Source organism: Sphingomonas sp. LR59 (assembly GCF_036855945.1).
GTDB lineage: Bacteria > Pseudomonadota > Alphaproteobacteria > Sphingomonadales > Sphingomonadaceae > Sphingomonas.
The window spans coordinates 1837546-2068231 of sequence record NZ_JASPFL010000001.1 but is presented as its reverse complement, the minus strand read 5'-3'; the positions used below and the strand labels follow the sequence as shown (position 1 = coordinate 2068231).

Sequence of the window (230686 nt, the reverse complement as noted above, 5' to 3'; positions counted from 1 at the left end):
AGCGGCGGAAAGGGCATGATCGCAGGTCTGGCCGTCATCATCGGTCCCTTTCGGCGTGCGCGTGAAGTTTCGGCACATCATGCCCGATAGGCGGTCGCGTCGGCTAGGACGACTGCGACAAAGGTCGTAATGGCCAAGCCCGTTGCGCCGTCCGATAGCGTCGTAGCGGGACAGTCGACGAGGGCGCGTGGTGCAAGCAGAGCGAGATACTTCCGGAAATCCGCATGACGGCCTTGGCAGGGGCATTCTTGGCAGGGGCATTGTCGTCATGGGCGTCAGCGGCAGCGGTAAATCGACGCTGGCGGCGTATTTGGCGGAGAGGCTTCATTGCCCGTTGCTCGAAGGCGATATGTTCCACATGCCGGCAAGCATCGCCAAGATGCAGTCGGGTCATCCGCTCGACGATGCCGACCGCTGGCCGTGGCTCGACCGCCTCGGGGCTGCGCTCGGCGACGCGGCGCTGGGGGCTCGGACCGAGCAAGGTGGCCTCGCGGTGGCCGCCTGTTCCGCCCTGAAACGCAGTTACCGCGAGCGTCTGTCCGCGACCTCTGCCGTGCCGCTGTCGTTCGTGCTGCTCGATACGATGCCCGCCGAGATCGCGCGTCGGCTTGCCGCGCGGTCCGGGCATTATATGCCGGCAAGCCTGCTCGACAGCCAACTCGCTACGCTCGAGCGGCCGGCAGCGGATGAAAACGCGCTGATCCTCGATGCGGGCCGGACGCCGGATGCGCTGGCGACAGAGGTGCTGGCCTGGCTTGGGATCGCGGCGCCCCTGCAGGAGCAACGGCGCGGCTGACCTGCGCACCGAACGAACCAACGGGCACCGCATCACGGCATCAGCCGCTTGCGCCCCTGTGACAAATGCCAGCGCATCGCGAGCGCGGCGCCGTCCGCATCTTCCGCGCGGATCGCCTCGACGATCGCGTCATGCTCGTCCATCATCGCCCCGATGACCTCGGGCGGGCGCGAGCGGGAAATATCGACGCCGGCACGCAGGATCCGCATCACCTCCTCGTGGAGATGGTCGAACACCAGCAGGAACGCCGCGTTGGCGGTTGCCTCGACGATCGCGCGGTGCAGGACCCAGTCCTCGTCATGCGCGGGCGCGTTCGACAGCAACGCGCTGCGCAACGCCTCCAGCGCCCGTTCGATCGCCTCGAGCTGATAATGCGATCGGCGCGATGCCGCGAGCCGCGCGGCCTCCGCCTCCAGCACGAACCGCACTTCGTAGGTGCCGAGCGTCGTCGCCAGCGCATCCATCGGCATGTGCGTGCCGAGCCGTTCGGAAGGGCGGCGCTTGACGTACGACCCCGCACCGCGCCGCGCCTGGGTGATTCCGTCCGACGCCAGCCGGGCCAGCGCCTCGCGGACGATCGTCCGTGACATCCCGAAGGTCGCCGCAAGCTGTGCTTCGGAGGGCAGCCGATCGCCGACCGCAAGCTTGTCGTCGGTGATGATCCGGACGATCGCCGTATAGGCGCGATCCGCCAGCCGTAATTCGGTCACGACCGCATTTCCTGCAGTGGCATATACCCTGATCCCGGCATCGTCAGACGACATAGCTCAGCGCCATCACCAGCGCGAGGCCGACCACCGAGATCGCGGTCTCGAGCAGCGACCAGGTGCGGAACGTGTCCGCGGTACTGGTCCCGACATAGCTCTTGACCAGCCAGAAGCCCGGATCGTTGACGTGGCTGAAGAATACCGACCCTGCGCCGATCGCCAGCACGACCAGCTCGGGCGACACCCCCGAGCTGGCGACGACGCCGGGCATGATGCCGACCGCGGTGATCGTCGCCACCGTCGCCGAACCCGCGGCGAGCCGGATCGCGACCGCCACAAGCCAGCCGAGCAGCAACGGCGAGATCGCGTACATCATCACCGTCCGCGCGAGCAGATCGGACAGGCCGGCGGTCACCAGCACCTGTTTCAGCGCACCGCCGGCACCGATCGCCAGCAGGATCGCGCCAGCCGCACCCATTGTCTCGTGCCACACCGCATCCTGGATCGCCGCCTCGCGCAGCCGCCGCCCGAACAGCAGCGGGAGCGCGAGCAGGTTCGTCAGGAGCAGCGCGACGACTGGATTGCTCGCCGCGACCAGGCCGGGCGCGCCCTTCAGCGTCGGGATCATCTGACCCAGTTCGCCGGTTGCGATCAGCACCACCGGCAACAGCACGATCACCAGCGACAGCAGCCGCGAGGGCGTGGCGATCGCCAGTCCGGTATCGCGCAGCACCGGCGATGCCAGCCGCACGCCGCGGGTGGTGAATTTCGCCAGCAGCGGCCCGGCGACGATCGCCGTCGGGATCGCGATGAGGATTCCGTAGAGCATCGTCAGCCCAAGGTTCGCGCCGAGCGCCTCGACCGCAAGCAGCGGGCCGGGATGCGGTGGCACCAGCGCATGCACCACGCCGAGACCCGCCAGCGCAGGCATGATCAGCCGCAGCTTGGCCTGATCGCGCGCGGCATCGCTGGTTCCCGCGGTCATCGCCGACATTTCCTCCGCCGCCGCGACGACGATCGGCAGCAGCAGGACCAGCCCGGTCTCGAAGAACAGCGGCAGTCCGATGACGATCGCGATGCCGAGCGTCGCCCATGGCGCAGCGCGGGTGCCGGTCAGGTTCAGCGCGCCCTTGGCAAGCGACGCGGCGGCGCCCGACAGATGCAGCATCGCGCCCAACGAGAGCCCCAGCGCGACCACCAGACCGGTGCCGCCGATGATGTCGCCAACGCCCTTCTGGACCGCCTTGGCGACGTCCGGCAGCGGCAGCCCCGCCAGCAAACCAACCGTGAAGGCGCCGCACAACAGGCCGATAAAGGGATGTAGTCGTCCGCGGACGATCATCACCACGGCAAGCAGAATTCCCGATAGCGCGGCAATGATCAGCCTCAGGTCGCCGCCGATCATTGGCGAAGATCCCCGGGTCGTACGAGACGCGTGCATGGTGGCGACATCGGCATCCTTCCCTGCGATCCGACGGCGTGTTCACCTGTCGAGTAGACCCGATCTGTAGGACAGGTATTTGCGATCTGCCAACAGAAAAGGCTTGATACGGCGATGAACAGCGGAGCATAGTATAAACCTGTCCAACCGAATCTGTATAAAGCGGAGCGGCGGATCGAAAACTACGAGCTTGTTACCGCGGCGTCAGACTGCGGGAAAAGACGGCGGCGTGACAGCCGAAACAGTGGAGGATGATCATGGAAGCGACTGTTCGGGACGATTACCGATCCCTGCGCGGCAATGCCGCTCCAGCACTGGCGACGCGCCCTCCGCAACTCACCCCGACCCAGATCAAGGTCCTGCGCGGCGTCCATTCGGGACTGCTCAACAAGCAGATCGCCTATGATCTCGGGATCGCCGAGGCGACCGTAAAGGCTCACATGACCGCGTTGATGCGCAAACTGAACGTGCGCAATCGCACGCAAGTGGCGATCGTCGCGCAGACCCTGGTGCTGCACCCCGCCTGATCGATCTGCGCCACAAGCCGATCGTGCGCGTGCGCGCGTCCGGCGACCGGGTTCGACATGTGAGCGGACAATCTCGCTCCCAGGCTGGCGACCGCAAAATCGTTATCCGCAACTACGGCCCGTCATCGGGGATAGGATCGACATGACCATGAAATGGCTGCTGAGTGGTGCGGCATTGCTGCCAATGCTGTCCCCCGTCGCGGCATTCGCGAAGACGAATTCGGTCTATCTCACCCGTCCCGACGATCCGCGCGCGATAACCGTCAAGGGCGTTGGCGACGGGCGCGCCGATGACAGCGTCGCGCTGCAACAGGCGATCGATGCGGCGGCAGCCGGCGGCCAGGGTGGCGTCGTGTTCGTGCCGTCGGGACGGTACCGGATCAGTCGGACGATCTTCGTCCGCTCGGCGGTCCGGCTCTTCGGCATCGGACCGACGCGTCCCGAGATCGTCCTCGCCGACAATAGTGCGGGCTACGCATCGGGCGTCGCGGCGATGCTGAGTTTCACCGGCGAGGATCAATACCGGGTCGGCAAGGCGCCGGTGCCGCCGCCCACCAGCGTGCCGTTCGACCCGGCGATCTTCGATGCCACCTCGAGCACGTTCTATTCCGCGCTGTCGAATATCGATTTTCGGATCGGCGACGGCAATGCGGGGGCGGTCGCGGTGCGCTTCCGGGTCGCACAGCATGGCTATCTGCGCCACGTTGATTTCCACATCGGTTCGGGGCTCGCCGGGGTCTATCAAGCTGGCAATGAATTCGAGGATCTGCGGTTCTTCGGTGGCCGCTACGGAATCATCTCGGAGAAGACGTCGCCCGCGTGGCAGTTCACGCTGATCGATTCCGAGTTCCAGGGCCAGCGCGACGCCGCGATCCGCGAGCACGAGGTCGACCTGACGCTCGTCAACGTCGCGATCCGCGATACGCCGGTCGGCATCGAGATCGATCGCGGCCATTCCGACTCGCTATGGGGCAAGGACGTCCGGTTCGAGAACGTCACGCGCGCCGGAGTCGTCGTTTCGGCCGAGAACAGCGTCTTCACGCAAATCGGTTTCGACAATGCCGTCGGAGTCAATACGCCGACTTTCGTCCGTTTCCGCGACAGCGGCAAGACGGTCGCGGGAGCCGGGCCACGCTACCGCGTCGCCGATTTCTCGTACGGGCTGAAACTGCCCGCGCTTGGCACGATCGGCGCGTATGCGACCGACGTCACGATGGCCCCGTTGGCCCGCGTTCCGGTCCGCGCGACGCCGGCGATCCGTGCGTTGCCGCCGGTCGGAGACTGGGCGAACGTCCGCGATCTGGGCGTGAAGGGCGACGACACCACCGACGACACGGTGACTCTGCAACGCGCGATCGACACGCACCGCGTGCTGTATTTCCCGACCGGCCGCTACCGCGTGTCCGACACGGTGAAGTTGCGCAGTGATACCGTGCTGATCGCGCTTCACCCAGGCCTCACTCACCTCTACCTTGTCGATCAGGCGGCGGGCTATGCCGGGGTTGGCCCGCCCAAGGCACTGGTCGAGAGCGCCCGGGGCGGCAATGCGATCGTCTCCGGGCTTGGCCTGTGGACCGGTGGCGTCAATCCGCGTGCGACCGCATTGCTGTGGCGCGCCGGCGCCGCTTCGATGGTCAACGACGTGAAGATCCAGGGTGGCGGCGGCACCGCGCTGACCAAGGGAAGCCCGATCGGTTTTGGCGATCCCCGCGCGCGGTTCGACGGCCAGTCGCCGAGCATCTGGGTGACCGATGGCGGCGGCGGGACGTTCGCGGCGATCTGGTCGCCCAACACGCTGGCGTCCTTGGGCTTCCACGTGTCGAACACCAAGACGCCGGGACATGTGTACCAGCTGTCGGCCGAGCATCATTACCGCGCGGAAATCGTCCTCGACCATGTCGAGAACTGGGAGTTTCTCGCGCCGCAGACCGAGCAGGAGGTGCGCGACGGGGTCGATGCGATCTCGACCGAGATCCGACATTCGCGTAACATCCTGTTCGCCAATTACCATGCCTACCGCGTCACCCGCTCGATCAAGCCGATGGATGCCGCGGTGAAGCTGTATGACTCGGGCGACATCCGGTTTCGCAACGTCCACGTGAACGCCGAAAGCGGGTTTGCGAGCTGCGATGCGAAGGGCTGCGGCACGTATCTCCGCGCGAGCAAATACCCGTTCGAGACCGCGATCAAGGACATCACGCGGCGCCAGGAGGTGCGCGAACGTGAGTTTGCGCGCCTGGACGTGCCGCCTGCGGTCACGAGCGCCGCGCTTGAATCCGCCATCCCGGTGTCGACCGACGTCAAGAAACTGGCGGACGGCTTTTATTCGATCGCCGGTGGCGCCGTTGATGCGCACGGCAAACTCTATTTCATCGACCGGCATTTCCAGCGGATTCATGGCTGGACCAAGGCCGAAGGGCTCTCGATCGTTGCCGACGCGCCGCTCGATCCGGTCAATCTCGCGGTCGATCGGTCGGGGCGTCTGCTCGTGCTGTCCTCAGCAGGGCGCGACGGTACCGTGTATAGCCTTGATCCCGCCAAGCCCGCAGCTGTTCAGGTGATCGCACCTACGCCTGCTGCCAGGGGAAAAGGGGCAGCGACTTTGCTTCCGGTCAATGTCTGGGCGAACGGCGAATTCGCCGACCGTATCGATCCCACGACCTACCAGTTCCCGACCATGGCTGACATGTTCGCGACCAAGATGGCAGAGCCCAAGCCCGAGGAATATCGCTCACCCGATGGATCGCTGGCGCTGCCTGCGTTCCGGGTCTGGAACCAGAGACCCGACGACCACCAGGGGTGGCGCTGGTCCGACACGCTCGACGCCTACGGACTGGTGTCCGCCGCTCCCGGCGCGCGCGTCGTCCTGACCAACGCGTCGGAAAACCGGACCTATGACGGTCTGGTCGGCGATCAGGGGCGTGTCACCGACCTCAAGATCGTCGCCGACCGGGGTGGCGAAAGCGCGGTCCGCGACGCCGCCGGGCAACTCTACGTCGCGAACGGGCAGGTGTTCGTCTACGCCGCCGACGGCACGCTGCGACGGCGCATCGACACGCCGCAACGCCCTTTGCAGGTCGTCATCGGTGGCGATGACAATCATACGCTCTTCATCCTGACGCATCACGCCTTGTACGCGGTTGCGATCTGATCAGCGCCGCCTGCTACCGAACAAGGCCAGCGGAACTGCCTCGCCCATCCGGCGATAACCGGCTTCGGATGGGTGAAGGTGGTCGCCTGAATCTACGGCGGGATCCAGCCTGGCCGGTTGCGCCGGATCGCGCATGACACGATCGAAATCGATCACCGCATCGAACAGGCCGGATGTGCGGATAAACGTGTTGATGGCTTGGCGATCCGCTTCCGAGGCCGGTTCCGGGTGATAATAGTCGTTCCCGCCAAACGGCGTGATCGTCGCCCCGATCACCTTGATGTCGTGCGCATGCGCGCGCGTCACGAGTTCGGTGTAGGCGGTGACGATCTGCGTCACGAGCGCGGTGTGCTGGGCGGGTGTCGCTGGCGCCTCCCGCGTGAGTACGCCCAGATCATTGACACCTTCGAGCAGGATCGCCCAGCGTACGCCGCTACGCGCGATGACGTCGCGGTCGAACCGCGCCATGAGATTGGGACCCAGCCCGTCGAGCAGGATACGGTTGCCACCAATCCCGGCATTGACGACGCCGGTACCGCGGGTGGCGGGCGTGCGCCGCAACCGTTCGGCGAGAATGTCGGTCCACCGCGTGTTACGGTTTGGCTTGACGCCGTAGCCGTCGGTGATCGAGTCCCCGATCGCGACGATCGTCCCTGTGTTGGCCGGCCCCGCTACTTCGACATCGGCGAGTGCGTACCAATGCGGGGTTTGCGTAGCGCCTGCCAGGCTTGCATCGGCGACATGATTGCCCGCGAGCGCGAAGCTGATCGCGCGCGCGCCCGGATGGCCGGTCTGTGGAACCGCGGCCTCGGGCAGATACAGGCTAACGGCGAGATCGGCCCCGGCCGCGACCGGCATCGCGACGGGATCCGAATAGAGTTCGGCACCGGCGGGGATGACGGCATCGGCATGGCCGGCAAAGGTCAGTCGCACCCCGCCGACGATCTCGCCAGTCTGAGGCGCCGAACTGCGCGCGACGTGCCCCGCAGCGATGGTGAGCGGCCGCGTTCCGAACGCGTTGGACAGGCGGACACGGAGGTGATCGCCCCCTGCCGACAGCCGGATCACCTGGCGCAGCGTGACCGCGCGTGCGCGATCCGCAGGCAACGCATTGTCGCCGTCCGCGATCATCTGCGACGAGCCCCAACTCGCGATCCAATGACGCGCGGGCGCAGTGTGGGCCGTATCCCGCGCGCCCGCACTGGCCGCGAGCAGGGCGGCTGGCAGAAGCGCTATCGCCCAGCGACTCATCGGCGCGACCCCTCGCGGGCAACCGCCTTCGACGTCGCTCGCATCGGGGCGGCGGCAATCGCGCCCGCGATCGCCGCACGCATCGGCTTGGCGACGAACCTGTCGTCATAGGGACAGGGGCGGCGGCGGGCCTTGTCGGGGCGAGGCTCGAAACCTTCGATCCAGCTGTAGCGATCGGACATGCCCCATAGCAGCACGTCGCGGACCGACGGGTATGACAGCATGAGATCGAGATACCCGCGTGTGAAATCCGCCACCGCGCGATCGCGCGCGGCGATGTCGCCCGGCAGCTTGTTGTCGCGAACGTCGAGTTCGGTGATCACAAGGCCATACCCCATCGCCGTCACCGCATCGAGGAAGCGACGCCACTCGCCCTCAAGCGCGATGATCGCGGCGCGCGTATCGGATCCCTGCGTCACGAGGTGAGACTGCACCCCAAGCGCGTCGACGGGCACGCCGCGTCGCTTGAATCCCTCGAGCAAATTCAGCACGCCGGCACGGTGTTTGGCGTTGCCGGGTTCCCAGCTCATATAGTCGTTATAGACAAGTTGCGCATGTGGCGCGGCGGCGCGTGCGGTGTGGAAAGCGAGATCGATCGTCGCCTCGGGACTGCCTAGCGCGCGCGACAGGGCCGTCTGGTAGAGTGTCGAATCCGCCGGATTCACCGCTTCGTTGACGACGTCGTAGCTGCCGATCTGCGTGCCATAGCGGCGGCAGACGGTGGTGATATGCTCGACCAGCAGACGCTCTGCCGCCTGTGCCGGGTTCGCGCCGAAATCATGGCTCTCTTCCCAGCGTGGCATCCATTTCGGCTGATGCCATAGCAGATTATGACCGCGCACCGGCAGCCGGTTGGCCTTCGCCCAGGCCATCATCGCATCCATATGGGCGAAGTCGAAGCGGGTCGCGCTTGGCCGGATGGCCTGCCACTTCATCTCGTTCTCCGGCACCAGCAGCCCGCAATCGCGCGTCAGCAGCGCGGCGTAAGCGGGGTTGGCGAACGATCCGCGATCCGCGCCGGGGCGTCCCCAGGCAAAGCACGATCCTAGCCGCATCCCCTTGGTTGCCGCGATCGACTGCAAGCTGGCGACACCGCCGTCCAGCGACGGGATCGCGGCCCCAGTTTGCGCCAAAGCCCCGCCTGCTGCGCCCGCAGCGACGGCAAGACCGCCCAACATCGCCAGCCCGTCGCGTCGCGTGATATCCACCGATCTCTCCTATTTTATCTTTATGATAGCGATATCATTTGCGCGCTTGGAGATGCTGTCAACGGGGGCATCGCGAATTTTCGACGCCGGGCTCTGGTGACATGCTGCCCGCGTCGATCAACGCCGGACGTCGAACCCGCCCTCGCGGAACGTCGCCAGGTCGCGCGGGGTGGTCTCGCTCTGGTCGCCCGGGGTGGCATGTTTCAAGACCGCCAGCGCCAGCCCGGTTTGCGCTGCCAGTTCCGCACCCTTTCCAAGGTCGGCGAGAACACCCGCGGCGAACGCGTCCCCGGTGCCGATCCGGTCGACGATGCCAGAGACCTCGATCGCGTCGGTCTCGATGATCTCGGTCGGCGTATCGATCCGGGCGCGCAAGACGTTGCATCCGGCGTCACGGACCTCGCGGGACATGGATGCGATGTGGCGCAGGTTTGGGAACCGGTCGAACGCCGCCAATGCCGTCTCGCGTCGGCCCTGTGGTGTGCTGCCATCCAGCGGACGCCGCAGCAGCAACGCGATGTCGCGGTGATTGCCGAACAACAAATCGGCATGGTCGACGAGCGGAAGAAGGATCGCGGCGGGGTCCGCACACCATTTCGCCCACATGCTCGCGCGGTAATTGCCGTCGAACGACACCGGTACGCCGATCGCGCGCGCGGCGGTCATCGCTGCCAGACAGATATCCGCCATCGCTGAACCGATCGCCGGATTGATTCCCGACAGATGCAGCCGCGCCGCGCCGGCCAGCAGCGCCGGCCAGTCATAGACGGTCGCTGCCCTGGTCGCGAACACGCTGTTCTGACGGTCGTAGACGATCGCCGATGCGCGCAGCCCTGCGCCGGGTGCGAGGTAATAGAGGCCGAGTCGTCCGTCGCTGCGCGCGATCCGCGACACATCGACACCGCACCGGCGGAGCGCATCGATCGCCGCATCGCCGACGACATCGTCAGGCACCGCGGAAATGACGCCGCTGCTCCTGCCGAGGCGGGCGAGCGCGACGGCGACATTGGCCTCCGCGCCGCCGAAATTCGCGTCCAACCGAGACTCCCTGAACAAGGGGCCGTGCCCCGGCGGGGAGAGCCTGAGCAGCAGTTCACCGAAACACAGTATCGGCCCGTCGGTGCGCGTCATCGATCAGCCTCTTGCTTGGCCGCTGCGTGGACAGACGGCCGGGGAATCATTGCGGGTTGCCGGGGGCATAGGGAAAGCGTTGCGCTTTGTACCATGCCAGATCGTGCGCAGGCGCCGTGGCACCCGCCGGCAGCGGCAGGCCGTTGACCGACATCCAATAGGCGAGGCTCGCGTCGCGCCACCATCTGGCCTCACGCTGCTGGACCGCGAGATAGGTCGCGGTCTTCGCCCAGCGCTCGGCGTCGATCGATGGTTTCAAGGCATCCCATTGCCGCTGCATGTCGCCGACATAGCCGACGCCGGAATCATAATCATGGACCATCTCCGCCCATAAAGTCCGGCCTGACGCCATCCGCCGATCCCACGCGACGTGGTGGAACCACAGCAGCTCGCGCTCCGGCGTGGTCGCCGGGTCGGCGAGCGTGCGGGCGAGGGCAGGGGCGTATTGCGCCACCGCGTTGCTGCCCGTCCTGGTCCGGTCGAAGCCGATCCCGGCCTTGTCGGCGCGGTGGTAATAGACCGGGTTCCATTCGGGGCGCTTCAGGTCCGAGACCCAGGGGCGGGACCATAATGATGCCCCGTCGCCATGACGTGCGCGAGCCCCAGGGGCGTCATGTAGTCGACCACCGCCTCACGCGATCCCATCATCATCGCCACGACCGGATCGACGGTCCCGGGGGAGGGGGCAAAGGTCATCGCCGCCCATTCGCGCGCGACGGGGGCTGCGCCGAGCGTCGGATCCCACGCCATCCGCCCGAACGTGTACCAGTTCGCCTGGTTGAACGTCGAGCCCGCCCAGTCGCGGTCGCGCCCGATATTGGCGACCCCCGCCATGCCGGTAAGACTATGGCCCTCAACCGACCCATCGACGACGTCCGCGACGGTCTCGCCAGGTGTCCGCATCGTCTCGCTCGCCAAGGTCTCGGCGAACAGCGGCCCGAGATAGGCGAGGTGCGTCGCGAAACCGAGATACTCCTTGGTGATCTGGAACTCGATCATCAGCGGGGTCTTGGGCATCGCCCCGAACAGCGGGTGGAACGGTTCGCGCGGCTGGAAATCGATCGCGCCGTTCTTGACCTGGACGATGACGTTCTTGGCGAACTTGCCGTCGAGCGGCTTGAACTCGGTATAGGCCTGTTTCGCGCGGTCGTCCGGGTCGGTCTCGGCATAAACGAACGCACGCCACATCACGATCCCGCCATGCGGCGCCACCGCGGCGGCGAGCATGTTGGCGCCGTCCGCGTGGCTGCGGTGATAATCGCGCGGGCCGGGCTGGCCCTCGCTGTTCGCCTTGACCAGGAAGCCGCCGAAATCGGGAATGCTGCGATAGATCTCGTCGGTCTTCGCCTTCCACCACGCCGCGACCTGCGGGTCGAGCGGATCGGCGGTCTTCAGGCCACCGATCTCGATCGGAGCCGAGAATCGCGCCGACAGATACACCTTGATCCCGTACGGCCGGAACACATCGGCCAACGCCGCGGCCTTCGCGATATACGGCGCGGTCAGGCTGTCGGCCTTCGCGTTGACGTTGTTGAGGACGGTGCCGTTGATCCCGATCGATGCGTTGGCGCGCGCGTAATCGGTGTAGCGCGGATCGCGGAAGTCGGGGAGCGTCCACCAGTCCCACAGCGACACGCCGGCATAGCCGCGCTCGACCACGCCATCGAGATTGTCCCAATGGTTGAGCACGCGCAATTTTACGCGGGGGCTCGAGGTCAGGGCGATGCGGTCGAGGCTGCCACCGGTCTGGAGGTGCCGCAGTAGCGCGAAGCTGCCGTAGAGCACGCCGCGATCGGTGTTGGCGGTGACGAGGAGTGTGCGGCGGCCGCCGATCGTGACCTGTCCGACGCGGTATCCTTCGTCGCCGAGCGCGGCCAGGGGCAAGCCGAGCGCCGCGACGTCGCGATCGTTGGCGGTGGCCAACAGGATCGGTGACGTGCTCGTCCCGAACAAACCCGCGCCGCGCCGCAATTCCTCCGCCGCCACCCGGAGCGTCGGCGTGTCGCCGTGCGCTTCGATCGTCGGGATACTGCGCGTGGGCGCTGTCGCAGGGACGTGATAGCGAAGCCAGAGGTCATAGCCGTCTTCGGCCTGCGCCGGTCCGGTCAAACCAATTACCGCGCCGAACAGCAGCGCGAACTTACCGATCCATCGGCCGAATTGCGTCATAATCCTCTCCCGCCGTTCCGCGCTACATTGACAGGATCGCGGATGATCAGCCATGTTATCGCTATCACGACGACGGCTTCGACAGCAATGCCGCGTTTCATATTAGGAGATAATCGTGGCTGATACGGAGACAGCAGGGATCGTACCGCCCATGACGCCGACACGGCGCGACCTTTTCGGGTTGCTCGGCTCCGTCTCAATCGTGGGGCTCGTTCCCGGTGTCGCGCAGGCCGCGACGGCGGCCCCGATCTACCGTGATGCGCGCGCGCCGGTCGACCTTCGGGTCCGTGATCTGATGGCGCGGATGACGCTCGAGGAGAAAGTTGGCCAGACCATTTCGCTGTGGGCGACCAAGGCGGACGTGATGACGGCCGGCGGTCTGACGTTCGATCCCGCGCGGGCGACCGCGGCGTATCCGGCTGGGTTCGGGCAGGTGACGCGGCCTTCGGATTTGCGCGGCGGGCCATCGGTGGCGGCGGTGGCAGGCGGCACCGGTGCACGGTTCCGCGGCTCGGCTTCGACGATCGCGTTCGTCAACGCGGTCCAGCGCTGGGCGCGCGGCACGCGGCTCGGCATTCCGGTGATCTTCCACGAGGAATCGCTACACGGCTATATGGCGCCCGACGCGACGATGTTCCCGCAGGCGATCGGCATGGCCGGCAGCTTCGATCGCGACCTCATGCGACGCGCGCAGGCGATCATCGGTCGCGAGGTGCGCGCGCATGGCAGCCACCTCTCGCTGTCGCCGGTCGTCGACATCGCCCGCGATCCGCGCTGGGGCCGGATCGAGGAGACGTTCGGCGAGGATCCCTATCTATGCGGCGAGATGGGGGTGGCCGCGGTCGAGGGGCTGCAGGGCGACAGCACGACCCTCGCCCCCGGCAAGGTCTTCGCCACGCTGAAGCACATGACCGGCCACGGCCAGCCCCAGGCGGGCAATAATATCGGCCCGGCACCGATCGGCGAGCGAGAACTGCGCGAGAGCTTCTTCCCGCCGTTCCGCGCGGTCGTGACGCGCACCGGGATCGGCGCGGTGATGCCGTCCTATAACGAGATCGACGGCGTGCCGAGCCATGCGAACCACTGGCTGCTCGGCGACGTGCTGCGCGGCGAATGGGGATTTTCGGGGGCGATCGTCAGCGATTACGGCGCGATCGAGGAACTTGATACGATCCACCACGTCGCGCGCGACCTGAACGGTGCGGCGCGGCTGGCGTTGGCGGCGGGCGTCGACAGCGCGTTGCCGGACGGGATCGCGTTCCGGACATTGCCCGCGCAGGTGCGTGCGGGGACGGTGCCGATCGCGCAGGTCGACGCGGCGTGCGCGCGGATGCTGGCGCTGAAGTTTCGCGCCGGGCTGTTCGAGGAGTCAGCGGTCGATCCACGCGCCGCCGCTCGCCTGACCGGCAATGCCGAAGCGCGGGGCGTTGCGCTGGAGGCCGCGCGGCAATCGATGTGCCTGCTCACCAACGACGGCACGCTGCCGCTTGCGCCGAAGGGCAAGATTGCGGTGATCGGGCCCAATGCAGCGATCGCACGGCTCGGCGGCTATTCCGCGCCGCCACGCCAGACGGTGTCGCTGCTCGACGGCGTGCGCGCGCTGGTCGGCGGCGCGGCGACGATCGTCCATGCGCAGGGCGTGTTCATCACGCAGAGCGAGGATCGGTCGCAGGACGAGGTGCTGCTCGCCGATCCTGAAAAGAACCGCGCGCTGATCGCCGAGGCGGTCGAGGTCGCGCGCGGCGCCGATACGATCATCCTCGCGATCGGCGATACCGAGCAGACCAGTCGCGAGGGGTTCTCAGCGAACCACCTCGGCGATCGCACCACGCTGGACCTGCTCGGCGAGCAGAACGCGCTGTTCGACGCGCTGCATGCCCTGGGCAAGCCGATCGTGATCGCCGCGATCAACGGTCGTCCGCCGAGCTGGCCGACCGTGATCGCGAAGGCGAACGCGGTGCTCGAATGCTGGTATCCGGGGCAGGAGGGCGGCACCGCGATGGCCGAGGCGCTGTTCGGACGGATCAATCCGGGTGCCAAGCTGCCCGTGACGGTGGTCCGCGAGGTCGGGCAGGTGCCGTTCTATTACAACCGCAAGCCGTCGACGCAGCGCGGTTACCTGTTCGCAGAGACGGCGCCGCTGTTCCCCTTTGGGCACGGGCTTAGCTACACGCGCTTCGAGGTCAGCGCACCGCGGCTGTCGGCGGCGAAGATCGGCATCGCCGGCAGCGTCGGGGTCGAGGTCGACGTCGCCAATATCGGCCAGCGTGCCGGCGACGAGGTCGTTCAGGTCTATGTCCGCGACCAGGTGTCGTCGGTGGCGCGGCCGGTGATGGAATTGAAGGGGTTCGAACGCGTGACGCTCGCGCCCGGCGAGCGGCGGACGCTGCGCTTCACGCTTGGCCCCGACGCGTTCGCGCTGTGGGACGTCGACATGCGCCAGGTCGTCGAACCCGGCCTGTTCACGATCATGGCCGGGCCGAGTTCGGCACAGCTCAAATCCGCCATCCTCGAAATCGCCTGAAGGAGCCGCGATGCCCAAGATCGTTTCCGCCCGCGTCATCGTCACCTGTCCGGGGCGTAACTTCGTCACGCTGAAGATCGAATGCGACGACGGCACCACCGGGCTCGGCGATGCCACGCTCAACGGTCGCGAACTTAGCGTCGCGAGCTACCTGACCGATCACGTCGTGCCATGCCTGATCGGCCGCGACGCGCACCGGATCGAGGACGTCTGGCAGTATCTCTACAAGGGCGCGTACTGGCGGCGCGGGCCCGTGACGATGGCGGCGATCGCGGCGGTCGACACGGCATTGTGGGACATCAAGGGCAAGCTCGCCGGCATGCCGGTATACCAGTTGCTTGGCGGTGCGGCGCGCGACGCGTGCATGGTCTACGCGCACGCCAACGGCACGACGATCGAGGATACGATCGCGGTCGCGAAGGCCGAGCAGGCGAAGGGTTACAAGGCGATCCGGCTGCAGTGCGGCGTGCCGGGGCTCGCCTCGACCTACGGCGTCGCCAAGCACGGTGCGCGCTACGAGCCCGCCGATGCCGACCTGCCGAGCGAAAGCGTATGGTCGACCGAGAAATACCTGCGTGTCGTCCCCGAACTGTTCAAGGCCGCGCGCGAGGCGATGGGTTGGGATGTGCACCTGCTCCACGACATTCATCACCGGCTGACGCCGATCGAGGCGGGGCGGCTCGGCAAGGCGCTCGAGCCGTACAATCTCTTCTGGATCGAGGACCCGACGCCGGCCGAGAACCAGGAGGCGTTCAAGCTGATCCGCCACCACACGACGACGCCGATCGCGGTGGGTGAGGTGTTCAATTCGATATGGGACGCGAAGGACCTGATCCAGAACCAGCTGATCGACTATATCCGCGCGACCGTCGTCCATGCCGGCGGCATCACGCACCTGCGCCGGATCGCCTCGTTCGCCGACCTGTATCAGATCCGCACCGGCTGCCACGGCGCGACCGACCTGTCGCCGGTGGCAATGGCCGCCGCGCTCCATTTCGGGCTGTCGGTCCCTAATTTCGGCGTGCAGGAGCATATGCCGCACACCGACGAGACCGATGCGGTCTTCCCGCACGCGTACAGCTTCGACGACGGCATGATGCATCCGGGCGAGGCGCCGGGGCTGGGCGTCGACATCGACGAGGATCTTGCCGCGACCTACGACTATAAGCGCGCCTATCTTCCGGTCGCGCGTCTCGAGGATGGCACGCTGTGCAACTGGTGAACTCGGCCACGCCAGCAACCGAGAAACCGCGCGGGAAAGTGCGGTGGATCGTCTGCGCGCTGCTCTTCGCCGCCGTCGCGCTCAGCTATATCGACCGGCTCGTGCTGCCGGTGCTCAAGCCCGAATTGCAGGCGCGCTACAATTGGAGCGAGCAGGGCTATGCCGATCTCGCGATCGCGTTCCAGGCGGCGTACGGCATCGCCTATGTCCTGTTCGGACGGTTCGTCGACCGGGTCGGCGCGAAGATCGGCTACGCGGTCGCGGTGACTCTGTGGACGATCGGTCATGTCGCGCATGCGCTGTTCACCAGTGCGGGCATGATGATCTTCGCGCGCATCCCGCTCGCGATCGGCGAGGCCGGTGCGTTCCCGGCCGCACTCGCCGCGGCGAACGAATGGTTTCCGCAACGCGAGCGTGCGCTGGCGATCGGCATCTTCAACGCGGGCTCGAACGTCGGCGCGATCCTCACGCCGTTGATCGTGCCGGTGATCGCGGTGACGTTCGGCTGGCGGATGGCGTTCATCGCGACCGGCGCGCTGACCGTGCTCTGGCTGGTCGCCTGGCTCGCCTTCTACCGATCGCCGCGCAAGCATCCGCGCGTCACGCCTGAGGAACTGGTCTGGATCGAGGCGGACCCCGTGCCCGCCGCCAAGCCGGTCCGCTGGCGCACGCTGCTGCGCTTGCGGCAGACCTGGGCGTATATGCTCGGTCGCTTTCTGATCGATCCGGTGTGGTGGACCTTCCTGTTCTGGCTGCCCGATTTCTTCAACCGGCAATACGGCGTGAAGATGCTCGATTTCGGGCCGCCGCTGGTTGCCGTGTATGTGCTCGCCGATGTCGGATCGGTCGCGGGCGGCTGGTTCTCGTCGCGGCTGCTGGCACGCGGCCAGACGCCGAACCGCGCACGGAAGACCGCATTGTTCGCCTGCGCGTTGTTCGCGTTGCCGATCATCTTCGCCGCGCAGGCGCCCGGACTCTGGTGGGCGGTCGTGGCGATCGGCCTGGCGTGCGCCTGTCATCAAGGCTTCTCCGCCAACGTGTACGCGATCCCCGGCGACCTGTTCCCACGCGGCATGGGCGGATCGGTGATCGGTCTCGGCGGGCTGGCGGGCGCATGCGGCGGCATGCTGATGGCCAAGTTCGCGGGCACGATCCTGGCGGGCGTCGGCAGCTACGGCCCGATTTTCGCGGTCGCCGGCTGCGCCTATTTCGTTGCGTTGCTGGTTATCCACCTGCTCGTCCCGCACTATACCCCCGTCGATCCGGAACGCCTCGCATGACCCATCCGCTACGCCTCCACCCCGATCGCCTGTTCCCCAGCGACGGTCGTACCCGCGACATCGCCCGCGCGCTGCATGCGGGCGTGAAGGACCTGCCGATCGTCAGTCCGCACGGCCATACCGATCCGGCATGGTTCGCGCGGGACGAGGCGTTCAGCGATCCCGCCTCGCTGCTGATCGTCCCCGATCATTATGTGTTCCGGATGCTCTACAGCCAGGGCGTGCCACTCGACGCGCTTGGCGTGCCGACCGTGGATGGCAGTACGACCGAGACCGACCCGCGCAAGATTTGGCGCATCTTCGCGGAGAACTACCCTCTGTTCCGCGGCACGCCGTCGCGGATGTGGCTCGACTGGGTGTTCGCCGAGGCATTCGGGATCGACGTCCGCCTCGAACCCGCGACCGCCGACCTGTATTACGACACGATCGACGCCGCGGTGAAGACGCCAGCCTTCCGCCCGCGCGCGCTGTTCGACCGGTTTGGTATCGAGCTGATCGCGACGACCGAAAGCCCGCTCGACCCGCTCGAGCACCATGTCGCGATCCGCGCGAGCGACTGGAACGGCCGCGTCGTCACCGCCTATCGCCCCGATCCCGTCGTCGATCCGGAGACGCCGGGCTTCGCCGCCAACGTCCGCCGCTTCGGCGAGACCGCTAACGAAGATGTCGGCAGCTATGCGGGCTATCTTGCCGCGCACCGTTTCCACCGCGCGCGCTTCCGCGATGCCGGGGCCACCTCGACCGATCACGGCCACCCGTCGGCGGCGACCGCGGATCTGACACCCGCCGAAGCCGAGGCGCTCTACGCCCGCGTCATGGCGCAGCCGACCGCCGCGGAGTCCGAACTCTTCCGCGCACAGATGCTGACCGAGATGGCGGCGATGTCGGTCGAGGACGGCATGGTGATGCAGTTGCACCCTGCCGTATCGCGTAGCCACAACGCCTCGGTGCTCGCGCGTTTCGGCCGCGACAAGGGTGGCGACATCCCGCTGCCCGGCGAGTTCGTCCGCGCGCTGAAACCACTGCTCGACCGGTTCGGCAACGACCCGGCGCTGACGCTGATCCTGTTCACGCTCGACGAGGATACCTACTCCCGCGAACTCGCCCCGCTCGCCGGCCACTACCCGTCGTTGCGGCTTGGGCCGCCCTGGTGGTTCCACGATAGTCCCGAGGGTATGCGCCGCTTCCGCGAACGCGCAACGGAGACCGCCGGCTTCTACAACACGGTCGGCTTCAACGACGACACCCGCGCCTTCCTCTCGATCCCCGCGCGGCACGACGTTGCGCGCAGGATGGACTGCGCGTTCCTTGCCAAACTGGTCGCCGAACACCGGCTCGAAGAGGACGAAGCGCATGAGGTCGCCCGCGCGCTCGCTTATGATCTCGTCAAACAGGCGTACCGGCTGTGAGGCTGTCTACCGCCACGTTTGACCGGTTGCCCGCCGCCGTTGCACGTCCGACCTACGACCGGTCGCGCGTCAAGCGCGGCGTGGTGCATCTCGGCATTGGCGCATTCCACCGCGCGCATCAGGCGGCGGTGTTCGAGCAAGCGCTGGCAGCCGGCGATCTGCGCTGGGGCATCACCGGCGTATCGCTGCGATCCGCGGGCGTCCGCGACCAGCTGGCGCCGCAGGATGGTCTCTACACGCTCGTCGTCCGTGACGGCGAAGGGGAGCGCTTGCAGGTCATCGGCGCGGTCATGGACTTGCTCGTTGCGCCGGAGGATCCGGCCGCGGTGGTTGCCGCGCTGGCGTCGGCGCACACGCACATCGTGACGCTGACGATCACCGAAAAAGGCTACAAGCTCGACCGCGCGACGGGCAAATTGCAGGCCGGCGATGCCGATGTCGCGCACGATCTGGCCTCGCTCGACGCGCCGCGGACCGCACCCGGGTTCCTCGTCGCCGGGCTCGCGGCGCGCCATGCGGCGGGCACCGGCCCGCTGACGATCCTCTCGTGCGACAATCTGCCACACAACGGCACGCTGTTGCGCGACGCGGTACTGGCGATGGCGGCGGCGCACGATGCGGACCTGCGTGACTGGATCGCTGCCACCGTGACGTTCCCGCAGACGATGGTTGACCGGATCGTGCCCGCCACCACGCCCGCCGATATTGCCGCGCTGGCGAATACGCTTGGGGTCGAAGATTACGCGATGGTGAAGGCGGAGCCGTTCACCCAGTGGGTAATCGAGGATCGCTTCGCCGGCGAACGGCCCGACCTGGCGGCGTTCGGCGTGCAACTGACCGACGCGGTGGCGCCATGGGAGGACGCCAAGCTCCGGCTGCTCAATGGCGCGCACTCGGCGATCGCCTATCTCGGTGGGCTCGCCGGGTTCGACTTCGTCCACGAGGTCGTCGCGCTGCCCGCGGCGCGCGCGTTCGTCGAGGCGCTATGGGACGAGAGCGTTACGACGCTCGATCCCCCTGCCGCGCTCGATGTCGCGCAATACCGGGCGGCGTTGATGGCGCGCTTTGCCAACCCCGCGCTCCAGCATCGCACCCGCCAGATCGCGATGGATGGCTCGCAGAAACTGCCGCAACGGCTGCTCGCGCCAATCGCGGACCGTCGTGCAGCCGGGTTATCGGTCGACGCCTTGGCGCTGGCCGTCGCAGCCTGGATGCGGTGGCAGTCGGGAGTCACGGATACGGGGGAGGGCTTCACGATCGACGATCCGATCAGCGACCGTCTCGGAAAAGCGGTTCGCGACGCGACGACGACCCAGGAGCGGGTCGATGCGCTGCTGGCTTTGCTGTCGTTCAGGCCCGACCGGGATTTACGGAACGCGATCGTGGCAAACCTGGTAAACCTCGAAAACTCGGGCGCAATATCGGCGATCAACGCCGTCCTTGGCAGCCTCGCTCCGCGTGGAAAGGGCGAGGAAATCACCTCGCCCTGACCTAGACCGTCCGGATCCTGACGCGGCTGTCAGGCGACGGATGCCTTGAGTGCGGGCGTCTGCTGATGCTGGACCACGCGCCACTCCTCATGCTCCAGCCGGCGCATCGTTGTGGTGCAATAGGCGGTATAGCCGTCGGCGCCCTCACGGCGGGCTTCGGCCTTGTAGGCGATCGCGATCAGGCCCTCCTGCGGGCGCATGATCTGTTGCTCGCTGAACGTCACGCTCGACCACCGCGGTGTATCGGCGACGGCTTCGATCGCCTGAGCGCCGGTGAGGACGAACGGCTGTTCCGGCAAGACCATGACGCATTCGTCGTCGATCAGCGCGCGATAATGGGCTGCGTCGCCGGTCCACAGACTTTCCTCGAATTCCCAAATCCTGGTGTCGTCCATCGTTGCGTCTCCTTCGCTGATAGGGGAGCGTCAGGGACTCCAAAACGTTCCGCGAAGCTGATGATAACGTGACGTCTTTTTCGAAAGCAGCGCTGCGGATCGGCGATATTCGCCCGATCGAGAACGCGCCTATGCGTCCATGTCATTCGATCGATGGTTGGCGCAGGCAAGACCAGCGTGTCGCCATTGATAATTTGCGCCGATAGTCTGCGCCGAGAGTCTGGGCGGCGCCCCGAATGGGAGTTCACCAATGCCTGTTTCATCCCGTATCGCTATCGTCGGTGCCGGCAACGTCGGCGCCACGACCGCCTATGCGCTGATGCTCCGCGGGCTGTTCGCCGAGATCGTGCTGATCGATACCGATAGCGATCGCGCCACCGCCGAAGCGACCGACATCGCCGACGCCAACGCGATCGCGCGGCCGGCGCGGATCTGGGCGGGCGACTATGCCGATGCCAGGGAAGCAAGCATTCTCGTGATCACCGCCGGAGCCGCGACTGCCGATGGAGAGGCCCGGACGTCGGTTGCCGGCAAAAGCGCGGTCATCGTGCGCACGTGCGTCGACGCGGCAATGGCGGCGGGGTTCGACGGCATTCTGGTCGTCGCATCCAATCCCGCCGACGCCATGGCGCAGGTGGCGCAGGCGACCTCCGGATTGCCGGCGGCGCGGGTGATCGGCACCGGCACGCTGCTCGACAGCAATCGGTTCAGGAAGCGCGTGGCGGACCAACTCGCGATCGCTCCCGGCGCGGTCGAAGGGGTGGTCCTGGGCGAGCACGGGGACAGCGAAGTCATGGCCTATTCCAGCGTGCGAATCGGCGGCCTGGATCTCGACGCGTATCTGGATGGGGCAGCGTTCGACCGGGCTTCGGTCGCGCACGAGGTGGTGCGTGCCGGCTACACCATCAGTCACGGCAAGGGGCATACGTCGTTCGGCGTCGCGACCGCGATCGTCCGGATCTGCGAGGCGATCCAGCGTGACGAACATATCATACTGCCGGTGTCGGCAAAGCTCGATGGTCAGTTCGGGATTTCAGACCTGTATCTGAGCTTGCCATGCCTCGTCGGCGCGGCCGGGATCATGCGTATCCTGACGCCCGACTTGACGACCGAGGAGACGGCCGCGCTGCATGCGTCGGCCGACGCGCTGCGCCGCACGCTATCCGAATGCAAATAGGGCCGCGTCGATCGACGCGACCCTGCCGGCGCTATCTCAAATAGACGTCGCGCCGTCGGCGTGACTTAGTTGTCGCGCTCGGCGCGCTTGCGGTCTGCCTTGCGTGCGCGGCTGACGGCGGCAGCGTGTTCACGCGCGCGCTTCTCGGACGGCTTTTCATAATGCCGGCGCAACTTCATTTCACGATAGACGCCCTCGCGCTGCAACTTCTTCTTCAAAGCGCGGAGGGCCTGGTCGACGTTGTTGTCGCGAACGATGATCTGCATGGTAGAAAGGCTTTCGGCGCGCAGTGGCGCAATGGTGAGTCGCCGCCGCTTTATGGCGCCGACGAGTATAAGCCAAGCCCGGAAATGCATAGTCCTGCGCTGATCGCTACAATGCGGCACGATCCAGCTTGAGCCGATGCCCGATGCTGGCCGCGTTTCAGGGCGTGATGCGGGGGACAATCACCGCGCCCTGCGTAGTTCCCGAGGGTCACCGCGCTGGTGGTGAATCGATAGGCCATGCGGGACCCCCGACGTCGAAGCCATCCGCTGCTGCGGGGCGGACGGCGCGCGGAAAGCCTTTCTGCAAGGACGTTGCGATGATCGTCGACGAACGAATGCCAACCGACCGCAGGCACGCGGTGATCGTGTGCCATCCCGATCCGTCGAGTTTCAATCATGCGATCGCGCATACCTACCGCGACGCGGTCCGCGCGACGGGGCAGGGGGTCGTGCTCCGCGACCTGTATGCGATAGGCTTCGATCCGGTGCTGACGGCGGCAGAGCGACCGACGGATCGTATCGCGACATACCGCCAGGACGTGCTCGACGAGATCGCGGCTATCGAGGGCTGCGACGTGTTCGTCCTGATCTACCCGATCTGGTTCGGCACGCCGCCGGCGATGCTCAAGGGGTATGTCGAACGGGTGTTCGGCGCGGGCGTGCACCCCGACGCGCTGCAGGGCCGGGCGCGGACCAGCTTGCTGGGCGGCAGGCGCCTGCTGAGCTTTTCGACGTCGGCGGCCAGCAAGATCTGGCTCGACGAACAGGGCCAGGGGATAGGGCTGAACAGCGTTTTCGACCAGTATATCGTCCATGCCTTCGGAATGCGGTCGCAGGAACATCGGCGGTTCGCGCATATCGTGCCGGGTCTGAGCCCGCACCTTGCCCGCGGGTATCTCGAAGAGGTTTCGGCACAGGCGCGTCGCACCTGTGCGCAAGTCGCGTTCGGCGACGAGGCTCTGCTGTCCGACCCCGGTCTCATCGCGCAGATGGCGCGCTGATTATGGCGTATTTCGAAGGAAACCGCATGACCCGCATGATGCACGCCGGCGTCATATTCACGCCGATCGCGATCGGCGGCTCGACGTGTCCGATGGTAAAAAGGAGCGTCGAGCATGACCGTATTAGCGATGCCATCGTCCGTTGCGGCGCCTACCAAGACATATCCGCTGTCTCCCGACGTGTTGCGGCGGATGGATGCCTATTGGCGGGCGGCGAATTACCTGTCGGTCGGGCAGATCTACCTGCGTGACAATGCGTTGCTCGATCGGCCGCTGACGATCGCCGACGTGAAGCCGCGGCTGCTCGGCCACTGGGGTACGACGCCGGGGCTGAACTTCCTGTACGTCCATCTCAACCGGCTGATCGTCGAGCATGACCTCGACATGATCAACATCATCGGGCCGGGGCATGGTGGGCCGGGGCTGGTCGCGAACACCTATCTGGAGGGCTCGTACACCGAACGCTACCCGGCGATCGAGCGGAGCCGCAGCGGGATGCACCGGCTGTTCCGGCAATTCTCGTGGCCGGGCGGCATCCCGAGCCATGTCGCACCCGAGACGCCGGGATCGATGCACGAAGGCGGCGAGCTCGGCTATTCGCTGGCGCATGCCTACGGCGCGGCGTTCGACAATCCGGACCTGATCGTCACCTGCGTGGTCGGCGACGGCGAGGCGGAGACCGGCGCGCTGGCGGCGAGCTGGCATTCGAACAAGTTCCTCAACCCCGCGCGCGACGGGGCGGTGCTGCCGATCCTGCACCTCAACGGCTTCAAGATCGCCAACCCGACGGTCCTGGCGCGGATCGATGGGCATGAGCTCGACGCGTTGCTGCGCGGCTATGGGCATGAGCCCTATTATGTCGGCGGCAGTGATCCGGCGGCGGTCCACCAGCAGCTCGCGGCGGCGCTCGACAAGGCGCTGTCGAAGATCCAGGCGATCCAGGCGGCGGCGCGGATCGAGGGCGTGACGCCCGAACGACCGCGCTGGCCGATGATCGTGTTTCGCACGCCGAAGGGCTGGACCGGGCCGAAGTTCGTCGACGGCAAGCCGGTCGAGGGGACGTGGCGCGCGCACCAGGTGCCGATCGCGGACTTCAAGGATCCCGAGCATCTGCGCCAGCTTGAGGCTTGGATGCGGAGTTATCGGCCGGAAGAGCTGTTCGATGCGAACGGCAAGTTCCTGGACGAGTATGCCTCGCTCGCGCCGACCGGGCATCGGCGGATGGGATCGAACCCGCATGCCAATGGCGGCGAGTTGATGGTGTCGCTGTCGCTGCCCGATTTCCGGAGCTTTGCAGTGCCGGTGGTGACGCCGGGCAAGGTGAAGGCCGAGGCGACGCGGGTGTTTGGTCGGTATTTGCGCGACGTGATGAAGCTCAACCTGGCGACGGTGAACTTCCGGCTGTTCGGGCCGGACGAGACCGCGTCGAACCGATTGGCCGACGTGTACGACGTGTCGGGCAAGGTGTGGATGGCGGAGGTCGAGGCGGTCGATGAGAATCTCGGGCCCGACGGTCGGGTGATGGAGGTGTTGAGCGAGCATCTCTGCCAGGGCTGGCTCGAAGGGTATCTGCTGACCGGGCGGCACGGGCTGTTCTCGTGTTACGAGGCGTTCGTCCACATCGTCGACTCGATGGTCAACCAGCATGCCAAGTGGCTGAAGACGACCAGGACGATCCCTTGGCGGCGGCCGATCGCGTCGCTGAATTACCTGCTGACCTCGCATGTCTGGCGGCAGGATCACAACGGGCTGTCGCATCAGGATCCGGGGTTCATCGATCACGTCGCGAACAAGACCGCAGACGTCGCGCGGATTTATCTGCCGCCCGATGCGAACTGCCTGTTGTCGGTGGGCGACCATTGCCTGCGCAGCCGCGGCTATGTGAACGTGATCGTCGCCGGGAAACAGCCGGAGTGGCAATGGCTCGGGATCGACGCGGCGGTGCGGCATTGCACCGCGGGTGCCGGGATCTGGGACTGGGCGGGCGATGACGCCGACCCCGATGTGGTGATGGCGTGCGCGGGTGATGTGCCGACGCTGGAGACGCTGGCGGCGGTGACGCTGTTGAGGGCGTACGTGCCGGACATTCGCATCCGGGTGGTTAATGTGGTCGACCTGATGAGCCTGCAGCCGCGCTCGGAACATCTCCACGGGCTCGACGAGCGCGAGTTCGATGCGCTGTTTACGAAGGACACGCCGGTGATCTTCGCGTTCCACGGCTATCCGGCGATGATCCACAAGCTGACGTACCGGCGCGCCAATCACGCGAATATCCACGTCCGCGGGTATAAGGAAATGGGGACGACGACGACCCCGTTCGACATGGTCGTGCTGAACGATCTCGACCGGTACCGGCTGGCCCTCGACGCGATCGAGCGGATTCCGCGCTTCCGTACCCATGTGCCGCGCGAGACGGCGCGCTATTGGACGACGATGGAGCGACACAAGTTGTACATCGCCGAACAGGGCGACGATCTGCCGGAGGTGCGTGACTGGCAATGGTCGCGGTAGTTCTTGCGCTCAATAGCGGATCGTCGTCGCTGAAATACGGGCTGTACGCGGTGGACACCGAGCCGGTCCTGCTGGTCGGCGGGACGATCGAGACGGCCGAGCATCATGGCGACGATCACGCGCGGTTCTTCGACACGATCGAGACGGCGTTGCATGCAGGGCCGACGCCGACTGTGATCGGCCACCGGATCGTACATGGTGGCCCGCACCGCGACGCGCATTGCCGTATCGACGCTGCGGTGATGGCGGATCTGGAGGCGGCGTGCGCGCTCGCGCCGCTGCACGGGCCTGCATCGCTGGCGCTGATCCGGGCGGCTGAGATCCGCTATCCGGGGGTGCCGCAAGTCGCGTGCTTCGACACGGCGTTCCATGCGGGGATGCCGGACGTTGCGAAGACATTGCCCATACCCCGCGAGTACCGTGCGAACGGAGTCCGAAGATACGGCTTTCACGGCTTGTCCTGCGAGTCGATTGTGAACCAGTTGGGTGAGGCTATGCCACCACGACTGGTGATCGCGCATCTCGGCAATGGCGCGAGCGTGACCGCAGTGTGCGATGGCCGATCGATCGACACCAGCATGGGGCTGACCCCGTCTGGCGGTGTGATGATGGCGACGCGGACGGGGGATCTCGATCCGGGCATCCTCCTGTATCTACTACGCGAGGCGGGGCTCGATCAGGACTCGCTGGCAACGCTGGTCGACCACCGATCGGGGATGGCGGGCGTATCGGGACTGTCGGGTGACATGCGGGTCCTGCGCGCTGCCGCAACGGGTGACGCCGACCTCGCGATCCGGATGTTCGAAAGGTCGGTGTGCAAGCAGATCGCCGCGATGATCGCCTCGCTCGGCGGCGTGGACAGGCTCGTGCTGACCGGCGGCATCGGCGAGAATGATGCGGCGACCGGTCGGGCGATCCGCGCGGGTCTGGCCTGGGTGGCGGGGCTCGATATCCGCATCATGCCGTCGCAGGAGGATGCGCGGATCGCGTTCCACGCCGCCGCGCTTGGCTGACGAATATCGCGAAGTACGTGCTTTCCGAGTCCCGACGCCTTCGCCTGCCCGCGCTACTGTATTGATACGGATCAGGCCTTCGACACCCGCATCGTGCGGCAGCGAGGACGAGCCGGCGGGGACTTCGCCATGAACGCTATCCATACCGAGATGCTCTATTTCCAGCGCCGCCTCAACGCCACGCGAGCGATGGCCGATGCCGCCGCGGGGCCGTGCGCGCGTGTCGCGCATGAGACGCTTGCCCGTTTGTATGGCGAGACGCTGGCGGCACTCGCTGCGACGCTCCCGTGTTTGATGGCCGAACCGGTGGCTGCGATCCCGCGGCGTGCGTTGCGTGTCGAGCGCGGGGTGACGCCACCGACGCTGCGCCAGATGCCGGCCCGGTCTCGCCTGACGCTGAAGCTTGCCTGCTAGTGCGGTGAGCGACGTGCGTCTTGACGTTAAGCAGGGAAAGGTCGGCGGGCATCCCACCGCCTTTCCGTCGTCTTACCCCTCGGCATTCCAGGTGGACCAGCCGCGGTCGATCGAGGCGGCGATCGCGGTGAGGAGGGGGCGTCGCCGGTGGTGCGGTCGAGGATGCGGTCGCCGTGGCGTTCGGCGGCGTGGATCAGCGCGGGCGGCGGGACGGTACCATCGAGCAGGATCGCCTTCCCCGCCAGCCCGATGCGCGCATGGCGTGGAGCGTTTCCATGCCGCTGCCCCCATCACCATCGACCCCGCCTGCGACATCGACGACGATGCAGGGGACGTCGCGCGACCGGGGATCGGCGAGCAGCGCCGCGCCGGTCGCGTAGGAGCGGACGTCGTAGCGTTCGGATAGCAGCATGATCTGCCGCGCGCGGCGTATCACCGGGTCGCCGTCGACCAGCGAAACGCCGATTCCGAAATGGGGTGGGGCAGGGGATTGGATCGGGTGGTCGGTCATCGAATGTCCTTGTCCTGACCTTCGATGACACCCCTCCGTCGCCGTGTCTGTACGTAGAAGACGAGGGCGTCAGGCGGGTTCGGCGGTCTCGCCCAAGCCTGCCGAAAACGCGATGCGGAGGACGTCCGACAGGCTGCGCGCGGCGAGTTTCTCCATCAGGTTTGCGCGGTGCACTTCGACGGTGCGGGTGGCGATGGCGAGGTCATAGGCGATCAGCTTGTTGGGGCGGCCGAGCACCATGCCGTCAAGCACGTCGCGTTCGCGCGGGGTGAGCGCGGCAAGCCGGACGAGCGCGTCGGCGGCGGCGAGGTGTTCGCGGTCCGACCGGGCGGCGTGGGCGAGCGCGGTTTCGATCGCTGCGAGCAAGGCACTGCGTTCGAACGGCTTTTCGAGGAACTCGATCGCGCCCGCCTTGATCGCGCGGACGGCTAGCGTCACGTCGCCGTGGCCGGTCAGCATGATTACGGGCAGCGCGATGCCGGTCTGGGCCATGCGCGCCTGTACCGCGAACCCGTCGAGATCGGGCATCCGGACGTCGAGCAGCACGCAGCCGCGCGTTTCGCGCGTGACGGCTTTCAGGAAGTGCGTGCCGGTGGGATAGGTTTCGACGGCATAGCCCGCCTTGCGCAACAGGAAGCCGACCGATTGGCGGATCGCTTCGTCGTCGTCGACGATGTGCACTGTGCGGAGTGGATCAGACATCGGTGTCGCCTTCCTGAAGCGTGGCGAGCGGTACGGTGAAGTGGAACGCGGTGCCGCCGCTCGGCACGCCGTCCGCCCAGATCCGCCCGCCATGCGCCTCGACGATCGTCCGGCAGATCGAAAGGCCGAGCCCCATGCCGTCCTCCTTGGTGGTGGCGAACGCTTCGAACAGGCGCGCGCGGACGTCGGTGTCGATGCCCGTGCCGGTGTCGGCGACGGTGATCTGCATCCACCCCTCGCGCTCGGACGCGGTGGCGATCGATAGCGTCCGGATCGGCGAGGCGGCCATCGACTGGATCGCGTTGCGGATGAGGTTGACCAGTACCTGCTGGATCTGGATGCGGTCGACGCGGACCAGGGCCGGGCTTGGCGATGCCCTGTTGACGACAGTGATGCCCGCCTCGTGCGCGCCGAGCAGACCGAGACTGGTCGCTTCCTCGACGAGCAGGTCGAGCGCTTCGTCGCGGAACCCGGTATCGCCGCCATCGACGAACGCGCGCAGCCGGCGGACGATCGTGCCGGCCCTGAGCGACTGTGCCGCCGCCAGTTCCAGCGCTTCCGCGACGTCGGCCAGCAGCGGGGCCAGTACCGGATCGTCGCCGTCGGCGATCATCGCGTGCGTCGCTTCGAGGTAGTTGGCGATCGCGGTCAGCGGTTGGTTGATCTCGTGCGCCAGCGTCGACGCCATCGTCCCCATCGCGCTGACGCGGGAGACGTGGATGAGCTCAGACTGGAGTTCCTGCAACCGGCGTTCGGTCGCGTGGCGGTTGGTGAGATCGCGGATGAAGCCCGTGAAGATCCGTTCGCCGCCGATCGACGCCTCGCCGACCGCGAGTTCGATCGGGAACGTCTCGCCGCCTTTGCGCATCGCGCGTTCGAGGCGGACATTACCGATCACGTGGCGCTCGCCGGTTTGGCGGTACTTCCGGAGGTGCGCATCGTGGTCGCGCGCCTCGGTCTGCGGCATCAGCATCGCGACGTTCTGGCCGATCACTTCGCTCGCCGCATAGCCGAAGACGAGTTCGGCGGCGGCGCTGAACGAGGCGACGATGCCGTTCTCGTTCATCACGATCATCGCGTCGGGAACGGTGTTGAGAATCGAGCGGAGGTGATGTTCGCGCCGCCTGATCGCGGCCTCGGCGGCCTTTTCATGCGTGATGTCGCGGATCACCTTGCCGAACCCGCGCAGCGCGCCGGCGTCGTCGTGGAGCGCGGTGATCGTGACGTGCGCGAGGAATTCGGAGCCGTCCTTGCGGACCCGCCAGCTTTCTTCCTCGACCCGGCCATCGCAGTGCGCGCGGGCGAGGTCGGCGGCGGGTTTGCCTGCGGCGATATCGTCGGCGGGGTAGAAGATCGCGAAATCGCGGCCGATGATCTCCGCCTCGGCCCAGCCCTTGATCCGTTCCGCACCGCGGTTCCAGATCGTGACGCGGCCGCTGCGGTCGAGCATGTAGATTGCGTAGGTGGTCGCGCCGTCGATCAGCAGCCCGAGTTCCTCCGCCAGCATCGCATCGCCGCGCGCCACCGCCTGGGGGTCGGTCTCGTGCGGCGACTGCGACGCGATCATGCGGGCGGTGCGGTGGCTCGGGGGCGCAGAGGCAAATCATCGAGACGCGGGCCTTGTTCGACACACTGATCCGATCCGTCGGGGGCAAGACTTCGACGCCCGCGTTCGGAACATGACGCATGTTAAGCCAAGGATCCGCTATATGCTAATAGTCCTTCGATGATCGCGACGATCGACAGGATCGTGCCGCCGACGACTATCCTTCGGTTTGCGGTTACGACCGGGCCGAAATACTTGCGGATCGCGTGGCCCGTCATGGCTCAGTGCGACAGCAACGTGCAGCGCCGGTCGCGCAGCAGCAGGTCGCGGGTGACGCCGCCGAACGCCCATTCGCGGATCCGGCTGTGGCCATAGGCGCCCGCGACGACGAGGTCGGCCTCGATCTCGTCGGCGATTGTGGCGAGCGTGTCGATGCTGGTGTGCTTCATCCGCGCGACGATCTTGTCCGCGTCGACGCCGTGGCGCGCGAGCCAGGCAGCGACATCGTCGATCGGCTTCCGCGCCTCGATCGCGTCGATTGAGACTTCGACGATCACGACGCGGTCCGCGGCCTGGAGCATCGGCAGCGCATCGGCGATCGCGCGGCGGCATTCGCGCGTGTCGGTCCACGCGACCAGGATGGTCGCGAAGCGCGCGGTGGTGGCGCCATCAGGAACGACCAGTATCGGGCGGCCGGCGCGCAGGATCAGGTCGCCGGTGTCGGCGTGCGTCGCGAGGTCGGCGAAGCCCGGCCCGGCGCTGGTGATGACGAGATCGGCGGACCGCGCATGCTCGGCGACGACATGCGCGACGTTGACGAGCGTCGGGATCGAGCGCCAGTCGAGCACATGCCGCGCGAGCCGTTCGTGCGCGTGGAACTCGGTCTTGGCGCGGGCGAGTTCGCCGGCGACGATATCGCGTTCGATCACCGCGTACTCGCCGCCGAGATAGCCATCGCACGTGCCGATCTGGACCGGTTGGCAGGCGGCGATGCCGATCACCGCGGCGTCATATTGGTCGGCGAGCGTCGCCGCGACGTCGAGCAGGACGGCGTTGGGCCGACCGCCGTCGAGATGCACCATCAGGGTCGAATAGGTCATGCGCGGTCTCCCTCTTTCGCCGAGCTTTCGGCGTTCGCGCGGGGCGGCGACAGCGTCGGGAACTACGCAGTCGGGCGGCATGCGTAGTTCCCGACGCTGTCGGCAATCGGCCATATCGATAGGCTCGCGATCATCGGCTCGGACCTCTCCGCGCTGTCTTCAGGAGCGTGTCATGTCCCACGACGCAAGATTGCAGAAAGCCGTGCTCGCCGAACTCAACTGGGATCCGAGCGTCCCCGCCGGGCATATCGGCGTCACCGCGAACAACGGCGTCGTGACGCTCAGCGGCCACGCCGGCAGCTATGCGGCGAAATATGCCGCCGAACGCGCCGCCGCGCGCGTCGACGGCGTCAAGGCGGTCGCCGAGGAGATCGAAGTACAGCTCGAGGACCGCTTCAAGCGCGGCGACGAGGCGATCGCCAGCGCGATCGTCGAGCGGCTGTCCTGGGATACGACCGTGCCGCACGACAGCGTCAAGGCGCAGGTCGAGGATGGCTGGGTCAGCCTGCGCGGCGAGGTCCGCTGGCATTTCCAGAAGGACGCGGCCGAGGCGGCGGTGCGGACGCTGGCTGGCGTGGTCGGCGTGATCAACCACATCGTGTTGAAACCGCGCGTCGACGTCACCGACGTCAGCAACGACATCCGCACCGCGCTGCACCGCTCATGGTTCTTCGACGGCGACACGATCAAGGTGTCGGTCGATGGCGGCACCGTACGGCTCACCGGATCGGTCGACTCGCCGCACGACCGGATGGTCGCCGAGCGCACCGCCTGGGCGGCGCCGGGCGCGGTGAAGGTCGAGAACATGCTCGAGATCGCCTGAGTGCGCGCGCTGTCGTCGCACCGCGAACGCCACGTCACCGATCGGATCGGCTGGCTGCGCGCAGCGGTGCTCGGCGCCAATGACGGGATCGTCTCGACCGCGAGCCTGATCATCGGCGTCGCGGCGGCCGGTGGCCAGGTCGGCTCGATCGTCATCGCGGGAACCGCAGGGCTGGTCGCGGGGGCGATGTCGATGGCGGCGGGTGAATATGTCTCGGTCAGCGCGCAGGCGGATACCGAGACGGCCGAACTTGCGCGCGAGCGGCGCGAGTTGGTCGACGATCCCCGCGGCGAACTGGCCGAACTCGCGGCGCTTTACGTCGTCCGTGGGGTGGATGCCGCCACCGCGGAGACGGTGGCGGCGCAGTTGATGGCGAAGGACGCGCTCGGCGCGCACGCCCGCGACGAGCTGGACATCACGCCGGGTGCGCGGGCGCGCCCGGTCCAGGCGGCGTTCGCGTCGGCGGCGAGCTTCACGGTCGGCGCGGCATTGCCGTTGCTGACCGTGTTCGTGGTTCCGTCCACCTCGCTTGTCAGGGCGGTTGCAGCGGGATCCTTGCTGTTTCTTGCCGTGCTCGGCGCTGTGGGCGCGAAGACCGGTGCGGCGGTCGTCTGGCGCGGGTTGGTACGCGTCACGTTCTGGGGTGCGTTCGCGATGGCGGTGACCGCGCTGATCGGTCGGCTGATCGGTGGCGCGGTGTAACCCGCGCCGGGCGCAGCGTGGCCTATATGCTAGCGGAGGCCCCCGATCGCCGGCTTCGCGACGACGCCGCGGTGCATGACGAACGTCACGTGTTCGAGCTGCGCGACGTCGTTCAGCGGCGAGGTCGCGACGGCGATGATATCCGCCGTCTTGCCGGGGGTCAGCGTGCCGATATCGTCGCGGCCGAGCAGGTCGGCGGCGCCAACGGTGGCTGCCGCGATCGCCTGTGTCGGGGTGAGGCCGTTTTTTACCATCAGCGTGAACTCGGTCGCGTTGTCGCCATGCTTGGAGACACCGGTATCGGTCCCGAACGCTACCTTGACCCCGGCCGCATAGGCGCGGCGGTGGCTCGCGGCCATGGCGGCGGCGGCGGCCTCGGCCTTGACGATCGTGGCAGGCGGCAATGCGCCGCCGCGCGCTTGTGCGAGTGCAGCGACCGGCGCGATCTCGGTTGGCACCAGATACGCACCCTTCGTCTTGAACAGCCGGATCGTCTCGTCGTCGAGGAACGTGCCGTGCTCGATCGAGATCGACGCCGGCTTCCAGCGCCGACCGGGTCCCCTCGGCAGCATGACTATGCGCGGCGACCTTGCGGCCGAGCGCATGCGCGGTCTCGATGATCGCGCGCATTTCCTCCGGTGTCATCGCCCGGCCCAGTCCGCCGCTGACGTTGGACAAGACACCCCCGGTCGCTGCGAATTTGATTACGCGCGCGCCCAGCGCAACCTGTGCCCGCACGGCGCGGCGACAACCGTCGGGGCCATCGCACAGGTTCACCTCCCTGGCATGGACCATGTCGGCGAACTCCTCGGCGAGCCCGTTGCCGCCATCGCCATGCCCGCCGGTCACCGAGATCATCTCGCCGGCGTTGGTGATGCTTGGCCCCTCGACCGTGCCGGCGTCGATCGCGTCGCGCAGCGCGCGGATGCCGCGTGGGTCGCCGCCGAGATCGCGGACCGACGTGAAGCCTGCGGCCAATGTCGTCCGGGCGTTGGCGACGGCGGTCATCTCGTCGTCGAACCGATCGCGGTTGAGCGCCTCGAGCCGCGCCCGCATCGGATCGCCGCCGATACCCCAGAGATGAACGTGCATGTCGACCAGTCCCGGGAGCACGAACGCCGTCCGCAGGTCGACCAGCGTTGCGCCCGGTTCGGGCGTGACAAAGCCATCGCGTACATCAACGACCTTGCCGTCGCGAACGATGATCGTGCTGTTGCCCCGCGGCGCCTGGCCTGGTCGATCGAGCAGCGTTCCCGCCTGGATATAGGTTGTCGGCGATGGCTTGGTCTGACCCCATGCGGGTATCGAGACAGCCATCGATGCGGCCAGTGCACTAGCCACCGAGACTGTCGTTGCCAGACCGATCAGACGTATTTTTTTCATTGTCATCTCCCCCGTTGGGCCATGCTTGCCGAAGCGCGGCACGGCGGCAAGGGGGCATCGCGCCGATATCGGGCTGCCGGTGACGTCTAGTCCGACAATATCCTGTCATACAGTCTGCGCGTAACCGTCAGCGTAGCGGGGATGCACGGGTAAGAGACCCCGAGCGACGGCGCGTGTCAGCGCGCCATCGCCAGCTTCGTATCCTCCAGTGCCAGATCGACCAGCGTCCGCATCGCCGCGCTGGCGCCGACAGCATCGCCGGCAGCGATCGCATCATAGACCAGCATGTGATCGGGGATCGGATTGCGGGGCAGGGCGCGCGCGCGCATCTTGAACTGGGTGGTCCAGTTGACCGCGGCGCCGATGCTCGCGCTCAACACGATCAACGCATCGTTGCGCGTCGCGGTCAATATGGCATGGTGGAACTCGCGATCGGCGGCGCGACCGGCTTCGGTCGCCAGCGTGAGCCGCCGCATCGCCGCCAACGCATCCTTCATGAGCTTGAGGTCGGTTCGATCGCGGCGCTCGGCTGCGAGCGCGGCGGCCGCCGGCTCGACGATCGCGCGCAATTCGAACAGCCCACGGACGAACGCGATGTCGGGTTCGCCGGCAAACGCCCAGGCGAGCACGTCGGGATCGAGCAGGTTCCACCGGCTGCGCGGCAGGACGCGGGTGCCGATCTTCGGACGGCTTTCGACCAGTCCTTTGGCGGTCAGGACCTGCACCGCTTCGCGGTAGGCGCTGCGCGAGACGTCGAGCGTCTTCGAGAACTCGACCTCGCCCGACAAGGTATCGCCGGGCGCATACTCACCCGACAGGATCGCAGTGCCCAGCTTGTGCGCGACCGCACCGTGCAACCGGCGTCCCGTCCCTCGCCCGACGCGCGGCGTGATGACGTCGTCGGTCCCAGAACTGATCCCAGCGCCGATCGCAGCGCCATCTTCAATACCGTCTACACTGTGAGTTGTCGTCATCGTGCCCGCTCCCAGCGCCAGACGTAACAGCCCGGCCTCGATCAAGGAACGACAAAGATTGCAAAAGCCAAACGGGGCTAATATGTCCGAGTATAGGGGAGGGGCGCTATGTCCGACAGCAACGAGAATGCGCACGTCCACGCGGCGGCCGCCGGGCGGATCCTCGCGAACGGCTGGCCGACCGGTGGCGAGGTCGCGCTTGCAATTCTCCATGGCGGTGACGGCGCCACCGCACCGCGGCTCATCGACGGCGTTCCCGCCAACTGAATCGAAATATCGGGGACGAACCGTAACAACGGCGTCTCGTTTAGGAGAGAGAGTGTAATGACTTTGCGCCTGTTGCAGCATGTTGGCGTCGACGGCACGCGATCGGTGATCGCTGCCACCAGTGAAGGGGCCGCGTTCGTTACCGGCGTAGATAGCGTCCGTGCTTTGGCCGAACGCGCGATCGCCGATGGCACCGATCTCGCCGCCGCGATCGCGGCCTGCGGGACGGGCGACAGCGTCGACATCGCCGCCGAACTCGCCGCGGGTCGCCTGACCTCACCGATCGATCATGTCGATCCCGCGCACCTGATCATGACCGGCACCGGCCTGACGCATCTCGGCTCGGCCGAGGGTCGCGACAAGATGCACCGCGCGGCCGCGGACGCCGAGAAGCAGACCGATTCGATGCGGATGTTCCTCGAAGGCGTAGAGGGCGGCAAGCCCGCCGCGGGGACGCGTGGCCAGCAGCCCGAGTGGTTCTACAAGGGCGATGGCTCGGGTCTCGTCGCACCCGGCGCGCCACTGACGATGCCCGACTTCGCTGAGGATGGCGGCGAGGAGCCCGAGCTTGCCGGGATCTACCTGATCGGTCCGGACGGCACGCCGTTCCGCCTGGGTCTCTGCCTCGCCAACGAGTTCAGTGACCACGTCACCGAGCGCGACAATTACCTGTGGCTCGCGCATTCGAAGCTGCGCCAGGCGTCGCTCGGCCCCGAGCTGCTGGTCGGTACGCCGCCTCAGCATATCGAGGGTGCGAGCCGCATCCACCGCGACGGCGCGCTGTTGTGGGAAAAGCCGTTCCTATCGGGCGAGGCGAACATGTCGCACAGCATCGCCAACCTCGAGGCGCATCATTTCAAATACGACCTGTTCCGCCGTCCGGGCGACGTCCACGTCCATTTCTTCGGCACCGCGACGCTGTCGTTCGCCGACGGCGTGACGACGCGCGAAGGCGATGTGTTCGAGATCGAGGCCGCACCGTTCACGCTGCCTTTGCGCAACACGCTGACCAAGGCCGAACCGCAGCCCGTCGTCGTGAAGGCACTCTGAGCATGGCCGCTATCAGAATCGCGGTCGTCGGCATGGGCAAGATCGCCCGCGACCAGCATCTGCCGTCGATCGCCGGCAACGCCGACTTCGAGTTCGTCGCCAGCGTCAGCCCGCGCGATCCGGGCGTCGAGGGCGTTGCCAACTTCACGTCGCTGGAGTCGCTGCTCGCCGACGGTCCGGCGATCGGCGCGATCGCGCTCTGCACCCCGCCGCAGGTACGCTACGAGCTAGCCTCGATGGCGCTCGCCAAGCGCGTGCACGTCTTCCTCGAAAAGCCGCCCGGTGCGACGCTCGCCGAAGTCGATGCGCTCGAAGCCCAGGCAGCCGAGACCGGAACGACCCTGTTCGCCGGCTGGCATTCGCGGTTCGCGGCGGGGGTCGCGCCGGCCAAGGCGTGGCTCGCCGACCGCACGATCGAACGCGTGTCGATCGTCTGGCGCGAGGACGTTCGCGTCTGGCATCCGGGGCAGGCGTGGATCTGGGAGCCGGGTGGTCTTGGCGTGTTCGATCCGGGCATCAACGCGCTGTCGATCGCGACCGAGATCCTGCCGCAGCCGTTCTTCCTGACGTCCGCGACGCTGTCGACGCCCGCCAATCGCGCCGCGCCGATCGCCGCCGACCTGACCTTCCGCAGCGCCTCGGGCACACCGATCAGCATGGATCTCGACTGGCGCCAGACCGGCCCGCAGAGCTGGGACATCACCGTCGAGACCGACGCCGGTACGCTCGGCCTTGCCAAGGGCGGCGCGGTGCTCACCCTGCCGAGCGGCACGGTGCATAACGACGACGAGGAATATCCCGGCCTCTACGCCCGCTTCGCCGCGCTGATCCGCGGCGGCCGAAGCGAAGTCGATACGACCCCGTTCACCCTCGTCGCCGACGCGTTCCTGCGCGGCACCCGCAATTCCGTGGAGGCTTTCGATGATTGAGGCAAAAATGACCCGGACTCTCAAGGGCCTCGCCGCCGCGCTGCTGCTGTCGACCGCAGGCATCGGTGCCGCACAGACCGCCCCACAGACCGCAGCGCCAGCGGACGCGCCAACGTCGGCGGCAGCAACCGTGACCGTCCACGCCGATACACCCGGCCCGACCTATGACCGCCACATCTTCACGCAGTTTGCGGAACACCTCGGCACCGGCATCTATGGTGGCCTGTGGGTCGGCGAGAAATCGAAGATCCCCAACGTCCGCGGCTTCCGCACCGATGTCGTCACCGCGCTCCGCGGGATCGCGGTACCGGCGGTGCGCTGGCCGGGCGGCTGTTTCGCCGACGAATATCACTGGCGCGAGGGGATCGGCCCCAAGGCCAAGCGTCCGGTCAAGATCAACACCAACTGGGGCGGCGTGACCGAGCCCAACGCGGTCGGCACGCACGAGTTCATGGATCTGGTCGGCCAGATCGGCGCGCAGGCGTATATCTCCGGCAATGTCGGCAACGGCACGCCGCAGGAAATGGCGGAGTGGGTCGAATACATGACCTCGCCCGCCGGCACACTGGCGGACGAGCGCGCGAAGAACGGCCACAAGGCGCCGTGGGCGTTGCCGTTCTTCGGGATCGGCAACGAACTGTGGGGCTGTGGCGGCAACATGCGCGCGCCCTACGCTGCCGACGTTACGCGGCGCTACGCCACCTTCATCAAGGCGCCGGCGGGGACCAAGGTCACCAAGATCGCGAGCGGGGCGAACTCGGCCGACTATTCGTGGACCGAGACGATGATGCGCGAGGCCGGCGACCAGGTCGATGCGCTGTCGATGCATTACTACACGGTGGCCGCGCCTTGGGAGCACAAGCTGTCGGCAACCGTGTTCGGCGAGGAGGAGTGGGCGCACGTGCTCGCCGAGACGCTGAAGATGGACGAGATGCTGACCAAGCACAGCGCGGTGATGGACAAATACGACCCGCAGAAGAAGGTGTGGCTGGCGGTCGACGAATGGGGCACCTGGTATGCGCCCGATCCCGGCACCAACCCCGGCTTCCTGCGTCAGCAGAACACGCTGCGCGATGCTATGGTGACCGCGATCAACCTCAACATCTTCGCCAAGCATGCCGATCGCGTGAAGATGACCGCGATCGCGCAGATGGTGAACGTGCTGCAGGCGATGATCCTGACCGACGGCGCTAAGATGGTGCTGACGCCGACCTATCACGTCTTCGCGATGTACAAGCCATACATGGACGGCACCGTCCTGCCGATCGACATCAAGTCGCCCTGGTATAACAAGGACCAGTGGACAATGCCGTCGGTCAGCGCCTCGGCAGTCCGCGGCAAGGACGGCGTGGTGCGGATCGCGCTTGCCAATCTCGATCCGAACAAGGCGACGAGCGTCTCCGCGGCGCTGCCCGGCGTCACCGCGCAAACCGTCACCGGTCAGGTGCTGACTGCGCCGATGATGACCGCGCACAACACGTTCGACGCGCCCAACGCGGTCGCGCCGACGGCGTTCAACGGCGTGCAATTGCGTGGTGGAACGCTCGCGGTAACGCTGCCGCCCATGTCGGTGGTGATGCTCGAGCTGAAGTGAGCGTGACGCCCGCCGGATCAACCGGCGGGCGCATCGACCCAGCGAACGGATCGGTTTTTCGCCAGTGGGCGGTCGCGCGGCGGGATCTGGCGGGGGCGGATGCTCCCGATCACGACCCTGCCGCCAACGCCGCGCGAGATCGCTCATAGACTTCGACGAATGGCGTCATCCGCGCTGCGTAGGGGCCGCGGCGCCGATCGCGCGTCGATACAGCGGCTCGCGGACCTGCGCGACGCTGGCGGTCGCGACCGGGCGCTTCAATCGATGAAAATCGAGCATTGCCGGTTCGAAGGCGAGCTCGACATGGGCGGCAATCCGCGGCACCCAGGCGGCGATGTCCTCCACCAGCGCTTCATACGGCACGACCAGCAGGCGAGCGCCGAGCGTGCTACGCCAATGATCGCGTTCAAGATGCGTCGATCGGATTCCCGTTCGACGCACCCTGCCAGCGGCGTGCCGGTCCGCAGAGTATCACCGCGTTCGTGTAAGAAGGCCGTGCATGGCCATCCAGCGGGTGAATTCCTCGAACCACCCCGTGCTCGTGGTAGGCTTTGGGTACATGCCGAAGCCATGGCCACCCTGTTCGAACAGATGGAACTCGACCGGACGTTTTGCCGCGCGCCAGCTCTCGATCAGCTCGAACTTGCCAGCGCCGAAGAATGGATCGTCGGCGGCCAGAGCGACGAACATCGGCGGCGCGTCCGCTGGCACCGTCATTGCTGCCAGCGGACCATAGATATTGCCGATGAACGCGGGCTTTGCATCGCCGCCGGCAATCGTGGTGGCCATCGTCAGCATCGCCCCGGCGGAAAAGCCGATCATGCCGATGCGCGATGGGTCGACATGCCATTTGCCGGATCGTTGCCGGACCAGAGCAAAGGCGGCGCGCGCGTCGGCAATCTGCGGCGCCAGGCCCGCGATCATCGCATCGGGCTGGGCGCGTGGCGGCTGCCGGCCGGGGGCGAACATTTCGGCCATCGATCGCTCGAATGCCGGCATCGCGACCGGTGTCGGGTTCAGCCGATATTTCAGGACGAACGCCGCCACGCCCTTGGCGGCCAGCGCACGGGCAACGTCCCACCCTTCGTTCTGCATCGATAGTGTCTTGAACCCACCGCCTGGGGCAACAATCACCGCTGTGCCGGTCGCGATGGCCGGATCGGGCAGGAATGGTGTCAACGTGGCAAATGTGACGTTGCGGACGAAGACGCTGCCATATTGACTATGCCATGCTTCGGGTGCGGTTGACCGGGGCAACTTGCCGGTCCCAAGTTGGACCGCGTCCGACTGTGCAGGGGCTGCGATCGGCACCATCTTGTCGTTCTGGGCAGAAACGGGCGCCGCCATCAGCAGCGTGGCAACCATGCCGATCCGGGTAAACGGGACGCGCGCGTACAGGCCTCTGGCGGTTACGCTCGTTATGCGACTCATGCTCGCTCTCCCTGTGTCGTGTTCTTGGCGGACACAGTAAAGAGAGCGCTATCATTGTCTACTGTGAGCGGGGGCAGGGCGATCGTTGTCGGAAGAGGTGTCGCATGCGAACGATCGAAAGCATCGTTAGGCAGCAGTATCGACCGCTTCTCCGAGGGTCTCGTTCGCTCGACCTGTTGATACGGGATTGCGCGCGGTTTCCATCAAAGCCGGAAGCGGAGAGCGAAACCCAATCGTTGCGTTCGGCACTGGTCGTTCATGTCGACGGCAATCGTCATCCAAGTCAGTGGAGCCGCTCGGCGGCGCTGACCGCTCAACTGCGTACGGTTCGCCGAGTTGGCCTTAGGTTTGGGTCCGTTCTGTATCTCCGACGACCCGTTGGTGCGGGCACGAAGCCCGCTGAGCGCTCGCCGGCCAATTTTCCGAAAACCGACCCGAAACTGTAAAATAGTGTTTGACGGTGTGGCGAGGTAGTCTTAGAGGGGTGTCACCGCAGCGAACGACCACACGGTCTGGACGCCGTGGTCGCAAAAAACCAGATGCTCCAAACCTTCCGCAAGGGAGGTTATGCGAGTGTCGGTATTTTTGTCGGCTGTTTGACATTGTAGGTTAAGATGAAGGGACATGTGGGCGGCGGCTTGCGGTTCTCGGGCTCCTCAAGGGTTCGGGGTATCGTTTAAAGCTAAGTCGTTCTCATATGTCCTTCACATATTCCATATGTAATGGACGCTCTGTCTGGCTTTGGTCGGGTAGGGTGTCTGAATGATATTGTGCAGAGCGGCTCCTTGAGATGAGCTGGTTGATCGTGGAATTCCACTGCGATTGGCTGGTGACATAAACTTGAGAGTTTGATCATGGCTCAGAATGAACGCTGGCGGCATGCCTAACACATGCAAGTCGAACGAAGGCTTCGGCCTTAGTGGCGCACGGGTGCGTAACGCGTGGGAATCTGCCCCTTGGTTCGGAATAACAGTTGGAAACGACTGCTAATACCGGATGATGACGTAAGTCCAAAGATTTATCGCCGAGGGATGAGCCCGCGTAGGATTAGGTAGTTGGTGTGGTAAAGGCGCACCAAGCCGACGATCCTTAGCTGGTCTGAGAGGATGATCAGCCACACTGGGACTGAGACACGGCCCAGACTCCTACGGGAGGCAGCAGTGGGGAATATTGGACAATGGGCGAAAGCCTGATCCAGCAATGCCGCGTGAGTGATGAAGGCCTTAGGGTTGTAAAGCTCTTTTACCCGGGATGATAATGACAGTACCGGGAGAATAAGCTCCGGCTAACTCCGTGCCAGCAGCCGCGGTAATACGGAGGGAGCTAGCGTTATTCGGAATTACTGGGCGTAAAGCGCACGTAGGCGGCTTTGTAAGTAAGAGGTGAAAGCCCAGAGCTCAACTCTGGAATTGCCTTTTAGACTGCATCGCTTGAATCATGGAGAGGTCAGTGGAATTCCGAGTGTAGAGGTGAAATTCGTAGATATTCGGAAGAACACCAGTGGCGAAGGCGGCTGACTGGACATGTATTGACGCTGAGGTGCGAAAGCGTGGGGAGCAAACAGGATTAGATACCCTGGTAGTCCACGCCGTAAACGATGATAACTAGCTGTCCGGACACTTGGTGTTTGGGTGGCGCAGCTAACGCATTAAGTTATCCGCCTGGGGAGTACGGCCGCAAGGTTAAAACTCAAATGAATTGACGGGGGCCTGCACAAGCGGTGGAGCATGTGGTTTAATTCGAAGCAACGCGCAGAACCTTACCAGCGTTTGACATGGCAGGACGACTTCCAGAGATGGATTTCTTCCCTTCGGGGACCTGCACACAGGTGCTGCATGGCTGTCGTCAGCTCGTGTCGTGAGATGTTGGGTTAAGTCCCGCAACGAGCGCAACCCTCGCCTTTAGTTGCCATCATTTAGTTGGGCACTTTAAAGGAACCGCCGGTGATAAGCCGGAGGAAGGTGGGGATGACGTCAAGTCCTCATGGCCCTTACGCGCTGGGCTACACACGTGCTACAATGGCGGTGACAGTGGGCAGCAAGCACGCGAGTGTGAGCTAATCTCCAAAAGCCGTCTCAGTTCGGATTGTTCTCTGCAACTCGAGAGCATGAAGGCGGAATCGCTAGTAATCGCGGATCAGCATGCCGCGGTGAATACGTTCCCAGGCCTTGTACACACCGCCCGTCACACCATGGGAGTTGGATTCACCCGAAGGCGTTGCGCTAACTCGTAAGAGAGGCAGGCGACCACGGTGGGTTTAGCGACTGGGGTGAAGTCGTAACAAGGTAGCCGTAGGGGAACCTGCGGCTGGATCACCTCCTTTCTAAGGATATCGGCAGAAAGCGCTGATAGGCCCGCATCTTATGGTGCCACCCTGTCGGAAGAGCTTCTTCCATTCCAAAGAACATTAGCCGCCGTCCTCATGTCCCTTCATCACTAGGTTAGTCTACGAGACGAATAGCTTTGCTATTTGGCACGTGGGCAAGCTCGGCCAGCGCGCGAAGCGCGCCTCTTGGGCGCAGTTCTGCTGCGTCTGACGGGCGCAGCGGGTGTGGGCCTGTAGCTCAGTTGGTTAGAGCGCACCCCTGATAAGGGTGAGGTCGGTGGTTCGAATCCACCTAGGCCCACCACACACAAGTGCGTTTGGGGCCTTAGCTCAGCTGGGAGAGCGGTTGCTTTGCAAGCATCAGGTCATCGGTTCGATCCCGATAGGCTCCACCATTTCGCAGGAGACGAGACGAGGCAGCAAAGCTGCCGCGCACGTCGCCAAGAACGGCCAGCGCCGCAAAGCGCGCCCACAAGGCGCAGCTTCGCTGCGACTGACGGGCTCGCGGGCAACGCACCATCAGCACAACCTAGAGATGAAGAGAAACGGTTCGCCGTGCGAGAGCACGGTGATTGGGTCGAGACGACCCGTATTTGACATTGTGAATGGGTTTTTTAAAATCGATGCCGTGAGGTGCTCGATTTTGGAGACGAGGATTGCTTCGGCGGTTCGTGAGGCACTCTGTGCAGCGCGATCTGAACGAGCGGTTCGAGGCTCCAGATATCGACATCATCATACTAATAATCTGGCTGAGATTATAATCATCCGCACCTGACAAAGGCCAACGCGCACTGCTCTGCCGAGTTGGTGACGTTCTTCGGAACGCACCCAGTGATGTCGTTGGTGGTGTGGACTCTCAAGCGTGAGGTAAGGGCAATTCGTGGATGCCTTGGCACATACAGGCGATGAAGGACGTGGCACGCTGCGATAAGCGTCGGTGAGCTGTGAGCAAGCTTTGACCCGACGATTTCCGAATGGGGAAACCCACCTATCCCGATTAATCCAAGCCGTGCGGTAACGCAGGGTGTTGGGTTAATTAGGTTAGGTATCACTTAGCTGAATACATAGGCTTCGTGAAGCGAACCCGGCGAACTGAAACATCTCAGTAGCTGGAGGAAAAGACATCAACCGAGATTCCGTTAGTAGTGGCGAGCGAACGCGGACCAGGCCAGTGCCTGAATTTCAACTAGTAGAAGTCTTCTGGAAAGAGACGCCATAGCGGGTGACAGCCCCGTATACGAAAGTGAGAATTCAGGACTCGAGTAGGGCGGAACACGTGAAATTCTGTCTGAACATGGGGGGACCACCCTCCAAGCCTAAATACTCGTATGTGACCGATAGCGAACTAGTACCGTGAGGGAAAGGTGAAAAGCACCCCGATGAGGGGAGTGAAACAGTACCTGAAACGGATTGCCTACAAGCAGTTGGAGGGCTTTTATGGCCTGACAGCGTACCTCTTGCATAATGGGTCTGTGACTTAATGTATCAAGCAAGCTTAAGCCGATAGGTGTAGGCGCAGCGAAAGCGAGTCTGAATAGGGCGCCAGAGTTTGATGTATTAGACCCGAAACCCGGCGATCTAGGCATGACCAGGATGAAGGTGCAGTAACATGCACTGGAGGTCCGAACCGATTAACGTTGAAAAGTTACCGGATGAGTTGTGTTTAGGGGTGAAAGGCCAATCAAGCCGGGAAATAGCTGGTTCTCCGCGAAAACTATTGAGGTAGTGCCTCGCACGAACACCTTAGGGGGTAGAGCACTGGATGGGCTAGGGGGTCGCGAGATCTACCAAACCTAACCAAACTCCGAATACCTAAGAGTGATATGCGGGAGACAGACGGCGGGTGCTAAGGTCCGTCGTCAAAAGGGAAACAGCCCTGACCTACAGCTAAGGCCCCCAAATCGTATCTAAGTGGGAAAGCATGTGGGACTTCCAAAACAACCAGGAGGTTGGCTTAGAAGCAGCCATCCTTTAAAGAAAGCGTAACAGCTCACTGGTCTAAACAAGAGGTCCTGCGGCGAAGATGTAACGGGGCTCAAGATACGTGCCGAAGCTTAGGGTGTACCACTGATGTGGTACGCGGTAGCGGAGCGTTCCGTAAGCCTGTGAAGCGATCTGGTAATGGGTCGTGGAGGTATCGGAAGTGCGAATGCAGACATGAGTAGCGATAAAGAGGGTGAGATGCCCTCTCGCCGAAAGACCAAGGGTTCCTGCGCAAGGCTAATCCGCGCAGGGTGAGCCGGCCCCTAAGACGAGCCCGAAGGGGGTAGTCGATGGGAACCACGTTAATATTCGTGGGCCTGGTGGTGTGTGACGGATCATGTGTGTTGTCATCCCTTATCGGATTGGGATGGCTTCGAAATGGTTCCAGGAAATAGCCCCACCGTATAGACCGTACCCGAAACCGACACAGGTGGTCAGGTAGAGTATACCAAGGCGCTTGAGAGAAGTGTCCTGAAGGAACTCGGCAAATTGCCTCCGTACCTTCGGAAGAAGGAGGCCCTCACTATGCGCAAGCACTTTGAGGGGGCACAGGCCAGGGGGTAGCGACTGTTTAGCAAAAACACAGGGCTCTGCTAAGTCGGCTTCAAGACGACGTATAGGGCCTGACGCCTGCCCGGTGCCTGAAGGTTAAGTGGAGGGGTGCAAGCTCTGAAATGAAGCCCAGGTAAACGGCGGCCGTAACTATAACGGTCCTAAGGTAGCGAAATTCCTTGTCGGGTAAGTTCCGACCTGCACGAATGGCGTAACGACTTCCCCACTGTCTCCAGGACATGCTCAGCGAAATTGAATTCTCCGTGAAGATGCGGAGTACCCGCGGTTAGACGGAAAGACCCCGTGCACCTTTACTGCAGCTTCAGAGTGGCATTAGGAAGAAACTGTGTAGCATAGGTGGGAGGCTTTGAAGCATCGGCGCCAGCTGATGTGGAGCCATAGGTGAAATACCACCCTGTTTGTTTCTGATGTCTAACCTCGTTCCGTAAGCCGGAACAGGGACCCTCTGTGGCGGGTAGTTTGACTGGGGCGGTCGCCTCCTAAAGAGTAACGGAGGCGCGCAATGGTGGGCTCAGGACGGTCGGAAACCGTCTGTTAGAGTGCAATGGCATAAGCCCGCCTGACTGCGAGACTGACAAGTCGAGCAGAGACGAAAGTCGGTCATAGTGATCCGGTGGTCCCTCGTGGAAGGGCCATCGCTCAACGGATAAAAGGTACGCCGGGGATAACAGGCTGATAACCCCCAAGAGCTCATATCGACGGGGTTGTTTGGCACCTCGATGTCGGCTCATCACATCCTGGGGCTGGAGCAGGTCCCAAGGGTTTGGCTGTTCGCCAATTAAAGTGGTACGTGAGCTGGGTTCAGAACGTCGCGAGACAGTTTGGTCCCTATCTGCCGTGGGCGTCGAAATTTGAGAGGAGTTGACCCTAGTACGAGAGGACCGGGTTGAACATACCTCTGGTGTACCAGTCGTTCCGCCAGGAGCGCAGCTGGGTAGCTATGTATGGACGGGATAACCGCTGAAAGCATCTAAGCGGGAAGCCTCCCTCGAGATAAGATTTCATAGAGCCGTCGGAGACCACGACGTTGATAGATCGGATGTAGAAGTGCGGTAACGCATGGAGCTAACCGATACTAATTGCTCTATTCGCGCTTGAGAGTCTCACACCATCAATGACAACACTGGGTCACCAGTAGCGACAAACGATGCGTGCGGATGATTAAGACGACGCCAGATTGCCAATCCCCTCGCCGTCGAGGGATTGGTCAAATACCACTACAAACCTTGCACGGTATCGATTTTAAAACCCTGTCCCGGCGAAAGCCGGGGCCAGGGTACCCATAGCATTCCCCAACGTATCGTCGCACCGGCTCCATTGCCTGGTGGCTATAGCGTCGGTGTCCCACCCGATCCCATTCCGAACTCGGCCGTGAAACCCGACTGCGCCAATGGTACTATCGCTCAAGCGATGGAAGAGTAGGTCGTCGCCAGGCATTGAAGCCCGTGCGGCAATACGTAACACAGAACGCTTGAAACCCATTCACCATGTCTCATACCCCCTTCGCGAAAGCGAATGTCGCGGGGTGGAGCAGCCCGGTAGCTCGTCAGGCTCATAACCTGAAGGTCACAGGTTCAAATCCTGTCCCCGCAACCATCTACAATAGCCCCGCCCACAAAGCGGGGCTTTGTCGTGTCTGCCGCACACGCACCGCTCGCGAACTCCAGTATGCGGTAGCGATCGCCGTGCTGCTAGCGTTCCCAACCCTCGCTGCCCCCTCAGCGACGGCGCTCTCTCAGGTGGGCAAACAAACTCCATTCCCTGAGCGGAGTCTGTGCTCCGACCTTGATTGGATCGGTCGAAGTGATCGATGCTCATTTCGCAGCGTGGCTGAATACATGGCTTCTACCGATCGCGATGGGCGAACTCGGTTCGTGGCTTTTCGCAGGATCTATACCGACAGTCGGGTCCACGCGACGCCTCGGATTGGACAGGCGGCCGGAGACGATCATGCCGGCGTGAAAATCCCTGACGATGGTCCGAGGAGCGATGCGATGGCCTCGCCGTAAATCATCCTGGATTAACCGAACCGTATCATTCTGGTCGTTATTCAAACCGTTATGGCAATGTCCGTTACTTTTCCGCGATCCGCGCTTTGGCGATTCGGGTTCGCATGCTTGGCGATTGTCAGCCTTGTTTGCTGGACGCTTCGTGCCGGTCTCGCTCCCGTGGGTGCGATTCTCGGTGGTGCCGCGATCCTTGTGCTGAATCGCCTCCTTGCGCATTGGACCTGGTCTGCGCGATTGGCGCAACGGCTCGACGATCTGGCGGAAACGAGCGATGGGGGCTCGCTAGACGCGCGCGTGACCCGAAGCCTCGCGACGATCGCCGATAAGCTGCACGCAGTCGGGCATCGGACCGAGCACCGGCATGGCGTGACCGGATTGCCCACGCGCGAGCCGTTGATCTGCCGGATGAACGCGGACGGACACGGCGTCCTGGGTGTCGTCGGGCTCATGGATTTCGATCGACTATGTGCGTTCGATCCGGCGCTCGGCGAACGCGTATTGTTAGCGGTCGTCGATCGCCTGACCCGCATGTTGCCCGCCGACCGGCTGGTTGCGCATGTCGATCGCGCTAGCCTCGCAATCTGGTTCGGAGCGGAAGTAGCGGACGATGCCGCACGGACCGAACTCGACGTACTCGGCTATGCCTTGAGCGGCGTCGTAATGGATGGCGATCGCGAGATTCTACCTGAGGTTCGTATTCGGCAGGCGACGATGGCAGCGAACGGCCAATCGCAGGCGTTGTTGTCGCGAACGCTGGCGTCGCTGGCGTTGCAACCGGGTACGACGGCCGCGGTCGTCGAGCCTGCCGTCGATCCGGTCTCGGTAGCGCGAGAGCGCTATGCGCTCGAACAGGATCTGCGTCAGGCGGTGACGCGCGGCGAGTTCGAAATGCGCTATCAGCCGCTGATCGACGCCGGCGAGGGACGGGTCGCCGGCGCAGAATCGTTGATCCGCTGGTTTCATCCGACACGCGGCCAGATACCACCATCGCGCTTTGTCCCGGTGATGGAGGCGATGGGGCTGGCCCATGAAATTGGGATGTGGACGCTCAACGCCGCCGCACGCGAAGCGCGGGCATGGCAGGCACAGGCGCTAAGCTCGCTGCGCGTTGCGGTAAACGTGTCGGGCCACCAGCTCGATCGTGACGACATGGCCGCGCTCGTCGCGCGGACGTTGGCGCGACATTCGCTGGGTGCGGAGGCGCTCGAAATCGAACTGACCGAAAGCGTTGCGATGAGTGACGGGACGCGTGCGGCGCGGCTGTTCGATGCGCTGCGAAAGACCGGCGTGCGGATCGCGATCGACGATTTTGGTACGGGTTATTCGAGCTTCAGTACGTTGCGGACGCTTGCGTTCGACAAGATCAAGATCGACCGCGAATTCGTGACGAACGTCGACACGCGGCGCGATAGCCAGGCGATCTGCCAAAGCATCGTCGCGCTGGGCCGAGGGCTCGGTATCCGCGTCCTTGCCGAAGGGGTCGAGCGGCGCGCCGAGTATGAATGGCTGCTGCGGCACGGGTGCAGCCATTTCCAGGGCTATTATTTCTCGCCACCGCTAACCGGCGCGGATTTCGTCGCGTTTGCGCGCGACACCACCGGTCTCGCCAAGTTGCTGGCCATCCAACCGCGCATCCGAAGTCGGATCACCGAAAGGCTTACCGCATGACTCCCTCCTTCCGCACCACGACACGCGTTGGAGCGCTGATACTGACTCTGGCGATAACGGCCTGTTCGCATGGACCCAAGGCCGGGCCGCAACTCGCGCCGATCGCGACGACCACACCGGCGAACGAGATCGACACGATCCTGTCTCTGCTCGATCTGGGCGAGGTGGGCGCTGCGAAGAAGCGCATTGCCGCAATATTGAAGAGCGATCCGATGGACCCGTCGGCCCAAGTGCTGCGCGCTTCGATCGATGAAGACCCTAAGGCGCTGCTTGGGCCGACGAGCTTCGCCTATGTCACGCAGGCAGGCGACACGATGTCGGGGCTGGCGCAGCGGTTCCTAGGCAACCGCCTGAAGTCGTATCAGCTGGCGCGCTACAATGGGATCGCCAAGCCCGCCGACCTTACCGCCGGGCAGACATTGCGCATTCCGGGCACGCTGCCACGTGTCCAAGTCCCCAAGCGGATCGAACCACGGTCCGCGACGCCTGCTGCATCGAAAGCCAGGTCCGCCGCACCGAAGCCTGTATCGGTTGCCAAACCGTCCCCCGTGGTGGTTAATTCGGGCGCGGCACGGCAGGCGCGCGTGGCGGGGCTCGCGGCGCTCAACGCAGGCAATGTCGCCCGTGCGGTAGGTCTGCTGCACCGCGCCGCCGCGCTCGATCCGCGGAACCCGGTGATCGCCCGCGACCTCGCGCGCGCCGAGCGGATCGCCGCTACCGTCAAGGCCCGCAAATGATGACCGAAATGCTGGGACGCTACCGGATTGACGGACGGCTGGGCGAGGGCGCGATGGCGGATGTCTATCGTGCCTTTGATCCGGGGATTGGCCGCACCGTCGCGATCAAGGTGCTGAAACCCGACTATGGCCGCGATCCCGAACTCGGCGAGCGCTTTCTGCGCGAAGCGCGCGCGGCAGGCGCCCTGAACCATCCGAACATCGCCACGATCTACGATGTCGGCGAAGCGCAGGGCGTCGCCTATATCGCCATGGAGTTGATCGAGGGGCAACCGCTCGACACGCTTCTCCAAGAGCAGGGTCGTCTGCCCTATGAGCGGGTGCTGGCACTGGGGCAGCAACTCGCCTCGGCACTCGATTATGCGCATAAGGCAGGGGTCGTTCACCGCGACGTCAAGCCATCGAACATCCTATTGTCGGCGGACGGCCGCACCGCAAAGCTGCTCGATTTCGGTGTCGCGCGGATCGGCGAGATCGACGTGTCGGGAGCGGAGGGGAGGCTCGCGCGGACGCAGGTCGGACAGATGATCGGTACGCCGCGGTATATGAGTCCCGAGCAGGCGCTTGGCATCCCGGTCGATCGACGCTCCGACCTCTTCTCGCTCGGTGTGGTGCTGTACGAGATGGTGACGGGCAAAGTCGCTTTCCCGGGCATGGGGCTGGCGACGCTTGCCATTCAAATCTCGCAGGAACGCGTCGAGCCGATCGCACGCTCGGTTGCCGATTGCCCACCTGGCCTGCGGTTCGTCATCGACAAGTTGCTCGCGAAGAAACCCGATCAGCGTTTCGCCGATGGCGACGCGGTGTATCAGGCACTGACCCGCGAGATTGCGGCAACCGGCGAAGCGTCGACGGGGCGGCGTGGCCTGCCGCTGAAGATCAAGCTGCCTCTGGCGCTCGTCACCGTTACCGCGATCGCACTGGTCGCGAGCGTGTCGTCGATTCTCGCGCGCGAACAGCGAACGCTTGAACATATGGCGATTGTTTCGGGCGGCTCGATTGCCGCCTTCGTTACCAGCAACACCGCGGTGTTGGCGGCCGACAATGCAGGCCTGGCACCCGAGCAGCAGGACTGGACCGCGCTGCAGGCGTTCGTCGCATCGGCGTCGCGCGATCAGGAGATCCGCGACCTGGCGGTCGCGGATACTGGCGGGATCGTGCGCGCCGCCGAGAACGTCAAGCTGATCGGTACACGCTATCGCGCGCCCGCGGGCGAGGCCGCGATCAGCGGGGATGCGGGCGTCACGGCCGCACCGGATCGTGGGACGGGTGCCGGGCTGCGTTTCGTCCGACCGATCCGCTATGCCGGAGCCCGGTTCGGCACGGTCGATCTGGTGCTACGCCGGGCCGCGCTCGACGCCGCGATCGACAATGCGAGAACGCTGCTGATGGTGCTGTCGCTTGTCATCATGGGCGTTGTGCTGGTGATCGGCTATCTCAGCGGCGCGATGGTCGCGCGGCCATTGGCACGATTGCGGAAAGCGCTCGACGAAGCGGCAAAGTCCGATTTCGGCCTGCGCATCTCGCATCGCCGCCGCGACGAATTCGGCGCGGCGTTCGATGCCTTCAACCGTGCCGCCGCCGCGGTCGAACCGCATCTGGCTGGCACGGGCGCGCAGGCCGACAGCGCCATGCTCGCCACGCGTGTTGCGCCGTCTCCCCGTCTGGCTGCCTGAGGATCGTCTCTATGTACATGTTGCAGCTTTTCGATACGGATGACGTGATCCAGCCCCTCGACGTGCGGCTGATCAGGGAGGGCCTGCTGACGATAGGGCGGGATGCCGATGCCGACTGGCCGATTGCCGACCCCGATTGTGCCTTGTCGCGCGCGCACTGCGAATTGAGCGTCGATCGCGATGGCCTGACGCTGCGCGCGCTGGGGGCGAACGGGGTGTTCGACGCCGATACGGGCGAGCGTTTTCCGCAGGCGATCGACGTGCTGCTGCCGGTGCCGAGCGCGCTCCGGCTTGGGCGGTTCAAGATGGTCGCTACGCATGCACCGCACGGCGACATCGAGGTCGATGGCGCGCTGACCATGGTGTTGACGCCGCCGCTCGGCTCTTCCGTCGACGTGCCGAGCGACTGGGTCGATGCCAGCACGCCGCACGTTGCCGGCGAGGGATCGCTGCTCGAGGCGTTCTGCGAGGGCGCCGGGCTCGATTGTTCGCTGTTGTCTGCCGAGGAGCCGACCGAGATCATGCGACGGGCGGGGGCGGTGTATCGACAGATGGTGCTGGGCATTGGTGATCTGATGGCGGAGCGCGACCATGCGCGCGGGCGTTATCAGCTGACCCGTACGACGATCAGCGGCGCGGACAATAATCCGTTCAAATGGGCACCGACGCAGCGGCTTGCGATCGACCTGCTGCTCGCGGAGTCGACGGGGTTCTTATCGGGACCCGCAGCGCTGAAGGCCTCGTTTCGCGATGTGAAGCGGCATCTCGTCGCAACCTTCGCGGGCTTGCAGGAAGCCTTCGCGCGGCGATCGGAAGTTTTGCGCCTGCGGTGCTCGACGCAGCGGTGGCAGACCGCGTTACGATGCTGAAGAGCCGTGCGGGCTTGCAGATGGCGGAGGTGGCTGAGCGTCACGCCGATTTGACGCGACAGATCGCGGAGTCCGCGCCGGGGTCGCTCGATCGCGCCTTCGCGGTGGCCTACGACGCCACCGACTCTGCGATGGCGCGTGACAGCGTATGAACCTCGGCGGTCTGCTGCGTCGCAAGGCGCGTATGGTTCCGGTCAGGGTCTGTCCCGCCGATTATCGATCGGAGGGGCGGACGCACGTTGGGCGCGTGCGGGCGGTTAACGAGGATCGGCTCCTCGACCGTGCCGACCGGGGTCTTTGGGCGGTGGCCGACGGTATGGGCGGACACAGCGGAGGAGCAGCGGCAGCGACCACCGTCGTGCGGATGCTCGATGCGCTGGCGGACGATCCTCGACCGATCGACGATGCCCGTTTGCGCGACGCGCTCGCACGCGCAAACCGCGCGATTCATCAAGACGGCAGCGCCGACGCGACTAGCGGTGCGACGGTGGTGGTCGCGCTGACCATGGGACCGACCGCGGTGATCTGCTGGGCTGGCGACAGTCGCGCCTATCGCATTCGCGGCGGGCGCGCCGAGCAACTGACGCGTGACCATAGCGTCGTGCAGGAGATGATCGATGCAGGCGTATTGAGCGCGGCCGCGGCGGAGCGGCATCCGCAGGCGAATGTCGTGACGCGCGCGCTCGGTGTTGCGCCGACGGTCATCGTCGACAGCGTGCGGGTCGCGCTGGAACCGGGCGATCGCGTGTTGCTGTGCTCCGACGGCGTGTCCCGGTCGGTCGATCCCCGCGATTTCGTCACCATGCCGGACTCGATAAGCGACAGTGCCGACCGGTTCCTCGCAAACGCCCTGCAACGCGATGGAAGTGACAATGCAACCTTGGTCGTGGTCGCTGTTTCGTGACCTGAGTGCTGGACATGGTCCGCTCCGCCGCGGCATCCATAGCGATCCTCGACTGCGGGAGGTTCGCTCGCTCGCGACCTGATCGCTTCGGGATTGGCGGCAACATGGCCCCAGTGTACCGGCTCTGCGCGACTAACGGCTTCTAGTCAGATGCCGGGATGGAAAGTGGCGGCCGGTTGAACCCGGCGCATTCCCGCGGGCTCATGGGGCTGCCGATCGAGTGGGACGTTGACGCGGCAATGGTAACGCGATCGTTGGACCGGTCGCGCAAGGCTTCATCGAAGCCGTAACGGCCGCAGAGTCAGCGCCAATTCAGGGACAGGAAACCGCGATATGATCGCCAGTTTGTCGGAAAACGTTGTCGGTACATGTCGGCGGAACAAAGCCAAGCCGCCGATTAAAGCTAACGTTTTCTACATAAAAAATGGTGGACGCACTTGGGCTCGAACCAAGGACCCGCTGATTAAGAGTCAGCTGCTCTACCAACTGAGCTATGCGTCCATTCCGGGGCGGTTTTGAGTGGCGCCCTGGTGTGGCGCCCCGCTGCTGGAGGCGCGCTGTTAGCAGACTCATCGGGACCCGCAACCCCTTTTCGTCGATCCGAGTCCGTTTTCGTCAAATACGCCGTCTTTTTGCGAATTAGGCCGTTTTTCGACCTACCAGCCGACCGTCTTGCGGTTCTGGCGGTCGATCGACATCAGGATGCCGAGGCACAACAGCACGGTCATCTGCGCCGAACTTCCGAAGCTCACTAGCGGCAGCGGGATGCCGACGACAGGGGCGAGGCCCATCACCATCATCAGGTTGATCGCGACGTAGAAGAAGATCGTCGTCGACAGCCCGGCAGCAGTGAGGCGGCCGAAGCGGGTCTGCGCGCGCTGGCCGACCTCGATGCCCCAGCGGATCACCAGCAGGAAGGCGAGGATCAGCAGGCAGCCGCCGACCAGCCCCCATTCCTCCGCCATCGTCGCGAAGACGAAGTCGGTATGGCCCTCGGGGAGGTAGTCGAGATGGCTCTGCGTGCCCTGGAGGAAGCCCTTGCCCCAGATCCCGCCCGAGCCGATCGCGATCTTCGACTGGCTGATGTGATAGCCGGTGCCGAGCGGGTCGCTCTCGGGATCGAGAAAGATCAGGATGCGGTTGCGCTGGTAATCGTGGAGCAGGAAGTTGATCGAGAGCGGGATCGCCACCGCCGCCGCGATCGCGCCGCCGACGAACAGCCGCAGCGGGATGCCGGCAAGGAACATCACCGTCGCGCCGCCCGCACAGATCATCAGCGCGGTGCCGAGATCGGGCTGGAGCATCACCAGCGCCGCGGGGACGCCGATCAGCATCGCCGCAGGCCAGATCGCGCCGAACCGCCGCGTCTCGTTGGGCGGGAGCATGTCGTAGAATTTGGCGCAGGCGAGCACTATGCCGGGTTTCATGAACTCGGACGGTTGCAGGCGGATGAAGCCGAGGTCGAGCCAGCGCTGCGACCCGCCCGACACTTTCCCCAGCACCTCGACCGCGATCAGCGAGATGACGAGGATCGCATAGGTCGGCAGCGATCCCGCCTTCCAGACGCTCTCGGGGACGTAGGAGAGCCCGATCGCGCCGGCGAGCAGGACGAAGAAGCGGATGCCCTGCGACAGCGCCCAGGGGTGCAGCGAGCCGCCTGCCGCCGAATAAAGCACGACCTGGCCGAAACAGCCGATCGCGACGACCAGCAGGATGACCATCCACGGCAGCTTGGCGAGCGGTTCGGGGACGATGCGGTTCACGGCTGACGGTCCCTTGAGTCATCTTCGGCGACGGTATTACCGGGCGTGGTGAGGGCTTCCTGCGTCGCATTGGCCATATCGGTGGCGTTCTCGACCGCGGGGGCGTCGCTGGGCACGATCGCGTCGGTCTTGGTGGCGATCGCCGCTGGCGGCGCGGATTGTGCCTTGCGATAGGTCTCCGCGGTCGCCGCCATGCGCGTGCGGATGTCGCCGCCCCAGGTCGGTTCGACCTCGGCAAGCGACTTCAGCGCACGCTCGCGGTCGAGCATGTAGGTCATGATGTCGCGGCCGATCATCGGCGTGTCGAGATTGCGCACCGTGTGGCCGTTATGCTCGAGCACGACCGCGAGTGCGTACCGCGGATTATCGGCGGGCGCGAAACCGATGAAGAGCGCATGATCGCGCATCTTGAACGGCAGCTGCCCGTTCTTGAGCACGCCCGAGCGGCGCTCGGCCATCGTGATTCGGCGGACCTGCGCGGTGCCGGTCTTGCCCGCAATCGCGACGCCGGGGATCAGCAGTTTCGCCGCGCCGCCGGTGCCGCCTTGGTTGATCACGCCGAACATCGCATCGCGGACGCGCGCGAGATGCTCGGAATCGATCGCGAGGGCAGGGAGTCGCGGTGGACTTGGGCGGCAAGGATGCTCGGCTGCAACGCGCGTCCCGAGGCGAGGCGCGCGGCCATCACCGCAAGCTGCAACGGATTGGCGAGCACATAGCCCTGGCCGATCGACGCGTTGAGCGAATCCGCGACCGTCCAATCGTGCTTGTACTTCTTCAGCTTCCACGCCGGATCGGGCACCGTGCCGTAGCGCTGCGTCGAGAAGGGCAGGTCGAACTTCTGGCCCATCCCCAGCGTGCGCGCGATCGGCGCGATCGCGTTGTAGCCGACCCGCCGCGCCATCTCGTAGAAATAGATGTCGCAGCTCTGCATGATCGCGTTCTTGAGATCGAGCGGACCGTGGCCGCTCTTCTTGTGGCAATGGAACACGCTGGTCCCGAGCCGCATCGCGCCCGAACAATTGACGCGCGTCAGCGGATCGACGCCGGCGTTCATCAGCGCGAGGCCGTTCATCGGCTTGACGGTCGAGCCCGGCGGATACAGCCCCTGCGTGACCTTGTTCATCAGCGGCACGTGATCGTCGTCGCTCAGCATCTGCCATTCGAGATGGCTGATCCCGTCCGAAAAGCTGTTCGGATCATAGGCCGGCATCGACACCATCGCGAGCATCTCACCGGTGCGGGTGTCGAGCACGACGACCGAGCCGGAGTTGGTGCCAAGCCGCCGCGCAGCATATTCCTGAAGGCCTGCGTCGATCGTCAGCCGCGCGGTCTTGCCGGGGACGTCGGGCTTGGTGGCGAGTTCGGCGACCAGCTTGCCGCGCGCGGTGACCTCGACTCGCTTGGCACCGGCGATGCCGCGCAGTTCGGCCTCCAGCATTTTCTCGAGCCCGTCCTTGCCGAGCTTGAACCCGGGCGTGACGAGCAGCGGATCGTGCGTCTTCTTGTACTGCTCGGCGTTGGGTACGCCGACATAGCCGGTCAGGTGCGCGACCGCGGCGCCCGCCGGATAGCTGCGCGCGAACCCGCGGGTGGGCGCGACGCCGGGCAGTTCTGGCAGCCGGACGCTGACCGCGGCGAACCGCTCCCAGTCCAGATTCTCCGCGACCTGCACTGGCTGGAACCCGGCGGCGTGTTCCAGGTCGATCGCGATCCGCTCGACTTCCTCGGGCGGCAGTTGGAGGATGCGGCCGAGCAGCGGCAACACGCGCTCCTTGTCGCGGAGGCGGTCGGGGATAATGTCGACGCGGAAATCGGTGCGATTGTTGGCGATCGGCACGCCGTGGCGATCGACGATCCAGCCGCGCCGCGGCGGCAACAGCGTCATGTTGACGCGGTTGCTCTCGGACATTGCCGTGTAGCGCTCGTTCTGCGCCACCGACAGCCACGCCATGCGCCCGGCGAGCAGCAGCCCGACGCCGCCTTGCGCCGCGCCCAGCATCCAGGCGCGCCGCGAAAAGCTGTACGCCTGCGACATCTCGGTGACGATCCGCGGGGTATTCCTCATTCGGCGCCGCGCTTGTTCTGGATCGCCGCGACGATGCGCGCCGCGAGCGGGAAGGTAAGGATCGTGACCGCGATCTGTGCGATCAGGATCGTATCAACATGCGCACCGACCGGCACCGCGATGAAGCGGCCGACGATGATGCACAACGCGATCAGCCCGCTTGCGATCAGCCAGTCCTGCCAGTGATCGCGAAACGCGAGCCGCTGTTCGATCATGTCGATCGCCACGAAAGCCAGCGACCAGAGCAGCACCGAACTGCCGAGTGGCTGCCCGCTGACGAGATCGTCGAAGAAGCCAAGCGGTGCGGCCGCCCAAGGCCGGAACGCGAACCGCGCGAGCAATCGCCACGCGAGCAGCACGACCAGCCCGAACGGCGGCAGCAACGGGATCGTCGCGATCACCGGGATGATCGTGACCAGCGATCCCGCGATCACCGTCAGCCACGGGATGATCCGGGCGCGGCTGGCGGGGAGCTTGGTCTCGAACGGCTTGTAGTCGACGCTGTCGACGACGCGGGCCCTGCTCATCGTGGCGCGCTCATTGCTGCGCCACCGGACGCGGCGGCGGCACGGGCATGAACATCCGCTCGACCAGCGCGAAATCGAGCGTGTCGGGATCCGCGAAGGCGCGCGCCATCACCGAATCCGAGCCCGCCTTGGTCACGCGTGCGACCGGCACGCCCGGCGCATAGATGCCGCCGGTACCGGTCGTCACGAACAGGTCGCCCGCGTTGAAGCGGACGTTGGTCGCGTTGACCGAGCGGATGTCGATCATCCCGTCGCCGCGCCCCGCCGCGATCGCCGGCATCCCGTCGCGGGTGCGGCGGACGGGCACGATGCTGTCGCCATCGCTGAGCAGCAGCACGCGCGCCGCATTGGGGCCGGTCTCGACGACGCGCCCGATCAGCCCGTCGGGCCCGCGCACCGGCATGCCCGGCAGCACGCCGTTCCAGCGGCCCGCGTTGAGCAGCGCATACCGCCGCCCGCTCGACGCACTCGAACTCACCAGCCGCGCAGTCACGACGGGATCCGGCGAACGGTCCCGGATCGCCAGCAGCGAGCGAAGGCGTCGGTTGTCATACGCGATCGTCCGCGCGCGCATCAGCAGCGCCCGCGTCCGCTCGCGATCGGCGCGCAGCGCGACGTTCTCCTGCTTCACGAAGAAGTAATTGCCGATCGCATCGGGAATACCCGAGATCGACGAGCCGACCGTCGCGAGCCCCGTCGACACCGGCGTCGTCACCCCCGCGACGCCCATCCGCAGCGCCGAAAACGCTGGCGGATTGAACATCGACGCGACGAGCAGCACCAGGCCCACCACCGCACCAGCGACGGCGAGCACATAGCCCATGAACACACCATATTGCCGACGCCGGGAAAACCCCGTGCGCCGGTCGCGGGCTGGCGCCATGCGCCTGTCCCCCTGTCTCGGGCGCCGCCGAACCGCGAGGGCCAGATCCCCCGCGACTCGGACGACGCGATTTCGTGTCCGCGTGTCTTAAAGCAAAACCAACCGCTTAGCCGCTCATCAGCACGCCGCGGAACAGCGGATCCTCGAGCGCACGACCGGTGCCGAGCGCGACGCAGGTCAGCGGATCCTCGGCGACCGTCACTGGCAGGCCGGTCTCGTCGCGCAGCACCTCGTCCAGACCCTGCAGCAGCGCGCCGCCGCCGGTCAGCACGATGCCCTGGTCGACGATGTCCGCGGCCAGTTCCGGCGCAGTGTTCTCCAGCGCGACGCGGACGCCCTCGACGATCGTCGCGACCGGCTCGCTGAGCGCTTCGGCGATCTGGCCCTGGTTGATCTGGATCTCTTTGGGCACGCCGTTGACGAGATCGCGGCCCTTGATCTGGATGATCATGCCGATGCCGTCGACCGGCGGCTTGGCGATGCCGACCTCCTTCTTGATCCGCTCCGCGGTGGCTTCGCCGATCAGGAGGTTATGGTTGCGGCGCACATAGGAGACGATCGCCTCGTCCATCTTGTCGCCGCCGACGCGCACCGAGGTCGTGTAGGCGAGGCCGCGGAGCGACAGCACCGCGACTTCGGTCGTGCCGCCACCGATATCGACGACCATCGAGCCGATCGGCTCGGTCACCGGCATGTCCGCGCCGATCGCGGCCGCCATCGGCTCCTCGATCAGCCAGACCTGCGACGCGCCCGCGTTCGACGCGGCATCGCGGATCGCGCGGCGCTCGACCTTGGTCGAACCCGACGGCACGCAGATCACGATCTCGGGCCAGCGCGCGAACTTGCGCGGGCCGTGGACCTTCTGGATGAAATACTTGATCATCTGCTCGGCGACGTCGATGTCCGCGATCACGCCGTCGCGCAAAGGCCGGATCGCCTCGATGTTGCCCGGCGTCTTGCCCATCATCATCTTGGCGTCGTCGCCAACCGCCTTGACGCGCTTGATGCCGTTGATCGTCTCGACCGCGACCACCGACGGCTCGTTCAGGACGATGCCGCGGCCACGGACGTAGACGACGGTGTTCGCGGTGCCGAGGTCGATCGCCATGTCGTGCGACATGAACTTGAAGAAACGCGAGTAGAAGGCCATTCAATCAGGGTCCCGTAATCCTTGGCCGCCGGACGGGCAGCCCATCGCACAAAAATCTCGCGTGGCCCGCCGGTGTTTAACTCACCGGGTGCTTGCGTTTGCGGGTCGCGGGATGCCGTCGCTTGGTCTAGACGCAAACCCATGTCAATACGGCGTCTCCCCGAGCATCTGGTCAATCGCATCGCCGCCGGTGAAGTGGTGGAAAGACCCGCCAGCGCGTTGAAGGAGTTAGTCGAAAACGCGATCGACGCCGGAGCAGGACGCATCGCGATTCTCCTCGTGGAAGGCGGCACGTCGCGGATCGAAGTCGCCGACGACGGCTGCGGCATGACCCCCGCGGACATGGCCTTGGCGCTCGAACGCCATGCGACCTCGAAGCTGCCCAACGAGTTTATCGAATCGGTCGTGACGTTGGGCTTTCGCGGCGAGGCGTTGCCCTCGATCGCCAGCGTCGCAAGGCTGACGATCGAGAGCCGGATCCGCGGTGCCGAAGGCTGGGCGCGGACGGTCGACAATGGCCGCGTCGATCGCGAAGGCCCCGCCGCGCTCCCGCCCGGTACGCGCGTGGTGGTCGAGGATCTGTTCGCCCGCGTTCCCGCGCGGCGCAAGTTCCTGCGCAGCCCCCGCGCCGAATACGCCGCCTGCCTCGACGTCGTCCGCCGCCTGGCAATGGCACGCCCCGACATAGGCTTCACGCTGGAGCATGACGGCCGCCGCGCGCTGTCGGCGACGCAAATCGAGGACCGGCCGGGCAGGGTGGCGACGCTGACCGACCGCGCGCTCGCCGACAATTCGGTCGCGATCGACCTCGAACGCGAAGGGCTCGTGCTCGGCGGCGTCGCCAGCCTGCCGACCTACAATCGCGGTATCGCCGACCACCAGTACCTCTTCGTCAACGGCCGCCCGGTAAAGGACCGCCTGCTGATGGGCGCGATCCGCGGCGCCTATGCCGAGATGCTCCCGCGCGACCGCCACGCGGTGGTGGCGCTGTTCCTCGATATCCCGACCGACCAGGTCGACGTCAACGTCCACCCCGCCAAGACCGAAGTCCGCTTCCGCGACCCGGCGATGGTAAGAGGTCTCATCGTCTCGGGCTTGCGCCGCGCCCTCGACGCCGCCGGCCACAGAAGCCAACGCGCCAGCGACTCCGCGCTCGCCATGTGGCAACCGGAAAACATCTCCTCTCCCCCGGGGGAGAGGAAGGGGCCCGTCCGCAAAGCGGATGGGAAGGTGAGGGCACGCCCCAAAGGCTCCCCTGGAGAGTAGAAGCTACGGCGCGGTCAACGACTCCCGCCCGACCTTCTTCGCCGCGCCCCCGCAGGCAAGAGCGGAACCCGCCTGGACACCCCCGCCCCAAACCGCTGCTTTTCCAATGGGCGTAGCAAGAGGCCAAGTCGCAAAAACCTACATAGTCGCCGAAGCCGAAGACGGCCTCGTCCTAGTCGACCAGCACGCCGCCCACGAACGCCTCGTCCTCGAACGCATGCGCGCAGCCCTGATCGGCGGCACCATAGCGAGCCAAGCCCTCCTGATCCCCGAAGTCGTAGAACTCGACGAATCCGCCTGCGACCGCCTGGAATCCCGCGCCGAAGAACTGTCGGAGTTCGGCCTAGACCTAGAACGCTTCGGCCCCCACGCCATGCTAGTCCGAGCTACCCCCGCGCTCCTCGGCCAAAGCGACCCCAAAGGCCTCGTCACCGACCTAGCCGACGAACTAGCCGCCTTCGACGAAGCCCTCTCCCTAAAGGAGCGCCTAGACGCAGTAGCCGGCACGATGGCCTGCCACGGCTCCGTCCGCGCCGGCCGCATCTTGTCGGTCGCCGAAATGAACGCCCTCCTTCGCGAGATGGAAGTCACGCCACACTCCGGCCAATGCAACCACGGCCGCCCCACCTGGGTGAAACTGGCACACGGCGACATCGAGAAGCTGTTCGGGCGGAAGTGATCACTGCACTGATACTATAACGGTTTGCGGTGTCGATCTCGAAGTTTTCGCCTTATGCTAGGTCCATCCTAAGCGAACGGTTGTAGCGTCGGCGCCGGCCCATCGTAAATCGGACGCATAGCATCCCAGTCGCCACGATGCCGTAAGCGCTCCGTTCGCGATCCGTTATAGTGTCCCCAAGCACCCAGCATTCGACCCAGGTAGTCTAGCTCCCCTTGTGACTTGGGAGCTTTGAAGACGTGCAGTTGCGGGTAGCCAGTGCGTTTGTCTGGCATAATAATTTTATGGCTCTCTATGGATGCCCAGACATTAGTGATGTGTGGATAGGGGTCAGCCGCGTTTTCGAACGCGTTCTTGAGCGTGTAGGCAATTGCGGAAGCGTCGATCATAGGCTCAGTATCGTTCATGAGTATAAGCAGGCCCCCAGCATTATTCAGGCCGATTCGCTCCTTAATAGCACCGATTTGGTCATTTGCTTTTTGAAGATGTCGACGTACCGCGCGCCCAGCCATGTCGATCATCATTTTGGCGATGGCATCCCGGTCGGGGAGTCCTTCAATTATTTTTGAAACGCCAACAGTGCCAAACACGATTGGCGCGTCCGGCTGAGCAAGCCGAGTTTTTAATCGCTGCTCGGTTCGATCGAGGGGGCTGGCATTCAAAGTTTTAAGTTCGGCAACGATACCACGTGAGCCCAGCAGATAGTCAGCCTTAGCACCGGAGCCATTGATCTGGTCAAAGGCGGCTCCGTCGAGGGATTCGGTCGACCGTTCACGTTCGAGAAATGCAACCATTCGTGCTTCCAAATCACCTGCCGGTTTCCCGATTGCAGCGAAGGACAGCAGGTCAATCGAAAGCTTATTCGTGATCATTGTTCACGGTACTCGTTCATCGCGCCGGTAGCTACCGTCCTTTAAGTATGCCTCGTGCAAGAGGCTGTGTCAGATAGTAGATGTGGTCTTTGCCGGTTGCCGCGGGCATTGGAGGCAAATGGACTCCTCTCCCTATTCGGCCTAGCCGCGGTATCCTTCACCCTGCTATGCTACGCCAAGGAAGCCGGGTCACACTGGTGGACGCTCGGCTTCGCGTTCGGGTGCGTGCTCGGGTCGATCTACGGCTTCCTCCAAGGCGCGTGGCCGTTCGGGGTGGTCGAGCTCATCTGGACGGTCGTCTCGTTCCGTCGCTGGCTCAAGCTGCGCCAGGCCGTGCTGCTCCACGCGGAACCGATCGCTTGACACTGCGTTCGCCCGCCCCTAGTTGAACTCTCCCCGACACGACGGTTCCGGCGGCGCTTGTTTGCGTTCGTCGCTATCGTGCGTTTCGGTTCATCGCTAAGAGATGAGGTCTGTGCAGCCATGCCGGACCTCGTGGAGCAGGAGAACCAAGTTCATGGCACGTATCGCGGGTGTTAATATCCCGACCAACAAGCGCGTGGTGATCGCGCTGACCTATATTCACGGCATCGGTTCGACCAAGGCCAAGGAAATCGTCGCGAAGCTCGGCATCGCCGACACCGCCCGCGTCCAGGACCTGACCGACCAGGAAGTCCTGCACATCCGCGAGACGATCGACGCCGATCACACCGTCGAGGGCGATCTGCGCCGCCAGACCTCGATGAACATCAAGCGCCTGATGGATCTCGCCTGCTATCGCGGCCTGCGTCATCGCAAGGGCCTCCCGGTCCGCGGCCAGCGCACGCATACCAATGCGCGCACCCGCAAGGGCAAGGCCAAGCCGATCGCCGGCAAGAAGAAGTAATCCACTTTTTCAGTGGATTACTCCGCCGGCGCTGGTCCCAACGGGCCGCCCGGCGTCACGCAGATACAGGTCAGGAAATACACCATGGCACGCGAACCTCAGCGCATTAAGCGGCGCGAGCGCAAGAACATCACCTCTGGCGTCGCTCACGTGAATGCCAGCTTCAACAACACCATGATCACGATCACCGATGCCCAGGGCAACGCGATCTCGTGGTCGTCGGCCGGCGCAATGGGCTTCAAGGGCTCGCGCAAGTCGACTCCGTACGCGGCCCAGGTCGCAGCGGAAGACGCCGGCAAGAAGGCCGCCGAGCACGGCGTCCGCACGATCGAAGTCGAGGTCAAGGGCCCCGGCTCGGGTCGCGAATCGGCACTGCGCGCGCTTCAGGCAGTCGGTTTCCAGATCACGTCGATCCGCGACGTGACCTCGATCCCGCACAACGGCGTGCGCCCTTCGAAGCGTCGTCGCGTCTGATTCTCCGCCTCCCGTGCGCGGTTGATCGCGCCGCACGGGTGTATTTTATTGGTCGGCGGACACACCCGTTCGCCGGCCCCCAAATTAGGGAAGCATGTGTCTGTCAACGCAAAGAACTGGCAGGAACTCAAGAAGCCCAGCGGCCTGGAGAAAAAGGCCGGTGGCGACACCAAGCGCAAGGCGACCTTCATCGCCGAGCCGCTCGAGCGTGGCTTCGGCCTGACGCTCGGCAACGCGCTGCGTCGCGTGTTGCTCTCGTCGCTGCAGGGCGCGGCCGTCACCTCGATCAAGATCGAGAACGTGCTGCATGAGTTCTCGTCTCTGGCCGGCGTCCGCGAGGACGTGACCGACATCGTCCTCAACGTGAAGCAGATCGCGATCCGCATGCAGGGCGAGGGGCCCAAGCGCCTCCAGCTCTCGGCAACGGGTCCGGGTGAAGTCAAGGCCGGCGACATCGCCGTCTCGGGCGACATCGAGATCATGAACAAGGATCTCGTGATCTGCCACCTCGATGATGGTGCGACGCTCAACATGGAGCTGACCGCCGACATCGGTAAGGGTTACGTGCCCGCGACCGCAAACCGCCCGGCCGATGCGCCGATCGGTCTGATCCCGGTCGATGCGCTGTACTCGCCGGTACGTCAGGTTTCGTACAAGGTCGACCCGACCCGCGTCGGTCAGGACCTGGATTACGACAAGCTGACGCTGACGATCGAAACCGACGGCACGATCACCCCGGAAGACGCAGTCGGCTATGCCGGTCGCATCCTCCAGGACCAGCTCGCGCTGTTCGTCCACTTCGATGATTCTTCGGTGACGCGTTCGTCGGCCCCGATCGGCCAGGCAGCCCCGCTGCCGGTGGTGCGGAGCCCGCAGGCGACACCCAGCAGATCAACCGTTACCTTCTCAAGAAGGTCGACGAGTTGGAACTGTCGGTGCGTTCGGCGAACTGCCTCAAGAACGACAACATCATCTACATCGGCGATCTGGTCGGCAAGACCGAAGCCGAGATGCTGCGTACGCCTAACTTCGGCCGCAAGTCCTTGAACGAGATCAAGGAAGTGCTGTCGTCGATGGGTCTTCGCCTGGGTATGGAAATTCCCGGCTGGCCACCTGAGAACATCGAAGAGATGGCCAAGAAGCTCGAGCAAGAGATAATGGGGTAAGTGGTTCGGGGCCGAGTAAGATCGGCCCTGACCTCTTGTTCACCCGCGAAGGCGGGTGCCCAGATTGGATTCCCGCCTTCGCGGGGAGACAATCGAGGGAAAGGCTGAGGGAGCGTCGTTGGCGTAACTTTAGTGTGACCTTTGGACTACGGCGATTGGCAGTGGCCGCAACACTGCCTGCTCCCGGGTACCTCATACGGCCCCTGAACGAACGAAAAGGTATCAAACATGCGCCATCGCGTAGGCGGCCGTAAGCTTCAGCGGACCTCGGCCCACCGTCTTGCTCTCTTCCGTAACATGAGCGCCGCGCTCATCAAGCACGAGCAGATCACCACCACCGTCGCCAAGGCGAAGGAATTGCGTCCTTACGTCGAGAAGCTGATCACGCTCGCGAAGAAGGGTGGCCTGTCCAACCGTCGTCTCGCGCACGGCAAGCTCCTCGACGATGCGCAGCTGATCAAGTTGTTCGACACGCTCGCGACCCGCTATGCGGATCGCAACGGCGGCTACACCCGCGTCATCAAGGCCGGCATCCGCATGTCGGACGCCTCGCCGATGGCCGTCATCGAGTTCGTCGACCGCGACGTCTCGGCAAAGGGCCAGGATTCGGGTCCGGTGATGTCCGACGAGGATTACAACGAAGCGGCATAATCCCCGCCTCGTACCAGTCGAATTGCAGGCCGCGTTTCCCATCCGGGAGGCGCGGCCTCTTTCGTTACGGGTCCCATCCGGCTATGCGCCCGACATGGAGCACCCAGACAGCATTCTCATCGTCGATTTCGGCAGCCAGGTAACCCAGCTGATCGCCCGCCGCGTCCGCGAGGCTGGCGTCTATAGCGAGATCGCCCCCTTCCAGTCCGCCGAGGCCGCATTCGACCGGATGCAGCCCAAGGGCATCATCCTCTCCGGCGGCCCCGCCTCGGTCACCACCGAGAACTCGCCGCGCGTGCCGCAGCGTTTCTTCGAGGCGGGCATCCCGATCCTCGGCATCTGCTACGGCCAGCAAGTCATGTCCGCACAGCTCGGCGGCAACGTGATCGTATCGGGCGACGGTGGCGAGTTCGGCAGCGCGTTCATCGAGGTCAAGTCGAACTGCGCGCTGTTCGACGGCCTCTGGGCCGAGGGTGAGCGCCACCAGGTCTGGATGAGCCACGGTGACAAGGTCGACGCGATCCCCCCGGCTTCACCCCCGTCGCCACCTCGACCGGCGCGCCCTATGCGATCGTCGCCGACGAGGCGCGGCGCTTCTACGGCGTGCAGTTCCACCCCGAGGTCGTCCACACCCCCGATGGCGGCAAGCTGATCGCCAATTTCGCGCGCCACGTCTGCGGGCTGAGCGGCGACTGGACGATGGCCGAGTTCCGCGAGACCAAGATCGCCGAGATCCGCGCGCAGGTCGGCAAGGGCCGCGTCATCTGCGGCCTGTCGGGCGGCGTCGACTCCGCAGTCGCCGCGGTGCTGATCCACGAGGCGATCGGCGAGCAGCTCACCTGCGTCTATGTCGACCACGGCCTGATGCGCGCGGGCGAGAGCGAGCAGGTCGTCAGCCTGTTCCGCGGCGCCTACAACATCCCGCTGATCCACGTGAATGTCGAGGAGCTGTTCCTGAACGGTCTCGCCGGGATCACCGACCCCGAGCTGAAGCGCAAGTTCATCGGCAAGACCTTCATCGACGTGTTCGACACCGAGGCGAAGAAGCTCGGCGGCGCCGAGTTCCTGGCACAAGGCACGCTGTACCCGGACGTGATCGAGAGCGTCAGCTTCACCGGCGGTCCGTCCGTGACGATCAAGAGCCACCACAATGTCGGCGGCCTTCCCGAGCGGATGAACATGAAGCTCGTCGAGCCATTGCGCGAGCTGTTCAAGGACGAGGTCCGCGTGTTGGGGCGCGAACTTGGCCTGCCCGAGATCTTCGTCGGCCGTCACCCGTTCCCCGGACCCGGCCTCGCGATCCGCATCCCCGGCGAAGTCACCAAGGAACGCTGCGACATCCTGCGCAAGGCGGACGCGATCTACCTCGAGGAAATCCGCGCGGCGGGGCTCTACGACACGATCTGGCAGGCGTTCGCGGTGCTGCTCCCGGTCCGCAGCGTCGGCGTGATGGGCGACGGCCGCACCTATGACAACGTGCTGGCGTTGCGCGCGGTCACCTCGACCGACGGCATGACCGCACAGGCGTTCCAGTTCCCGGGCGACATCCTGCCCCGCGTCGCGACCCGGATCATCAACGAGGTCAAGGGCATCAACCGGGTGACGTACGACTACACCTCGAAGCCGCCCGGCACGATCGAGTGGGAATAAGCTAGACACGGACTACGCGATCCTCCCCCGCCAGGGGGAGGTGGCTGGCTCTTGCCAGACGGAGGGGGAGGACATGATGCAGACGTTAGCGCCTACCGCCCCCTCCGTCAGGCTACGCCTGCCACCCCCCTGGCGGGGGAGGATCGTTAGGTCTTCGCACCAGATCACTTTTCGGCGCACTGGCTACCGCTGCCAGCGCTCCGCTGCTGCTAGGCGCGGCGGACCCGCCGGCCTGGACGCGCGCCCAAGTTCCGTTCCCGATCGCCGGCCCGATCACCTATGTCGGCAGCGAAGGTATCGCCGCTTACCTCATCAAGACCAGCGCAGGCGCGATCCTGATCGACGGCACACTCGCAGAGAATGCCGGCATGATCGAACGCAACATCGCCGCCGCTGGAGCACGCCCGCGCGACGTAAAGCTGATCCTGGTCACGCACGCGCACTTCGATCACGCTGCGGGTGTCGCTGCGCTCAAGCGCGCAACCGGCGCTCGCGTGGTCGCCGGCGCTCGCGATGTCCGCGCGCTCGAAACCGGCGTACCGCCCGGCGAGACCAACTACGGCGTCATCCGCTTCCCGCCCGTCCACGTCGACCGCGGCGTCGGCGATCGTGAAAAGGTCACGTTCGGCAATGTCACGATGACTGCGCGCGCGACACCCGGCCATACGCCCGGCTGCACGACCTGGACGATGCGCATCCCCGCCAAGCCGCGCCCGCTCGACGTCGTCTTCCCGTGCAGCGTCAGCGTCGCCGGCAATCGCCTGATCGGCAACCGCGCCTATCCCGGCATCGTCGCCGACTACCGCCGCAGCATCGCCATGCTGGGCACGTTGCACGCCGACATCGTCCTCCCGTCGCACCCCGAACTCGCCGACGTGATCGCCAAGGGCAAACGTCGCCAAGCCGGCGACACGACCGCGTTCGTCGATCCGACGTTGCTCCCGAAGATCGTCGCGAAGGCCAGGGTCGCGTTCGACGCCGATCTCGCCAAGCAGGCGCGCTGAACGACGATGCTGGTCCTTTGCGGCATCGCGGTGATCGTCGCGGGCTTCCTGCTCCGGTTCAATCCGCTGCTCGTCGTCGCCGTCTCCGCACTCGTCACCGGCCTTGCTGCTGGGATCGCCCCGCTCGCGATCCTTGCCGCGTTCGGGAAGGCATTCAACGAGAACCGCTACGTCACGGTGATCTACATCGTCCTGCCTGTTATCGCGATGCTCGAACGCCACGGACTCCAGGAACGCGCCCGGCTCGCGATAAGTAAACTCCGCGGCGCGAGGCTGATCGGCTACCTGCTGTTCCGCCAGTTCACCGCAGCCCTCGGCCTGACCTCGATTGCCGGCCCCGCACAAAGCGTCCGCCCGCTGGTCGCTCCGATGGCCGAAGCAGCCGCCGAAGCGCAGGGCGTCGCGCCCGGTGACGACCGCATCCCCGCGATGGCCGCCGCAACCGACAACATCGGGCTCTTCTTCGGCGAGGACATCTTCATCGCGATCGGCTCGATCCTGCTGATGAAGGGCGTGCTGGAGGGCTACGGCATCGTCATCCAGCCGCTCCACCTCTCGATGTGGGCAATCCCGACCGCGATCGCCGCGTTCCTGATCCACGGCTTCCGCCTCTGGCTGCTCGATCGCCGACTGGCGCGCGCCCGAAGATCCGCCAAGTGATCGGCACCGGCTTCATCTACGGCGTCGCGGGTCTGATGTTCGCAGCGTTCGCGATCCTGAGCGCGACCGATCGCACCAACCCAAAGCGCTTCGGTAACGCGGCGTTCTACGCGGTGCTGGCGATTAGCTTCCTGCTTGGTGGCAAGCTCGGCGATATCGGCAACGGCGTTCTCGTCGTCGCGCTCGTCGCGATCGCGGGTTCGGGCGCGATGGGGCGGGGCGGGCGTGCCACCACGACACTCGACGAACGGCGCGCCGAAGCCACGCGGCTCGGCAACCGGATATTCCTGCCCGCACTGATCATCCCCGCCGCGGCACTCGGCGGTACCGTCCTCTTCCGCGCATTGCCGAGCCTCGTCGATCCCAAACAGGCAACGCTCGTCGCACTGACCTGCGGCGTCCTGATCGCGCTCATCGCAATGCATCTCTGGTTCCGCCCCCGCATCGCGACACCGCTCGCAGAAGGCGTCAGGCTGATGGATGCGATCGGCTGGGCCGCCGTCCTACCGCAGATGCTCGCCAGCCTGGGAGCGGTCTTCGCGCTCGCCGGTGTCGGCGACGTCGTCGGCGGTCTCGCCGGCCACGCGATCCCCGAAGGGAGCCTGATCGGCGCGGTGCTCGCCTATACGCTCGGCATGGCGCTGTTCACGATGATCATGGGCAACGCGTTCGCGGCGTTCCCGGTGATGGCCGCGGCGATCGGCATCCCGCTGCTCGTGCGGCATTACGGCGGCGACCCCGCGGTGGTCGCGGCGATCGGCATGCTCAGCGGGTTCTGCGGCACGCTGATGACGCCGATGGCGGCGAACTTCAATCTCGTCCCCGCGGCGTTGTTGGAACTCAAAGACAAGAACGCCGTCATCCGCGCGCAGCTACCGACCGCGCTACCGCTGCTCGCGGTCAACATCGGGCTGCTTTACTGGCTGGGCTTCCGCTAGGCGGTCAGCCGAGCTTCCAGTCCCAGCCAAGCGGATCGCCGTCCATCACCTCGACGCCCGCCGCCGCCAGTTCGTCGCGGATCGCATCGGACCGTGGGAAATCCTTCGCCGCGCGCGCCGCGCGCCGTTCCTCCAGCCGTGCGTCGATCGTCGCCTCGTCCAGCTTCGCGTCGGCAGGGCGAACACGCAGATCCTCGCGGCGGATTGTCGCGAGGTCGAGCCCCAGCACCGCGTCGAAATCGATCAACGCGTCGAGCCGGTCCGCCGGTGCGACTCGCTTGTCGCCGAGCATCTCGTCGAGGATCGGCAGCGCGCGCGGAGTCGAGAGATCGTCGGACACCGCGGCATCAAGTCGATCGCGATAGGCGAGGGCGCTCCCCGAGGGCCCACCCGGCGGCCGCTGGCGCAAGGCATCGACGGTAATCGCCAGCCGCTTCAACCGCGTCTGCGCCGCCGCGAGATTCTCCCACGAAAATTCGAGCTCGCTGCGGTACTGCGCCTGAAGGCACATCAGCCGGTAGGCGAGGGGGTGGAAACCGCGATCGATCAACGTCTGCAGCGTGGTGAACGCACCTCCCGATTTCGACATCTTGCCCGAGCGCTCGACCAGGAAGTTGTTGTGCATCCACAGCGTCGCGCCGGTGTCGGCGCAGTCGCAATGCGCCTGGTTCTGCGCGATCTCGTTGGGATGGTGGATCTCGCGGTGATCGATCCCGCCGGTGTGGATGTCGAAGGTCGCGCCGAGATATTTCTTGCTCATCACCGAGCATTCGAGATGCCAGCCCGGTGCGCCGCGCCCCCAGGGCGAATCCCATTCCATCTGGCGGTTTTCACCAGCGGCCGATGTCCGCCAGATCGCGAAGTCCTGCGGGTTGCGCTTGCCCGCGACCGGATCGATCCGGCTCTCGCCCGCGTCGTCCTGCGACCGCGCGAGGCGGCCATAATCGGGCACCGTCGTCGTATCGAAATACAGCCCGTCGGGCAGGACGTAGCAGTGGCGCTCGGCGATCGCCTCGGCGAACGCGATCATCTCGGCGATGTGATCGGTCGCGAGCGGGAATTTGCTCGGCTCGCGGATGTTGAGATCGACTAGGTTCTGCTTGAACGCATCGGTGTAATGCTTTGCGATCGCCCAGATATCCTGGCCACTCGCACGCGCTGCCGCCTCCATCTTGTCGTCGCCGGCGTCGGCATCCGACGTCAGATGCCCGACATCGGTGATGTTGATGATGTGCGTGAGCGGATAGCCCTTCCACGTTAGCACGCGGCTCAGCGTGTCGGTGAAGACGTAAGCGCGCAAATTGCCGATATGTGCGTAGTTGTAGACCGTCGGCCCGCATGAATAGATGCCGACATTGGTCGGATCGTTCGGCCGGAACGTCTCGATCGCGCGCGAGAGACTGTTATAGAGCGTAAGGGGAATTCGGGTCATGCGCCGCTCCTAGCGCTACGGTACGGGTCTCGCAAACGACGCGATTCAACGGGGGCGGGTGCACAGGCTTGAAACCTCGGGCAGGCGCTGGTAGGGGCCACGGTTCATGCGGCGCGGACCTGTTCGCGACGGCTAAATCTATTCGACCGGAGCTAAACGGGTTTATGCAGATCATCGTACGCGACAACAACGTCGACCAGGCCCTTCGCGCGCTTAAGAAGAAGCTGCAGCGCGAAGGCGTTTATCGCGAGATGAAGTTGCGCCGTCACTACGAGAAGCCGTCCGAGAAGCGCGCGCGCGAGCGTGCAGCAGCGATCCGTCGCTCGCGCAAGCTCGACCGCAAGCGCGCCGAGCGTGACGGCGCACGGTAAGCGTTGACCGGTCCCGCGGATCGATCGCCATCGTGCGATCGGTTGCGGGATCACGATGTTCGGGGTTGCGATCGTCGCAACCCCGTGATGATTCAGTCGCAAGACTTTACAACGGCACGCGCGGCGCTCCGGCGTGACCAGATGACCGGGGCCAGATCCGATGTCGACCGTCACCGCCGTGCCGCTGCAGCCGACCAAGCGCAGCTATCTCGTCTATCTTTGGGTTGGGATCGCGCTCGCGTTGATCGCGGCTGTCGCGCTTGCGCGGCAGGGTGATGATCCGCTGGCGCGCAACGCTCGTGCCCGCGGTGTCGTGGTGACGGCATCGGGTCTTCAGTACAAGGTGCTGGCGCCGGGTAAGACTGGCGCTGCGAAGCCGACCGATGCGGACGTTGCGCTCGTCAATTACGAGGGCAAGCTGCTTAACGGCACGACCTTCGACAAGTCGCAGCAGCCGACGCCGATGCCCGTTACCGGCGTGGTCCCCGGCTTTTCGGAAGCGCTCAAGCTGATGCCGAAGGGCGCGAAGTATCGCTTCTGGATGAAGCCATCGCTTGGCTATGGCGACAAGGCGACCGGGCCAATCCCGGCGAACTCGACGCTCGTATTCGACGTCGAACTGCTCGACTTCCTCCCGCAGAGCGTCGTCCAGCAGATGCAGGCGCAGGCCCAGATGCAGCAGCGCGGCATGCCGGGCGGTGCCCCGGGTGCTCCCGGTGCGGTCCCCGTCCAGCCCTGATTTCGGCTAGGCTGGCAGGGAGTCGCTGCGCAGTTCGGTCGGCGCGCGACCCGTCGGCCTTGAAATGGCCTGATGTAGAGCTTGTCGGGTTTCATCCTCGGTGAGGTCTTGATGAAGATCAGTACGGGTCCCGATCTGTTCTTCTAGGTTCGACCACGGTACGAGGTCGAACGAAGAGGGACTTGGATGATCTCGGGTAAATTTCTGTTGGGTCGTGGCCGGCACGAACTGAGCGACGAAGAAAAGCGGGTGCTGGAGGACAGCATCGGGTCGGTGCGGCAGGTCGCCGCCCGGAAGCAGATCGTACGCGCAGGCTCGATCATCGAGACCAGCACGTTGCTGCTCGAAGGGTTCGTATGTCGTTATATGGACGACCGTGAGGGGCAGCGACAGTTGGTCGCGGTGCATGTCCCAGGCGATTTCGTCGACCTGCATGCCTTCCCGATGAAGCGGCTCGATCATGACATCGCAACGCTGGGGCCGGTCAAGATCGCCTGCTACGATCATAACACGCTGCAGACGATCACCGAACGCTATCCGCACCTCACCCAAAAGCTCTGGTTCAGTACGTTGCTCGACGCAGCGATGCACCGCGAGTGGATTTTCAGACTGGGTCGCCTGGGTGCCGAGGGTCGGGTCGCGCATTTGTTCTGCGAACTCAACGAACGGCTCGAGATGGTCGGTCTTGCGGCCGATGGCCGTTTCATGCTGCCGATGACCCAGCCGGACATCGCCGAGGCCAGCGGACTGACGGGGGTGCATGTCAATCGCGTGTTGAGAGCACTGCGCGAAAAAAATATGCTGACATTTAAGGCAAATGAGGTCCGTATTCTGGATCGGAAGGCGCTCGCAGCCGTTGCGGAGTTCGAACCACAATATCTGTACGGTTCCAAAGGCGACTGACTGTAACCGAGCAGCCTGTCGAGGGGACCGCTGCCGGGAGCGCGATCATGTTGGAGCCTGAAACCATCCCCGGCGTCGCCGCGGCGGAAAACGGCGTGGTCACGCTAGACGGACCCGATGGACTGGCGATCGCGATGACCCCCGAGGCGGCTGCGGAGACGGGGCGGCGGCTGATCGCAGCGGCCGAAATCGCGGCGAACCAGGCGACCGACGAACTGCCGCTGGACTGAGCACCAAGCATGCTAGGCTAGCCCGGCGGGGGCTAATTACCTCGTGCGGCTTCCTCTGTGTGACTTTATCACTATGCTACCCGGTACATCGACCGGGAGATCCATGTGCAGTTTCTATACCTCGCCGCCAGTGCCGTTGCGCTGATGGCGTCTACGTCCGTCGTCGCGCAGGCTGGTGCGGCCACGACGAAACCCGCCGCAAATCCTCTGCTCGCCGACTGGACCGGCCCGACCGGCGGCGTGCCGCCGTGGGACAAGGTTCGCCCCGAGCTGTTCCCGCAAGCGTTCGAAACGACGCTCACCGAGCGCACCGCGGACTACCGCAAGATTGCCGACAATCCGGCCAAGCCGACCTTCGCCAACACGATCGTGCCGATGCAGCTGGCGGGCAAGCGCTACGGGCAGGTGATGACGCTGTTCGGCGTGATGACCGGCAACATGAACACGCCCGCGTACCAGAAGCTCGACCGCGAATGGTCGCCAAAATTCTCCGCCGCGTCGGACGCGATCACCTTCGACAAGCCGCTGTTCGCGCGGATCCAGGCGATCTACGACACGCGCAATTCGAGCGGGCTGGACGCACAGCAGATCCGCCTCGTGACTCGGATCTACGACAGCTATGTGCGCCAGGGCGCCAAGCTGAACGATGCGCAGAAGGCGCAGCTCTCGCAGTATAACCAGCAGCTCGCGACCGCCTTCTCGACGTTCGGCGAGAAGCTGCTCGCCGACGAGAGCAAGGCGATCTCGGTCACCGACGAAGCGCAACTGGCGGGGCTTCCCGACAGCGTGAAGGCGGTCGCCAAGGCCGCGGCGGTCGAGCGGAAGCTGCCGGGCTTCGCGATCGTCAACACGCGCTCCGCGGTCGATCCGGTCCTGACTTACGCGACCGACCGCGCGCTCCGCGAGAAGGTGTGGCGCGCCTTCGTCAATCGTGGCGACAATGGCGATGCGAACGACACGAACGCGACGATCGCGCAGATCGTGAAACTCCGCGCCGACCGCGCGCACCTGCTCGGGTTCAAGACGCACGCCGACTGGCGGATGCAGGACACGATGGCGAAGACGCCCGCCGCGGCGATGGACCTGATGATGCGCGTCTGGCCTGCCGCCAAGACACGCGTGGCCGAGGAAGTCGCGGACATGCAGAAGGTCGCCGGCACCTCGCTGACGATCGAGCCGTGGGATTACCGCTTCTACCAGGAGAAGGTGCGCAAAGCCCGGTACGACCTCGATCAGGCGCAGCTGAAGCCGTATTTCGAGCTCGGCAACATCATCCAGGGTTCGCTGTACGCGGCCAACCGGCTGTACGGGCTGAACTTCAAGGAGATCACCGGCACCGTGCCTGTGTTCGAGCCGAACATGCGGGTGTGGAGCGTCACCGACAAGACCGGCAAGGACGTCGGGCTGTTCTACCGCGACGATTTCGCGCGGACCGGCAAGCGTTCGGGCGCGTGGGCGAACACGTATCGTGGTCAGCGCGGCCTCGCCCCGGCGCAGCTCGTGCTGTCGTCGAACAACAATAATTTCGCCAAGGGCGCACCCGGCGAGCCGATCCTGATCAGCCTCGACGATGCGCAGACGCTGTTCCATGAGTTTGGCCATGCGATCCACGCGATGCTCCAGAACGTCTATTATCCGGGGCTCGCGGGCACGCCGCGCGACTTCGTGGAATATCCGAGCCAGGTGAACGAGCATTGGCTGCTGACCCGCGACGTGCTCGACAAATATGCGCGGCATTACCAGACCAAGGCGGCGATGCCGCAGGACCTGCTCGACAAGATCGAGAAATCACGGACCTTCAACCAGGGCTTTGCGACCACGGAGTATCTGTCGTCGGCGATCGTCGACATGAAGATCCACACCGTCCCCGACGGCGTGATCGATCCCGACAAGTTCGAGGCCGCGACGCTCGCCGAGATCGGCATGCCGAAGCAGCTGGTGATGCGTCACCGCGTGCCGCAGTTCCAGCATCTGTTCGCGTCGGACAGCTATTCGGCGGGCTATTACAGCTATCTCTGGTCCGAGACGATGGACGCGGACACCTTCGCGGCGTTCGAGGAAGCCGGCAGCCCGTGGGACAAGGCCACGGCGGACAAGTTCGCCAAGGTGCTGCTGTCGACGGGGAACGAAACCGATCGTGCCGAGGCGTATCGCGCCTTCCGAGGCCGCGATCCGGATGTCAACGCGCTGCTCAAGAAGCGCGGTTTCGCCCCAACTTCAGCTGTGCAGGGAGCTAAATGATGGCGAGCACGACAATCCCGCCCGAGAAGAACCACCGCCTCAAATCGATCCTCGGCGGATCGGCGGGCAATCTGGTCGAGTGGTTCGACTGGTATGTCTATTCGGCATTCGGACTGTATTTCGCGCCGGTGTTCTTCCCAAAGGGTAATGCGACCGCGCAGCTGATGAGCGTCGCCGCAGTGTTCGCGGTCGGCTTCCTGATGCGGCCGATCGGCGCATGGGTGATGGGCATCTATGCTGATCGCCATGGGCGCAAATCCGGCCTGACGCTGTCGGTGACGCTGATGTGCGCGGGCTCGTTCCTGATCGCGATCACGCCCGGCTTCGCAACGATCGGCTGGATCGCGCCGGCGCTGCTGATCCTCGCGCGCCTGATGCAGGGGCTCAGCGTCGGCGGCGAATATGGCGCGAGTGCGGTGTATCTGTCGGAGATGGCGGGCAAGTCGCGGCGCGGCTTCTTCTCCAGCTTCCAGTACGTCACGCTGATCGCAGGGCAGTTGCTCGCGCTCGGTGTGTTGTTGCTGCTGCAGTCGACGCTCGACACGGCGCAGCTGGACGCGTGGGGCTGGCGCATTCCGTTCGCAATCGGCGGGGTGCTCGCGCTGGTGGTCTTCCGCATCCGTCGCGGGCTGCTCGAGACCGAGAGCTATCAGAACGCCAAAGCTGACGGCACGCCCAAATCGAGCGGCTGGCTGCTGTTCAGCAAATACCCGCGCGAGGCGTTCACCGTGCTGCTGCTCACCGCCGGCGGTACGCTCGCCTTCTATGCGTACACCACGTACATGCAGAAGTTCCTCGTCAACACGAGCGGGTTCAGCCGCGAATCCGCGACGCTGATCATGACCGCGGCGCTGGCGTTGTACGCGGCGTTCCAGCCGTTGGCGGGGGCGTTGTCGGACCGCATCGGGCGGAAACCGCTGATGGTCGGGTTCGGGATCGCCGGCGTGCTGTGCACGGTGCCGATCTTCACCGTGCTGGAAACCGCAACCAACCCCTATCTGGCGTTCGGCCTCGTCGTGGGCTCGCTGTTCATCGTGACCGGTTACACTGCGATCAACGCGGTGGTGAAGGCGGAGCTGTTTCCCGCGCATGTCCGCGCGCTGGGCGTGGCACTGCCGTACGCGCTGGCCAACACGATGTTCGGCGGGACGGCCGAATACGTCGCGCTATGGCTCAAGAACGAAGGCATGGAGCGCGGCTTCTACTGGTATGTGACCGCGATGATCGGCGTGTCGCTGATCGTGTACCTCCGCATGAAGGACACGCGCACACACAGCCAGATCGTCGAGGATTGAACTTACTGCTCCCTCTCCCCTGCGGGGAGAGGGCTGGGGTGAGGGGCTGTTCCAGGCGTTACCCTGCTCGGCTGCCCCTCACCCCGACCCTCTCCCCGGAGGGGAGAGGGAGCAGAACTAGCGGGGCAGTTCGATGATCGCGTCGAGGCCGCCGCCAGCCTGATCTGACGGGGCACGGTTCACCAGTCGGATTTCTCCGCCGGCCTCGCGCACGATCGCGCGTGCCAAGGCCAGACCTAGGCCAATCCCTCCCGTCTCCCGGTTGCGCGAACTCTCCAGTCGCGTGAAGGCGTCGAACACGTCGCCCATCCGGTCCTCGGGAATGCCCGGGCCTTGATCCGCGACGACGATCGCCACGGTCTTCGCTCCAGCCTCGACCCGCACCTCCGCCGACACGCCGTATTTCACCGCATTCTCGATCAGATTGCGCACCGCACGGCGCATCAGCGACGGCCGCAGCCGCATCCGCAAGCGGTCCGCCTCGATGAAGCTCACCTCGCTGCCGATGTCGCGAAAATCCTCGACCACCGCATCGACCAACGCGGCCAGATCGACATCGGTCGGCGGCTCGCTCGGCCGCCCCAGCCTAGCCAGCGACAGGATATCGTCGAGCGTCCGGTTCATTTCCGCCACCGTATCGATCATCTTGGCGCGATCGGTGTCGTCTTCGACCGACTCGATCCGCACGCGCAGCGCGGCGAGCGGCGTGCGAAGATCATGCCCGATCGCGCCGAGCATGCGGTCCTTCTCGTCGAGCATGCCCGTCACGCGCAACCGCAGCGCGTTGAACGCGGTGATCAGCGCCGCGACGTCGTCGGGCCCTTCCGCCGGCATCGGCACGCCGGGTTCGCCCGGCCGGAACCGCTCCGCCGCCACGCGAAGATCGCGCAGCGGTCGCGACAGCCGGCGGACGATCCACAGCACCGGCAACAGGACGATGATGTAGAGGATCGCCGTCTGGCTCAGCAACGCGAACAGCAGGCGCGCGCCGGGTTGCGGCCACGGCGCGGTGATCGTCAGCCAGCCGCGGCCGGGTTGTTCGACCGCGATCAACAGCGTGGCGCCATCGCGCTCGCCGCGGCGGATCCCCGCACGGCGGCGATTGTCGCGGTCGCTGTCGTCGTCGAGCGTCGAGGGCTGCAGCCCGGTATCGATCCGCCCTACCGTCACGCCCTGATCCGCGAGCTGGCGGCGAAGTTCGGCGGCAACCTCGGGATGGCGCTCGTTTCCTATCTGTCGGATCGGATCGGCGGGAAGACGGCGGACGCGGCCGCGGTCCGCGGTCAGGGGACGCCCGCCATGCGCCTCGCGGTCGAGCGCATCGGCGATCCGGGTCGCGACCGGGCGGGTCGCTTGCGAAAGGCGAAACTCGATCCGATCGCGCAGGACCAGCCCGAAGTTGATCGCCTGCGCGACGAACAGCGCGAGCGCGATCAGCAACGCCATCTGCCCGGCCAGATTGCGCGGCCAGGGGCGGGTCATGAGCGTAGGATCACGGGCGGGTGATCACAGGCGCGCGATCACAGACGGGTCACTTCGGCGGCCAGCGTGTAGCCGCCGCCCCAGACCGTCTTGATCAACTCGGGCGTCTTGGCATCGGTCTCTATCTTGCGCCGCAACCGGCTGACCTGGTTGTCGACCGCACGATCGAACGCCGCGGCTTCGCGTCCCTGCGTCAGGTCGAGCAGCTGGTCGCGCGTGAGCACCTGGCGCGGCCGCGTGACGAGCGCGAGCAGGAGGTTGTATTCGCCGGTCGACAGCGGCACCGACACGCCTTCGCGGTCGACCAGCGCGCGTTCGCCCGATTTCAGCACCCAGCCGGCAAAGGCATAGGCGTTCGCCTCGGGCGCATGCTGCCGCGCACCGCCCGCGGTCGCGCGGCGTAAAATGACCTTCACGCGGGTCGCGAGTTCGCGCGGCGAGAACGGCTTCACGACGTAATCGTCCGCGCCCATTTCGAGCCCGACGATCCGATCGGTCTCCTCGGTCCGCGCGGTCAGCAGGATGACGGGCACGTCGCTGGTCGCGGCGATATGGCGGCAGAGCGACAGACCGTCCTCGCCCGGCATCATGATGTCGAGAATGACGAGATCGATCGCATACGCCGTCAGCCGCGTTCTTGCGCTCTCCGCATCGCCCGCCTGCGTGACGCGAAACCCCTGTTTGGTGAGGTACGCGGCCAGTGGCTCGCGGATCGAGCGCTCGTCGTCGACGAGCAACAGATGCGGCATATCTCCCATCGGGGCAGTGTCTAGCATGGCGACTGTCCAGGGGAAGCACCGGGACGCGGTGCCTCCCCCTTTCCAAATTATTGGGCGGGGGCGGGCACTGTCGCTGGTGCGGGCGGGGTGACGCCCTGACGGCGTTCGCGACGATCGACGTGGCGCATCTCGGCGGCATTGGCGCGCTCGGTCGCGTCGATCATGCCGTCGTGATTGGCGTCCATCCGGTCGAACCGCTTGAGCGCGCGCGCCTCGAACTCTTCGCGGGTCACGCTGCCGTCGCCGTTCGGATCCATCCGGCGACCCATGCCGTCATGCTTCGCACCACCCGGCGGCGGCACCGGCACGTCGCGACCGCTGGCGATCATTCGGTCGTGCATCGCGGTCCGATAGGCGCGCATCTCGCCGGCGGTCACTCGGCCGTCATGATCGGTATCCATCTGCGCGAACCGCGCATCGGCCTGTGCGATTGCTTCGGCGCGCGTGGCGACACCGTCGCGGTTGGCATCCTGACGCATCGGCGGACGCGGCGCAGGGGTAGGGGTAGGGGCGGTTTGTGCACTGGCAGCGGACGTGATCGCACTGGCGGCGAGCATCAGGGTGAGGACGGTCTTGCGCATGTCGGTCTCCGGCGGAGTGGGACGAATTCCCATCGAATAACGCCGCTCTAAACCCTGGTTGTCGCAGGCTTTTACCGCCGCGACGCCAATGTGTCGCAAGATATCTCGAACACGCGAAGTTCAGGCGAAGATCGCGACGCTCTGCATCTGTTCCGCAACCGGCGTGCCGTCGGCGTTCCAGATCGTCATCTGCTGGCTCGAATTGCCCTCCCGCGTGTAGTCGGTGGTCGCGCGGAGCAGCCACCAGCCGTCGCGCGTCACCGGCTGCGGCCCGAGAATGTTGAGCAACCACGTCATCGAACTGAGCGGGGCGGGGCCGCCGAGCAGCTTCAGCGCGGCAGGCGGCAGGCAGTCCGCGATCGCGATCAGTTCGACCATCGGATCGAGCCCTTCGCGCTCGATCAGCCGCGCCCAACGGAGCCATTCCGCCGGCCCGACGCTGTCGTCGCGGCGATCGAGCAGGTCGAAGTTGCGCGAGAACGCCACCGCGCTGTGGCCGCGGAACGTCTGCGCGTCCGGCTTTGGCATCGGGAAGTCCGGCGCTCGACCGCTCTGGTGATCGACACGCGATTCGACCGCCGCCATGAACACGAACGTCGCACGGAGCCCGAGCCCGGCCGCGCTCTCGACGTCGGCCTGGACGAACGCCGCGTTGCGTCCGCGCCGCAGCCGGCTCGCCCGGATCACGATCTCGCCCGATAATGGCCCGATGAACGACACCTGCGCAGACCGCAGCGGCGGCAGGGCGACGTCGGACTGCTGCGCGACATGGAGTGCCAATGCCGCCGAGAAGCCACCATATGCCGTGCGCCCCTGCGCCCAGTTCTCCGGCACCGTGCCGCGCCAGCCGCCCTCGGTCAGCTCCAAGGCGTCGATCGCCTGTTTGAGAGTGGTCATGGGTTTAGCTCTCTCATCTGCGGGTGATTGCGCGTGTCGAACTCCGATTTGGCCTCCGTCGTCATCCTGACGAAAGTCAGGACCCAGAGCCAAGGATCGGGGCACTTGTGGTCCTGGGTCCTGACTTTCGTCAGGATGACGGGACTGTTGAGGCGAGCCGGTCGCGGAGTTCGCGCTTCAGGACCTTGCCGATCGCACTGCGAGGTAGTTCGTCCGCGACGTGCAGGGCCGACAAGCGCTGCGTCTTGCCGAGCTGCGCGTTCGCCCACGCCAGGATCGAAGGCGCATCTTCGGTCGCTCCATCGTGCGGCACATAGAACCCCACCGGCGTCTCGCCCCACGCCTCAGAAGGCACGCCGATCACCGCGCAGTCCGCCACCGCGGGATGCTGCGCGAGCACCGCTTCCAGATCAGACGGATAGATGTTGAACCCGCCCGAGATGATCAGGTCCTTCTTGCGGTCCATCAGCGTGAGGAAACCGTCCTCGTCGAACCGTCCGACGTCGCCGTGGCGGATGTAGCGGTTGCCATCGGCGTCATACCATTCCGCATCGCGCGTGGCTTCGGTGCGGCCGTGATAGCCGTTCATCATCGCCGGGCTGCGGCCAACGACCTCGCCCATCTCGCCGGGCGCGACCTCGTTGCCGTCGTCGTCGATCAGGCGGATCTCGTGCCCCGGCATCGGCTGGCCGACGGTGTGGAGCTTGGTCGGGTTGGCGGTGGCGTTCAGCGCGCAACTCGCGCCGCCCTCGGTCATGCCGTAGAATTCGACGAGCAAACCCGGCCAGCGTGCGACGACGTCGGCCTTCAGCGTCGCGGAGAACGGCGCGCTGGTGCTGGTCTTGAAGCGGAATGCCGACAGGTCGAAGACGTCGAAATCGGGCAGCGCCATGATCCGCTGATACTGGACCGGGACCAGCATCGTATGCGTCGCATGATAGCGCTGCGCGAGTTCGAGATAGGCGCGCGCGTCGAACTTGCCCATCAGCACGATGGTACCGCCCCAGCCGAGCGTCGGCAGGAAGCTGACCAGCGTGGTGTTCGAATAGAGCGGCGTGGCGATCATCGTCACCGCGGTGTCGAACCCCGCGGCGGTGTTGCGCGAAATGTGAGCCCAGCGCATCGCGTGGCTCTGGACGATGCCCTTCGGCGTGCCGGTCGTGCCGGACGAGTAGATGATATTGAACGGGTCATCGGGCGCTATTTCGACCGGGGTTGGTTTCGCGTCGAGAGGAGCGAGCCAGTCCTCGAAAGCTAGAAAAGCTTGTTCCCCCGCGAAGGCGGGGGCCCAGACTGGATGCCCGCCTTCGCGGGGGAACAATACCACGTTGGCCGTAAGAGATTGCCCTTCCAACGCCCGCGCATTTGCCGCATCGAAGAACACGATCGGCGCGCCACTATCCGCAGTCATCGCCGCGATCGCCGCCGGCGTAGCGGATGGCGCGATCGGCGTTGCGGCACACCCTGCGCGTACCGCACCAAGGAAAGCCGCCGCATAGTCGGTCGACGCCGCAGCGACGATCGCGACCGCCTGACCCGATTTCACGCCGTCGCGCTGCAACGCCGCCGCGACCCGGTCCATCATCGCGTCCAGCGTCCGATAGTCGATGCTGCCCTGTGCGCCGGCGACGGCGGTACGATCCCCCGTTCGAGTGCGTGCGCACGGATCAGATCGGGCAGGGTGGCAAAGCCCGTGGCGAGCATGTCTGCGGCAGTCGTCATTCGCGCATCGCTAGGCGAACGCGCCCGGCAATGCCATACGGTATATTCGAAAACTGATATCGAGGAGACGCCGATGCTGTTCTACGATAGCGCGCTGCCCGCGCCCAACCCGCGCCGCGTCCGCATCTTCCTCGCCGAAAAGCATATCCGCGTACCCATGGCGCAGATTTCGATCCCAAAGGCCGAGCACAAGGCGGAGGCGTTCCTGTCGGTCAACGCGCTGGGTCAGACCCCCGCGCTGGCGTTCGACGATGGGCGCGTGCTGACCGAAAGCGTCGCGATCTGCCGCTATTTCGAGATGCTCCACCCCGATCCGCCGCTGTTTGGCCACGGCGCGCATAACATCGCCGAGATCGACATGTGGACGCGGCGGATCGAATTGCGGCTGATGACTCCACTGTCGATGGTCTGGCTGCACACGCATCCTTGGACCGCGCGGATCGTCCAGCCGCAATATACCGAGTTCGGTGAAAGCCAGCGCCCCCGTGTACTCGCGGCGATGACGGAGTTCGATCATGCGCTCGCGGGTCGCGACTGGCTCGACGGGGAGCGTTACACGATCGCCGACATCGTTCTGCTGACGACGATCGACTTCGCGAAGTTCGTCGGCATCGCAGTGCCCGACGATCTGGCGCACCTGAAGGCGTGGCACGCCCGCGCCACCGCCCGACCAAGCTCGCAAGCGTGAACGGCAGCGGCACATCCAGCTGTCCGATTTTACCAAGACTGCCAGGATCGGCAAAAGTCGCTTTGCAAAGCCGCGAATCTATGCGAGGGGGCCGCATACCCGGTATTCAGATTGCCCGGACGCTCCGCTCCATCGACGATGCGAGACGAGCCCGGACACGACGTTGGAGAGGGGATAAGGCGGAAGAGCGACCCGAACGAGGACGCATCTTCCGCCGTCCTTCCCGCGAGCCACCCGCCACACCCCGAAACGCGCAACGCTATGCTCCGGCGCGATAATTCCGCCTTGCGACGGCATGCCCTCGGCTCGTCGCAGATGTGCCCGGCGTGCAGCTTTAGCTTGTCTGGTACGTCTCGATTGCCCTAGCGTAAGGTCTGTTTCGACTTCGAGGTATTGCCGATGGCTGCAGCGTATCAGTCCCATCCCGAGATCGCCGATGCCTTGGCAATGAAGCGACGGGGCCTGACGCTCGCGCTGCTCACCTTCACCTATTTCTTCAGTTATATGGACCGCCAGATCCTCGCGATCCTGCTCGAGCGGATCAAGGCGGACCTGCTGCTGACCGATACGCAACTCGGGCTGCTGTCCGGACTCGTCTTCGCGATCTTCTACGCGACGCTCGGCATCCCGGTCGCACGACTCGCGGATCGCACCAGCCGCCGCAACATCATCGCCGCCAGCCTGACGATCTGGAGCGCGATGACCGCGCTGTGCGGGCTCGCGCAGAATTTCACGCAGCTGATGCTTTTCCGGATAGGCGTCGGCATCGGCGAGGCGGGGTCGAGCCCGCCTAGTCATTCGATCATCGCCGATCTCTACCCACCCGAGAAGCGTGCCAGTGCGATGGCGGTGTACTCGCTCGGCGTCGTACTGGGCGCGGGCTTCGGCACGCTGATCGGCGGCGTCGTTGCGCACTCGTACGGTTGGCGGATCGCGATGATGACGGTCGGTCTACCGGGGATCGCGCTGGCGATTCTAGTTCGCCTGTTCATGGTCGAGCCTCGCCGCGGCTTGTCCGACGCGGCACGCGCCGTAGCGGCGCCGATGCCGAGCGTCGCGCAAGGCTTCGCCTCGATGTGGGCGAGCGCACCGGCGCGACACTTGGTGGTCGGCGTCACGCTGACATCGATGATCGGCTACGCGCTGACCGGCTGGGGCCCGAGCTATATCCAGCGGTCGCTCGGCATCTCGATGCTCGACATCTCGCGCTATATCGCGCTGCCGGGGGCGCTGTTCGGCGCGATCTCGGCGCTGGCGGGCGGCAAGATCGCGGATGTCCTCGCCAAGCGTCACGGCCTCCACGTCCAGGCCTGGGTGGTGCTGGTGATGAAGGGGCTTTCCCTCCCGTTCGCGCTCGCCTTCTACCTGATCGACGCGCCGGCGATCGCGATCGGCAGCTATTTCGTGTCACTGATCTTCGCCAATTCCTATCTCGGGCCTAGCTTCGCGCTGATCCAGCATCTCGCGCCGTTGCAGATCCGCGCGATGTGGGCGGCGATCACGTTGCTGGTGATCAACCTGGTCGGGCTGGGACTCGGGCCGACGCTGGTGGGCTGGCTGAGCGACCTTTTGAAGCCGGGCTTTGGCGAGGATTCGCTGCGCTATGCGCTGGTGATCATCGTGCTGATGACGCCGTGGGCGCTTTTCCACTATTGGCGTGCCGGGGTTCTGCTGAAGCGCGCGGAGGATGCTGCTAGGTAACCGCTTCGTCGTCAGCTTGGCTGGGCGGCGGCAGGGCGGGCCAACGCATCCGCCAACAACCATGTCATCGCGCTTGTCCGGTCATCAAATACCGCCATGTCGTCGCGCACCGCGACGATCCGCTTCACCTGCAACCGCGCGAGCTTGCCGTCGGTGAACAAGGCGACTTTCCGGGATTTCAGCGGGATGGTCAGAGCCACGCGCTGGAGCATCGCCACCACTTCCTGGGGCTGGATCGCGGATCGCGAGAAATTGCCCAGCAGCATGTGACGCTTGCCGGTCGCCAGCACGCGCCGTGCCTCGCCGTCCAGATCGCGGAGGAAGCCCTCGACATGCGGGATCGTCCAGAATCCGGACGCCTCGACTTCGATGATGCCGGTGTCGAGATCGGTCGTGATCGTGTGCATGACGCCCTCCGTGGAGGTGTCGGGATCGGCCGCTCGGCGTTAACGGCGCGTAACCAAACCGTTACGAGTGCGATTGTCGCCGCCTATGCCGTCATGCCGACTGGCGTCAGGCCTTCGCCATCCGATCGTCGAACAGCCCGAACATCAGCGTCGAGGCATACATCGCGATCGCTCGCTCGCGCGGCATCGTCGACGCCCATTTGCGCATGTCGAACGCGGCGTTCTGGAGCGCCATCAACGCCTGCGCCGCGATCAGCGCATCGACCGCGCGGATCGAGCCCTCGCCGATCCCGTCCATCATCATACCGGCGTAACGCCGCGCGATGCCGTTCGAGCGATCGACCATCGCGTTGCGCACGCCGACCGGCAGGCCGCTCAGCGCCGTAGTGCGCAGCAACGGCCCACGCTCGGCAAACTGCACGTCGAGCAACGTCGCGACGGTGCTCGACAGCTTGTGCCAATAGCTCCCGCCCTCGGCTTCGCCGCGGCTCTGCGCATCGGCGATCGTGTCGAAGCTGCGGCGGTAGCACGCGATGACGAGGTCGTCCTTCGCGTCGAGATGGTGGTAGAAGCTGCCCTTGGTCACGTTCAGCTCCGATGCGATCTTCTGCACCGAGGCGCCGCGATAGCCGAGCTCGTTGATCAGGCGCGTCGCGGCGAGCAGGAACGCCTCGCGCCCCGGTTCGGCCTCGTCATGGCTGAGGTCGAGCAGCTTCGGCGACCATTTGGCGTCCTTGCCCGCGATGCCGTGCGCGAACACGTCCATCAGACGTTCCTCGACCCGGCCATATTGATCGGGCTCGTACCGCGTCAGCCAGATCGGCAGCCAGAACGTATTCTCGAGCAGCACGTGCGCGCGTGCGCCGTTGAGATCGGTCTGTGCGCGCGATGAAGTCGGCCCCCACAACAGCCGCGTGCGACGGAACACCTCGCGCCAGCCCGCCATCAGCCGGCCGCGCATCGGCTCTTCGGTCGCGCGCAGATCGGAGAGGACCGCGAACGCCTTTTCCTCGCCGCGCTGGATCCGCCCGAGCCGGTCCATGTTGAGCGCGAGATAGCGCCGAACGCGGTCCTCCGGCGTTGCTTCTTCCGCCGCGACGTCGAGCATTGCGATCAGCGATTCGAGCGTGTTCTCGAACGCCGCTGCCGCGAGGTCTTCCTTGCGCTTGAAATAATAGGTAACGCTCGTCGTGTTGAGCCCGACGCGCCGCGCCACGTCCGCGAACGTCATGCCCTTGGCACTCTGTTCGTTGATCGCTTCTGCCGCTGCGGCGAGGATCGCGTCACGCTTCGCACGGAAGCGCTTGGTCCCCTGTTCGCTCTCGTCGCTGGCCTCTGCCGGAACCTTCATCGAAACACCCTAACAGCTTCGATTTGAAGATACAGTGCTTTTTAGGCGCTTTCAGGGCGGACTTGAAAACATGCTTTCGGGACCGCTCCGCACGCTTTACCGAATGTGCGGTATGGTCTAACCCGCCGCAAAAGTGATAACGAACGGAGAGCCCGCATGGATTTTACGCTGAGCGAACGAGAGACGTATTTCCGGGATCGGGTCCGGGATTTCATCGACCAGAATATTCGCCCGCGACAGGCCGATTACGACCAGCAGGCGCATGAAGGCGAGCGCTGGAAGGTGATTCCGGTGATCGAGGAGATGAAGGAGAAGGCCAAGGCCGCGGGCTTGTGGAATTTCTTCATGCCACCGCATTCGGGCCAGACGCACGTCGACGATCTGTTCGAGTTCGAAGGCACGCAGCTGACCAATCTCGAATATGCGTTATGCGCGGAGGAGATGGGCAAGGTCAGTTGGGCGAGCGAGTGTTTCAACTGCTCGGCGCCCGATACCGGCAACATGGAGGTGTTTCACCGCTATGGCACGCGCGAGCAGAAGGACCGGTGGCTCGGCCCGCTGATGCGCGGCGAGATCCGCTCGGCGTTCCTGATGACCGAGCCCGCGGTGGCGTCGTCGGACGCGACCAACATCGAGACGTCGATGGTGCGCGACGGCGATCACTACGTCATCAACGGTACCAAATGGTGGTCGTCGGGCGTCGGCGATCCGCGCTGCAAGATCGCGATCGTGATGGGCAAGACGAGCTTGGAGGGCTCGCGGCACCAGCAGCAGAGCCAGATCCTCGTGCCGATGGACACGCCCGGCGTGACGATCAAGCGGATGCTCTCCGTGTATGGCTATGACCACGCGCCGCACGGGCATGGTGAGGTCGTACTGGAGAATGTCCGCGTGCCGGTCGAGAACGTGCTGCTCGGCGAGGGGCGCGGGTTCGAGATCGCGCAGGGGCGGCTTGGGCCGGGCCGTATTCATCACTGCATGCGCACCATCGGTGTCGCCGAGACCGCGATCGAGGCGATGGCGCGGCGATTGCTCGACCGGGTCGCGTTCGGCAAGCGGATCGCCGACTTCTCGGTCTGGGAGGAGCGCATCGCCACCGCCCGGATCGACATCGAGATGACTCGTTTGCTCTGCCTCAAGGCGGCGGACATGATGGACAAGGCTGGCAACAAATCCGCGCAGATCGAGATCTCGATGATCAAGGTCGCCGCGCCGAACATGGCGCTCAGGATCCTCGACGACGCGATTCAGGCGCATGGCGGCGGGGGGTCTCGGGCGATTTCCGGTTGGCGCATGACTGGGCGGCGATGCGGACTCTCCGGTTCGCGGATGGCCCGGACGAGGTCCACAACCGCTCGATCGCGCGCAACGAGTTCGGGAAATATGGGGACTTCCGTAAGGGCGGCGTTTCCAGCGGGGATGTCGGGGTGAGCCGGTAGGTTTTCTCCGTCCGTTCGTCCGCTATCCCCCGTCATCCCAGCGAAAGCTGGGATCTCCCCATTCGGGTCGCGGCGCCTGCCAACCGGGATACCCCAGCTTTCGCTGGGGTGACGGATTTGGTGGAGGGGCGGACTTCGGAATAACGGGCTGGGTGGAGTGCCCCGACCACAAAAATACGAAAGGCAGACATGAAAGCCGCAGTCCTTTTCGAAGCCAACACCCCGCTCAGCATCGAGGACGTGACCGTCTCGAAGCCGACGGCGCATGAGGTACTGATCCGCACCGTCGCGGTCGGCGTGTGCCGGTCCGACCTACATTTTGTCGACGGCGCCTATCCGCACGCGATGCCGACGATTCCGGGGCATGAGGCTTGCGGTGTGGTCGAGGCGATCGGCGACGAAGTGCGCGGCGTGAAGGTCGGCGACCATGTCGTCACCTGTCTCTCGGCCTTCTGCGGCCAATGCGAGTTCTGCGTCACCGGCCGGATGTCGCTGTGCATCGACGCCAGCGTGCGCCGTCCCAAGGGCGCGGCCCCCGCCTCATGCTCGGCGACCGGCCGATCGCGCAGATGCTGAACCTCAGCGCCTATGCGGAGATGATGCTGGTCCACGAACACGCCTGCGTGGCGATCGACCGCGACATGCCGATGGACCGCGCGGCGCTGCTCGGCTGCGCGATCACGACGGGGGCGGGGGCGGTGTTCAACACCACCGACGTGACGCCGGGCGAGACGGTGTGCGTGGTCGGCTGCGGTGGGATCGGGCTGGCAGCGGTGAACGCCGCGAAAATCGCGGGCGCTGGCAAGATCATCGCGCTCGATCCCGTTCCCGAGAAGCGCGCGATGGCGGAGAAGCTCGGCGCAACGCACAGCATCGACGCGCTGTCCGACACCGCCGCGGACGAGGTCGTCGCGATCACCAAGGGCGGCGTGCACCATGCGATCGAGGCGGTCGGCCGTGCGCAATCGGCGGCCACCGCGGTGAAGGTCCTGCGTCGCGGGGGCACCGCGACGATCCTCGGGATGATGCCGCTCGGCGAGAAGGTCGGACTGTCGGCGATGGACCTGCTCTCGGGCAAGCGCCTGCAGGGCGGGTTCATGGGCTCGAACCGCTTCCCGGTCGACATCCCGCGGCTGGTCGACTTCTACATGCGCGGTTTGCTCGATCTCGACACGATCATCGCCGACCGGATGCCGCTGGAGCGTATCAACGACGCGTTCGACGAGCTTCGTCGCGGTGACACCACCCGCAGCGTGATCACCTTCTCGTGACGAGCGACGCATCTACCAGCATGGTCGGCACGATAGAGGTCGGCGAGCGCGACAAGCTCGATCTCGACGCGCTCGGGACGTGGATGACCGCCAACGTACCAGGCTATGCCGGCCCGCTAACCTACGCGAAGTTCGCCGGCGGCCAGTCGAACCCGACCTACCGCCTCGACACGCCAGACCGTGCCTATGTCCTGCGACGGAAACCCTTCGGCCCGATCCTCCCGAGCGCACACGCCGTCGATCGCGAATACCGCGTCATCGCCGGGCTGCACCCGACCGGCTTTCCCGTCCCCCGACCTTATGGGCTTTGCGAAGACGCGGCCGTGATCGGCTCGGCATTCTACGTCATGGAGATGGTCGAGGGCCGGACGATCTGGGACGGCGCGATGCCCGGCGCGAAACCCGCCGAGCGGACTGCGCATTACGAGGCGATGGTCGACACGCTCGCCGCGCTCCACAACACCGATTACGCGGCGGCGGGGCTCGGCGAGTACGGCAAGCCCGGCAATTATTTCGAGCGCCAGGTCGGCCGCTGGACCAAGCAATATCGCGCGGCCGAGACCGAGCACATGGACTCGGTCGAACGCCTGATCGAATGGCTGCCGCGTACGCTGCCCGAGCAGACGCGGACCTCGATCGTCCACGGCGACTACCGCATCGACAACATGATCTTCGCGCCGGCTGAGGCCAAGGTGATCGCGGTGCTTGACTGGGAATTATCGACGCTCGGCGATCCGCTCGCAGATTTCTCGTATCTGCTGATGAGCTGGGTGACCGAACCCGAAGGGCGGTCCGGCGTGCTCGGCATGACCGGGCCAGAGACGGGCATTCCGACGATCGAGCAGGTCGTCGAGCGTTATTGCGCTGCCACCGGCCGCGACGGGGTGCCCGATCTCAACTGGTATTTCGCCTACAACCTCTTCCGCCTGACCGGCATCGTCCAGGGTATCAAGAAACGTATCGTCGATGGGACGGCTTCGAGCGCGCAGGCGGAGAAGACGGTGGCGAAGATCCACGGGCTGGCCGATGCGGCCTGGGGGTTCGCTGTGAAGGCGGGAGCGTAATTCATGCCCCGAATTCTCCCGTCATCCCAGCGAAAGCTGGGATCTCCCGGTTTGGATCGGAGCACCAGCCAACTGAGATACCCCAGCTTTCGCTGGGGTGACGGACTTGGTTCGAGATAAGTCGCCACGGGAGCAGAAGAAGATGTCGCAGTTCGACCTGATCGGGATGGTCGCCATCGTCACCGGCTCCTCGCGCGGCATCGGCTTGGCCTCCGCACGCGAACTCGCCGAGCACGGCGCCAAGATCGTGATCTCCAGCCGCAAGCAGGACGCCTGCGATGCCGTCGCCGCGGAGCTCAATGCCAAGCACGGCGACGGCACCGCAATCGCCATCGCCGCCAACATCTCCGACAAGGCCGGGCTCCAGCATCTCGTGGACCAGACCCGCGCCAACTTCGGCCGGATCGACATCCTCGTCTGCAACGCCGCATCGAACCCCTATTACGGACCGCAAGCCGGCATCGCCGACGACCAGTTTCGGAAAATCCTCGACAACAACATCGTCTCCAACCACTGGCTGATCCAGATGGTCGCGCCCGAGATGCTGGAGCGCCGCAGCGGCAGCATAATCATCATATCCTCGATCGGCGGCCTGCGCGGTTCGCCGGTGATCGGCGCCTATTGCATCAGCAAGGCCGCCGACATGCAGCTCGCGCGCAACCTCGCCGTCGAGTTCGGCCCGTCCAACGTCCGCGTGAACTGCATCGCCCCCGGTCTGATCAAGACCGACTTCGCGAGAGCCTTGTGGGAAGACCCGCAGCGGATCGAGGCGGCGAACACCAGCGTGCCTTTACGTCGCATCGGTGAGCCCGAGGAGATCGCCGGCGCGGTCGTCTTCCTCGCCTCGCAGGCCAGCGCATTCATGACCGGCCAGACGATGGTCATCGACGGCGGCGTCACGATCTAACCGGAGGAACCTTCATGCGTTTCGAGAACAAGTCGATTATCGTCACCGGCGCAGGTTCCGGCATCGGCCGCGCCGCCGCGCTCCTGTTCGCGAGCGAAGGGGGCAGCGTCATTGTCGCCGACAAGACCGAAGGCGCGGACGAAACCGCCCACCTGATCGCGCAAGCCGGCGGTACGGCCGAGGCGATCCGCATCGACGCTGGCCTCGAAGACGACGTGATCCGCACGATCGCGCTCGCCTGCGACAGCTTCGGCGGGCTCGACGTCATGTTCGCTAACGCCGGCATTTCGGGCGGCATGGCAAACCTGTTCGACACAGACGTCGCGCTCATCACCGAAGTGCTGCGCGTCAACCTGATCGGCCCGTTCCTCGCGATCAAGCACGCCGCCCCGCGCATCGCCGAGCGAGGGAAGGGCGCGATCGTCCTCACCGCGAGCGTCGCCGGCATCCGCTCGGGCGCCGGCTCGCCCGCATACTCTGCGTCAAAGGCCGGCGTCATCAATCTCGCCGCCGTCTCCGCGCAGCAACTCACCGGCTCGAACGTCCGCGTCAACGCGATCTGCCCCGGCCTGACCGAGACCGGCATGACCAAGCCCGTCTTCGATTACGCGCGCGAGGCGAACAAGATGGGCCGCGTCGGCCGCCTCAACCCGCTCCACCGCGGCGCGCAGCCCGAGGAATTGGCAAAGGTTGCACTGTTCCTCGCCTCCGACGACGCGAGCTACGTCAACGGCCAGGCGATCGCGGTCGACGGCGGTCTCTCGTCCAGCCACCCGGTAACGCGCCAGGAGTATGGCAAGACCGCCGCGTGACCCGAAGCGCGGGCAAGCCGCCGCCGCTGTCGACGCCCGACGGTCGCTACATCGTCGTCCGCGGTCGGTTGTGGCGCAAGGCGAACCCCGATCTGTCCGATGCGGATCGGGATCGTCTGGTGCACGATCTGATGGATGCGCGACGTGCTGTGGCGCAAGCCCGACGGCGCAGCGATGTGGAAGGCGAGCATGCCGCACATGCCGCGGTCGACACGGCTAAGCGAGGCCTCGGGGAAAGAGGCCCGGTATGGTGGACGGATGGCGCGCCCGATTTGAACCGGCATATGGCAAGGACGACGTCCTATGCGGAATGGTTTTCTATAGCAGACACATCGTGACGTTGTGCGGTTAGCACCCGGCAACTCTCTAAAGTTACGCGGTATTTACTATTAGGCGTCGTGAGATGTTCTGCCGAACCGCCCCCGTAATCGCCTTAACCCACGGCAATGCAAGGAACGGGTGGCGCCGGAAAGCGTCCTTGCTCCTATGGAAATCCAGCAGTCATCATTATTTCCCTGGCGCCACAAGGATCAGGACACGCACGTCGCGCTGCTCCGCGATCACATAGCGGAAGCGACCTTCCCGTGTGTCGGCGCAAAAGCCGCGGTCGCAAAGGGCACGCTGGAAGTGCTGTCTTGCAATAGGATCGACTCCGCATGGGACGACGTTCGTATCCATGACGGCCTGTTGACCTTTGCAGCCGCATACCGCGCAGATCCGGCCCTGTTCCGGAGCTTTGCCGTCGTGTTCGACGAGCCGGTGACGTTCGACGAGCCGACCTTCGAGCGGCATCTCTGGAACCGTATCCAGTCGCTATCCGACAAGGATGTCTGGCGCGGACAGGAATATGACGAGCGCGTGAGTGCCGATCCGGACAGCCCGCATTTCTCGCTTAGCTTCGGCGGCGAGGCGTTCTTCGTGGTCGGCCTGCATCCTAATGCCAGCCGCCCCGCGCGACAGTTTGCGCGTCCGACGATGGTGTTCAATCTGCACGACCAGTTCACGATCCTGCGTGCGCAAGGCCGTTACGAAACGATGCGCGAAAAGATCATGGTGCGTGACGAGGCTATCGCCGGGTCGCGCAATCCCATGCTGACGCGTCACGGCGAAATGAGCGAGGCTCGGCAATATAGCGGACGCTCGGTCGACGATGTCTGGCGCTGCCCGTTTTCCTATCAGGGGGCATCGTCATGACGGACGTAACCTACGCGCTGGCCGTGATCGAGATTCCGGAGCGCAGCGGCACCGCCTTTCGTCTCGCGCGGGGCGAGACGCTGACCGTGATCGACCCTCGTGGCGAGCAGGTTGCCGATCTGCTCGCATTCAACGCCGACGATCTCGACGAGGTCATCTCCTCGGGGCGGACGCTTGACTATGCTGAGACGATCTACCTGACGACGGGTCACATTCTCTATTCGAACCGGTCGCAGCCGATGCTGGAGATCGTCGCGGATGACGTCGGCCGGCACGACTTTCTGCTGACGCCGTGCTCGTACGACACGTTTCATCATTTCTACCCGACGCTGACTCCGCATCGGGGGTGTTTTGGCAATCTCGCGGCGGCGCTTGAGCCTTATGGCGTGATCCCCGATCGGATTCCGACGGCGTTCAACTGTTTCATGAACGTGCCGATCGACGCAGATACGGGCAAGCTCAGTGTCCTGCCCCCGATCAGCAAGGCGGGCGACCAGATCGTCTTCCGCGCGGCGATGGATCTCGTCATCGGCCTGACGGCGTGTTCAGCACCGGATTCGAACGGCGGCACCTTCAAACCGATCCATTATGCGATCGGAGCCAATCCTCGACTGCGATAGGATGGCGCAAACTCAGGGTGCGCATGGCGCGCGCTACGCTTGCGTAACGACTTTGTGGGGACCATTTGGGGCGTGCGGGCGTTTGACGTCCGACCCTATTCACGAAGGAGAATCCTGATGGCTTTCGAAATCCCACCGTTGCCTTATGCCTATGACGCGCTTGAGCCGGTGATCGACCAGGAGACGATGAAGTTTCATCACGACAAGCATCATGCTGCCTACACGGCGAAGCTGAACGAAGGCGTCGAGAAGGACTCCGCGCTGCAGGGCAAATCGATCGAGGACATCCTCGGCATGATCTCGTCGCAGCCGCCGCTGGTCCGCAACAATGGCGGTGGCTTCTGGAACCACGACTTCTTCTGGAAGACGATGGCGGCAAAGAACGGCCAGGCCCCGTCGGGCAAGCTCGCCGAGGCGATCGATCGCGACTTCGGCAGCCTCGACAAGCTGAAGGAGGAGTTCAACACCAAGGGTGCGGGGCAGTTCGGTTCGGGCTGGGCATGGTTGATCGCGGACGCGAGCGGCAAGCTGAAGGTGACGAGCACGCCGAACCAGGACAACCCGCTGATGGACGACGCCAAAGAGCCCGGCACGCCGCTGCTCGGCAACGACGTCTGGGAGCATGCCTATTACCTGACGTACAAGAACGATCGCCCGGGCTATCTGAAGGCCTGGTGGGACATCGTGAACTGGGACGTCGTTGGCGAGCGCTACGCGAACGTCGCGGGCTGAGCCCAATTCGAACAACCCCGACCTCAATAGCCACCGTCACCCCAGCGAAAGCTGGGGTATCCCGGTTGGCGGGCGTCTCGGCTAGAACCGGGAGATCCCTGCGTTCGCTGGGATGACGTGTCCGAGTCGGGATGACGGATAGTGAGATTACCCTTCGGGCGGCAGGTCGGTGACGGCCTTGTCGCCCGTTTGCAATCCATGCTTCAGCAGCATCGGAATATTGGCGAACGCGAACAGCAACGTCAGCGGGATCGCGCCCCACAGCTTGAAGCCGACCCAGAAATTCCACCCGGCGTCCTTGCCCCACGCGGCTAGCGTGTAGCGCCAGACGAATTCGTTCAGCAGCGCCATGAAAATGAAGAACACGATCCAGTTGCGCGTCAGCTTGTGCCAGCCCTGGGCGGTGAGGCCGGGATACGCGCTTTCAAGCAACGATTGGAGCAGCGGGCGCCCGGTGAGCAGCCCGAACAGCAGGATCGCGGCGAACATCGCGTAGATGATCGTCGGCTTCATCTGGATGAAGCGCTGGTCGTGGAAATAGATCGTCAGTCCGCCGAACACGACGATCAACGCACCCGACAGCCACAGCATCGGCGAGATATGCCCCGCCTTCACCTTCGACACGATCATTGCGGCGATGGTGGCGATGATGAACGCGGTGGTGGCCGCGATCACGCGCGCGATCGGCAGGCCGGGGGTGAGGAAGTTCACCGCGAAGAAGATCGCGAGCGGGCCGTAGTCGACGCCCATGCGGAGACCGGGGGATAGGGGGCTTGGTTGGGGTCACGAGATCAATCCAGAATACCGTTCGTCCTGAGCGTAGTCGAAGGACATGCCACAAACGGGCCGGTCCTTCGACTACGCTCAGGACGAACGGAAAAGAGAGGGCGCAGAGCGGATGGAAAAGCGTTACTTCCGAACGCTCTCCACCCCCGCGATGATCCGGCTCACTTCGTTGGCATCGAATGGGCGCAGATCCGTCATCCCCTCGCCGATCCCGATCGCATGGATCGGCAAGCCGTATTTCTCCGCCGCCGCCACCAGCACGCCGCCGCGCGCGGTACCGTCGAGCTTGGTCATTACCAGGCCCGTCACCCCTGCAACCTCCTTGAAGACCTCGATCTGCTGGAGTGCGTTCTGGCCGGTGGTCGCGTCGAGGACGAGGACGATGTCGTGCGGGCTCTCAGGGTTGATCCGGCCCAGCACGCGGCGGATCTTCGCCAGCTCGTCCATCAGCTCGCGCTTGTTCTGGAGGCGACCGGCGGTGTCGACGATCAGCACGTCGATGCCGGTCTCGGTCGCCTTCTTGACCGCGTCCCACACGACGCCCGCCGCATCGCCGCCCTCGGGACCGGTCACGATTGGCACGCCGACGCGCTCGGCCCAAGTCCGGAGCTGACCGATCGCGGCGGCGCGGAAGGTGTCGCCGGCGGCCAGCATTACGCCGTAATCCTGCTCCATCAGCAGATGCGCGAGCTTGGCGATCGTCGTCGTCTTGCCCGAGCCGTTGACGCCGATGACGAGGATCACCTGCGGGCGCGGGAAGGCGTCGATCTCGATCGGCTTGGCGACCGTAGCGAGCACCTTTTCGACCTCTTCCGCGACGATAACGCGGATGCCGAGTTCCTCCATGTTGCGCTCGAAGCTGCCTTCGGCGAGGCGGTGGCGGATGCGGCCGGCGGTCTCGGGGCCAAGGTCCGACGCGATCAGCGCCTCCTCGATATCGTCGAGCGTCGCGTTGTCGAGCCGCGCGCCGCCGAGGCCGGCGAGGTTGCCGACGAGCCGGTCGGAGGTGCGCTTGAAGCCGCCGATCAGCTTGTCGTGCCAGGTTGGGGTGGTGCTCATGATGGTTCTCGTGTTGCGCTGAGGCGGTCGGACGTGGCGCCGGTGATCGTGATGCGGACGATGTCGCCGGGTATGGCGGGTTCGTCCAGTGCGACTTCGGCGAAATTGCCGATATGGCCGCGGTCGCCCGGGCGTTCGACGAGTACGTCCTGCGATGTGCCGACCAAGGTTTGCAGCCATCGCGCGCGAGCTGTCTCGCCGGCCTCGCGCAGGAGGGCGGCGCGCTGGCGGCGGACTTCGGGCTCGACCTGCGGCATCCGCGCGGCAGGGGTGCCTGCGCGCGGCGAATAGGGAAAGATATGTGGGTGGACGATGCGGCAGTCGTCGATCAGCGCGAGCGTGTTGGCGAACATCGCCGCGTCCTCGGTCGGGAAGCCGGCGATCAGGTCCGCGCCGATAGCGATGTCGGGGCGCGCGGTCTTGAGGCGCTCGACGAGTTCCACGCTTTCGGCGCGCGAATGGCGGCGCTTCATGCGCTTGAGGATCATGTCGTCGCCCGCCTGGAGCGAGAGATGGACGTGCGGCATGATCCGACGCTCGGTGGTGAGCAGGTCGAAGAGACGGTCGTCGATCTCGATGCCGTCGAGCGAGGAGAGGCGCAGGCGTTCGAGCTTTGGCACGTGAAGCAGGACGCGTTCGACAAGGTGGCCCAGCGTCGGTGCACCGGGGAGGTCGGGGCCGTAGCTGGTCAGGTCGACCCCGGTGAGGACGATCTCGCGGTGGCCTGCGTCGACGAGGCCCGCAATCCGGTCGACGACCGCACCCGCGGGGACCGAGCGGCTCGGACCGCGGCCGAACGGGATCGCGCAGAAGGTACAGCGGTGGTCGCAGCCGTTCTGGACCTCGACGAAGGCGCGGGCATGCGCGGAGAAGCTGGCGGCGAGATGCGGCGCGGTCTCGCGGACCTGCATAATGTCGGATACGACGACCGGGGCTTCCGTCTGCCAAGCGTGCGCTGTGAGCTTGTCCGCGTTGCCGATGACGCGGTCGACTTCGGGCATCGCCGCGAAGCTGGTTGGGTCGATCTGCGCGGCGCATCCGGTAACGACGATCTGAGCCTCGGGCCGGTCGCGCTTGGCGCGGCGGATCGCGACGCGCGTCGCCTTCACCGCGGCGTTGGTGACCGCGCAACTGTTGACCACGACCATGTCCCGCCCGGCGACGAGCGCGCGGATGGTCTCGCTTTCGGCGATGTTGAGGCGGCAGCCGAGGCTGATGACCTCTGGCTGCAGGGCAGATGGCATGGAGCGCGATTTAGGAGGGGTGGGGGGCGAAGTCCACGCTTTGCATCGCGGAGCTAGCGCGTTCTCCTGCGAACGCATGAGCCTAGGACAGCAACCGGAGCACTGCTTGATCCTGGGCTCCTGCGTTCGCATGAGAACTAGAATTTGGGAACAGCCTTATACGCCGCACACCACCCCGGCGGAGGCCGGGGCCCAGTTGGAAAGGCTGCAGTAACGACGGACCGTCCCTCATCACCATCGTCTCCCAACTGGGCCCCGGCCTCCGCCGGGGTGGGGCTGTGTGAGTGGCTGGCAAAACCTCAGCCCGCCAGCCGCGGCGCAATCCCCGCGGCGGCGGCGCATCACGGTCCGGCCGCTGGGCCAAAAGCCGCTTCTCCGCCAGCAACCGCCGGACCTGTGCCGCGCCCAGCGGTCGCCCGTACAAATACCCCTGGCCCTTCGCGCAGCCGATGGCGCGCAGGCGTTCCTCGATCACGGCGTCCTCGATCCCCTCCGCGGTCGTCGGCAGGTTGAGGCTGTCCCCCAGCCGCGCGATCGTGTTGACGATCGCCATGCTCTCCGGATTATCGAGGATCGAGGTGACGAAACTCTTGTCGATCTTGATCCGGTCGAACGGCAGCGCCCGCAGATGCGCAAGGCTCGAATAGCCTGTCCCGAAATCGTCGAGTGCAAGGCGGATGCCCTGGTTCTTCAGGCTCCCCACGATCGACTGTGCAAGCGGGAGATTGTCGAACAATGCGCTCTCGGTAATCTCGATCTCGAGCCGGCTCGCGGGGAACCCCGTCTCGACCAACGTCTTGATGATCTTCTGCGCGAGCCACGCATCGCGCAACTGCAGCGGCGAGACGTTGACCGACAGCGTGAGCCCCGCGTCCCAGTCGCGCGCGGCGGCGAACGCCTGGCGCATGATCGACAGCGACAGCTCGCCGATCAGCCCGATTTCCTCGGCGATCGGGATGAACACGTCGGGTGCGATAATGCCCTTGGTCGGATGTTCCCAGCGCGCAAGGACCTCGAAGCCGGTGATGCGGCCGGTGGTCAGGTCGACCTGCTGCTCGAAATACGGGACGATCTCCTGTGCCGGGATCGCGTTGCGCAGGCCCGTCTCGAGTTCGCCGCGCAGTTGCAGCGAGCGCTCCATCGATCGATCGAACCACGCATGGCGGCCGCGCCCAGCGGTCTTGGCGGCATGCAACGCGATATCGGCGTTGCGCAGTAGCGCGTCGATCGATGCGCAGTCGCTGTCGGAGCGCGCGATGCCGATCGATACGCCGGTATGGATGTCGACGCCGTTGCTGCGGAACGGCAGCGCGAGGCCGGCGACCATCCGCTCGGCGATCCGGTCGGCGACATTCTTGTGTGCGGAGTCGAACACGAACGCGCAGGCGAATTCGTCCTCGCCGAGCCGTGCGAGCAGGCTGGTGCTCGGCGCGATCGCCGCGATCGTCTCCGCGACATAGGCGAGCAGCAGGTCGCCGACCGCATAGCCGTGCAGGTCGTTGACGGACTTGAAATGGTCGACGTCGATCGTCAGCATGGCCATTGCCTTGCCGCGGCGGCGGGCGCTGGCAAACAGCGTCGCACCGTCTTCGGACAGGCTGCGGCGATTGAGGAGGCCGGTGAGCGGATCGCGTTGCGCCAGCGCTTGCGCGCGGTGGCCGGCGTCGGTGAGGTCGCTCAGCTCTTCCGCGAGTGCACGGTAGCGAAACCAGCCGAACAGGATCAGCGCGACGTTCAGTAGCATCGCCGCGATCAGTGTCCGGTCGATCACGGCGGTGCTGCCGCGCAGATTCGCCAACGCCTTGACCAGGACCGTGCCGCCGGTGCCAACGAACAGCAGGATCGCGGCGCCTGTCACGGCGCCGGTCATGAATTCCCGACTGATGTTGCGGGGCGCACGCGTCGCCGCCGACTTTGCGGTCATGGGAGTGTCCGGTCGTTGATTGGTCGCCGGTGTGGCATGCGACAGGTGTAGGAGATGTTAAGGCGGCGTCGGCTCGGGGCAGGGCGTGGCGTGAGTGCGACTGGTTGATCTACGTTGCGTTAGTTTGGTCTCCCGCCTTCGCGGGAGAACAAGGAAGCGAGCACTCGGTAATTCCAGCCCGCAACCCGATCTTGCATCTCCGGCTGCATTCCAGTAGGTGGCCCATCACGTTCCGTTACGGGGCGCATTGGACGAGCATCCAAGGATGCACGCTGGCCGGCGAGGTTTCGCCCGCCGGCGCTTTTGCGTTTGGTAACGGTGTATGGGAGTATTTCGATGTTCGAAAGCCTGAGCGATCGACTTGGCGGCGTCTTCGACCGCCTTCGCGGCCGGGGTGCGCTGACCGAAGCGGACGTGCGCGCGGCGATCTCGCGAGGTGCGTGTCGCGCTGCTCGAAGCCGACGTCGCGCTGCCTGTCGCGCGCGAGTTCGTCGAGAAGGCGACCGAGAAGGCGATCGGCCAAAACGTCCTGCGTTCGGTCACGCCGGGGCAGCAGGTCGTTAAGATCGTCAGCGATGCGCTGGTCGAGATGCTCGGTTCGGATGCCGTCGAGCTCGAGCTGGGCGTCACGCCGCCGGCCGTCATCATGATGGTCGGCCTCCAGGGCTCGGGCAAGACGACCACGACCGCCAAGATCGCCAAGCGGCTGGCGGCAGGGCAGGCGAATTTCGGACAGGCCGGTCGCGAGCGCAAGAAGGTGCTGATGGCGTCGCTCGACGTCAATCGCCCGAACGCGCAGGAGCAGCTGGCGACGCTCGGTACGCAGATCGACGTCGCGACGCTGCCGATCGTGCAGGGCCAGCAGCCGGTCGATATCGCCCGTCGCGCGATGCAGGCGGCCAAGCTTCAGGGCTATGACGTCCTGATGCTCGACACCGCGGGTCGACTCCATGTCGACCAGGCGTTGATGGACGAGATGAAGGCGGTTGCCGACGTCGCGAACCCGGCCGAGATCCTGCTGGTCGTCGACTCGCTGACCGGTCAGGACGCGGTCAACGTTGCACAGAACTTCAGCGACCAGGTGCCGCTGACGGGTATCGTGCTGACCCGCATGGACGGCGATGCCCGCGGCGGCGCGGCGCTGTCGATGCGTGCGGTCACCGGCAAGCCGATCAAGTTCGCAGGCACCGGCGAGAAGCTCGACGCGCTCGAGGCGTTCCATCCGGAGCGTGTCGCCGGCCGCATCCTCGGCATGGGCGACGTCGTCAGCCTGGTCGAACGCGCCGCGGAGTCGATCCAGGCCGAAGACGCCGAGCGCATGGCCGCCAAGATGGCCAAGGGTCAGTTCGACATGAACGACCTGCGCGCCCAGCTGGCGCAGATGCAGCGGATGGGCGGGCTCGGCGCGCTGGCGGGGATGATCCCCGGCATGAAGAAGGCGCAGGGCGCGGTCGCGTCGGTCGGTGGCGAAAAGGTGCTGGTGCACATGGACGCGATGATCGGATCGATGACGATCAAGGAGCGCAACAAGCCCGAGCTGATCAACGCCAAGCGCAAGATCCGCATCGCCAAGGGCTCCGGGACGACCGTTCAGGAGGTCAACAAGCTGCTCAAGATGCACCTCGAAATGTCGACCGCCATGAAGAAGATCAAGAAGATGGGCGGCATGAAGGGCATGATGGCGATGCTCGGCAAGGGCGGCCTTGGCGGCGGTCTCGGCGGTATCGGCAATGCGATCGGCGGGCCGCAGATGGGCGACATGCTCAACAAGGCTGGTGCCGGTGGCCTGCCGGGTGGCGGCGGTGGTCTGCCGGGGCTTGGTGGCCCCAAGATGCCGCAGATGCCGGCCGGTTTCGACGATTTTCTGAAGAAGAAATAACCAACCCAACCTCTGACCGTCATCCCAGCGAAAGCTGGGATCTCCCGGTGAGAGTGCGGACCCTGACAACCACAAGACCCCAGCGTTCGCTGGGGCGACGTTTAGATCCAGAAGGAAAATATCATGGCAATCAACATTCGCCTCGCGCGCGGTGGCTCCAAGAAGCGTCCTTACTACAAGATCGTCGTTGCCGATGCGCGTTCGCCGCGTGATGGCCGCTTCATCGAGAAGATCGGCAACTACAACCCGCTCCTCGCCAAGGACAACGAGCAGCGCGTGCAGCTCGATGCCGACCGTGCGAAGCATTGGCTGAGCGTCGGCGCGCAGCCGACCGACCGCGTCGCGCGCTTCCTCGACCAGGCTGGCGTGCTCGAGCGTTCGGCCCGCAACAACCCGAACAAGGGCAAGCCCGGCGAGAAGGCCACCGAGCGCGCCGAAGAGCGTGCGACCAAGGCGGCTGAAGCTGCCGAGGCTGAGGCTGCTGCGAAGGCTGCACCTGCTGCCGAAGCAGAGGCTCCTGCCGCTGCCGAGACCGAAGAAGCCGCTTCGTAAGACGGCGGATGGATCGGTTCTGATTGGGCCGATCCGTCTTTCTTCCCGTCATCCCAGCGAAAGCTGGGATCCAGAGCCACGGACGAAAGCGTTCCGTTGCTCTGGATCCTGGGTCGAGCCCAGGATGACGGTGAGGGAGCGGGGCCTGAGTGTCCCCTCCACCTACGCGTGCGTAACCGCACCCGAACCGGACTTCATGCGTTCTCTCGATCGGTAACCCCGAACAGGAGCGCATGATGGCCCCCGAAACCGACCCCCGCACAGCCCCCGCACCCGAGGACATCGAAGATGCCACCAACCAAGGCGTCTCCGCCGACGACCCCGCCGAAGGCTCCGACGACACTCCCGGTCGCGGCGAAGGCTCCGCGCAAGGCTGACGTGACGCTCGCCGTCGTCATCGGTGCGCACGGCATCGGTGGCGAAGTGCGGCTGAAGGTCTTCGCCGAGAATTTTGGCAGCTATAAGAGCTTCAACGACGGTGCGCTGTCGCTAAAGTCCGCGCGCAACGGCAACAACGGCATGATCGCGCGCTTTGCCGAGGTCGCCGATCGCAACGCTGCCGAGGCGATGCGCGGGACCGAACTGACGGTGCCGCGGTCCTCGTTGCCGCCGCTGGAAGACGGTGAGTATTATCACACGGATGTGATCGGGCTCGATGTCGTCTCGACCGATGGCGAGGCGATCGGACGGGTCGTTGCAATCGATAATTTTGGTGCGGGTGACGTGATCGAGATCGAGCGGCCGTCCGTGGACGACAAGCCCGGCAAGCGCTTCATGATACCGATGCGGCCCGAGGCCGTTCCTGAATGGGATGCCGACCGGCTTATCGTCGAGGCTTCGTTCGCGGCTGAGTAAGCCTTGTTCTCCCAAGTTGAGTAGCGATTACCGTCGAAGTGGTCGCTGTTCGGCGAGCATGTTGCGGATCGTTGTTGCGGCGACGCCGGCTTCTCCCATTGCGTGACTGATCTGGTCGAGACCCTTCACCACGTCGCCGGCCGCGAACAGGCCGGGAATCGAGGTGCGCTGGTGCGAGTCTACCTCCAGGCAACCGTCCTCGGATGCGCGCGCGCCTGCCGCGACGGCCAGTTCCGAACGGATGACCGATCCAAGCGCTGGATAGATGCTGTCGAACCACAACCGTCCCTTGACCGTGTCCAGCGCCAGCTTGTCGCCCTCAATCGCGTAGTTGCCGCATGGGCCTCCGACGCGGACGATCCCGGCATCATCTAGCGCCGCTTCGCATGCCGGATCGAGGTCGTGGCCACCCTCTGGGGCGATCAGCGTCACGTCTTTCGTGTATCCGCGCAGGAACAGCGCCTCGCGCATGCCGTGGTCGCCGGTGCCGATGATGCCTACGCGCTTGTCTGTGACTTCGTAGCCGTCGCAGATCGGGCAGTAGCGGAGGAGGCCGGCTTCGAGCGCTTCGTCGTGGATGGCGTCGGGCATGTTGGGGCGGTTGTTCACGACCCCGGTGGCGAGCAGTACGCTCCGGGCTCGCGCGCGGCGATCGCCGAGCCGTACGGTGAAGCCGTCGTCCTCGACCTCGATCGCATCGACCCGCACACCCTCGCGGACTGCGCCATAGGTTTCCGCCTGCGCTAGCATCCGGGCTAGCAGGTCCGTGCCGCGGATGCCTTCGGGATAACCGGCATGGTTGTGCGTGCACGGGATCAGCGCGGCGCGGCTGCAGCCGCAATCGAACAGGCGGATCGAGAGGTGGAACCGCGCGAGATAGATCGCCGCGGTCAGACCCGCCGGGCCGGCGCCGATGATGATGCAATCGTCCATTCGCCGCGAGCGTTTCGCCAGCGTAATTGTTCCACTGCGCCGATCCGTATAGGTGCTGGGCGCATTCGGCGCCGCACGCTGGCGCAAACGCTTAGAGAATTGGACGCTGTGACTTTCGCTGCCACGATATTGACGCTGTATCCGGAGATGTTTCCCGGGCCGCTGGGGACCTCGCTTGCGGGGCGGGCGCTGGGGGAGGGGCGGTGGTCCTGCTCGCCGGTGCAGATCCGGGACTTTGCGACCGACAAGCACAAGTCGGTGGATGATACGCCGGCGGGGGGCGGGGCCGGGATGGTGCTCCGGGCCGACGTGGTGGCCTCGGCGATCGACAGCGTGGCCGATGGGCGGCCGGTGCTGGCGATGACGCCTCGGGGGAAGCCGCTGACCCAGGAGCGGGTGCGGGAGCTCGCGCAGGGCCCCGGCGTCACCATTCTCTGCGGCCGGTTCGAGGGGTTCGACGAACGCCTGTTCGAGGCGCGGGAGATCGAGGAGGTCTCGATCGGCGACTACATCCTGTCGGGGGGCGAGATGGGGGCGCTGGTGCTGCTCGATGCTTGCATTCGGCTGCTGCCCGGCGTAATGGGCGCGGCTTCTAGTGGGGATGACGAGAGCTTCGAAACGGGGTTGCTCGAATATCCGCATTATACCCGACCTCAATCATGGGAAGGGCGCACGATCCCGCAGGTGCTGCGATCGGGGGATCATGCGAAGATCGCTGCATGGCGCAAACGCCGCGCGGAGATCGATACACGGTCACGGCGACCGGACCTTTGGGAGCGCCATGAGGGCGTTCGGGTCCAGTCGCCCTCTGGCGCGCAGCGACACGAGGACGAGACATGAACCTGTTGCAGACGATCGAAGCCGAGAACATCGCGAAGTTCCTAGCCAACAAGACGATTCCCGATTTCCGCCCCGGCGACACGTTGAAGGTCGGCGTGAAGGTCGTCGAAGGCGAGCGCACGCGTATTCAGAACTACGAGGGCGTGTGCATCGCGCGCTCGAACAAGGGCATGGGCTCGAACTTCACCGTGCGTAAGATGAGCTTCGGCGAGGGCGTCGAGCGCGTCTTCCCGCTCTACTCGCCGAACGTCGATCTCGATCGAAGTCGTCCGCAAGGGCGCCGTGCGTCGCGCCAAGCTGTATTACCTGCGTGGCCGCACCGGCAAGGCAGCGCGTATCGCCGAGCGTCGCGACATGCGCCCTGCCAAGGGTACCGCAGCCGCCGAGTAATCGGAGCCTGCTGGAGTTGGAGAAGGGCGCGGGGGCGATGGTCCCCGCGCCCTTTTTCGTTGTGCGCGGGGTGGGGACTGGCTGGCGGGGTAAGGTGTTGGAAGTGCTGTCGATTGTTGGCGTTTCGCGTTTATGCTGCAGCACGGCAGTATAGGAAGTGTAGACGCTGGGAAGCTTTCTTGACGTGGGGGTGGCGTCGGGGTGTGGGGGCGGTGTCGCGGTTAAGGGGGTGGGCGCGCGCATCTGGTGTCGGTGCGCTTCTCCGGGCGTGTAGGACAGCCGATTAGCTCGCCGGCCAGTGGTGGCGGTGGTGGTGCCTGTCCCTAGGGACATGGGGCGGTTATTTGGTCGGACAGGGACGCGCCTTCCTGAGCAGGCCGACTTGCGCTTCCTTGTTCTCCCGCGAAGGCGGGAGCCCAGTCTGGGTCCCCGCCTTCGCGGGGAAACACGTCTTGCTGGCGGATTGGGATGGCTGCTCGTTTGAGGCGTGAGGGGCTTTGCCACGCTGAGCACGCCCGCGTGGACATGCCCCACCCCGACCCTCCCCTGAAGGGGAGGGAGTTTTCGTCGTGCCACCATGCAATTTCGGCGCGTCACGCAACGCACTTCCCGCGCGGGCGGGGAACCCTATCCTCGGGACTTATGATCACATCGCGCAACGCAGCGCAGCACAAGGAATGGATTCACGCGAAGGCGCTAAGGCGCGAAGAGAAGACCGGGCAAGTGCGCTAATAAGCTGCTTCTCTTCGCGCCTTAGCGCCTTCGCGTGAACATGCCCTTCTCCGTCATCCTGACGAAAGTCAGGACCCAGGGTCACAAACGCCGCGCTGCTTGGCTCTGGGTCCTGACTTTCGTCAGGATGACGGCGTGGGTGGGGAGGCGTTCCGCTCACAGTCGCGAACGCTGTCGTCTGAAGGGTGCCTATGGGGAGCCTGCGCCTTAGGTACCCCCACGCACCCGTCAGCCCGCCTCAAGCGCCCGTCAGGCGTCGCGCCACGTGCCGGGCTCCAGGCCCGCCACGGTCCAGTCGCCGATGCTCCACCGAACCAGCCGCAGCGTGGGGTGGTCGATCGCGGCGGTCATGCGGCGGACTTGGCGGTTGCGGCCTTCGCGGATCGTTATCTTCAGCCAGCAATCGGGGATGCTCGCGCGGACCCGGATCGGCGGCACGCGCGGCCAGAGGTCGGGCGCGGCGATCCGCTCGACGTCGGCGCGGGCAGGGCCGTCCTTCAGCAGGACGCCGCCCCGTAACCGATCGAGCGCGTCCTCGCCGGCATCGCCCTCGACCTGCACGAGATAGGTCTTGGCCAGCTTGAACTTCGGGTCCGCGATCCGCGCCTGGAGGCGACCGTCGTCGGTCAGCAGCAACAGCCCTTCGCTATCGCGGTCGAGCCGCCCCGCCGGATAGACGCCCGGCACATCGACGAACTGCGACAGCGTCGCGCGTGGGGTCGGACTGTTCACGTCGGTGAACTGGCTGAGGACGTCGTACGGTTTGTTGAACAGGATTACCCGGGGCATGGTGGAGCTTTAGAGGGATTGCCCGTCGGGTTCGACCGCCAATTCCTCTGCTTTCTGATGTTAGCAGTACGTAGCGCTATCGGAAGGTTCAGCCACTGCGGCGAAGTGCCACGATGCGTTCCACGGAGCCTTAACTCGGCGCGTAAAGTCGACTTGTCAGCGTCATGCAAGACACTGATGCCGACGAATCCGAATCGCACTATATTCTAGTCGGGAGATCCGTTGCCAATACAACCGTTGATAAAGCTAGGATCTTTCTCCGAATCGCATCTGTCCGCACTATCTCTCAATAATTTAAACATGTCGTTGGTGCTGATGGGAATTTTGCTGACAGCGTAATTTCCGTTGGATTGCATTACCCCGAGGACGACGTGCCCAAGGACCTTGTTACTCTGCGTCTTTCCCGCTTTATCTGGCACCAAGTTCGCCATAACATCAAGCGAGGCCTTGTAAGCTTGGTCTCCGCTTAACAAAGGAATTATATCAAAAGTTATCTGTTGAGTGCCCGGAGGGATATACGCGGCCCCATCGTTTCTCACCCGGACCTTTGTTGCTCCCGCCAGTAAGTCGCTTTCAATATGGGCGGGAATAAGAGCTGCGGGCGCATCCCCCTTGTTAACGGCAATTATATGCAAGGCCGTGCCGTCGAACGTCGGCATTGTAAGATAAGCGGCCGATTGCGAATGATGGAATGCTTTTATCGCCGATGGAACGGCTATACTTAATACAGATATCAAAGCTGTCAGGACCGCGAGAGCAGTTGATGTTATAGGTAGCGAACCTCGCCAGTCCTGATAGCTGTTACATATCGAGCATATTCTTGCATCCCGAGGTATAGGATGCTTGCAATGCCGACAGGTGGCTTTAACTTCGTCGGACTGCGTGTCTTTACCTGCTGTGCTCATAACGGTCACTTTGACGTATCGCTATAATAAGGCAAGTGCTCGTCAGCGCTGAACTGCGATATATTTCCTAATGTCCGTTGAACGTAATTGCATCGTCTTTAGGCGTCACTTTGGCTTTTAAGTCAAAAGCAATCCGAATGATAAGCTCTTTGAAAGTAGAAAAGGCCGCGGTGTTTCCACCGCGGCCCCTTCGTTTGATCGGCAATCTCCAACCCTTACTGGTCGAGGAAGCTCCGCATCTTCCGGCTACGCGACGGATGCTTCAGCTTCCGCAGCGCCTTCGCCTCGATCTGGCGGATGCGCTCGCGGGTCACCGAGAACTGCTGGCCAACCTCTTCCAGCGTGTGGTCGGTGTTCATGCCGATGCCGAAGCGCATGCGCAGCACGCGCTCCTCACGCGGCGTCAGCGACGCCAGCACGCGCGTGACCGTCTCCTTGAGGTTCGCCTGGATCGCGGCGTCCACCGGGATGATCGCGTTCTTGTCCTCGATGAAGTCGCCGAGATGCGAATCCTCCTCGTCGCCGATCGGCGTTTCGAGGCTGATCGGCTCCTTGGCGATCTTCATCACCTTGCGGACCTTCTCCAGCGGCATGGAGAGGCGCTCGGCCATCTCCTCCGGGGTCGGCTCGCGGCCCTGCTCGTGGAGGAACTGGCGGCTGGTGCGGACCAGCTTGTTGATCGTCTCGATCATGTGGACCGGGATGCGGATGGTCCGCGCCTGGTCCGCGATCGAGCGGGTGATCGCCTGGCGGATCCACCAGGTCGCGTAGGTGCTGAACTTGTAGCCGCGACGATACTCGAACTTGTCGACCGCCTTCATCAGGCCGATATTGCCCTCCTGGATGAGATCCAGGAACTGCAGGCCGCGGTTCGTGTATTTCTTGGCGATCGAGATCACCAGCCGCAGGTTCGCCTCGACCATCTCCTTCTTGGCGATGCGCGCCTCGCGCTCGCCCTTCTGGACCATGTTGACGATCCGGCGGAACTCGGTGAGCGCCATGCCGGTCTGCTGCGTGATGTCGGCGATCTCGGCGCGGATGCGCTCGACCGCCTCGCCCTCGTTCGCGACGAACGCGGTCCACTTCTTGTCGACCTTGTTGACCGTCGCCAGCCAATTCTCGTCGATCTCGTGACCGATATAGCGATCGAGGAAGTCCTTGCGCGGCACCTTGTGGCGCTCGGCAAGGCGCAGCATCTGGCCGCCCAGCGCGGTCAGGCGACGATTATAGGCATAGAGCTGATCGACCAGATATTCGATCTTGGCGTTGTGGAACTGGACGCTCTCGACTTCCGCCGTGAGTTCCTCGCGCAGCTTCTGGTACTTGCGCTCGTCGGCCGCGGAGAAATCGCCGCCGATGCCCATCGCGTCGACGCGCGACTGCTGGATCTTGCTGAACTTCTTGTAGAGCGCGGTGATGCTGGCGAACCGCTCGAGCGCGATTGGTTTCAGCTGCTCTTCCATCTGCGCGAGGCTGAGGGTGTTGTCCTCCTCCTCGTCGTCCGATGCGCGCGGGGCACGACGCTCGCCGTCCTCGTCCTCGTCGGCGGACGGCTCTTCGGGCTCGGCCTCTTCCTTGAACGAGGGGCCGGCGTTCTTCTCGCTGATCTCGCCGTCGTCGGCTTCGCCATCCTCGGCCATCGCTTCGGGGGCGGGGTCCTTCGACAGCATCGCATCGAGATCCATGATCTCGCGCAACTGCATCGTGCCCTCGTTCAGCGCGGTCGACCAGTCGATGATCGCGTTGAAGGTGATCGGCGATTCGCACAGACCGAGGATCATCGTGTCGCGACCCGCCTCGATGCGCTTGGCGATCGCGATCTCGCCCTCGCGGCTGAGCAGTTCGACCGCGCCCATCTCGCGCAGGTACATGCGGACCGGATCGTCGGTGCGATCGATGGTCTCTTTCTTCTTCTCGATCGCGGGGCCTGTGTCGGCATCCGCGTCGGCGGCCTCCGGCTCGTCCTCGTCGTCCTTGGCGGGCTCGGTCTCGCCGTCCTCGCCAGCTTCGTCGTTCTCGACGATGTTGATGCCCATCTCGCTCAGCGCGGCGCTGATGTCCTCGATCTGGTCGGACGACATCTCACCCTGCGGCAGCGCTTCGTTGAGCTGCTCATAGGTGATGTAGCCGCGCTTCTTGGCGCGCGCGATGACCTTCTTGATCGACGCATCGTTCATGTCGATCAGCGGCGCATCGCCGGTTTCGTTCGTCTCGGCGGGTTCCGCCATGTTCGCCTTAGCCATCAATCGCCCTCGGTACCCAACGCTCGGGCGTCTTCGTTCGACTGTACAAGATTTGCAAGTCGGACTTCCAACGCCTGTTTCTCTCTTACCATAGCCACTTGTCGTTCGAACGCATCTTCAGTGAAGTGCGTCTGCATCGCCGCGGTCGCCTGCTTGAGTGCCGCGTCTACCTCAGGGCGGGCGACCATGATCGCGATCGCCTCGTCGAGGTCGGCACGGACGCGGGCTGGATCGGCCGTGGTCTGCGTGAACGAATAGGGCATCGTATCGGCTCTCAACAGGTCACTCGCGACTGAATTGAAACCGGACCTCGCCAATATGGTGAGCAAGCGCCCGCTATCAAGCTTCTGGTCCTCAAGTGCAACATCTACGACCGCTTCGAACAATCGCCCGAGCGCGCCGTCGATCATTTGCAGCGAGCCGAGCACCTCCATGTGACGCGCGATCTCGACCGGGTGGCGGATCAGGCCGGCGAGCACGGCCTTGGCCAATACGCGGTCGATGCCAGTGGCGAGGAAGGCCTTCGCGTCTTCGGTGACGGGCGCGGCGGGGGCTTCCAGCCGCCTTTCGGTCGCTCGCCCCTAGGGACGAAGGGCGCGCGGACGGGTTTGAAATGCTCGTAGAAGCGGTTCTTGAACTCGGAATGGTACTGCTGCTTTACCGAAGGGTCGGCGATGCCCTCTGCGAGTTCGTGGAGGCGGCGCTTGAGACCGGCGCGCTGTTCGGGGGTGTCGAGCGCCTCGGCGGCGACTTCGGACGCCCAGAGCCGGTCGACGAGCTGTTCGGGGGTCTTGAGCAACGCTTCGAACGCGCCGGGGCCGCCGGCGCGGACGAGGTCGTCGGGGTCCTGGCCTTGCGGGAGCGTGACGAAGGCGAGGCTGCGGCCGGGCGCGAGTAGCGGGAGCGCGCGGTGGGCGGCCCTGAGCGAAGCCTTCTGGCCGGCGCCGTCGCCGTCGAAGCAGAGCAGGGGCACGTCGACCATCCGCCACAGTCGTTCGAGCTGGGCTTCGGTGAGCGCGGTGCCGAGCGGCGCGACCGCTTCGCCGAAGCCGGCCTGGGCTAGCGCGATGACGTCCATATAGCCCTCGACCACCAGCACGCGACCGGACTTGCGCGAGGCGGGGGCGGCTTTGTCGAGATTGTAGAGCGTGCGGCCCTTGTCGAAGAGTGGGGTATCCGGAGAGTTGAGGTACTTCGGCTCGCCACCGTCGAGCACGCGCCCGCCGAACGCGATCGTCCGCCCGCGGGGGTCGCGGATCGGGATCATCAGCCGGCCGCGGAACCGGTCGTACGGGTCCTTGCCCTCGACCGAGATGAGCATGCCGGACTCGACCAGCATCGCGTCGCCGTAGTCCTTCAGCGCGGTCTTGAGCTTGCCGCGGCTGTCGGGGGCGAACCCCATGCCGAACGCGCGCGCCGTCTCGGGCCTGATGCCGCGGCGGTCGAGGAGGGCGCGGGCTTCGGTGCCGGGAAGGCCGCCCAGTTGCTCGGTGAACCAGTCGGCGGCGTCGGCCATGACCTCGTGCAGGCCCTTGGCGCGTTCGGCCTTGGCGGCGGACTGGCGGTCCATCGCGGGCATGTCCATCCCGGCGGTCTGGGCGAGCTCCTTCACCGCGTCCATGAAGGGGAGGCCGCGCTGGTCGGTCATCCACTTGATCGCGTCGCCGTGCGCGGAGCAGCCGAAGCAGTGGTAGAAGCCCTTGTCGTCGTTGACGTAGAAGCTGGGGGTCTTCTCGTTATGGAACGGACAGCAGCCCTTGTGCTCGCGGCCCGCTTTGGTGAGCTTGGTGGTCTTTCCGACGAGCGCGCTGAGCGACGTGCGGGCGCGGAGTTCGTCGAGGAATTGTGGGGTTAGCGCCATGGGGTGACTTTGGTGGGGTGGGTGTTTGCGGCCACGCCCTCCCCGACCCCTCCCGCAGGCGGGAGGGGAGTAGAAGGGAAGTTGCGTTTGCGGCGGGCGCGACCGGGTCCCCCTTCCGCTTGCGGGAGGGGTTAGGGAGGGGCGTTCCGCAAGCACGCGCCCGATCTCGGCCACTACGCCCTCCATCCGCTCCAGCACGTCGTTGTTCCAGAACCGGATCACGCGGTAGCCTTGGTGTTCGATGAAGCGCGTTCGCCGGGCGTCGTCGTCGGATTGCCAGTCATGCTGCCCGCCGTCGACCTCGATTACAAGCCTCGTTCCGCGGGACACGAAGTCGCAGATGAACGGACCGATCGGGACCTGACGATTGAACCTCACGCCCGAAATCCGGCGCGCGGCAAGGTGTTGCCACAACGCGCTTTCGGCACGCGTGGGGTTGGCGCGGAGGTTTCGGATGCGGGTGCGTTGTTCCAATGCTCCGTCTCCTCTCGTGGCGCTGCCCTCCCCGACCCCTCCCGCGAGCGGGAGGGAGCAGAATTTACGACAGCGCCGCCTTCACCAGGCCGCTCGCCTTGCTCATGTCCAGCTCGCTGGCGTGGCGTGCCTTCAGTTCCGCCATCACGCGGCCCATGTCCTTCATGCCGGTCGCGCCGAGTTCCGCCTTGATCGCCTCGATCGCCGCCGACGTTTCCGCTTCGCTCATCTGCTGGGGCAGGAAGCGTTCGATCACCGCGACCTCGGCGGTCTCCGCATCGGCGAGCTCCTGGCGGCCGCCCTTCGAGAACATCTCGATCGACTCGCGGCGCTGCTTGACCATCTTCTGCAGCACTTCGACCACCAGCGCGTCGTCGCTCTCGGGCGCCTTTCCGGTGCGCGCTTCGATGTCGCGGTTCTTGATCGCGGCCTGGATCAACGAGATAGCGTTGCGGCTCTGCTTGTCGCCGGCCTTCATGGCGGTCAGCTGCGCAGCCTTGATGTCGTCGCGAATCATGTACTGGTCTTTCAGGCGGTTCGGGATAGCCCGACGGGATAGCGCGTCCGCCGTCCGTTTAACAGATTGACGCTGCGGCACGCCGGCCTTAGCGGACACCACTTAGCGACATCGTCAACGTAAAGAGAGTGCCCAGCCTGATGGCCGACACCAATCCTACACCCATGTCTTTGGCAATGCCTGCTGGCGCCACCGGCGTGCTGGTCCTCGCCAATGGCGACGTGATCTGGGGTCGCGGGTTCGGCGCAGAGGGCAGTGCGGTCGGCGAAGTGTGCTTCCACACCGCGATGACCGGCTATCAGGAGGTGCTGACCGACCCGTCGTTCGCCGGGCAGATGATCTGCTTCACCTTCCCGCACATCGGCAACGTCGGCGCGAACCCCGACGACGTCGAGGCGGACGACCCGCACGCGCTCGGCATCATCGTCCGCGAGGACGTGACGCAGCCGTCGAGCTTTCGTGCGGTCGAGGGGCTGGATGGCTGGATGAAGCGGCACGCGCGGATCGGGCTGTCGGGGGTGGACACGCGTGCGCTGACGCGGCGGATCCGGGTTGCGGGCGCGCCTAATGGGGTGATTGCGCATTCGGCGAGTGGCGAGTTCGACGTGGCGGCGTTGCTGGCGATGGCGCGCGCGTGGCCGGGGCTTGAGGGCATGGACCTCGCCAAGGACGTGTCGACCGAGATGCATTACGGCTGGGGTGAGGACGCGCCCGGCGGGGTTTGGAAGCTGGGCTTCGGCTATTCTTCTTCCCCCTCCCGCAAGCGGGAGGGGCCGGGGTGGGCTCCCGGCTTCCTCGACAGACGACGGTGCGGTTGAGCCTTCTTCCACGGTCACCCAAGCAGGTGAGCGCGAGCCCACCCTCAATCCCCTCCCGCAAGCGGGAGGGGAGGCCGGAAGCCCCACGTCGTCGCGATCGATTACGGCTCGAAGCGCAACATCTTCCGCAACCTCGTCGAGGCAGGCGCCAAGGTTTCCGTCGTAAGCGCCACCGCCAGCTTCGACGACGTGATGGCGCTCGCCCCCGACGGCATCTTCCTGTCGAACGGCCCAGGCGATCCCGCCGCGACCGCCGAATACGCGGTGCCGGTGATCCGCCAGCTGCTGGAGACGGGCAAGCCGCTGTTCGGCATCTGCCTCGGCCACCAGTTGCTCGGTCTCGCGGTCGGCGCGACCACGACCAAGATGTTCCAGGGCCACCGCGGCGCCAACCACCCGGTCAAGCGCCTGTCCGACGGCGCGGTCGAGATCACCAGCATGAACCACGGCTTCGCAGTCGAGCGCGAAAGCCTGCCGGCGAACGTCCGCGAGACGCACGTGTCGCTGTTCGATGGGTCGAATGCAGGGCTGGAACTGACCGATCGGAACGCGTTCAGCGTGCAGTATCACCCGGAAGCGAGCCCAGGCCCGCAGGATAGCCTGTATCTGTTCGAGAAGTTCGTCGGGTCGCTGCGGTGATTGGGACTTCGTCTGGCCTTACGTGTCCGCAGGAGATTCTTCCTGCCACGGATCGATCAGCGCGAGTCCCAAGCCGTCGAAATGCTTCGTGTTCCGTGTTGCGAGCGCCATCCCGCGAGCCAGCGCGGTCGCTGCGATCTGCGTATCTGCCGTACCCGGATTGCGGCCGGCTCGTTCCTGAAGCGCCAGCACGATCGCAAAATGCCGTGCCGCATCAAGGTCGAAGGGCGCTATCCGGTCACGGTAGGTATCCAGGAGCACCGCATATCCCTGCTCGATCGTCGCTCGCTTGCGCCCAACTGGCATCAATTCGACGCCGGCCAACAGCTCGCCGGCTACGATGGTCGATAGCCACAGTCGGTCGGCGTTGTGTTGCGCCCATTTGCGCACGGTCGGGTCTGGTGTTGACCGAAATGCCTCGCTCCAGACATTGGTGTCGACCAGGATCATTCGTCGTCGAACGTCGGGACTCGAGCCCGGCTCCGCGGCGGGATCGGCAAGTCGACCCCCGGGCGGCTAGCCTCGTACAGCATCTCGAACATGCCTTTGCGCGGTTCGGACGCGTCGGGCCTGACCAGCGCGATCAGCGCGCGGCGCGCCTCGTCTTCGAGCGACCGACCATTGCGCGCGGCCCGTTCCCGCAGATCCTGCTCTACGTCGTCGGGCAGGTTCCGGATCGTCACGCTCGCCATGCCGCGTCTCCTGTGATGGCAATGCCATCAACGTATCCCATGATTGCAGGTTAACAATGCCAAAACGCACCGACATCTCCTCGATCCTCGTCATCGGCGCAGGACCTATCGTCATCGGCCAGGCGTGCGAGTTCGATTATTCGGGCACGCAGGCGATCAAGGCGTTGAAGGAGGAGGGCTATCGTATCGTCCTCGTCAATTCGAACCCCGCCACGATCATGACCGATCCCGAGCTGGCCGACGCGACCTATGTCGAGCCGATCACGCCGGCGATCGTCGCCAAGATCATCGAGAAGGAACGGCCTGACGCGATCCTGCCGACGATGGGCGGGCAGACCGCGCTGAATACTGCGCTCGCGCTGTTCCATGACGGGACGCTCGAGAAGTTCGGCGTGACGATGATCGGGGCGGATGCCGATGCGATCGACATGGCGGAGGACCGGCTGAAGTTCCGCGACGCGATGGACCGGATCGGGCTGGAAAGCGCGCGCTCGGCGATTGCACATACTGTCGAGGAAACGCTCGAAGGGCTTGAGAAGACGGGGCTTCCGTCGATCATCCGGCCGAGCTTCACGATGGGCGGCTCGGGCGGCGGCATCGCGTATAATCGCGAGGAATTCATCGCGATCGTCCGCAACGGGCTCGACCTGTCGCCGACCACTGAGGTGCTGATCGAGGAATCGCTGCTCGGCTGGAAAGAATACGAGATGGAGGTGGTGCGCGATCGCAACGACAACGCGATCATCATCTGCTCGATCGAGAATGTCGATCCGATGGGCGTCCACACCGGCGACTCGATCACGGTCGCGCCGGCGCTGACGCTGACCGACAAGGAATACCAGATCATGCGTAACGCATCGATCGCGGTGTTGCGTGAAATCGGTGTCGAAACAGGCGGTTCGAACGTGCAGTTCGCGGTGAATCCGAAGGACGGCCGGCTGGTCGTGATCGAGATGAACCCGCGCGTGTCGCGCTCGTCCGCGCTGGCGTCGAAGGCTACCGGCTTCCCGATCGCGAAGGTCGCGGCGAAGCTGGCGGTCGGGTACACGCTCGACGAGATCGAGAACGATATCACCGGCGCTACGCCGGCCGCGTTCGAACCGACGATCGATTACGTCGTGACGAAGATTCCGCGGTTCGCGTTCGAGAAGTTCAAGGGCGCGTCCAACACGCTCGGCACCGCGATGAAGTCGGTCGGCGAGGTGATGGCGATCGGTCGCAACATCCACGAATCGATGCAGAAGGCGTTGCGCGGGCTCGAGACGGGCTTGTCGGGGTTCAACCAGGTCGATCATCTGGTCGGTGCGCCGCGCGCGGAAATCGAGGCCGCGCTGGCCGTCGCGACGCCGGACCGGTTGCTGGTCGCGGCGCAGGCTTTGCGCGAGGGCTTCACGGTTGCCGAGGTGCACGCGATCGCCAAGTACGATCCGTGGTTCCTGGAGCGGATCGCCGAGATCATCGCGGCCGAGGCCGAGGTGATGAAGGACGGCCTGCCGATCGACGCGCCGGGTATGCGGCGGCTGAAGAGCATGGGGTTCAGCGACAAGCGGCTTGCGTGGCTGGCGCTGCAATCCGCCAATCTGCGGGGCATGAACCGCGGGATCGCGCGCGGCTCGGGGCTGATCCATGAGGTCGTCAAGGCGATGACCGGCGGCGTGACCGAGGAGGAGGTGCGCCAGCATCGCCTGAAGCTCGGCGTGCGGCCGGTGTTCAAGCGGATCGATACGTGCGCGGCCGAATTCGATGCGAAGACGCCGTATATGTACTCGACGTACGAGGCGCCGAGCTTCGGCGAGCCCGAGAACGAGTCCGAGCCTACCGATCGCAAGAAGATCGTCATTCTGGGCGGCGGGCCGAACCGGATCGGGCAGGGGATCGAGTTCGATTATTGCTGCTGCCATGCGTGCTTCGCGCTGGCAGACGCGGGCTATGAGACGATCATGGTCAACTGCAACCCGGAGACGGTGTCGACCGATTACGACACTAGCGACCGGCTGTATTTCGAGCCGCTGACCGCCGAGGACGTGCTGGAGATCCTGCATGTCGAGCAGCAGAACGGCACGCTGGTGGGCGTGATCGTGCAGTTCGGCGGGCAGACGCCGCTGAACCTTGCGCGCGCGCTTGAGGCTGCGGGCATTCCGATCCTGGGGACGACGCCGGACGCGATCGATCTGGCGGAGGACCGTGAGCGGTTCGCGGCGCTGATCACCAAGCTCGGGTTGTTGCAGCCGGCCAATGGCCTGGCGCGGAGCCGGGACGAGGCGGTCGCGGCGGCCGAGCGGATCGGGTATCCGGTGCTGATGCGGCCTTCCTATGTGCTGGGCGGACGGGCGATGGAGATCGTCGATACGATCGGACAGCTCGAGCATTACATCGCGACCGCGGTGCAGGTGTCGGGCGACTCGCCGGTGCTGATCGACCAGTATCTGCGCGATGCGATCGAGGTCGATGTCGATGCGATCTGCGACGGGACCGACGTGGTGGTCGCGGGCGTGTTGCAGCATATCGAGGAGGCGGGCGTCCATTCCGGCGACTCTGCGTGCTCGATCCCGCCATATTCGCTGTCGGCGGAGATCATCGCCGAGATCGAGCGGCAGACGGTGGCGCTCGCGCATGCCTTGTCCGTCGTGGGCCTGATGAACATCCAGTTCGCGGTGAAGGATGGGCTGGTCTATCTCATCGAGGTCAACCCGCGCGCATCGCGCACCGTGCCGTTCGTCGCCAAGGCGATCGGTGCGCCGATAGCCAAGATCGCCGCACGCGTCATGGCGGGCGAGAAGCTGGTCAATTTGCCGAAGATCGACCGGCATATCGACTATTATGCGGTGAAGGAGGCAGTGTTCCCCTTCAACAAGTTCCCGGGCGTCGATCCGGTGCTGTCACCGGAAATGAAGTCGACCGGCGAAGTCATGGGAATCGATCCCGATTTCACGATCGCATTCGCCAAGGCACAGCTGGGCGCGGGGACGATCCTGCCGACCAAGGGCAATGTCTTCGTCAGCGTGAAGGACGGCGACAAGGCGATGATCGTCGATGCGGTGAAGGCGCTGATCGATACCGGCTTCTCGATCGTCGCGACGGGTGGGACGGCAGATCATCTGGCGCGCGCCGGCTTGCCGGTCGAGAAGGTCAACAAGGTGGCGCAGGGTCGGCCGCATATCGTCGACCGGATCAAGGACGGCGATATCGCGCTGATCTTCAATACCACCGAGGGGTGGCAGAGCCTGAAGGACTCGCAGCCGATCCGCGCTTCCGCGCTCGGCCAGCGTATTCCGTACTTCACGACCGCGCCTGCTTCGCTCGAGGCGGCGAAGGCGATCGCCAAGCTTTCGACGCACAGCCTTGAAGTACGGCCGCTGCAATCCTATTATTCGCAGTCGCACGACTGATCCCGACATGAGAATGATGTGTGGGCGGGGCTGGTACAGGGCCTCGCGCGGGGAAATGGATTTGGGGACGAGATGATGGCGACCGTCGAAAAGATGCCGATGCTGCAGGAAGGCTATGAGACGCTGAGCGCGGATCTGAAGCGCCTGAAAGCCGAACGTCCGACGATCGTCGACGCGATCGAAGAGGCGCGCGCGCACGGCGATCTGAGCGAGAACGCGGAATATCATGCCGCGAAGGAGCGTCAGGGTCAGGTCGAGGCATCGATCTCCGATATCGAGGACAAGCTGTCGCGTGCGCAGATCATCGACCCGAAGGATTTGTCGGGCGACAAGGTCGTGTTCGGCGCGACGGTGACGTTGCTTGACGAGAACGACAAGCCGGTGAAGTATCAGATCGTTGGCCAGACCGAGGCTAACGCGAAGACCGGCCGCATCTCGTACAATTCGCCGCTGGGTCGCGGGCTGATCGGGCGGAAGCTCGACGAAGAGGTCGAGGTCACGGTGCCGGCCGGCGAGCGGTATTACGTCGTCTCCAAGATCGAGTTCATCTGAGCCTTATGCAATTTTTCGAGACGCGGGCGACGGCGATCATCACGATCGTGACGGTCATCGTCTCGGGATTTCTGGTGCTGAGCGGGTCGCTTGGGTATTGGGCGGTGAACGCCGGGTTTATCCCGTTGCGGATGACCGATGTTGGTATCCCCAGCGACCATGTGTTCGTCGTGCCTGCCTGGGCGACGCCGCTGACCGCGACTCTGATCCATGGCGGCTGGGCGCATATCGCGCTGAACCTCGTGATGCTGGTGTATTGCGGGCAGTTCGTCGAGAAGGCGCTGGGGACGGTCGGGCTGGTCGTGCTGTACGTGCTGGGTGCGTATGCGGCGGCGGCGGGGCACTGGGCGTTCGGGCCTGAGTCCACTGCGCCGATGATTGGCGCCTCGGGCGCGATTTCGGCGGTCGTTGGGGCTTACGCGCTGTTGTATGGCGAGCGGCGGGCGCAGGCCATCGGGCCGGTGCCGGCTGGGGTCGTGCACGTGGCGTGGCTGGCAGCGGCGTGGATCGGGATCCAGTTGCTGATGGGGCTGGCCGGGTTCGGGGCTTCGGTTGGCGCTAGTGGGCCGATTGCGATCGGCGCGCATATCGGTGGGTTCTTAGCGGGGCTGGTTCTGGCTCGGCCGCTGTTGCTCTGGCATTACCGCGCGGCTTGAGCGCCCTATCCCTGACAAGCGCTCGCCGCCCCACGCTAGTCTACACCCACACCCTCACACCCACACCGTTCGTCCTGAGTAGCTGCTGAGCTTGCCGAAGCGGCGTATCGAAGGATGGGTTGGCGCTCGGGACCTGTGCTTCGATACGAGCCCTCGATACGCTCCTGACGGAGCTACTCGGTCTCTACTCAGTACGAACGGGTGGGGGAAGGGGCGGCGCGAAGGACATGCGCGCTTGTGCGCCTTCGTCGGGTGTGCCGACGTTATCTCTACCCTATCTAGGCGGAGGTAGAGCGTGAGTGGAATGCGTCAGTCAACCAGCCAGCGCGACGGGTGACGGGAGCACTGCTCGGCGTGCCCTCACCCATCGCCGCATTCGGCGTTTCTCCCTCTCCCGTCGGGAGAGGGAAGGGCCCCGCGGTTGCTTGGCCGTGGGAAGGGTGAGGGCAAGTTGTTTTGCGCTATGCCAGTTTCGCTAGGTCATGAGCACAAGCTTACGTTGGCGAAGGCAGATGTGCCGTCGCGCAATGTCATCCCCGTGCAGGCGGGAATCCATAGCCTATGCCGCTGCGAGCAAGTCGCGAGGTTAGCCAATATGGGTTCCCGCCTCCGCGGGAATGACGGCTCAGGGGGTAGTTCAGGCTGCAGTCGCGCCCAGGTTCGGCTCGAGCATCCGGTGCAGATGCACCACGACGAACTTCATCTCCGCATCGTCCACGGTCCGCTGCGCCGCAGCACGCCAAGCCTTCTCGGCGCTGGCGTAATCGGGAAATACGCCGACGAATTCGATCTTGCTCAGATCGTTGAAATCCAGGGTGCGCGGGTCGCTGACGCGGCCGCCGAATACGAGGTGGAGCTTGCTCATGCGCTGCTTGTCCTTGGGAGGGAGGTTGCAGATGCCCTAGCGTGTTCGACCCGCGCTTTGAACCCTTAGTCGGTCTCTATTTAGGCAGCTGGCTTTTGCGAAACGGCCTTCGCACCTGCGGTACCCGCGGTGGTCAGTGCCTTGACGACGCCTTCGAGCAAACCCTTGGCCTGACCGCGCGCATTGTCCTTGGTAAGGCCGAGTTCGCCGAGTTCCGACTGGCCCGCAGCCTTGGCAGCAGCGGTGGCGGCGACGACGGTCTCGTTAAGACGCTTGCCGACTGGGGCGAGCAATTCCTTCTCGCGCGCCGAACGCGGGATCAGCGCGCCGGCGAGCGCGCCGACGGCGAGACCGCCGACGAGGATGCCGAGCGGGTTGGATTCAAGGTTGTTCACGACGCGCTTGGTCTTTTCGCGCGAGACTTCGAGAACCTCGGAAGCCTTGTCGCCGGCCTCGTGATAGACCTTCGAGGCGGTCTCGCGGACGGTGTCGAGGCCTTCGCGCAGACGGCTTTCGGTCTCGTGGGCGGCTTCGTTTGCGGTGGTCTTTGCGTCGGTCATGGAAATGTCCTTCTGATGGCAAGCTGCTCGCCGTTCAATTCAATGGGGGTTCAACGCGAGCCGGGACTTCAAGGTTTCAATGCGGTGACCGCAGTCAGTGCAGTCAGCGCCCGCGGCGGAAGAGTCCGACGATCCGGTGCCGCGCGAGAAATAGCCCGGCGACCGCGGCAAACCCTGCGGTCGGTCCCGGATTGCGCTTAACCGTCTCCACGCTCGCGGTCAGCGCGGCGGTGCCGGCATCGGCGACGTCGCGACTGGCGTTGAGCGCGAGCTTCCGCGGGTTGAGCCGGTCCTGCAACTGCCCAACCGTCATCATGACGCGCTGGCGGGCGAGGGCAGCTTCGATCTCTGCGGCGGCTACTTTGGCGGATGTCATGATACGGGCTCGCTTTTGGTCTGAAGCTTCGACTTGCCGATCATCGCCAGGATGCCGGCCAGCGCCAGCACCGCAACGACGACGATCACGGTCGACCATCCAGGCCCTACCAGCGTTGCCAGCGTCAAGATCGCACCGACCAGCAGTGCGATCAGCGCGGCCAGCGCCAGCACGCCGGCGACCGCGAAGAACATCGCCGCCGACTTGTACGCGCTGGCCGTCTCGCCGAATTTCGCCTTGTAGACGGCAACTTCCGCGGTCGCGAGACTCTTCGTCTCGGTCGCCAGCCGGCCGACGATCGACGAAAGGCTTTCGTCTTCGCCGGTCAGCATCACGGGATCGGACAAGGCGTCAGGCCTTCGGGTTGGCGTCGACGCCCGACTGGACCAGTCGCGCGATGACGAAGCCGATAGCTGCTGCTGCGCCGACCGCGATCGCGGGCGACTTGCGCACCAGTTCGCGCGCGTCGTCGACCAGCTCGTCGATGTCCTTCGCCTTCACCTGGTCGGCGAAACTCGAGACGCTGTCGGCAGCGCTGCGGGCATAGCCGCCGTACTGCGAGCCGAGCTTGTCGTCGACCTGACCGGCCGCGTCGTTGAGCAGTTGGGCGATCTGCTCGAGCGCGCCGCTTGCACGGGCCTTACCGTCCTCGGCGAAGGTGCGCGCCTTGTCGGCGGCCTGCGCGCTGTACTTGCTCGCGCCTTCCTTGATCGCCTGCTTGGCGTCGGCGGTCTTGCCGGAGAGATCGCTGGTGCCGTTATCGATCGTCTTGCCGAGCTCGGTACCGACCTCGTTCGCGGTCGTTTTCAGGTCGTTGACGGTATCGTTTACGCTGGAGTCGGCCATGACGGTCCCTTTCAGAATTGTTACGCCCTCAACACCGCCGCCGGAGCACGGTTCCCGAACCGTCGCGCGATTGCACGACACTATTCTCGGATGTCCGCGCGATTGCCCGATATGGCGTGAGACGGTAGAGGCGGCGCGAACGACCCGGCACCGGGATTTGTAGGAGCATCGTTACGTGACCGCAATCATCGACCTTCATGCACGCCAGATCCTCGACAGCCGCGGCAATCCGACCGTCGAGGTCGACGTGCTGCTCGAAGACGGCAGCTTCGGCCGCGCCGCCGTACCGTCGGGTGCGTCGACCGGCGCGCACGAGGCGGTCGAGCGCCGCGATGGCGACAAGAGCCGTTGGGGCGGCAAGGGCGTCGACGGCGCGGTCGACGCGGTCAACGACGAGATCACCGACACCGTGCTCGGCATGGACGCGGAGGATCAGTCGGACCTCGATCGCGCGATGATCGAGCTCGACGGCACCGAGAACAAGGGCCGCCTGGGCGCCAACGCGATCCTGGGCGTCAGCCTCGCCGTCGCCAAGGCCGCAGCCGAAGCGCGTGGCCTGCCGCTGTACCGCTACGTCGGCGGCGTGCAGGCGCATCTGCTGCCGGTGCCGATGATGAACATCATCAACGGCGGCGAGCATGCCGACAACCCGATCGATTTCCAGGAATTCATGGTCGTGCCGGTCGGCGCGTCGAACATCCTCGAGGCGGTCCGTTGCGGCTCGGAGATCTTTCACACGCTGAAGAAGGGCCTGAGCGAGAAGGGCCTGTCGACCAGCGTCGGCGACGAGGGCGGCTTCGCGCCGAACATCGGCAGCACCACCGAGGCGCTCGACTTCATCATGTCGAGCATCGAGAAGGCTGGGTACAAGCCCGGGGAGGACGTGATGCTCGCGCTCGATTGCGCGGCGACCGAGTTCTACAAGAACGGCAAGTACGACATCTCGGGCGAGGGCCGGATCCTCGAAAGCGCCGAGATGGCGGAATATCTCGCGGACCTGACGCGGCGCTATCCGATCTTCTCGATCGAGGACGGCATGGGCGAGGACGATTGGGAGGGCTGGAAGACGCTCACCGACCTGATAGGCGACAAGGTCCAGCTGGTCGGCGACGATCTGTTCGTGACCAACCCGAAGCGTCTGAAGCGCGGGATCGACGGCGGCTATGCGAACTCGCTGCTGGTGAAGGTCAACCAGATCGGCACGTTGACCGAGACCTTGGAGGCGGTGTCGATGGCGCAGCGGGCGAAGTACACCGCGGTGATGTCGCATCGGTCGGGCGAGACCGAGGATGCGACGATCGCCGATCTGGCGGTCGCGACCAACTGCGGGCAGATCAAGACGGGCAGCCTCGCGCGGTCGGACCGGTTGGCGAAGTACAACCAGCTGATCCGGATCGAGGAAGAGTTGGGTGACGCGGCGCGCTATGCGGGTCGCGACATCCTGATCGGCGGCTGATAGGCTGGAGTCTGGGAGAACGAGCATGGCACGCGTGACGACGAAGACCAGCAAACTGCGGAGGACGATGCGCAAGGCCGCGTGGCCTGCGCTGGGGCTGACGCTGATGGCGTTCTTCGGTGCGTATGCCGTGCTCGGGCCGAACGGGATGTTCGCGTATGGCGACTATAAGCGCCAGCTTGCGAAGCGCGAGCAGGACTATGCCGCGCTCGATCGCAAGCGTGAGGTTCTGAAAAACCGCGTTGCTCTATTGAACCCGGATCATGCAAATCCGGATATGGTCGACGAGATGGTCCGCAAGGAGCTGAACGTCGCGCATCCGGACGAGGTTATCGTCCCGCTGGGCAATTGATGCCGGCTTACCACCACTGCGCATAGGAAGGGCACGGGAACACCGTTTGTGGCCCGGAACGGCGTGAACGGGGTCGCCATACGCGCACGGCCTCGTAACTCGCTTGGCGCTTGAGGGCGATGCAATAGCGCCACGGCCGGCGGAGTGGGACCACGTTCGTCAGTACGTCATAATCGCGTTTGGAGATGCGGATATCGTCACGCTCACCCTCCGATCCGATCGATAGGAAGGGCGTCGCCTTTGCAAGGCCCACCGCGTGGATGGGGAAAATGGTGGTGACGACGGGCTCGTCGGATCGCCAGAACAGGGCGACGTCGACCATTCGATAGGCGACCGTCGCGCCGACGATCACGCCAAAGACAAAGCCGATCGTAGCCATCAGGCAGCGGACCACCCAGGGTCGCGCCTTCGCTTTGTGGTGGCCGACCGCACCTTCTACCACACCGATCACGATGCCGGTCCGAAGCCCCGCCATACCGCCGAGCAAACTGATCGCGGTGACGAACCAGATGTTGATGGGTGAGACGACGATCGTCGAGGTGGCGTTGATCGTGACGACCCAGCCAAGGAAAGCCGCAACGGAAACGCCGATGGCGGCCCGATCGGCTTGGCGTGTCGGCAAGACGCGACGAGGCGCGCGAGTTTGGTATGAGAGGGCCACGCGGATGTCGTAGTTGGGAAACTGTAAACAAGTTAATTGAGCGCGACCGAGGCTGGTTTTTCGACCCCCATTCCCGGTTCCACCTAATCCAGGGTTACTGGCGAGCGCCAGAACCCTGGATCAGAACGATGTGGAGACCCGGAAAGCGTTACTTACCCAGGAACGTCAGCAGATCGTTGGTGAAGCGATCGCTCTCGGTGATCGTCAGGCCGTGCGGTGCACCGTCATATTCGACGAGCTGCGAGCCGGCGATGCCCTTGGCTGCAGCACGGCCGGTGGCGTCGATCGGCACCGTCTTGTCGCTCGTCCCGTGCACGATCAGCGTCGGCACGCGGAACGCCGCCAAGTCACCGCGGAAGTCCGTATGCCCGAACGCTTCTGCACAGCGCAGCGTCGGATGCAGACCTGCCTGCATCGCCAGGCCCCAGGCCCAGTCGACGACCTCGTCGCTGACCGGCGAGGTGATGAACCCGACGCCGAGGAACTGCTGGAGGAAGGTCTTGAAGAACGCCGGGCGGTCGTCCTCGATGCCCGCGCCGATGCTCGCCAACGTTTCCGCATCGACACCGTCGGGGTTGTCGTCGGTCTTGAGCATGTATGGCACCACGGACGCGATCAGCCCGGCGGCGACCACGCCCTTGCCGTCGTAGCGGCTCATGTAGCGCGCGATCTCGCCGCCACCCATCGAGAAGCCGACGATCGTCGCATCGGTGTTCGCGCCGGTCGCTTCCATGACATCGGCGAGATCGTCGGTGAGCGTGTCGTAATCGTAACCGCTCCAGGGCTGGCCCGAGCGGCCGAACCCGCGACGGTCATAGGCGATTGCGCGGAAACCGGCCTGTGCGAGCGCCATCGCCTGCGCGTCCCAGCTGTCGGCGTTGAGCGGCCAGCCATGCGTGAGGATCACCGGGCGGCCGGTGCCCCAGTCCTTGACGTAGATATCTGTACCGTCACGGGTTTTTATATAGGGCATCGGTGTCTCCAGTCGGTCGAAACAGGTGCGCAATCAACGGCTCAGCGTGGGCACCGTTCCGCGCACTGGCGCAGCGGCGCTTCGACTGGCAGCATGGCGTCACGAATCGGAATTGGAGACGAGATGCGGATCGGACTTCTGGCCACGGTGGCGGCGGCTGCGCTGACGCTGAGCGCGTGCGGGCCTGCGCAGACTATTTCGAACACACAGGCTGCGGCACCTGCGCCGACCCCTGCTGCGAAGAACGACTGGGCCGGGTTCCGCGACGGCTTCATCGACGGCTGGTTCAAGATCGATCCGGCGAATGCGGTCTATCAGGGCAAGCATGAGTATGATGGCGGGCTCGGCGATTGGAGTGCTGCGGGACTGAAGCGACAGGCGGACTTCCTACACGGCGCGATCGACAAGGCGGGGGCGTTCAAGGATCTGAAGCCCGCCGAGGCGTTCGAGCGCGATTATCTGGTGCAGGTCGCCAAGGGGAAGCTGTTCTGGTTGGAGGATGCCGACCAGCCACACCATAATCCGGCCTGGTATGTGAGCGCGGGGCTCGATCCGAACACGTATATCGCGCGCAACTATGCCGATGCGCCGACCCGGATGAAGGCACTGACCGCGTTCCTGCAGAAGATCCCGGCGGCGGCGGGCAACATCAAGGCGAACCTCAAAGCGCCGATGCCGCTGAGCTACGTCAATTACGGGACGGCGGCGTTCAACGGCTTTGCCGACTATTACGCGGGCGACGCGGTGAAGGCGTTTGCGGGCGTGAAGGATGCGGCGGCGCAGAAGCAGCTGACCGATGCGGCGCAGGCGGCGTCGAAGGCGATGCGCGATCTGGGGACGTGGGCCGAGGGCCAGCGTGCCACCGCGACGCAGGACTTTGCGCTGGGGGCGGACAAGTTCTCGCGGATGGTGGCGATGACCGAGGGCGTAGATACGCCGCTCGACCAGCTCGAGGCGGCGGGTGTTGCGGATCTGAAGCGCAACCAGGCGGCGCTGGCGCAGGCGTGCGGGGTGTTCGCCAAGGGGCAGATGATTCTCGCGTGCATGGACAAGATGAACGCGAACAAGCCGGTCGGCGGCCCCGTCGCGGAGGCGCGGCGACAAATCCCGACGCTGCGTAAATTCGTGGTCGATCACGACCTGCTGACAATCCCGGGGACCGAGCAAGCGCTGGTCGAGGAGTCGCCGCCGTATAACCGACAGAACTCGGCGTATATCGATCCGCCGGGGCCGTTCGAGACGGGCGTGCCGTCGATCTACTATATCTCGCCGCCAGACCCCGCCTGGACCAAGACGGTGCAGGACGCGTTCGTGCCGGGCAAGAACGACCTGCTGTTCACGTCGGTGCACGAGGTGATGCCGGGGCATTTCGTCCAGTTCCTGCATGCGAACCGGTCGCCGTCGCTCTTTGGGCGGCTGTTCGTCGGCTATGCGTTCGCCGAGGGGTGGGCGCATTATGCCGAGGAAATGATGTGGGAGGCTGGGCTCAACAGCGGCGATGCGGAGACGCATGTCGGGCAGATCTCGAACGCGTTGCTACGGGATTGCCGGTATCTGTCTGCGATCCGGATGCATGCGAAGGGAATGACGCAGGAGCAGTCGTTCCGGATGTTCGTCGACGAATGTTATCAGGACGAAGGTAATGCGCGGCAGCAGGCGGCGCGGGGGACGTATGATCCGGCGTATCTGAACTACACGATGGGCAAGCTGATGATCCGCAAATTGCGGGCGGACTGGACCGCGACACGGGGTGGGCGGAAGGCTTGGAAGGCGTTCCACGACCAGTTCCTGAGCTATGGCGGGCCGCCGATTCCCTTGGTGCGGGCCGCGATGATGGGGGAGGCCAAAGCCAGCGCGGCGTTTTGAGTGTGGGGCTAATCCTCCCCGGAACGGGGAGGGGGACCAGCGAAGCTGGTGGAGGGGGCTTTCCCGGCGAGATACGGTCGTTAGTATTCCGGGTTGCGTTCTGCTGGCGGGGGTTGCCGAGTTCGCTCTTCAAGGCGGTACGCTCCGGGTGATCCCCCTCCACCCCCGCTCTGCGAGCGGCGGTCCCCCTCCCCGTGCCGGGGAGGAATAGCGGGGTGAACATTCTTCTGCTCCCTCTTCCCTCCGGGGAGAGGGCTGGGGTGAGGGGCTGTTCCGGAGGGGGCGCTGCTTGGCTGCCCCTCACCCCGACCCGCTCCCCGGAGGGGAGAGGGAGTAGGTCACCTCGCTTGGGAGGCCGGCTGCACGTCCTGCGTTTCTTCAGTTGGTGGGTTGCGGATCGAGGGGCGGAGGCGGCTCAGGCTGCATAGACCTGCCACGAGCGCTAGACCTGCTGCGACCAGCGGCGGGGTCATGCCAGCGCCTACGCCCATCGCCAGCAACGCCGCGACCAGGGTGGCGCCGGTGGTCTGGCCAACCAGTCGCACGGTCGACACAAGGCCCCCGCCGCCGCCGCCCGCTCCCGTGGCGCACTCCCGATAATCAGCCGCGCATTCGGCGCCATGAACATCCCGAACCCCGACCCGCACAACGCCATCCGCCACGCGATGTCGAAATACCCCGGATCCGCCGGCATGTAGGCGAGCAGTAGCAGCGCACAGATCGAGACGCTCATCCCGATCCCGCCGAGCAGCCCCGCCGGATACCGATCCGACAACCACCCCGACAGCGGCGCCACGACCATGTTCGCCAGCGGCCACGGTGCGATTGCGGCGCCGACCTCGGCCGCGCTGAACCCATAGGCGTGCGTCAGGCGAAACGGCGTCGAGAGCAACAATGTCATCTGCGCGATGAACGCAGTGTACGCACCGATCGCCGACAGCGCGAGCACCGGCCGGGCGAGCAGGTCGATCGGCAGGATCGGCTTGGTCTCGCCCTGCTCGCGCTTCACGAAGAACCAGCCGATCACCGCGCCCGTCAGCACGATCGCCGCCGACACGATCGGGCTGTCGCCGTGGACCGCGCTCTCCGCACCGCCGATGACGAGCCCGATCATCGCCGCGCACATCACTGCGCCGAGCACGTCGAAGGGTTCGTCACGCCGGTGCGGTTCGGGCAGCGCGCGGCCGAGCAGCAGCGACGCGATCGCGAACGGCACCGCGCTGGCGAACACCCACGGCCACGGCGCGATCGCCAGCACCAGCCCGCCGATCGTCGGTGCGAGTGCTGCCGAACTCGACACCACGACCGAATTGATCCCAAGTCCGCGGCCGAGCTGCTTGGCGGGATATATCGAGCGGATCAGCGCCGACGAGACGCTCAGCGCCGCCGCTGCGCCCAACGCCTGCGCGGCGCGCACGACCAGCAGGAAGGGCAGGCTCTTCGCGAAGAAACACAGCAATGTCGCGACCGTGAAGAGCAGCTGGCCGTACTGGTACATCCGCTTCAGCCCGATCCGGTCGCCGAGCCCCGAGAACGGAAGCAGCGCCATCGCCAGGATCAGCTGGTACACCGTGACCACGGTCACCACCGCGCTGTTGCCGACGTTCAGGTCGCGCGCGATCGTCGGCAGTGCGACGGTGGCGATGCCGCCATCGATGATCGTCAGCGCCGTTCCCGCCGAAATCGCGGCGATCGCCATGAAGCGGCGGGGCTTGGGCAGGCCGTCGGCGGCCGATATCTGGTCCGGTTGCATTGCGGACCGCGATAGACCCCGGCATGTATCGCGCCAAGCAAATCAGGGAGATACGGTGATGCGGGTTCTGGCTTCGATGCTTGCGGCGACGATATTGAGCGGGGCGGGGATATTGAGCGGGACGGGCGGCCTTGCAGGCGGCGCGGCGCTTGCCCAAGTCGCACCGATGACGAAAACCGACACTGCCGCCGATCCGTATATCTGGCTCGAGGACAAGGATGGCGCGAAGCCGCTTGCCTGGGTCGAGGCGGAGAATGCGAAGACGCTCCCGCGGCTCCAGAACGATCCGCGCTACAAGACCTTTTATGCCGAGGCACTGGCGATCGCGTCGGCCAAGGATCGCATCCCGATGCCGAACCAGATGTTCGGGCGGATCTACAATTTCTGGCGCGATGCCGACCATCCGCACGGGCTGTGGCGCTGGACGAGTGCGGCAGATTACGCATCGGCAACGCCAAAGTGGACCTCCGCGCTCGATCTCGATGCGCTGGGCAAGGCCGAGGGCAAGCAGTGGGTCTGGAAGGGCTCGACCTGCCTCGAGCCCGAGCAGCGGCTGTGCCTCGTCGCGCTGTCCGAGGGCGGCGAGGATGCGGTGACGTATCGAGAGTTCGATCTGCAGACCGGTGCGTTCGTCGCGAACGGCTTCACGCTGCCCAAGTCGAAGCAGGATGCGACCTGGGTCGACAAGGATACGCTGCTGGTCGCGCGCGACTGGGGCGCGGGGACGACGACCCAGTCGGGCTATGCGTTCGTGATGAAGCAGTTGAAGCGCGGCCAGCCGCTCGACGCTGCAACAGAGGTCTATCGTGGCGCCGCGACCGATCAGGGCGGCACCGCGGCGAACGTGCTGACCGACGAGAAGGGCAACCGCCTGATCGTGATCCAGCGCCGCAAGACGTTCTTCGGCGCGGACAAGCTGGTATGGACGCCGGCGGGTGCGCGACCGCTTGCATTGCCCGACCGGACCTTCCCGGCAGGCATGATCGACGGGCAGGTGATCTTCTCGACCAGCGATCCGTGGGACAAGATCCCCGAAGGCGCGATCGCGTCGGCGCCGCTCGCCGAGGTGGAGAAGGGGACGATCAACCCGACCATCGTCTTCGCGCCGGGTCCGCGCCAGTCGATCGACGGCATGGGGCTGACCAAATCGAAGCTGTTGCTGGTCGTGTCAGACAATGTCCGCGGCCGCGCGTCGGTCTACACGCATGGGGCGGGGGCTGGACCGCCAAGCCGATCGCGCTGCCCGACAACGCCTCGATCGACGTGGCGAGCACGACCGATCGCAGCGACGACGCCTATCTGACCGTGACGGGGTTCCTGACACCGACCTCGCTGTATTCGCTGGATGCGGCCTCTTCCGCTGCACCGAAGCCGATCAAGACCCTGCCGCCGAAGTTCGACGCGTCGAACGACGTGGTGGAGCAGTTCGAGGCGACCTCGACCGACGGGACGAAAGTGCCGTATTTCGTGGTCCACAAGAAGGGCATCGTGCTCGACGGGACGACGCCGACGATCATGACCGCCTATGGTGGGTTCGAAGTGTCGATGACGCCGAGCTATTCGGGGAGCACCGGCAAGCTGTGGCTGGAGCGCGGCGGGTCCTATGTGCTCGCCAACATCCGCGGCGGCGGCGAGTTCGGGCCGAAGTGGCATGACGCCGGGCGGAAGACGAAGCGGCAGGTGATCTACGACGACTTCGCCGCGGTGGCGAAGGACCTGTTCACGCGGAAGCTGACGAGCCCGGCCAAGCTCGGCATCTATGGCGGCTCGAACGGTGGTTTGCTGATGGGGGTCGAGTTCAACCAGCATCCCGATCTCTGGAAGGCAGTGACGATCCAGGTGCCGCTGCTCGACATGATCCGCTACGAGGGGATCGCGGCGGGGGCGTCGTGGGTCGACGAATATGGCTCGGTGAGCGTGCCCGAGGAGAAGGCGTTCCTCGAAAAGATCTCGCCCTATCAGAACATCAAGAAGGGCGTCGCGTATCCGGAGCCGTATATCTGGACGACCACCAAGGACGACCGCGTCGGGCCACAGCATGCGCGGAAATTCGCGGCGCGGCTGAAGGAATATGGCCTGCCGTATCTCTACTACGAGGATACCGCGGGCGGCCATTCGGGCGATGCGGATATCGAGCAGGGGGCCCGGTTGCAGGCGCTCCAGATGACGTACTTCATACAGAAGCTCGTCGGGCCTGCGAAGTAAATGCAATCCTCCCCCGCCAGGGGAGGTGGCAGGCGTTAGCCTGACGGAGGGGAGGGCGCGACAACCTGCGTTCCGTGTCCTCCCCTCCGTCACCTTCGGCGACACCTCCCCCTAGCGGGGGAGGATCAGCGCGGACGGTGGTTCAGCGGCAGCGAACCTGGTTGTTGCTCTGCTCCACCGCACGCCCCGCAAGGCCACCCGCGGCCGCGCCCAGCAACGAGCCAACGATCCGCGAACGGCCGCCGTCGATCACGTTGCCAAGGATGCCACCACCGGCCGCACCGATGATCAACCCGGTCGTGCCGTCGTTGCGCTTGCAGTAATAGCGGCCATCCTGACCCGCATAAACGCGGTCGTTGGTCGCCAGCGTGCGCTCCTGGTAGTTCGGACCCGCCCGGTAATAGCGCGAGGGATCGTAATTGCCCTCGTCGCGCTCGTCCGGATACGCCTCCTGATAGCCGCCGCTGCGATCGGGCGCGGTACGATAGCCGGTCTGCGGCGCATAACCGCCGCGATTGCCGCGGACCGACTGGTAGCGATCGAATTCCGTGCGGAAGATCTGCAACTCGCTGTCGAGCCGCGCCTGCGCTGCCGCGAACCGCGCGTCGTCGGCCTGCGACTGCGCAAGCGCGGGCGTGGCAACGGAAAGGCACGTCGCCGCAATCACCGCAGCCGTACCGAAGAAACGCTTCATGATCCAAATCCTCGTCAAAGGGTCACATGCAGGGACGGACGGTGGCGTCATGCCACCGCCCGCCTGGTGCCGACGCACCATAGTACGCGCCGGCTCGGCTTACATCAGCGGCAAATCTGCACGCGACGATGGTTGCGCCATTCGGTGCGGCAGCGGCGATTGTTGTTCCAGTTGCGACGATCATTGCCGCGGCCGCGATAGCGCCGGTCGTCATGGCGATCGCCACGATGATCGTTACGGCGGAAATCGCGGCGATCGCCACGGTGATCCCCACGATGATCGTTGTCGCGATACTGCTCGCTATGCCCGCGATCGCGCTGCGCCTCGGCAGGAGCGGCGGCGCCTAGGCCGAGCGTTGCGAAGGCCAACCCGGCAGCAATGAGATGCGTAAACTTCATGAGATGTCCTCTCGAACCCGACAATCGGGATGTGCCGTTGATACGGCTGTCGAGAGACATCGTTCCTGAACGGGGTTGTCGGCTGCGGTACAGGTTTGGGAACGCAAGCGACGACGCATGTAAAGCGTCACTTGTCGGTTGACGTCAAGGCGAGTCCGCCGCAGCATCGGCAATGGTCATCGACTCCATCCGGCATAAGGCCTTGCGGTCGTTTGCCGAAACCGGTCGGGCCAAGGGGTTGCCGGGCAACCTTGTCGATCGATTGCGTCATATGCTGGCGTATATCGCAGTGATGGAGACCGTCGACGAACTGGCCGTACCGCCGAATTTCGGCGCGCATCGACTGATCGGCGATCGCGCCGGTCTATGGTCGCTGACGGTGACGAAGAACTGGCGGATGACGTTTCGGATCAACGATGCCGGTGGCATCGAGGATCTCGATCTGGAGGATTATCACTGATGGCAATCAAGTTGCATGCAAGCTTCGCGGTCCACCCCGGCGCATGGCTGCGCGCCGAAATCGTCACGCCGCACGGGTTGAGCGTAACGGACGCCGCCGCCAAGTTGCGCGTGACGCGACAGGCGATGAGCAACCTGCTGGGAAGCCGTGCCGGATTGTCGGCCGAGATGGCGATCCGGTTCGAGAAGGCGTTCGGCTTGCAGGCCGAGACGCTGATGCGAATGCAGGCCGCGTATGATCTGGCACAGGCGCGGGCGCGTGAGGGCGACATCGAGGTTGAGCGAGTGGCGGCTTAGGCGCCGTCAAAAAACGACTATCTGACTGGTCTACATTTGGTGGGTCAACGCTTCAGATACGCGTCCAGGATTTACATTGAATTTCTGTGCCACGTCGCGCTGGTGTAGTTTTGGAAACCTGGCGGCGAATACCCTGATATCTTCCGCGAGTTCTGGCGTGAAATGCGCGCTTCGCACCGAGGCGCGTGTGACGGGCGAATTTCGATACGTTTCGTCGGCTAGATCGTGAAGTTCTTCGATGCCGTACTCGTCTGCGATCTCACGAAGTCGAGAACGTATCTCAGGAATCATTCGCTTGTTACCCGACATGTATCCGCCCCCGACTCGAAGTCTTGGAGAGATGATCTCAAAATTGCTCGGGATTTGCAAGTTTACGGGAATAGGCGAAAAATGATTGGTTGAATTAGGCAAATAGCGAGTGCCGACGCTTTACTTCACCCTATGGTCACGAAGCTGTCCATCACCCGCTTGCGGCCTGACTGTTCGAAGTCGATCTCCAGCTTGTTGCCTTCAATTTCGGCGATCTCGCCGTAGCCGAACTTCTGGTGGAACACGCGCATGCCGAGCGACAGGTCGTCGCGGCCTTTGTTGCCGAGGCTGATCGCACTGGCGCGGCTTTCGACGACGCGGGCGGGTTTGGTGGAGAAGGTGCTGCCGGTGCCCGATGCGCGCTGCCAGCCGGGACCGCGGCCGGTGCCGCGAGCGACATCCGCGAACGGGTCGGCGCGGTCGGACCAGTTGGCTTGCCACAGGCTTGCACCGCCGGACATCGTGGTTTCCGTGTCGATGTGCTCGGCGGGGAGTTCGGCGACGAAGCGCGAGGGGATCGACGAGTTCCACTGGCCATAGATGCGGCGGTTGGCGGCGTGGATGATGACAGCCAGCCGGCGTGCACGCGTGATCGCGACATAGGCCAGGCGGCGTTCCTCCTCGAGGCTCTTCACGCCGCCTTCGTCCAAGGACCGCTGCGACGGGAACAGGCCTTCCTCCCAGCCGACCAGGAAGACCGTGTCGTATTCGAGGCCTTTGGCGGCGTGGATGGTCATGATCGTGACCTGCGGATCCTGCGCCCCGCCCTCGTTGTCCATCACCAGCGACACGTGTTCGAGGAACGCACCGAGCGAGTCGTATTCCTCCATCGCGCGGACGAGTTCGCTGAGGTTCTCCAGGCGCCCGGTCGCCTCGACCGATTTCTCGGCCTGGTACATCGCGGTGTAGCCACTCTCGTCGAGCAATTGCCGCGCGAGTTCGGCGTGCGGCAGGCTGGTCGCCATGTCGCGCCACCGGGCGATGTCGCCGACCAGCCGTCCAAGCGACTTCTTCGCTGCCCCGGTCAGTTCGTCGGTATCGAGGATGCGCGCGGCGGCGGTGGTCAGCGGCGTGCCGGTGGCGCGCGCGAGCTGGTGGATGCGCGCGACCGCCTTGTCGCCGAGCCCACGCTTGGGGACGTTGACGATGCGTTCGAAGGCGAGGTCGTCCGCCGGCTGGTTGACCACGCGCAAATACGCCAGCGCGTCGCGGATCTCGGCGCGTTCGTAGAAGCGGAAGCCGCCGACGATCTTGTACGGCATGCCGATCGCGATGAAGCGGTCCTCGAACTCGCGCGTCTGGTGCTGCGCGCGGACCAGGATCGCGACCTCGTCCAAGGATTTGCCCGAGCGCCGGACGATGTCGATCTCCTCGCCGACGCGGCGCGCTTCCTCGGGGCCGTCCCAGACGCCGATGACCTTCACCTTCTCGCCGACATCGCGCTCGGTCCACAGCTGCTTGCCGAGCCGCCCGCCATTGTTTGCGATCACGCCCGATGCGGCGCCGAGGATATGCGGCGTGCTGCGGTAATTCTGTTCGAGCCGGATGACCTTCGCGCCCGGAAAGTCACGCTCGAACTTCAGGATGTTCTCGACCTGCGCGCCGCGCCACGAATAGATCGACTGGTCGTCGTCGCCGACGCAGGCGATGTTCTTGCGCTCCTGCGCGAGCAGCCGCAGCCAGAGATATTGCGACGAATTGGTGTCCTGATACTCGTCGACCATGATGTATTTGAAGCGCTGCTGATACTGCGCCAGCACGTCGCGGTGCGTCTTCAGGATGACGAGCATGTGGAGCAGCAGATCGCCGAAATCGCACGCGTTGAGCGCGATCAGGCGCGTCTGGTATTGCTGGTACAGCTCGCCGCCACGGCCATTGGCATAGCGCTCGCTCTCGCCCGCATCGATGTCGGCGGGGACGAGCCCCTTGTTCTTCCACTGGTCGATCAGCCCAGCGAGGCTGCGCGTCGGAAAGCGCTTCTCGTCGATGTCGGCGGCGAGGATCAGCTGCTTGAGCAACCGCAACTGGTCGTCGGTGTCGAGGATGGTAAAATTCGATTGCAGCCCGACCAGTTCGGCGTGGCGACGCAGCATCTTCGCGGCGATCGCGTGGAACGTGCCGAGCCACGGCATGCCCTCGACCGCGTCGCCGACCAGCCGGCCGACCCGCTCGCGCATCTCGCGCGCAGCCTTGTTGGTGAAAGTGACGCTCAGGATCTCCGACGGCCATGCCTTCTTGGTGAAGATCAAATGCGCGAGCCGGGCGGTGAGCGCCGCAGTCTTACCGGTACCCGCGCCGGCGATGATCAGGACGGGGCCATCGGTGGTCAGCACCGCCTCGCGCTGCGGCGGATTGAGGCCGCGGAGATAGGGGGCTCGGCATGCGGCGCGGACGTTTGGGCGATCTGGTTCACCGGTGAACAGGTAGGGAACGGGGGGCCATGGGGCAAGCGGGTAACGCCCGCGCGGTGCGGCGATGTGTGGAACAATAAGCGACCATTTAGCGAGGACCGGACCTGCGGGACGGGGCTGTTCTATACCAACGCCGCGTATCTGCCGGGGATCATCGACGCAGGCATATCCGCATCGTCCTGCCAATAATGGGTCGGCTCCCATTAAGTCAGCAAACCGATGGATAGCCAATGAAGCGCCAACGGCAACAAGACGGCACTATGGAAATTGCGGCAGGTTAACCGCGAACCACAGCGCCGATGCAACCACTCAGCTTGAAAAGCGTCCTGTAAAAGACGATATTCACCGTAACCGGCACCATGCCGGACAAAGGAGCTGATTTCACAATGGCTAATTGGTCTGACCCCCGGCCCCGCGCCGCGCCGTTCGGAACGACGGCCACGGGCCAGCGTACCGAGGCCTATGACGCTGGTCTCCGGTCGTACATGCTGTCCGTGTATAACTACATGGGCTCGGCAGTCCTTCTGACGGGCATCGTCGCAATGCTGTTCGCGTGGGGCGGTGCGGAATCGCCCGCCGCGCAGGTGTTCATGACCGGCGGCCCGCTGAAGTACGTCATCATGTTCTCGCCGCTGGCGATCGTGTTCGGCATGAGCTTCGGCCAAAACCGGATGTCCACGGGCACGATGCAGTTGCTCTTCTGGGGCTTTGCCGTCCTGATGGGCCTGTCGATGTCGACCATCTTCCTGGTCTATAGCGGCACGTCGATCGCGGGTGCGTTCTTTGCGACCGCAGCTGGTTTCGCTGGTCTCAGCCTCTACGGCTACACCACCAAGCGCGACCTGTCGGCGTTCGGCACGTTCCTGATCATCGGTGTCGTCGGCCTGCTGGTCGCCAGTCTGATCAACATGTTCCTGCAGTCGGGCGTCATGCAGCTGGTCATCAGCGGCGTCGGCGTGCTGCTGTTCGCAGGTCTCACCGCCTACGACACGCAGCGTACGAAGAGCCTGTACGCGCAGGTCGCTGGCACGGACATGGTTGGCAAGGTCGTGATCATGTCGGCGCTGAGCCTATACCTCGACTTTATCAACATGTTCATGTTCGTGCTGCGTCTGTTTGGTAGCAGCCGCAACTAACTCCCGCTAAGGGTTGTAAGAACGCAGGGCTCGGCGGGACACCGCCGGGCCCTTTCTTTATGGCCTTGAGACAGGAATGGGACGCGCAATGCGGCTCTCGATCGACGTGCGTCTGGATTACGGGATCACGGGGGATGCCGATGTGCTTCTCCAGATCGAGGCGGCGGCGATGGCCGACCAGAAAATCGAGTCCGAGTCCCTTACCCTGTGGTCCGACAGCCCGATCCGCGCGGTGCGTGGCGAAGACGGGATCGGCCAGCGCTGCTGGTCGCGCGGGCATGGTCGGTTTACCGCCGAATATAAGGCCATCGTCGCAGTGAACCGCGAGCGCGTTCAGCTCGAGCTGTATCCGGCGACGCCGCCGCGCATGCTCGATGGGGAACTGACGCCGTATCTGATGCCTAGCCGCTATTGTCCGTCGGATCGGTTCGAGGGTTTCGTCGCACGCGAGTTCGGCGGGCTGGAAGGTGGGCCGCTGGCGGCGGCGTTGACCGAGTGGGTGTACCAGTCGCTCGATTATCGCTGCGGATCGAGCAGTGGGGAGACGACCGCACTCGATACGTTCGCGTCGCGCTCGGGCGTGTGTCGCGATTATTCGCATTTGCTGGTGTCGCTGGCGCGCGCCGGCGGAATCCCGGCACGCTGCGTGTCGGCCTATGCGCCGGGCGTCGATCCGCCCGACTTCCATGCGGTTGCGGAATTGTGGCTGGCAGGGGACTGGCGGCTGATCGATGCGACCAAGATGGCGACGTGCAGCGATATTGCGCGGGTCTGCGTCGGGCGTGATGCAACGGATATCGCGTTCATGACGGTGTTCGGGCAGGCGTATCTCTGGGAGCAGACGGTGAGGGTGACGCCGCTCGACTCTCCGTCATCCTGACGAAAGTCAGGACTCAGGGTTCCGGGGGAGCGTTTGTGGCTCTGGGTCCTGACTATCGTCAGGATGACCGTTGCGCTTGCGCAGGAACGCTCCGCCCCTTCGACCGTTGGTCATCGCCAAGATTAAAAAGGGACGTCGCAATGACCGACATAGACAAGAGCGCGCTGGACAGCCTTTCGGTAGCGCCCGACGACAAGGATGCAGAAGGCAAGAGCTCCGGTCGCGATCCGCGTCAGGAAGCGGGTCAGGACAAGTCGATCGGCAAGCGCCTGCAGAAGAACCCCGACAGCGCCGACGCCCGTCTCGACAACGGGCTCGACGAGTCGATGGACGGCAGCGATCCAATTTCGGCGACGCAGCCGGGGTCGGGCAGCGAGCCGGCCAAGTCCTCGGGCTATGACGAGGACGCAGAGCGGGCGTTGCGCGAAAAGCAGGCGTAACCCGAGCATCTGCTCAACGAACAGGCGTCGGTCGGCAACGACCGGCGCTTTTTTGTTGCCCAAACGCCTCGCAACGCAATCGAATCGCACGATTTCGTTCGGTTCATCGCAGCCTTGTTGCAGTGCAACAGCTTTCATGGTCGCTTGGCGTTACGGAAAGATGACGCGCGATAGGAACGTTGTTAACCATCCTAGCGCATAGTCTGCCGGTTCCTTGACGAGAGCGGGGTGACGACATGGCTTCCAGAATGAAACCGGCACAGGGCTCGATGACGCTGGCCGAGATGAAGGAATTTGCGGCTTTTCCGAGTTCGACGCAGCGGTACATCCGCCGTTCGCTCGACGTAGGGCTCGACCGCGAGGACGCGATGCTGCGCTGGTCGCGCGACGTCGTCGAGGCGGCAAGCATCCGGGCGCAGGCGCGGCTCTACAATAATCTTCCCGATCTGCGCGCGATGGTGCCCGACGACAGCGGCCTCGATGCGATCGAACCATTCCTGGCGCCGTTGATGACCCTGGTAGCGTTCGATCTGGGGCAGGGGCGGCTGACGAGCTTTTCGGCGCTGCGGTTTCTGTACGAGCGGTTGATCGGGGCAGAGGTGAGGCCGTGGTTGCCGTCGGCGTTCTGTGCCGCGGCCGCGTTGCCGCATCTGCACCCGGAACTGCGGCGGAAACTGCTTCAGTCGATCAGTGAGGCGGCAGCGACGGCGTCGGGCTGGTCGAACCGGCAGCCGGCGTTTTTCCCGTACTGGGTCGAGAAGGTGGATTCCGGCACGACGCTGGCGAGCTGAGGCCTATCCTCTGGTCGTGTTGAGCCCTTCGACACTGTTGCGACCGAGCGTCACAACCACCCCGGCGAAGGCCGGGGCCCAATTGGAGAGGTCGCAGTAACGATGCGCCCCCGCGCCATTGACGTCCCCCAATTGGGCCCCGGCCTTCGCCGGGGTGGTATTGGCGATGGACGACTGTCCCAATCACCGGCACGCCCGCCACCCTGCCGCGCCACGGTTCGCCTGATCCAGATGCAGATGGTCGGCGTGCGCGGCGTTGTAGTCGGGGGACAAGGTCGTCGCGAACACCTTGCAGGCGCCATCGCGCACGTCGCGCAGGAAGGCCGATTTGGCGTCGTCGCCCTTCCAGTCCCGCGCGACGGTGATGCGCGTGCCGTCGGTCAGGCGAAAGCCGGCGATGTCGACCGCGTCGGCGGTTGAGTGCTCGCTCCAGGTGCCTGCATCGCGCCCGTAGATCCGCCGGCAACTGTAACTCCCGAAATGATCGATACTGGCAACGCGCGCCCCGAAATGGCGTTGGGCTGCGGGCTGGACGACGTCCCATTCCCACATCGACAGCGCTGCGGCGACCGGGCAGGCGACGCCGAGGCCTGCGGGCAGGAACGCGATCGTCCGAGCGCCACCGGTCAGCCTGACGCCATCCGAATACCCGCATTGCCCCTCGCCCTTGCGCGGCGGCAGGACGGTGTAGCGCACCCCCGCGCGATCGAGCAGCGCGCGGCATTGCGGGAAATCCTCGGTCAGCGCGGTGAGCTTTCGTCCGGTGAGCATCCCGATCGGCTGACCGAGATCGAGCGGCGTCCAGGGCAGATCCTGCGGGCGCCCGCGTAGCCCCGACCAGAGCATCATGCCGAGCGCCGCGACGATCGCCAGCCCGACGAGCCAGCCGAGCGTCAGTCGCACCGTCCGCATGTCAGCCGCGCACCGCGTCCGACATCGGCTCCGAGGTGATCGGATAGCCGAGATCGTGCGGAATACAGAGGTGCTCGACGCCGTCGCGCGTTTCGGTCCACGGCGTCACGGTCCGCACCGGATGCGCGCGCGCGTGCTCCACGGCCGCAGCGAAGTCGGCGAACTGTGCCAGCCGTTCCAGATTGCGCCGCGTCGGAAAGATGATCGTCGCGCGCCCCGCATCGGCCTCCGCCAGCACATCGGCTGCCGTCGCCCAGAGCAGCCGGACATTCTCCGTCGCATCGACCTGCGCTTCGGGGGCGCCCGCCGGCAACCGCGCCAGGTAGAAGCGCGTATCAAAGATCCGGGCATGCGCATGCGCCGGTCGCCAGCGCGCAAAATATTCCAGCGCATCCAGATCGAGACCGACGGCGGCGTCCGTCAATGCCTCGCCGAACGCGGTCCCGGCATGCAGCGCCGCGCGCATCCGGGCGAACGCGGTCGGGGAGGGCATCGGCGACAGCCCGATCGGCAGACCGGCTTCCTCGATCGTCTCGCGTACGGCGGCTATCCGTGCCGCGCTTTCGGCGTCTCCCGTCCCGAGTACCGCCGCCAGCGCGTGATCGCCGGGATCGACTCGCCCGCCGGGAAAGACCAGCGCGCCGCCTGCGAACGCCATCGCCTTGGCGCGTTCGACGAACAGGAGTTCCGGCGGTCCGTCGCCGGCGTCGCGGAACACGACCAATGTGGCGGCGGGAATTGCGGGCGGCGTGTCGGTCATATCGGGGCGTAACGCGTCAATTGCCGATCGGGTAGCGCAAGCGGTGTCCGTGCAACCTCAAGGCGCGACCGGGGCGGGGTTCGTGGCGGCATAGGCAAGTGACCAGCCCGGCGGCAGATAGTCGGTCGACATGTAGTAATAGAACAGGCACGCGCCATCACGGCGGTACGTTCCGCCCTTGACGAGACCAAGTGCAACATTGCCGTCGAACACCGGTGCGCCGCTGTCGCCGGCCTTGCAGGTGGGGCCTTCGACCGCGACCCAGGTCGGCAGGCACGCGCCGCCGCACAGATCGCCCGCCGGCGCGAAATCGACCATCGCGACGAGCGCGCAACTATACCCGGTTCGTTCGCCGCGGTGGCAGACGAAATCCCCCGCACGCGTGCTCTCTCGGTTACGCCACGTTGAGACGGAGCGGGTCAGCGTCTTCGCCGTATCGGCATAAAATAACGCGGGGAGCGGCGCGCCGGCGGCGATCGTGTTGACCTGAACGTCTTGATAGCCCCAGCCCCATTGCCCGACAAAGTCGAGCGGGACGTTGCCTTGGCGCGCGTCGACATAGGTCAGCGCGTCGGGACAATGCGCGGCGGTGGCGATGCCGGAGCGCGATCCGTCGGTGACGACGAACCCGGTCGTGCAGGCATAACGCTTGCCATCGACCGTCCCCACGACCCGCGCGCCGCCCTCGACCGACGGCGCGCGGGGCATCGGCGCGGGTGGCGGAACGGTCTCCGGGATCGGCGCGGGCAGATCGGGAGCGGCCTGTGTCTGAGCCGGCAGTGCGTCCGTCTGGTCGTTGGTCGTCCGGTCGATCGCCTCGATCCGGACGGGGACGCCGGTCATCGTCTCGATCTCAGCCTGCAACGCGCCATCTCGATCGAGTTCGGCGTCGCGGCCGCTGATCATGACCAGCAGCGCGCCCGTCCGCGGGTCGATCCCAAGGCCGGGCGGATGTGGCAAGGCCGCGCGGATCCGCGCCTGATACGTGGCGATGATCGCCAGCATGCCCGTGCGGTTCATCGTCGCGCCGGTGCGAAACACGATCGGGACGACGATCCCGCCGGCCATGACCGACTGGTCCGGAACAGGGGCGGTGCCGGTCAGCAGGATGACGATCCGATAGGTCGGACTATGATCGATCGCGATACCCGCCCAGCGGTCGCGGTAGGTCTCGCGCAGGCGATCGGTCACCGCGACGCTGTCCGCCTGAGCGCGCAACCGGTGCATCGCCTCGTCGAGCGTGACGCCGAACGCGCGCGCATATTGCCCGGCATCCTGCATCAGCGCGTCGACCGGCAACTGGATGCGCGGTCCAGCCGACTCCGTGACCCCACGCGCAACGGGCGGCGGAACGATCGTCGGAACCTGCGCTGCCGCGGGTAGCGGTATCGTGGTCAGCAGGGCGAGGGCCAGCAATTGCGGGACTCGAAACATCGACATGGACTGGGTATCGCACCGGAGAGGCAGGCGGGCGTACCACGCGGCACGCCCAGCGCGATCAAACGCATGCACCGCGGTGTCCGATCCCGTCGGCCGTCTTGCGGCGCTCTGGGACGTGGATACGCTCAACCGCACGTCACGGCGGGTGGCCCAGCGAGCGCAGGGACCGGGGTGGCCCAGCCAGCGAGGGCGTTGGCCCTGGTCGCGACAGGTCGAGCGCGGCGGCATAATAGGGATCGGCCTCGGCCTCTGCGAGCGTCACAAACCGAAAGCCCATGGCTTGGTACAGGGCCAGGAGGCGCGGCATCATGCGCGCATCGAACGCGCCGACATGAAGCAGGAGCACATAGGGAATGTCGCGGCCGAGCTGCGCCTTCGCGCGCGCGCGTGAGGCGATTGCCGCTGCACGGGCATCGGCCAGAAAGCTGTCATCGAGGCGACGAACCGCATCGGCGTCCCGACCGATATCGCACCCGGCAAAAGGCGGATTCCATTTATAATCGTCGAAACTCATCGTCACGGCAGCGACCCGGTAGCCCTTCGCCCTAAGGCTTGCACGGGCGGCCTCGCGTGTCGCGGGCGTCTTGCCTTCCGCCAGGAAGGGGTAGCGAAACCAGTGCCAGTCCGACCCCTGTGCAGCCTCCGGAGCAGCCCCTCGTCCGGCCGCTTGTACAGCGGTGCCGAGCGGCGCTTCGTTACGAGCGATATCCGCGGAAAAGGCGGCCGCGCCGATGTCGTCGAGATTGGTATGCGAATAGCTATGGTTGCCGAGCGGCAGTCCGGCCGAGCGCCAAGCCGCGACCGCCTTGGCCGAGCCGGCCGGGTCGTCGGTCCCGAAGCCGCCGTTGAAAAAGCCGAAGGCCGGCGCGTTCGCCGCTCCCAGCGCGCGCACGAGAACACGGATGACGTCGACCCGTGTCATACCGGCAGGCAGGGGGCCGTGCGCGGGAATATCGTCGAACGTCAGGGCGATCGCCGGACGCGATTCGCGATGGTTGGGTCGGAGCGCCGCGGCGGCCTGCGCCGGCCGGTCCTGACGATCGTTCGACTCGCGCACCGCCTCGCCGGTCCGCACGACGGCCTGCTGCGCCGCGGGTGCGCCAGGCCCCTTGGCCGCGACGACACTCATGGACGCCAGTATCAGCGTCGTCCGCCACCGCATCATCGTCCACTCCATGGTCATCGTCGTTCGCCGCATCACTAACGGTGCGCGTCACGGTATCGCAAGTGGTTGGACGCGCGGTGAAAGTAGCAAGCCGATCGCGGTTGCGGTATCAAGCGGCATGAAAATCGATCATCCTGCCGCCACCGATGCGCGCGTCGAGGAACGCGCCGCGGTCGATGCCGCGACGTTCGCTGCCGAAGTCGCGACCAGCTCGACCCCGATCGTCTTGCGCGGCCAGGTTTCGCACTGGGCGAGCGTCCGCGCGGGGCTCGACGGCGATCGTGCGATTGCGGCCTATCTGGTGGGACTCGGCAATGGCGGCCAACCGATGGAAGTGCTGATCGGCGGACCGGAGTTCGGCGGCCGCTTCTTCTACCGCGGCGACCAGCTCGAAGGCTTCAACTTCCACCGTGAAAAGGCGTCGCTCGGCGCGCTACTCAACGAGCTGCTCCGCCTGTCGGCGCTCCCCGAAAACGCGCGGCATATCCTTTATGCCAACGCCGCGACCGCGCCCGAGCATCTGCCCGGCTGGTCCGCGGCGAACCCGCTCGACCTCCCGATGGGCGGCGCCGTGCCAAGGCTCTGGATCGGCAACGGGACGCAGACCGCAACGCACTATGACGGGTCGACCAATCTCGCCTGCGTCGTCGCCGGTCAGCGTCGCTTCACGCTGTTCCCGCCCGATCAGGTCGGCAATCTCTACATCGGACCGCTAGACCGCACGCTGGCGGGACCACCGGCGAGCATGGTCGATCCTCTAACGCCCGATTTCGATCGCTATCCGCGGTATGCCGCGGCGCTCGGCCACGCGCTGGTCGCCGATCTGGGGCCGGGCGACGCGATCTTCATGCCCGCGATCTGGTGGCATCATGTCCAGGCGTTCGGTACGCTCAACGTGCTGTGTAATTATTGGTGGTCGTTCGATCCGACCGTTTCGGCCTTCAACGCGGTCGTGCACGCGCTGATGGCGGTACGCGATCGGCCCGCGGCGGAGAAAGCCGGCTGGCGGGCGTGGTTCGACCACTACGTGTTCGGCGACGACGCAGCGGCGGCGGCCGATCATCTGCCGATGGCGGCGCGCGGTGTACTCGGGCCGGCGAGCGACGAGCGCACCGAACGCCTCCGCAACTATCTGCTCAAATCGCTCCAGCGCCGCTGATCGATACGGGTTCGGGCGATACGGGTTCGATCGATACGGGTTCGATCGATACGGGTTCGGGCGCGGTGCAGCTTTGCTCAGCCGCGTTCGAGCCGCGTCAGCGCGTCGGCATGCGGCGGCATATGCGCCAATGAGGCGGTGACGACCTGCTCGATCTGCGTGATACGGTGCGCCGCACGCGCGATCGGCAGCGCCGCACAAAGCGGGTCGTGACCATCGACGACGGCGTTCTGCCCGGTCAACAGCGCAAGCCAGCTCGTCTCGTTGAACAGTTCGTCGGGTTCGCGGAAGATGCGCCCGCCATCCCGAAACATCGCGAGTTTTTCAGCGAGGCCCTCGGGAATCGGTGCCGCCGCCCGGTCGCGCCAGAAGTGTTCCGGGCGCGCGTTGAGATGATAATGCGCGACGAGGAAGTCACGGATGCGGACGAACTCCGCGGTCATCACGCGGTTATAGCGGTCGATCACGGCAGACGATGCGACACCCGTACCCGGCAGCATCCGCAGCAGATGCTGGAGCCCACTCTGCACCAGATGGATGCTGGTCGATTCGAGCGGTTCCATGAATCCCGCGGCGAGCCCCAGCGCAACGCAATTGCCCGACCAGAATCGACGGCGGTGCCCGGTCGCGAAGCGGATCACGCGCGGATCAGCCAACGCCTCGCCCTCGATCCCGTCCAGCAGACATGCGGTCGCCTCATCCTCGCTCATGTAGCGGCTCGAAAAGACGTGACCGTTGCCGGTGCGGTGGCGCAGCGGGATGCGCCAGCGCCATCCGGCGGGTTGCGCGATCGCCCGGGTCAGCGGCAATGGGGCGGCGTCGGCGGACGAGGGCACCGCGACCGCACGGTCGCACGGCAGCCATGACGACCAATCTTCCCAGCCCGCGGCCAGCGCACCCTCGATCAGCAATGCACGGAAGCCGCTACAGTCGATGAACAGGTCGCCTGCGATCCGCGTCCCGTCGGCCAGGTGAACCGCGGCGATGCCCGCCGGGCCCTGTTCGACACGCACCACCATGCCTTCGCAGCGGACGACGCCGTGTGTTTCAGCTTGCTTGCGGAGGAAGTCGGCATAACGCGCGGCGTCGAAGTGATAGGCGTAACCGATGCGCGACAGCGGTGAGTCGCCGTTGGCGATCGGCTTAGAGAACCGTCCGGTTTCGGCTGCGCGTGCTTCCAGCGAATATTGGCCCAGGTCCTCGGCCTCGCCCGCCTGCCGGGCACGGAGCCATTGCGCGGCGAACGACAGGCCGGCGATCTCGGTGCCGATCTGGCCGAATGGGTGGACGTAGCTCTCAGTCGGATGCGACCAGCCTTCGAACCGGATGCCGAGCTTGTAGCTGCCACCGGTCGCAGCCAGGAACGCGTCTTCATCGATCCCAAGCATGGCGTGAAAAGTGCGGATCGGCGGGATCGTCGCTTCACCGACGCCGACGGTTGCGATCGTGTCCGACTCGACCAACGTGACGCGGCCACCGGCCGGGACGAGCAATCGGCCGAATGCGACGGCGGCCATCCACCCAGCGGTGCCACCACCGACGATGACGACGGTCATGCCCCGCGCAGTTTCGGATCTGTCGGGTGATGGATTGGAGCTCATGCTATCCTCGGGGAGGGCGTATCTATGATGGGCGGCGCAACACGCCTTATGCAGGTGGTAAGGCCGACATGGTCAATACCCGACCTCCAATTATCCCTGATACCGTAATGCCGGGCGCGTCCGCGGCCTGAGATAGTGTCGCCCTTAATCGATGTTAGCGCGGGTTGGCGGGCTCACCATATCCGGCCGAACTATTCGGCTATATCGTATAAATAAGATTGTACGCCGCCTGTTATCGTATATTTGATTGGCTTAATCCAAGGTCTTGCCCGCTACGTGGTACCGTTACAAACAATGTAACAATTGTGGCGTTCTGTTGCATTTTCGCACTAGCTGTCCGCTCAGGTGCGCGCTACAAAGTACCTTGTCAAAGCGCGCAATTCACAAATGATAGCGCTATCAGGGAAGAGGGGATGCAGGGCATCATGCAGCGAGAGTCTGGCAATACGCAGTCGTATGTTCGCGGTGCGGCACTGAAGAGTGGCGTGTCGCTTTTTGCGGTGTGTCTGGCCGCTTTGCCGTACGCGGCGATGGCGCAGTCGATCGACGCTGCGGGTGACGCACCCGCATCGCAGAGCACGCCGACCCCTAACGCGCTACAGCGTACCGCACCTTCTGATCGCGCCGCCGCGGCACAGCCCTCGACCGCAACCGGATCGCAGCCGTCTGCCAATGCGCAGGTTCCGTCCGGCGGTGCCGACGTGACCCAGGCCGAGCAGTCGACGGCGACTCCGCAGCAGGAAGCCGCGACGCAGGACGTCGTCGTCACCGGCATCCGCCGCAGTCTGCAGACCGCGCAGGCGATCAAGAAGAATTCCGAAGTCGTCGTCGACTCGATCTCGGCAGAGGATATCGGTGCGCTGCCGGATCGCTCGGTGACCGAGGCGTTGCAGCGCGTTCCCGGCGTCTCGATCAGCCGTTTTGCGGCAGGGGCCGATCCCGATCACTTCTCGACCGAAGGCTCGGGCGTCGTCGTCCGCGGGCTGACCTACACCCGTTCCGAGATCAATGGTCGCGATTCGTTCAGCGCGAACAATGGGCGCGGCCTGTCGTTCGCCGACGTGCCGTCCGAACTGCTCGGCGGTGTCGACGTGTTCAAGAGCCCGTCCGCGGACATGATCGAAGGAGGCATCGCCGGCACGGTCAACCTGCGCACCCGCCTGCCGTTCGATTCGACGGGATTCACGCTCGGCGGCACGCTCGAGAACAATTATGGCGACTTCGTCAAGAAGTCGGCGCCGACCGTATCGGTCCTGCTCAGCGATCGCTGGGAGACGGGGATCGGCCAGTTCGGCCTGCTCGGCAGCTTCGTCCGCTCGCAGGTGCGCAGCCGTGCCGACAGCGTCCAGATTTCGAACTGGGGCGAGCGGCCGCGTGGCACCGATGGCGCCTATTATCAGCTCAACCAGTATAACGCCGCGAACAACCTGATCACGCGGACCGACGGATCGACGGTTGCGGGCGACGGTCTTTTCTATGTGCCGCGTGGCGCCGCCGTGCGCAGCCAGGAATTCAACCGCACGCGTTATGGCTTTTCGGCCGCGGGGCAGTGGCGCAGCAACGACGGGACGATGAACGCGACCGCGCAGTTCCTGCGGTCCGACTCGCGTGAGGCCTGGACCGAGAACTCGATCGAGGTCGCGACCGACAACGTTCTGTCGGCAGGTGATTCTCAGCCCTATCCCGGCACCAGCTTCACGTTCGATGACGACAATGCGTTCACCAGCGGTCTGATCACCGGCCCGAACGGGTATCGCGCCGACCAAGGCACCGACATGCGCACGCCGACCAACGGCCTGCAGAGCAACAACATCGCGCGCGGCAATACCGGGCGCTTCATCACCAACGACGCAAGCTTCAACTTCAAGTGGCAGCCGACCACGCGGCTTGGCGTGACGGTCGATTACCAGCATGTCTGGTCGAAGGTGACGGTGACCGATCTGACGGTCTGGGGCACGACCTACCAGAATGCGGACATCCGCCTGAACGGCAACGATCCCGCCTATGTGAACTTCGTGCCGGTCGCGAACACGCCGAACAACTATCAGAACGCAGCGCATCCGAGCTATCTCGATCCGTATAACAGCTTCTACCGCTCGGCGATGGATCACATCGAGGACAGCGCAGGCAACGAGGACGCCGCGCGTATCGATCTGGACTATTCCTTCCCGGAGGAGAGCTGGCTGACCTCGGTCCGTGCCGGCTACCGGTTCTCGGATCGTCAGAACGAGGCGCGCTCGACCGCCTATAACTGGGGTGTGCTGAGCGAGATCTGGGGCGGTGGCGACGGCAGCGGCGCAGGTGCCGGTGCGGCTGGCGGACCGGTGTGGTTCGATCGCCCGATCGACGGCAATCCGACCACCCGCGATGTCGGCACGCCGGGCCCGCAACAGGCGTTCCTGTACGACAATTTCTTCCGCGGTCAGGCCAATGATCCGTCGAACGGCGGGCGGGTGTTCTTCCCGGGCAATCAGCTGCAGGATTACGGCAGCGCGGTACAGCAGATCAGCCAGATCGCCCGCGAGTGGCGCAATTTCACGTCGACCAACTCGGGCGCGGACGGCTGGGTGCCGCTTGCGCAGCGCTCCGGCGTCATCGCGGGAACACCGTTCCGTCCCGGCGAGGTCAACCCGGTCACCGAGCGCAACAACGCCGCCTATGTCGCGGTCCGGTTCGGCAACGACCTGTCGAACGGCTGGAACGTCAGCGGCAATGTCGGCGTGCGCTACACCAGGACCGAGCGGACCTCGTCGGGCTTCTTCGCGTTCCCCAACCAGTCGTTCAACTGCGTGGCGCCAACCGATGGCTCGGCGATCTCGCGGTTCTGCGCCTTGCCGGACGCCACGCGTGCCGCAGCCGCGGCGTTCCAGAACGGCGCGCTCGTCGCCAACGACGCCAAGCTGACCTATGATTATTTCCTGCCCAGCTTCAACGCCAAGCTCGCGGTCGGCGGTGGTCTCCAGTTCCGCGCCGCATTCAACAAGAGCGTTGCACCGCCCGAATTCGGCCTGACGCGCTCGTTCTACAATATCGGCCTGAACACCAGCGACCAGACGATCCTCTTCAACGGTGGTCCGGTCGCGATCTTCGACGTCGGCAATCCGAACCTGAAACCGGTGCGCGCCGACAATTACGATCTGACGGCGGAATGGTATTTCTCGAGCGTCGGTCAGCTGACCTTCTCCGCGTTCGCCAAGAACCTGTACGGCGTCCAGTCGGTCGGTACGCAGCGGTTGAGTTTCACCAACAATGGCTCGACGTTCGACGCGATCGTCACCACGCCGCTGAACTCGACCGAGACCGGCAAGGTGCGCGGCTTCGAAGTTGGGTACCAGCAGACCTATGGCTTCCTGCCGTCGGTCCTAGGCGGGCTCGGCTTGTCGGCCAACTTCACCTATGTCCACTCGACCGGTGTGTCGCAGCAACAGCTCGACCCGAACGATCCGAACGTTGCGGCCGGGATCATCTCGTCGGTCGACACCAGCAAATTGCCGTTGCAGGGGCTGTCGAAATACCAGTTCAACATCGGGCCATTCTATCAGCGCAACGGGCTGGAGCTTCGTGCGGCGTATAACTGGCGATCGCGCAACCTGTTGACGATCCGCGACGTCATCACGCCGTTCTCGCCGGTCTATGCGGAATCCTATGGCCAGCTCGATGCGTCGATCTTCTATGCGGTGACGCCATCGATCCGGATGGGTTTCCAGGGCGTGAACCTGACCAAGTCGGTCACGCGCACCTCCTATGTGATCAACGACGACCTGCTGACGCGTCCGCGCAACTGGTTCATCAACGACAGTCGCTTCACCTTCTCGATCCGCGCCTCGTTCAAATAGGCGCTATCGGACTCGCCGAACGGCGGGGCAATCTCCTGCGCCTGGGGCGTCCCGTTCGCGGGGCGCCCTTTTTTAGGATCAGGCCCGCCGCTGCGCGAATAGTTCAGGGCCTGGTCGAGAGCCGAACCCTCAATAGCTGAGGCGAACCGACATCCGCACGGCGCGCGGTGCGCCGGGGAAGACCCAGACCGGACTGTACGAGCTTTGCGCATACCGGGCGTCGAACAGATTATCGGCTTCGAGGCGCGCGGCGAGGGTCGGCGAGAAGGCATAGTCGACCGCGGCCTTCGCCTTGAGATAGCGCGGCAGGACGAGGCCGCTGGTGTCGATCGCGCCCGCGCGGGCGCCGACATAGCTGGCGCCAGCGCTGATAGACGCACCGCGGCCGCCGGGGTCGAGAAACCGGCCTAGAACGAACAGCGTGGCGGCGTGCTCGGGTACGTTGAGTACGCGATCGGTGGCAAAGCTGCGATCGTCGGTCCGCGCATGAGTCCAGGCATAGTTGGCGACCAGTTGCCAGCGGGCGGCTATTCGCAATGACGCGTCGAATTCGATCCCGCGGCTGGTCAGCGATCCGACCGGCGCCAGGAAGTTCGGATCGACCGGGTCGTTCGTCAGGATATCGCGCTTGGCGATGTCGAATCCGGTCACCGCGATATCGAGACCGGGAAACGCCGCGGTAATGCCGAGCTCATAGCCTTTGCCGCGTTCGGGGGCGAAGCCTTGACCGTCGCGCCCGGTCCCCGAGTTAAGCAGGAAGCTTTCTCCCCAATTGGCATGGACCGCGAACCGCTCGTCGATCGCATAGCGTCCGCCGAACCGGACATGGACGGGCTCGTCGATGCTCCGGCCGGTCTGCCCCGTGCGGTTGTTGCGGACCTGTTGGCGATAGGCGTCGAACCGCACGCCACCGGTGAGCGTCAGCCGCTGCGTCACGTCCCACATGTCCTGGATGTAGAGCGTGCCCACGCGACGCGTCTCGTCATTGTCGGTGAACGGCAGCAGGGGCAGCGCCTGGCCGCCATAGAGCGGCGCGAAGACATTGACCGCGTGCGGCGCAGCGGCGGTCGGGTTCCTGCGGAGCAGGCCTTCGTGATAGTCGAGCGTATAGCCTTTGATCCCGACGCTGGCCCGGTGCGCGCCGAATTCGCCCGTCAGTTCGAGCCGTGCCGAGAGATCCTCGACCGTGTAATCGCGCGCCCGGCGCTGACGCCACAGCGTGTCCCCTGCGACCAGACGGGACTGGTCGGACGAGAATCCCCGCAGCGATCCCGTGCGTCGCGCGATACCGCCGTTCAGGGTCATCCGGTCGGTGACGGCGATCTGGCCGGACAGTTGATGCCGGATATTGCGAAACCGCGTCGTGCCATCGGAGGGCTCGCCATAGAAACGCGATCGGGGCAGCGCGTTCGCGTCGCCGCCGATCGCCGGAATACCGCGGTCGAACGGTGCATCGAACTGCGTGATCTCGCCGACATAGGTAAGCCGGATGCCATCGCGCGGCGCCCAGGTCAGCGATGGGCTTACCACCCGGCGGCGTAACGTGACGAAATCGCGCCAGCCGTCACTGTTCTCGGCTGCAACCACGATCCGTGCCGCGAGCGTCCTCGATAGCGGACCGGTCACATCCAGTTCGGCACGTCGCGTATCGAACGAGCCATAGGTCAGCGTGGCGGTCGCCCTCGGGGTAAAGCGCGGCGTCTTGCTGACGATGTTGACCCGGCCACCGGGATCGATGTCGCCGAACAGCGCGCCCGCCGGGCCCTTCAGCACCTCGATCCGCTCGGCCGTCACGGGATCGCGTGGCGGGCCGAGGCCACGGTTCGCCAAAAAGCCGTCGACATAATATTCCGCGCCGCCATCGGGCGTGCCGAGAAACCCGCGAATGGCAAAATTGTCGAGGAAGCCGCCACGATTGTTCTGGTTGCTCACGCCGCTGACCAGTTCGAGGGCATCCGACAACCGATACGTTCCCGCCGCGCTTAACAGGTCGCGTTCGAGCGACCGGCTGGACGGCGACATACGTTCGGTCGAGATATCGGATGACAATGTCCGGTCGGGCTGCGTGCCTCGGGTACCCAGCACGACGATCTCTTTACCGTCCGCCTCGCGGACGATTTCGTCGCCGTCCGCTTCGCGATCGGGGTCCTGCGCCGCCAGTGGAAGCGGCAGCGCGAAGCACAGGAGTGCGGAAATGTGGCCGGTACGTCGCAGGAAAGTCGACAAGACTGGTTGCCTTTTTGGTAATGATGTAACATCGCAATGACGGAGGTATGACGACGATGTCAATGACGAGAAACGCGGTGGCGGTCTCCGGCGGGGTGCAGGGACGGATCCAGCCTATTGCGGTTAAGCGTCAGCGGATCGTGTCGATCGACGCGTTGCGCGGGCTCGTCATGCTGGTGATGCTGGTCGATCACACCCGCGAGTTCTTCTATCTTCACGCGCAGGTCAGCGATCCGATGACGATCGCGACGACGCCGCCCGGCTTGTTCTTCTCGCGGCTTGCGGCGCATGTGTGCGCACCGGTGTTCGTTCTGCTGACCGGGCTGGCGGCATGGTTATACGCAGAGGGCAGGGCGCCGGAGCAACGTCGCGCGGCGGCATCGTCCTTCCTGCTCAAGCGCGGGCTGTTCCTGGTCGCGCTCGAATGGACCATCGTCAATTTCGCGTGGACGTTCGATCCGTCTCCGGCGATCGTCTATCTCCAGGTGATCTGGGCGATCGGGCTGTCGATGATCGCGCTCGCGGCAATCGTGCATTTGCCGCGCAGCCTGGTCGTCGTGCTCGGACTGGCGATCGTGTTGGGGCATAACCTGCTCGATCCGATCGCGATCGCGCCGGGCGAGCAGGGCCACGCGATCTGGGCGGTGCTGCACGATCGCGGTCTGCTCGACCTTCCGTTCGGAGGACAGGCTCGAACATCCTATCCCGTGCTGCCGTGGATCGGCGTGATTGCGCTGGGTTGGTCAATCGGCCCCTGGTTCGCGCAGGCCGTCGATCGCGTTCAGCGCCGCAGTCGTCTGCTGGTTGCGGGGGTGGCGCGCTCGCGCTGTTCGCGATCCTGCGGACGATCAACGGCTATGGCGAGCCGCTGCCGTGGCAGGATGGCGGCGGGACGCTTGCCACGGTCATGAGCTATCTCAACCTGACGAAATATCCGCCATCGGCCGACTTTCTGCTCCTGACCTTGGGGACCGGGGTGATCCTGCTCGCCGCGATCGAGCGGATGCCCGCGCGCGTGACGACGCTGTTGGCTGTGTTCGGATCGGCGCCTTTGTTCTTCTACATCCTGCATTTGTATGCCGTGCATGCGTTGAACATCGCGGCCGGACTCGTGCTGGGCTCGGATGGCAAGCTGGTGAGCGTGCCGAATGTGGCGGCGCTCTGGCTGGTCGCGGCGCTGGTCGCGGTGCCGTGCTGGTTCGCGTGTCGAAGCTTTGCCGCCTTCAAGCGTACGCGCACCGGCTGGTGGTGGCGGTATCTCTAACGCCAGGCTTTACGGCGGCGCAGGATGATGCGCGCAGGATCGCTGCGCGCATCGCTCGTGGTCAGATCAGGCCTTCGTGCTGCATCGCCTTCTGGACGGACGGACGCGTCATCAACCGGTCGCGGAACGCGGCCAGATTGGTGGGGACGGTGATTTCGTTCTTTCGTGCCCACAACAGCATGACGAACAGATAGAAATCGGCGACGCTGACGTCCGCGCCGAACAGGAAATCAGCCTGCATCGTGTCCGCCAGATAGGTCATGCGCTTGACGATCGTCTCGGCGGCCTTCGCCTTCTCGTCATCCCCCGCACCCGAGAAGAACGGCTTGAAGCTCTTGTGGATCTCGGTCGAGATGAACGCCAGCGCTTCGAGAAGATGCGTATGCCCCATCGCACCCGCGGGCTTCAGCGCCGTATCCTGATGCGCGATCCAGTCGAGGATGGCGATGTTCTCGCTCAACGTCTCGCCGGAATCGAGCGTCAGGGCCGGCACATAGCCCTTGGGATTGATCGTCGTGAAATCGGCACCGCTCTCGGTCCGCTTCGCCTTCAGGTCGACCTTTTCATGCTCGAACGGCATTCCCGCCTCGTGCAGCGCGATATGATCTGCAAGGCTGCAGGCGCCGGGCGAATAATAGAGCTTCATGATGGTCTCTCCGTGGTGAACGGCGTGAACGCGCAGGATCTCGATCGGCTGCCCGGGGCGAAGCGGACTGGAAACGGACTCGAAACGGTCGGGGCCTAGACTGCTTATTCGAGATCGTCGTCGTCGATGACGACCACGTTCGCGTTGGGACGCTGGTCGGCGACATCGGCACAGACGTCGAGGATTTCATCGCTGAACCGTTCGAACAGTTCGAGCGCGTCGTTCTCGGGCTCGTCGCCGCTGAGTTCGCGGAGCACGGCATATTTCACTGCGAAATCGCGCTCGTCGCCATCGATCTCGGCGGTGAACTCGATCTGGTGGGCGACGTCGTTGTCGGTAAGGCTCGCTTGGTCGACGGTGATACGGCTTGGCATGGCTTTGTACTCCTGGAAAAGGACAGGCCCTGCCCAAGAGCGTTGGCGCAAGCAAGGGGTTCGCGTCGGAGAAGAAAGATTGAGCATCGTCACGGCGAATATCGCGGTGCACGCTTGGCACAGATACGTGCTACCTCTTGCGAGCACCGGCAAACGTCGGGCAGGCGTCTCTACGAGGACGCAGACGGATGAAAGGGGCTGGGGGAAGATGGTTTTGGCGGAGGTATCGGTGCCGTCCAATCGGCGGCTGATCCAGTTGGTTACCGACAGTCCGATCCCCTCGGTCATCAGCGATCCGCGGCTGCCCGACAACCCGATCGTTGCCTGCAATCAGCCATTTTGCGATCTGACCGGCTACCCCGCCGAGGATGTCATCGGGCGTAACTGCCGATTTCTGTCGGGGCCGGCGACCGAGCCGTGGCTGTCCGAGGAGATTCGGCGCGGGGTCCGCGAGCATAAGCCGGTGCTGGTCGAGATCCTCAATTACAAGCGTAACGGGCAGCCGTTTCGCAATGCCGTTCTAGTCGCCCCGCTGTATGACGAGGAAGACCGTCTGCTGTACTTTCTGGGCTCGCAGGTCGAGATCGATACCAATGCGGCGACGCCGACCAGCATGCGACGGATCCGCGCCGCCGAGATGGTCAAGGCGCTCTCGCCGCGCCAGGGTCAGGTCCTCAAGCTGGTCGCGCAGGGCCTGCTCAACAAGCAGATCGCCGGAGAACTGGGACTCGCCGAAAAGACCGTGAAGATGCACCGCGGCATCCTGATGGAGCGTCTCGGCCTCAGGACCACCGCCGACCTTATCCGATTGGCGGTCGAAGCCGGTCTTTGAACCGCGATTCTGGGCCGCGATCCGGACACCGCGCGGCGAGTCAGCGGCGTGCGGCGTAACGACCGATATGGACCAAGTTCCGTATCGCAGGCGGGTCTGGCGGGGCGTATTCCGGACTTGGTCGTCACAGCGGCCAGGGCGCGGGGCGTATCAGCCAACGCCGCGGGTCCTGGGTGGAACTCCCTCCGATACCCTTCAAGGTCGCTGTGGCGCCATCCTCGGGTGAGACCGAACCGGCGATGATCGGCTCGCATCGCCCGCAACTAGCCCGGCATGCCACTGTAGCAAGCCCGGCGCAGCAAGGTGATGGAGATCCCGATGGACATCATAACCCCGTTCCAGTTCTCGCTGGTCTATAATGCGTTTTCGTTCACGTTCGCGACGATGGCCGCGGCGACCGCTTTCCTCTGGCTTAGTCGATCGCAGGTCGCACCGGCGTATCGTACCGCGGTCACGATCTCCGGATTGGTGACCGCGATCGCGGCGTATCATTATCTGCGCATCTTCGAGAGCTGGAATGCGGCCTATACCTTCAAGGACGGCGTGATCGAGGCGACCGGTTTCGCCTTCAACGATGCCTATCGCTATGTCGACTGGTTGCTGACCGTGCCGCTCCTGCTGGTCGAGTTGGTGCTCGTGATGCGGCTGTCGCCGGAACAGACGTCGTCGAAGACGGTCCGGCTCGGATCCGCCGCGGCGCTGATGATCGTGCTGGGCTATCCCGGCGAGATCGCAGCCGATATTCCGACCCGCGCGCTGTGGGGGACGCTGTCGGCGATCCCGTTCGTCTACATCGTCTGGGAGCTGTTCCGCGGGCTTGGTGAGTCGATCGAACAGCAGCCGGTCGCGGCCCGCGATCTGGTCCGCCGCGCGCGCCTGCTGACGTTCGCATCCTGGGGATTTTACCCAATTGTATACATGGCGCCCTACGCCAACCTAACCGGCGCCACCGCAACGACCGTGATCCAGCTTGGCTACACCATCGCAGACATCGTCGCGAAGGCCGGCGTGGGCGTCCTGATCTTCATGATCTCGGTGCGCAAGTCGCAGGTCGAGGCGCACAGCCCGCTGGTTCACGCCGAGTGATCGCGGTGCCCGGCGCCGCATGATGGGTGCTGTCAGCACGAACCACCACCGCGTCCAGATTGGGCGCGGTGGTGTCGTGTCGGCTGCGTTCTGGCTTGCCGGCGTGTATCTCGTCATCGCGTCTGCCGCGCAGCTGCCGCTCGATGGACCCACCGCGACGACAATCGCGACCCTGGTCTTCGTTGCGGGCGGATTGCCGCATGGCGCCTACGACATCGCGCTACTCGCCCGCTCGACCGGTCTTCGCAGCGGCGGGCTGGGGCTGGCTGTTATGGCGTACATCGGTGTCGCAGCCACGATGTCGGCGCTGTGGCTGGTCACCCCGGTAGTAGCGCTGATCCTGTTCCTGATCGTTGCAGCGATCCATTTCGGTGAGGACTGGACGATGATCGACGAGCCGCTGCTCAGAATGGCAGCGGGCACTGCGATCATCGCGGCGCCCGCGATCGGCCACCCAGCGACGGTCGCCCAACTCTTTGTCAGCATGGCGGGCGGCCCCGGCGGTGAGGTCGTCGCGCAAGCGATGATCGCATTGGCGCCGGTTGCGTTGCTGGTGACCGGCGTGGGGATCGGGGTGGCGTGGCACGAAGGCGCGCGCGAGTGGGCAGCGGCGACGGCGTTCGCGATTCTGGCTTTGATCGTGATGCCACCCGTCGCGGGCTTCGCGCTTTTCTTCGTGTTTCTGCATTCGCCACGCCATATCGCTGCCGCCCGTACAGTGCTGGCCGGAATGTCGCGGACAATGTGGCTGGCGACCGGAGCAGGGATGTCCGCGTTCGCGATCGGCGGGTGGTTGGTTTTTGCGACGCACGTCGAGGGCTTGCCGACCGATATAACGGCACAGGCGTTTCAGTTGTTGGCGGCCGTCGCCCTGCCGCATCTGCTGTTGTCGCGCTGGCTCGAACGGCGGCTCGAACGGCGTCTGGAACTGCCGTCTGCAGTGTTACGGCAGACCTAGCCGCCCAACATCCGATCCGCGAGCATGCGGCCCGATAGCCACGCGCTTTCGATCCGCGGCGCGAGCAGCCAATCGCCCGCGGCGCCAAGTCTTGCCTCGGCGTTCCACAGCGCGCCGTGATTGGCAGCAGTGGCGCGGGCGTAACGCCAGCGATGCCCGGCGCGGACGATCGGCTCGGGCATTGGCTCTTCGGCATGATCCGCCAATGCCGCGAGGAGCCGCCCGACAACGCTGTCCGCCGAGTCTTCGAGATGGGTCGTCGACCAATCCGGCGTGGCCTGGACCACCCACGCCTCCGGGCCGTGACGCCCCGGCTTGGCGCTGTTGCGCGCCGCCCAGCCGATGATGCCGGCGTGTCTGATTATGTCGTCGGCAATCGCCACGGGTTGGGCAAAGGCCAGCATTACAGTCCAGCTCGGCGAGGAGCGGCAGGCCTCGGCCTCGGCCGCCATTACCGGATCATGATCGGCCAATAGCGGCGCGGCCTGTTCGGCGGGAACGGCGATAACGACGGCGTCGAACGGGCCTGCTATAAGAGAATCGGTCGGGGATAGGTCGCTAGGAGCGAAATCGGTCGGAGACAGCGCGATATGCCAGCCCGCATCGCTGCGGCGAATCTCGGTCACTCGGTGCCGCCAGTGAACGTCGGCTTGGTCGGCGAGATACTTGACGATCGCGTTCATGCCCGGGGTGCCGACCCAGGCATCGTCCCCCGCCGCGGGCCAGCGGGCGATCAGCCCAGCTGCCGCCCATTCGCCGACCGCCGTGACAAAGGCCGGATCGCGCGCCGTCAGATATTGTGCGCCGTGATCGAACGCTGCCTCACCCGCAGACGTCTCGACACGTCGTGTCGACATCCGCCCGCCGGCACCGCGGCCCTTGTCGAACAGCGTGACACCGTGGCCGGCGTCCTGCAGGCGAAGCGCGCACGACAGACCGGCAATGCCCGCACCAATGATCGCGATTCTCATGACGGTCTCCGTTATACCCGTACCGCCGGGGGCGGGCACGCACCGCATGAACGGTCCGCTCCGACGCTACAATACCGGTAGGTCGCCGATACCCGGCATCCTCGTGGGAAGTTGATCTTCCTCAACCTGGCATGGCCGCGTTGACGGCGCATGCGGTTGGTCAGCGCGGTGTGGCGAGCGCGCAGACCGCATAGCCGAGCGGAGGGAGCGTGACGGTAAGGCTCCCGGGGGCTGCGATCTTGCCGCAGCCCGTGCCGGCAAGCGTCCGTGCCGACGTCGCGCCGACGCCGATCTCCACCTGCCGGGTCAGCGCAGTCGTCGCGGTGTTGAACGCCAGCAGGACTTCCGCCTTCGTGACCGGATCGAAGCGCGAGATCGCGAGCAGCCCCGGCATGTCCTCACGCGCGCGGAGCGTCTGCCGGCCGCGGGTCAGTGCGGGCGTGGCGGTGCGGAGTCGTGCCAAAATGGCCGTCTGGCGAAACAGCGGATTGTCGCCGCTGAAATGCGCGGTGGCGGTTGTGCTGTCGGTGCCGATCAGATGATTGTCGTTGTACACCGCGACCTTGCTGGCGAACATGTCCTCGCGGGCGTCCTGATCGTTACCGTCGCTCACAAAGCCTTGTTCGTCGCCAGAATAAATCGTCGGCACCCCGCGCAGCGTCAGCAGCATTGCGTTGGACAGCATCACCCGCGCCAGCACTTCGTCGTCGCCCGCTCGCGGAAATGCCTTGCGTACGAAGGTCGCGAACCTGCCGTCGTCATGATTGCCAGTAAAGGTCGGTAACGTCACCGCGGTGTCGAAGCCTCGGGCATATAGCGCGTCACCGTCGAACAGCGCCTCGAATGCGTCGGTCCCACGCGTACCCGCAACCGTCTCGACGATCGCCTGTCGGAATGAGAAGTCGAGTACCGCGGGTAGTTTGTCGACGATCGTGTGTTGCGCGAGCACGGCGGGGCGTACCTCGTGGTCCGAAACCTCGCCGAAGATGTGGAAATTGGGAATGCCCTTGGCGGCGGCACGGGCCTGCATCGCAGGGACGAACGCAGCCCAGAATTCGGGGTTCACATGACGCGCGGTGTCGATGCGGAAGCCATCTACACCGTAGCGATCGATCCAGTCGCCGAAAATGTCTATCATCCCGGACACGACCCGAGGATTCTCGGTCATCAGATCGTCGAGACCGACGAAATCGCCCATCGTCGAACTTTCGTTGCGATAGGTCGTGTCCCCACGATTGTGATAATAGCGCACGTCGTTAAGCCAGCCAGGAACCTTCACGTCTCGCTCGCCGGCGGGGACGAATGGGGTATAGGCATAGTCGCTGCGGGTGAGCTTGGCGAAATTGTCGGCGGTGTGGACATCGTCGCCGGTGAAGCCTGGATTGATCGCTGCGCCATTGGCGCCAAGCCGACGCTGGTACGGATAGTCTGCCCGGCTACGATAGGCGCATTCGCGTTTGCCGACGCACTCGCGGTACTGGATTACGTCCGCGGTGTGGTTGATGATGATGTCCATATAGACCTTCATCCCGCGGCCATGCGCGGCTGCGACCAGCGCCGCAAAATCCGTGTTGGTGCCGAGATGCGGGTCGACCTGCGTGAAATCGGTGATCCAATAGCCGTGATAGCCGGCAGATTGCTGGCCCGGTGCGCCCTGTACGGGCTTGTTCTTGAACACCGGTCCGACCCAGATTGCGGTCGCGCCGAGGTTCTGGATATAGTCGAGGCGCCGGGTCAGGCCTTTGAGATCGCCGCCGTGGAAAAAGCCCTTGGCGGTCGGATCGAAGCCGGTGACCTGCGCGCCGCCGCTCAACCCACCACGATCATTGGAGGGGTCGCCGTTCTCGAACCGATCGGGAAGCAGGAAATAGATGACCTCGTCCTGCGGCAGCCGCGCGCGGTAGTCAGCGACCTTTGCGGGCGTGGTCATTGTCGGCGGGGTCCTTGCGGCCCCAATCTGCGCGGCGACCAAAGGAGTCTGCTCGGCTACCACAGGTTTAGGGGCGGCCAACGCGGGAGGCGCGGCGAAGGCCAGCGCTAGCAGTATCGTGGATCTTTCGGCCAACCTCGACATGCACTTCCCCTCCATCACCGCATGCCCGATCGTGCCGACCATGTTACCGTTCGCTGTGCGGATGCTCGGTCGCGAAACCAAGCATGGCGCATACGTATTCACGCGGTCCGCAAGCGCAGGGGCTGGATAGGAAGGCGAGTCCAAGAAAGCGGGGGACGGCGCAAACCGTTTGAGCGGGGCGCCTGATTGAAGCGACTATCGAAGATATCGGGCGTCTGTGCCCGGGCGCTTTCACCCATCCTCACGCCTCCCAAACCGCAACATCCGCGGAAGGCCCCGGAACATCATCGGAATGAGGATTTCCGATAATGCGAAAAAATGGCGGAAAGCCTTGGTGCACCCGACTGGATTCGAACCAGTGGCCTCTGCCTTCGGAGGGCAGCGCTCTATCCAGCTGAGCTACGGGTGCCGGATGGCCCGCCTAGCAAAGCGAAACGGGGGACGCCAGACGTTTTCGCGATCAGGGCTCTTCAGTCGGTGTGTGAATGACCGCTTGGGGTGACGAACTCGTGGCAGATCTGCTTTTTGGCAGCGGCGTCTTGGGTTTGTATGCGCACAGATCGCTCACGATGCAGCGCCAGCATTCGGGCGTCCGCGCCTTGCAGACATAACGGCCGTGCAGGATCAGCCAGTGATGCGCGTGGAGACGGAATGGCTGTGGAGTCGCCTTGTCGAGTTTCAGCTCGACCGCGAGCGGGGTCTTGCCGCGGGCGAGGCCGGTGCGGTTGCCGACGCGGAAGATGTGCGTGTCGACCGCGAACGTCTCGGCGCCGAACGCGACGTTGAGCACGACGTTCGCGGTCTTGCGTCCGACACCGGGCAGTCGCTCCAGTGCCGCGCGATCGTTCGGGACTTTGCCGCCATAATCGTCGATCAGCATCTGCGAGAGTGCGATGACGTTCTTCGCCTTGGTGTTGAACAGGCCGATCGTCTTGATGTGGCGCTTCAGCTCATCGAGGCCGAGCGCAACCATCTTCTCCGGCGTATCGACCTCGCGGAACAGCGCACGCGTGGCCTTGTTGACGCCGATATCGGTGGCCTGCGCGGAGAGCGCGACGGCGACGACCAGCGTATACGGGTTGACGAATTCGAGTTCGGTTTCGGGGTGCGGATCGGCTTCGGCCAGACGCGCGTAGAACTCGATGACGTCGGCTTTTTCACCGCATTACAGCCCGAGCACGTCGCCCATCCGGTACCGGCCGGCAGGCTGACCGGCGAGCCAGATCGCCGCGCGTACTGCCCCTCGTGCAAAGATCGAGCGATCGTCGCCACGGTGGTTGAGTTCGATTCGTTCGCCTTCACCCGCGAAGATCACGCTATGGTCGCCGATCACCGATCCGCCGCGGAGTGACGCGAAGCCGATCGTACCTTCGGTGCGCGCGCCGACAAGGCCGGCGCGGCTGTCGACCCGGAGTTCGGCGAGTGACGATCCGCGGCCCTTGGCGGCGGCATCGCCGAGCAGGAGGGCGGTGCCCGACGGCGCGTCGACCTTGTGCTTGTGGTGCATCTCGACGATCTCGACGTCCCAGTCGGGGCCGAGCCGCGCGGCGGCCTCGCGGACGAGGATACCAAGCAGGGTCACGCCGAGCGAGGTGTTGCCGGTCTGGAGGATCGCGATGTCCTTCGCCGCGTCGTCGATCATCGACTGGTGCTGCGGCGACAACCCGGTGGTGCCGATCACGATAGCGGTACCAGCAGCGCGCGCAGCCGCGAGGTGCGCCTCGACCGCGGACGGCGTCGAAAAATCGACGAGCACGTCGGCAGTGCGGGCGAGTGGGTTCGGGTCCTCGCGCGCGTCGACGCCGCCTGCGAGGGACGCGCCGGCCGCCTCGATCGCATCGACGATCGCCCGGCCCATGCGGCCGGCGCTGCCGTAGATGCCGATTGCGGGCGAACTGGTGGCGGTCGGGGTGGCTTGGGTCGCGAGCGTCTGCATGGGCCGCGCTTTGCACCAAGCGGCGGTTCGGGGACAGGGGGAGCGGTAGCTTGAGGCAATTTCTCCGCGAAAGACGGCGTCGTCTTTCGCGATGTACGGACCTTAGCGGCGGGCGATCAGGTCTCGGACAAGGTCGAGGTCGGCCGGCTTGTCGACATCGACTGCGGCGAGGCCGAACGGGCTGGCCACCGCTGCGGCGTTCAGGCCGGCGAGACGTCCGAGGTGCGCGAGGGCCGCGACCAGTGTCAGGCGACCCGACATATAGCGGAGCAGCGTGCCGATTCCGAGCCTACGGACGATCCGCCATGGCCGCTTGCGATCCGCCTCGACCTGCGCCCAGAGATCGAGCGCGGCGACCGAGCGGGGTGTGGCGAAGTGGAACAGATTGCACCCAGACCACGCGCCATCGGCGAAGCGGAGAAAGGTGCGTTTTGTGCCGGGCGCGGCGGCTTCGATCACGTCCTGGCGTGCGAGCAGGGCGGCGACGTCGGCGTTTGCCGGTACGTCGGCGAGGAAGCGTGTGATCCATTCGGGCTGGAGCAGTGCATGGTCAGCGGTGGTGACGAGGAGCGGGGTGCCGAGCGCCTCGATCCCGTCACGCACGCTGCGGCTGGGGCCGGATGCGGCGGTCAGGACAGTGAGGCCAAGCGCGGTGGCAGCGTCTCGGACCGTGTCGTCGGACACCGAGACCGCGATCTGCGTTGCGCCGGCCTCATGCAGCACCTGCGCGACACGGGCGAGCAGGGTCTGGCCATCGAGCACGATCAACGCCTTATGCGATACGTCCGCATAGGCCGCGACCGGATCGACGCCGCCGCGTGATCCCGCGAGGATCAGCGCGTTGAATCCTTTGCTCATACCGTCTTTTCACTCGTCTGCGCTCGCGCGCGCCAGACCCGCCATAGTACACCGGGTGCCGCGAGGATCGGATGCTTCTCACGCCATGGGGTCAGCGGCACGGCGACGCCGGTGTGGCGCTCGACCTTCCAGATGCCGTAGCGCGCGGCGCCCTCGAAGGTGAAGGCAGCGCGTACCAGGCGAGCGATGTTGAGCGGTTTGCCCGCGCGGCGGCGGCGTGCCCAGGCCTGAAGCAGGGCGCGATGTCGTGCCGGCGCCAGGTCGGGTTTCAGCATGCCGGCCTCGTCGCGGAAGGCGATGCCGTCGGCGGTCCACGCCAGCGGGAGGAGTTCGGCATAGCGCACTGGATCGAAGCCGAGGATTTGCCCCTCGCGACCCTTGCGTTCGACGCGGAGTTCCGCGGCATAGGTCTGGCGGAACAGCGCGCGCCAATACTCGTCTGCGGTGCCCGACTCGGGGCCGAGCGCGGCGGCAAAGCGCGCGGCGGACTTGGCCGCGTCGGCGATGGCCTTGGCAACTTGCCTCGCGGTGTCCGGATCGCGCACCCAGACGAGTGCGGAGGGCTGCACGAACCGGGTCCAGATCGTCGTGTCGAGCGTCCGCGCCGCCGCCGCCTTCGCGAAGGTTGCCAGCCGCATGGTGGCGATCTTCGCGCGCAGCGTCTCGCCGTGCAGGTCGAACTCGCGGTAGCTGACGGTCGGCCACATGCCGCGCTCGGGTGGGCCAGCGGTCAGCACGTAGAAGTCGAGCACGCCTTCGGTCGCGCCGGTGCGCAGGTTCGAGCCGTAGAACAGCACCGCCACGATGTCGTCCGATCCTTCCGCCAGCAACGCCGCGACGTCGCGGACCGCGGGGATGGTAGGGACGTGCAACTGGCGGCGGACGACGTCGCCGAGCGTGATCACGGGACGACGAAACTGAGCGCGCGCGCTTCGCGGACGGTCAGGTCGCCACCGGGATAGACTTCGCCATCGAGGATGAATCCCGAGTCGATCGACAGGTCGAAGCTTGGCGAATCGATCCGATGATAGCCGGCGCGGTCGAGCCATTCGGCGGGCGAGCCAGCGACGATCAACGGCGTCGCAGCGGCGAGCCAGCGTGGCGGCGCATCAACCAACAGAGTCTTCAGCCCGGCGCGAGGGACGCCGAACGGACGGATGCCGATCGGCATGCGCTTCAGCGTCGAGGCGAGCAGGATGTAGCGCGCACGATCGGTGTCGGCGTGCTTGCCGGCGGCATGAATGCCCTCGTCGCCGCGCGACTGGAAGCGGATCCGCATCCGGTTGCCCGCACGCCACGCGCTGTTAGCGCCACCGAACAATGTCTGCAGGATCGCCCAGCACAATGCGAGCCCGACCGCGACGCCGTTGAAGGCGCCGGCGCGGTGCGTCCGCTGGGCCAGCGCGGTGGCGTCGACGAACGCGCCCGCGCCGAACAGGAAGCCACATAGTTTGGCGCCGCTGTCCTTGCGGATCACCTCGACGGGACTGCGCAACTTGACGCGACCATGGCGTGCCGCGGTCAGCGCCTGATCGAGCGTCCAGCTGTCGGGGATGCCGAGATCGAGCGCCAGCGCGTTGGTCTTGCCCGAGGGAACGATCGCAACGCGCGGCGCAGCACCGGTCCAGACGCGCGCGGCGGCAGTCATCACGTCGCGGATCGTGCCGTCGCCGCCATCGATCACGAGCAGTTCTATGCCGTGACGTGCGAAATCGGTCAGGACTTCGGCGAGCTCATCCTGCGTGCGCGGCGTGACGGCCAGAACGGTGCCCGACAGGAAGGGCTTGGTCGCCTCGACGCTGCTGCGGTTACGATGGCTCTTGGGGTTGCAGATGATCCCGGTACGGATCTTCGCAGCAGCCTCGCGCGGGTTCACGCCCGGCCGATCCAAGGCAGCGGAATCGAACATCCCCTCGGGCAGCCACGCGGGCACCACCGGAGGGAGAGCGATTGCCCGCCAAAGGCATCAAAGTTCGAAACAGCATCGGCCACGATATAGGGATACCCGTCACGGTACAGAACCGCTACAAATTTGTGTCAGTAGGATTTCCGTTCCGCGTCGGTCGCAGTCCGGACGCAAATTATCCGCGATACCGCATCTTCATCCGCACGACAGCGCCGGATGCGGGCAGGGCCGTGCGGACCGCGTCGAACGACGGCAGTCCGATCGAGGTTGGTGCATCGTTGGAAAAGCCGAAGCCCTCCTTTGGCATGAGCAACGTCCGGTTGAATTTATGATCGCCATTCTCGTCGTGATATTGCGCGATCGCATAATGGCCGGGCTTCATCCAGAAGCAGGCGTGCGGGTTTGCGGCAGATACGCGCGCGCGTCCGACCTTCGCACCCTTTGCCAAAAACCGGGATTTGTCGTCGGGATAGATCGCGAATGCGACTTGGCCGGCGGTGTTGTGCAGTGTCATCGCCTCGAGAATCAGCTTGGCGTTGCCGTTGCCCGGCGCGCCTTCGCAGGTCTCGGCGGCCCGGGCCTGAACCGGCACGAGCGCGGTCGCCGCGCCGAGCGCGATAAGGAATGCGTAGTTCATCGCTAGACCAAGACCCGAAAATAGTGGCGATAGAGCGGCGCGCAGATGACATTTGCGACGTGAACGCGGCGTTTATCGCAAACGTCGGCCGCTCTGTGGGTTTATGCCTGGTCGGGTGTCCGCGTCATCCGTGCCGCCGCGAAGCCCAGCAGGATTGCCACCGCAACCGATCCGGAGGCGACCGCGGCGGCAATCCCTGCCGAGCCATATGTCGGCATCAACGCAAACGCCGCCACGAACAGCAACCCGACCCCGACGGCGCGAATCGCGAACACCGTGCCCGCGCGGTGCAGCGCGGTCATCACCGTGTCGAGGCTGACGGTGGCGAGGTCGAAGCACCCGGCGGCGGCGAGCCACAACAATACCGGGTAGGCGCCGACGAACGACTTGCCGCCGATGACCTTCAGGATCGGTTCGCCGACCAGCGCGACGATCGCGAGGATGACGAGCGCGGCGGCGGTGCTGGCGAGCATCGTCCGGATCAGAATGCGGCGCAGGCGCGACGGCTCGGCGGTGCGGACCGCGCGGACGATCTCGGGGAAGGCAGCGCGCGACAGCATCTGCGACAGTTTCGCGAGCGCCTGCGCCAGTTGCGTCGCCAGCCGGAACGCACCCGCCGCCGCCGGGCCGATCGATGCGCCGACCAGGAGCAGCGGGATCTGCTTGCTCGACAGGCCCAGCGTCGCGCTCGCGTTGGTGCTGAGCGAGAAGCGGACGATGCCGGGGTTCTCGTCGCGGACCTGCCGCCAGGTGCCGCGGCCGCTCGCGAGCAGGCGTAGATCGCCGCTTTTCGCGACCATGATCCAATAGGTCGCGGCGGTGACGATCTCAGCGACCGCCCAGGCGAGCATGAAGCCGCGGATCGTCGGTTCGAAGATCATCGCCGCGCCCGCGCCGACGAAGCGCATGATCGGCGTCATGCTGTCCGCCACCGCCGACAACGAGAATTTGTCGCGCAGCCGCAGGATGCCGAGCGGGGTGGAGCGGATCGTGATCAGCTGCACCACCGCGAACATCAGCGTGTCGCGCATCAGGTCGGGCGGGATGCCGAACCCGTCGCTCCACGCGAACAGGATCGCCACGGTCAGCACGGCACCGACCAGCGCGCTGCAGATGTCCAGGATCGCGGACAGCCGGAGCAGGCGGGCAAGTCGCGGCGTGTCGCCGTGCTGGATCGGCTCGACGCCGTATTGGACGATGATCTGCCACGTCTGGAACCCGACGAATGTGGCGAGCGCCTGCGCCGCCCCGGAGATCAGCGCGAACCGGCCGAAATCGACGACGCCAAGCGTGCGTGTCGCGAACCCGAGATAGAAGAGCGACAGGATCGCCAGCACGCTGCGACTGGCTAGCAGCCAGCCGAGGTTGCGCGCCGCCGCCCGCAAAATCCCGGTCGTGCCGGCACGTGCCGGCGCATCCGCCGGGGCCGGAGAAGGAGCGGGGTCCTGAACCATCTGCGACCGGCCCCTAGAGCGCGATGGCGAGGGCGGCAAGATGCCCGGCGGTACTAGGGTGCCCCAGAGGTGACAAAGCGGCGGTCGGCTTCTAGACCGCGCGATCGGGCGGCGGTGCTGCCGTCATGCGAGGGATCGTTCGTCATCTGCGGAATTGCCGGCCTTTACGCACGAGGTGGCGGTGCCGTCTCGCCCCGCCTCGTCACCGCGCAGTGCGACACGATCCTGCACCGCGGGCCAGACGACCAGGGCGTCATGACCGATGGCGACTTCGGCTTCGGCATGCGCCGGCTGAGCATCATCGACATCGAGGGCGGGCACCAGCCGTTCCATTCGCCCGACCACCGCTATGCGCTCGTCTTCAACGGCGAGATCTACAATTTCCGCGAATTGCGCCACGAGTTGCAGGCGCTGGGTCGTGTGTTCGAGAGCGCGGGCGATACAGAAGTCATCCTCGCCGGCTACGAACGCTGGGGCGATGACGTCTGGGCAAGGCTCGACGGCATGTTCGCGGTCGCGGTGTGGGATACGCACGCCCGCCGCCTGACGCTGGCGCGCGACCCAATCGGCATCAAGCCGCTATACTATACCAACCAGGCGGCCGGGTTCGCGTTCGGCTCCGAGCTCAAGACGTTGACGTTGCTGCCGGGGATGGCGTTCGACGTCGACCACCGCGCGCTCCACGATTATTTCAGCTTCGGCCATGTCCGCACCCCGCGTTCGATCTATGCGCAGGTTCGCACCTTGCCACCGGGTCATGTGATGACTGTCGACGCGAGCGGAACGCCGACGATGCGCGCCTATTGGACGCCGGCCTACCATCCCGCCGAGCCTTTGTCGGAAGCGCAGTGGATCACGCGGTTCCGCAACGAATGGCTCGACACGATCGGCAAGCAGATGGTCGCCGACGTCGATGTCGGCGCGTTCCTGTCGGGCGGCGTGGATTCGTCGGCGGTGGTCGCGGCGATGGCGCAGGTCTCCGACCGCCCGGTCCGCACCTTCACGATCGGCTTCCCGGACCCGCGCTTCGACGAATCGCCGCATGCGGAGGCGATAGCGCGGCATCTCGGCTGCCACCACGTTACGCGCACCTTGGAACTCGCGGATGCGCAGGCGATGCTGCCCGAGGTCCAGCATTGCTACGACGAGCCGTTCGCCGATCCCTCCGCGGTGCCGACCTGGTACGTCAGCCAGATCGCCGCGCAGGAGGTGAAGGTCGCGCTGTCGGGCGATGGCGGCGACGAGCTGTTCTTCGGCTACAAGCGCCACGCGACCGAACGCCGGATCGGCGCGTTGCCGGCGCCGCTGCGTAGGCTTGCTCGCGCACTGGATGCGGTTCCGACCCTGCCGTCACGCCACGCGAACGCGGTGTTGCAACGCTGGCGGAAAACCACCGGTAGCGCCGCGCTCCCGAACGGCATCGCGCGATTCTTCGCCAAGACGCAGATCACGAACGAAGCCTTCCGTCGCGAGATCTTCTCGGCCGAGTTCATTGCCGAGGAGGAAGGCGGGATCGCCGCGCTGGTCGCGGAATATTTCCCCGACCCCGGCGCGATCTCGACCGATACGCTTGAGCAGTTTGGGTTGGCTGATCTCGCGCTCAACCTGCCCGGCGCGATGCTGACCAAGGTCGATCGCGCGAGCATGGCGCATTCGCTCGAGGTGCGCGTGCCGATGCTGGGGCAGGGGATGGTCGACCTGGCCTTGTCGATGCCCGCCGACATGAAGCTGCACGGCAAGGTCGGGAAATACGTTATCCGCCAAGCCATCGCGCCCTGGCTGCCGGAAGGTATCCTCGACCGGCGGAAACAGGGCTTCCAGATGCCGCTCGCCGCTTGGTTCGCGGGCGATTTCGGGGCGTATGCCGAACAGCTCTGGCGCGACAGCGGCGTCCGCGAGCAAGGCATCTGGCGCCCCGGCGCGGTCGACAAGGTGTTCGCCGATCACCGTGCGGGGCGGCGGGACTATAGCCGCTTCCTGTATGCTCTGGCGATCTACTGCCTGTGGTGGATCGGACGGCCCAAGGCCCTAACCGTTCGTGCTGAGTAGCGACCGAGTAGCTTCGAAGAAGCGTATCGAGGGCGCGTATCGAAGCATGGGTTCCGCGCGCCAACCTGTCCTTCGATACGCCCTCTCGATACGCTGCAAGAGCAGCTACTCGAGGGCTACTCAGGACGAACGGAAGGGAGGGAGGAGGCGTTAGCAGGTAGCGACCCCGCGAATCCTCAAGCCAACCAGTTCACTAACGTCTCACCCCGAGCTTTGCGCAGCATCGCCTGCACCAGCCGCACGAGATGCACCACCAGCGAGATCGCGGTCCACGCGGCAACCCCGATGATCCCCCAATCCGGCCGAGTCACGAGCAACCCCACAAACAAAATCACCATGTTCGGGTTACGCCGCGCGGTGATCAGCCGGAACCAGCTGTCGAACCGCTCCCACACATGGATATGCATCCCGAACCGGACGATGAACGCCCCCTCGATCAGCCGCTGCGCGACATAGCCGAACAGCATCGTCCCGATCACCGCCCAGAACACGCCGTCCTCGAGCGGCCGGCCGTACGGCGTACAGCCCGCCGCCCAGGCCCACCACCAGAACGGCGGATGCACCAGGTCGACCCCGTGATCCCACGCATTCCCCAGCTTCGACGAGGTGATCGTGCAGCGCGCGAGCTTCCCATCGACGGTATCGAGCACCATGAAGAACAGCCCGGTCGCGAGGCCCGTCCAGAACCAGCCATACCAGAACGCCACCGTCGCAACGATGCACAGCACCGATCCGAGCGCAGTCACCTGGTTCGGCGTGATCCCCGCACGCGCGCAGACCCGCGTGATCGCCAGCGCCCATTCGGGCCACAGATACTTGGTCAGCAGGTCGGTGACGCCCTTGTAAGCGCCGACATAGCTCGCGCGCTCGATCGCCGGCACGGCGGCGGGGGTGAGCAGTTCGGCGAACGGGCGCTCGCGCTTGCGCAGCGCCTCGTTGAGGATGCCTTCCTCGGCTTCGGCGGCGATCACCGTCAGCCCGGTCACCAGCGGCGCTTCGCCGAGCATCGCCGCGGTCATCCGCGCACGCTCATCGGCGTCGCGGACATGCGCGAGCACAGGGACGCCGGTACGCGTGACGACGGTACCGGAGCGCGACTTTAGATGCGCGATCCACACCGGATCGAACGCATAAGCGAGGTTGGCGAGGATTACGGGACCATTCCCATCGTCTTCCGGCAACCCCTGCGCGACGCCGATTCGCCGGATCCGCTCGGCATTGGTCATGCCCCAGAGCAGCGTGTCGTTCGCCCGGACGGTCCGGAGCGCTGGCGTGGGGGCTGTCGAATCTACCATACCGCACCCGTTACCCGATCTGGTCGTGAAAGCGAGAGGGGCGTGGGATAGGTCGAGGCGCATACCTTCCCGCCCACCACGACTGCACCACACCGATTGCAACCACCCCTGCGAAGGCCGGGGCCCAATTGGAACGTCCGGAGTAACCTCGCGCAGTCCTTCGTTGGCGACGTCCCCCAACTGGGCCCCGGCCTCCGCCGGGGTGGTGGAGACTTAACGGGCTGGCGTGGCCTCCAGCAGTCGAAGAATCTCCCCGCAGCCCGAGCCGCGCCCCTTCGACCGCGCCGAGCGATTGCCCGGCGAACTCCACCTGAATCTTCACATACTCCGCATGCATCAACGCCGCCCGGTCCACCGCCGCCACGACGTCCGCAACCTCATCAACCACCTCGCCACACCCCCACATCACGTAATTCGGATCGCCCTCCCACACGGCCGCCCCCGCATTGAGGAACACGCAAGGCCGCGGCCGCATGAGAAACTCGATCACCTGGCTTGACGTATCGCCCAGATACACGTCCGCGACGCCGGTATAGCTCCCATCGACCATCGCGAACCCATCGATATCGCAGTGCACATGGGCAAGATCGCCAATCTCGCGCATCAGGTCCGCGACCTCCGGAGCCTTCTCGACCAGTCGCTGGTGCGGCGCGAAGATCAGATTGTAGCGCCCGTCCGCGACGATCCGCCGCACCACCTCCGCGCCCCAGCGCCACCACGACGAGCGATGCTGCTGCCAGTGCGGCGTATACAATACCACCGGCCGCGTATCCCCGAACGGCGGCGCGGCATGCGTCCGGTGCGTAAAGTCGGCCTTCACATACCCCGTCGCAACGAACCGCTCCGGAGCGAACCCGCGATCGAGGTACGTCTGCCGCTCCAGTTCGCTCGGCACCAGCGTCAACGCCGCCGCGCGCCGCCTTGGATCGTCGCGCGCGCTCATCGACCCAACCCCGTGCGAGGTCTTCACGAACTTCGCGCGCATCGGAAACAGCCGCGGGAGCCACAAACTCGTCTGCTCGGCACACACCACGATCGTCGCGCTACGCAGATAGGGCAGTAGCCGAAGCAGTATCGGTATCTTCGCAGGCAGCACCGGATTACGCCCACTGCCGTCATCCGCAACGACACTAAACCCCGGTGCCTGCCGGATGCGAACGGTCGGGAAGGGCGCCGTCCAGCGCGTCAGCAACGTCTCGTGCACCGACGTGCTCACCCAGAGCTCGATCGGCACGTCCGACGTCGCGGCGAGCGCCTCGACGATCGGATAGAGATGCGGGATCAGCAGCGTCTCGCCGAGAAACAGGAACGCGACCTTTCCGCGCGCGCCGGGGCGGGTCATGCTCGGTGATCGCCTTCCCACAGCGCGATATCCTCGGGCCGGTCGATTTCCTGCCAGTGCGCGTCCGGCGGGATCCGGATGGCGCGGACGCCCGGCCCCCGCGCGACGCGGCCGACGACGGCGTGGTGATAGGCGTGGATGCCGTTCTCCTCGCCGATCACTTCGCGTAACGCCTCGGCATAGGCCGCGCCGCCATGCGACACGATCAGCCCGAGCGAACGATCCGTCGTCTCATGGCCGACGAGGTGCTTGCCGACGGCGATCACCCGGTCGCCGTCTACCTCCACCAGCATGTCGTCGAGCCCGGCGTCGGCCAGCGGCTCGACCAGCAACGCCACGCCCCCCGTGTCGCCGCCGAGCGCGGTGCGCAGGATCGTCGGCTCGAACACCGTATCGCCGTTCATCAAGGCGAACGGCGCTTCGAGATACGCGCGTGCCGCCCAGACGCTGCCGATGCTGTTGGCGATCGCCCAGAACGGGTTGAAGACCAGCTCGGTCGGCAGGCCACCGTCTCGCGCGTCCAGATGCGCCGCGATCTGGTCGATCCGGTAGCCGCCGACCACCACCGCGCCGTCGAACCCGGCCGCGGCGACCGCGTCGAGCTGGTGGTCGAGGATCGCGCGACCGCCGACCTCGACCAGGCATTTCGGCGTGGTGAGCGTGAGCGGCAGCAACCGCGATCCGTGACCCGCGGCAAGGATGATGGCCTTCATGGCGTGAGGCTGTACGGGCGAAGTGTGGCAGGAAAATGCATCGGTTAGGCGGCCTCCCTGCTTCCCGTTCTCCCGTGGAGGCGGGGGAACACTATCGCCGCACCGCCGCCGCATCCTCCCGAGACCAGCCACCGCCCATTGCCTGGTACAGCGTCACATACGCCGTCAGCCGATCCGCGCGCGCCTGCACCAACGATAGTTCCGCAGTCAGCAGCCCACGTTGCGCATCGAGCTGGTCGATATACGCCGAATAGCCTGCGCGGTATCGGTTCGATGCATTACGGAGCGCACCCGCGAGCGCATCGCGCTGGCCGGCGAGCGCGACCGCCTGCTGGCCCGAGCGCTGGACGCCGGCGAGGCTGTCGTCGACTTCGCGGAACGCCTGCAACGCGGTCCGGCGATAGGCGAACGCGGCCTGGTCGCGACGCGCGGTGGCTGCGTCGGCTTGGGCGCCCAGACGCCCGCCGTCGAAGATCGGGCTGAGCACGCTCGCGCCGATCGAGAACACTGCGATCGGGTTGGCGAGCGCGGACGACAATACCACCCCCGCCGAGCCGGTCAGCGCAAGGTTCGGCAGCATCGCCGCGCGAGCGCTGTCGAGCGAGCGGTCGGTCGCGACGAGCGTCTGTTCTGCCTGGTAGAGGTCGGGTCGGCGGCGGAGCAGGTCGGCGGGGAGGCCATCCGGGATCACTGGAGCCGCCAACTGGTCGAGCGTGCGGCCGCGCGGGATCGGGCCGGGGCTGTCGCCGAGCAACAGGCTCAGCGCATTCTCCTGCCGGCTGATCGCGAGCTCGGCGGCGGGGACGAGCTGTTCGGTGGCGTGGAACTCAGCCTCCGATTGGCGCAGCTCGAGGTTCGAGGTGTAGCCGGTCTCGGCGCGGCGACGTGCGATGCGCAGGCCTTCCGCTCGCGCTGCCAGCGTCTGGCGCGCGACGGCGAGGCGCCGGTCGAGCGCGCGGAGCGTGATGTACCCGGTCGCGACACTGCTCGCGATGCCGAGCCGGACGGTGTCGCGCGCGGCTTCGCTGGCGAGCAGTTGCGCACGCGCGGCCTGGCTCGCGAGGCGGAGGCGACCGAACAGGTCGAGGTCGTAGCTGATCGATACCGCCGGCTGCGCGCCGATCGCATCGGAGGGTGTGCCGAACGGGCTGACGGTCTGGCCGGTTGTGCTCGGCGCGGAGCCGCTGACGAGCGGGGTCTGCTGTGCGCGGGCAAGACGTGCGGCGGCGCGGGCTTCGTCGATGCGCGCGGCGGCCGAGCCGAGATCGGGGCTGTTGGCGAGCGCCCGAGCGACGAGGTCGGTGAGGACGGGGTCGCCGAACGCACTCCACCAGTCCGCACGGATCGGTGCCCCGGGGCCGAGCGCGGTGCGCCAGGCGGGGGTGGGGCGACTGCCGTGGTGGCGGGCGCCTCGGGGCGGGGGCCGATACAGGCGGTGGCGAGGAGGGCGAGGGTCAGGGCGCCTGTGCCGCCAACTCGCGGCCAATCAATTGCGCGCCGCCATCCTACAACGCTACGCCCTCGGCGAAGGCCGGGGCCCAGTTGGAGAGGTCGCTATAACGAAGGACTGCGGGTCGTTATAACCGTCCCCTAACTGGACCCCGGCCTTCGCCGGGGTGGGGCCGTTTGGGGTGGGACTTGCACCTCTTTTCCCATCGCTGCGGACGGGGCCCAAGCAAGCAATGTTTCCCCGCGAAGGCGGGGACCCAGTCTGGGCTCCCGCCTTTGCCGGAGAACAAGACGAGGGCGCGACGCCAGGTTCAGGCCGCATCACCGAACCCCCAGCCCACCGGCGGTATCCACCCGAGCCTGCACCGACATCCCCGGTCGCAACCGTGCGCTCAGCGGCTGCCCCCATCCACCCGGATCCGCACAGCGATCCGCTGCGGCACCTTGGTGAAGTTCCCCGTCGCATTGTCCGCCTTCAGTACCGCGAACTCCGACCCTGCCGCCGGCGAGATCCGCTCGACATGCCCGGTCAGCCGCGCGTTCGCCAACCCGTCGACGGTGAACGACGCCGGCTGCCCAACCACCATCCGGGCCGTCTGCGCCTCCTTGAAGTTCGCGATCACCCACGTTTCCGGCGGCACCAGGAACATAAGCTGCGACCCGGCCGTCACATACTGCCCGAGGCGTACGCCGACCTCGCTCAACCGCCCCGTCTCGGGCGCACGGATCACGGTATTGGCCAGGTCGATCCGTGCGAGTTGCCGCGCAGCCTCCGCGCCCGAGACACCCGCCTGCTGGCCACCACGCCCGACCTCGACCGTACGGATATCCTGCCGCGCGATCTCCCGCGCGGCCTTGGCTTGCCGGACCTGTGCCTGCGCCTGCCGCAACGCCGCCAGCGTCTGGTCACGCTCGCGCAGCGACACCGAGCCGTCGGTCACGAGGTCGTTGACGCGCGCCATGTCAGCCTGCGCGCGCATCAGTTGCGCCTCGGCATTGGCGACCGCTGCGTCCTGCGCCGCGAACGTTGCCTCGCGGCTGGCGGCGGTCTGCCGGCTGTTGGCGAGCGTCGCGGCCTGCGCATCGACCTGCGCCTGCGCCTGGTCGACGCGCTGGCGATAGATGCGGTCGTCGATCTTCACCAGCGGATCGCCCTGCTTCACGTCGGCGAAGTCGCGCACCAGCACCTGCGTCACATAGCCGCTGACCTGCGGGCTGATCACCGTCGTCCGCCCGCGCACATAGGCGTTGTCGGTCGACTGATAGCTCGTCGCGAACGGGGGCAGGCGCCATGCCGCGAGCACTGCGCACACGCCGGCGATCGCGAGCAGGGCGATGATGACGATGACGTTGCGGCTGGGCGGTTGCGGTCGCCAGCCAGAGCCGACCGGCGTGACCGCGGCGGCCGGTGCAGCGGCCACCTCCGCCTGCTTTTCTTCGGTCGCCGGCCCCTCGGCCACCGGGCTGCGTGCGTCGCTCATGTCGTCCCCTCAACCGGGCCCTCAAGCCGTGCCCGTCGTTCGCGTCGCGCGCGTCTCGCCAGCAGGAACAGCAGATACCCGAACGTCCCGCCGGCAAGGACCGCGATCAACCGGAAGACGTCGTCATACGCAAGCACGTTCGCCTCCCGCGTCGTAGTTTGCGACAGGATCGCCGCGCCCTCGGCGTTGCGCAGGGTCGGATCGACGATCACCCGGCTGACCGCGGCGCCACCCGCGGCGATGCGCTGCGTCACGATCGGGTCGGTCGGGGAGATCTGCTGGACGAGCGCAGAGCTGTTCGCCTTCTCTCGGATCACCTGGTAGCTGCCGAGCAACGCGGTGCCGCCGAGCCCGCCGAGCGAATTGATGATCCCGAACAGCGCGATGAAGCTGATGATGTGCCCCGCGCCTTCCTTGAGCGCGCGGGTCATGCCGAACAGCAGCGCTGGCCCGAGGAAGAATGTCGCGGAGAAGCCGATGATCGCCTGCGTCACGTACATCTGCGGCGCGCGCGTCAGGCTGGTCGCGTAGGAATCGAACCACGCCGCCACCGCGACCAGCCCGATCGCCAGCATGATCGGGTGGCCGAGCCGCTCGACATCCAACGTCACCGCGCTCGCGATCACGCCGGCGACCGACGCGACGAAGATGATCAGGAAGAACGGCACGAGCTGGTCGTTGTTCTGGCCCAATACCGTCAGCAGCCCGACCGACGCATAGGTCTGCTCCGACAGCACGATCCGCGCCATGACGATGACGATCGTGAACCGGACGATGTCGGCGCTGCCGAGCCAGCGGGTGTTGAGCAGCGGGTTGGCGCGGTGATGCTCGACGACGATCGCCGCCGCGAACATCGGGATCGCGACGATCAGCGCCCAGCCGATCCACGGTGCGTTGGTCCACCACACGATCCGCCCGAGCCCGAGCACCGCGGCGAACAGCGCGGTCGATCCGGCGAACAGCACGAACGTCAGGAAGTCGAGCGGCTCGAACGCCTTGCTCCGCGTCGTCGGCGGGAGGCGCAGCGCGGCGACGGCGGCGAGCGACAGCAGCGCGAGCCCGAGTTCGAACAGGTACAACGTCCGCCACTGCGACATCGCCAGCAGATCGGGCGAGAACAGCCGCGCGAGCGGCGTCGCGCATTGCGGGATGCCGATGCCGAGCACGACCGCCTTCAACCGCCATTTCGCTGGCAGCGACTGCATCACGTAATAGAGGCACAGACTGCTCAGCGCGGCGCCCGCCATCCCGCTGATCGCGCGGACGGCGATGGCGGTCGCGAAGCCGTGGACGAACAGGTGCGCGAGCGTGATCAGCACGTAGAGGATCAGGAAGATCATCGCGAACGGGCGCAGGCCGAACTGCGCGCGGAACTTGATCATCAGCAGGTTTATGCTGACGTTGGTCATCACGTAGACCGTCGGCAGCCAGGCGATTTCGGCGGGGTCGAGCCCGAGCGCGCCCTGAAGGGTGTAGGTGTTGGCGCTGATCAGCGCGTTGCCGAAGCCTACCGTCAGGCCGAGCAGGATACCGATCAGCGCATAGGCGATCTGGCGGTGGCGCGGGTGGAGTGGCGAACCGGGGGAGCCGGGGAGGACGGGGCGTTCGTGCTCGGCGAACTGCCAGTCCTCTTCGCTCAGGAAGTGTCTGATTCTCTGGGCGATCATGGTTGGGCGGTTCTGGCATGATCGGGGGAGACGTCATTGGGTATCGTTTGCGGCGGAGCGTGATTTACTCCCGGGGAAGCGCTGCGCCGTCAACGATTACCACCCCGGCGAAGGCCGGGGCCCAATTGGAAAGGTCGCAGCAATGGCGGGCGGCGCATCGTTACAGCCGTCCCCCAATTGGGCCCCGGCCTTCGCCGGGGTAGTTGTCGCCGGGTGGGGCCTTCCGGGAATCAATCCTAGATTCAACCGCAACCGAAATGCTGCACTGCAGCGGAACATCCCCATCCCCCAACCGTTGCGCTAAAATGCGCATGTTCAGATCGCTCCACATACCCCCCGAATGGGTCTGGCTGGAGAGCGTCGCCGTCGTCTCGGCGGCCGTCCTCGTCGCGCTGGTCGCGCATTGGCTGACGATGCGGATCGGCGGCCATGCCCAGCGCCGCTCGACCGCCAAGACCGACGGTCTCGTCCTCGCTCGCGTCCGCCGCCCTTTGCGCGCGGTGTTCGTTTCGGTCGCGGTCGCGTTCGTCGCGCGGATCCTGCCGATGGACAACGACATCGAGGATCTCTGGAAACAGCTGCTCGGTTTCCTCGTCCCCGCTCTACTCGGTTGGCTCGCGGTCGCGGCGCTGCGCGCGTTCCAGGACGTCATCGAGATCCGCGCCGACATCTCGGTCGAGGACAATCTCCGTGCCCGCCGCAAGCGCACGCGGGCGGCGATCCTCGGGCGGATAGGCACGTTTTTCATCATCTTCGTCAGCGTCTGCCTTATGCTGCTGAGCGTCCCCGGCATCCGTTCGATCGGCGTCACGCTGATGGCATCGGCCGGTATCGCCGGCCTCGTCGTCGGTGCCGCCGCGCAGCCTGCGCTGAAGAACCTGATCGCCGGCGTGCAGATGGCATTCACCGAGCCGATCCGGATCGACGACGTGCTGATCGTCGACGGCGAATGGGGGCGGGTTGAGCAGATCAACCTGACGTTCGTGGTCATCAAGATCTGGGACGAACGCCGCCTCGTCGTGCCGGTGTCGAAGTTCCTCGAACAGAGCTTCCAGAACTGGACGCGCGAGACCAGCCAGCTGATGGGCTCGGTGTTCTGGTATCTCGATCCGTCCGCGGACGTGCCGAGGTTGCGCGAGAAACTGGGCGAGATCGTCACGTCCAATCCGCGCTGGGACAAGCGGTTCTACAACCTCCAGGTGACCGACGTGAAGACCGACTGCATCGAGTTGCGCGGGCTGATGACCGCCAAGGATGCGGCGATCGCGTTCGATCTGCGGTGTGACGTGCGCGAGGCGTTGCTGAAGTATATCCGCGAGGAAATGCCCGAAGCCATCCCGCGCAACCGACTGCTGATGGCGCCCGACCCGGTAACGCGCTCCCCGTCATCCTGACGAAAGTCAGGATCCAGAGCCAAAAACGATAGCGCTCGTGACCCTGGGTCCTGACTTTCGTCAGGATGACGGAGTGGGTGTGGGAACGGTCCTAAGCCCCGACGTGCTCCGGCACAGCCTCAAGCGCCGTAATAAACAGCTCGCACCACCACATCACGTCCTCCTTGCGGACGTTGTCGATCAGCTTCTCCCACCGCGCCTTGCGCTCGGCCAGCGGCATCTTCAGCGCGCGGTCGATAGCGTCCGACATTTCCTCAGGGCTGTACGGATTGACCAGCACCGCGTCCTTCAACTGCGTCGCCGCACCCGCGAAGTGCGACAGCACCAGCACGCCCGGATCCTCGGGATCCTGCGCCGCGACATATTCCTTCGCGACCAGGTTCATCCCATCGCGCAACGGAGTCACCAGCCCGACACGCGCCGCGCGGTAGATCCCGGCCAGCACGTCGCGCGGAAAGCCTTGGTTGACGTAGCGGATCGGCGTCCAGTCGATGTCCGAATATTCGCCGTTGATCCGCCCCGACATCGAATCGAGGTTTGCGCGGATCTCCTGGTACGTGTCGACCTTCTCACGCGAAGGCGGCGCGATCTGGAGCATATAGACCAGCCCACGCCGATCCGGATGCGACCCGAGGAACCGCTCGTACCCAGCAAACCGCTCAGCGAGCCCCTTCGAATAATCGAGCCGGTCCACCCCGACGATCAAGCTGCGCCCTGTCGCGGACATATACATCCGCTCCTTGGCATGCCGTGCCGCGTCGCTGTTCGCCGACTTTTCGAAGTCTGCGGTCTCGATCCCGATCGGCGTCGTGATCGCCTTGATCGTGCGATCCCCGACCGTCACCCAGCCATCCTCGCCGACCACGCCGTTGAGTTGGCTCGTGACGTAATGCAGGAAGCTGTCGAGCCAGTCCTGCGTCTGGAAGCCGATCACGTCGTACGCGAACATCGATTCGACCAGCGCGCGGTGACTCGGCAGCGACAGGAGCATCGCCATCGGCGGCCACGGAATGTGGAGGAAGAACCCGATCTTGTTCTCGACGCCGAGCTTGCGCAGTTCCTGCCCGAGCGGGACGTGATGATAGTCGTGGACCCACACCAGATCCTCGGGCTCGATCAACGGCAGCACCGTCTCCGCGAACCGCTTGTTGACGCGAGCATAGCCGCTGGAGAAGTCCCGCTCGAACTCGGTCAGGTCGATCCGGTAATGGAACAGCGGCCACAAGGTCCGGTTCGCATAGCCGTTGTAATATTCGTCGAAATCCTGCTCTTCGAGGTCGATCGTCGCGGTCGTGACGCCCTTGCCCTGCTGGAAATTGATGTGCCCGGTGAAGGTCTCGGTGGTCGATCCCGACCAGCCGAACCACACGCCGCCCTTTTCGCGGAGGGCGGCGAGCAGCGCGACGGCTAGGCCGCCCTGATTGCCCGAGGGCGCATCGACCGACTGGACGCGGTTCGAGATGACGACGAGGCGGCTCATCGGACGGCACTCCACGGTTTGCTGAGCAGGACCGCGCAGTTGATCAGCCCCACCAGCGAATAGGTTTGCGGATAATTGCCCCACAGCTCGCCGGTATTCGGATCGATATCCTCGGACAGCAACCCGGCCGGCGTACGCCGTGCGACCATCTCGTCGAACAGCGCGCGTGCGTCCGCAGTCCGGCCGGTCGCGTGAAGCGCCTCGATCAGCCAGAAGGTGCAGACGTTGAACGCGGTGTGCGGCAGGCCGAAATCGTCTTCCGTCGCATAGCGCAGCATGTGGCTACCACGCCGCAGACCTTCCTCTACTGCCTTCAGCGTCGACTGGAACCGCGGATCGTCGGGCGCGAAGAAGCGCAGGTCGAGCAGCTGGATCAAGCTCGCGTCGAGATCGTCGCCACCGAACGTCGCCGAGATACGCTGCGTATCCTCGCGCCACGCCGACTGCTCGATCGTCGTGCGAATGGTGTTGGCACGCTCCTCCCAGAACGTCCGGCGATCCTCGAGCCCGAGCACCTCCGCCGCATTGGCCAGCCGATCGCACGCCGCCCAGCACATCGCCGCCGAATAGGTGTGGACGTGCGCCTTGGTGCGCAGCTCCCACAGCCCCGCGTCGGGCTTGTCGTAGGTCTCCCAAGCACGGTCGCCGACCAGCTCGAGGCTCTTGAAGTCCTCCTCGCTCGACATCCGGAACAGGCGCTTGTCGAAGAACGCCTGGACGTCGGACAGGATGATCTGGCCGTACGCATCATGCTGGATCTGCTCGTACGCCTGGTTGCCGACGCGGACCGGACCCATCCCGCGATAGCCGGGCAGGTCGCTTTCGATCCGCTCGATCAGCGTCGCCTCGCCACCGACGCCGTAGAGCGGCTGGACATGGCCACCCTTCGACGCATCGACGATGTTACGGAGATATTCGAGATACCCTTCGAGCACGTCGAGCGCACCCAGCCGGTTCAGCGCCTGCACGGTATAATAGGCGTCGCGGATCCAGCAGTAGCGATAGTCCCAGTTGCGCTCCGACCCCTCATGCTCGGGGATCGAGGTGGTGAGCGCGGCGACGATCGCGCCGGTCTCCTCGTGCTGGCACAGTTTCAGCGTGATCGCCGCGCGGATGACGACATCCTGCCATTCGACCGGCGTCGCGAGCCCGCGCACCCAGTGGCGCCACTCGTCCTTGGTCCGCGACAGCATCGCTTCGGCCGCCTCGTGCAGCACGCCCGCGAAGCTCTCGTCGGGGCCGAGGAACAGGTGCATCTGCCGCTCGAGCCGGAACCAGTTCTCGCCGACGATATGCCCGACCGGCGCATCGGTGGTCAGCCGCAGCGTCTGATCGTCCATCAGGAAACGGATGTGGTTCGAGCCCTGCGTGTGCTCGGTCGGCTTCCCCAGTTCGTCGCGACCCGCATCCGAACGCGAATGCGCGGCGAGCCGGCCACCGGCTTGACGATCCGCACGAAGCTGGTCGGGCGATAGGTCCGCCCCTCACGCACGAAGCGCGGGCAGAAATCGATCACCTCGACCGCGTTGCCGGCCTCGTCCTCGTGACGGGTGACCAGGATCGGCGTGTTGCGAATATAGGCCTGCGTGGTTTTCGCACCGCCCTCCAGTTCGATCGCCCAGAACCCGGTCTTGGGCGCATCGCCGCCGAGCAGCGCGCAGAACGCCGGGTCGCCGTCGACGCGGGGCACGCAGCCCCAGACGAACGTGCCGGTCTTGTCGATCAGCGCAGAGACCTGGCAATTGCCGATCGGCCACAGGTTCATGTCGGCGGTTTGGGTAAGAGCGGGTTGGGCAAGGGCGGGGTAGCTGCGGTCATCGTGTTTCCAATATGGCGGCGACCCAGTCACGGAGCGCGGCAACGTCGTTCAGGCGGTAGGCGGCTGCGGTCGCACGCGGCTCGCCGATGAGGATGCCCGCACCACCAAGGGCGCGCGCGGCCTCGAACCCGTCTTCGTCGGTGACGTCGTCGCCGAAGAAATACGGTATGCTCCCTGCCATTGTCGGCGCAGCGATCAATGCGCGCAAGGCCGAACCCTTGTCGCCGGGGGTCCGCAGCTCGACCATCATCTTGCCGCGCTGGAGCGTGAGCCCGTGGGCGGCGGCGAGGTCTTCAGCGAGGCGGACGGCGTCGGGTTCGAAGTCCGGTGCCATCCGATAGTGCAGGCCAGCGCCGAGGCTCTTGGCTTCGTAGACGAGGCCGTTGGCGTCGGCGAATGCGCGTAACGCGTCCGCGGCGGCTTCCAGTGAGGCGGGGCGTTCGGCAGCGACGTGACCATCTTCGGGGGTGCGACGTTCGGCGCCGTGGCTGCCAGCGACAGCGAACAGTTGCGCGTGCCGCCCGAGCATCGCATCGAGCTGGGTGATCGACCGCCCGCTGATGATCGCGACGCGACCGGGGAAGCGTTCGGCGAGCATATCGAGCCTATCGAGCAGAGACTGGTCGACCAGGACGGCATCCGGGGTCGCGGCGAGATCGACGAGCGTCCCGTCGAAATCGAAGAAGAGGCTGACATTGTCGAGGGCCAAAGGTGGCGGATCGAGCACGACAGGCGGCGGCGCGAGGACATCAGTCGCGGGCTGGCGTTCGGCTAGCATGATCGTCCAACCCATGGAGGTGCCGCTACGTTCCGCTGCACTGCAAAATTGGAACGGAGGCGGTTCGATTGTTTGGGTGGCCTCTACGAAATCCGTGACGCCCTCTTGTCCCCCCGCGAAGGCAGGAGGCCAGTCTGGATCTCCGCCTTCACGGGGAAACAAGCTCTCTTGCCCGAGAGCATCCACCCCGCCTGCGACACCTCGCGACACAAAACCGCTGGACTAGGGCAGGGACGGCGGCCATTCCTCCACGAATGTCCCGCGTCAGCGCCTTCCTCTTCGCACCCGTCCTGTCCGCGAGCGTCCTGCTCGCCGGCTGCACCGTCGGCCCGGACTACCACCCCAAGGCGGCGGCAGAACTCGGCGTCCCGGACGCCTATTCGGTCACCCCCGAAACCAAGCCCGAAGACCTCACCCGGTGGTGGCAGAAGTTCGATGACCCCGTCCTCGGCCAGCTGGTCCAGCAGGCCGCCGCCGCCAATCTCGACATCGCACAGTCCGTCGCCCGCCTCCGCCAGGCCCGCGAAAGCCTGCTCCAGAACCGCGCGTCGCTGCTCCCGACGGTCAACGGCTCGGCCGGCTATCAGCGCAACGAGAACGTCCGCGGCGGCGGGCGGTCGTTCACGCTGCCCGACGGCACCGTCGTCGACACCGGCGGCGGCGGCGCCAACAGCTTCACGCTCGGCGCCAGCGCCAGCTATCAGGTCGGCGTCTTCGGCGAGATCCGTCGCACCGTCGAGGCCAGCCGCGCCGACTATGCCGCGTCCGGCTACGACTACGCCACCGTGCTTATTTCCGTCGAAAGCGAGGTCGCGCGCAACTACGTCCTCGCGCGCTCGTACCAGCAGCAGCTCGCCAACGCCCGCGCCTCGCTCGCGATCCAGGACGACAACCTCGAAATCGCCGGCTTCCGCGTCCAGGCGGGGCTCGTCTCCAGCGTCGACGCCGAGCAGGCCCGCGCCCAGCGCGCGCAGACCGCCGCGACGATCCCCAGCCTCGACCAGCAATATGCCGCCGCCGTCGCGCGGATCGGCGTGCTGACCGGCCAAGCCCCCGGCGCGCTCCGCACTATGATGGCGCCCCCGAAGGCAATCCCGACCGGCCCCGCCGCAGTCGGCGTCGGCATCCCCGCCGACACGCTCCGCCAGCGCCCCGACATCCGCTCCGCCGAACGCGCGCTCGCCGCCGCCACCGCGCGGATCGGCGTCGCCAAGGCGCAGCTTTATCCCGCGCTCGCGATCACCGGCAATTTGAACACCAACGCGACGTCGATCGGCAATATCGGCGACGCGATCACCGGCAGCCTCTTTGCCGGGCTGACCCAGGCGATCTTCAACGGCGGCCGTCTGCGGAGCCAGGTCCGCACCAGCGAAGCCGCCGCCGACGGCGCGCTCGCGCTCTACAAGTCCACCGTCCTCACCGCGCTCGAAGATGTCGAGAACGCCGTCGTCGCGCTGCAGACCGCGCAGGAACGCGAGCGCCAGTTCGCGATCGCGCTCGACGCCTCGAACAATTCCGCGATCCTCAGCCGCAGCCAATACCGCACCGGCCTCACCGATTTCACCACGCTCAACCAGCAGGAAACCGCGCTCCTGTCCGCGCGCAACGGCGCCACGCAGGCGCGCGCCGATGCCGCGACCGCGTTGATCGCACTCTATGCCGCACTCGGCGGCGGCTGGGACTCCACCGTGATCCCGCAAGCGCCCATATCCAATCCAGAGGCACGCTGATGGCCGACGCATCGATCGACGACTTCCTCGGCGTAAAGCCGCAGGCCCCCTGGAAACGCTACGTAAAGTGGGTCGTGATCGCGGTCGGCGTGGTCCTGCTATGCCTGCTGCTCGCCAAGTGCTTCGGCGCGAAGGAGCAGACGCAATATTCGACGCAGGCCGCCCAGCGCGGCAACCTGACCGTCAGCGTCTCGGCAACCGGCAAGCTCGCCCCGACCACGCAGGTCACGGTCGGCTCGCAGCTGTCAGGCCTCGTCACCAAGGTCGTCGTCGACGTCAACGACCGCGTCACCGCGGGCCAGCCGCTCGCGCTGATCGATCCCGAACAGCTCGACGACCAGATCCGCCAGACCAGCGCCCAGCTCGCGGCGAACCAGGCGCAGGTCGCGCAGGCTCAGGCCACCGTCGCCGAATCGCGCGCACAGCTGAACCGCCTCGAAGAGGTCTCGCGCCTGTCGGGTGGCCGCGTGCCGTCGAAGACCGAGCTCCAGACCGGCCGCGCCGACTACGCGCGTGCGGTCGCGGCACAGAAGGTCGCCGAAGCCAACGTCGTCGCCAGCCGCGCGCTCCTCGCGCAGAACCAGACGCAGCGCGCCCGTGCGATCATCCGTTCGCCGGTGACGGGGGTGGTGCTCGCGCGCCAGATCGATCCAGGCCAGACCGTCGCGTCGTCGTTCAACACGCCGACGCTGTTCGTGATCGCCGAAGACCTCACCAAGATGAAGCTCGAGGTCGCGATCGACGAAGCCGACGTCGGCGAGGTCAAGATCGGTCAGAAGGCGAGCTTCACGGTCGATGCGTTCCCCGGCCAGACCTTCCCCGCGACGATCAGCCGCGTCGATCTCGGCTCGAACCTGACGGTCAGCTCGGCCACCTCGTCGACTTCGACCACCGCGACCTCGACCACCGGGCAGGTCGTTTCGTACGCAGCCGACCTGACGGTGGGTAATCAGTCGCTGACGCTGCGCCCCGGCATGACCGCGACCGCGGACATCGTCACGTCGGACAAGCGCAACGTCCTGCTCGTCCCCAACGCCGCGTTGCGCTTCAAGCCGACCGCGGCGTCCGGCGATGCGGGCGGCGGCATCGCCGGCTCGCTGACCTTCCGTCCGCGTCGTGGCGGCGGTGCGGAGCGCACCGCGACGGTCGCTCGCGGCGCGCAGCAGACGATCTACGTCAAGGGCGCGGACGGCACGCCGCAGCCGGTGCAGATCACCACCGGCGACACCAACGGCACGATGACCGAAGTCCTGTCGGGCAATCTCCAGCCCGGCGCGCAGGTCATCACCGGGCAGTTGGCGAGCGGCGGCGACGACGCCAAGCGCAGTGGCGGCGCACGTCGCTCAGGCGGCGCGAGCAAGGGTGGGGGCGGTGGCCAGTAACGCGCCGCTCACCGCCGAACCGCTCATCTCCCTGCGCGGCGTCACCAAGACGTTCGGGCAGGGCGCGACGATGTTCCAGGCGCTCAAGGGCGTCGACCTCGACATCGCGGCCGGCGATTTCGTCGCGGTGATGGGGCCGTCGGGGTCGGGCAAGTCGACGACAATGAACATCCTCGGCTGCCTCGACGTGCCGAGCGACGGCACCTTCCTGTTCCGCGGTCACCACGTCGAGACGCTCGACCGCGACCAGCGCGCGCTGCTCCGGCGGAAATTTCTCGGCTTCGTGTTCCAGGGCTTCAACCTCCTCTCGCGCACCTCCGCGCTGGAGAATGTCGAACTGCCGCTGCTCTACCGCGGCGACGAAAAGCGCGCGCGCCGGGACGCGGCGATGGCGAGCCTCGACACGGTCGGTCTCGCCGACTGGTGGGATCACACCCCCGCCGAACTCTCCGGCGGCCAGCAACAGCGCGTCGCGATCGCGCGTGCGCTGGTGACCAGCCCCGACGTGCTGCTCGCCGACGAGCCCACCGGCAATCTCGACAGCGAACGTTCGGTCGAGATCATGCAACTCCTCACACGGCTGAACGCGGAAAAGAACATCACGGTCCTGATGGTCACGCACGAACCCGACATGGCCGCCTTCGCCAGGACGGTGGTCCACTTCAAGGACGGCCTGGTAGAACGCATCGAAAGCCAGCACCGCCAAGGCGAAAGCGTGGAATCGTGAGCGGCGCCCAAAACGCATTCCCTTCCCGCTTGCGGGAGGGGTCAGGGAGGGCACGACGTACGTACTGGCGTCCGGCCTGTTTGGTCAGCCGCTCCCCGACCCCTCCCGCAAGCGGAAGGGGAGCAGCAAGACTGCGCTCTCGACAACGGAGCTGCCCGGTAATGTTCGGCACAACCCTCGTCCTCGCGCTCCGCTCGATCCGCCGCCACCTCCTGCGGTCGTTCCTCACCATCCTCGGCATCGTCATCGGCGTCGGTGCAGTCGTGACGATGGTCACGCTTGGCAAGGCGACCACCGCCGCGGTGCAGCAGTCGATCTCCGCGCTCGGCACCAACATCCTCCAGGTCCGCCCCGGCCAGGGCTTCGGTCGTGGCGGCGGGGACCGCGTCCGCCCGACTTCAAGCCCGAGGACGTCGCCGCGATCGCCAACCAGATCGCCGGCGTCACCGCGGTCGCGCCGCAAGCCAGCGCCACCGCCACCGCGATCTACGAAGGCGCCAACTGGTCGACCACGATCAACGGCACCACCGACGCCATCTTCCAGGTCCAGCCGTGGCCGCTCGCCTCGGGCCGCCGCTGGACGCCGGTCGAGGAAAGCGCCGGTGCCGCGGTCTGCATCATCGGCAATACCGTCTCGAAAAACCTGTTCCCCGGCGGCGACCCGGTCGGCCACCGGTTCCGTATCGGGTCGATCAGCTGCGATGTGATCGGCGTGCTGACCACCCGCGGCCAGGCCGGGTTCGGCGGCGATCAGGACGACACCGTGGTCATGCCGATCAAGGCGGTCCAGCGGCGCTTCACCGGCAACCGCGATATCCGCCTGATGCTGGTCGGCGTCGACGAGCGTTTCTCGACCAGCACCGTGCAAGCCGGGATCACCGACCTGCTCCGCGAACGCCGCACCATCACCGGCGACAAGCCCGACGACTTCAACATCTTCGATACCAAGCAGATTTCGGACACGCTCACCGGCACCACGACCCTGCTGACCGGCATCGTCGCCGCGGTCGCCGGGATCAGCCTGGTGGTCGGCGGGATCGGCATCATGAACATCATGCTGGTGTCGGTGACCGAGCGCACGCGCGAGATCGGCATACGTTTGGCCATCGGCGCAGTCGCGCGCGAAGTGCTGTTGCAGTTTCTCGTCGAGGCGATCGCGCTGTCGTGCCTCGGCGGCGTCATCGGGCTGATCGTCGCACAGGCCGCGATCGCGATCATCGCGCCGCTGATCAAGGTTCAGTGGCTGTTCGTGCCCGAGATCAACATCTTCGCCTTCGCGATCTCCGCGGTGATCGGCGTCGTCTTCGGCTATTTCCCGGCCCGCCGCGCGGCCGCGATGAACCCTATCGACGCGTTAAGGCACGAGTGATCGCCGCCTTGGGATCGCGGACCAGCGCCTGCAGCCGGTCGAGATCCTCGGGCGTGTCGATATCGATCAGCTCGGCGGGCGCGGTCACGACGTGCCGCCCCGCCTTCACCAGGTCGCGCGCACCCGCATCGCCGTCCAGCGTCAGCAGGAAATCGAACCGCTCGCGCCCGAACAGGGCAGGGGGCTCGGCTTCTCGCCATCGCTCGACGCGACCACCGCGTCCGCGCTGTCTGCGGCATCGAGCATCCGGTAGATATGCGCCGCGGTCACGCGCGGCATGTCGGCGAGCGCGATCAGCACTGCCTCCGCGCCCTCGTCCTTCGCGCACTGCACGCCGAGCTTCACAGATTGCGACATCCCCGACGACGGATCGTCGTTATGCACCACCTCGAAATGATGGCTGATGAAGTCGAGCTTGCAGCCGTCGGTCACCACCAGCCGGCGCTTGAATGGAATGTTCTCGAACGCGGTGACGACATGCATCCCGAGCGGCTTGTTGAGGAACGGCACCTCCAGCTTGTTGGGGATGCCGAACCGCTCCGAGCGCCCGGCCGCGAGGAGGATGAGGAAGACGTTTTCAGCGGCGATCATTGAACGCTCCTATCATCGCCGCGGCCACCGACAGCGCGATTTCCGACGGTCCGATCGCGCCGATGTCGAGCCCGACCGGCGCATCGATCCGGTCGATGTTCTCGGGCGTAACGCCTTCCGAGGCAAGCCGCTCGCGCCGCGCCGCATGGCTCTTGCGGCTGCCGAGCGCACCGACATACGCGGCATCGGACGCCAGCGCCGCGATCAGCGCAGGATCATCGATCTTGATGTCATGGCTGAGCGTCACGACCGCGGTCGACGGGCCGGGGCGGAGTGCGGCGATCGCTTCGTCCGGCCAGCGATCGTCGAGCGTCACGCCTGGAAATCGCTCCTCGGTCAGGAAGCGCGCGCGCGGATCGATCACCACCGTCTCGATCCCGAGCTCACGCGCGAGGCCCGCCAAGGACTGCGCGATCTGCACCGCGCCGACGATCAGCAGCCGGCGCGGCGGATCGTAGCGGTTGACGAACACCTCGCCCGTCTCCAGCGGCCGCGCATCGCTGTGCCCGGTCGCGAGATCGGTGGTCACCGTCAGCGCATCGCCCTGGTCGCGCGCGTCGGCGATCCGGTCGAACAGCTCGGGATCGAACCCCTCGGCGGACACCGGCTGCACCATCACCGCGATCTCGCCGCCGCACGGCAGCCCGACTTCCCACGCCGCCGCATCCGCCACGCCGTAGTTGCGCACCTGGAACGGCGCCCCGGCGATCACCTCGGCGGCGGTGGCGAGGATATCGCTCTCGACGCACCCGCCCGACACCGATCCCTCGAACCGCCCATCGGCATGGACGAGCATATGGCTCCCCTTGGGCCGCGGCGCGGATCCCCAGGTCGAGACGACCGTGGCGATCGCCATCTTCTCGCCCTTCCAGGTCTTCGCAGCAGCGAGCACGCTATCGTTTTCGGCCATGTCTCGTTCTCTTCTCTAATCCTCCCCGCACGCGGGGAGGGGGACCAGCGCAGCTGGTGGAGGGGGCCAGCCGCAAACGTTACGCTTTCGGGGGAGCCCCCCACCACGCCAAGAGGCGCTGTCCCTCTCCCCGTACCGGGGAGGATCACACGGCCGGCAACCCTTCGAGCAGCTTGTCGAGCGTCACCGGAAAGTCCCGAACCCGCACCCCCGTCGCGTTGTAGATGGCATTCGCCACCGCAGCCCCCGCGCCGGAAATCCCAAGCTCGCCAACGCCCTTCGCCCCGACCGAATTCGCGGAGTCGTCGATCTCCTCGATGAAATGCACCTCCAGCTGCGGAATGTCGGCATTCACCGCGACATGATATTCGCCGAAATCGGGGTTCACGAACGCCCCGGTCCGCGTGTCGACGATGCCCTCTTCGCTCAACGCATAGGCGATCCCCCACGCCATCCCGCCGGTGATCTGGCTGGTCGCGGTCTTGCGGTTGAGCACGCGGCCGACATCGAACACGCCGAGCATCCGCTTTACGCGCGTCTCGCCGGTCACCGCGTTGACCGCGACCTCGACGAAGTGCGCGCCGTGGCTTGCCTGGCTGGTGCGCTTGCTTTCGGCACCCGGGCCGGTCTTGCCCATCGCCACGATCGGTTCGCCGCGCACTAGGTCGACGAGCTTCACCGATCGCCCGCCAGCGCTGACGCAGCCATCGTGCAGGCTTAGCTCCTCGGGCGCGGCGTTCATCCTGAGCGCCAGTTCGCCGAGGATATCCTCGCATGCCAGCACCACCGCCGAACACGCGCTGCCAGCGCCGAACGACCCACCCGACCCCGCGCTCGGCGGGAAGTCGGTATCGCCCAGCCGCACGTTCACCTCGGCGACCGGCAGCCCGAGCATCTCGCCCGCAGTCTGCGCGAGGATCGTGTACGTCCCAGTACCAATGTCCGTCATGTCGCACTCGACCGTCGCGCGGCCGTCCGCCTCCAGCCGCACGCGCGCCTGTGCCTCGACGGTGAAGTTGCCGCGCAGGCTCGCCGCCATGCCGATCCCGACCAGCCATTCGCCCTCGCGTACCGATCCCGGCGCTGGCACCTTCGCCGGCCAGCCGAACCGCTCGGCGCCCTGCGTATAGCAATCGAGCATCCGCCGCGTGGAGAACGGCTTGCCGCTCACCGGATCGGTCTCGGGCTCGTTACGCCGCCGCAGTTCGATCGGATCGATCCCGAGTTGCTCGGCCAGTTCGTCCATCGCGCACTCGACCCCGAACGTGCCCACCGCCTCGCCCGGCGCACGCACCGCGCCACTTGCGGGCAGATCGACGCGCACGAGGTCGGTCTTGAACCGCCGCGCGTCGCCCCGGTACAGCGGCAGCGTCCCGAACGGCACCGGCTCGAGAAATTCGCCATCGTCGTTCTGCGCGACAACGCTCTCATGCCCCATGCCGAGGATCACGCCGTTTGCGTCGGCCGCGATGCGGATCCGCTGCGTCGTGTGCGAACGGTGATGCACCATATACGCGGTCTGCCGGCGGGGCAGGGCAACCTTCACCGGCCGCCCGACGATCTCCGCCGCGATCGCGGCGAGGATCGCCTCGGGACCGACACCGGTCTTCCCGCCGAACCCGCCGCCGACATACGGCGCGAGCACGCGCACCTTGTCCGCATCGATCTTGAGCGCCTTGGCGATCGTCTTGCGCGCGCCACCAATCACCTGGTTGCTCGACCGCACGGTGAGCTTGTCACCCTCCCACCACGCGGTGGTGGCATGCGGCTCCAGCGCGGCGGGGAAATGCACGGGCGTCGTGTAGGTCCGGTCGAACGTCACCGCCGCATCGGCCATCACCGCGTCGAGATCGCCGTTGTCGATGGGCGGCAGGAATCCGATCTTCGGCGCGGTATCGACCGGCTGCGCCTCGACGTCGAACCGATCCTCGCCCGCCTCGGTGCGGACCACGACCAGCGCCGCGGCATCGCGCGCGATCGCCTGGTCCTCCGCGACGACGATCGCGACCGGCTGGCCGAGGTGGAGGATGACGTCGGTATCGAACAGCGGCATCGCGCGCGAGTTGGACTCGCCGGCGGGCATGCGCGGGTCGTCGTGGATGATGGCGATGACGCCGGGCAACGCCTCGGCAGCGCTCACGTCGATACCGAGAATGCGCCCACTACCGACCGGCGTACCGACGATCGCGGCGTAGGCGATACCGTCGGGCGTGCCCTCATACGCATAGTCCGCCACGCCGGTGACCTTAGCCGGCCCCTCGATCCGGTCGAGCCCGAGCCCGAGAACGCCCTGCTTCGCGCGGTCGAGACCCCCGGCCGAAACGCCGCATCCATCACGTGTTCGTTCATTCTGCGGTCCTCGGGTGGAGCGAAGGATATGGGTAGGGCGGGGTCGTTTGACGAGGTCACGGCCCATCCTCCTAACCCCCTCCGGCGAAGGCCGGGGCCCAATTGGGAAACGAGAGTAACGGCGGACGGTCCCCCGTTATCAAAGCCTTCCCAATTGGGCCCCGGCCTCCGCCGGGGGGTAACTGTTACACGAGGTGAGCTTTACTCAGCCTCGCCCTCAGACAGCCGGCAACTGATCCAGCAGTTTATCCAACGTAATCGGGAACTCGCGCACCCGGATCCCCGTCGCATTGTATACCGCGTTCGCCACGGCCGCACCAGCGCCCGAGATCCCCAGCTCGCCGATCCCCTTGGCGTGGATCGGGTTCGCATGGATGTCGCGCTCGTCGACGAAGTGGACGTCCATCTGCGGCACGTCCGCATTGGCCGGCACGTGGTATTCGCCGAGATCGTGGTTCACCAGCTTGCCGGTCCGCGTGTCGTGGACAAGGTCCTCGGTCAGCGCGGTGCCGATACCGAACGTCATCCCGCCGAGGCACTGCGACCGCGCGGTCTTCGCGTTGAGCACGCGCCCTGCCGCGAACGACCCGAGCATCCGCCGCACCCGCGTCTCGCCGGTGATCACGTTGACCGCGACCTCGGCGAAATGCGCACCGAACCCGGCCTGCGACGTCTCCTTCTCCTGCTTGCCCGGCTTGATGTGCCCGGTAGCTTCGAGACCCTTGCCAACCAGCTCGCCGATCGGCGTCGAGCGGTTGTCGCCGATCGCGTTGCCGTCCTTGAGCGTCAGGCCGTCCTCGTCGACGCCAGCCGCCTTCGCCAGCTTCCCGCGCAGCATCTCGCACGCAAGGTACACGGCCGTCCCCGAAGACGCCGCGCCCCAGGACCCGCCCGAACCTGCCGCCGGAGGATCGTTGGTATCACCCAGCGACATCGTGATGTTCTCGACCGGAATCCCGAGGATCTCCGACGCGATCTGCGCCAGGATCGTGTAGCTGCCCGTGCCGATATCGGTCATCGCCGACGACACCGTCGCCGAGCCATCCGGGTGGATCTCGACCTTGGCGGACGATTCCATCATCATGTTGCCGCGCACCGCCGAGGCGACACCCATGCCGATCAGCCACTCGCCCTCGCGCCGCGACCCGGCCTTCTGGCGCTTGTCCCAGCCGAACTTCTTCGCACCCTCGTCGAGCGCGCGCGTCAGATTGCGCGACGAATAGGGCACGTCCTTCTCGGGATCGATCTTCGGATCGTTGCGCTTGCGCAGCTCGATCGGATCCATCTCGAGCTTCTCGGCCAGCTCGTCCATCGCGCCTTCGAGCGCGAGCATCCCGACGGCCTCGCCCGGCGCGCGCATCGAGCCCGACAGCACGAAGTTCAGATCGACGACCTCATGCGTGATCAGCCGGTTCTCACCGCCGTACAGCAGGTGCGTGCCGATCCCCGCGGGTTCGAAATAATCCTCGGTCGACTGGTTCGACGTCAGCGTCTCATGACCGATTGCCAGCAACTTGCCATCGGCGTCGGCTGCAAGCCGCACGTGCTGCTCGGTATTCGACCGCCGCACGGTCGCCTCGAACACCTGCGGGCGCGACATCACCGCCTTGACCGGACGGCCAAGCTGCTTCGCCGCGATCGCCGCCGCGACGCTCTCGGGTGCGATGCCGAGCTTCGACCCGAACCCGCCGCCGATATAGCGCGCGATGATCCGCACCTTCTTTTCGGACAGCCCCAGCGACTTCGCCAGCTGCTGCGCATCCGACGTCGGCATCTGGTATGCGCCGTACAGCGACAGCGAGCCGTCCTCTTCCCACACCGCGGTCGAGGCGTGCGGCTCCATCGCCGCCGAGTTCTGGCTCGGCGTGACATAGGTCGAATCGATCGTCACAGCCGCCTCGGCCATCGCCTTGTCAACGTCGCCCTGCTTGAAATGCGCGGGCGTCGCGTCGTCCGGCGGCGTCCGCGTCTCGTCGCGGTGCGCGGCGAAGTCGTACTGCCCCTCGGCCTCGTCATACTCGATCGGCAGCCGCGCCGCCGCATCGCGCGCGACCTCGAAGCTCTCGGCGAGCACGATCGCGACGATCTGGCCGAAGAACGCGATGTCCTTCACGCCCTGCGTCGGTGCGTCAGTCGCGCCGCCCTGCGCCGAGACGCGGATGAACTGGTCGAAATCGGTGACGACGTCGATCACGCCGGGGATCGCCTTGACCGCATCGATGTCGATCGAAACGACCTTGCCGGCGGAGATCTTCGTGCCGACCAGTACGCCATACGCCATTTTGGCGAACTGGTATTCCGCGGCATAGGTCGCAGTGCCGGTGACCTTCAGAGGACCGTCGACCCGGTCGAGCGGCTTGCCGATGACGCCCTGGACGCCCGTATCCAGAAGACTGTCCGGATGCGGCTTGTCCATCGTCAGGCTATTCGTAGTGCCAAGACCAAACATGCTTATGCTCCCGTGACGTTGCGCAGCGTCGCGATCAGCGTGCGACGGGCGAGGGGGATCTTGAAGTCGTTCGAGCCATAGCCCTTGGCATCGGCCAGCAGCGCGGTCGCCGCCGCCTCGAACACGGCATCGGACGGCGCCTTGCCGACCAGCGCCGCCTCGACCGCCGGATTGCGCCACGGCATCGGCCCAAGGCCACCGAACGCGAGCGAAGCCGACGCGATCACGCCGTCCTGCACGTCGACGATCGCCGCCACCGAGACGAGCGCGAACGCATAGGACGCACGATCGCGCACCTTGCGGTATTCCTGCTTGCCCTTGACCGGTGCCGGCAGCTCGATGTGCGTGATCAGTTCACCCGCTTCGAGCGCGTTCTCGATCTGCGGCGTATCGCCCGGCAGGCGATAGAAGTCGTGGATCGAGATCCGCCGACGATCGCCATCCGCCTTCAACGTCACGATCGTCGCGTCGAGCGCACGCATCGCCACCGCCATGTCGCTCGGGTGCGTCGCGATGCAATGCTCGCTCGTCCCCAGCACGGCGAGGATGCGGTTGAAGCCGCCGATCGCCGAACAACCGCTACCCGGCTCGCGCTTGTTGCACGCCGCTGCGGTGTCGTAGAAATAATAGCACCGCGTCCGCTGGAGCAGATTGCCCCCGGTCGACGCCTTGTTGCGCAACTGCCCCGACGCGCCGGCGAGCAACGCGCGGCTCAGTACCTCGTATTTCGCGAAGACGCGGCGATCAGCGGCGAGATCGCTGTTCGGCACCAGCGCACCGATCGTCAGCCCGCCATCCTCGCGCTCCTCGATCTTTGCGAGATCGAGCCGCGAGATGTCGACCAGCTTGTCCGGCGTCTCGACCTGCAACTTCATCAGGTCGAGCAGGTTCGTGCCGCCCGCGATGAACTTGGCGCCGCTCGTATCGATATCCTTGACCGCAGCCTCGGGCGTCGCGGGCTTCTCGTACGTGAAGGTCTTCATGCCACCAGCTCCCCGCGCGCGTTTGCTTCCATCGCGGCGTCCTTCTCGTCCGCGGTCCGGCCTGCGGGCTCGGCACCACCGACTTCGCGTATCGCATCGACGATGTTCGGGTACGCGGCGCACCGGCACAGATTGCCGCTCATCCGCTCGGAAATTTCGGCATCGTCGAACTTCGGATCGGTCAGGTCGCCCGACGCATGGCTGGCCCAGCCCTTCTTGACCTCGTCGAGCATGCCGACCGCGGAACAGATCTGCCCCGGCGTGCAATAGCCGCACTGATAGCCGTCGTGCCGCACGAACGCGTCCTGCAACGCGTGCAGGTTGCCCGGCTGGCCGATGCCCTCGATCGTCGTGATCTCGTCGTCCTGGTGCATCACCGCGAGCGTCAGGCAGGAATTGACCCGACGCCCGTTGATCAGCACCGTGCACGCGCCGCACTGGCCATGATCGCAACCCTTCTTCGAGCCCGTCAGACCGAGATGCTCGCGGCACAGGTCGAGCACCGACGTGCGAATATCGGGCTCGGCGTCATATGATTGACCATTGATCGTGAAATGCATGGCGGTGCCCCTGGTTGAATGTGCCGGGAATGTACGGATTTCGAGGACTCAACGCCGATGCGACCGATCGTTTCCTATTGCGACAAGCTCTCACGTGTTGGTACGCTGGCGTTCATAGCGCTGAGCGGGCAAGCTGTTGCGATGACGCCAGCTTCTCCCCGATTGTCGCCGCCAATCGTGATCGCGCACCGTGGTGCGAGCGGTCTCCGCCCCGAGCATACGCTGGCGGCCTACTCGCTCGCGATCGACCAGGGTGCGGACTTCATCGAGCCCGATCTGGTGCCGACCAAGGACGACGTGCTCGTCGCGCGCCACGAGAACAACATCGCGGAGACGACCAACGTCGCCGACCATCCCGAGTTCGCCGCGCGGAAAACCACCAAGACGATCGACGGTCAGACGATGACCGGCTGGTTCGTCGAGGACTTCACGCTCGCCGAACTGAAGACGTTGCGCGCGAAGGAGCGCCTGCCCAAGCTCCGCCCCGCGAACACCGCCTATGACGGCCAGTTCCAGATCCCCACGCTCGCCGAGATCATCGCGCTCGCCAAGCGCCGCACGGCCGATACGGGCCGGACGATCGGCATCTATCCCGAGACCAAGCATCCGACCTATTTCGCCAAGATCGGCCACCCGACCGACGCGAAGCTGGTCGCCGAACTGCGCGAGGCCGGCTGGGACTCGGCGAAGGCGCCGGTGTTCATCCAGTCGTTCGAGGTCGCCAACCTCCAGCGCCTCCACAAGATGACCAAGGTCCGCCTGATCCAGCTCATGGACGGCGAGGGCGGTCCCGCCGACGGCGCGCAACCGAGCTACAAGGCGATGATCACGCCCGAGGGCTTGAAGGCCATCGCGGCCTACGGCTACGGCATCGGCCCCAACAAGAGCATGCTCTGGACCGACACGACCCCCACCACGCTGGTCGCCGACGCGCACGCGGCAGGGCTACGCGTCCACCCCTGGACCTACCGCGCCGAAAACTACTTCGAACCGACCCGCTTCCGCCGCGGCACCGACCCCGCCGCCCACGGCGACATCGCCGCGGAGATCGACGCGGGCCTTGCACAAGGTATCGACGGTTTCTTCACCGACTTTCCGCTATACGGGGCTCAGGCGCGCGACCGGGCGCGTGCAGGAGTAAAGTAAATGCGTAAAGTCCTCCCCGTACTCGCGGTCCTGCCGTTCCTCGTAAGTGGCTGCATCAGCACCGCAACGTCGATCGTAAAGGCGCCGTTCCAGGTCGCCGGCAAGGCGGTCGACTGGAGTACGACCAGCCAGGAAGAATCGGACCGCAACTACGGCAAGAAGATGCGCAAGCAGGAAGCCGAAGAGGGCAAGCAGCGCAAGGAACTGGCGAAGCGCTGCAAGAAGGACCCACAGCGCTCGGAATGCGGCCAGTACCACGACTACCGCGCCGGGAACTGACCTCCCTTCTACCACCCCGGCGAAGGCCGGGGCCCAGTTGGGCAACAGAAGTAACGTAGCGCTGCGCTCAGTCAGCAACGTCCCCCAACTGGACCCGGGGCCTCCGCCGGGGTGGTTCCCCAAGCCAATGTTCCCTGACTTCCTTGTTCTCCCACGAAGGCGGGAGCCCAGTCTGGACTCCCGCCTTTGCGGGAGAACAAAGCAGCGGGAGAACAAGCTGTCGGGTTCGCGACAGCCCTCAAAACCACCCCATCACCGTAACTGGAAACGGCGTCCACCAACCAACCCTAACCCCCGCAAACCGCAGAGCATCCCCCGTCCACGCATTACACGTCCGCACCGCGCTATACCGCCCGTTAGCCTCGTAAAACGCATCATACCCGGCATACCCCCGATACCGCGCACCCCCATCCCGAAAGCTAGCCCGGATATACGCCGCCAACCGCCGATACTGAGCCGGCGATAAGACGATCTCCCGAGCCCCATCCCCCGCGCGCGGCATCGGCAGATGATCGACATGCATCAACGTCCGATTACTCCCGACCGCCGAAGCAACCACGGTCTGCAGCTTCACGTCAGCCCAGGTCGGCGTCTCCAGATAAAACGTCTTCTCCCCCACCCGAACGCCACATGATCGAACGCGCCATACCGCGGATCGCGCAGATCCTCCGCGCGCGCCACCCCGCGCCAGTCCACCCCGGCGGCCACCTTCGGCACGATGATCCCGGTATGCACGCCGTTGCTCTCGACGAAGATATGCACGCCCTCGGCCGGCGCCCGCCAGTCGCGATTGCTCGGGATCGACCCGCCGGCCAACCCCGCCACCGCGTAGCTCGCTGCCAGCCCGAACACCGCCGCGAACGCCCGTAAAGTCCATGTAACCCAACGCGTTTCCGTCTTCATTCCGTCATGCTAGACCAGCCGCATGGCCAATGACACACACGTGCTGAGCACCCCGCCCGAAGGCGCTCCCGACTGGACGATCCCGCAGAACTGGGCGGATTACACCGCGGAGGATCACGCGACCTGGGACACGCTGTTCGCGCGCCAGTCGAAGCTGCTCCCCGGCCGCGCCTCGAACGCCTGGCTGCGCGGGCTCGATGTCCTGAAGCTGTCGAAACCCGGCATCCCCGATTTCGAGGAGCTGTCCGAACGCCTGACCAAGCTCACCGGCTGGTCGGTCGTCGCAGTACCCGGCCTCGTCCCTGACGACGTGTTCTTCGACCACATGGCCAACCGCCGGTTCGTCGCGGGCAACTTCATCCGCCGCCCCGACCAGCTTGACTACCTCCAGGAACCCGACGTCTTCCACGACGTGTTCGGCCACGTGCCGATGCTCGCCGACCCGGTCTTCGCCGACTACCTCGCCGCCTACGGCCGCGGTGGCCAGCGTGCGCTCGGCCTCGACGCGCTGAAATACTTGGGACGGCTCTACTGGTACACGGTCGAGTTCGGCCTGATCGCGGAACCCGAAGGCCTGCGCATCTACGGCTCCGGCATCGTCTCCAGTTACGCGGAAACGCGGTTTGCGCTCGACGACCCGAGCCCCAATCGGATCGCGCTCGACCTCGCCCGGGTGATGCGGACCGAATACCGGATCGACGATTTCCAGCAGAACTACTTCGTCATCCCAAGCTTCGAGGAGTTGTTGCGGTTGACGGTAGAGACGGACTTCGCGCCGCTGTACGAGGAACTGAAGGCGCTCCCGGATATCCCGGTCGCGCGGATCGAGCCGGGCGATGTGGTGATCACTGAGGGCACGCAGGCGTACGCGAAGTCGAAGGCATCCGCTGAGACCGCATAAGCATCCTCTAGAAGCCACCACCCCGGCGAAGGCCGGGGCCCAGTTGGGATGGCGGTGCGGTTTTATCTCAAAGCTTCACCCAACTGGGCCCCGGCCTCCGCCGGGGTGGCGGCGGCAGTGGAGGTGAGGGCAGCCCTCCCCAAACTTGTTCCCCCGCGAAGGCGGGGGCCCAGACTGGACCCCCGCCTTCGCGGGGGAACACTCTTCTACGGGTACCTCAAATATCCAGCGCCCACCCATCACGCCCCTTGGGATCGAACGGCCCCTCGGCCACGAACCGCACAGCCCCCGCGCTCAACCGAAGCACACTCCAATCCCCCCGCCGATCGACCGCCTCCAGCGAACACCCGCAAGCCTCATACGCCGCCACGACCCCAGCCCGCTGCGTCTCCAGCAACCCGGCAAGAACAATCGTCGCCCCCGCATCCGAAATCGAAGCGATCTCCGGCGCCATAGACACCAGCGGCCCCGCCAGAATATTCGCGATCACCAGATCATACGGCGCGCGAACCACGATCGCATCGTCCAGCGTACCGTCCGCCACAACCAGATCGATCCCCTCGACCCCGTTGAGCGCCGCATTCTCCGCCGTAACATCGATCGAGACCGGATCGATATCCGTCCCCATCACCGCCGCCGCAGGCCAAAGATGGGCCGCCGCAAACGCAAGCAACCCCGTCCCAGTCCCGATATCGATCACGTTCGCAAACGAAGCATCCGCCAACTCGTCGAGCATAGCCAGACACCCGCTGGTCGTCTCATGATGCCCCGTCCCGAACGCCCGGCTAGCCTCGATCAAAAACGCCCGCTGGTCCGCCGGCACCGCGCCCGCATGCGCGCCCGTATGCACGAAGAACCGCCCGACCGACAAAGGCTCCAGCCCAGCCTGGCTCATCGTCACCCAGTCCGCATCGCCCAACCGCTCGACCGCGATCTCGGCCCCCGCCGCACTAGGCACCAGCGCGCGCACCGCAGCGACCGTGTCGGCCGCCGGCTCATGCTCGAAATACGCATCGAGCCGCCACGATTCGACGTCGTCCTCGATCTCTTCGGTGGTCATCAGCACGCCGTCGATCGTCAGATCGTCGCTCGCATCGATCGCCTCCGCCTCCGCCCGCGTGCAGGGGAGGGTAAGCTTCCAACTATCGGACATAGCTCGCTCCATTCACGTCGATCACCGACCCCGTCATCGAAGCCGGCGCCTCAAGCGCCAGAAACTTCGCCGCCGCCGCGATCTCGTCAGGCGCCGCAACCCGCCCAAGCGGAATATCCGCCAGCAACGCATCGCCGCCCCGGCTCGACAGATAGTCCTCCGCCATCCCGGTCAACGTGAACCCCGGGCACACCGCAAACGCCAGAATGCCCTCCCGAGCATACCCCCGGGCGATCGTCTTGGTCATCGCCACCATCCCAGCCTTCGACGCGGCATAATGCCAATGCGCCGGCGAATCCCCGCGATACGCCGCCCGACTGGCGATATTGACGATCCGCCCACCGAACCCGCGCGATCGCCAGTGCAGCACCGCCAACCGGCACAGTTCCGCCGACGCGGTCAGGTTGATACGCATCGTCCGCTCCCACTGCGCGGTCCAATCGTCATCCCCAAGCGGCGCCGCCTCGAACACGCCAGCATTGTTGATCAACACATCGATCGCGCCGCCCGCCTGCTTCAACGCAGCGTTCCACAACGCAGTCGGCCCCGCAGGATCGCTGAAGTCGGCCGGGATACCGCTGGCGGTCCCATGCCCGATGACGGACGCGCCCGCATCGGTCAGCGCCGCATGAATAGCCGCGCCGATACCGCGACTGGAGCCGGTCAGAAGAATGGTCATGGGCTGCTCTTAGCGCGCGGTATCGCGCTCCGTCACCCCAATGTGATGCTCAGGCGGGCCTGCGAGTGCCTGCCCAGCGTCATTCTGGCGCGCGCTGAAGGACACCGACGCGTTGAATCCGGGTAACGGTGCCGTCCTGGCTCATCGCGACGCCCTCGCTGCGCGGGTCGGCCGCACCGACCCATTTGCCGCCTACGCGCTCGATCGCGTTCGCTTTCAGGCCGAGCGCGGCGACCTGGACGGTTTCGCCGAGCGCCTGCAACGCGGGGACCATCGCCTCGCGCTCGGTGCCCTTTTCGGCAGCAGCGACGTGGCCGGGAGCGTAGAGCAGGCCGAGCGCGATCGAATCCTGCGCGGACAGCTTCCAGTCGACCACGCCGACGATCGCCTTCGCGACCTGCGCGATGATCGTCGAGCCGCCCGCCGCGCCGACTGCCAGGCGCACCTTGCCGTCGGGGCCGTAGACGATCGTCGGCGACATCGAACTGCGCGGCCGCTTGCCGCCCTCGACGCGGTTGGCGACGAGCGCGCCGTTCTTTTCGGGAACGATGTCGAAGTCGGTGAGCTGGTTGTTGAGCACGGTGCCGTCGACCGTGATGCCGGAACCGAAATAGCCCTCGACGGTGGTGGTCACCTCGACGACGTTGCCGCGTGCATCGACCACCGCGAGATCCGTGGTCCCTGGAACTTCGCTGACCGGTGCGCGGACGCGTGCGGGCGCGCCGGGGGCGAGCCGGCGGTGACGTTCGCCATCGTCGTGGTGGGTGCGATGAGTGCCGAGCGTGCCGCGAGATACTTGGCGTCGAGCATGCCCTGCACCGGCACGCGGACGAAATCGGGATCGCCGACATAGAGGTCGCGGTCGGCATAAGCGAGGCGCGAGGACTCGGCGAACAGGTGCCAGGCTTGCGCGCTGTCCTTGCCGAGTTTGCCCATGTCGAAGCGTTCGAGTTGCTTCAGGATCATCAGCACGGTGATGCCGCCGGACGAGGGCGGGCCCATCCCGCAGACGCGGTAGACGCGGTATTTGACGCAGACCGGCGGGCGCGACTTGGCGTCGTAGCTGGCGAGGTCGCCGAGCGTCATCTTCGACGGATTGCGCGCTGCGGTGTTGACTGCGGTGACGATCTTCTGCGCCTCGGGGCCGACGTAGAAGCTGTCCGGACCGCGCGTGGCGATGCGCTGGAGGAGCGCGGCCTGCTCCGGATTCTTGATCGTGGCACCGATCGCGACCGGCGAGCCGTCGGGGGTGGAGAAGAGTTTCCTTGTCTCGGGCGTGATGTGGTCGCCATACGCCTTCATCCCGTTGACGAGGCGGGGTGAGGCCTGGAAACCGTTTGTCGCGAGCCGGATCGCGGGGGCGAACAGTTGCGCCCAGGGGAGCTTGCCCGAGGCGCGGTGCGCGAGCGCCATGCCGCGGAGCGCGCCGGGAATGCCGACGCTGCGGCCGCCGGGGACTGCGTCCGAATGGCTGAGCGGCGTGCCGTCGGGGGCGTAGAACCAGCGTGCGTCGGCGGCGGCGGGCGCCTCTTCGCGCGCGTCGATCGTGCTGAGTGCGCCGCCGGCCGCGTGGGAGATCCAGAAGCTGCCGCCGCCGATGCCCGAGCTTTGCGGCTCGACGACATTGAGCGCGAGCATGGTGGCGATCGCGGCGTCGGTGGCGCTGCCGCCGGCGCGGAGGATTTCGACGCCGGCGGCTGCGGCGCGCGGGTCGGCGGCGCTGACCATACCTTGGTCTTTGGCCGGGGCGGGGGCGGCTTGGCGCGCTTCGACAGCGGCGGTGGGGAGGAGGAGGGCGAGCGCCAGGAGAGAGGTCTTCATCGCGGGCGAGCCTAGCGCGGTTCGGATATGAGGCAAGCGGCTAGGCTGGATTCTGTTCCCCTTCCCAAGTCCGTCACCCCAGCGAAAGCTGGGGTATCCGGGTTAGGCAGGCTGCAGGAGACCCACGGGGATATCCCGGCTTTCGCTGGGATGCCGGGGGGGGGCAGGTGCGGACGGATGGGGTGACGAGTGTGATAACGGGATGGGAAGGTCAGCGAGCGTCGACGCCCACCGCATCTGCGATCGTCGCGAAGCCGTCGCGCTTCAACAGCGCGTCCAGTTCGCGGAGGATGCGGGCGGTTAGGCCGGAGCCTTCGTAGACCAATGCGGTGTAGAGCTGGACGAGGCTCGCCCCGGCGCGGAGGCGGGCATAGGCTTCGGCGCCGCTGTCTACGCCCCCGACCGAGATCAGCGGCATAGCGTCGCCCGTCGCCTTGCGGAAATCGGCCAGGCGTTGGCGGGCCAGCGGGGCGAGGGGGCTCCGGACAGGCCGCCGGTTTCCTTTGAGTTGGCCGAGCGCAGGTTGGGGCGGGAGATCGTCGTGTTGTTGATGATCAGCGCGTCGATCCGGTTGTCGAGCGCGGCGCGGGCGATGTCGTCGATGTCGGCGGGTTCGAGGTCGGGGGCGACCTTGAGGAAGATCGGCGTGGTGCCCTTCGCGGCGGTGCAGGCGGCGAGGAGGTCGCGCAACGCCGCGCCGTGCTGGAGATCGCGCAGGCCCGGGGTGTTGGGGGAGCTGATGTTGATCGTGATATAGTCGGCGTGGGGGCTGCTCTGGTAACGCCGTGGACGTAGTCGGCGGTGCGGTCGGTCGCGTCTTTGTTGGCGCCAACGTTGATGCCGAGCACCTTGTTTCCCCGCGAAGGCGGGGACCCAGCCTGGGCTCCCGCCTTCGCGGGTGAACATACTCGGGCGAGGGCCGCGTCGAGGCCACCATTGTTGAACCCTAACCGGTTGATGACCGCCCGGTCTTCGGGGAGGCGGAAGATGCGGGGTTTGGGGTTGCCGGGCTGCGCCAGCGGCGTGAGCGTGCCGATCTCGACGCTACCGAAGCCCAGTCCGAAGAAGCCGTCGATCGCACGGCCGTCCTTGTCGACGCCTGCCGCTAGGCCGACCGGGTTGGGGAAGGCGATCCCCGCCACGGTCGTCGCGAGCCGCGGTACGCTGGGGGCGAGCGGCGTGCCGGCCTTCCCCCACGCGCCGAGCGCTGCAATGGTTAGGCTATGCGCGCGCTCGGCGTCGAGGCGGAACAGGATTGGGTGGTAGAAGGCCATGGGCGTCGTCCTCGCGTTCCATACGGGTAGCGTCAAGCCGTTACCCAGCTAGGCACAGCCCGTTCGTCCCGCCGGCCATCAGACACCCACTCCATCCATCACCCACTCCATTCGTCACCCCAGCGAAAGCAGGGGTCTCCACGTTCGAGGCGCCCGACCCAAACCGGGAGACCCCAGCTTTCGCTGGGGTGACGGGTTGTAGGGGAGCGGGCCGAACTGAGGCATAAGCGGCAAGGAAAACGGCCTCCAGTTGCGAGTCGTTAGCACCCCTCGCCGGGTTGACGATGCACTGCACAAAGCCCATTTGACCAATCGGATCATATCGGTCCGATTGGACTCCTAAGCCACCATGCGTCTTTCCAGCCTAGCCGACTATGCGGTCGTGATGATGAGCGCCGCGGCGCGTCATTGCGGCGGTATCGCGCGGCTGAACGCGACGCTGCTCGCGGAGGAGACCGGCGTGCCGCTGCCGACCGTGCAGAAGCTGGTGAGCCGACTGTCTGCCGCAGGGCTGATCGAGAGCACGCGCGGCACCGGCGGCGGCTTCCGCCTGTCGCGACCGCCCGCGATGATCTCGCTCGCCGACATCATCGAGGCGGTCGAAGGTCCGATCGCGTTGACGTCGTGCGTCGATGGCGCGTCGCAGGACTGCTGCGTCGAGCAGACGTGCAAGGTGAAGCCGCACTGGAACGCCGTCAACGGCGCGGTCCGCAGCGCGCTTGCCGGCGTGTCGCTCGCCAGCCTTTCGCAAACCCCGGTTTTACACCCCCTCTTTCACAGGTGCCCGCATGACGCGCGCAGCGCCTTACCCCTTCCTTCGCGCTCTCTGCGTCTCTGCGCGCAAAGTATCTTGTTCGCGCAGAGACGCAGAGATCGCCGAGTTTTTAGAGAGCCGCGCCGCGGCGGAGATGGAATGATGGCTACCCGGAACGCAGAGGCATACGCCGCCGCGAACAAGACGTACGAGTGGGGCTTCTCCTCGGACATCGAACAGGAATTCGCGCCCAAGGGCCTGTCGGAAGACACGGTGCGCTTCATTTCCGCCAAGAAGGGCGAGCCGCAGTGGATGCTCGACTGGCGGCTGAAGGCGTTCGCGTTGTGGCAGACGATGGAGGCGCCCGACTGGTCGAAGCTTAACGTCCCCCCGATCGATTACCAGGACGCGTATTATTACGCGGAGCCCAAGGCGAAGCCGAAGCTCGGGTCGCTCGACGAAGTCGATCCGGAGATCCTGCGCGTCTACGAGAAGCTCGGCATTCCGATCGGCGAGCAGAAGATGCTGGCGGGCGTGGTCGAGGATCCGCTGAACGAGGACGGCACGCCCAAGCGTCGCGTCGCGGTCGATGCGGTGTTCGACAGCGTCTCGGTCGCGACCACGTTCCGCAAGGAGCTGGAGGCCGCCGGCGTGATCTTCCGCTCGATCTCCGAGGCGATCAAGGAATATCCCGATCTCGTCCGGAAGTGGCTCGGCAAGGTCGTGCCGCAGCGCGATAACTATTTCGCGACGCTGAACTCGGCGGTCTTCTCCGACGGCACGTTCGTCTACATCCCCGAGGGCGTGCGCTGCCCGATGGAGCTGTCGACGTACTTCCGGATCAACGCGGAGAATACCGGGCAGTTCGAACGGACGCTGATCGTCGCCGACAAGGGCAGTTACGTCTCGTATCTCGAGGGCTGCACCGCGCCGATGCGCGACGAGAACCAGCTGCATGCCGCCGTGGTCGAGCTGGTCGTGCTGGACGATGCCGAGATCAAATATTCGACCGTGCAGAACTGGTATCCGGGCGACGAGAACGGCGTCGGCGGGATCTACAACTTCGTTACCAAGCGTGCGTTGTGCCAGGGCAAGAACTCGAAAGTCAGCTGGACTCAGGTCGAGACCGGCAGCGCGATCACGTGGAAATACCCGTCGTGCGTGCTGCTCGGCGATGGCTCGGTCGGCGAGTTCTATTCGGTCGCGGTGACGAACAATCGCCAGCAGGCCGACACCGGCACGAAGATGATCCACCTCGGCAAGAACACGCGATCCACGATCGTGTCGAAGGGGATTTCGGCCGGGCGTTCGGACAACACGTATCGCGGGCTGGTGCGCGTTGCGCCGACCGCGGAAGGCGTGCGCAACTTCACGCAGTGCGACAGCCTGCTGCTCGGCGACCAGTGCGGCGCGCATACCGTGCCGTATATCGAGGTCCGCAACCCGTCCGCGCAGATCGAGCATGAGGCGACGACGTCGAAGATCTCCGAGGACCAGCTGTTCTACGCGATGTCGCGCGGGCTGGACCAGGAGGCGGCGGTCGCGCTGATCGTGAATGGCTTTGCGCGGGAGGTTCTGCAGCAGCTGCCGATGGAGTTCGCGGTGGAAGCGCAGAAGCTGCTGGGGATCTCGTTGGAAGGCTCCGTGGGGTGATATTCCCCTTCCGTCATTCCCGCGAAGGCGGGAATCCACTCCGCCTTTCGCGCATGCGGATGAGTGGATTCCCGCCTTCGCGGGAATGACGGGGTAGAGTTGGCGTAGTTGGTGCCGCGCATTTTAGAGATTTGGAATTGGGCTACATTCGATGCTAAAAATTGAAAACCTCCACGCCGAGATCGACGGCAAGGAAATCCTCAAGGGCCTGTCGCTCGAAGTGAACGCGGGCGAGGTGCACGCGATCATGGGGCCGAACGGGGCGGGCAAGTCGACGCTGGGCTATGTGCTCGGCGGGCGGCCCGGTTATGAGGTCACGGCGGGCTCGGTGACGTTCGACGGCGTCGACCTGCTCGAACTGGAGGCGCACGAGCGCGCCGCGGCGGGCGTGTTCCTCGGCTTCCAGTATCCGGTCGAGATTCCCGGCGTGTCGAACGTCCAGTTCCTGCGCGAGGCCTTGAACGCCCAGCGCGCGACGCGGGACGAGAAGCCGCTGTCGGGGGGCGAGTTCCTGAAGCTCGCGCGCGGGCAGGCGGATCTGCTCGGCATGGATTACGACATGCTCAAGCGGCCGGTGAACGTCGGCTTTTCGGGCGGCGAGAAGAAGCGCAACGAGATGGTCCAGATGGGCATCGTCAATCCGAAGTTCGCGATCCTCGACGAGACCGATTCGGGCCTCGACATCGATGCGCTGCGCGTCGTCGGCGACGGCATCAACCGCATCATGCGCGCGTCCGACAAGGCGGTGCTGCTGATCACGCACTACCAGCGGTTGCTCGATTACGTGGAGCCGGACTTCGTCCACGTGCTGGCGGACGGCAAGATCGTCCGCTCGGGCGGCAAGGATCTCGCCAAGCAGCTCGAGAGCGAAGGCTATGTGGGGATTGCCGCATGAGTAGCTTGTCGCAAATCCTCCCCGGTACGGGGAGGGGGACCAGCGAAGCTGGTGGAGGGGTTCTCCGCTGGACGTAGCATCTGTGGAAGCGCCCCTCCACCCCGCCGCTACGCGTCGCGGTCCCCCTCCCCGTTCCGGGGAGGATTTGAAGGCAGAACTTCCTTTGACGCGCGAGGAATCCTGGCGTTGGGGTGATCCGGCGGCGATCGCGGCGGCGGCTGAGTTGCCGCGCGGCGTTGCATTGGATGCTGGCGATTGGTTTCTCGATCTGCCGGGTGCGCGGGCGGTGTTCGTCGATGGCGTGCTCGACGAGGGGCGCAGCGATCTGCGGCACGTCACGATCGTACCGATCGACGGCGGATCGCACGCGCTTGGGCGTCGGACGACCGGCCTGGGCTGGTCCTTGCGCGTCGACGCGGATGCGACGGCCGAACTGATCCAGATCGTCCACATCGCGACGGGTGGCGACAACCAGCTTCCCGCGGAGATCGTTCTCGTCGCCGGTGCGAGCGCGTCGGTGGTCGAGACGTATGTCGGGACTGGCTGGTCGAACCGGTCGACGCGGATGATGCTTGGCAAGGGCGCTAAGCTGACGCGGGCGGTGCGGTTGCTTCAGGCTGATGGCTTCGTGTCGTTGCGCGACGAGGTTGAGATCGGTGCCGAGGCGAGCCTGATCGTCACTGTGTTGGGCGCGGGTGATGCCGGGACGCGGATCGACGGGTCGATTACGGTAACGGGTGACGATGCGTTCGCCGAATATGGCGGCGCGTTGCTGACGCGGAACGACCAGCGGCAGGAGTGCGCGGTGTCGGTGCGGCATGCGGCACTGAACGGGCAGAGCAAGCAGATCTGGCGTGCGGTCGCGGCGGACAAGTCGACCGCGAGCCTTGCGGCGCGGGTCGAGGTCGCGCGCGATGCGCAGAAGACCGACGGGGTGCAGTCATTGCGCGGGTTGCTGTTGCAGCGCACCGCGACGGTCAATCTGAAGCCCGAGCTTGAGATCTTCGCGGACGACGTGAAGTGCGCACACGGCGCGACGGTCGGCGAACTCGATCAGCGCGCGCTGTTCTACATGCAGAGCCGCGGCATCCCGCATGCCAAGGCGCAGGCACTGCTGACGCGCGCGTTCGTCGGTGACGCGTTCGTGCAGATCGCGGACGAGACGGTGCGCGAGGCTTTCGTGGCGGATGCCGATGCGTGGCTGGAGCGGGCGTTGTGAGTGATGTTACGCAAATCCTCCCCGGCACGGGGAGGGGGACCAGCGCAGCTGGTGGAGGGGGCTCCACTGGGCGTAGCGTCTGTGGAAGCCCCCTCCACCCCGTCGCTGCGCGTCGCGGTCCCCCTCCCCGTGCCGGGGAGGATGCGCTCGACCGTCTGTCGGACTTCCCCGCGATCCCCGAGGGTTGGGCGTATCTCGATACCGCCGCGACCGCGCAAAAGCCTCAGGCCGTGGTCGATGCGATCACGCGCGCTTACGGCGAGACTTACGCAACGGTGCATCGCGGCGTGTACCAGCGTTCGGCGGACATGACGCTCGCTTACGAAGCGGCGCGTAAGGCCGTCGCGCGGTTCATCGGCGCTGGTTCGCCTGATGAGATCGTGTTCGTGCGCGGTGCTACCGAGGCGATCAATCTCGTCGCGCAGTGCTGGGCCGGGACGCAGTTGAAGGCGGGCGACCGCATTCTCCTTTCCATGCTCGAGCATCATTCGAATATCGTGCCGTGGCAGATGATCGCAGAACGTCTCGGCGTCGCGATCGACGTGTTGCCGCTGACGCCCGACCACTGCATCGACCTCGACGCGATGGAGCGGATGATCACGCCAGCGCACAAGCTGGTCGCGCTCGGGCATGTCTCGAACGTGCTCGGCTCGGTGCTCGACGCCAAGCGCGCGACCGAGATCGCGCATTCGGTGGGCGCGAAAATCCTGCTCGACGGCTGCCAGTCGGTGCCGCGGATCACGGTCGACGTGAAGGCGATCGGCTGCGATTTCTACGTGTTCTCCGGGCACAAGCTGTACGGGCCGACCGGAATCGGCGTGCTGTGGGCCAAGCCGGAATTGCTCGACGCAATGCCGCCGTACCAGGGCGGCGGATCGATGATCGACAAGGTGTCGTTCGCCAAGACCACTTACGCGCCGCCGCCGGGACGGTTCGAGGCGGGGACGCCGCATATCGTCGGCGCGCTGGGCCTGCATGCGGCGATCGACTATGTCGAGAGCATCGGGCTCGACGCGATCCATGCGCACGAGACGGCGCTGGTGACCGCCACCCGAGAGGCGCTGTCGGGGATCAATTCGGTGCGCCTCTATGGCCCGGCGGACTCGGCGGGGATCGTAAGCTTCACGATCGAGGGGGTTCATCCGCACGACATCGGCACCATATTGGACGAGGAGCGCGTCGCGATCCGCGCCGGCCATCACTGCGCGCAGCCGCTTATGGAGGCGCTTGGCGTCGAGGCGACGGCGCGCGCGAGCTTTGGCGTTTATAACGGGCCAGCGGACGTCGAGGCGCTGGTGCGCGGTATCGAGCGAGTAACGAGGATCTTCAAATGAGCGATCGGTTCGAGATCGAGGAAGTGGATGCCGTCGCATCGCCGCCCAAGGCGCGCGTCGTGATGGAGACGGACTCCGACGCGGAGCGTAAGCGCGATTATCTCGCGGGTTTCCTGGCGCAGAAGCCGCAGGTGGACTCGCCCGGCGAGCCCGGTGGCGCGGTGTACGATGCGATCATCGATGCGCTGAAGGAGATCTACGATCCCGAGATCCCGGTGAACATCTATGATCTGGGGCTGATCTACGGCGTCGAGGTGACCGAGGACGGGCACGCGGTGGTGGCGATGACGCTGACGACGCCGAACTGTCCTGTCGCGGAGTCGATGCCGGCGGAGGTCGAGATGCGCGTCGGGTCGGTGCCTGGGGTCGGGTTCGCGGAAGTGAACCTGGTCTGGGATCCGCCTTGGGATCCGCAGAAGATGTCGGACGAGGCGAAGCTCGAACTGGGCATGCTGTAACAATTCCCCTCCCGCTTGCGGGAGGGGTTAGGGAGGGGAGAGCGGAACGCTGCTGTTCAAGCCCTCCCCGACCCCTCCCGCAGGCGGGAGGGGAGCAGAAGGAATTGGTTATGGCGACGACATTGCGAGCACGACCGGCGGCGCTGAACCTCACGGCGACGGCACACGCGCGGATCGCCGACCTCATGGCGCGCGCGCCGGCGGATGCGATCGGGGTCAAGCTGTCGACGCCCAAGCGCGGGTGTTCGGGGCTGGCCTATTCGGTGGATTACGTCACTGAGGCCAAGCCCTTCGACGAGCGGATCGATACGCCCGGCGGCACGCTGTTCGTCGATGGCGGGTCGATTTTGTACCTGATCGGGTCGACTATGGACTGGGTCGAGGACGACTTTACTGCCGGGTTCGTGTTCCAGAACCCCAACGCCAAGGGCGCGTGCGGGTGCGGGGAAAGCTTCACGGTCTGAGTTCCAGCGTTCGCTAGTTTGTGTCCCCGCGAAGGCGGGGACACAGGCTGGGCTCCCGCCTTCGCGGGAGAACAAGGACGAGCGGACTGCCGTTCGATTTCGGCTCCCTTCTACCACCCCGGCGAAGGCCGGGGCCCAGTTGGGAAACGCTGCTGACACCGCGCTTCGCATCGCCACGATGACTTTACCAACTGGACCCCGGCCTCCGGCGGGGAGGAGATCTTCGCTGGGGTAGGTGGTTGGCTGCTGACCTTGCCCCCGCTCCCTTCCTGTGCCACTCCCCGCGCCAAAGAAGAGGGGATATCCGTGGCCAGTCTGTTTCGCCGAAAAATCGTCACCGAGCAGCCGCCCGAGCATCAGCTCGCGCGGACGCTGTCATGGCCGCATCTGGTGGCGATGGGCGTGGGCGGCATCGTCGGCACCGGGATCCTGACGCTGATCGGCGTGGGAGCAGGGCTCGCCGGTCCCGCCGTGATCCTTTCGTTCGTCATCGCCGGCGGCATCTGTGCCTGCGCGGCGCTCGCCTATGCCGAGATGGCGACGATGATCCCCGCCTCGGGCAGCGCGTACACCTACAGCTATGTCGTGCTCGGCGAGCTGATCGCCTGGGTGATCGGCTGGAGCCTCATCCTCGAATACTCGCTCGTCGTGTCGACCGTGGCAGTCGGCTGGTCAGGCTACGCCGCGCCATTGTTACGCGGGGCGTTCGGCTTCCCCGAGGCGCTGACGCTCAGCCCTGAGCTCGGCGGCATCCTCAACGTCCCCGCCATCTTCATCATCGCGGTCGTCGCTGGCGTGTTGTCGTTCGGCACGCGCGAAAGTGCGACGCTCAATGCGGTGCTGGTCGGGGTGAAGATGATCGCACTGACCGTGTTCGTGTTCATCGCGTTGCATTATTTCAACAGCGCCAACCTCCACCCGTTCATGCCCTACGGTTTCCCCAAGGCGGTCCAGCCCGACGGCGCCGAGCGCGGCGTCATGGCGGCGGCAGCGATCATCTTCTTCGCCTTCTACGGCTTCGACGCGATCTCGACGGCGGCGGAAGAGACGAAGAACCCCGGCCGCGATCTCGCGATCGGCATCGTCGGATCGATGGTCGCGTGCATCGCGATCTATATCCTGGTCGCGGTCGCAGCGGTCGGTGCGCTGTCGTACACCAAGTTCGCCGGCAGCGCCGAACCACTCGCGCTGATCCTCCGCGAGATCGGTCGGCCCGGGTTCGCGACTTTCCTGGGTGCATCCGCCGTGATCGCCTTGCCGACCGTGCTGCTCGCCTTCCTGTTCGGCCAGAGCCGGATCTTCTTTACGATGGCACGCGACGGGTTGCTCCCGCTGAGCCTCGCCAAGGTCTCCAGGCGAGGTGCCCCCGTCCGCATCACCTGGATCACCGCGGCGATCGTCGCGGTGATCGCAGGCCTGTTGCCGCTCGCCGAGATCGCCGCGCTGGCCAACGCGGGCACACTCGCGGCATTCGTCGCGGTCTGCGCCTGCATGCTCGTGATGCGCCGCCGTGCGCCAGATGCGATCCGCACGTTCCGCGCGCCGGCCGCGACGCTGGTCGGGACGATCGGCATCCTCGGCTGCCTGTACCTCTTCTTCAGCCTGCCCTCGAAGACGCAGCTGTATTTCGGGCTCTGGAACCTGCTCGGCCTCGCGATCTACTTCGTCTACGCGCGGCCGCGGGCACTGGCGAAGTGAGCGGCTGGACGATCGGCATCATCGGCGGTTCCGGACTGTACGCGGTCGACGGTATCGAGGATGGGCGCTGGCAGACCGTCGAGACCCCGTGGGGCGAACCGTCGGACGCGATCTATACCGGTCGCGTCGGCCATGTCGGTGTCGCGTTCCTGCCGCGGCACGGCCGAGGGCATCGCATTTCCCCTCGGAGCTCAACGCGCGCGCAAACATCGACGCGCTGAAGCGGCTCGGGGTGACCGACGTTCTTGCAGTATCGTCGGTAGGCTCGCTGGTCGAGGCCCGCCCGCCCGGCAGCTTCACTGTCGTCGACCAGTTCATCGACCGAACCAAGGGGCGACCGTCGAGCTTCTTCGGCACCGGCTTGGTCGCACATGTATCGATGGCGGACCCGGTCTGCCCGCGGCTCTCTCGCTATGCGGCGGACGCAGCGCGAGAAGCCGGCGCGCATGTCGACGACCGCGGTACCTACCTTGCGATGGAAGGCCCGCAATTCTCGACGCGCGCGGAAAGCGGGCTCTACCGGCAATGGGGCTGCGACGTGATCGGGATGACCGCGATGCCCGAGGCGAAGCTCGCGCGCGAGGCGGAGCTTCCCTACGCGCTGGTCGGGATGGTGACGGATTACGATTGCTGGCGCGACGACGAGGCCGGCGTCGACGTCGCGCAGGTCGTGGCGCAACTCGGCGCGAATGCGGCAAAGGCCCGCGCGATGGTGATGGCACTGTTGTGCAACCTGCCGATGGAGCGCGAGGCTTCGCCGATCGACACGTGTCTCGACACCGCGATCATTACCGCGAGCGATGTGCGCGATCCGTCGCTGGTGGCGAAACTCAGCGCGGTAGCAGGACGCGCGCTGTAGCGGGCGGATCCGCCGAAACGGATCCGCACACGCGCCTTACTTCTTCTTGTTCTTTCGCGCGGCGTACTTCGCGTCGCGAGATCGCCTTCTTCTCGGCGTCGGTCAGCTCGACCTTGGCTTCAGCCTCGCGCTTCTTTGCAGCAGCCGCTTCGGCCTCGGCCTTCTTCGCAGCCTTGGCTTCGTCCTCGGCGGCACGCTTGGCGGCGCGCTTCTCGCGCTCGGCCAGTTCCTTGGCTTCACGCGCAGCGAGGCGCTCGGCAACGACCGCCTCGTCGATCGGCGGCTTGGCCTTCAGCGCTTCGAGCGCCTTCTGCTTGGCGGCGGCTGCGCTGCTCGTGCGGTCCTGGAAGCTGGGGTCCTTGAAAGAGGCCATTGTCGTAGAATAATCCTGTAATATCGGTCTGACCGCCCCGACGCAGGAATGCGCGGGCAGTGACGCTGACGGCGCCTGTAAATCATCGCGCGCCGGATCGGAAGAGATGTGTTCGAAAGCGCAGGTTTCAACCCACGCTGCGCAAACGGTGTCACCGATCCGTCACATCATAGTCATGCAAGCGTCATCCAAATCGCATCGTAACGTCACGTGCTCCGCATAGTCGCCTAATCGAGGTCGGCAGGGGGAGCCTGAGTCGATCCGTCAGATCAACGATATCGACCGGGAGTCTCTCGAATGACCATCTTCAAGCGCACGAGTCTTGTTCTGCTCGCCGGCACTGCCTGCATGGCCCTCTCGGCCTGCGATGGCGCGGACAGCGTCGCGTCGCCGGGCGAAGGCGTGATCGTCGTACCGGGTACGCCGACGCCGAGCCCGACGCCCACGCCGACTCCTACCCCGACCGCAGGCACGCCCGCGACGTCGTGCCCGACCGGCACCACCGATGTCGGCATCCTCGGCAACTACCGCTCGTGCCGCCTGCCGTCGCTGATCACGTCAGCCTTGAGCCTGCCAAAGGCCGCGGGCGTCGCCTATGAAATCAACGGACGCGTCGACGTCGGCGTCGACATCGGCGGCGCAGGCAGCGCACCGGGCGGGATCGCGACCACGCTGACGATCGCAGCCGGCTCGCTGGTTTATGCCAACACGACCAATGCGGATAATGACTATATGGTCGTTAACCGCGGCTCGAAGCTGATCGCCGAGGGCACCGAGACGCAGCCGATCATCTTCACTGCGCAGGCGAACATCACCGGCGGCGTCACCGACGAATCGCAGGGCCTGTGGGGCGGCATCATCCTGGCCGGTCGTGCACCGATCTCGAACTGCAACAATACTGTCCCCGGTGGCAACGTGGCCTGCGAGAACGTCGTCGAGGGCACCAGCACCGCGCTGTACGGCGGCGCGACGCCGACCGACAGCAGCGGCAGCATCCGCTATGTCCAGATCCGCTATTCGGGCACCGTCATCAGCCCGAACAACGAGCTTCAGGGCCTGACGCTCGGCGGCACCGGCTCGGGCACGACGCTCGATCACATCCAGGTCCACAACAGCTCGGACGACGGCATCGAGATTTTCGGCGGCCGCAGCAACCTGCGCTATCTGGTGCTGACGGGTTCGGATGATGACGGCCTGGATACCGATGTCGGCTGGCAGGGTTTCGTCCAGTTCGTGCTGGCGATCCAGAAGCCGGTCAACACACAGACCGACAACTACTCGACCGAGATCGATTCGAACGGCTCAGAAGACGCGCTGCCGCGCCAGGCCTACACGCTCGCCAACTTCACCTTCATCGAGACGTCGACCGCGACCAACGCGGCGATCCGTCTGCGCGGTGGTGCCGATGCGACCTTCGTCAACGGCATCGTCAGCAACCCGAACAGCGCATGCCTCAACGTCATCGCCGGCGCCGATGCGGGCGGCAAGACGACCATCCGTCCTGCCGACACGACGTTGCAGGACAAGGGCCCGCCGGTGTTCAACTCGGTCGTGTTCAGCTGCCTGACGCCGTATGCGACGACCACGGTCAACGGCATCACCGTAACGGTCGAGGAGCAGCAGGCGCTGTTCCGCGCGGGTACCAACAACACCGATAGCGCCGCGGTCGGTTCGGCCGTTACCGGCACCTTCCTGCCCGCCGGTGTGTCGTCGACGACCACCGCGTTCAACGCCGCCACGCTCAACCCGACCGGGACGTCGTTCCTCGTCAACACCAACTATGTCGGCGCGGTCAACGGCAGCACCGACACCTGGTATCGCGGTTGGACCTGCAACTCGAACCGCGCGAGCTTCGGAACGACGAGCAGCGCCTGCACCGCGCTGCCGACCAGCTGACACCGACGCCAAGCCTAAGGCTGCGCGGGGGCGGGGGCCCGCCGCGCAGCCTTGTACCTACCGAATTCCTCTTGTTGCCGGGGCAGCCATGAAGTCATCCGTTCTCGTCTCCGTCCTGCTCGCGACGACGACGCTCGTCCCGGCGCAGTCGTTCGCGCAAACCGCTCCAGCCGGTAGCGTCGTCTCGCCGCAGGCAGGGACGCCGGTCGAGCAGCGCACCGACCCCGCTGCCCAGGCCGAACAACAGCAGGAGCAGGTCGAGATCTCCACGCCTGGCGGCAGTGGCACCGGTGAGGACATCGTCGTCGTCGGCCGCAACGTCCCGAACGCGGTTCGCGCCACCGCTGCCGTCGTCAACGTGCTGTCCTCGGCGGATATCGCGCGGACCGGCGAAGGCGATATCGCCGGTGCGCTCCAGCGCGTCACCGGCCTGTCCGTGGTCGGCAACGGCCTCGTCTATGTCCGCGGTCTTGGTGATCGCTATTCGTCGTCGCTGCTCAACGGCTCGCCGCTACCGTCGCCGGAGCCACTGCGCCGCGTCGTCCCGCTCGATATCTTCCCGACCAACGTGATCGCCTCGGCGGTCGTCCAGAAGAGCTATTCGGTCAATTACTCGGGCGAATTCGGCGGCGGCGTCATCAATCTGACGACCAAGGCGGTCCCCGAAAAGACCTTCTTCCAGTTCGGCGGATCGGTCGGCGCGGACACCGTCACGACCAGCGAACTCGGCTATGTCTATGACGGCGGCAAGCACGACTGGACCGGTTTCGACAGTGGCGAGCGCAAGGTGCCCGGCTTCATCAAGTCGGCGGGCGCGAACGGCACGTCGCTGACTGGCGCGCAGATCACCGCATTGTCGAACGCCAAGACGACCTTGCTCCAGCAGAACAACCAGATCCCGGCCAACCTCTCGGGCGAGACGAGCTTCGGCACCTCGGCCGATATCGGCAGCACGCGCGTCGGCGTGATCGCTGCGGCGGGGATCAGCAACACGTGGCGGACGCGCGATACGCTGCAGCAGTCTACCGACGACGTCGGCGGCATCCTGACGCGCGATTTCCGCACCGTGCTGACCGACAACCGCTCGATCATCAACGGCCTGCTCGGCTTTGGCGCGGAGTTCGGCGAGAACAAGATCCGCTGGACCAACCTCTACATCCACGACACGCTGAAGCAGGGCCGCCTCAGCACCGGCTCGACCTCGAACATCGGCGATGTCGACGGCATCCAGCCGTTCATCGTCCAGAACACGAGCTGGTTCGAACGCCAGTTGATCGATACGCAGCTGGTCGGCGAGTTCAAGTTTGGCGATTTCGCGCTCGATACGCGCGGCAGCTACGCGAAAACCGAGCGCAACTCGCCCTACGAACGCCAGTTCACCTATCAGTACAATGCGAATGTCGGTGACTATACCAACAACCTCAGCGGCTTGCAGAGCGCGGCGGTGGCGTTCAGCGAACTCGACGAGACGCTCTGGTCGGGTCAGGCGAACCTCACCTGGAACGTGCCGTTCGACCGCCCGTTCGCGCTGTCGGTTGGCTATGCGTATAGCGACACCGATCGCACATCGAGCCGCTATACCTTCCGTTATCAGACCGCGGGCAACGTCGCGCTGAACGATGCGGTCGCGCAGGAACGCCCCGACTATCTGTTGTCGGACTTCAACCTCCAGACCTATGGCATCGGCCTCGCCAACACGTGCGTCGCGCCAAACTGCGCGCCGACCTACGACGCGTCGCTGCGCGTCCATGGTGCCTATGCGCAGGTCGAGGGCGAGATCCTCGACGGTCTGCGCGCCAATGTCGGCATTCGTTACGAGGACGCGCTGGAGACGGTGCTGCCGGGTGGCGGTGCCGGCGTCTCGTTCGCGCAGACCAATCTGTCGCGCGCATACTGGCTGCCTGCGGTGACGGTGACGTGGAACTTCGCGTCCGACATGCAGTTGCGCGGGCATATGTCGAAGACGCTGGCCCGGCCGCAGTTCCGCGAACTCGCGCCGCAGCTGTATCAGGATTTCGAGAGCGATCGCCTGTTCTTCGGCAACCCGTTCCTGACCGACTCGCAGCTATATAACGGCGAGCTGCGCTACGAATGGTATTTCGCGCGCGACCAGAAGTTCAACCTGGCGGGCTTCTATAAGCGCATCGACAACCCGATCGAGGCGGTCGCGTTCTTCCCGGCGGGCAGCGACACGCTCCAGACCGGCTTCGCCAACGCACCGCGCGCAAACCTGTACGGCGGCGAGGTCGAGCTGCAGAAGTACATCCCGCTCGACGGCCTGGGCGGCGACTTCTTCGCGACCCGACGTCTCGTCGCGATCGCCAACTACACCTACACGCATTCCGAGCTGCAGGTTGGCGACGAGCTGATCGCCAGCCCGATCCAGAGCAACGGCACGACCGCCAGCCTGCGTCCCGCCAACGTGCTGTTCCAGGACGGCGCGGCGCTGACCGGGCAGTCGGATCATCTCGTCAACCTGCAGCTCGGGATCGAGGACAAGGCGAGCCTGTCGCAGCTGACGTTGCTGTTCAATTACGCGAGCGACCGCGTGACCAACCGTGGCCCGGTCGGTGGCGGCGGCGGCGTTCGCCTGCCCGATCTGATCGAGAAGCCCGGCATCCGCTTCGACGTCGTCGCGCGGCAGGGCATCGCCGTCTCGGGCAAGCAGATCGAGATGAAGTTCGAAGCGCGCAACCTGACGGGGACGGGCTACCGCGAGTACCAGACCTTCTCGAACGGTGCCGAAGTCGACATCAACCGCTACAAGCTCGGCCGGGTGTTCACACTGGGGGCGAGCGTGCAGTTTTAAGGGCCAAAATACCCCTGCATGCCACCACCCCGGCGAAGGCCGGGGCCCAATTGGCAAGGTGGACGTAATGGAGCGATGTGCCTCATTATCGCCGTCCCCCAATTGGGCCCCGGCCTTCGCGGGGTGGTATGAGTTCATCAGGCTCGCCGACTTCAGCGTTCACCCCCAAGCCTTCTCCCGAAACCATTTGGTGATCACGTATTTGACCCCCGCGCGCACCTTCATCCCATGATGCAGCGTCGCCGCATTCAAGCTCCCGTCCGCACGTCGGTTGTTCCACGCGAGCAGCTTGCCCGTCTCCGGCTGGATGATCTTGTCGACCACCTTGAACCGCGTCGCGCCACCCGCCTCGGGCTGGTTGAGATAGATCATGACGGTCCACGTCCGGTTGCCGGCCACGCCGCAATAGCGATGATAGTCGACGCCGTTCGGCTCAAAATAGTCGGTGTGCCCTTTGAACTCCTGCCCGACCGCATAGCGCTGTCCCTGCAACGGCTCGCCGTGCACCGGGTCGAGCCCGGTCAGCGCCGCGATCCGAGCCTCGACGTCGATCACGACCGGATCGTCCGCCGACAGATCGCCCGTCTCGCTCGTCCGATAACTCGCGTCACCGTTCGAATCGGAGATCGTCGACGGACGCCGCACCGCATCGATCCGCTCGATCAACGCCGTGCACAATTCGGGCGGCAGGAAGTCGCGCCGTACGAACAAATCGAGCTTTGCGCTCGGCACGCGTTGCACGCCGGGCGCGGACAGTCGGGCGAGGACCGGTTCGGGGGCAGGCCGCAGCCACTGGACGGAAGAGGATCGGACATCTGCGTCTTCTGCCCATCGGGGGCGTAATGCGCTACCCCAGCTGTAACGCGCATGGCCGGCATCAGATTTCGTATGTTTAACGCACAAGCCATTGACGCGGAATTGTAACATGGCATGCCTACGCGGCGAGATGCGGGAAATTGGGGTGGGTCGCGCATGCGATTGAAGCTGGACGCGAGGGCGCGCCGTATCTTGCGGCGTATGCCGGTCGTGAATGTCTATAGTGTCGTCGAGCTTGCGCTGCTGGCGGGGCTTGCGGTCCAATGCGCTCGGCTGGCCTGGACCATCGTGACGCCGATCACGCCGCTCGGCGACTGGCGCCCGGCCGCGCCGATGGTAGTCGGCTCGCCCGCCGACATCTTGCGCGGCTTCGATCCGTTCTTCCGTCTCGGCGGTGCGCCCGGAGCCCCGGCGACGGTAACGTCGCTCCAGCTCACCCTGTTCGGCACGCGCATGGACGAGGCGATGGGTCGCAGTTCGGCGATCATCGCCGGTCCTGACGGCGTTCAGCAGAGCGTTGCGATCGGCGATGAAATCCAGCCGGGCGTTCGCCTGAAGGCGGTCGCGTTCGATCACGTCACAATCGATCGGGGTGGTGTCGACGAGGATCTCTTTCTCGATCAGTCGGGTGCGGTAGCGCCGGTCGTGCCGGGCGCCACTTCGGCCGGCGCGTCGTCCGATGCTGCCGGGATCCCGATCGCACAATTGCGGACCGAGATTGGCTTCATCCCGAGGATCGATGGTGGTCGGATCAGCGGGCTGACGCTCCGGTCGCAAGGGTCCGGTGCAGCGTTTCGCGCGGCCGGGCTGAAAGACGGCGACGTGCTCACGTCGATCGGCGGACGACCTGTCACTGGGCCTGGCGATCTTGACCGGATCACCAAGGATTTCGCGGGCGGCGGCAACGTCCCCATCACTGTAGAGCGCGGACAGGATACTCTGTCGCTCGCCATCACGATTGCGCCTCCTCAATGAAAAGCTTCTTCTCGGACCTGTCGTGGCCTTGGTCCTCGTGGCTAGCGCGCATGCGCAGACTACGCTGAACGTTCGCGATGCCGATATTCGCGCGTTCATCGCCGATGCCGCCAAGGTTACCGGGCGAACGTTCATCATCGACAACCGCGTCGCCGGCAAGGTGACGGTAGTGACCGATCGCCCGCTGTCGCGCTCCGAGTATTTCGAGGTCTTCCTCTCGACGCTTCGCGCCAACGGACTCGTCGCAGTGCCGACCTCGAATGGCGCCTTCCGCGTCCAACCGCTCGACAACGCCGCGTCGCAACCCAGCCGGATCGGGGTCGCCGGGGCCGCGCGCAACAGCTACGTGACCGAAATCGTTCGCCTCCGCGCGATCGACGCGCAGTCTGCGGTCGAAACCGTCCGCCCCCTAGTCAGCGCGCAAGGCTCGGTCAGCGCGAACCGCGGGGGCAACAGCCTCGTCGTCGTCGATTTCGCCGACAACATCCGCCGCATCCGCGAAGTCCTTCGCCGGATCGACACCGACACCTCGTCCACCCGCGTCGTCGCGCTCAAGAACGCCAGCGCCAAGGAGATCGCGACCGCACTCCAGGGCCTGATCGGGACCGGCACCGGCGGCGGGCAGGGCGGTGCTGCCGCCACTGGGCCGAGCGCCTCGGTCGTCGCCGTCGAGGGCTCGAATGCGGTCGCGCTCCGCGGCGATCCGACCACCGTCGCCCGTCTTGCGCAGGTCGCGGTCGACCTTGATCAGAAGGCGCGTAACGGCACCGAGATCAAAGTCGTGTTCCTCGAAAACGCGGATGCCGAGCAGCTGTTGCCGGTGTTGCAGGAACTCGTTGGCCAGACCCCGACCCAGCCCGTCCAAACCGCGCTTTCCCGCTCCAACTTCGGATCGAGCAGCACCAACGGCGCGTCCGGCGGCCAGTCGAACATCTCGCAGCCACAGGTCAACCAGTCGGTACCGACGTCCGGCGGCTCAGCAGGCTCCGGCCAGCCCGCGATCACCGCCGCCGGCGGCAAGACCGCTGCGGTGGTGACGCGTTTCGCCGGTGCCAACGCGATCGTCATCGCCGCGCCCGCAGAGATCCAGCGCCAGCTCAACGACGTCGTCCGCCAGCTCGACACGCGCCGCGAACAGGTCCTTGTCGAGGCGATCGTCGCCGAAGTCTCTGACACGACCGCGCGCACGCTCGGTGCGCAGTTCATCGTCGGTGATCCCAGCGGCGGCGCGTTCGGCGCCTCGACCTTCTCGAACTCTGCGCCAAACATCCTGCAGATCGCCGGCGCGATCGGCGCGACGCAGCTTAACACGTCGAGCACCACGACGGTCAATACCGACGGCAGCACGACGACCACCAACACCACCAGCGACGCGGCGAACACGCTGCAACAGTCGGCGATCTCGTCGATCCTGGCCGCGACCGGCGGGTTCGGCGGGTTCGGCGGCAAGATCGGCAGCACCTTCTTCGGCGCGATCATCAACGCGGTGAAGAGCGACACCACCTCCAATCTGCTCCAGGTCCCGCACCTCGTCACGCTCGACAACCAGGAGGCGCACAGCCTCGTCGGCCAGGAGATCCCGATCACCACGGGGCAGGCGCTCTCTACGAATTTCGACAACGCGTTCCGGACTACGCAGCGCCAGAATGTCGGCATCGAGCTGACCGTTCGGCCACAGGTAAACTCGTCGGGGACGGTGAAATTGAACCTGCGCCTGGAGGTCAGCTCGATCGCCGGCCCGGTATCGAGCGACAACAGCGACCTGATCCTCAACAAGCGCGAGGTCGAGACCGTCCGCACCGTCGACGACGGCCAGATCGCGGTGATCAGCGGCCTGCTCGACGACAACGAGCGCCGCACGATCGAGAAGATCCCGCTGCTCGGCGACATCCCCGTGCTCGGCCATCTGTTCACGTCGAAGGCGAAACAGCGATCGAAGACCAATCTGATGATCTTCATCCGCCCGACGATCCTGCGCACCGCGGAGGACAGTCGCAAGCTGACCGAACAGCGTTATGGGTATGTCCGCCTGCAACAGGGTTTGCAGGAGCCGGGCGCGGAGCCGTCGATTGATCAGCTGGTCCGCGACTATATGGGCGCCGCGCCGCCGATCCCGTCCGGCCCGATCCCCGGCAGCATCGAGGACCCGCGCATCGCGGTACCGGTACGCACCTCGACGATGGTCGTCCGGCCCAAGAAATGATTATCCGCGAAGGCCATGAGATCGACGCTCTTCCTTCCCCCTCCCGCTTGCGGGAGGGGGCGGGGAGGGGCTGCCTTACTCACGGACGAAGCGATCGAGGGCTATGTCATTCCCTCCCCGACCCCTCCCGCGAGCGGGAGGGGAGCAGTGAAGCGTTATCATCGACCGACCTGCCCCAGATCACCATCCCCTACGCCTTCGCCCGAAAGTTCGGCGTCGTCGTCGATCACACCGACACCGACTCGCACCTCACGATCGCGATGCGTGCCGGAGCAGACCCCAAAGTCCTGCTCGAACTCCGTCGCTATCTCGCCCGCCCATTCGACGTGACTTTCGTCGAACAGGTCGCGTTCGACCGTCTGCTGTCGAACGTCTACGCGATGGACGGCCAGGCCAACGCGCTCGCGGCGGTGGGGATGGGCGACGAACTCGACCTGCTCGCGGGTGACATGCCGACCGCGGAGGATCTGCTCGACACCGCCGACGACGCGCCCGCGATCCGCCTCATCAACGGCATCATCGCCGACGCCGCACGCAACGGCGTGTCGGATATCCACATCGAACCGTATGAGACCGGCCTCGTCGTCCGGATGCGGATCGACGGCGTGCTGCGCGAAACGCTGCGCATGCCGCCCAACGTTGCGCCGGTGGTCGTCAGCCGCATCAAGGTGATGGCCCGCCTCGACATCGCGGAGCGCCGCGTGCCGCAGGACGGCCGCATGGGCCTGACGCTCGGCGGCAAGCTCCTCGACGTTCGTGTCTCTACGTTGCCATCGCGGGCGGGCGAACGCGTGGTGCTGCGTATCCTCGACAAGGAGAACGCCGGCATCGACCTCGAAGCGCTTGGCCTGCCGCCCGCGCTGTTCGCGTTGCTGAACGAAGCGCTGAGCGAACCCAACGGCATCATCCTCGTCACCGGCCCGACCGGCTCGGGCAAGACCACCTCGCTCTACGCCGCGCTGCGCCTGCTTAACGACGGCAGCCGCAACATCCTGACGGTCGAGGACCCGGTCGAGTACGCCGTCGACGGCGTCGGCCAGACGCAGGTGAACCCCAAGGTCGGCCTGACCTTTGCCGCGGGCCTGCGCGCGATCCTCCGCCAGGATCCCGATGTCGTCATGGTCGGCGAAATCCGCGACCGCGAGACCGCCGAGATCGCGGTGCAGGCGTCGCTCACCGGCCACCTCGTGTTGTCGACGGTCCACACCAACGACGCGATCGGCGCGATCACCCGCATGCGCGACATGAAGGTCGAGAGCTTCCTGCTCGCCTCGACGCTCCGCGCGGTGATCGCCCAGCGCCTGGTCCGCCGCCTCTGCCCGACCTGCCGCAAGGCGGTGCCAGCCTCGGACACGGTTGCCCCGTTGCTCGGCATCGCCCCCGAGGCGATCGTCTACGTCGCGCAAGGCTGCGAAGACTGTAACCAGACCGGCTACAAGGGGCGCATCGGCGTGTTCGAAGCTGTTCGCATCGACGACACCATCCGCCGCCTGATCAACACCGACGGCCACGAATCCGAGATAACCGCACACGCGTTTGCGAAGTCTCCGAACCTCGCCCAGTCCGCTCGCGACCTCGTCCTGTCCGGCCAGACCACGGCCGAAGAAGCCGTCCGCGTATCCCGCCGCGACACCACCGAAGTCGTGGAAAATGCGTAACGCCCAGAAAATCCTCCCCGGAACGGGGAGGGGGACCAGTGAGGCTGGTGGAGGGGGGCACCGCGCGCACACCACCTGACATCATCCGCCACGGCACCGCGCGCACGATCCCCACAACTGGAACGTCCGCGGCACGCCCCTCCACCACCGCTACGCGGCGGTCCCCCTCCCCTTGCAGGGGAGGATGATGGCGGACTTCGACTATATCGCGATCGACACCAAGGGTGCGGAACGCCGCGGCCACGTCGCCGCGGCCGACATCGACGTCGCGCGCGCCACCCTCGACGCGCGTAAATTCTATGTCGTGAAGATCACCCCCGGCGCCCCCCGCAGGCAACCAAAGGCCGCCCGTTGTTTGGCCTCCAGCTCGGCACGCCGAAGATGTCTGGCAAGAACCTCACCCTCTTCACCCGCCAGCTCGCCACGCTCAACCGCGTCTCCCCGCTGGAGGAATCGCTCCGCACGATCACGCGGCAAACCGAGCAGGACAGCGTCCGAACAATAGTCCAGCACGTCCACGCCGGCGTCGTCGAGGGCCGCCGCCTCGCCGACGCGATGGCGCGCGAGCCAAAAGCTTTCCGCCCTTGTACCGCGCAATGGTGTCGGCCGGCGAAAGCTCGGGCTCGCTCCCGACGATCCTCGACCGCCTTGCCGCGTTGCTCGAGCGCCAGGCCGAAATCCGCGGCAAGCTCATCACCGCGCTCGCCTATCCGTCGATCCTCGCGCTCGTCGCGTTCGGCGTCGTTACCGCGCTGATGATGTTCGTCGTGCCGCAAGTCGTCGAGCAATTCGACACGGTCGGCCAGCAATTGCCGCTGTTGACGCGGATGGTTATGGCGTTCTCCGCGTTCCTCGTCGGCTATTGGTGGGTGATGCTGCTGATCGTCGTGGGCGGCGGTCTGGCGGGGTGGCAGGCACTGAAGAATCCGACGATCCGGCTCGCGTTCGACGGCTGGCTGCTCCGCATCCCGCTACTCGGCCGCCTGATCCGAGACCTCCACGCGGCAAGGATGGCGCGGACGCTCGGCACGATGGTCGCCAGCCGTCTGCCGCTGCTCGATGGTCTCAACCTCACTGCGAGCACGATCCACAATCGCCGCCTCCGCCAGGCCTCCGACCAGATCGTCGACGCGATCCGCGGCGGTGGCTCGCTCTCCGCCGCCATGCGCCGCGCAGGCGTCTTTCCCCCGCTGCTGACCTATCTCGCGGCATCTGGTGAGGCAGCAGGTCGGCTCGACGAGATGCTCGAGCGCGCGGCGGACTATCTCGAACGCGAGTTCGACCGCTTCACCGCCACCGCGCTGTCGTTGCTCGAACCGCTGATCATCGTCGTGATGGGCGGCATCGTCGCGACGATCGTGCTATCCATCCTGCTCCCGATCCTCCAGCTTAACACGCTGGCCGGACAATGAGGTTTCGCCCCGTGAGGTTTCGTATGCGTCCCGAAGTCAAAAAGAAGCGCCGCGAGGCAGGCTTTACCCTGGTCGAGCTGATGGTGGTGATCGTCATCATCGGCCTGCTCGCGACGATCGTTGCGCTCAACGTGCTGCCCTCGGGCGACACCGCGCGGATCCAGAAGGCGAAGGCCGACATCGCCCAGATCGAGGGCGGGCTGGAACTCTACAAGCTCCAGAACATGACCTTCCCCAACACCTCGCAGGGCCTCAACGCGCTCGTCACGGCGCCCGCCGGCCTGACCGATCCGTCGCGCTATCAGCGGGGTGGGTATCTGAAGAAGTTGCCGAACGATCCCTGGGGTCGCCCGTATCTCTATGCCTCGCCCGGCGCACATGGGGAGGCCGACGTCTGGACCTTCGGGGCGGACGGCAAGGAAGGCGGCGAGGGGATCGATGCCGATATCGGCAGCTGGCAGTAAGCGGGAGGCTGGCTTCACGCTGGTCGAGTTGATGGTCGTCGTCACGATCATCGGACTCGCATCCGCTGTCGCCGTGCTTGTCATGCCGGACCCGCGCGGCCGCGTGCTCGACGAAGCGACGCGCTTCGCGTTGCGCGCCCGCGCCGCGCATGATTCTGCGATCGTCGAGACACGCCCGGTCAGCGTCTGGGTTACCGGCGGCGGCTATGGCTTCGACCGTCGCATGGCGGGTGGCTGGACACCGATCGCCGAGAAGCCAATGCGCGTCGAACGCTGGAACGACGGGACCAAGGCCAGCATCGGCGATACCAGCGGTCGCATGCGGGTGACGTTCGATCCGACCGGCCTCGTTGATCGCCCCGCGGAGATCCGCCTCGACCGCGGCGGCGTTGTGGCAACCGTGCACATCGACGCCGACGGCAGCGTGCGAGCCAATGCGGGCTGAGCGCGGCTTTACCCTCATTGAAATCATGGTCGCGCTGGCGGTGTTCAGCCTCGCGGCGATGGCGCTCGTGCGCCTGGAAAGCGCGACGATCCGCGGCGCGTCGATCCTCGACGAAACGCTCGTCGCGCAGATGGTCGCGCGCAACGTCGCGATCGACGCGGTCACCAGCGCGCAACCGCCGACCGCGGGCCGCGTCACCGGCGCCGAGACGAACGGCGGCCAAGCCTGGACCTGGACCCGGCAGGTCAGTGCGCTCGGCGGCTCCAGCGTCCTGCGCATCGACGTAGCGGTCGCCGATCGCACTGGCACGCAACTCGGTCGGTCGACGATGGTCCGCCCTGCGCCACGGTCGGCGACATGACGCGATCAAGCGGAGAAGCCGGCTTCACACTGATCGAGGTCATGGTATCGCTCATGATCTTCGGCATGATCGCCGCTGCCGGCGTTGCGATCCTGTCGTTCAGCGTGAAGGCGCAAAGCAGCACCGGCGCCAAGCTCGACGATATCAGCGCGCTCACCCGAACGATGTCGATCCTGTCCGCCGACCTCGCCCAAGCCTCGAACCGGTCGACGCGCGACGAAGCCGGCACCACCGTTCCCGCGTTCGTCGGCGAGAGCGGGTCGGGTGTCACGCCGATGCTGCGGCTCGTCCGCGCCGGCTGGAGCAACATCGACGGTGCCGCGCGGCCGAGTACGCAGAAGGTCGCCTACCGCGTCGATGCCGGCACGCTGCAGCGGATCGCCTACCCGATGATCGACGGTGCGCAGGGACTGCCCCCCGCCGCACTGCTCACCCACGTCCGCCAGGCCGCGTTGCGCTACCGGATCGCTGGGGCGTGGAGCGATCGCTGGGATGGCGCGAGCGGCAGGCCATTGCCCGATGCGATGGAACTTACCGTCCAGCGCGATGACGGGACGCAGTTTCGTCAGATGTTCCTCGTAGGGACGGGATATGTCCCCACACCGGCTGAAGGAACGGGCCCGTCGACCACGCCGCCGCCCGGTACGCCGTCGAAGGAGACGCCCGGTGCGCGGACCTGATCGCGGTTCGGAACGCGGGTCGGAACGGGGGCCAGAACGGGGGCCAGAACGGGGGCAGCGCTGCTCACCGTGCTGATGCTCGTCGCGATCATCGCCGTCATGGCAGGCGCGGCACTGGAGAAACTGCGCCTGTCGACCCGGCTCGCGGGCAACGCCGCGACCGGCGAACAAGCGCGCGCCTACGCGTTCGCCGCCGAGACGATGGCGCTGACCCGCGTCTCCAACCTGCTCGGCCAGAGCCCCAAGCGGGTCACGCTCGCCGGCAACTGGAGCAACACGCCGTTCGGCCTGCCGGTCCCCGGTGGCTTCGCGATCGCCCGCGTGCGCGACGGCGGCAATTGCTTCAACCTCAACGCGCTCGTCACGCAAGCGACCACGCCCGGCGTGTATGTCACCAACCCCGAGATCTCGCCCGCAATTCGTCCGGCTGATGCGGTTGTTGAGCGTCCCGACGCAGGTCGCCGAACAGGTCGCATCGGGCACCGCGGACTGGATCGACAGCGATCAGGACCAGCAGGCTATGGGCGCGGAGGACGGCGCGTATCTCGGTCGCGAGACGCCGTACCGTACCGCCGGCACGCTCATGTCCGACCCGAGCGAACTCCGCGCAGTCGTGGGAATGACGCCGCAAATCTACGCCACGCTCAGGCCCTGGATCTGCACGCTGCCGATCGCCAAGCCGTCGCCGATCAACGTGAACACGCTGGCGCCCGAGCAGGCGCCGCTGTTCGCGATGCTGTATCCCGATACACTGTCGGTCGGCAGCGCGCAGCAGATGCTGCTGCGTCGTCCGCCGCAGGGTTATGCCGATGTCGGCGAGATCACCAAGGCGGCGGCGTTGCAGGGGGCGGCCAACCTTGCGCCTGGCGCCGAGGCGACGGTGCTGTCGAAATGGTTCACGCTCGATATCGACGTGACGCTCGGCCGCACGCAAATGCAGGAACGCGCGCTGATCGACGCGAACCGACTTCCCGCGCAGCTCGTATCGCGGCAATGGGGCGAGCCATCATGACGACTTTGCTATTCCTCCCCGCCGGCGAGACCGGGTTTCGCTGGATGCGCGTCGCCGATGCGCGCGTGGTCGGGGAGGGGAGGGGATCCCCGACGCGATCGACGATGAGACGATTGCGGTGGCCCCGGCCGATGCGGTGACGCTGCACTGGGCGGAACTGCCGTCGCGTTCGGCAGCGCAGGCGACGGCGGCCGCGCGTATTCTCGCCAGCGAGGCCAGTGCGTCGCCGCTTGCCGAACTGCATGTCGCGGTCGGTGACGAAGGTGCGAGCGATCGCCCGATCGGCGTGGTCGGCGTCGCGACGATGCGCGACTGGCTGCTGATGCTCGCCGAGGCGGGTGTCGATCCGGTCGCGCTGATCCCCGCACCGATGCTCCTTCCGCGCCCCGACGAGGGTTATGCGAGGGCGGAGCTGGCCGGCAGCGGCGTCGTTCGTGGTACGTCGAGCGGCTTCGCCGACGAGGCGCGGCTGACGGAGCTCGTAACCGGCGGCGCCGCGCCCACCACGATCGACCGCGTCACGCTGGAGGCGGCTATCGTTGCCGCCGCCGCGTCGCCGCCGCTCGACCTGCGCCAAGGGCCGTTCGCACGGCGGCGCAGGTTCGCGATAGACTGGGGGCTGATCCGACGGCTTGCGCTGTTGTCGCTGACGATCCTCGCGGTGACGCTCGCGATCTCGCTCGTCCGCATCGCCAAGTACAGCTTTGGCGCGGATGCGTTGGAGGCTGAGGCCGACACGGTCGCGGTGACCGGCCTGCCGCGCGGCGAGACCGTGGTCGATGCCAGCCGACAGCTCGACGAACGGCTGTCGCGCGTACGCGGGCCGGGGCTCGGCTTCACCAACACGACCGCTGCCGCGTTCGCTGCGATCCGTGCCACGCCGGGGACCGAAGTCACCGGGCTCGATTTCCAGGCGAACGGCGACCTGCGACTGTCGGTCGCGGTCGAACGTGAGGCGCTCGCGACCGACCTCAAGCGTGCGCTCGAAGCAGCGGGCTTCACCGTCCGCGCGGGCGTATTCCAGGCCGCCGCCGGTCGTGTGACGGGTGAACTCACGATCAGCCCGGGGAGCGGACGATGACCGGCTTGAAGACGTGGTTCGAAGGCCGCTCGCTCCGAGAACGTCGCCTATTGCTCGTAATGGCCGCGCTCGCGGTGCTGACCTTGCTGTGGGCGCTGATCATCCGACCGATCGGTGACGGGTTGTCGAGCGCGCGCGAACGCCACGCCAGCGCCGTAACGCGGCTGGGCGAAACGCGCGCGCAGGTCGCGACGTTGCGCGATATCCAGCGTGACCGGGCAAGGCCGCTGACGGGCACGCTGGCGGACACGGTCCGCGCCGAGGCTGACCAAGCCGGCTTCGCGCTCGCGTCACTCGATCAGGACGGCGCGAACCGGGTGCGTGTGGGTATCCAGTCGGCGCGACCGGCGGCGCTGACCGCTTGGCTCGCGCGGCTCGAACGGCTCGGTATCCTCGTCGATTCGGTGGCGATGACCGACAAGGGCGACAAGACCGTCGGCGTCGCGCTCACGTTGAAGGCGCGCGCGGCATGAGGCGGATCCGTTTGCGCACCGGACCCGCCGCGCTGTTCGGTGGGATGCTGCTGATCGCGCTGATCGTCTTCCTGCCGATGCGCGCGGTGCTCGGCTGGGTCGGGGTCGGCGACGAGGGGCTGGTCGCGCGGCGCGTGTCGGGGACGATCTGGGGCGCGACGCTGACCGAGGCGCGGTTCGGCGATCTCGCGCTCGGCGACCTGCGCGCCCGGTTGTCGCCGCTGCCGCTGCTGGTCGGCCGCGCGACGATCGCCTTTGCCGGGCCCGATTCGGTGTCCGCCAGACCATTGCGCGGATCGGCGAGCGTCAGCCGCCATAGCTTCGGGGTCGACCACATGACCGCGACCGTCGCGACGGGGCGGCTGTTTGCGCCAGTGCCCGTTGCCTCGCTCGATCTCGACGACGTCTCGGTCCGCTTCCGCGACGGCCAGTGCGAGGCTGCGGAAGGTCGCGTCCGCGCAACCTTGGCGGGTGACGTCGGCGGCATCACGCTGCCGCAGTCGGTAAGTGGCACCGCACGCTGCGACGGAACCGCCTTGCTGCTACCGCTGGCGAGCCAAGCCGGGACCGAGAGCATCGCGCTCAGGATCGAAGGAGTGGGCACCTACCGCGCCGAATTGTCGCTGCGACCGTCCGACCCGCTGGCGGTGCAAAAGCTCGAACAGGCGGGCTTCGTGCGCGGTCCGAATGGGTACCGGCTCGCGATTGAAGGACGTTTTTGACGTCTTTTGGCAAGTCGACGGTTGACGCCGCCCGGCGACCCCCGCTAGGGGGCGATGCCTACGCGGCGGTCGTAGTTCAATTGGTTAGAGCGTCGGCTTGTGATGCCGGATGTTGCGGGTTCAAGTCCCGTCGGTCGCCCCATTTTCCCTTATTTTCGTAAGCCCCCGCAATGAGGGCGCTTTGGGCTGGTAAAACCGGTCGGAAAATAATATTTCGCGTCCCGGTAATTTTATTCCTCTTCAGGAGCCGGCGATGACAGCGGTTTGGGACCTTCCCGATTTCGACGACCACGAGGGCGTACACGCCTTCACCGATCCCGAATCGGGCCTGCGCGCGGTAATTGCGCTGCACTCGACCAAGCTCGGGCCGGCGGCTGGCGGCACGCGGTTCTGGCATTATGCCGATAACGGG

General features: G+C 65.6%; 184 protein-coding genes, 6 tRNA genes, 3 rRNA genes and 26 pseudogenes (1 of these 219 cut by a window edge). 120 read left to right on the top strand and 99 right to left on the bottom strand.

The features are described from left to right. Window positions 1–268: 268 nt before the first annotated feature. On the top strand, window positions 269–796 hold the full coding sequence (locus QP164_RS09505) for a gluconokinase (RefSeq protein WP_333922981.1): 528 nt from the start codon (window positions 269–271) through the stop codon (window positions 794–796). Between the two features lie 32 nt (window positions 797–828). On the opposite strand, the gene QP164_RS09500 is transcribed toward QP164_RS09505, so the two are convergent. Beyond that, window positions 829–1506, bottom strand: coding sequence for a FadR/GntR family transcriptional regulator (locus tag QP164_RS09500; protein WP_333922980.1), 678 nt, complete (start codon window positions 1504–1506; stop codon window positions 829–831). A 43-nt stretch (window positions 1507–1549) separates the two neighbouring features. Then, window positions 1550–2908: a GntP family permease gene (locus tag QP164_RS09495; protein WP_132898020.1), complete on the bottom strand. Its 1359-nt coding sequence runs from the start codon at window positions 2906–2908 to the stop codon at window positions 1550–1552. 293 nt (window positions 2909–3201) lie between these two features. Between QP164_RS09495 and QP164_RS09490 the strand changes: the two genes are divergently transcribed. Beyond that, entirely contained in the window at window positions 3202–3471 is a 270-nt protein-coding gene (locus QP164_RS09490; protein ID WP_243643467.1) for a helix-turn-helix domain-containing protein, read from the top strand. Window positions 3472–3613: 142 nt separating this feature from the next. Next, a complete protein-coding gene (locus QP164_RS09485) occupies window positions 3614–6622 on the top strand; it encodes a glycosyl hydrolase family 28-related protein (protein ID WP_333922979.1) in 3009 nt (1002 codons plus the stop codon). On the opposite strand, the gene QP164_RS09480 is transcribed toward QP164_RS09485, so the two are convergent. From QP164_RS09480 to QP164_RS09465, 4 genes and pseudogenes are all read right to left on the bottom strand, one after another. After that, a complete protein-coding gene (locus QP164_RS09480; RefSeq protein WP_333922978.1) occupies window positions 6623–7873 on the bottom strand; it encodes an SGNH/GDSL hydrolase family protein in 1251 nt (416 codons plus the stop codon). Further along, complete coding sequence (locus QP164_RS09475; RefSeq protein ID WP_333922977.1) at window positions 7870–9081, bottom strand: endo-1,4-beta-xylanase; 1212 nt, start codon at window positions 9079–9081, stop codon at window positions 7870–7872. Before QP164_RS09475 ends, QP164_RS09480 begins: the two co-directional genes overlap by 4 nt. A 117-nt stretch (window positions 9082–9198) precedes the next feature. Beyond that, a complete protein-coding gene (locus QP164_RS09470; protein WP_333922976.1) occupies window positions 9199–10212 on the bottom strand; it encodes a sugar kinase in 1014 nt (337 codons plus the stop codon). Window positions 10213–10258: 46 nt separating this feature from the next. Beyond that, window positions 10259–12381 (bottom strand): annotated as a pseudogene (locus tag QP164_RS09465) (alpha-glucuronidase family glycosyl hydrolase). Between the two features lie 151 nt (window positions 12382–12532). Here QP164_RS09465 and QP164_RS09460 point away from each other — a divergent pair. From QP164_RS09460 to QP164_RS09440, 5 genes are read left to right on the top strand one after another with little or no spacing between them, the layout of a single operon-like run. Further along, a complete protein-coding gene (locus QP164_RS09460; protein ID WP_333924227.1) occupies window positions 12533–14905 on the top strand; it encodes a glycoside hydrolase family 3 N-terminal domain-containing protein in 2373 nt (790 codons plus the stop codon). A gap of 10 nt (window positions 14906–14915) precedes the next feature. After that, on the top strand, window positions 14916–16127 hold the full coding sequence (manD, locus tag QP164_RS09455; protein ID WP_307086701.1) for a D-mannonate dehydratase ManD: 1212 nt from the start codon (window positions 14916–14918) through the stop codon (window positions 16125–16127). Further along, window positions 16121–17407, top strand: coding sequence for an MFS transporter (locus QP164_RS09450; protein ID WP_333924226.1), 1287 nt, complete (start codon window positions 16121–16123; stop codon window positions 17405–17407). Before manD ends, QP164_RS09450 begins: the two co-directional genes overlap by 7 nt. Further along, window positions 17404–18816 (top strand): glucuronate isomerase, encoded by a 1413-nt coding sequence (gene uxaC, locus QP164_RS09445; protein ID WP_333922975.1) that lies wholly within the window; start codon window positions 17404–17406, stop codon window positions 18814–18816. The genes QP164_RS09450 and uxaC overlap by 4 nt, the downstream gene beginning before the upstream one ends. Beyond that, a complete protein-coding gene (locus QP164_RS09440; RefSeq protein WP_333922974.1) occupies window positions 18813–20306 on the top strand; it encodes a mannitol dehydrogenase family protein in 1494 nt (497 codons plus the stop codon). The genes uxaC and QP164_RS09440 overlap by 4 nt, the downstream gene beginning before the upstream one ends. A gap of 29 nt (window positions 20307–20335) precedes the next feature. Here QP164_RS09440 and QP164_RS09435 read toward each other — a convergent pair whose 3' ends face one another. Then, the gene (locus tag QP164_RS09435; RefSeq protein ID WP_132898013.1) at window positions 20336–20701 is read right to left on the bottom strand and encodes a DUF4440 domain-containing protein; all 366 of its coding nucleotides are present in this window, start codon (window positions 20699–20701) and stop codon (window positions 20336–20338) included. Between the two features lie 250 nt (window positions 20702–20951). On the opposite strand from QP164_RS09435, the gene QP164_RS09430 reads away from it, so the two are divergent. Further along, entirely contained in the window at window positions 20952–21878 is a 927-nt protein-coding gene (locus QP164_RS09430) for an L-lactate dehydrogenase (RefSeq protein ID WP_333922973.1), read from the top strand. Between the two features lie 65 nt (window positions 21879–21943). On the opposite strand, the gene rpsU (QP164_RS09425) is transcribed toward QP164_RS09430, so the two are convergent. After that, entirely contained in the window at window positions 21944–22144 is a 201-nt protein-coding gene (gene rpsU, locus QP164_RS09425; RefSeq protein WP_031393196.1) for a 30S ribosomal protein S21, read from the bottom strand. Window positions 22145–22461: 317 nt separating this feature from the next. Between rpsU (QP164_RS09425) and QP164_RS09420 the strand changes: the two genes are divergently transcribed. The 4 genes from QP164_RS09420 (at window position 22462) to QP164_RS09405 (ending at window position 27083) form a co-directional block, all read left to right on the top strand. After that, window positions 22462–23145 carry an NAD(P)H-dependent oxidoreductase gene (locus QP164_RS09420; protein ID WP_333922972.1) on the top strand — a complete coding sequence of 228 codons (684 nt, stop codon included), beginning with the start codon at window positions 22462–22464 and terminating at the stop codon, window positions 23143–23145. 114 nt (window positions 23146–23259) lie between these two features. Beyond that, the gene (locus QP164_RS09415; protein WP_333922971.1) at window positions 23260–25656 is read left to right on the top strand and encodes a phosphoketolase family protein; all 2397 of its coding nucleotides are present in this window, start codon (window positions 23260–23262) and stop codon (window positions 25654–25656) included. Continuing rightward, a complete protein-coding gene (locus QP164_RS09410; RefSeq protein ID WP_333922970.1) occupies window positions 25644–26669 on the top strand; it encodes an acetate/propionate family kinase in 1026 nt (341 codons plus the stop codon). The genes QP164_RS09415 and QP164_RS09410 overlap by 13 nt, the downstream gene beginning before the upstream one ends. A gap of 129 nt (window positions 26670–26798) precedes the next feature. Next, the gene (locus tag QP164_RS09405) at window positions 26799–27083 is read left to right on the top strand and encodes a hypothetical protein (RefSeq protein ID WP_333922969.1); all 285 of its coding nucleotides are present in this window, start codon (window positions 26799–26801) and stop codon (window positions 27081–27083) included. A gap of 193 nt (window positions 27084–27276) precedes the next feature. Here the strand turns inward: QP164_RS09405 and QP164_RS09400 are convergent, their stop codons facing one another. The 5 genes from QP164_RS09400 to QP164_RS09380 form a co-directional block, all read right to left on the bottom strand. After that, window positions 27277–27594 (bottom strand): hypothetical protein, encoded by a 318-nt coding sequence (locus tag QP164_RS09400; protein WP_333922968.1) that lies wholly within the window; start codon window positions 27592–27594, stop codon window positions 27277–27279. Between the two features lie 69 nt (window positions 27595–27663). After that, the gene (locus tag QP164_RS09395; protein WP_333922967.1) at window positions 27664–28296 is read right to left on the bottom strand and encodes a response regulator transcription factor; all 633 of its coding nucleotides are present in this window, start codon (window positions 28294–28296) and stop codon (window positions 27664–27666) included. Beyond that, window positions 28289–29863 (bottom strand): PAS domain-containing sensor histidine kinase, encoded by a 1575-nt coding sequence (locus tag QP164_RS09390; protein ID WP_333922966.1) that lies wholly within the window; start codon window positions 29861–29863, stop codon window positions 28289–28291. The genes QP164_RS09395 and QP164_RS09390 overlap by 8 nt, the downstream gene beginning before the upstream one ends. 122 nt (window positions 29864–29985) lie before the next feature. Next, the gene (locus QP164_RS09385) at window positions 29986–30120 is read right to left on the bottom strand and encodes a hypothetical protein (protein WP_279388908.1); all 135 of its coding nucleotides are present in this window, start codon (window positions 30118–30120) and stop codon (window positions 29986–29988) included. A 3-nt stretch (window positions 30121–30123) separates the two neighbouring features. After that, complete coding sequence (locus tag QP164_RS09380; RefSeq protein ID WP_333922965.1) at window positions 30124–30942, bottom strand: universal stress protein; 819 nt, start codon at window positions 30940–30942, stop codon at window positions 30124–30126. A gap of 172 nt (window positions 30943–31114) precedes the next feature. Here QP164_RS09380 and QP164_RS09375 point away from each other — a divergent pair, with 172 nt between their 5' ends. Together QP164_RS09375 and QP164_RS09370 are read left to right on the top strand one after the other, a co-directional pair. Then, window positions 31115–31765: a BON domain-containing protein gene (locus QP164_RS09375; protein WP_332754432.1), complete on the top strand. Its 651-nt coding sequence runs from the start codon at window positions 31115–31117 to the stop codon at window positions 31763–31765. 9 nt (window positions 31766–31774) lie between these two features. Continuing rightward, on the top strand, window positions 31775–32467 hold the full coding sequence (locus QP164_RS09370; RefSeq protein WP_333924225.1) for a VIT1/CCC1 transporter family protein: 693 nt from the start codon (window positions 31775–31777) through the stop codon (window positions 32465–32467). Between the two features lie 29 nt (window positions 32468–32496). On the opposite strand, the gene QP164_RS09365 is transcribed toward QP164_RS09370, so the two are convergent. The 3 genes and pseudogenes from QP164_RS09365 to QP164_RS09355 all read right to left on the bottom strand — a co-directional run bounded on the left by QP164_RS09365 (window position 32497) and on the right by QP164_RS09355 (window position 34824). Continuing rightward, window positions 32497–33039, bottom strand: a complete 543-nt coding sequence (locus tag QP164_RS09365; protein ID WP_333922964.1) for an amidohydrolase family protein — start codon at window positions 33037–33039, stop codon at window positions 32497–32499. A 16-nt stretch (window positions 33040–33055) separates the two neighbouring features. Further along, window positions 33056–33523 (bottom strand): annotated as a pseudogene (locus tag QP164_RS09360) (amidohydrolase family protein); the annotation flags it as partial. Between the two features lie 503 nt (window positions 33524–34026). Next, entirely contained in the window at window positions 34027–34824 is a 798-nt protein-coding gene (locus tag QP164_RS09355) for a FadR/GntR family transcriptional regulator (RefSeq protein WP_333922963.1), read from the bottom strand. A gap of 108 nt (window positions 34825–34932) precedes the next feature. Here QP164_RS09355 and QP164_RS09350 point away from each other — a divergent pair, with 108 nt between their 5' ends. From QP164_RS09350 to QP164_RS09335, 4 genes are read left to right on the top strand one after another with little or no spacing between them, the layout of a single operon-like run. Next, window positions 34933–35091, top strand: a complete 159-nt coding sequence (locus QP164_RS09350; protein WP_277984446.1) for a hypothetical protein — start codon at window positions 34933–34935, stop codon at window positions 35089–35091. Window positions 35092–35148: 57 nt separating this feature from the next. Next, window positions 35149–36141, top strand: a complete 993-nt coding sequence (gene araD1 / locus QP164_RS09345; protein ID WP_333922962.1) for an AraD1 family protein — start codon at window positions 35149–35151, stop codon at window positions 36139–36141. A gap of 2 nt (window positions 36142–36143) precedes the next feature. After that, window positions 36144–37070 (top strand): Gfo/Idh/MocA family protein, encoded by a 927-nt coding sequence (locus tag QP164_RS09340; RefSeq protein ID WP_333922961.1) that lies wholly within the window; start codon window positions 36144–36146, stop codon window positions 37068–37070. 7 nt (window positions 37071–37077) lie between these two features. Then, window positions 37078–38664, top strand: a complete 1587-nt coding sequence (locus tag QP164_RS09335) for an alpha-N-arabinofuranosidase (RefSeq protein WP_333922960.1) — start codon at window positions 37078–37080, stop codon at window positions 38662–38664. A gap of 165 nt (window positions 38665–38829) precedes the next feature. Here QP164_RS09335 and QP164_RS09330 read toward each other — a convergent pair whose 3' ends face one another. Together QP164_RS09330 and QP164_RS09325 are read right to left on the bottom strand one after the other, a co-directional pair. Then, on the bottom strand, window positions 38830–39105 hold the full coding sequence (locus QP164_RS09330; protein ID WP_333922959.1) for a hypothetical protein: 276 nt from the start codon (window positions 39103–39105) through the stop codon (window positions 38830–38832). Window positions 39106–39135: 30 nt separating this feature from the next. Then, window positions 39136–40095: an alpha/beta hydrolase gene (locus QP164_RS09325; RefSeq protein ID WP_333922958.1), complete on the bottom strand. Its 960-nt coding sequence runs from the start codon at window positions 40093–40095 to the stop codon at window positions 39136–39138. A gap of 836 nt (window positions 40096–40931) precedes the next feature. Between QP164_RS09325 and QP164_RS09320 the strand changes: the two genes are divergently transcribed. The 12 genes from QP164_RS09320 (at window position 40932) to QP164_RS09265 (ending at window position 52840) form a co-directional block, all read left to right on the top strand. Beyond that, a 16S ribosomal RNA gene (locus QP164_RS09320) occupies window positions 40932–42418 on the top strand. A gap of 230 nt (window positions 42419–42648) precedes the next feature. Next, window positions 42649–42725 (top strand) — tRNA-Ile (locus QP164_RS09315). Window positions 42726–42740: 15 nt separating this feature from the next. Beyond that, window positions 42741–42816 (top strand) — tRNA-Ala (locus QP164_RS09310). A 462-nt stretch (window positions 42817–43278) separates the two neighbouring features. Continuing rightward, a 23S ribosomal RNA gene (locus QP164_RS09305) occupies window positions 43279–46076 on the top strand. 221 nt (window positions 46077–46297) lie between these two features. Then, window positions 46298–46412: ribosomal RNA gene (rrf, locus tag QP164_RS09300) — 5S ribosomal RNA — on the top strand. The 16S, 23S and 5S rRNA genes sit together here with 3 tRNA genes alongside, the layout of an rRNA operon. Window positions 46413–46496: 84 nt before the next feature. After that, window positions 46497–46573: transfer RNA gene (locus QP164_RS09295), tRNA-Met, on the top strand. 605 nt (window positions 46574–47178) lie between these two features. Continuing rightward, complete coding sequence (locus QP164_RS09290) at window positions 47179–48654, top strand: putative bifunctional diguanylate cyclase/phosphodiesterase (RefSeq protein WP_333922957.1); 1476 nt, start codon at window positions 47179–47181, stop codon at window positions 48652–48654. Beyond that, window positions 48651–49391: a LysM peptidoglycan-binding domain-containing protein gene (locus tag QP164_RS09285; RefSeq protein WP_333922956.1), complete on the top strand. Its 741-nt coding sequence runs from the start codon at window positions 48651–48653 to the stop codon at window positions 49389–49391. Before QP164_RS09290 ends, QP164_RS09285 begins: the two co-directional genes overlap by 4 nt. Then, window positions 49391–51067: a serine/threonine-protein kinase gene (locus tag QP164_RS09280; RefSeq protein WP_333922955.1), complete on the top strand. Its 1677-nt coding sequence runs from the start codon at window positions 49391–49393 to the stop codon at window positions 51065–51067. Before QP164_RS09285 ends, QP164_RS09280 begins: the two co-directional genes overlap by 1 nt. Window positions 51068–51084: 17 nt before the next feature. Beyond that, window positions 51085–51936 (top strand): type VI secretion system-associated FHA domain protein, encoded by an 852-nt coding sequence (locus tag QP164_RS09275; protein ID WP_333922954.1) that lies wholly within the window; start codon window positions 51085–51087, stop codon window positions 51934–51936. Continuing rightward, a complete protein-coding gene (locus QP164_RS09270; RefSeq protein WP_333922953.1) occupies window positions 51912–52088 on the top strand; it encodes a hypothetical protein in 177 nt (58 codons plus the stop codon). Before QP164_RS09275 ends, QP164_RS09270 begins: the two co-directional genes overlap by 25 nt. A gap of 32 nt (window positions 52089–52120) precedes the next feature. Next, window positions 52121–52840: a PP2C family protein-serine/threonine phosphatase gene (locus QP164_RS09265; RefSeq protein WP_333922952.1), complete on the top strand. Its 720-nt coding sequence runs from the start codon at window positions 52121–52123 to the stop codon at window positions 52838–52840. A gap of 425 nt (window positions 52841–53265) precedes the next feature. Here the strand turns inward: QP164_RS09265 and QP164_RS09260 are convergent. The 6 genes and pseudogenes from QP164_RS09260 to QP164_RS09235 form a co-directional block, all read right to left on the bottom strand. Beyond that, a tRNA-Lys gene (locus QP164_RS09260) sits at window positions 53266–53341 on the bottom strand. A gap of 155 nt (window positions 53342–53496) precedes the next feature. After that, window positions 53497–54561 (bottom strand): rod shape-determining protein RodA, encoded by a 1065-nt coding sequence (rodA, locus tag QP164_RS09255; RefSeq protein WP_333924224.1) that lies wholly within the window; start codon window positions 54559–54561, stop codon window positions 53497–53499. 38 nt (window positions 54562–54599) lie between these two features. Beyond that, window positions 54600–56671: pseudogene (gene mrdA, locus QP164_RS09250) on the bottom strand (penicillin-binding protein 2). Next, the gene (mreD, locus tag QP164_RS09245; RefSeq protein WP_333922951.1) at window positions 56668–57198 is read right to left on the bottom strand and encodes a rod shape-determining protein MreD; all 531 of its coding nucleotides are present in this window, start codon (window positions 57196–57198) and stop codon (window positions 56668–56670) included. Before mreD ends, mrdA begins: the two are co-directional and overlap by 4 nt. A 10-nt stretch (window positions 57199–57208) precedes the next feature. Continuing rightward, on the bottom strand, window positions 57209–58081 hold the full coding sequence (mreC, locus tag QP164_RS09240) for a rod shape-determining protein MreC (RefSeq protein WP_333922950.1): 873 nt from the start codon (window positions 58079–58081) through the stop codon (window positions 57209–57211). 106 nt (window positions 58082–58187) lie between these two features. Beyond that, window positions 58188–59231 carry a rod shape-determining protein gene (locus QP164_RS09235; RefSeq protein WP_055878614.1) on the bottom strand — a complete coding sequence of 348 codons (1044 nt, stop codon included), beginning with the start codon at window positions 59229–59231 and terminating at the stop codon, window positions 58188–58190. A gap of 141 nt (window positions 59232–59372) precedes the next feature. Between QP164_RS09235 and mutL the strand changes: the two are divergent. Further along, a pseudogene (gene mutL / locus QP164_RS19855) lies at window positions 59373–61176 on the top strand (DNA mismatch repair endonuclease MutL). A gap of 68 nt (window positions 61177–61244) precedes the next feature. Here the strand turns inward: mutL and QP164_RS09220 are convergent. After that, window positions 61245–62048: a hypothetical protein gene (locus QP164_RS09220; protein WP_333922947.1), complete on the bottom strand. Its 804-nt coding sequence runs from the start codon at window positions 62046–62048 to the stop codon at window positions 61245–61247. A gap of 108 nt (window positions 62049–62156) precedes the next feature. Here QP164_RS09220 and QP164_RS09215 point away from each other — a divergent pair, with 108 nt between their 5' ends. The 9 genes and pseudogenes from QP164_RS09215 (at window position 62157) to QP164_RS09175 (ending at window position 69477) form a co-directional block, all read left to right on the top strand. After that, window positions 62157–62411 carry a hypothetical protein gene (locus tag QP164_RS09215; protein ID WP_333922946.1) on the top strand — a complete coding sequence of 85 codons (255 nt, stop codon included), beginning with the start codon at window positions 62157–62159 and terminating at the stop codon, window positions 62409–62411. A gap of 154 nt (window positions 62412–62565) precedes the next feature. Further along, window positions 62566–62934, top strand: a complete 369-nt coding sequence (gene rpsM / locus QP164_RS09210) for a 30S ribosomal protein S13 (RefSeq protein WP_056015521.1) — start codon at window positions 62566–62568, stop codon at window positions 62932–62934. 84 nt (window positions 62935–63018) lie between these two features. Continuing rightward, on the top strand, window positions 63019–63408 hold the full coding sequence (gene rpsK / locus QP164_RS09205; protein ID WP_031395237.1) for a 30S ribosomal protein S11: 390 nt from the start codon (window positions 63019–63021) through the stop codon (window positions 63406–63408). Between the two features lie 96 nt (window positions 63409–63504). Further along, window positions 63505–64574, top strand: a pseudogene (locus QP164_RS09200) (DNA-directed RNA polymerase subunit alpha). Between the two features lie 228 nt (window positions 64575–64802). Continuing rightward, window positions 64803–65225, top strand: coding sequence for a 50S ribosomal protein L17 (rplQ, locus tag QP164_RS09195; RefSeq protein ID WP_056047937.1), 423 nt, complete (start codon window positions 64803–64805; stop codon window positions 65223–65225). A gap of 94 nt (window positions 65226–65319) precedes the next feature. Then, a pseudogene (guaA, locus tag QP164_RS09190) lies at window positions 65320–66875 on the top strand (glutamine-hydrolyzing GMP synthase). A gap of 179 nt (window positions 66876–67054) precedes the next feature. Continuing rightward, complete coding sequence (gene bla / locus QP164_RS09185) at window positions 67055–67879, top strand: subclass B3 metallo-beta-lactamase (RefSeq protein WP_333924223.1); 825 nt, start codon at window positions 67055–67057, stop codon at window positions 67877–67879. Between the two features lie 6 nt (window positions 67880–67885). After that, window positions 67886–68539 (top strand): DUF969 domain-containing protein, encoded by a 654-nt coding sequence (locus tag QP164_RS09180; protein WP_333922945.1) that lies wholly within the window; start codon window positions 67886–67888, stop codon window positions 68537–68539. Beyond that, the gene (locus QP164_RS09175) at window positions 68536–69477 is read left to right on the top strand and encodes a DUF979 domain-containing protein (protein ID WP_333922944.1); all 942 of its coding nucleotides are present in this window, start codon (window positions 68536–68538) and stop codon (window positions 69475–69477) included. The genes QP164_RS09180 and QP164_RS09175 overlap by 4 nt, the downstream gene beginning before the upstream one ends. A gap of 4 nt (window positions 69478–69481) precedes the next feature. Here the strand turns inward: QP164_RS09175 and cysS are convergent, their stop codons facing one another. Further along, complete coding sequence (gene cysS / locus QP164_RS09170; protein ID WP_333922943.1) at window positions 69482–70909, bottom strand: cysteine--tRNA ligase; 1428 nt, start codon at window positions 70907–70909, stop codon at window positions 69482–69484. 164 nt (window positions 70910–71073) lie between these two features. On the opposite strand from cysS, the gene rpsU (QP164_RS09165) reads away from it, so the two are divergent. The 6 genes from rpsU (QP164_RS09165) (at window position 71074) to QP164_RS09140 (ending at window position 76688) form a co-directional block, all read left to right on the top strand. Further along, on the top strand, window positions 71074–71280 hold the full coding sequence (gene rpsU / locus QP164_RS09165; RefSeq protein WP_055878578.1) for a 30S ribosomal protein S21: 207 nt from the start codon (window positions 71074–71076) through the stop codon (window positions 71278–71280). 160 nt (window positions 71281–71440) lie between these two features. Continuing rightward, a complete protein-coding gene (locus QP164_RS09160; protein WP_132740541.1) occupies window positions 71441–72019 on the top strand; it encodes an FKBP-type peptidyl-prolyl cis-trans isomerase in 579 nt (192 codons plus the stop codon). Window positions 72020–72205: 186 nt separating this feature from the next. Then, entirely contained in the window at window positions 72206–72922 is a 717-nt protein-coding gene (locus tag QP164_RS09155) for a Crp/Fnr family transcriptional regulator (protein ID WP_333922942.1), read from the top strand. Between the two features lie 47 nt (window positions 72923–72969). After that, complete coding sequence (locus QP164_RS09150) at window positions 72970–73152, top strand: hypothetical protein (protein ID WP_333922941.1); 183 nt, start codon at window positions 72970–72972, stop codon at window positions 73150–73152. A gap of 105 nt (window positions 73153–73257) precedes the next feature. Next, a complete protein-coding gene (locus tag QP164_RS09145; protein WP_333922940.1) occupies window positions 73258–75393 on the top strand; it encodes a M3 family metallopeptidase in 2136 nt (711 codons plus the stop codon). After that, window positions 75393–76688 carry an MFS transporter gene (locus QP164_RS09140; RefSeq protein WP_333922939.1) on the top strand — a complete coding sequence of 432 codons (1296 nt, stop codon included), beginning with the start codon at window positions 75393–75395 and terminating at the stop codon, window positions 76686–76688. Before QP164_RS09145 ends, QP164_RS09140 begins: the two co-directional genes overlap by 1 nt. A gap of 117 nt (window positions 76689–76805) precedes the next feature. On the opposite strand, the gene QP164_RS09135 is transcribed toward QP164_RS09140, so the two are convergent. From QP164_RS09135 to QP164_RS09115, 5 genes and pseudogenes are all read right to left on the bottom strand, one after another. Then, complete coding sequence (locus QP164_RS09135) at window positions 76806–78170, bottom strand: sensor histidine kinase (RefSeq protein WP_333922938.1); 1365 nt, start codon at window positions 78168–78170, stop codon at window positions 76806–76808. A 38-nt stretch (window positions 78171–78208) separates the two neighbouring features. After that, a complete protein-coding gene (locus QP164_RS09130; protein ID WP_132740885.1) occupies window positions 78209–78928 on the bottom strand; it encodes a response regulator in 720 nt (239 codons plus the stop codon). 68 nt (window positions 78929–78996) lie between these two features. Further along, entirely contained in the window at window positions 78997–79530 is a 534-nt protein-coding gene (locus QP164_RS09125; RefSeq protein ID WP_165911402.1) for an EF-hand domain-containing protein, read from the bottom strand. A gap of 120 nt (window positions 79531–79650) precedes the next feature. Then, the gene (locus QP164_RS09120) at window positions 79651–80427 is read right to left on the bottom strand and encodes a thioesterase family protein (RefSeq protein WP_333922936.1); all 777 of its coding nucleotides are present in this window, start codon (window positions 80425–80427) and stop codon (window positions 79651–79653) included. Window positions 80428–80557: 130 nt separating this feature from the next. After that, window positions 80558–82149, bottom strand: a pseudogene (locus tag QP164_RS09115) (class I adenylate-forming enzyme family protein). Window positions 82150–82222: 73 nt separating this feature from the next. Here QP164_RS09115 and QP164_RS09105 point away from each other — a divergent pair. Next, entirely contained in the window at window positions 82223–82837 is a 615-nt protein-coding gene (locus QP164_RS09105) for a glutathione S-transferase family protein (RefSeq protein ID WP_332754376.1), read from the top strand. A 399-nt stretch (window positions 82838–83236) separates the two neighbouring features. Then, window positions 83237–84538, top strand: coding sequence for a spinster family MFS transporter (locus QP164_RS09100; protein WP_333922934.1), 1302 nt, complete (start codon window positions 83237–83239; stop codon window positions 84536–84538). Between the two features lie 11 nt (window positions 84539–84549). Here the strand turns inward: QP164_RS09100 and QP164_RS09095 are convergent, their stop codons facing one another. Both QP164_RS09095 and QP164_RS09090 read right to left on the bottom strand, forming a co-directional pair. Beyond that, window positions 84550–84945, bottom strand: a complete 396-nt coding sequence (locus QP164_RS09095) for a hypothetical protein (RefSeq protein ID WP_121884536.1) — start codon at window positions 84943–84945, stop codon at window positions 84550–84552. A 106-nt stretch (window positions 84946–85051) separates the two neighbouring features. Beyond that, window positions 85052–86296 carry a TetR/AcrR family transcriptional regulator gene (locus QP164_RS09090; RefSeq protein ID WP_333922933.1) on the bottom strand — a complete coding sequence of 415 codons (1245 nt, stop codon included), beginning with the start codon at window positions 86294–86296 and terminating at the stop codon, window positions 85052–85054. A gap of 156 nt (window positions 86297–86452) precedes the next feature. Here QP164_RS09090 and QP164_RS09085 point away from each other — a divergent pair. The 9 genes and pseudogenes from QP164_RS09085 (at window position 86453) to QP164_RS09045 (ending at window position 94335) form a co-directional block, all read left to right on the top strand. Further along, window positions 86453–87735, top strand: a pseudogene (locus QP164_RS09085) (acyl-CoA dehydrogenase family protein). Window positions 87736–87924: 189 nt separating this feature from the next. Further along, a pseudogene (locus tag QP164_RS09080) lies at window positions 87925–89006 on the top strand (Zn-dependent alcohol dehydrogenase). Between the two features lie 20 nt (window positions 89007–89026). After that, window positions 89027–90070, top strand: coding sequence for a phosphotransferase family protein (locus QP164_RS09075; RefSeq protein ID WP_333922932.1), 1044 nt, complete (start codon window positions 89027–89029; stop codon window positions 90068–90070). A 142-nt stretch (window positions 90071–90212) separates the two neighbouring features. Continuing rightward, on the top strand, window positions 90213–90977 hold the full coding sequence (locus QP164_RS09070) for an SDR family oxidoreductase (RefSeq protein WP_333922931.1): 765 nt from the start codon (window positions 90213–90215) through the stop codon (window positions 90975–90977). Between the two features lie 14 nt (window positions 90978–90991). Continuing rightward, entirely contained in the window at window positions 90992–91789 is a 798-nt protein-coding gene (locus tag QP164_RS09065; RefSeq protein WP_333922930.1) for an SDR family NAD(P)-dependent oxidoreductase, read from the top strand. Beyond that, a complete protein-coding gene (locus QP164_RS09060; RefSeq protein ID WP_333922929.1) occupies window positions 91786–92127 on the top strand; it encodes a hypothetical protein in 342 nt (113 codons plus the stop codon). The genes QP164_RS09065 and QP164_RS09060 overlap by 4 nt, the downstream gene beginning before the upstream one ends. Before the next feature lie 148 nt (window positions 92128–92275). After that, complete coding sequence (gene gntA, locus QP164_RS09055; RefSeq protein WP_332754367.1) at window positions 92276–92983, top strand: guanitoxin biosynthesis heme-dependent pre-guanitoxin N-hydroxylase GntA; 708 nt, start codon at window positions 92276–92278, stop codon at window positions 92981–92983. Then, on the top strand, window positions 92980–93603 hold the full coding sequence (locus QP164_RS09050; RefSeq protein ID WP_333922928.1) for an urea carboxylase-associated family protein: 624 nt from the start codon (window positions 92980–92982) through the stop codon (window positions 93601–93603). The genes gntA and QP164_RS09050 overlap by 4 nt, the downstream gene beginning before the upstream one ends. 117 nt (window positions 93604–93720) lie before the next feature. Continuing rightward, window positions 93721–94335 carry a superoxide dismutase gene (locus tag QP164_RS09045; RefSeq protein ID WP_333922927.1) on the top strand — a complete coding sequence of 205 codons (615 nt, stop codon included), beginning with the start codon at window positions 93721–93723 and terminating at the stop codon, window positions 94333–94335. Between the two features lie 147 nt (window positions 94336–94482). Here QP164_RS09045 and ispZ read toward each other — a convergent pair whose 3' ends face one another. The 4 genes from ispZ to QP164_RS09025 all read right to left on the bottom strand — a co-directional run bounded on the left by ispZ (window position 94483) and on the right by QP164_RS09025 (window position 99348). Then, on the bottom strand, window positions 94483–95085 hold the full coding sequence (gene ispZ / locus QP164_RS09040; protein ID WP_333922926.1) for a septation protein IspZ: 603 nt from the start codon (window positions 95083–95085) through the stop codon (window positions 94483–94485). 159 nt (window positions 95086–95244) lie between these two features. Then, the gene (ftsY, locus tag QP164_RS09035; RefSeq protein WP_132740487.1) at window positions 95245–96180 is read right to left on the bottom strand and encodes a signal recognition particle-docking protein FtsY; all 936 of its coding nucleotides are present in this window, start codon (window positions 96178–96180) and stop codon (window positions 95245–95247) included. Next, window positions 96177–97424: a tRNA (N(6)-L-threonylcarbamoyladenosine(37)-C(2))-methylthiotransferase MtaB gene (gene mtaB, locus QP164_RS09030; RefSeq protein WP_333922925.1), complete on the bottom strand. Its 1248-nt coding sequence runs from the start codon at window positions 97422–97424 to the stop codon at window positions 96177–96179. Before mtaB ends, ftsY begins: the two co-directional genes overlap by 4 nt. 82 nt (window positions 97425–97506) lie before the next feature. Continuing rightward, window positions 97507–99348, bottom strand: a complete 1842-nt coding sequence (locus QP164_RS09025) for a putative bifunctional diguanylate cyclase/phosphodiesterase (protein WP_333922924.1) — start codon at window positions 99346–99348, stop codon at window positions 97507–97509. A gap of 336 nt (window positions 99349–99684) precedes the next feature. Here QP164_RS09025 and ffh point away from each other — a divergent pair. The 4 genes and pseudogenes from ffh to rimM all read left to right on the top strand — a co-directional run bounded on the left by ffh (window position 99685) and on the right by rimM (window position 102634). Next, window positions 99685–101227, top strand: a pseudogene (ffh, locus tag QP164_RS09020) (signal recognition particle protein). Window positions 101228–101350: 123 nt separating this feature from the next. After that, window positions 101351–101779: a 30S ribosomal protein S16 gene (rpsP, locus tag QP164_RS09015; protein WP_056062272.1), complete on the top strand. Its 429-nt coding sequence runs from the start codon at window positions 101351–101353 to the stop codon at window positions 101777–101779. A 236-nt stretch (window positions 101780–102015) separates the two neighbouring features. Then, complete coding sequence (locus QP164_RS09010) at window positions 102016–102156, top strand: hypothetical protein (protein WP_333922923.1); 141 nt, start codon at window positions 102016–102018, stop codon at window positions 102154–102156. 1 nt (window position 102157) lies between these two features. After that, a complete protein-coding gene (gene rimM, locus QP164_RS09005) occupies window positions 102158–102634 on the top strand; it encodes a ribosome maturation factor RimM (protein WP_333922922.1) in 477 nt (158 codons plus the stop codon). A gap of 27 nt (window positions 102635–102661) precedes the next feature. Here the strand turns inward: rimM and QP164_RS09000 are convergent, their stop codons facing one another. Further along, entirely contained in the window at window positions 102662–103567 is a 906-nt protein-coding gene (locus tag QP164_RS09000; RefSeq protein ID WP_333922921.1) for an NAD(P)/FAD-dependent oxidoreductase, read from the bottom strand. Between the two features lie 108 nt (window positions 103568–103675). Between QP164_RS09000 and trmD the strand changes: the two genes are divergently transcribed. Continuing rightward, window positions 103676–104407: a tRNA (guanosine(37)-N1)-methyltransferase TrmD gene (gene trmD, locus QP164_RS08995; protein WP_056052865.1), complete on the top strand. Its 732-nt coding sequence runs from the start codon at window positions 103676–103678 to the stop codon at window positions 104405–104407. Further along, window positions 104404–104797: pseudogene (gene rplS / locus QP164_RS08990) on the top strand (50S ribosomal protein L19). Before trmD ends, rplS begins: the two are co-directional and overlap by 4 nt. 981 nt (window positions 104798–105778) lie before the next feature. Here the strand turns inward: rplS and QP164_RS08985 are convergent. From QP164_RS08985 to QP164_RS08960, 6 genes and pseudogenes are all read right to left on the bottom strand, one after another. Further along, the gene (locus QP164_RS08985; protein WP_333922920.1) at window positions 105779–106318 is read right to left on the bottom strand and encodes a pseudouridine synthase; all 540 of its coding nucleotides are present in this window, start codon (window positions 106316–106318) and stop codon (window positions 105779–105781) included. Between the two features lie 206 nt (window positions 106319–106524). After that, the gene (locus QP164_RS08980; RefSeq protein WP_333922919.1) at window positions 106525–106977 is read right to left on the bottom strand and encodes a hypothetical protein; all 453 of its coding nucleotides are present in this window, start codon (window positions 106975–106977) and stop codon (window positions 106525–106527) included. Between the two features lie 461 nt (window positions 106978–107438). Further along, window positions 107439–109466: an RNA polymerase sigma factor RpoD gene (gene rpoD / locus QP164_RS08975; protein ID WP_056062280.1), complete on the bottom strand. Its 2028-nt coding sequence runs from the start codon at window positions 109464–109466 to the stop codon at window positions 107439–107441. Further along, window positions 109466–111327: pseudogene (dnaG, locus tag QP164_RS08970) on the bottom strand (DNA primase). Before dnaG ends, rpoD begins: the two are co-directional and overlap by 1 nt. Before the next feature lie 210 nt (window positions 111328–111537). Beyond that, window positions 111538–111741 (bottom strand): annotated as a pseudogene (locus tag QP164_RS08965) (DUF559 domain-containing protein); the annotation flags it as partial. Window positions 111742–111865: 124 nt separating this feature from the next. After that, the gene (locus QP164_RS08960) at window positions 111866–112318 is read right to left on the bottom strand and encodes a GatB/YqeY domain-containing protein (protein WP_107952276.1); all 453 of its coding nucleotides are present in this window, start codon (window positions 112316–112318) and stop codon (window positions 111866–111868) included. Between the two features lie 140 nt (window positions 112319–112458). On the opposite strand from QP164_RS08960, the pseudogene QP164_RS08955 reads away from it, so the two are divergent. Beyond that, window positions 112459–113775 (top strand): annotated as a pseudogene (locus QP164_RS08955) (carbamoyl phosphate synthase small subunit). 18 nt (window positions 113776–113793) lie between these two features. On the opposite strand, the gene QP164_RS08950 reads toward QP164_RS08955, so the two are convergent. Beyond that, on the bottom strand, window positions 113794–114225 hold the full coding sequence (locus QP164_RS08950) for a type II toxin-antitoxin system VapC family toxin (RefSeq protein WP_333922918.1): 432 nt from the start codon (window positions 114223–114225) through the stop codon (window positions 113794–113796). Continuing rightward, window positions 114222–114467 carry a FitA-like ribbon-helix-helix domain-containing protein gene (locus QP164_RS08945; protein WP_132740443.1) on the bottom strand — a complete coding sequence of 82 codons (246 nt, stop codon included), beginning with the start codon at window positions 114465–114467 and terminating at the stop codon, window positions 114222–114224. The genes QP164_RS08950 and QP164_RS08945 overlap by 4 nt, the downstream gene beginning before the upstream one ends. 56 nt (window positions 114468–114523) lie before the next feature. Here QP164_RS08945 and carB point away from each other — a divergent pair, with 56 nt between their 5' ends. From carB to QP164_RS08930, 3 genes are all read left to right on the top strand, one after another. Beyond that, on the top strand, window positions 114524–117856 hold the full coding sequence (gene carB, locus QP164_RS08940; protein ID WP_333922917.1) for a carbamoyl-phosphate synthase large subunit: 3333 nt from the start codon (window positions 114524–114526) through the stop codon (window positions 117854–117856). A 75-nt stretch (window positions 117857–117931) separates the two neighbouring features. After that, window positions 117932–118408: a transcription elongation factor GreA gene (greA, locus tag QP164_RS08935; protein WP_056052861.1), complete on the top strand. Its 477-nt coding sequence runs from the start codon at window positions 117932–117934 to the stop codon at window positions 118406–118408. 5 nt (window positions 118409–118413) lie between these two features. Next, a complete protein-coding gene (locus tag QP164_RS08930; protein ID WP_333922916.1) occupies window positions 118414–119064 on the top strand; it encodes a rhomboid family intramembrane serine protease in 651 nt (216 codons plus the stop codon). 637 nt (window positions 119065–119701) lie between these two features. Here the strand turns inward: QP164_RS08930 and QP164_RS08925 are convergent. The 5 genes from QP164_RS08925 to QP164_RS08905 form a co-directional block, all read right to left on the bottom strand. Continuing rightward, a complete protein-coding gene (locus tag QP164_RS08925) occupies window positions 119702–119929 on the bottom strand; it encodes a DUF4170 domain-containing protein (protein ID WP_187504180.1) in 228 nt (75 codons plus the stop codon). An 80-nt stretch (window positions 119930–120009) separates the two neighbouring features. Beyond that, on the bottom strand, window positions 120010–120489 hold the full coding sequence (locus QP164_RS08920; protein WP_333922915.1) for a hypothetical protein: 480 nt from the start codon (window positions 120487–120489) through the stop codon (window positions 120010–120012). 103 nt (window positions 120490–120592) lie between these two features. Then, window positions 120593–120865, bottom strand: coding sequence for a phosphatase (locus QP164_RS08915; protein ID WP_132740434.1), 273 nt, complete (start codon window positions 120863–120865; stop codon window positions 120593–120595). Beyond that, complete coding sequence (locus QP164_RS08910) at window positions 120862–121212, bottom strand: phage holin family protein (RefSeq protein ID WP_248521721.1); 351 nt, start codon at window positions 121210–121212, stop codon at window positions 120862–120864. Before QP164_RS08910 ends, QP164_RS08915 begins: the two co-directional genes overlap by 4 nt. Before the next feature lie 4 nt (window positions 121213–121216). After that, window positions 121217–121711, bottom strand: a complete 495-nt coding sequence (locus QP164_RS08905; protein ID WP_333922914.1) for a hypothetical protein — start codon at window positions 121709–121711, stop codon at window positions 121217–121219. A gap of 175 nt (window positions 121712–121886) precedes the next feature. Here QP164_RS08905 and eno point away from each other — a divergent pair, with 175 nt between their 5' ends. Next, entirely contained in the window at window positions 121887–123167 is a 1281-nt protein-coding gene (gene eno, locus QP164_RS08900) for a phosphopyruvate hydratase (RefSeq protein WP_333922913.1), read from the top strand. Between the two features lie 25 nt (window positions 123168–123192). Continuing rightward, window positions 123193–123519 (top strand): FtsB family cell division protein, encoded by a 327-nt coding sequence (locus QP164_RS08895; RefSeq protein ID WP_332754345.1) that lies wholly within the window; start codon window positions 123193–123195, stop codon window positions 123517–123519. 7 nt (window positions 123520–123526) lie between these two features. Here QP164_RS08895 and QP164_RS08890 read toward each other — a convergent pair whose 3' ends face one another. Further along, window positions 123527–124180, bottom strand: a complete 654-nt coding sequence (locus QP164_RS08890) for a hypothetical protein (protein WP_333922912.1) — start codon at window positions 124178–124180, stop codon at window positions 123527–123529. Window positions 124181–124328: 148 nt separating this feature from the next. Next, on the bottom strand, window positions 124329–125153 hold the full coding sequence (locus QP164_RS08885; RefSeq protein ID WP_132896903.1) for an alpha/beta fold hydrolase: 825 nt from the start codon (window positions 125151–125153) through the stop codon (window positions 124329–124331). Window positions 125154–125276: 123 nt separating this feature from the next. On the opposite strand from QP164_RS08885, the gene QP164_RS08880 reads away from it, so the two are divergent. Then, complete coding sequence (locus tag QP164_RS08880; protein ID WP_333922911.1) at window positions 125277–127019, top strand: DUF885 domain-containing protein; 1743 nt, start codon at window positions 125277–125279, stop codon at window positions 127017–127019. Window positions 127020–127357: 338 nt separating this feature from the next. Here the strand turns inward: QP164_RS08880 and QP164_RS08875 are convergent. Next, a pseudogene (locus QP164_RS08875) lies at window positions 127358–128772 on the bottom strand (MFS transporter). Window positions 128773–128848: 76 nt separating this feature from the next. Between QP164_RS08875 and QP164_RS19850 the strand changes: the two are divergent. Then, window positions 128849–130977, top strand: a pseudogene (locus tag QP164_RS19850) (prolyl oligopeptidase family serine peptidase). Window positions 130978–131119: 142 nt separating this feature from the next. Here QP164_RS19850 and QP164_RS08860 read toward each other — a convergent pair. After that, entirely contained in the window at window positions 131120–131671 is a 552-nt protein-coding gene (locus QP164_RS08860; RefSeq protein WP_132740412.1) for a glycine zipper 2TM domain-containing protein, read from the bottom strand. Window positions 131672–131775: 104 nt separating this feature from the next. Further along, on the bottom strand, window positions 131776–132069 hold the full coding sequence (locus QP164_RS08855; RefSeq protein ID WP_333922908.1) for a hypothetical protein: 294 nt from the start codon (window positions 132067–132069) through the stop codon (window positions 131776–131778). Window positions 132070–132241: 172 nt separating this feature from the next. On the opposite strand from QP164_RS08855, the gene QP164_RS08850 reads away from it, so the two are divergent. Together QP164_RS08850 and QP164_RS08845 are read left to right on the top strand one after the other, a co-directional pair. Beyond that, on the top strand, window positions 132242–132529 hold the full coding sequence (locus QP164_RS08850; RefSeq protein WP_333922907.1) for a type II toxin-antitoxin system RelE/ParE family toxin: 288 nt from the start codon (window positions 132242–132244) through the stop codon (window positions 132527–132529). Beyond that, on the top strand, window positions 132529–132825 hold the full coding sequence (locus QP164_RS08845) for a HigA family addiction module antitoxin (protein ID WP_132740403.1): 297 nt from the start codon (window positions 132529–132531) through the stop codon (window positions 132823–132825). The genes QP164_RS08850 and QP164_RS08845 overlap by 1 nt, the downstream gene beginning before the upstream one ends. A gap of 434 nt (window positions 132826–133259) precedes the next feature. Here the strand turns inward: QP164_RS08845 and QP164_RS08840 are convergent, their stop codons facing one another. After that, complete coding sequence (locus QP164_RS08840; protein ID WP_333924221.1) at window positions 133260–135557, bottom strand: ATP-dependent helicase; 2298 nt, start codon at window positions 135555–135557, stop codon at window positions 133260–133262. 374 nt (window positions 135558–135931) lie between these two features. Here QP164_RS08840 and QP164_RS08835 point away from each other — a divergent pair, with 374 nt between their 5' ends. The 4 genes from QP164_RS08835 (at window position 135932) to QP164_RS08820 (ending at window position 138792) form a co-directional block, all read left to right on the top strand. Then, the gene (locus tag QP164_RS08835) at window positions 135932–136681 is read left to right on the top strand and encodes a Bax inhibitor-1/YccA family protein (RefSeq protein ID WP_333922906.1); all 750 of its coding nucleotides are present in this window, start codon (window positions 135932–135934) and stop codon (window positions 136679–136681) included. 88 nt (window positions 136682–136769) lie between these two features. Next, the gene (locus QP164_RS08830; RefSeq protein WP_333922905.1) at window positions 136770–137561 is read left to right on the top strand and encodes a transglutaminase-like domain-containing protein; all 792 of its coding nucleotides are present in this window, start codon (window positions 136770–136772) and stop codon (window positions 137559–137561) included. 140 nt (window positions 137562–137701) lie between these two features. Continuing rightward, window positions 137702–138001, top strand: a complete 300-nt coding sequence (locus tag QP164_RS08825; RefSeq protein WP_060526722.1) for a hypothetical protein — start codon at window positions 137702–137704, stop codon at window positions 137999–138001. Window positions 138002–138237: 236 nt separating this feature from the next. Then, a complete protein-coding gene (locus QP164_RS08820; protein ID WP_132740394.1) occupies window positions 138238–138792 on the top strand; it encodes a hypothetical protein in 555 nt (184 codons plus the stop codon). Window positions 138793–138975: 183 nt separating this feature from the next. Here the strand turns inward: QP164_RS08820 and QP164_RS08815 are convergent, their stop codons facing one another. The 4 genes from QP164_RS08815 to QP164_RS08800 form a co-directional block, all read right to left on the bottom strand. Then, entirely contained in the window at window positions 138976–139704 is a 729-nt protein-coding gene (locus tag QP164_RS08815; protein ID WP_333922904.1) for an extensin-like domain-containing protein, read from the bottom strand. Between the two features lies 1 nt (window position 139705). Further along, window positions 139706–140464 (bottom strand): NUDIX hydrolase, encoded by a 759-nt coding sequence (locus QP164_RS08810; protein WP_333922903.1) that lies wholly within the window; start codon window positions 140462–140464, stop codon window positions 139706–139708. Window positions 140465–140521: 57 nt separating this feature from the next. Then, a complete protein-coding gene (locus tag QP164_RS08805) occupies window positions 140522–141904 on the bottom strand; it encodes a hypothetical protein (RefSeq protein WP_333922902.1) in 1383 nt (460 codons plus the stop codon). Window positions 141905–142040: 136 nt separating this feature from the next. Then, window positions 142041–143069, bottom strand: a complete 1029-nt coding sequence (locus QP164_RS08800) for a polysaccharide deacetylase family protein (RefSeq protein WP_333922901.1) — start codon at window positions 143067–143069, stop codon at window positions 142041–142043. On the opposite strand from QP164_RS08800, the gene QP164_RS08795 reads away from it, so the two are divergent. Further along, window positions 143032–144228: a cupin-like domain-containing protein gene (locus QP164_RS08795; RefSeq protein ID WP_333922900.1), complete on the top strand. Its 1197-nt coding sequence runs from the start codon at window positions 143032–143034 to the stop codon at window positions 144226–144228. The genes QP164_RS08800 and QP164_RS08795 overlap by 38 nt on opposite strands. Window positions 144229–144305: 77 nt before the next feature. Here the strand turns inward: QP164_RS08795 and QP164_RS08790 are convergent, their stop codons facing one another. Continuing rightward, window positions 144306–145784, bottom strand: coding sequence for a tryptophan halogenase family protein (locus tag QP164_RS08790; protein WP_333922899.1), 1479 nt, complete (start codon window positions 145782–145784; stop codon window positions 144306–144308). A 458-nt stretch (window positions 145785–146242) separates the two neighbouring features. Here QP164_RS08790 and QP164_RS08785 point away from each other — a divergent pair, with 458 nt between their 5' ends. Further along, window positions 146243–149665, top strand: a complete 3423-nt coding sequence (locus QP164_RS08785; protein ID WP_333922898.1) for a TonB-dependent receptor — start codon at window positions 146243–146245, stop codon at window positions 149663–149665. A gap of 129 nt (window positions 149666–149794) precedes the next feature. Here QP164_RS08785 and QP164_RS08780 read toward each other — a convergent pair whose 3' ends face one another. Beyond that, window positions 149795–151891: a TonB-dependent siderophore receptor gene (locus tag QP164_RS08780; RefSeq protein ID WP_333922897.1), complete on the bottom strand. Its 2097-nt coding sequence runs from the start codon at window positions 151889–151891 to the stop codon at window positions 149795–149797. A 47-nt stretch (window positions 151892–151938) separates the two neighbouring features. Here QP164_RS08780 and QP164_RS08775 point away from each other — a divergent pair, with 47 nt between their 5' ends. Further along, a complete protein-coding gene (locus QP164_RS08775) occupies window positions 151939–152802 on the top strand; it encodes a DUF1624 domain-containing protein (protein ID WP_333922896.1) in 864 nt (287 codons plus the stop codon). Continuing rightward, window positions 152799–153155, top strand: coding sequence for a hypothetical protein (locus QP164_RS08770; protein ID WP_333922895.1), 357 nt, complete (start codon window positions 152799–152801; stop codon window positions 153153–153155). The genes QP164_RS08775 and QP164_RS08770 overlap by 4 nt, the downstream gene beginning before the upstream one ends. Before the next feature lie 61 nt (window positions 153156–153216). Here the strand turns inward: QP164_RS08770 and QP164_RS08765 are convergent, their stop codons facing one another. Continuing rightward, complete coding sequence (locus QP164_RS08765; protein ID WP_333922894.1) at window positions 153217–153801, bottom strand: glutathione S-transferase N-terminal domain-containing protein; 585 nt, start codon at window positions 153799–153801, stop codon at window positions 153217–153219. A gap of 104 nt (window positions 153802–153905) precedes the next feature. Beyond that, window positions 153906–154175, bottom strand: coding sequence for a DUF1488 family protein (locus QP164_RS08760; protein ID WP_165886556.1), 270 nt, complete (start codon window positions 154173–154175; stop codon window positions 153906–153908). A 229-nt stretch (window positions 154176–154404) separates the two neighbouring features. Here QP164_RS08760 and QP164_RS08755 point away from each other — a divergent pair, with 229 nt between their 5' ends. The 3 genes from QP164_RS08755 to QP164_RS08745 all read left to right on the top strand — a co-directional run bounded on the left by QP164_RS08755 (window position 154405) and on the right by QP164_RS08745 (window position 157051). Beyond that, window positions 154405–155007 (top strand): LuxR C-terminal-related transcriptional regulator, encoded by a 603-nt coding sequence (locus tag QP164_RS08755; protein WP_332754324.1) that lies wholly within the window; start codon window positions 154405–154407, stop codon window positions 155005–155007. A 318-nt stretch (window positions 155008–155325) separates the two neighbouring features. Continuing rightward, window positions 155326–156093 carry a bacteriorhodopsin-like gene (locus QP164_RS08750; RefSeq protein WP_333922893.1) on the top strand — a complete coding sequence of 256 codons (768 nt, stop codon included), beginning with the start codon at window positions 155326–155328 and terminating at the stop codon, window positions 156091–156093. Window positions 156094–156115: 22 nt separating this feature from the next. After that, window positions 156116–157051, top strand: a complete 936-nt coding sequence (locus QP164_RS08745; protein WP_333922892.1) for a Brp/Blh family beta-carotene 15,15'-dioxygenase — start codon at window positions 156116–156118, stop codon at window positions 157049–157051. Here the strand turns inward: QP164_RS08745 and QP164_RS08740 are convergent. The 10 genes from QP164_RS08740 to QP164_RS08695 all read right to left on the bottom strand — a co-directional run bounded on the left by QP164_RS08740 (window position 157048) and on the right by QP164_RS08695 (window position 166887). Then, window positions 157048–158022, bottom strand: a complete 975-nt coding sequence (locus QP164_RS08740) for an NAD(P)/FAD-dependent oxidoreductase (protein ID WP_333922891.1) — start codon at window positions 158020–158022, stop codon at window positions 157048–157050. The two genes, QP164_RS08745 and QP164_RS08740, sit on opposite strands and share 4 nt — an antisense overlap. A 160-nt stretch (window positions 158023–158182) precedes the next feature. Beyond that, window positions 158183–159952 (bottom strand): alpha-amylase family glycosyl hydrolase, encoded by a 1770-nt coding sequence (locus QP164_RS08735; protein ID WP_333922890.1) that lies wholly within the window; start codon window positions 159950–159952, stop codon window positions 158183–158185. Between the two features lie 476 nt (window positions 159953–160428). Then, window positions 160429–160505, bottom strand: a tRNA-Arg gene (locus QP164_RS08730). Window positions 160506–160556: 51 nt separating this feature from the next. Continuing rightward, the gene (gene nth / locus QP164_RS08725) at window positions 160557–161240 is read right to left on the bottom strand and encodes an endonuclease III (protein WP_333924220.1); all 684 of its coding nucleotides are present in this window, start codon (window positions 161238–161240) and stop codon (window positions 160557–160559) included. A gap of 21 nt (window positions 161241–161261) precedes the next feature. Beyond that, the gene (gene dapB / locus QP164_RS08720) at window positions 161262–162032 is read right to left on the bottom strand and encodes a 4-hydroxy-tetrahydrodipicolinate reductase (RefSeq protein WP_332754319.1); all 771 of its coding nucleotides are present in this window, start codon (window positions 162030–162032) and stop codon (window positions 161262–161264) included. Between the two features lie 102 nt (window positions 162033–162134). Then, the gene (locus QP164_RS08715; protein WP_332754318.1) at window positions 162135–162890 is read right to left on the bottom strand and encodes a nucleotidyltransferase family protein; all 756 of its coding nucleotides are present in this window, start codon (window positions 162888–162890) and stop codon (window positions 162135–162137) included. After that, window positions 162887–163795 (bottom strand): hypothetical protein, encoded by a 909-nt coding sequence (locus tag QP164_RS08710; RefSeq protein ID WP_333922889.1) that lies wholly within the window; start codon window positions 163793–163795, stop codon window positions 162887–162889. Before QP164_RS08710 ends, QP164_RS08715 begins: the two co-directional genes overlap by 4 nt. After that, the gene (locus QP164_RS08705; RefSeq protein ID WP_333922888.1) at window positions 163792–164799 is read right to left on the bottom strand and encodes a diacylglycerol/lipid kinase family protein; all 1008 of its coding nucleotides are present in this window, start codon (window positions 164797–164799) and stop codon (window positions 163792–163794) included. Before QP164_RS08705 ends, QP164_RS08710 begins: the two co-directional genes overlap by 4 nt. 172 nt (window positions 164800–164971) lie before the next feature. Beyond that, window positions 164972–165433 carry a DUF2141 domain-containing protein gene (locus QP164_RS08700; RefSeq protein ID WP_333922887.1) on the bottom strand — a complete coding sequence of 154 codons (462 nt, stop codon included), beginning with the start codon at window positions 165431–165433 and terminating at the stop codon, window positions 164972–164974. 101 nt (window positions 165434–165534) lie between these two features. Continuing rightward, window positions 165535–166887: a lipopolysaccharide biosynthesis protein gene (locus tag QP164_RS08695; protein WP_333922886.1), complete on the bottom strand. Its 1353-nt coding sequence runs from the start codon at window positions 166885–166887 to the stop codon at window positions 165535–165537. Between the two features lie 114 nt (window positions 166888–167001). Between QP164_RS08695 and asnB the strand changes: the two genes are divergently transcribed. After that, a complete protein-coding gene (gene asnB / locus QP164_RS08690; protein ID WP_333922885.1) occupies window positions 167002–168936 on the top strand; it encodes an asparagine synthase (glutamine-hydrolyzing) in 1935 nt (644 codons plus the stop codon). A gap of 176 nt (window positions 168937–169112) precedes the next feature. Here asnB and QP164_RS08685 read toward each other — a convergent pair whose 3' ends face one another. From QP164_RS08685 to QP164_RS08660, 6 genes and pseudogenes are all read right to left on the bottom strand, one after another. Next, the gene (locus QP164_RS08685; RefSeq protein ID WP_333922884.1) at window positions 169113–170231 is read right to left on the bottom strand and encodes a CDP-alcohol phosphatidyltransferase family protein; all 1119 of its coding nucleotides are present in this window, start codon (window positions 170229–170231) and stop codon (window positions 169113–169115) included. Between the two features lie 10 nt (window positions 170232–170241). Next, entirely contained in the window at window positions 170242–171573 is a 1332-nt protein-coding gene (locus QP164_RS08680) for a hypothetical protein (RefSeq protein WP_333922883.1), read from the bottom strand. After that, entirely contained in the window at window positions 171570–172286 is a 717-nt protein-coding gene (locus QP164_RS08675; RefSeq protein WP_333922882.1) for a phosphocholine cytidylyltransferase family protein, read from the bottom strand. Before QP164_RS08675 ends, QP164_RS08680 begins: the two co-directional genes overlap by 4 nt. A gap of 91 nt (window positions 172287–172377) precedes the next feature. Next, window positions 172378–173777 (bottom strand): annotated as a pseudogene (locus tag QP164_RS08670) (efflux transporter outer membrane subunit). Between the two features lie 279 nt (window positions 173778–174056). Next, a pseudogene (locus tag QP164_RS08665) lies at window positions 174057–175216 on the bottom strand (HlyD family secretion protein). Beyond that, window positions 175213–176883 (bottom strand): MFS transporter, encoded by a 1671-nt coding sequence (locus QP164_RS08660; RefSeq protein ID WP_333922881.1) that lies wholly within the window; start codon window positions 176881–176883, stop codon window positions 175213–175215. Before QP164_RS08660 ends, QP164_RS08665 begins: the two are co-directional and overlap by 4 nt. 305 nt (window positions 176884–177188) lie before the next feature. Between QP164_RS08660 and QP164_RS08655 the strand changes: the two genes are divergently transcribed. After that, on the top strand, window positions 177189–178277 hold the full coding sequence (locus QP164_RS08655) for a mechanosensitive ion channel family protein (RefSeq protein WP_353434583.1): 1089 nt from the start codon (window positions 177189–177191) through the stop codon (window positions 178275–178277). 91 nt (window positions 178278–178368) lie between these two features. On the opposite strand, the gene QP164_RS08650 is transcribed toward QP164_RS08655, so the two are convergent. The 3 genes and pseudogenes from QP164_RS08650 to otsB form a co-directional block, all read right to left on the bottom strand. Next, entirely contained in the window at window positions 178369–179757 is a 1389-nt protein-coding gene (locus QP164_RS08650; protein WP_333922879.1) for an alpha,alpha-trehalose-phosphate synthase (UDP-forming), read from the bottom strand. After that, window positions 179754–181522: pseudogene (locus QP164_RS08645) on the bottom strand (glycoside hydrolase family 15 protein). The gene QP164_RS08650 and the pseudogene QP164_RS08645 overlap by 4 nt, the downstream one beginning before the upstream one ends. A 49-nt stretch (window positions 181523–181571) precedes the next feature. Beyond that, window positions 181572–182369 (bottom strand): trehalose-phosphatase, encoded by a 798-nt coding sequence (gene otsB, locus QP164_RS08640; RefSeq protein WP_333922878.1) that lies wholly within the window; start codon window positions 182367–182369, stop codon window positions 181572–181574. Window positions 182370–182608: 239 nt separating this feature from the next. Between otsB and QP164_RS08635 the strand changes: the two genes are divergently transcribed. The 4 genes and pseudogenes from QP164_RS08635 (at window position 182609) to QP164_RS08620 (ending at window position 187562) form a co-directional block, all read left to right on the top strand. Next, window positions 182609–184084: an efflux transporter outer membrane subunit gene (locus QP164_RS08635; protein WP_333922877.1), complete on the top strand. Its 1476-nt coding sequence runs from the start codon at window positions 182609–182611 to the stop codon at window positions 184082–184084. Next, window positions 184084–185466 (top strand): efflux RND transporter periplasmic adaptor subunit, encoded by a 1383-nt coding sequence (locus QP164_RS08630; RefSeq protein ID WP_332754303.1) that lies wholly within the window; start codon window positions 184084–184086, stop codon window positions 185464–185466. The genes QP164_RS08635 and QP164_RS08630 overlap by 1 nt, the downstream gene beginning before the upstream one ends. 70 nt (window positions 185467–185536) lie before the next feature. Beyond that, the gene (locus QP164_RS08625; RefSeq protein WP_333924219.1) at window positions 185537–186193 is read left to right on the top strand and encodes an ABC transporter ATP-binding protein; all 657 of its coding nucleotides are present in this window, start codon (window positions 185537–185539) and stop codon (window positions 186191–186193) included. A gap of 161 nt (window positions 186194–186354) precedes the next feature. Next, a pseudogene (locus QP164_RS08620) lies at window positions 186355–187562 on the top strand (ABC transporter permease). Here the strand turns inward: QP164_RS08620 and QP164_RS08615 are convergent. From QP164_RS08615 to QP164_RS08585, 7 genes are all read right to left on the bottom strand, one after another. Further along, on the bottom strand, window positions 187537–187671 hold the full coding sequence (locus QP164_RS08615) for a hypothetical protein (RefSeq protein ID WP_333922876.1): 135 nt from the start codon (window positions 187669–187671) through the stop codon (window positions 187537–187539). The pseudogene QP164_RS08620 and the gene QP164_RS08615 sit on opposite strands and share 26 nt — an antisense overlap. Window positions 187672–187703: 32 nt before the next feature. Beyond that, entirely contained in the window at window positions 187704–188153 is a 450-nt protein-coding gene (locus QP164_RS08610; protein WP_333922875.1) for an NTP transferase domain-containing protein, read from the bottom strand. After that, entirely contained in the window at window positions 188140–189063 is a 924-nt protein-coding gene (locus QP164_RS08605) for an XdhC family protein (protein ID WP_333922874.1), read from the bottom strand. The genes QP164_RS08610 and QP164_RS08605 overlap by 14 nt, the downstream gene beginning before the upstream one ends. Window positions 189064–189208: 145 nt before the next feature. Further along, complete coding sequence (locus QP164_RS08600) at window positions 189209–191479, bottom strand: xanthine dehydrogenase family protein molybdopterin-binding subunit (RefSeq protein ID WP_333922872.1); 2271 nt, start codon at window positions 191477–191479, stop codon at window positions 189209–189211. A gap of 150 nt (window positions 191480–191629) precedes the next feature. After that, window positions 191630–193861 (bottom strand): xanthine dehydrogenase family protein molybdopterin-binding subunit, encoded by a 2232-nt coding sequence (locus QP164_RS08595; RefSeq protein ID WP_333922871.1) that lies wholly within the window; start codon window positions 193859–193861, stop codon window positions 191630–191632. A gap of 2 nt (window positions 193862–193863) precedes the next feature. After that, window positions 193864–194844: an FAD binding domain-containing protein gene (locus tag QP164_RS08590; RefSeq protein WP_333922870.1), complete on the bottom strand. Its 981-nt coding sequence runs from the start codon at window positions 194842–194844 to the stop codon at window positions 193864–193866. Beyond that, complete coding sequence (locus tag QP164_RS08585; RefSeq protein ID WP_082441359.1) at window positions 194841–195404, bottom strand: 2Fe-2S iron-sulfur cluster-binding protein; 564 nt, start codon at window positions 195402–195404, stop codon at window positions 194841–194843. The genes QP164_RS08590 and QP164_RS08585 overlap by 4 nt, the downstream gene beginning before the upstream one ends. Before the next feature lie 141 nt (window positions 195405–195545). On the opposite strand from QP164_RS08585, the gene QP164_RS08580 reads away from it, so the two are divergent. After that, complete coding sequence (locus QP164_RS08580) at window positions 195546–196550, top strand: glycerophosphodiester phosphodiesterase (protein ID WP_333924218.1); 1005 nt, start codon at window positions 195546–195548, stop codon at window positions 196548–196550. After that, complete coding sequence (locus tag QP164_RS08575) at window positions 196551–196829, top strand: hypothetical protein (protein ID WP_333922869.1); 279 nt, start codon at window positions 196551–196553, stop codon at window positions 196827–196829. It begins immediately after the preceding gene. Window positions 196830–197067: 238 nt separating this feature from the next. Here the strand turns inward: QP164_RS08575 and QP164_RS08570 are convergent. Beyond that, window positions 197068–197732 (bottom strand): annotated as a pseudogene (locus tag QP164_RS08570) (TIGR02117 family protein). Window positions 197733–197754: 22 nt separating this feature from the next. Between QP164_RS08570 and phhA the strand changes: the two are divergent. After that, on the top strand, window positions 197755–198633 hold the full coding sequence (phhA, locus tag QP164_RS08565) for a phenylalanine 4-monooxygenase (protein ID WP_333922868.1): 879 nt from the start codon (window positions 197755–197757) through the stop codon (window positions 198631–198633). Between the two features lie 217 nt (window positions 198634–198850). Here the strand turns inward: phhA and QP164_RS08560 are convergent, their stop codons facing one another. The 4 genes and pseudogenes from QP164_RS08560 to QP164_RS08545 form a co-directional block, all read right to left on the bottom strand. Then, window positions 198851–199786, bottom strand: coding sequence for a 50S ribosomal protein L11 methyltransferase (locus QP164_RS08560; protein ID WP_333922867.1), 936 nt, complete (start codon window positions 199784–199786; stop codon window positions 198851–198853). Continuing rightward, window positions 199776–200465 carry an SDR family NAD(P)-dependent oxidoreductase gene (locus tag QP164_RS08555; protein ID WP_333922866.1) on the bottom strand — a complete coding sequence of 230 codons (690 nt, stop codon included), beginning with the start codon at window positions 200463–200465 and terminating at the stop codon, window positions 199776–199778. Before QP164_RS08555 ends, QP164_RS08560 begins: the two co-directional genes overlap by 11 nt. Window positions 200466–200544: 79 nt before the next feature. Beyond that, window positions 200545–202286 (bottom strand): annotated as a pseudogene (gene ggt, locus QP164_RS08550) (gamma-glutamyltransferase). Between the two features lie 211 nt (window positions 202287–202497). Continuing rightward, a pseudogene (locus QP164_RS08545) lies at window positions 202498–203560 on the bottom strand (quinone-dependent dihydroorotate dehydrogenase). A gap of 349 nt (window positions 203561–203909) precedes the next feature. On the opposite strand from QP164_RS08545, the pseudogene QP164_RS08540 reads away from it, so the two are divergent. The 9 genes and pseudogenes from QP164_RS08540 to mtnP all read left to right on the top strand — a co-directional run. Beyond that, window positions 203910–204296, top strand: a pseudogene (locus QP164_RS08540) (SUF system Fe-S cluster assembly regulator); the annotation flags it as partial. A gap of 180 nt (window positions 204297–204476) precedes the next feature. Then, window positions 204477–205967, top strand: a complete 1491-nt coding sequence (sufB, locus tag QP164_RS08535; RefSeq protein WP_056057660.1) for a Fe-S cluster assembly protein SufB — start codon at window positions 204477–204479, stop codon at window positions 205965–205967. A 151-nt stretch (window positions 205968–206118) separates the two neighbouring features. Continuing rightward, on the top strand, window positions 206119–206862 hold the full coding sequence (gene sufC / locus QP164_RS08530; RefSeq protein ID WP_333922865.1) for a Fe-S cluster assembly ATPase SufC: 744 nt from the start codon (window positions 206119–206121) through the stop codon (window positions 206860–206862). 145 nt (window positions 206863–207007) lie between these two features. Further along, the gene (locus QP164_RS08525; RefSeq protein ID WP_333922864.1) at window positions 207008–208081 is read left to right on the top strand and encodes a SufD family Fe-S cluster assembly protein; all 1074 of its coding nucleotides are present in this window, start codon (window positions 207008–207010) and stop codon (window positions 208079–208081) included. Window positions 208082–208236: 155 nt separating this feature from the next. Next, on the top strand, window positions 208237–209415 hold the full coding sequence (locus QP164_RS08520; RefSeq protein ID WP_333924217.1) for a cysteine desulfurase: 1179 nt from the start codon (window positions 208237–208239) through the stop codon (window positions 209413–209415). Beyond that, entirely contained in the window at window positions 209412–209873 is a 462-nt protein-coding gene (locus tag QP164_RS08515) for an SUF system Fe-S cluster assembly protein (RefSeq protein ID WP_056057670.1), read from the top strand. The genes QP164_RS08520 and QP164_RS08515 overlap by 4 nt, the downstream gene beginning before the upstream one ends. A gap of 110 nt (window positions 209874–209983) precedes the next feature. Beyond that, window positions 209984–210337, top strand: a complete 354-nt coding sequence (locus tag QP164_RS08510) for a HesB/IscA family protein (protein WP_332754289.1) — start codon at window positions 209984–209986, stop codon at window positions 210335–210337. Window positions 210338–210643: 306 nt separating this feature from the next. Further along, complete coding sequence (locus QP164_RS08505) at window positions 210644–212035, top strand: amino acid permease (RefSeq protein WP_333922863.1); 1392 nt, start codon at window positions 210644–210646, stop codon at window positions 212033–212035. Further along, a pseudogene (gene mtnP, locus QP164_RS08500) lies at window positions 212032–212894 on the top strand (S-methyl-5'-thioadenosine phosphorylase). Before QP164_RS08505 ends, mtnP begins: the two are co-directional and overlap by 4 nt. On the opposite strand, the gene QP164_RS08495 reads toward mtnP, so the two are convergent. After that, entirely contained in the window at window positions 212866–213267 is a 402-nt protein-coding gene (locus tag QP164_RS08495) for a DUF6481 family protein (RefSeq protein ID WP_333922862.1), read from the bottom strand. The pseudogene mtnP and the gene QP164_RS08495 sit on opposite strands and share 29 nt — an antisense overlap. Before the next feature lie 297 nt (window positions 213268–213564). Here QP164_RS08495 and QP164_RS08490 point away from each other — a divergent pair, with 297 nt between their 5' ends. Further along, a complete protein-coding gene (locus QP164_RS08490) occupies window positions 213565–215163 on the top strand; it encodes a hypothetical protein (RefSeq protein WP_333922861.1) in 1599 nt (532 codons plus the stop codon). Window positions 215164–215251: 88 nt separating this feature from the next. Continuing rightward, window positions 215252–217972 carry a TonB-dependent receptor domain-containing protein gene (locus QP164_RS08485; RefSeq protein ID WP_333922860.1) on the top strand — a complete coding sequence of 907 codons (2721 nt, stop codon included), beginning with the start codon at window positions 215252–215254 and terminating at the stop codon, window positions 217970–217972. 159 nt (window positions 217973–218131) lie between these two features. Here the strand turns inward: QP164_RS08485 and QP164_RS08480 are convergent, their stop codons facing one another. Then, complete coding sequence (locus QP164_RS08480) at window positions 218132–218761, bottom strand: prolyl hydroxylase family protein (RefSeq protein ID WP_333924216.1); 630 nt, start codon at window positions 218759–218761, stop codon at window positions 218132–218134. Window positions 218762–218944: 183 nt separating this feature from the next. Between QP164_RS08480 and QP164_RS08475 the strand changes: the two genes are divergently transcribed. From QP164_RS08475 to gspJ, 9 genes and pseudogenes are all read left to right on the top strand, one after another. Then, entirely contained in the window at window positions 218945–219763 is an 819-nt protein-coding gene (locus QP164_RS08475; protein WP_132896846.1) for a type II secretion system protein N, read from the top strand. A gap of 22 nt (window positions 219764–219785) precedes the next feature. After that, window positions 219786–221966 carry a type II secretion system secretin GspD gene (gene gspD, locus QP164_RS08470; protein ID WP_333922859.1) on the top strand — a complete coding sequence of 727 codons (2181 nt, stop codon included), beginning with the start codon at window positions 219786–219788 and terminating at the stop codon, window positions 221964–221966. Between the two features lie 170 nt (window positions 221967–222136). Beyond that, complete coding sequence (locus QP164_RS08465) at window positions 222137–223624, top strand: GspE/PulE family protein (RefSeq protein WP_165911411.1); 1488 nt, start codon at window positions 222137–222139, stop codon at window positions 223622–223624. 381 nt (window positions 223625–224005) lie between these two features. Next, window positions 224006–224337 (top strand): annotated as a pseudogene (locus QP164_RS19845) (type II secretion system F family protein); the annotation flags it as partial. Between the two features lie 42 nt (window positions 224338–224379). Beyond that, window positions 224380–225036 (top strand): type II secretion system F family protein, encoded by a 657-nt coding sequence (locus tag QP164_RS19840; protein ID WP_443027483.1) that lies wholly within the window; start codon window positions 224380–224382, stop codon window positions 225034–225036. A gap of 23 nt (window positions 225037–225059) precedes the next feature. Further along, window positions 225060–225500: a type II secretion system major pseudopilin GspG gene (gene gspG, locus QP164_RS08455; protein WP_332754415.1), complete on the top strand. Its 441-nt coding sequence runs from the start codon at window positions 225060–225062 to the stop codon at window positions 225498–225500. After that, window positions 225475–225945 carry a GspH/FimT family pseudopilin gene (locus QP164_RS08450; protein WP_333922857.1) on the top strand — a complete coding sequence of 157 codons (471 nt, stop codon included), beginning with the start codon at window positions 225475–225477 and terminating at the stop codon, window positions 225943–225945. Before gspG ends, QP164_RS08450 begins: the two co-directional genes overlap by 26 nt. Beyond that, complete coding sequence (gspI, locus tag QP164_RS08445) at window positions 225935–226306, top strand: type II secretion system minor pseudopilin GspI (protein WP_333922856.1); 372 nt, start codon at window positions 225935–225937, stop codon at window positions 226304–226306. The genes QP164_RS08450 and gspI overlap by 11 nt, the downstream gene beginning before the upstream one ends. Beyond that, on the top strand, window positions 226303–226986 hold the full coding sequence (gene gspJ / locus QP164_RS08440) for a type II secretion system minor pseudopilin GspJ (protein WP_333922855.1): 684 nt from the start codon (window positions 226303–226305) through the stop codon (window positions 226984–226986). The genes gspI and gspJ overlap by 4 nt, the downstream gene beginning before the upstream one ends. Window positions 226987–227165: 179 nt before the next feature. On the opposite strand, the gene QP164_RS08435 is transcribed toward gspJ, so the two are convergent. Further along, window positions 227166–227384: a hypothetical protein gene (locus QP164_RS08435; protein WP_333922854.1), complete on the bottom strand. Its 219-nt coding sequence runs from the start codon at window positions 227382–227384 to the stop codon at window positions 227166–227168. Between the two features lie 32 nt (window positions 227385–227416). On the opposite strand from QP164_RS08435, the gene gspK reads away from it, so the two are divergent. The 6 genes from gspK to QP164_RS08405 all read left to right on the top strand — a co-directional run. Continuing rightward, window positions 227417–227998, top strand: coding sequence for a type II secretion system minor pseudopilin GspK (gene gspK, locus QP164_RS08430; RefSeq protein ID WP_333922853.1), 582 nt, complete (start codon window positions 227417–227419; stop codon window positions 227996–227998). Window positions 227999–228008: 10 nt separating this feature from the next. Next, window positions 228009–229079, top strand: coding sequence for a type II secretion system protein GspL (gene gspL / locus QP164_RS08425; RefSeq protein ID WP_333924214.1), 1071 nt, complete (start codon window positions 228009–228011; stop codon window positions 229077–229079). Next, window positions 229076–229552: a type II secretion system protein GspM gene (gene gspM / locus QP164_RS08420; RefSeq protein WP_132740177.1), complete on the top strand. Its 477-nt coding sequence runs from the start codon at window positions 229076–229078 to the stop codon at window positions 229550–229552. Before gspL ends, gspM begins: the two co-directional genes overlap by 4 nt. Next, the gene (gene gspN / locus QP164_RS08415) at window positions 229549–230274 is read left to right on the top strand and encodes a type II secretion system protein N (RefSeq protein WP_333922852.1); all 726 of its coding nucleotides are present in this window, start codon (window positions 229549–229551) and stop codon (window positions 230272–230274) included. The genes gspM and gspN overlap by 4 nt, the downstream gene beginning before the upstream one ends. A 65-nt stretch (window positions 230275–230339) precedes the next feature. After that, a tRNA-His gene (locus QP164_RS08410) sits at window positions 230340–230416 on the top strand. A 111-nt stretch (window positions 230417–230527) separates the two neighbouring features. Further along, on the top strand, window positions 230528–230686 hold the beginning of the coding sequence (locus QP164_RS08405; protein ID WP_332754271.1) for a Leu/Phe/Val dehydrogenase. Its footprint extends 891 nt past the window's final position; 159 of the gene's 1050 nt are visible here — the first part of the coding sequence; the start codon lies at window positions 230528–230530; its stop codon lies beyond the right edge, outside the window.

Coding starts and splice junctions, on each gene's coding strand:
- QP164_RS08660 (WP_333922881.1), bottom strand. CDS start 176,883: ATGATCGCCCAGAGAATCAGACACTTCCTGAGCGAAGAGGACTGGCAG.
- QP164_RS08765 (WP_333922894.1), bottom strand. CDS start 153,801: ATGAAGCTCTATTATTCGCCCGGCGCCTGCAGCCTTGCAGATCATATC.
- QP164_RS09130 (WP_132740885.1), bottom strand. CDS start 78,928: ATGGGAGATATGCCGCATCTGTTGCTCGTCGACGACGAGCGCTCGATC.
- dapB (WP_332754319.1), bottom strand. CDS start 162,032: ATGCAGACGCTCGCGACCCAAGCCACCCCGACCGCCACCAGTTCGCCC.
- QP164_RS08950 (WP_333922918.1), bottom strand. CDS start 114,225: ATGATCCTGGTCGACACCAATGTCTGGAGCGAGGCATTTCGGTCAACA.
- QP164_RS09355 (WP_333922963.1), bottom strand. CDS start 34,824: ATGACGACAACTCACAGTGTAGACGGTATTGAAGATGGCGCTGCGATC.
- QP164_RS09410 (WP_333922970.1), top strand. CDS start 25,644: ATGGTCGCGGTAGTTCTTGCGCTCAATAGCGGATCGTCGTCGCTGAAA.
- QP164_RS09395 (WP_333922967.1), bottom strand. CDS start 28,296: ATGTCTGATCCACTCCGCACAGTGCACATCGTCGACGACGACGAAGCG.
- QP164_RS09160 (WP_132740541.1), top strand. CDS start 71,441: ATGTCGACCGTCACCGCCGTGCCGCTGCAGCCGACCAAGCGCAGCTAT.
- QP164_RS08925 (WP_187504180.1), bottom strand. CDS start 119,929: ATGAGCAAGCTCCACCTCGTATTCGGCGGCCGCGTCAGCGACCCGCGC.
- QP164_RS08695 (WP_333922886.1), bottom strand. CDS start 166,887: ATGGTTCAGGACCCCGCTCCTTCTCCGGCCCCGGCGGATGCGCCGGCA.
- QP164_RS08650 (WP_333922879.1), bottom strand. CDS start 179,757: ATGAGCCGCCTCGTCGTCATCTCGAACCGCGTCCAGTCGGTCGATGCG.
- QP164_RS08960 (WP_107952276.1), bottom strand. CDS start 112,318: ATGATTCGCGACGACATCAAGGCTGCGCAGCTGACCGCCATGAAGGCC.
- QP164_RS08850 (WP_333922907.1), top strand. CDS start 132,242: ATGGTCATCGACTCCATCCGGCATAAGGCCTTGCGGTCGTTTGCCGAA.
- QP164_RS08930 (WP_333922916.1), top strand. CDS start 118,414: ATGCAATTTTTCGAGACGCGGGCGACGGCGATCATCACGATCGTGACG.
- QP164_RS08980 (WP_333922919.1), bottom strand. CDS start 106,977: ATGCCGACGTTCGACGGCACGGCCTTGCATATAATTGCCGTTAACAAG.
- QP164_RS19840 (WP_443027483.1), top strand. CDS start 224,380: ATGATGTTCGTCGTGCCGCAAGTCGTCGAGCAATTCGACACGGTCGGC.
- araD1 (WP_333922962.1), top strand. CDS start 35,149: ATGACTTTGCGCCTGTTGCAGCATGTTGGCGTCGACGGCACGCGATCG.
- QP164_RS09485 (WP_333922979.1), top strand. CDS start 3,614: ATGACCATGAAATGGCTGCTGAGTGGTGCGGCATTGCTGCCAATGCTG.
- QP164_RS08805 (WP_333922902.1), bottom strand. CDS start 141,904: ATGTCGATGTTTCGAGTCCCGCAATTGCTGGCCCTCGCCCTGCTGACC.
- QP164_RS08580 (WP_333924218.1), top strand. CDS start 195,546: ATGACGCCAGCTTCTCCCCGATTGTCGCCGCCAATCGTGATCGCGCAC.
- QP164_RS09365 (WP_333922964.1), bottom strand. CDS start 33,039: ATGCTGCCGAGGGGACCCGGTCGGCGCTGGAAGCCGGCGTCGATCTCG.
- rpsM (WP_056015521.1), top strand. CDS start 62,566: ATGGCACGTATCGCGGGTGTTAATATCCCGACCAACAAGCGCGTGGTG.
- QP164_RS08835 (WP_333922906.1), top strand. CDS start 135,932: ATGGCTAATTGGTCTGACCCCCGGCCCCGCGCCGCGCCGTTCGGAACG.
- carB (WP_333922917.1), top strand. CDS start 114,524: ATGCCAAAACGCACCGACATCTCCTCGATCCTCGTCATCGGCGCAGGA.
- QP164_RS08745 (WP_333922892.1), top strand. CDS start 156,116: ATGGGTGCTGTCAGCACGAACCACCACCGCGTCCAGATTGGGCGCGGT.
- QP164_RS08815 (WP_333922904.1), bottom strand. CDS start 139,704: ATGCGGACGGTGCGACTGACGCTCGGCTGGCTCGTCGGGCTGGCGATC.
- QP164_RS09405 (WP_333922969.1), top strand. CDS start 26,799: ATGAACGCTATCCATACCGAGATGCTCTATTTCCAGCGCCGCCTCAAC.
- QP164_RS08800 (WP_333922901.1), bottom strand. CDS start 143,069: ATGATGCGGTGGCGGACGACGCTGATACTGGCGTCCATGAGTGTCGTC.
- QP164_RS09265 (WP_333922952.1), top strand. CDS start 52,121: ATGGTTCCGGTCAGGGTCTGTCCCGCCGATTATCGATCGGAGGGGCGG.
- QP164_RS08625 (WP_333924219.1), top strand. CDS start 185,537: ATGTTCCAGGCGCTCAAGGGCGTCGACCTCGACATCGCGGCCGGCGAT.
- QP164_RS08880 (WP_333922911.1), top strand. CDS start 125,277: ATGCGGATCGGACTTCTGGCCACGGTGGCGGCGGCTGCGCTGACGCTG.
- QP164_RS08915 (WP_132740434.1), bottom strand. CDS start 120,865: ATGACATCCGCCAAAGTAGCCGCCGCAGAGATCGAAGCTGCCCTCGCC.
- QP164_RS09390 (WP_333922966.1), bottom strand. CDS start 29,863: ATGATCGCGTCGCAGTCGCCGCACGAGACCGACCCCCAGGCGGTGGCG.
- greA (WP_056052861.1), top strand. CDS start 117,932: ATGGCGACCGTCGAAAAGATGCCGATGCTGCAGGAAGGCTATGAGACG.
- QP164_RS09070 (WP_333922931.1), top strand. CDS start 90,213: ATGTCGCAGTTCGACCTGATCGGGATGGTCGCCATCGTCACCGGCTCC.
- ispZ (WP_333922926.1), bottom strand. CDS start 95,085: ATGGGCGTCGACTACGGCCCGCTCGCGATCTTCTTCGCGGTGAACTTC.
- QP164_RS08715 (WP_332754318.1), bottom strand. CDS start 162,890: ATGAGCAAAGGATTCAACGCGCTGATCCTCGCGGGATCACGCGGCGGC.
- rpsK (WP_031395237.1), top strand. CDS start 63,019: ATGGCACGCGAACCTCAGCGCATTAAGCGGCGCGAGCGCAAGAACATC.
- QP164_RS09480 (WP_333922978.1), bottom strand. CDS start 7,873: ATGAGTCGCTGGGCGATAGCGCTTCTGCCAGCCGCCCTGCTCGCGGCC.
- QP164_RS09375 (WP_332754432.1), top strand. CDS start 31,115: ATGTCCCACGACGCAAGATTGCAGAAAGCCGTGCTCGCCGAACTCAAC.
- QP164_RS09140 (WP_333922939.1), top strand. CDS start 75,393: ATGGCGAGCACGACAATCCCGCCCGAGAAGAACCACCGCCTCAAATCG.
- QP164_RS09380 (WP_333922965.1), bottom strand. CDS start 30,942: ATGACCTATTCGACCCTGATGGTGCATCTCGACGGCGGTCGGCCCAAC.
- QP164_RS08680 (WP_333922883.1), bottom strand. CDS start 171,573: ATGACCCGCCCCGGCGCGCGCGGAAAGGTCGCGTTCCTGTTTCTCGGC.
- QP164_RS09490 (WP_243643467.1), top strand. CDS start 3,202: ATGGAAGCGACTGTTCGGGACGATTACCGATCCCTGCGCGGCAATGCC.
- QP164_RS08655 (WP_353434583.1), top strand. CDS start 177,189: ATGCGCATGTTCAGATCGCTCCACATACCCCCCGAATGGGTCTGGCTG.
- QP164_RS09220 (WP_333922947.1), bottom strand. CDS start 62,048: ATGATCACGAATAAGCTTTCGATTGACCTGCTGTCCTTCGCTGCAATC.
- gspI (WP_333922856.1), top strand. CDS start 225,935: ATGCGGGCTGAGCGCGGCTTTACCCTCATTGAAATCATGGTCGCGCTG.
- QP164_RS08575 (WP_333922869.1), top strand. CDS start 196,551: ATGCGTAAAGTCCTCCCCGTACTCGCGGTCCTGCCGTTCCTCGTAAGT.
- QP164_RS08555 (WP_333922866.1), bottom strand. CDS start 200,465: ATGACCATTCTTCTGACCGGCTCCAGTCGCGGTATCGGCGCGGCTATT.
- gspN (WP_333922852.1), top strand. CDS start 229,549: ATGAGGCGGATCCGTTTGCGCACCGGACCCGCCGCGCTGTTCGGTGGG.
- rpsP (WP_056062272.1), top strand. CDS start 101,351: ATGGCAATCAACATTCGCCTCGCGCGCGGTGGCTCCAAGAAGCGTCCT.
- QP164_RS08860 (WP_132740412.1), bottom strand. CDS start 131,671: ATGAAGCGTTTCTTCGGTACGGCTGCGGTGATTGCGGCGACGTGCCTT.
- QP164_RS09335 (WP_333922960.1), top strand. CDS start 37,078: ATGACCCGGACTCTCAAGGGCCTCGCCGCCGCGCTGCTGCTGTCGACC.
- QP164_RS08825 (WP_060526722.1), top strand. CDS start 137,702: ATGACCGACATAGACAAGAGCGCGCTGGACAGCCTTTCGGTAGCGCCC.
- QP164_RS08790 (WP_333922899.1), bottom strand. CDS start 145,784: ATGACCGTCGTCATCGTCGGTGGTGGCACCGCTGGGTGGATGGCCGCC.
- QP164_RS08740 (WP_333922891.1), bottom strand. CDS start 158,022: ATGAGAATCGCGATCATTGGTGCGGGCATTGCCGGTCTGTCGTGCGCG.
- QP164_RS08750 (WP_333922893.1), top strand. CDS start 155,326: ATGGACATCATAACCCCGTTCCAGTTCTCGCTGGTCTATAATGCGTTT.
- QP164_RS09495 (WP_132898020.1), bottom strand. CDS start 2,908: ATGATCGGCGGCGACCTGAGGCTGATCATTGCCGCGCTATCGGGAATT.
- QP164_RS08610 (WP_333922875.1), bottom strand. CDS start 188,153: ATGATCGCCGCTGAAAACGTCTTCCTCATCCTCCTCGCGGCCGGGCGC.
- mreD (WP_333922951.1), bottom strand. CDS start 57,198: ATGAGCAGGGCCCGCGTCGTCGACAGCGTCGACTACAAGCCGTTCGAG.
- QP164_RS09100 (WP_333922934.1), top strand. CDS start 83,237: ATGGCTGCAGCGTATCAGTCCCATCCCGAGATCGCCGATGCCTTGGCA.
- QP164_RS09095 (WP_121884536.1), bottom strand. CDS start 84,945: ATGCACACGATCACGACCGATCTCGACACCGGCATCATCGAAGTCGAG.
- QP164_RS09135 (WP_333922938.1), bottom strand. CDS start 78,170: ATGACCCGCCCCTGGCCGCGCAATCTGGCCGGGCAGATGGCGTTGCTG.
- QP164_RS09090 (WP_333922933.1), bottom strand. CDS start 86,296: ATGAAGGTTCCGGCAGAGGCCAGCGACGAGAGCGAACAGGGGACCAAG.
- QP164_RS08945 (WP_132740443.1), bottom strand. CDS start 114,467: ATGGCGAGCGTGACGATCCGGAACCTGCCCGACGACGTAGAGCAGGAT.
- QP164_RS08885 (WP_132896903.1), bottom strand. CDS start 125,153: ATGCCCTATATAAAAACCCGTGACGGTACAGATATCTACGTCAAGGAC.
- QP164_RS09420 (WP_333922972.1), top strand. CDS start 22,462: ATGATCGTCGACGAACGAATGCCAACCGACCGCAGGCACGCGGTGATC.
- QP164_RS08830 (WP_333922905.1), top strand. CDS start 136,770: ATGCGGCTCTCGATCGACGTGCGTCTGGATTACGGGATCACGGGGGAT.
- QP164_RS08820 (WP_132740394.1), top strand. CDS start 138,238: ATGGCTTCCAGAATGAAACCGGCACAGGGCTCGATGACGCTGGCCGAG.
- manD (WP_307086701.1), top strand. CDS start 14,916: ATGCCCAAGATCGTTTCCGCCCGCGTCATCGTCACCTGTCCGGGGCGT.
- sufB (WP_056057660.1), top strand. CDS start 204,477: ATGGCTACCCGGAACGCAGAGGCATACGCCGCCGCGAACAAGACGTAC.
- QP164_RS08510 (WP_332754289.1), top strand. CDS start 209,984: ATGGCGACGACATTGCGAGCACGACCGGCGGCGCTGAACCTCACGGCG.
- QP164_RS08920 (WP_333922915.1), bottom strand. CDS start 120,489: ATGACCGACGCAAAGACCACCGCAAACGAAGCCGCCCACGAGACCGAA.
- rplQ (WP_056047937.1), top strand. CDS start 64,803: ATGCGCCATCGCGTAGGCGGCCGTAAGCTTCAGCGGACCTCGGCCCAC.
- QP164_RS09385 (WP_279388908.1), bottom strand. CDS start 30,120: ATGACGGGCCACGCGATCCGCAAGTATTTCGGCCCGGTCGTAACCGCA.
- QP164_RS09065 (WP_333922930.1), top strand. CDS start 90,992: ATGCGTTTCGAGAACAAGTCGATTATCGTCACCGGCGCAGGTTCCGGC.
- rpoD (WP_056062280.1), bottom strand. CDS start 109,466: ATGGCTAAGGCGAACATGGCGGAACCCGCCGAGACGAACGAAACCGGC.
- QP164_RS08450 (WP_333922857.1), top strand. CDS start 225,475: ATGCCGATATCGGCAGCTGGCAGTAAGCGGGAGGCTGGCTTCACGCTG.
- rpsU (WP_031393196.1), bottom strand. CDS start 22,144: ATGCAGATCATCGTTCGCGACAACAACGTCGACCAGGCCCTCCGCGCT.
- QP164_RS09285 (WP_333922956.1), top strand. CDS start 48,651: ATGACTCCCTCCTTCCGCACCACGACACGCGTTGGAGCGCTGATACTG.
- QP164_RS09505 (WP_333922981.1), top strand. CDS start 269: ATGGGCGTCAGCGGCAGCGGTAAATCGACGCTGGCGGCGTATTTGGCG.
- QP164_RS08490 (WP_333922861.1), top strand. CDS start 213,565: ATGACCATCTTCAAGCGCACGAGTCTTGTTCTGCTCGCCGGCACTGCC.
- QP164_RS09045 (WP_333922927.1), top strand. CDS start 93,721: ATGGCTTTCGAAATCCCACCGTTGCCTTATGCCTATGACGCGCTTGAG.
- gspK (WP_333922853.1), top strand. CDS start 227,417: ATGCGGTTGTTGAGCGTCCCGACGCAGGTCGCCGAACAGGTCGCATCG.
- QP164_RS08735 (WP_333922890.1), bottom strand. CDS start 159,952: ATGACCACGCCCGCAAAGGTCGCTGACTACCGCGCGCGGCTGCCGCAG.
- QP164_RS08905 (WP_333922914.1), bottom strand. CDS start 121,711: ATGGCCGACTCCAGCGTAAACGATACCGTCAACGACCTGAAAACGACC.
- QP164_RS09275 (WP_333922954.1), top strand. CDS start 51,085: ATGTTGCAGCTTTTCGATACGGATGACGTGATCCAGCCCCTCGACGTG.
- QP164_RS09155 (WP_333922942.1), top strand. CDS start 72,206: ATGATCTCGGGTAAATTTCTGTTGGGTCGTGGCCGGCACGAACTGAGC.
- phhA (WP_333922868.1), top strand. CDS start 197,755: ATGGCCAATGACACACACGTGCTGAGCACCCCGCCCGAAGGCGCTCCC.
- QP164_RS08845 (WP_132740403.1), top strand. CDS start 132,529: ATGGCAATCAAGTTGCATGCAAGCTTCGCGGTCCACCCCGGCGCATGG.
- QP164_RS09235 (WP_055878614.1), bottom strand. CDS start 59,231: ATGGCCTTCTACTCGCGTTTCTTCAAGTTCATGTCGCACGACATGGCG.
- QP164_RS09340 (WP_333922961.1), top strand. CDS start 36,144: ATGGCCGCTATCAGAATCGCGGTCGTCGGCATGGGCAAGATCGCCCGC.
- QP164_RS08595 (WP_333922871.1), bottom strand. CDS start 193,861: ATGTTTGGTCTTGGCACTACGAATAGCCTGACGATGGACAAGCCGCAT.
- QP164_RS08635 (WP_333922877.1), top strand. CDS start 182,609: ATGTCCCGCGTCAGCGCCTTCCTCTTCGCACCCGTCCTGTCCGCGAGC.
- gspG (WP_332754415.1), top strand. CDS start 225,060: ATGCGTCCCGAAGTCAAAAAGAAGCGCCGCGAGGCAGGCTTTACCCTG.
- QP164_RS09150 (WP_333922941.1), top strand. CDS start 72,970: ATGTTGGAGCCTGAAACCATCCCCGGCGTCGCCGCGGCGGAAAACGGC.
- QP164_RS08770 (WP_333922895.1), top strand. CDS start 152,799: ATGAGCTATCTCAACCTGACGAAATATCCGCCATCGGCCGACTTTCTG.
- QP164_RS08585 (WP_082441359.1), bottom strand. CDS start 195,404: ATGCATTTCACGATCAATGGTCAATCATATGACGCCGAGCCCGATATT.
- QP164_RS09470 (WP_333922976.1), bottom strand. CDS start 10,212: ATGACGCGCACCGACGGGCCGATACTGTGTTTCGGTGAACTGCTGCTC.
- QP164_RS08685 (WP_333922884.1), bottom strand. CDS start 170,231: ATGGTAGATTCGACAGCCCCCACGCCAGCGCTCCGGACCGTCCGGGCG.
- QP164_RS09010 (WP_333922923.1), top strand. CDS start 102,016: ATGGCCCCCGAAACCGACCCCCGCACAGCCCCCGCACCCGAGGACATC.
- QP164_RS08785 (WP_333922898.1), top strand. CDS start 146,243: ATGCAGGGCATCATGCAGCGAGAGTCTGGCAATACGCAGTCGTATGTT.
- QP164_RS08630 (WP_332754303.1), top strand. CDS start 184,084: ATGGCCGACGCATCGATCGACGACTTCCTCGGCGTAAAGCCGCAGGCC.
- gspJ (WP_333922855.1), top strand. CDS start 226,303: ATGACGCGATCAAGCGGAGAAGCCGGCTTCACACTGATCGAGGTCATG.
- QP164_RS08775 (WP_333922896.1), top strand. CDS start 151,939: ATGACGACGATGTCAATGACGAGAAACGCGGTGGCGGTCTCCGGCGGG.
- QP164_RS08760 (WP_165886556.1), bottom strand. CDS start 154,175: ATGCCAAGCCGTATCACCGTCGACCAAGCGAGCCTTACCGACAACGAC.
- QP164_RS08560 (WP_333922867.1), bottom strand. CDS start 199,786: ATGTCCGATAGTTGGAAGCTTACCCTCCCCTGCACGCGGGCGGAGGCG.
- QP164_RS08475 (WP_132896846.1), top strand. CDS start 218,945: ATGCGATTGAAGCTGGACGCGAGGGCGCGCCGTATCTTGCGGCGTATG.
- QP164_RS08810 (WP_333922903.1), bottom strand. CDS start 140,464: ATGACCGACACGCCGCCCGCAATTCCCGCCGCCACATTGGTCGTGTTC.
- mreC (WP_333922950.1), bottom strand. CDS start 58,081: ATGGCGCCAGCCCGCGACCGGCGCACGGGGTTTTCCCGGCGTCGGCAA.
- QP164_RS09125 (WP_165911402.1), bottom strand. CDS start 79,530: ATGCGCAAGACCGTCCTCACCCTGATGCTCGCCGCCAGTGCGATCACG.
- QP164_RS08600 (WP_333922872.1), bottom strand. CDS start 191,479: ATGGGCCGTGACCTCGTCAAACGACCCCGCCCTACCCATATCCTTCGC.
- QP164_RS08515 (WP_056057670.1), top strand. CDS start 209,412: ATGAGCGATCGGTTCGAGATCGAGGAAGTGGATGCCGTCGCATCGCCG.
- sufC (WP_333922865.1), top strand. CDS start 206,119: ATGCTAAAAATTGAAAACCTCCACGCCGAGATCGACGGCAAGGAAATC.
- QP164_RS08590 (WP_333922870.1), bottom strand. CDS start 194,844: ATGAAGACCTTCACGTACGAGAAGCCCGCGACGCCCGAGGCTGCGGTC.
- gntA (WP_332754367.1), top strand. CDS start 92,276: ATGGAAATCCAGCAGTCATCATTATTTCCCTGGCGCCACAAGGATCAG.
- QP164_RS09000 (WP_333922921.1), bottom strand. CDS start 103,567: ATGGACGATTGCATCATCATCGGCGCCGGCCCGGCGGGTCTGACCGCG.
- rodA (WP_333924224.1), bottom strand. CDS start 54,561: ATGGTCATCCTGCTGGTCGTCGCGATCGGCTGTTTCGGCCAGGTCGTG.
- QP164_RS08485 (WP_333922860.1), top strand. CDS start 215,252: ATGAAGTCATCCGTTCTCGTCTCCGTCCTGCTCGCGACGACGACGCTC.
- QP164_RS08495 (WP_333922862.1), bottom strand. CDS start 213,267: ATGGCCTCTTTCAAGGACCCCAGCTTCCAGGACCGCACGAGCAGCGCA.
- mtaB (WP_333922925.1), bottom strand. CDS start 97,424: ATGCCATCTGCCCTGCAGCCAGAGGTCATCAGCCTCGGCTGCCGCCTC.
- cysS (WP_333922943.1), bottom strand. CDS start 70,909: ATGACCCGAATTCCCCTTACGCTCTATAACAGTCTCTCGCGCGCGATC.
- QP164_RS08675 (WP_333922882.1), bottom strand. CDS start 172,286: ATGAAGGCCATCATCCTTGCCGCGGGTCACGGATCGCGGTTGCTGCCG.
- QP164_RS09430 (WP_333922973.1), top strand. CDS start 20,952: ATGCCTGTTTCATCCCGTATCGCTATCGTCGGTGCCGGCAACGTCGGC.
- QP164_RS09460 (WP_333924227.1), top strand. CDS start 12,533: ATGACGCCGACACGGCGCGACCTTTTCGGGTTGCTCGGCTCCGTCTCA.
- QP164_RS09105 (WP_332754376.1), top strand. CDS start 82,223: ATGCTGTTCTACGATAGCGCGCTGCCCGCGCCCAACCCGCGCCGCGTC.
- QP164_RS09180 (WP_333922945.1), top strand. CDS start 67,886: ATGCTGGTCCTTTGCGGCATCGCGGTGATCGTCGCGGGCTTCCTGCTC.
- QP164_RS09435 (WP_132898013.1), bottom strand. CDS start 20,701: ATGGACGACACCAGGATTTGGGAATTCGAGGAAAGTCTGTGGACCGGC.
- ftsY (WP_132740487.1), bottom strand. CDS start 96,180: ATGAGCACCACCCCAACCTGGCACGACAAGCTGATCGGCGGCTTCAAG.
- gspM (WP_132740177.1), top strand. CDS start 229,076: ATGACCGGCTTGAAGACGTGGTTCGAAGGCCGCTCGCTCCGAGAACGT.
- QP164_RS08985 (WP_333922920.1), bottom strand. CDS start 106,318: ATGCCCCGGGTAATCCTGTTCAACAAACCGTACGACGTCCTCAGCCAG.
- QP164_RS08705 (WP_333922888.1), bottom strand. CDS start 164,799: ATGTTCGATTCCGCTGCCTTGGATCGGCCGGGCGTGAACCCGCGCGAG.
- QP164_RS09400 (WP_333922968.1), bottom strand. CDS start 27,594: ATGACCGACCACCCGATCCAATCCCCTGCCCCACCCCATTTCGGAATC.
- QP164_RS08700 (WP_333922887.1), bottom strand. CDS start 165,433: ATGAACTACGCATTCCTTATCGCGCTCGGCGCGGCGACCGCGCTCGTG.
- rpsU (WP_055878578.1), top strand. CDS start 71,074: ATGCAGATCATCGTACGCGACAACAACGTCGACCAGGCCCTTCGCGCG.
- QP164_RS09280 (WP_333922955.1), top strand. CDS start 49,391: ATGACCGAAATGCTGGGACGCTACCGGATTGACGGACGGCTGGGCGAG.
- QP164_RS09025 (WP_333922924.1), bottom strand. CDS start 99,348: ATGACCGCAAAGTCGGCGGCGACGCGTGCGCCCCGCAACATCAGTCGG.
- QP164_RS08605 (WP_333922874.1), bottom strand. CDS start 189,063: ATGGCCGAAAACGATAGCGTGCTCGCTGCTGCGAAGACCTGGAAGGGC.
- QP164_RS09120 (WP_333922936.1), bottom strand. CDS start 80,427: ATGACCACTCTCAAACAGGCGATCGACGCCTTGGAGCTGACCGAGGGC.
- QP164_RS09050 (WP_333922928.1), top strand. CDS start 92,980: ATGACGGACGTAACCTACGCGCTGGCCGTGATCGAGATTCCGGAGCGC.
- QP164_RS09075 (WP_333922932.1), top strand. CDS start 89,027: ATGGTCGGCACGATAGAGGTCGGCGAGCGCGACAAGCTCGATCTCGAC.
- otsB (WP_333922878.1), bottom strand. CDS start 182,369: ATGGGTTGGACGATCATGCTAGCCGAACGCCAGCCCGCGACTGATGTC.
- QP164_RS08795 (WP_333922900.1), top strand. CDS start 143,032: ATGGACGCCAGTATCAGCGTCGTCCGCCACCGCATCATCGTCCACTCC.
- uxaC (WP_333922975.1), top strand. CDS start 17,404: ATGACCCATCCGCTACGCCTCCACCCCGATCGCCTGTTCCCCAGCGAC.
- QP164_RS09415 (WP_333922971.1), top strand. CDS start 23,260: ATGACCGTATTAGCGATGCCATCGTCCGTTGCGGCGCCTACCAAGACA.
- QP164_RS08895 (WP_332754345.1), top strand. CDS start 123,193: ATGGCACGCGTGACGACGAAGACCAGCAAACTGCGGAGGACGATGCGC.
- QP164_RS09350 (WP_277984446.1), top strand. CDS start 34,933: ATGTCCGACAGCAACGAGAATGCGCACGTCCACGCGGCGGCCGCCGGG.
- QP164_RS09325 (WP_333922958.1), bottom strand. CDS start 40,095: ATGAGTCGCATAACGAGCGTAACCGCCAGAGGCCTGTACGCGCGCGTC.
- QP164_RS08855 (WP_333922908.1), bottom strand. CDS start 132,069: ATGAAGTTTACGCATCTCATTGCTGCCGGGTTGGCCTTCGCAACGCTC.